Origin of the sequence: Natrialba hulunbeirensis JCM 10989 (genome assembly GCF_000337575.1) — an archaeon.
In the GTDB taxonomy this organism is placed as follows: Archaea; Halobacteriota; Halobacteria; order Halobacteriales; family Natrialbaceae; genus Natrialba; species Natrialba hulunbeirensis.
In genome coordinates this window covers 1-230,686 of record NZ_AOIM01000041.1, presented here as the reverse complement: position 1 = coordinate 230,686, position 230,686 = coordinate 1, and the positions used below count along the sequence as shown (strand labels likewise).

General features: G+C 61.5%; 206 protein-coding genes, 3 tRNA genes, 1 other RNA gene and 1 pseudogene (1 of these 211 cut by a window edge). 112 read left to right on the top strand and 99 right to left on the bottom strand.

The features are described from left to right. The 15 genes from C483_RS17220 to C483_RS17150 all read left to right on the top strand — a co-directional run. Positions 1-547, top strand: the 3' portion of a protein-coding gene (locus C483_RS17220; protein WP_006654642.1) for an AIR carboxylase family protein. It extends 104 nt beyond the left edge of the window; 547 of the gene's 651 nt are visible here — the last part of the coding sequence; the start codon falls outside the window, past its left edge; it ends in the stop codon at positions 545-547. Positions 548-823: 276 nt separating this feature from the next. Beyond that, the gene (locus C483_RS17215) at positions 824-1,237 is read left to right on the top strand and encodes an NADH-quinone oxidoreductase subunit A (protein WP_006654641.1); all 414 of its coding nucleotides are present in this window, start codon (positions 824-826) and stop codon (positions 1,235-1,237) included. After that, a complete protein-coding gene (locus C483_RS17210; RefSeq protein WP_006654640.1) occupies positions 1,234-1,941 on the top strand; it encodes an NADH-quinone oxidoreductase subunit B in 708 nt (235 codons plus the stop codon). The genes C483_RS17215 and C483_RS17210 overlap by 4 nt, the downstream gene beginning before the upstream one ends. Continuing rightward, positions 1,938-3,620: an NADH-quinone oxidoreductase subunit D gene (locus C483_RS17205; RefSeq protein ID WP_006654639.1), complete on the top strand. Its 1,683-nt coding sequence runs from the start codon at positions 1,938-1,940 to the stop codon at positions 3,618-3,620. Before C483_RS17210 ends, C483_RS17205 begins: the two co-directional genes overlap by 4 nt. Beyond that, positions 3,617-4,729 carry a complex I subunit 1/NuoH family protein gene (locus tag C483_RS17200; RefSeq protein ID WP_006654638.1) on the top strand — a complete coding sequence of 371 codons (1,113 nt, stop codon included), beginning with the start codon at positions 3,617-3,619 and terminating at the stop codon, positions 4,727-4,729. Before C483_RS17205 ends, C483_RS17200 begins: the two co-directional genes overlap by 4 nt. Further along, positions 4,726-5,187, top strand: coding sequence for a NuoI/complex I 23 kDa subunit family protein (locus tag C483_RS17195; protein WP_006654637.1), 462 nt, complete (start codon positions 4,726-4,728; stop codon positions 5,185-5,187). The genes C483_RS17200 and C483_RS17195 overlap by 4 nt, the downstream gene beginning before the upstream one ends. Before the next feature lie 45 nt (positions 5,188-5,232). After that, positions 5,233-5,523, top strand: coding sequence for an NADH-quinone oxidoreductase subunit J (locus C483_RS17190; RefSeq protein ID WP_006654636.1), 291 nt, complete (start codon positions 5,233-5,235; stop codon positions 5,521-5,523). Beyond that, positions 5,520-5,999, top strand: coding sequence for a hypothetical protein (locus C483_RS17185; protein ID WP_006654635.1), 480 nt, complete (start codon positions 5,520-5,522; stop codon positions 5,997-5,999). The genes C483_RS17190 and C483_RS17185 overlap by 4 nt, the downstream gene beginning before the upstream one ends. Next, positions 5,996-6,301, top strand: a complete 306-nt coding sequence (gene nuoK, locus C483_RS17180) for an NADH-quinone oxidoreductase subunit NuoK (RefSeq protein ID WP_004215987.1) — start codon at positions 5,996-5,998, stop codon at positions 6,299-6,301. Before C483_RS17185 ends, nuoK begins: the two co-directional genes overlap by 4 nt. Position 6,302: 1 nt before the next feature. After that, entirely contained in the window at positions 6,303-8,339 is a 2,037-nt protein-coding gene (gene nuoL / locus C483_RS17175) for an NADH-quinone oxidoreductase subunit L (RefSeq protein WP_006654634.1), read from the top strand. Next, positions 8,336-9,865, top strand: coding sequence for a complex I subunit 4 family protein (locus tag C483_RS17170; RefSeq protein ID WP_006654633.1), 1,530 nt, complete (start codon positions 8,336-8,338; stop codon positions 9,863-9,865). Before nuoL ends, C483_RS17170 begins: the two co-directional genes overlap by 4 nt. Next, positions 9,865-11,385 carry an NADH-quinone oxidoreductase subunit N gene (locus C483_RS17165; RefSeq protein ID WP_006654632.1) on the top strand — a complete coding sequence of 507 codons (1,521 nt, stop codon included), beginning with the start codon at positions 9,865-9,867 and terminating at the stop codon, positions 11,383-11,385. The genes C483_RS17170 and C483_RS17165 overlap by 1 nt, the downstream gene beginning before the upstream one ends. Before the next feature lie 202 nt (positions 11,386-11,587). Further along, positions 11,588-13,138 (top strand): DHH family phosphoesterase, encoded by a 1,551-nt coding sequence (locus C483_RS17160; protein WP_006654631.1) that lies wholly within the window; start codon positions 11,588-11,590, stop codon positions 13,136-13,138. Positions 13,139-13,174: 36 nt separating this feature from the next. Beyond that, complete coding sequence (locus tag C483_RS17155; RefSeq protein WP_006654630.1) at positions 13,175-13,981, top strand: CBS domain-containing protein; 807 nt, start codon at positions 13,175-13,177, stop codon at positions 13,979-13,981. Positions 13,982-14,082: 101 nt separating this feature from the next. Next, positions 14,083-15,066, top strand: a complete 984-nt coding sequence (locus C483_RS17150) for a cation diffusion facilitator family transporter (RefSeq protein WP_006654629.1) — start codon at positions 14,083-14,085, stop codon at positions 15,064-15,066. Between the two features lie 13 nt (positions 15,067-15,079). Here the strand turns inward: C483_RS17150 and C483_RS17145 are convergent, their stop codons facing one another. Next, the gene (locus C483_RS17145) at positions 15,080-16,144 is read right to left on the bottom strand and encodes a polyprenyl synthetase family protein (RefSeq protein ID WP_006654628.1); all 1,065 of its coding nucleotides are present in this window, start codon (positions 16,142-16,144) and stop codon (positions 15,080-15,082) included. Positions 16,145-16,301: 157 nt separating this feature from the next. On the opposite strand from C483_RS17145, the gene C483_RS17140 reads away from it, so the two are divergent. The 4 genes from C483_RS17140 (at position 16,302) to C483_RS17120 (ending at position 21,474) form a co-directional block, all read left to right on the top strand. Continuing rightward, positions 16,302-17,612: a M28 family peptidase gene (locus C483_RS17140; RefSeq protein WP_006654627.1), complete on the top strand. Its 1,311-nt coding sequence runs from the start codon at positions 16,302-16,304 to the stop codon at positions 17,610-17,612. A gap of 280 nt (positions 17,613-17,892) precedes the next feature. Then, a complete protein-coding gene (locus C483_RS20130) occupies positions 17,893-19,164 on the top strand; it encodes a trypsin-like serine protease (RefSeq protein ID WP_152419903.1) in 1,272 nt (423 codons plus the stop codon). Positions 19,165-19,236: 72 nt separating this feature from the next. After that, on the top strand, positions 19,237-20,514 hold the full coding sequence (locus C483_RS17125) for an outer membrane protein assembly factor BamB family protein (protein WP_241431532.1): 1,278 nt from the start codon (positions 19,237-19,239) through the stop codon (positions 20,512-20,514). A gap of 102 nt (positions 20,515-20,616) precedes the next feature. Continuing rightward, positions 20,617-21,474 carry an NAD(+)/NADH kinase gene (locus C483_RS17120; RefSeq protein ID WP_006654623.1) on the top strand — a complete coding sequence of 286 codons (858 nt, stop codon included), beginning with the start codon at positions 20,617-20,619 and terminating at the stop codon, positions 21,472-21,474. Between the two features lie 352 nt (positions 21,475-21,826). Here C483_RS17120 and C483_RS17115 read toward each other — a convergent pair whose 3' ends face one another. Both C483_RS17115 and nth read right to left on the bottom strand, forming a co-directional pair. Beyond that, positions 21,827-22,102, bottom strand: coding sequence for a hypothetical protein (locus tag C483_RS17115; RefSeq protein ID WP_006654622.1), 276 nt, complete (start codon positions 22,100-22,102; stop codon positions 21,827-21,829). A gap of 119 nt (positions 22,103-22,221) precedes the next feature. Continuing rightward, positions 22,222-22,905 carry an endonuclease III gene (gene nth / locus C483_RS17110; protein ID WP_006654621.1) on the bottom strand — a complete coding sequence of 228 codons (684 nt, stop codon included), beginning with the start codon at positions 22,903-22,905 and terminating at the stop codon, positions 22,222-22,224. 115 nt (positions 22,906-23,020) lie between these two features. Here nth and mvaD point away from each other — a divergent pair, with 115 nt between their 5' ends. After that, on the top strand, positions 23,021-24,004 hold the full coding sequence (mvaD, locus tag C483_RS17105; protein WP_006654620.1) for a phosphomevalonate decarboxylase MvaD: 984 nt from the start codon (positions 23,021-23,023) through the stop codon (positions 24,002-24,004). A gap of 97 nt (positions 24,005-24,101) precedes the next feature. On the opposite strand, the gene C483_RS20985 is transcribed toward mvaD, so the two are convergent. Further along, positions 24,102-24,434, bottom strand: coding sequence for a hypothetical protein (locus C483_RS20985; protein WP_006654619.1), 333 nt, complete (start codon positions 24,432-24,434; stop codon positions 24,102-24,104). Between the two features lie 427 nt (positions 24,435-24,861). Here C483_RS20985 and C483_RS17095 point away from each other — a divergent pair, with 427 nt between their 5' ends. Next, positions 24,862-26,085 (top strand): NAD(P)/FAD-dependent oxidoreductase, encoded by a 1,224-nt coding sequence (locus tag C483_RS17095; RefSeq protein ID WP_006654618.1) that lies wholly within the window; start codon positions 24,862-24,864, stop codon positions 26,083-26,085. A gap of 357 nt (positions 26,086-26,442) precedes the next feature. Here C483_RS17095 and C483_RS17090 read toward each other — a convergent pair whose 3' ends face one another. The 3 genes from C483_RS17090 to C483_RS17080 form a co-directional block, all read right to left on the bottom strand. Next, positions 26,443-26,772 (bottom strand): hypothetical protein, encoded by a 330-nt coding sequence (locus C483_RS17090; protein ID WP_006654617.1) that lies wholly within the window; start codon positions 26,770-26,772, stop codon positions 26,443-26,445. A gap of 182 nt (positions 26,773-26,954) precedes the next feature. Then, the gene (gene fen, locus C483_RS17085) at positions 26,955-27,932 is read right to left on the bottom strand and encodes a flap endonuclease-1 (protein ID WP_006654616.1); all 978 of its coding nucleotides are present in this window, start codon (positions 27,930-27,932) and stop codon (positions 26,955-26,957) included. A 69-nt stretch (positions 27,933-28,001) separates the two neighbouring features. Beyond that, complete coding sequence (locus C483_RS17080) at positions 28,002-28,556, bottom strand: GNAT family N-acetyltransferase (RefSeq protein ID WP_006654615.1); 555 nt, start codon at positions 28,554-28,556, stop codon at positions 28,002-28,004. Between the two features lie 174 nt (positions 28,557-28,730). Here C483_RS17080 and C483_RS17075 point away from each other — a divergent pair, with 174 nt between their 5' ends. Then, positions 28,731-29,282, top strand: a complete 552-nt coding sequence (locus C483_RS17075; RefSeq protein WP_006654614.1) for a hypothetical protein — start codon at positions 28,731-28,733, stop codon at positions 29,280-29,282. On the opposite strand, the gene C483_RS17070 is transcribed toward C483_RS17075, so the two are convergent. Both C483_RS17070 and C483_RS20550 read right to left on the bottom strand, forming a co-directional pair. Next, positions 29,239-29,910, bottom strand: a complete 672-nt coding sequence (locus C483_RS17070) for a hypothetical protein (RefSeq protein WP_241431531.1) — start codon at positions 29,908-29,910, stop codon at positions 29,239-29,241. The genes C483_RS17075 and C483_RS17070 overlap by 44 nt on opposite strands. 880 nt (positions 29,911-30,790) lie before the next feature. Next, complete coding sequence (locus C483_RS20550) at positions 30,791-30,961, bottom strand: hypothetical protein (RefSeq protein ID WP_169331435.1); 171 nt, start codon at positions 30,959-30,961, stop codon at positions 30,791-30,793. A gap of 167 nt (positions 30,962-31,128) precedes the next feature. On the opposite strand from C483_RS20550, the gene C483_RS17060 reads away from it, so the two are divergent. Together C483_RS17060 and C483_RS17055 are read left to right on the top strand one after the other, a co-directional pair. Further along, positions 31,129-34,983: an Eco57I restriction-modification methylase domain-containing protein gene (locus tag C483_RS17060; protein ID WP_006654611.1), complete on the top strand. Its 3,855-nt coding sequence runs from the start codon at positions 31,129-31,131 to the stop codon at positions 34,981-34,983. 56 nt (positions 34,984-35,039) lie between these two features. Beyond that, positions 35,040-35,642 carry a hypothetical protein gene (locus C483_RS17055; RefSeq protein WP_006654610.1) on the top strand — a complete coding sequence of 201 codons (603 nt, stop codon included), beginning with the start codon at positions 35,040-35,042 and terminating at the stop codon, positions 35,640-35,642. Between the two features lie 71 nt (positions 35,643-35,713). On the opposite strand, the gene C483_RS19680 is transcribed toward C483_RS17055, so the two are convergent. Further along, positions 35,714-37,057 (bottom strand): restriction endonuclease, encoded by a 1,344-nt coding sequence (locus tag C483_RS19680; protein WP_006654609.1) that lies wholly within the window; start codon positions 37,055-37,057, stop codon positions 35,714-35,716. Positions 37,058-38,380: 1,323 nt separating this feature from the next. Between C483_RS19680 and C483_RS17045 the strand changes: the two genes are divergently transcribed. Then, positions 38,381-39,091: a hypothetical protein gene (locus tag C483_RS17045; RefSeq protein ID WP_006654608.1), complete on the top strand. Its 711-nt coding sequence runs from the start codon at positions 38,381-38,383 to the stop codon at positions 39,089-39,091. Between the two features lie 231 nt (positions 39,092-39,322). Here C483_RS17045 and C483_RS17040 read toward each other — a convergent pair whose 3' ends face one another. The 7 genes from C483_RS17040 to C483_RS17005 all read right to left on the bottom strand — a co-directional run bounded on the left by C483_RS17040 (position 39,323) and on the right by C483_RS17005 (position 46,067). Then, positions 39,323-40,285 carry a hypothetical protein gene (locus C483_RS17040; protein ID WP_152419902.1) on the bottom strand — a complete coding sequence of 321 codons (963 nt, stop codon included), beginning with the start codon at positions 40,283-40,285 and terminating at the stop codon, positions 39,323-39,325. An 805-nt stretch (positions 40,286-41,090) separates the two neighbouring features. Then, positions 41,091-42,251 carry a DsbA family protein gene (locus C483_RS20125; RefSeq protein WP_152419901.1) on the bottom strand — a complete coding sequence of 387 codons (1,161 nt, stop codon included), beginning with the start codon at positions 42,249-42,251 and terminating at the stop codon, positions 41,091-41,093. Between the two features lies 1 nt (position 42,252). Next, positions 42,253-42,936: a hypothetical protein gene (locus C483_RS17025; protein WP_006654604.1), complete on the bottom strand. Its 684-nt coding sequence runs from the start codon at positions 42,934-42,936 to the stop codon at positions 42,253-42,255. A 451-nt stretch (positions 42,937-43,387) separates the two neighbouring features. Then, positions 43,388-43,642, bottom strand: a complete 255-nt coding sequence (locus C483_RS17020; protein WP_006654603.1) for a hypothetical protein — start codon at positions 43,640-43,642, stop codon at positions 43,388-43,390. Positions 43,643-43,644: 2 nt separating this feature from the next. Then, complete coding sequence (locus C483_RS17015) at positions 43,645-44,754, bottom strand: tyrosine-type recombinase/integrase (RefSeq protein ID WP_006654602.1); 1,110 nt, start codon at positions 44,752-44,754, stop codon at positions 43,645-43,647. A gap of 387 nt (positions 44,755-45,141) precedes the next feature. Continuing rightward, positions 45,142-45,212, bottom strand: a tRNA-Gly gene (locus tag C483_RS17010). Positions 45,213-45,326: 114 nt separating this feature from the next. Beyond that, complete coding sequence (locus tag C483_RS17005) at positions 45,327-46,067, bottom strand: class I SAM-dependent methyltransferase (RefSeq protein ID WP_006654601.1); 741 nt, start codon at positions 46,065-46,067, stop codon at positions 45,327-45,329. A gap of 164 nt (positions 46,068-46,231) precedes the next feature. Between C483_RS17005 and C483_RS17000 the strand changes: the two genes are divergently transcribed. The 4 genes from C483_RS17000 (at position 46,232) to C483_RS16985 (ending at position 51,258) form a co-directional block, all read left to right on the top strand. Further along, the gene (locus C483_RS17000) at positions 46,232-46,702 is read left to right on the top strand and encodes a DUF5793 family protein (RefSeq protein WP_006654600.1); all 471 of its coding nucleotides are present in this window, start codon (positions 46,232-46,234) and stop codon (positions 46,700-46,702) included. A gap of 132 nt (positions 46,703-46,834) precedes the next feature. Beyond that, positions 46,835-48,007 carry an ABC transporter ATP-binding protein gene (locus C483_RS16995; protein ID WP_006654599.1) on the top strand — a complete coding sequence of 391 codons (1,173 nt, stop codon included), beginning with the start codon at positions 46,835-46,837 and terminating at the stop codon, positions 48,005-48,007. A 166-nt stretch (positions 48,008-48,173) separates the two neighbouring features. Continuing rightward, positions 48,174-48,452 (top strand): UPF0058 family protein, encoded by a 279-nt coding sequence (locus tag C483_RS16990; RefSeq protein WP_004216022.1) that lies wholly within the window; start codon positions 48,174-48,176, stop codon positions 48,450-48,452. Positions 48,453-48,489: 37 nt separating this feature from the next. Continuing rightward, entirely contained in the window at positions 48,490-51,258 is a 2,769-nt protein-coding gene (locus tag C483_RS16985) for a DUF7527 domain-containing protein (protein ID WP_006654598.1), read from the top strand. Between the two features lie 380 nt (positions 51,259-51,638). Here C483_RS16985 and C483_RS16980 read toward each other — a convergent pair whose 3' ends face one another. Further along, positions 51,639-51,944: a hypothetical protein gene (locus C483_RS16980; protein WP_006167237.1), complete on the bottom strand. Its 306-nt coding sequence runs from the start codon at positions 51,942-51,944 to the stop codon at positions 51,639-51,641. A 386-nt stretch (positions 51,945-52,330) separates the two neighbouring features. Here C483_RS16980 and C483_RS16975 point away from each other — a divergent pair, with 386 nt between their 5' ends. Then, complete coding sequence (locus C483_RS16975; RefSeq protein WP_006654597.1) at positions 52,331-53,716, top strand: adenylosuccinate synthase; 1,386 nt, start codon at positions 52,331-52,333, stop codon at positions 53,714-53,716. Between the two features lie 55 nt (positions 53,717-53,771). Here the strand turns inward: C483_RS16975 and C483_RS16970 are convergent, their stop codons facing one another. After that, entirely contained in the window at positions 53,772-56,366 is a 2,595-nt protein-coding gene (locus C483_RS16970; protein WP_049912862.1) for a hypothetical protein, read from the bottom strand. Then, positions 56,357-58,174, bottom strand: a complete 1,818-nt coding sequence (locus C483_RS16965) for an ATP-binding protein (protein ID WP_006654596.1) — start codon at positions 58,172-58,174, stop codon at positions 56,357-56,359. The genes C483_RS16970 and C483_RS16965 overlap by 10 nt, the downstream gene beginning before the upstream one ends. A gap of 138 nt (positions 58,175-58,312) precedes the next feature. On the opposite strand from C483_RS16965, the gene C483_RS16960 reads away from it, so the two are divergent. Both C483_RS16960 and C483_RS16955 read left to right on the top strand, forming a co-directional pair. Continuing rightward, the gene (locus tag C483_RS16960) at positions 58,313-58,549 is read left to right on the top strand and encodes a methytransferase partner Trm112 (RefSeq protein ID WP_006654595.1); all 237 of its coding nucleotides are present in this window, start codon (positions 58,313-58,315) and stop codon (positions 58,547-58,549) included. Positions 58,550-58,636: 87 nt separating this feature from the next. Beyond that, on the top strand, positions 58,637-59,338 hold the full coding sequence (locus C483_RS16955) for a DUF7524 family protein (RefSeq protein WP_006654594.1): 702 nt from the start codon (positions 58,637-58,639) through the stop codon (positions 59,336-59,338). A gap of 43 nt (positions 59,339-59,381) precedes the next feature. Here the strand turns inward: C483_RS16955 and C483_RS16950 are convergent, their stop codons facing one another. The 3 genes from C483_RS16950 to C483_RS16940 all read right to left on the bottom strand — a co-directional run bounded on the left by C483_RS16950 (position 59,382) and on the right by C483_RS16940 (position 62,193). Continuing rightward, entirely contained in the window at positions 59,382-60,683 is a 1,302-nt protein-coding gene (locus C483_RS16950) for a DR2241 family protein (RefSeq protein WP_006654593.1), read from the bottom strand. An 8-nt stretch (positions 60,684-60,691) separates the two neighbouring features. Next, positions 60,692-61,597, bottom strand: coding sequence for a CbiX/SirB N-terminal domain-containing protein (locus tag C483_RS16945; protein WP_006654592.1), 906 nt, complete (start codon positions 61,595-61,597; stop codon positions 60,692-60,694). A gap of 248 nt (positions 61,598-61,845) precedes the next feature. After that, entirely contained in the window at positions 61,846-62,193 is a 348-nt protein-coding gene (locus C483_RS16940) for a BsuPI-related putative proteinase inhibitor (protein ID WP_006654591.1), read from the bottom strand. A gap of 157 nt (positions 62,194-62,350) precedes the next feature. On the opposite strand from C483_RS16940, the gene C483_RS16935 reads away from it, so the two are divergent. Beyond that, entirely contained in the window at positions 62,351-63,121 is a 771-nt protein-coding gene (locus C483_RS16935; protein ID WP_049912859.1) for a DUF2797 domain-containing protein, read from the top strand. A 66-nt stretch (positions 63,122-63,187) separates the two neighbouring features. Here C483_RS16935 and C483_RS16930 read toward each other — a convergent pair whose 3' ends face one another. The 3 genes from C483_RS16930 to C483_RS16920 form a co-directional block, all read right to left on the bottom strand. Next, positions 63,188-63,601, bottom strand: a complete 414-nt coding sequence (locus tag C483_RS16930) for a nuclear transport factor 2 family protein (protein ID WP_049912857.1) — start codon at positions 63,599-63,601, stop codon at positions 63,188-63,190. 110 nt (positions 63,602-63,711) lie between these two features. Then, positions 63,712-64,284, bottom strand: a complete 573-nt coding sequence (locus tag C483_RS16925; protein WP_006654588.1) for a cysteine hydrolase family protein — start codon at positions 64,282-64,284, stop codon at positions 63,712-63,714. After that, positions 64,281-65,078 carry a YqcI/YcgG family protein gene (locus tag C483_RS16920; protein WP_083860448.1) on the bottom strand — a complete coding sequence of 266 codons (798 nt, stop codon included), beginning with the start codon at positions 65,076-65,078 and terminating at the stop codon, positions 64,281-64,283. The genes C483_RS16925 and C483_RS16920 overlap by 4 nt, the downstream gene beginning before the upstream one ends. A 157-nt stretch (positions 65,079-65,235) precedes the next feature. Between C483_RS16920 and C483_RS16915 the strand changes: the two genes are divergently transcribed. Next, entirely contained in the window at positions 65,236-65,658 is a 423-nt protein-coding gene (locus C483_RS16915; protein WP_006654586.1) for a hypothetical protein, read from the top strand. A gap of 116 nt (positions 65,659-65,774) precedes the next feature. Here C483_RS16915 and C483_RS16910 read toward each other — a convergent pair whose 3' ends face one another. The 4 genes from C483_RS16910 to C483_RS16895 all read right to left on the bottom strand — a co-directional run bounded on the left by C483_RS16910 (position 65,775) and on the right by C483_RS16895 (position 71,652). Further along, the gene (locus C483_RS16910; RefSeq protein ID WP_006654585.1) at positions 65,775-66,764 is read right to left on the bottom strand and encodes a phosphatase PAP2 family protein; all 990 of its coding nucleotides are present in this window, start codon (positions 66,762-66,764) and stop codon (positions 65,775-65,777) included. Beyond that, positions 66,764-68,728, bottom strand: a complete 1,965-nt coding sequence (locus C483_RS16905) for an ABC transporter substrate-binding protein (protein ID WP_006654584.1) — start codon at positions 68,726-68,728, stop codon at positions 66,764-66,766. Before C483_RS16905 ends, C483_RS16910 begins: the two co-directional genes overlap by 1 nt. Positions 68,729-68,821: 93 nt before the next feature. Continuing rightward, a complete protein-coding gene (locus C483_RS16900; RefSeq protein ID WP_006654583.1) occupies positions 68,822-69,703 on the bottom strand; it encodes a phosphatase PAP2 family protein in 882 nt (293 codons plus the stop codon). Between the two features lie 11 nt (positions 69,704-69,714). After that, complete coding sequence (locus C483_RS16895) at positions 69,715-71,652, bottom strand: ABC transporter substrate-binding protein (RefSeq protein ID WP_006654582.1); 1,938 nt, start codon at positions 71,650-71,652, stop codon at positions 69,715-69,717. Between the two features lie 772 nt (positions 71,653-72,424). Here C483_RS16895 and C483_RS16890 point away from each other — a divergent pair. Next, positions 72,425-72,757: a ribonuclease P protein component 4 gene (locus C483_RS16890; RefSeq protein WP_006654581.1), complete on the top strand. Its 333-nt coding sequence runs from the start codon at positions 72,425-72,427 to the stop codon at positions 72,755-72,757. Between the two features lie 84 nt (positions 72,758-72,841). Next, entirely contained in the window at positions 72,842-73,090 is a 249-nt protein-coding gene (locus C483_RS16885; protein ID WP_006654580.1) for a YhbY family RNA-binding protein, read from the top strand. 200 nt (positions 73,091-73,290) lie between these two features. Here the strand turns inward: C483_RS16885 and C483_RS16880 are convergent, their stop codons facing one another. Further along, positions 73,291-74,595 carry an RNA-guided endonuclease TnpB family protein gene (locus C483_RS16880; RefSeq protein ID WP_006654579.1) on the bottom strand — a complete coding sequence of 435 codons (1,305 nt, stop codon included), beginning with the start codon at positions 74,593-74,595 and terminating at the stop codon, positions 73,291-73,293. A 44-nt stretch (positions 74,596-74,639) separates the two neighbouring features. On the opposite strand from C483_RS16880, the gene tnpA reads away from it, so the two are divergent. Continuing rightward, the gene (gene tnpA, locus C483_RS16875) at positions 74,640-75,047 is read left to right on the top strand and encodes an IS200/IS605-like element ISNhu1 family transposase (protein ID WP_049912853.1); all 408 of its coding nucleotides are present in this window, start codon (positions 74,640-74,642) and stop codon (positions 75,045-75,047) included. Between the two features lie 125 nt (positions 75,048-75,172). Here tnpA and C483_RS16870 read toward each other — a convergent pair whose 3' ends face one another. The 4 genes from C483_RS16870 to C483_RS16860 all read right to left on the bottom strand — a co-directional run bounded on the left by C483_RS16870 (position 75,173) and on the right by C483_RS16860 (position 79,231). After that, a complete protein-coding gene (locus C483_RS16870; RefSeq protein ID WP_006654577.1) occupies positions 75,173-76,096 on the bottom strand; it encodes a DMT family transporter in 924 nt (307 codons plus the stop codon). A gap of 76 nt (positions 76,097-76,172) precedes the next feature. After that, positions 76,173-76,922, bottom strand: coding sequence for a helix-turn-helix domain-containing protein (locus tag C483_RS16865; protein ID WP_006654576.1), 750 nt, complete (start codon positions 76,920-76,922; stop codon positions 76,173-76,175). A gap of 207 nt (positions 76,923-77,129) precedes the next feature. Next, positions 77,130-77,441, bottom strand: an RNA gene (gene ffs / locus C483_RS19675) — signal recognition particle sRNA. Between the two features lie 116 nt (positions 77,442-77,557). Further along, a complete protein-coding gene (locus C483_RS16860) occupies positions 77,558-79,231 on the bottom strand; it encodes a potassium channel family protein (RefSeq protein ID WP_049912851.1) in 1,674 nt (557 codons plus the stop codon). A gap of 269 nt (positions 79,232-79,500) precedes the next feature. On the opposite strand from C483_RS16860, the gene C483_RS16855 reads away from it, so the two are divergent. Then, positions 79,501-79,848 carry a DUF5798 family protein gene (locus C483_RS16855; RefSeq protein ID WP_006654574.1) on the top strand — a complete coding sequence of 116 codons (348 nt, stop codon included), beginning with the start codon at positions 79,501-79,503 and terminating at the stop codon, positions 79,846-79,848. A gap of 120 nt (positions 79,849-79,968) precedes the next feature. On the opposite strand, the gene C483_RS16850 is transcribed toward C483_RS16855, so the two are convergent. Beyond that, a complete protein-coding gene (locus C483_RS16850; protein WP_006654573.1) occupies positions 79,969-81,270 on the bottom strand; it encodes an MFS transporter in 1,302 nt (433 codons plus the stop codon). Positions 81,271-81,803: 533 nt separating this feature from the next. On the opposite strand from C483_RS16850, the gene C483_RS16845 reads away from it, so the two are divergent. Then, entirely contained in the window at positions 81,804-82,784 is a 981-nt protein-coding gene (locus tag C483_RS16845) for a PLP-dependent cysteine synthase family protein (protein WP_006654572.1), read from the top strand. A gap of 308 nt (positions 82,785-83,092) precedes the next feature. On the opposite strand, the gene C483_RS16840 is transcribed toward C483_RS16845, so the two are convergent. The 4 genes from C483_RS16840 to C483_RS16825 form a co-directional block, all read right to left on the bottom strand. Continuing rightward, the gene (locus C483_RS16840) at positions 83,093-83,287 is read right to left on the bottom strand and encodes a hypothetical protein (protein ID WP_006654571.1); all 195 of its coding nucleotides are present in this window, start codon (positions 83,285-83,287) and stop codon (positions 83,093-83,095) included. Positions 83,288-83,406: 119 nt separating this feature from the next. Then, entirely contained in the window at positions 83,407-83,841 is a 435-nt protein-coding gene (locus C483_RS16835; protein ID WP_006654570.1) for a CoA-binding protein, read from the bottom strand. Positions 83,842-83,960: 119 nt separating this feature from the next. Beyond that, complete coding sequence (locus C483_RS16830) at positions 83,961-84,812, bottom strand: geranylgeranylglycerol-phosphate geranylgeranyltransferase (RefSeq protein ID WP_006654569.1); 852 nt, start codon at positions 84,810-84,812, stop codon at positions 83,961-83,963. A gap of 154 nt (positions 84,813-84,966) precedes the next feature. Beyond that, a complete protein-coding gene (locus C483_RS16825) occupies positions 84,967-85,152 on the bottom strand; it encodes a DUF7511 domain-containing protein (protein ID WP_006654568.1) in 186 nt (61 codons plus the stop codon). A gap of 167 nt (positions 85,153-85,319) precedes the next feature. On the opposite strand from C483_RS16825, the gene C483_RS16820 reads away from it, so the two are divergent. Next, positions 85,320-85,394 (top strand) — tRNA-Arg (locus C483_RS16820). A gap of 494 nt (positions 85,395-85,888) precedes the next feature. Here C483_RS16820 and C483_RS16815 read toward each other — a convergent pair. After that, positions 85,889-86,770, bottom strand: coding sequence for a hypothetical protein (locus C483_RS16815; RefSeq protein WP_006654567.1), 882 nt, complete (start codon positions 86,768-86,770; stop codon positions 85,889-85,891). Positions 86,771-87,244: 474 nt separating this feature from the next. Here C483_RS16815 and C483_RS20980 point away from each other — a divergent pair, with 474 nt between their 5' ends. Further along, positions 87,245-87,610: a hypothetical protein gene (locus C483_RS20980; RefSeq protein WP_006654566.1), complete on the top strand. Its 366-nt coding sequence runs from the start codon at positions 87,245-87,247 to the stop codon at positions 87,608-87,610. A 531-nt stretch (positions 87,611-88,141) separates the two neighbouring features. On the opposite strand, the gene C483_RS16805 is transcribed toward C483_RS20980, so the two are convergent. The 3 genes from C483_RS16805 to C483_RS16795 all read right to left on the bottom strand — a co-directional run bounded on the left by C483_RS16805 (position 88,142) and on the right by C483_RS16795 (position 91,249). Further along, a complete protein-coding gene (locus tag C483_RS16805) occupies positions 88,142-89,161 on the bottom strand; it encodes a hypothetical protein (protein WP_006654565.1) in 1,020 nt (339 codons plus the stop codon). Continuing rightward, a complete protein-coding gene (locus tag C483_RS20970) occupies positions 89,161-90,342 on the bottom strand; it encodes an eCIS core domain-containing protein (RefSeq protein WP_006654564.1) in 1,182 nt (393 codons plus the stop codon). The genes C483_RS16805 and C483_RS20970 overlap by 1 nt, the downstream gene beginning before the upstream one ends. A 358-nt stretch (positions 90,343-90,700) precedes the next feature. After that, on the bottom strand, positions 90,701-91,249 hold the full coding sequence (locus C483_RS16795) for a hypothetical protein (RefSeq protein WP_006654563.1): 549 nt from the start codon (positions 91,247-91,249) through the stop codon (positions 90,701-90,703). 136 nt (positions 91,250-91,385) lie between these two features. Here C483_RS16795 and C483_RS16790 point away from each other — a divergent pair, with 136 nt between their 5' ends. Both C483_RS16790 and C483_RS16785 read left to right on the top strand, forming a co-directional pair. After that, positions 91,386-92,288 (top strand): HNH endonuclease, encoded by a 903-nt coding sequence (locus C483_RS16790; protein ID WP_006654562.1) that lies wholly within the window; start codon positions 91,386-91,388, stop codon positions 92,286-92,288. 729 nt (positions 92,289-93,017) lie between these two features. Then, positions 93,018-93,617 (top strand): putative glycolipid-binding domain-containing protein, encoded by a 600-nt coding sequence (locus C483_RS16785; protein ID WP_006654561.1) that lies wholly within the window; start codon positions 93,018-93,020, stop codon positions 93,615-93,617. A 32-nt stretch (positions 93,618-93,649) separates the two neighbouring features. Here the strand turns inward: C483_RS16785 and C483_RS16780 are convergent, their stop codons facing one another. The 3 genes from C483_RS16780 to C483_RS16770 all read right to left on the bottom strand — a co-directional run bounded on the left by C483_RS16780 (position 93,650) and on the right by C483_RS16770 (position 96,101). Next, entirely contained in the window at positions 93,650-95,236 is a 1,587-nt protein-coding gene (locus C483_RS16780; RefSeq protein ID WP_006654560.1) for a uracil-xanthine permease family protein, read from the bottom strand. An 88-nt stretch (positions 95,237-95,324) separates the two neighbouring features. Further along, the gene (locus tag C483_RS16775; protein WP_006654559.1) at positions 95,325-95,564 is read right to left on the bottom strand and encodes a hypothetical protein; all 240 of its coding nucleotides are present in this window, start codon (positions 95,562-95,564) and stop codon (positions 95,325-95,327) included. Positions 95,565-95,744: 180 nt separating this feature from the next. After that, positions 95,745-96,101, bottom strand: coding sequence for a hypothetical protein (locus C483_RS16770; protein ID WP_006654558.1), 357 nt, complete (start codon positions 96,099-96,101; stop codon positions 95,745-95,747). A gap of 281 nt (positions 96,102-96,382) precedes the next feature. On the opposite strand from C483_RS16770, the gene C483_RS16765 reads away from it, so the two are divergent. The 13 genes from C483_RS16765 to C483_RS16705 all read left to right on the top strand — a co-directional run bounded on the left by C483_RS16765 (position 96,383) and on the right by C483_RS16705 (position 112,734). Beyond that, the gene (locus C483_RS16765) at positions 96,383-97,747 is read left to right on the top strand and encodes a cobyrinic acid a,c-diamide synthase (RefSeq protein ID WP_006654557.1); all 1,365 of its coding nucleotides are present in this window, start codon (positions 96,383-96,385) and stop codon (positions 97,745-97,747) included. Positions 97,748-98,002: 255 nt separating this feature from the next. Continuing rightward, positions 98,003-99,106, top strand: a complete 1,104-nt coding sequence (locus C483_RS16760) for a hypothetical protein (RefSeq protein WP_006654556.1) — start codon at positions 98,003-98,005, stop codon at positions 99,104-99,106. Then, positions 99,103-99,675 (top strand): hypothetical protein, encoded by a 573-nt coding sequence (locus tag C483_RS16755; protein WP_006654555.1) that lies wholly within the window; start codon positions 99,103-99,105, stop codon positions 99,673-99,675. Before C483_RS16760 ends, C483_RS16755 begins: the two co-directional genes overlap by 4 nt. 53 nt (positions 99,676-99,728) lie before the next feature. After that, positions 99,729-100,634 (top strand): hypothetical protein, encoded by a 906-nt coding sequence (locus tag C483_RS16750; RefSeq protein ID WP_006654554.1) that lies wholly within the window; start codon positions 99,729-99,731, stop codon positions 100,632-100,634. A 112-nt stretch (positions 100,635-100,746) separates the two neighbouring features. Continuing rightward, positions 100,747-101,727, top strand: coding sequence for a hypothetical protein (locus C483_RS16745; protein ID WP_006654553.1), 981 nt, complete (start codon positions 100,747-100,749; stop codon positions 101,725-101,727). 65 nt (positions 101,728-101,792) lie between these two features. Continuing rightward, positions 101,793-102,245, top strand: coding sequence for a universal stress protein (locus C483_RS16740; RefSeq protein ID WP_006654552.1), 453 nt, complete (start codon positions 101,793-101,795; stop codon positions 102,243-102,245). 117 nt (positions 102,246-102,362) lie between these two features. After that, positions 102,363-104,441, top strand: a complete 2,079-nt coding sequence (gene acs, locus C483_RS16735) for an acetate--CoA ligase (RefSeq protein WP_006654551.1) — start codon at positions 102,363-102,365, stop codon at positions 104,439-104,441. A 149-nt stretch (positions 104,442-104,590) separates the two neighbouring features. After that, complete coding sequence (locus C483_RS16730; RefSeq protein ID WP_006654550.1) at positions 104,591-106,879, top strand: bacterio-opsin activator domain-containing protein; 2,289 nt, start codon at positions 104,591-104,593, stop codon at positions 106,877-106,879. Between the two features lie 256 nt (positions 106,880-107,135). Continuing rightward, positions 107,136-109,112, top strand: a complete 1,977-nt coding sequence (gene acs / locus C483_RS16725) for an acetate--CoA ligase (protein ID WP_006654549.1) — start codon at positions 107,136-107,138, stop codon at positions 109,110-109,112. Between the two features lie 98 nt (positions 109,113-109,210). Continuing rightward, a complete protein-coding gene (locus C483_RS16720) occupies positions 109,211-109,666 on the top strand; it encodes a DUF4212 domain-containing protein (RefSeq protein ID WP_006654548.1) in 456 nt (151 codons plus the stop codon). Beyond that, positions 109,663-111,321, top strand: a complete 1,659-nt coding sequence (locus C483_RS16715; RefSeq protein WP_006654547.1) for a sodium:solute symporter family transporter — start codon at positions 109,663-109,665, stop codon at positions 111,319-111,321. Before C483_RS16720 ends, C483_RS16715 begins: the two co-directional genes overlap by 4 nt. Positions 111,322-111,348: 27 nt before the next feature. Then, a complete protein-coding gene (locus C483_RS16710; protein ID WP_006654546.1) occupies positions 111,349-111,819 on the top strand; it encodes a universal stress protein in 471 nt (156 codons plus the stop codon). Between the two features lie 252 nt (positions 111,820-112,071). After that, a complete protein-coding gene (locus tag C483_RS16705; RefSeq protein ID WP_006654545.1) occupies positions 112,072-112,734 on the top strand; it encodes a hypothetical protein in 663 nt (220 codons plus the stop codon). Positions 112,735-112,867: 133 nt separating this feature from the next. On the opposite strand, the gene C483_RS16700 is transcribed toward C483_RS16705, so the two are convergent. After that, positions 112,868-113,086 (bottom strand): hypothetical protein, encoded by a 219-nt coding sequence (locus C483_RS16700; RefSeq protein WP_193787518.1) that lies wholly within the window; start codon positions 113,084-113,086, stop codon positions 112,868-112,870. 89 nt (positions 113,087-113,175) lie between these two features. Then, positions 113,176-113,652 carry a cupin domain-containing protein gene (locus tag C483_RS16695; RefSeq protein WP_006654543.1) on the bottom strand — a complete coding sequence of 159 codons (477 nt, stop codon included), beginning with the start codon at positions 113,650-113,652 and terminating at the stop codon, positions 113,176-113,178. 282 nt (positions 113,653-113,934) lie between these two features. Here C483_RS16695 and C483_RS16690 point away from each other — a divergent pair, with 282 nt between their 5' ends. Next, positions 113,935-114,510, top strand: a complete 576-nt coding sequence (locus tag C483_RS16690; protein WP_006654542.1) for a tRNA (cytidine(56)-2'-O)-methyltransferase — start codon at positions 113,935-113,937, stop codon at positions 114,508-114,510. Positions 114,511-114,541: 31 nt separating this feature from the next. Here the strand turns inward: C483_RS16690 and C483_RS16685 are convergent, their stop codons facing one another. After that, on the bottom strand, positions 114,542-115,750 hold the full coding sequence (locus C483_RS16685; protein ID WP_006654541.1) for an alpha/beta hydrolase family protein: 1,209 nt from the start codon (positions 115,748-115,750) through the stop codon (positions 114,542-114,544). Between the two features lie 154 nt (positions 115,751-115,904). On the opposite strand from C483_RS16685, the gene C483_RS16680 reads away from it, so the two are divergent. From C483_RS16680 to C483_RS19670, 5 genes are all read left to right on the top strand, one after another. After that, positions 115,905-116,222: an amphi-Trp domain-containing protein gene (locus C483_RS16680; RefSeq protein WP_006654540.1), complete on the top strand. Its 318-nt coding sequence runs from the start codon at positions 115,905-115,907 to the stop codon at positions 116,220-116,222. Positions 116,223-116,411: 189 nt separating this feature from the next. Beyond that, entirely contained in the window at positions 116,412-116,906 is a 495-nt protein-coding gene (locus C483_RS16675) for a transcription factor TFIIE subunit alpha (protein WP_006654539.1), read from the top strand. Between the two features lie 51 nt (positions 116,907-116,957). Further along, a complete protein-coding gene (locus C483_RS16670; protein WP_006654538.1) occupies positions 116,958-117,656 on the top strand; it encodes a DUF2110 family protein in 699 nt (232 codons plus the stop codon). 15 nt (positions 117,657-117,671) lie between these two features. Continuing rightward, positions 117,672-118,442, top strand: coding sequence for a DUF5803 family protein (locus tag C483_RS16665; protein WP_006654537.1), 771 nt, complete (start codon positions 117,672-117,674; stop codon positions 118,440-118,442). A 208-nt stretch (positions 118,443-118,650) separates the two neighbouring features. Further along, the gene (locus C483_RS19670) at positions 118,651-118,968 is read left to right on the top strand and encodes a hypothetical protein (protein WP_006654536.1); all 318 of its coding nucleotides are present in this window, start codon (positions 118,651-118,653) and stop codon (positions 118,966-118,968) included. A gap of 206 nt (positions 118,969-119,174) precedes the next feature. On the opposite strand, the gene C483_RS16660 is transcribed toward C483_RS19670, so the two are convergent. Then, a complete protein-coding gene (locus tag C483_RS16660; protein WP_006654535.1) occupies positions 119,175-119,813 on the bottom strand; it encodes a chemotaxis protein CheW in 639 nt (212 codons plus the stop codon). Positions 119,814-119,954: 141 nt separating this feature from the next. On the opposite strand from C483_RS16660, the gene C483_RS16655 reads away from it, so the two are divergent. From C483_RS16655 to C483_RS16615, 9 genes are all read left to right on the top strand, one after another. Continuing rightward, positions 119,955-120,785: a chemotaxis protein CheW gene (locus C483_RS16655; protein ID WP_006654534.1), complete on the top strand. Its 831-nt coding sequence runs from the start codon at positions 119,955-119,957 to the stop codon at positions 120,783-120,785. A gap of 141 nt (positions 120,786-120,926) precedes the next feature. Further along, positions 120,927-121,289: a chemotaxis protein CheY gene (gene cheY / locus C483_RS16650; protein WP_004214542.1), complete on the top strand. Its 363-nt coding sequence runs from the start codon at positions 120,927-120,929 to the stop codon at positions 121,287-121,289. Continuing rightward, entirely contained in the window at positions 121,286-122,638 is a 1,353-nt protein-coding gene (cheB, locus tag C483_RS16645; protein ID WP_006654533.1) for a chemotaxis-specific protein-glutamate methyltransferase CheB, read from the top strand. The genes cheY and cheB overlap by 4 nt, the downstream gene beginning before the upstream one ends. Next, on the top strand, positions 122,635-127,197 hold the full coding sequence (locus C483_RS16640; RefSeq protein ID WP_006654532.1) for an ATP-binding protein: 4,563 nt from the start codon (positions 122,635-122,637) through the stop codon (positions 127,195-127,197). Before cheB ends, C483_RS16640 begins: the two co-directional genes overlap by 4 nt. A 109-nt stretch (positions 127,198-127,306) precedes the next feature. Beyond that, on the top strand, positions 127,307-127,912 hold the full coding sequence (locus C483_RS16635; RefSeq protein WP_006167721.1) for a chemotaxis protein CheC: 606 nt from the start codon (positions 127,307-127,309) through the stop codon (positions 127,910-127,912). After that, positions 127,909-129,177: a chemotaxis protein CheC gene (locus C483_RS16630; RefSeq protein ID WP_006654531.1), complete on the top strand. Its 1,269-nt coding sequence runs from the start codon at positions 127,909-127,911 to the stop codon at positions 129,175-129,177. The genes C483_RS16635 and C483_RS16630 overlap by 4 nt, the downstream gene beginning before the upstream one ends. Next, positions 129,174-129,695, top strand: coding sequence for a chemotaxis protein CheD (locus C483_RS16625; protein ID WP_006654530.1), 522 nt, complete (start codon positions 129,174-129,176; stop codon positions 129,693-129,695). Before C483_RS16630 ends, C483_RS16625 begins: the two co-directional genes overlap by 4 nt. Then, the gene (locus C483_RS16620) at positions 129,692-130,690 is read left to right on the top strand and encodes a CheR family methyltransferase (protein ID WP_006654529.1); all 999 of its coding nucleotides are present in this window, start codon (positions 129,692-129,694) and stop codon (positions 130,688-130,690) included. The genes C483_RS16625 and C483_RS16620 overlap by 4 nt, the downstream gene beginning before the upstream one ends. Positions 130,691-130,881: 191 nt before the next feature. Beyond that, positions 130,882-132,270, top strand: coding sequence for a hypothetical protein (locus C483_RS16615; RefSeq protein WP_006654528.1), 1,389 nt, complete (start codon positions 130,882-130,884; stop codon positions 132,268-132,270). Between the two features lie 31 nt (positions 132,271-132,301). On the opposite strand, the gene C483_RS16610 is transcribed toward C483_RS16615, so the two are convergent. Genes C483_RS16610 through C483_RS16580 form a run of 7 tightly spaced genes read right to left on the bottom strand, consistent with a single transcriptional unit; the run spans position 132,302 to position 141,873 of the window. Continuing rightward, positions 132,302-133,063 (bottom strand): DUF7289 family protein, encoded by a 762-nt coding sequence (locus tag C483_RS16610; protein ID WP_006654527.1) that lies wholly within the window; start codon positions 133,061-133,063, stop codon positions 132,302-132,304. Continuing rightward, complete coding sequence (locus tag C483_RS16605) at positions 133,060-133,506, bottom strand: DUF7266 family protein (protein ID WP_006654526.1); 447 nt, start codon at positions 133,504-133,506, stop codon at positions 133,060-133,062. Before C483_RS16605 ends, C483_RS16610 begins: the two co-directional genes overlap by 4 nt. A gap of 56 nt (positions 133,507-133,562) precedes the next feature. Next, on the bottom strand, positions 133,563-134,387 hold the full coding sequence (locus tag C483_RS16600) for a hypothetical protein (protein WP_006654525.1): 825 nt from the start codon (positions 134,385-134,387) through the stop codon (positions 133,563-133,565). Then, positions 134,381-135,028, bottom strand: coding sequence for a DUF7288 family protein (locus tag C483_RS16595; protein WP_006654524.1), 648 nt, complete (start codon positions 135,026-135,028; stop codon positions 134,381-134,383). Before C483_RS16595 ends, C483_RS16600 begins: the two co-directional genes overlap by 7 nt. A 2-nt stretch (positions 135,029-135,030) precedes the next feature. Continuing rightward, the gene (locus tag C483_RS16590; protein WP_006654523.1) at positions 135,031-135,573 is read right to left on the bottom strand and encodes a DUF7287 family protein; all 543 of its coding nucleotides are present in this window, start codon (positions 135,571-135,573) and stop codon (positions 135,031-135,033) included. Position 135,574: 1 nt separating this feature from the next. After that, positions 135,575-137,635, bottom strand: a complete 2,061-nt coding sequence (locus C483_RS16585) for a type II secretion system F family protein (protein ID WP_006654522.1) — start codon at positions 137,633-137,635, stop codon at positions 135,575-135,577. Beyond that, the gene (locus C483_RS16580) at positions 137,632-141,873 is read right to left on the bottom strand and encodes an ATPase, T2SS/T4P/T4SS family (RefSeq protein ID WP_006654521.1); all 4,242 of its coding nucleotides are present in this window, start codon (positions 141,871-141,873) and stop codon (positions 137,632-137,634) included. The genes C483_RS16585 and C483_RS16580 overlap by 4 nt, the downstream gene beginning before the upstream one ends. Before the next feature lie 238 nt (positions 141,874-142,111). On the opposite strand from C483_RS16580, the gene C483_RS16575 reads away from it, so the two are divergent. Beyond that, the gene (locus C483_RS16575; protein WP_006654520.1) at positions 142,112-142,891 is read left to right on the top strand and encodes an SDR family NAD(P)-dependent oxidoreductase; all 780 of its coding nucleotides are present in this window, start codon (positions 142,112-142,114) and stop codon (positions 142,889-142,891) included. 287 nt (positions 142,892-143,178) lie between these two features. Here C483_RS16575 and C483_RS16570 read toward each other — a convergent pair. Both C483_RS16570 and tatA read right to left on the bottom strand, forming a co-directional pair. Continuing rightward, positions 143,179-143,251 (bottom strand) — tRNA-Arg (locus C483_RS16570). A gap of 12 nt (positions 143,252-143,263) precedes the next feature. Next, entirely contained in the window at positions 143,264-143,575 is a 312-nt protein-coding gene (gene tatA, locus C483_RS16565; protein WP_006654519.1) for a twin-arginine translocase TatA/TatE family subunit, read from the bottom strand. Positions 143,576-143,888: 313 nt separating this feature from the next. Here tatA and C483_RS16560 point away from each other — a divergent pair, with 313 nt between their 5' ends. The 3 genes from C483_RS16560 (at position 143,889) to C483_RS16550 (ending at position 146,561) form a co-directional block, all read left to right on the top strand. Then, positions 143,889-145,064, top strand: coding sequence for an acyl-CoA dehydrogenase family protein (locus C483_RS16560; protein ID WP_006654518.1), 1,176 nt, complete (start codon positions 143,889-143,891; stop codon positions 145,062-145,064). A 90-nt stretch (positions 145,065-145,154) separates the two neighbouring features. Beyond that, positions 145,155-145,634 (top strand): redoxin domain-containing protein, encoded by a 480-nt coding sequence (locus C483_RS16555; RefSeq protein ID WP_006654517.1) that lies wholly within the window; start codon positions 145,155-145,157, stop codon positions 145,632-145,634. Positions 145,635-145,715: 81 nt separating this feature from the next. Next, positions 145,716-146,561, top strand: a complete 846-nt coding sequence (locus tag C483_RS16550) for an HD domain-containing protein (RefSeq protein ID WP_006654516.1) — start codon at positions 145,716-145,718, stop codon at positions 146,559-146,561. A 13-nt stretch (positions 146,562-146,574) separates the two neighbouring features. On the opposite strand, the gene C483_RS16545 is transcribed toward C483_RS16550, so the two are convergent. Further along, complete coding sequence (locus tag C483_RS16545) at positions 146,575-146,799, bottom strand: helix-turn-helix domain-containing protein (RefSeq protein WP_006654515.1); 225 nt, start codon at positions 146,797-146,799, stop codon at positions 146,575-146,577. Between the two features lie 154 nt (positions 146,800-146,953). On the opposite strand from C483_RS16545, the gene C483_RS16540 reads away from it, so the two are divergent. Continuing rightward, a complete protein-coding gene (locus tag C483_RS16540) occupies positions 146,954-147,148 on the top strand; it encodes a XapX domain-containing protein (RefSeq protein WP_006654514.1) in 195 nt (64 codons plus the stop codon). A gap of 87 nt (positions 147,149-147,235) precedes the next feature. On the opposite strand, the gene C483_RS16535 is transcribed toward C483_RS16540, so the two are convergent. From C483_RS16535 to C483_RS16510, 6 genes are all read right to left on the bottom strand, one after another. After that, positions 147,236-148,540 carry a 5'-deoxyadenosine deaminase gene (locus tag C483_RS16535; RefSeq protein ID WP_006654513.1) on the bottom strand — a complete coding sequence of 435 codons (1,305 nt, stop codon included), beginning with the start codon at positions 148,538-148,540 and terminating at the stop codon, positions 147,236-147,238. Between the two features lie 140 nt (positions 148,541-148,680). After that, a complete protein-coding gene (locus tag C483_RS16530) occupies positions 148,681-150,510 on the bottom strand; it encodes an FAD-binding protein (RefSeq protein ID WP_006654512.1) in 1,830 nt (609 codons plus the stop codon). Between the two features lies 1 nt (position 150,511). Further along, a complete protein-coding gene (locus C483_RS16525; protein WP_006654511.1) occupies positions 150,512-151,390 on the bottom strand; it encodes a succinate dehydrogenase/fumarate reductase iron-sulfur subunit in 879 nt (292 codons plus the stop codon). Between the two features lies 1 nt (position 151,391). Continuing rightward, positions 151,392-151,757, bottom strand: a complete 366-nt coding sequence (locus tag C483_RS16520; RefSeq protein ID WP_006654510.1) for a succinate dehydrogenase subunit D — start codon at positions 151,755-151,757, stop codon at positions 151,392-151,394. Positions 151,758-151,812: 55 nt separating this feature from the next. Beyond that, the gene (sdhC, locus tag C483_RS16515; RefSeq protein WP_006654509.1) at positions 151,813-152,295 is read right to left on the bottom strand and encodes a succinate dehydrogenase, cytochrome b556 subunit; all 483 of its coding nucleotides are present in this window, start codon (positions 152,293-152,295) and stop codon (positions 151,813-151,815) included. Between the two features lie 180 nt (positions 152,296-152,475). Further along, the gene (locus C483_RS16510) at positions 152,476-153,633 is read right to left on the bottom strand and encodes a succinylglutamate desuccinylase/aspartoacylase family protein (RefSeq protein ID WP_006654508.1); all 1,158 of its coding nucleotides are present in this window, start codon (positions 153,631-153,633) and stop codon (positions 152,476-152,478) included. 207 nt (positions 153,634-153,840) lie between these two features. Here C483_RS16510 and C483_RS16505 point away from each other — a divergent pair, with 207 nt between their 5' ends. From C483_RS16505 to katG, 4 genes are all read left to right on the top strand, one after another. Beyond that, positions 153,841-154,590 (top strand): GNAT family N-acetyltransferase, encoded by a 750-nt coding sequence (locus tag C483_RS16505; RefSeq protein WP_006654507.1) that lies wholly within the window; start codon positions 153,841-153,843, stop codon positions 154,588-154,590. A 265-nt stretch (positions 154,591-154,855) separates the two neighbouring features. After that, positions 154,856-156,328, top strand: coding sequence for a flippase (locus tag C483_RS16500; RefSeq protein ID WP_006654506.1), 1,473 nt, complete (start codon positions 154,856-154,858; stop codon positions 156,326-156,328). Between the two features lie 194 nt (positions 156,329-156,522). Continuing rightward, positions 156,523-157,866, top strand: a complete 1,344-nt coding sequence (locus tag C483_RS16495; RefSeq protein ID WP_006654505.1) for a RimK family alpha-L-glutamate ligase — start codon at positions 156,523-156,525, stop codon at positions 157,864-157,866. Positions 157,867-158,090: 224 nt separating this feature from the next. Next, positions 158,091-160,274 (top strand): catalase/peroxidase HPI, encoded by a 2,184-nt coding sequence (gene katG / locus C483_RS16490; RefSeq protein ID WP_006654504.1) that lies wholly within the window; start codon positions 158,091-158,093, stop codon positions 160,272-160,274. A 134-nt stretch (positions 160,275-160,408) separates the two neighbouring features. On the opposite strand, the gene C483_RS16485 is transcribed toward katG, so the two are convergent. Beyond that, positions 160,409-162,037 carry a hypothetical protein gene (locus C483_RS16485; protein WP_006654503.1) on the bottom strand — a complete coding sequence of 543 codons (1,629 nt, stop codon included), beginning with the start codon at positions 162,035-162,037 and terminating at the stop codon, positions 160,409-160,411. Between the two features lie 304 nt (positions 162,038-162,341). Then, the gene (locus tag C483_RS16480) at positions 162,342-162,971 is read right to left on the bottom strand and encodes a DNA-3-methyladenine glycosylase family protein (protein WP_006654502.1); all 630 of its coding nucleotides are present in this window, start codon (positions 162,969-162,971) and stop codon (positions 162,342-162,344) included. 150 nt (positions 162,972-163,121) lie between these two features. Between C483_RS16480 and C483_RS16475 the strand changes: the two genes are divergently transcribed. From C483_RS16475 to C483_RS16465, 3 genes are all read left to right on the top strand, one after another. After that, complete coding sequence (locus C483_RS16475) at positions 163,122-163,658, top strand: metal-dependent hydrolase (protein WP_006654501.1); 537 nt, start codon at positions 163,122-163,124, stop codon at positions 163,656-163,658. A gap of 63 nt (positions 163,659-163,721) precedes the next feature. Then, on the top strand, positions 163,722-163,994 hold the full coding sequence (locus C483_RS16470; RefSeq protein ID WP_006654500.1) for a hypothetical protein: 273 nt from the start codon (positions 163,722-163,724) through the stop codon (positions 163,992-163,994). A gap of 216 nt (positions 163,995-164,210) precedes the next feature. Beyond that, entirely contained in the window at positions 164,211-164,471 is a 261-nt protein-coding gene (locus tag C483_RS16465; RefSeq protein ID WP_241431529.1) for a hypothetical protein, read from the top strand. Positions 164,472-165,211: 740 nt separating this feature from the next. On the opposite strand, the gene C483_RS16460 is transcribed toward C483_RS16465, so the two are convergent. The 3 genes from C483_RS16460 to C483_RS16450 form a co-directional block, all read right to left on the bottom strand. Next, positions 165,212-167,842 (bottom strand): heavy metal translocating P-type ATPase, encoded by a 2,631-nt coding sequence (locus C483_RS16460; protein ID WP_049912897.1) that lies wholly within the window; start codon positions 167,840-167,842, stop codon positions 165,212-165,214. Positions 167,843-168,131: 289 nt separating this feature from the next. Beyond that, positions 168,132-169,316 carry a M48 family metallopeptidase gene (locus C483_RS16455; RefSeq protein WP_006654497.1) on the bottom strand — a complete coding sequence of 395 codons (1,185 nt, stop codon included), beginning with the start codon at positions 169,314-169,316 and terminating at the stop codon, positions 168,132-168,134. A gap of 179 nt (positions 169,317-169,495) precedes the next feature. Next, complete coding sequence (locus C483_RS16450) at positions 169,496-170,284, bottom strand: helix-turn-helix domain-containing protein (protein ID WP_006654496.1); 789 nt, start codon at positions 170,282-170,284, stop codon at positions 169,496-169,498. Positions 170,285-171,219: 935 nt separating this feature from the next. Between C483_RS16450 and hpt the strand changes: the two genes are divergently transcribed. Then, on the top strand, positions 171,220-171,765 hold the full coding sequence (hpt, locus tag C483_RS16440) for a hypoxanthine/guanine phosphoribosyltransferase (protein ID WP_006654494.1): 546 nt from the start codon (positions 171,220-171,222) through the stop codon (positions 171,763-171,765). Positions 171,766-171,959: 194 nt separating this feature from the next. Next, complete coding sequence (locus C483_RS16435; protein WP_006654493.1) at positions 171,960-173,372, top strand: uracil-xanthine permease family protein; 1,413 nt, start codon at positions 171,960-171,962, stop codon at positions 173,370-173,372. Positions 173,373-173,700: 328 nt separating this feature from the next. Here C483_RS16435 and C483_RS16430 read toward each other — a convergent pair whose 3' ends face one another. Then, positions 173,701-174,852: an acyl-CoA dehydrogenase family protein gene (locus tag C483_RS16430; RefSeq protein ID WP_006654492.1), complete on the bottom strand. Its 1,152-nt coding sequence runs from the start codon at positions 174,850-174,852 to the stop codon at positions 173,701-173,703. Positions 174,853-174,967: 115 nt separating this feature from the next. Between C483_RS16430 and C483_RS16425 the strand changes: the two genes are divergently transcribed. Further along, entirely contained in the window at positions 174,968-176,941 is a 1,974-nt protein-coding gene (locus C483_RS16425; RefSeq protein ID WP_006654491.1) for a 3-hydroxyacyl-CoA dehydrogenase/enoyl-CoA hydratase family protein, read from the top strand. 152 nt (positions 176,942-177,093) lie between these two features. Here C483_RS16425 and C483_RS16420 read toward each other — a convergent pair whose 3' ends face one another. From C483_RS16420 to C483_RS16410, 3 genes are all read right to left on the bottom strand, one after another. Next, entirely contained in the window at positions 177,094-179,565 is a 2,472-nt protein-coding gene (locus tag C483_RS16420; RefSeq protein WP_006654490.1) for a PAS domain S-box protein, read from the bottom strand. A 231-nt stretch (positions 179,566-179,796) separates the two neighbouring features. Further along, on the bottom strand, positions 179,797-180,213 hold the full coding sequence (locus C483_RS16415; protein WP_049912895.1) for a cupin domain-containing protein: 417 nt from the start codon (positions 180,211-180,213) through the stop codon (positions 179,797-179,799). 139 nt (positions 180,214-180,352) lie between these two features. Further along, positions 180,353-180,781 carry a CopG family ribbon-helix-helix protein gene (locus tag C483_RS16410; protein ID WP_006654488.1) on the bottom strand — a complete coding sequence of 143 codons (429 nt, stop codon included), beginning with the start codon at positions 180,779-180,781 and terminating at the stop codon, positions 180,353-180,355. A 136-nt stretch (positions 180,782-180,917) separates the two neighbouring features. On the opposite strand from C483_RS16410, the gene C483_RS16405 reads away from it, so the two are divergent. Beyond that, a complete protein-coding gene (locus tag C483_RS16405; RefSeq protein ID WP_006654487.1) occupies positions 180,918-181,724 on the top strand; it encodes a creatininase family protein in 807 nt (268 codons plus the stop codon). A gap of 122 nt (positions 181,725-181,846) precedes the next feature. Next, positions 181,847-182,305 carry a hypothetical protein gene (locus tag C483_RS16400; protein ID WP_006654486.1) on the top strand — a complete coding sequence of 153 codons (459 nt, stop codon included), beginning with the start codon at positions 181,847-181,849 and terminating at the stop codon, positions 182,303-182,305. Here C483_RS16400 and C483_RS16395 read toward each other — a convergent pair. Together C483_RS16395 and C483_RS16390 are read right to left on the bottom strand one after the other, a co-directional pair. Beyond that, positions 182,290-182,991: an O-methyltransferase gene (locus tag C483_RS16395; RefSeq protein ID WP_006654485.1), complete on the bottom strand. Its 702-nt coding sequence runs from the start codon at positions 182,989-182,991 to the stop codon at positions 182,290-182,292. The genes C483_RS16400 and C483_RS16395 overlap by 16 nt on opposite strands. Positions 182,992-183,039: 48 nt before the next feature. Further along, on the bottom strand, positions 183,040-184,416 hold the full coding sequence (locus tag C483_RS16390) for a M20 family metallo-hydrolase (protein WP_006654484.1): 1,377 nt from the start codon (positions 184,414-184,416) through the stop codon (positions 183,040-183,042). Between the two features lie 124 nt (positions 184,417-184,540). Here C483_RS16390 and C483_RS16385 point away from each other — a divergent pair, with 124 nt between their 5' ends. Then, the gene (locus tag C483_RS16385) at positions 184,541-184,999 is read left to right on the top strand and encodes a hypothetical protein (RefSeq protein WP_006654483.1); all 459 of its coding nucleotides are present in this window, start codon (positions 184,541-184,543) and stop codon (positions 184,997-184,999) included. Positions 185,000-185,030: 31 nt separating this feature from the next. On the opposite strand, the gene C483_RS16380 is transcribed toward C483_RS16385, so the two are convergent. Together C483_RS16380 and C483_RS16375 are read right to left on the bottom strand one after the other, a co-directional pair. Then, positions 185,031-185,846 carry an enoyl-CoA hydratase/isomerase family protein gene (locus C483_RS16380; protein ID WP_006654482.1) on the bottom strand — a complete coding sequence of 272 codons (816 nt, stop codon included), beginning with the start codon at positions 185,844-185,846 and terminating at the stop codon, positions 185,031-185,033. After that, a complete protein-coding gene (locus C483_RS16375; protein ID WP_006654481.1) occupies positions 185,843-187,468 on the bottom strand; it encodes a long-chain-fatty-acid--CoA ligase in 1,626 nt (541 codons plus the stop codon). The genes C483_RS16380 and C483_RS16375 overlap by 4 nt, the downstream gene beginning before the upstream one ends. Positions 187,469-187,642: 174 nt before the next feature. Between C483_RS16375 and C483_RS16370 the strand changes: the two genes are divergently transcribed. The 3 genes from C483_RS16370 to C483_RS16360 all read left to right on the top strand — a co-directional run bounded on the left by C483_RS16370 (position 187,643) and on the right by C483_RS16360 (position 189,824). After that, entirely contained in the window at positions 187,643-188,539 is an 897-nt protein-coding gene (locus C483_RS16370; protein ID WP_006654480.1) for a class I SAM-dependent methyltransferase, read from the top strand. A gap of 91 nt (positions 188,540-188,630) precedes the next feature. Beyond that, a complete protein-coding gene (locus C483_RS16365) occupies positions 188,631-189,254 on the top strand; it encodes a universal stress protein (RefSeq protein WP_006654479.1) in 624 nt (207 codons plus the stop codon). Positions 189,255-189,380: 126 nt separating this feature from the next. Then, positions 189,381-189,824, top strand: coding sequence for a MoaD/ThiS family protein (locus tag C483_RS16360; RefSeq protein WP_049912893.1), 444 nt, complete (start codon positions 189,381-189,383; stop codon positions 189,822-189,824). Positions 189,825-189,871: 47 nt separating this feature from the next. On the opposite strand, the gene C483_RS16355 is transcribed toward C483_RS16360, so the two are convergent. From C483_RS16355 to C483_RS16345, 3 genes are all read right to left on the bottom strand, one after another. Then, complete coding sequence (locus C483_RS16355) at positions 189,872-191,707, bottom strand: acetyl-CoA carboxylase biotin carboxylase subunit (RefSeq protein ID WP_006654477.1); 1,836 nt, start codon at positions 191,705-191,707, stop codon at positions 189,872-189,874. 109 nt (positions 191,708-191,816) lie between these two features. After that, entirely contained in the window at positions 191,817-192,194 is a 378-nt protein-coding gene (locus C483_RS16350; protein WP_006654476.1) for a hypothetical protein, read from the bottom strand. A gap of 1 nt (position 192,195) precedes the next feature. Further along, positions 192,196-193,740, bottom strand: coding sequence for an acyl-CoA carboxylase subunit beta (locus C483_RS16345; protein ID WP_006654475.1), 1,545 nt, complete (start codon positions 193,738-193,740; stop codon positions 192,196-192,198). Between the two features lie 157 nt (positions 193,741-193,897). Between C483_RS16345 and C483_RS16340 the strand changes: the two genes are divergently transcribed. Then, on the top strand, positions 193,898-195,283 hold the full coding sequence (locus C483_RS16340) for a sodium-dependent transporter (protein ID WP_006654474.1): 1,386 nt from the start codon (positions 193,898-193,900) through the stop codon (positions 195,281-195,283). Positions 195,284-195,454: 171 nt separating this feature from the next. Then, complete coding sequence (locus C483_RS16335; RefSeq protein WP_006654473.1) at positions 195,455-196,732, top strand: ABC transporter substrate-binding protein; 1,278 nt, start codon at positions 195,455-195,457, stop codon at positions 196,730-196,732. A 212-nt stretch (positions 196,733-196,944) separates the two neighbouring features. Here the strand turns inward: C483_RS16335 and C483_RS16330 are convergent, their stop codons facing one another. From C483_RS16330 to C483_RS16290, 9 genes are all read right to left on the bottom strand, one after another. After that, entirely contained in the window at positions 196,945-197,649 is a 705-nt protein-coding gene (locus C483_RS16330) for an ABC transporter ATP-binding protein (protein ID WP_006654472.1), read from the bottom strand. Continuing rightward, entirely contained in the window at positions 197,649-198,542 is an 894-nt protein-coding gene (locus C483_RS16325) for an ABC transporter ATP-binding protein (protein ID WP_006654471.1), read from the bottom strand. Before C483_RS16325 ends, C483_RS16330 begins: the two co-directional genes overlap by 1 nt. Further along, positions 198,539-200,065, bottom strand: a complete 1,527-nt coding sequence (locus tag C483_RS16320) for a branched-chain amino acid ABC transporter permease (RefSeq protein WP_006654470.1) — start codon at positions 200,063-200,065, stop codon at positions 198,539-198,541. Before C483_RS16320 ends, C483_RS16325 begins: the two co-directional genes overlap by 4 nt. Next, positions 200,062-201,174 carry a branched-chain amino acid ABC transporter permease gene (locus C483_RS16315; protein ID WP_006654469.1) on the bottom strand — a complete coding sequence of 371 codons (1,113 nt, stop codon included), beginning with the start codon at positions 201,172-201,174 and terminating at the stop codon, positions 200,062-200,064. The genes C483_RS16320 and C483_RS16315 overlap by 4 nt, the downstream gene beginning before the upstream one ends. 319 nt (positions 201,175-201,493) lie before the next feature. Continuing rightward, the gene (locus C483_RS16310) at positions 201,494-201,796 is read right to left on the bottom strand and encodes a hypothetical protein (protein WP_006654468.1); all 303 of its coding nucleotides are present in this window, start codon (positions 201,794-201,796) and stop codon (positions 201,494-201,496) included. Positions 201,797-201,873: 77 nt separating this feature from the next. Further along, positions 201,874-202,779 carry a metallophosphoesterase gene (locus tag C483_RS16305; RefSeq protein WP_006654467.1) on the bottom strand — a complete coding sequence of 302 codons (906 nt, stop codon included), beginning with the start codon at positions 202,777-202,779 and terminating at the stop codon, positions 201,874-201,876. 9 nt (positions 202,780-202,788) lie between these two features. After that, positions 202,789-204,642 carry a hypothetical protein gene (locus tag C483_RS16300; protein WP_006654466.1) on the bottom strand — a complete coding sequence of 618 codons (1,854 nt, stop codon included), beginning with the start codon at positions 204,640-204,642 and terminating at the stop codon, positions 202,789-202,791. Then, on the bottom strand, positions 204,639-205,955 hold the full coding sequence (locus C483_RS16295; RefSeq protein ID WP_006654465.1) for a Single-stranded DNA binding protein: 1,317 nt from the start codon (positions 205,953-205,955) through the stop codon (positions 204,639-204,641). Before C483_RS16295 ends, C483_RS16300 begins: the two co-directional genes overlap by 4 nt. A gap of 95 nt (positions 205,956-206,050) precedes the next feature. Continuing rightward, positions 206,051-207,040, bottom strand: coding sequence for an ornithine cyclodeaminase family protein (locus C483_RS16290; RefSeq protein ID WP_006654464.1), 990 nt, complete (start codon positions 207,038-207,040; stop codon positions 206,051-206,053). A 265-nt stretch (positions 207,041-207,305) separates the two neighbouring features. Here C483_RS16290 and C483_RS16285 point away from each other — a divergent pair, with 265 nt between their 5' ends. The 5 genes from C483_RS16285 to C483_RS16265 all read left to right on the top strand — a co-directional run bounded on the left by C483_RS16285 (position 207,306) and on the right by C483_RS16265 (position 211,333). Continuing rightward, a complete protein-coding gene (locus C483_RS16285; protein ID WP_006654463.1) occupies positions 207,306-207,806 on the top strand; it encodes an Lrp/AsnC family transcriptional regulator in 501 nt (166 codons plus the stop codon). An 89-nt stretch (positions 207,807-207,895) separates the two neighbouring features. Next, a complete protein-coding gene (locus C483_RS16280) occupies positions 207,896-208,477 on the top strand; it encodes a hypothetical protein (protein ID WP_241431528.1) in 582 nt (193 codons plus the stop codon). A 140-nt stretch (positions 208,478-208,617) separates the two neighbouring features. Continuing rightward, a complete protein-coding gene (locus tag C483_RS16275) occupies positions 208,618-209,280 on the top strand; it encodes a 2,5-diamino-6-(ribosylamino)-4(3H)-pyrimidinone 5'-phosphate reductase (RefSeq protein WP_006654461.1) in 663 nt (220 codons plus the stop codon). A gap of 185 nt (positions 209,281-209,465) precedes the next feature. Further along, positions 209,466-209,999: a peptide-methionine (S)-S-oxide reductase MsrA gene (msrA, locus tag C483_RS16270; RefSeq protein ID WP_006654460.1), complete on the top strand. Its 534-nt coding sequence runs from the start codon at positions 209,466-209,468 to the stop codon at positions 209,997-209,999. A 107-nt stretch (positions 210,000-210,106) separates the two neighbouring features. After that, positions 210,107-211,333 (top strand): FAD-dependent oxidoreductase, encoded by a 1,227-nt coding sequence (locus tag C483_RS16265; RefSeq protein WP_006654459.1) that lies wholly within the window; start codon positions 210,107-210,109, stop codon positions 211,331-211,333. Between the two features lie 45 nt (positions 211,334-211,378). Here C483_RS16265 and C483_RS16260 read toward each other — a convergent pair whose 3' ends face one another. After that, positions 211,379-211,768 carry an STAS/SEC14 domain-containing protein gene (locus tag C483_RS16260; RefSeq protein WP_006654458.1) on the bottom strand — a complete coding sequence of 130 codons (390 nt, stop codon included), beginning with the start codon at positions 211,766-211,768 and terminating at the stop codon, positions 211,379-211,381. A gap of 168 nt (positions 211,769-211,936) precedes the next feature. On the opposite strand from C483_RS16260, the gene C483_RS16255 reads away from it, so the two are divergent. Together C483_RS16255 and C483_RS16250 are read left to right on the top strand one after the other, a co-directional pair. Beyond that, entirely contained in the window at positions 211,937-212,695 is a 759-nt protein-coding gene (locus C483_RS16255; protein WP_006654457.1) for an SDR family NAD(P)-dependent oxidoreductase, read from the top strand. Positions 212,696-212,852: 157 nt separating this feature from the next. Continuing rightward, positions 212,853-213,572 (top strand): cob(I)yrinic acid a,c-diamide adenosyltransferase, encoded by a 720-nt coding sequence (locus tag C483_RS16250; RefSeq protein WP_006654456.1) that lies wholly within the window; start codon positions 212,853-212,855, stop codon positions 213,570-213,572. A gap of 207 nt (positions 213,573-213,779) precedes the next feature. Here the strand turns inward: C483_RS16250 and C483_RS16245 are convergent, their stop codons facing one another. Further along, the gene (locus C483_RS16245; RefSeq protein WP_006654455.1) at positions 213,780-214,526 is read right to left on the bottom strand and encodes a hypothetical protein; all 747 of its coding nucleotides are present in this window, start codon (positions 214,524-214,526) and stop codon (positions 213,780-213,782) included. A 167-nt stretch (positions 214,527-214,693) separates the two neighbouring features. Between C483_RS16245 and C483_RS16240 the strand changes: the two genes are divergently transcribed. From C483_RS16240 to C483_RS16225, 4 genes are all read left to right on the top strand, one after another. Next, positions 214,694-215,452 carry an ABC transporter ATP-binding protein gene (locus C483_RS16240; protein ID WP_006654454.1) on the top strand — a complete coding sequence of 253 codons (759 nt, stop codon included), beginning with the start codon at positions 214,694-214,696 and terminating at the stop codon, positions 215,450-215,452. Beyond that, complete coding sequence (locus C483_RS16235; protein ID WP_083860447.1) at positions 215,449-217,017, top strand: hypothetical protein; 1,569 nt, start codon at positions 215,449-215,451, stop codon at positions 217,015-217,017. Before C483_RS16240 ends, C483_RS16235 begins: the two co-directional genes overlap by 4 nt. Positions 217,018-217,168: 151 nt before the next feature. Continuing rightward, the gene (locus C483_RS16230) at positions 217,169-217,420 is read left to right on the top strand and encodes a hypothetical protein (protein ID WP_006654452.1); all 252 of its coding nucleotides are present in this window, start codon (positions 217,169-217,171) and stop codon (positions 217,418-217,420) included. A gap of 127 nt (positions 217,421-217,547) precedes the next feature. After that, the gene (locus tag C483_RS16225) at positions 217,548-219,188 is read left to right on the top strand and encodes a cobyric acid synthase (protein WP_006654451.1); all 1,641 of its coding nucleotides are present in this window, start codon (positions 217,548-217,550) and stop codon (positions 219,186-219,188) included. Positions 219,189-219,217: 29 nt separating this feature from the next. On the opposite strand, the gene C483_RS16220 is transcribed toward C483_RS16225, so the two are convergent. After that, positions 219,218-219,613 (bottom strand): ribbon-helix-helix domain-containing protein, encoded by a 396-nt coding sequence (locus tag C483_RS16220; RefSeq protein WP_006654450.1) that lies wholly within the window; start codon positions 219,611-219,613, stop codon positions 219,218-219,220. A gap of 208 nt (positions 219,614-219,821) precedes the next feature. Here C483_RS16220 and C483_RS16215 point away from each other — a divergent pair, with 208 nt between their 5' ends. The 3 genes from C483_RS16215 to C483_RS19665 all read left to right on the top strand — a co-directional run bounded on the left by C483_RS16215 (position 219,822) and on the right by C483_RS19665 (position 223,388). Next, entirely contained in the window at positions 219,822-220,073 is a 252-nt protein-coding gene (locus tag C483_RS16215) for an MTH865 family protein (protein ID WP_006654449.1), read from the top strand. Positions 220,074-220,411: 338 nt separating this feature from the next. Then, positions 220,412-222,739, top strand: a complete 2,328-nt coding sequence (locus C483_RS16210; RefSeq protein WP_006654448.1) for a bacterio-opsin activator domain-containing protein — start codon at positions 220,412-220,414, stop codon at positions 222,737-222,739. 361 nt (positions 222,740-223,100) lie between these two features. After that, entirely contained in the window at positions 223,101-223,388 is a 288-nt protein-coding gene (locus C483_RS19665; RefSeq protein ID WP_241431527.1) for a hypothetical protein, read from the top strand. A 126-nt stretch (positions 223,389-223,514) separates the two neighbouring features. Here C483_RS19665 and C483_RS16205 read toward each other — a convergent pair whose 3' ends face one another. The 4 genes from C483_RS16205 to C483_RS20270 all read right to left on the bottom strand — a co-directional run bounded on the left by C483_RS16205 (position 223,515) and on the right by C483_RS20270 (position 227,406). Beyond that, positions 223,515-223,892 (bottom strand): winged helix-turn-helix domain-containing protein, encoded by a 378-nt coding sequence (locus C483_RS16205; RefSeq protein ID WP_006654446.1) that lies wholly within the window; start codon positions 223,890-223,892, stop codon positions 223,515-223,517. 216 nt (positions 223,893-224,108) lie between these two features. After that, positions 224,109-225,113, bottom strand: coding sequence for a trehalose-phosphatase (otsB, locus tag C483_RS16200; protein WP_006654445.1), 1,005 nt, complete (start codon positions 225,111-225,113; stop codon positions 224,109-224,111). 108 nt (positions 225,114-225,221) lie between these two features. Then, complete coding sequence (locus C483_RS16195) at positions 225,222-227,018, bottom strand: alpha,alpha-trehalose-phosphate synthase (UDP-forming) (protein WP_006654444.1); 1,797 nt, start codon at positions 227,016-227,018, stop codon at positions 225,222-225,224. 211 nt (positions 227,019-227,229) lie between these two features. After that, complete coding sequence (locus tag C483_RS20270) at positions 227,230-227,406, bottom strand: hypothetical protein (RefSeq protein ID WP_160166264.1); 177 nt, start codon at positions 227,404-227,406, stop codon at positions 227,230-227,232. Positions 227,407-227,823: 417 nt separating this feature from the next. Between C483_RS20270 and C483_RS16190 the strand changes: the two genes are divergently transcribed. The 4 genes and pseudogenes from C483_RS16190 to C483_RS20665 form a co-directional block, all read left to right on the top strand. Then, entirely contained in the window at positions 227,824-228,702 is an 879-nt protein-coding gene (locus C483_RS16190) for an SCO family protein (RefSeq protein WP_006654442.1), read from the top strand. Between the two features lie 2 nt (positions 228,703-228,704). After that, positions 228,705-229,271 (top strand): TlpA family protein disulfide reductase, encoded by a 567-nt coding sequence (locus tag C483_RS16185; protein WP_006654441.1) that lies wholly within the window; start codon positions 228,705-228,707, stop codon positions 229,269-229,271. 2 nt (positions 229,272-229,273) lie between these two features. Then, the gene (locus C483_RS16180; protein WP_006654440.1) at positions 229,274-229,948 is read left to right on the top strand and encodes a cytochrome c biogenesis CcdA family protein; all 675 of its coding nucleotides are present in this window, start codon (positions 229,274-229,276) and stop codon (positions 229,946-229,948) included. Positions 229,949-230,240: 292 nt separating this feature from the next. Then, positions 230,241-230,686, top strand: a pseudogene (locus tag C483_RS20665) (hypothetical protein); the annotation flags it as partial.

Below are 230,686 nucleotides of genomic sequence, written 5' to 3'. Positions count from 1 at the left end.
TTCCGATCTCGAGACGATGATGACCGGCGGGAAGCGCCCCGGCGCGTACGACGCGTTCGTCGACGAACTCGAGTTCGCAGAGCAGACCGATTATGAGCGCCCACCGAACGAGCGATTCACCTTCGAGACGTACGTCACCTCGGCCCACCGCACGCCCGATTTGATGACGGCCTACGCGGAGACGGCGGAAGAGCGCGGGCTGGAGGTCATCATCGCGGGTGCGGGCGGGAAGTCTGCAGACCTACCGAACATGACGGCGTCGATCGCGTACCCGCTCCCCGTGATCGGCGTCCCTGTTCAGGAGAAGTCCGTCGACAGCGTGATCGGAATGCCGGCGGGTGCGCCGCTGGTCGCCGTCGATGCCGGCAAATCTTTCAACGCCGCGCTCTCGGCGGCACAGATCCTTGCACGCCAGCACGACGAGGTCCGCGACCGGCTCGTTGCCTACCACGAGGAACTGCGTGACGGCGTCGGTGCCGTTTCGCGCGAGTTACACGACAACGGAACGCCGGCCTTCCGTGAGCGCGACGAGTCGGAGTCAGAGTAGGAATCGGAGTCATGCCGCCGCACAGATGTGCCGGCGGGCCGCTCCCCTCGTGCAGCCGGACAACCCACGACGCGACCATCACTATTTTTCACCATCTACTCGCCCGATCGAACTCCTGCATAGCGGTACGTTCCGCCGGGAACGCGTACGGCAAGTCTACGGCAATTATTCGGCGAGATAGTTTCTGCCTGATCTCTCCATTTGGCCCGTGTTGGGCCGGAAAACGAACAATCAACCCTTATGTGCATGCGGTTTAAACTCCCGAACGTTACGGAGATGAACGATTGGATAGCGATCGGGGCGCTTGCACTCGTGGGAGTACTGATACCGCTCGGTATGATGGCGGTATCGTACCTTCTGCGCCCGAGTGTACCCGAAACGAGCAAACGAGCCACCTACGAGAGTGGCGAGATCCCGACCGGCGACACGCGTGTCCGGTTCAACATCCAGTACTACATGGTTGCGCTTTTGTTCCTCATCTTCGATATCGAAACCGTCCTCCTGTTTCCGTGGGCGGTCGTGTACCTGGATGCCGTCGAATCAGACGCCGTTTCGCTGCTCGAGATTCTCGGCCCAATGGTGCTTTTCGTCACGATCCTCCTCGTCGGACTCGCGTGGGCGTGGCGAAAGGGTGCGGTCCAGTGGGCACAGACACCTCGTCAGGTAGAAACCGAGCATAACCGACCATGAGTAGCGACGAACCACAACAAACGATCTACGACAGCACAGCGCCGTCGACGGACACCCGCGACGCCCGAATCGGCGAGGGTGTCGACGACCGCTTCAACTCCAAGCTTCGCGAGGCGTTCGGCGCGTCGCCGTTCATCCTCACGAAGTTCGACGAGTTCATGAACTGGGTTCGCGGGAACTCGATGTTCATGCTCCAGTTCGGGATCGCCTGCTGCAGCATCGAGATGATGCACACGTACGCGATCAAACACGACCTGGACCGCTTCGGGGCTGGTGTCCCCCGCGCCTCGCCGCGACAAGCCGACGTGATGATCGTCCCCGGAACGATCGTCTCCAAGTTCGGCCCGCGCATGAAGCGCGTCTACGACCAGATGCCCGAACCGAAGTTCGTCGTCGGCATGGGCTCCTGTACGATCTCCGGCGGCCCGTTCCAGGAGGGGTACAACGTCGTCAAGGGTGCCGAAGAGATCATCCCTATCGACATTCACGTCCCCGGTTGCCCACCGCGACCGGAGGCGCTGCTCTACGGGGTCCTCAAACTCCAGGAGCGAATCAAGAACGGCGAGTCCTCGGCCGTCGTCGTCAAACCGTACGAACTCGAGGAGTTCGGCGACCTCCAGAAGGACGAACTCGTACAGAAACTCGCAAGCGAGATCGACGAGGACGACCTCGTCATGCGCTACAACTGGGCTGATTCACCATGAGCACGGGAACCGAACCCGAAACAGAGCCCGAGGCAGAACTCACAGAGCCAGGGGTCGAAACTACCGAGGCTGCACTCGAGTCCCTGCTCGGTGAGCGCGCCATCGCGCGCGACGATCACCTGAACGCGCCGGGCTTCGTTATCAACCCGAACGACGTTCAGGACGTGCTCTCGGATCTGCGCGACGAGGCCGGTTACGACCACCTCTCGTGTGTTACCGCCCAGCAGTACGAGGATCGATACGAGTCGATCTACCACATGAAGAAGTTCGCTGACCCGACCGACGAGGTCAGCATCGTCGTTCCGACGACGGTCGACGACCCGGTGAGCCAGAGCGCCGAGCCGGTGTTCCGGACGGCCGACTGGCACGAACGGGAGGCCTACGATCTGGTCGGCGTCGAGTACGACGACCACCCTGATCTGCGCCGGATTCTCCTGCCGGAGACGTGGCAGGGCCACCCCCTCTCGAAGGACTACGATCAGGAAAAGCCACAGCTCGTCACGCTCACGGAGCACCAGAACCCGATTCAGCCGGACCATCACGACGACGAGTCGGATACGATGTTCCTGAACATCGGGCCACACCACCCGGCGACCCACGGCGTGCTCCACGTCAAGACAGTCCTGGACGGCGAGACGGTCGCCGACGTCGAGCCGGACATCGGCTACCTCCACCGCTGTGAGGAGCAGATGTGCGAGCAGGGCACCTACCGTCACCAGATTATGCCCTACCCGGACCGCTGGGACTACGTCTCGGCGGGCCTGCTGAACGAGTGGGCATACGCGCGTGCAATTGAGGACCTCGCGGATATCGAGGTTCCCGAGTACGCACAGATCATCCGGACGATGGGCGCGGAACTGTGCCGGATCGCCTCGCACATGCTCGCGCTCGGGACGTTCGCACTCGACGTCTACGGCGAGTTCACCGCGACGTTCATGTACACGTTCCGCGACCGGGAGGTCATCCAGGACATTCTGGAAGATCTGACGGGCCAGCGGATGATGTTCAACTACTTCCGTGTCGGCGGTGTCGCCTGGGACCTGCCCGAACCGCGCGAGGAGTTCTTCGAGCAGACACGCGAGTTCCTCAATGAACTCCCGGCGAAGGTCGGCGAGTACAACGACCTCATCACGGGCAACGAAATCTTCCAGACCCGCTGTATCGACACCGGCGTGCTGGAGCCCGAGGTCGCAAAAGACTACGGTTGTACCGGCCCCGTCGCACGCGGCTCCGGCGTCGACTACGACCTGCGCCGCGACGATCCGTACGGCTACTACGAACAGCTCGACTGGGACGTCATCACGCGCGACGGCTGTGACAACTACGCGCGCGTCCTCTGTCGAATGGAGGAGGTCGAAGAATCCGCGAAGATCATCGAGCAGTGTCTCGATCTGCTCGAGGACTGGCCGGAAGACGAGCGCGACGTACAGGCGAACGTCCCGCGCACGCTGAAGCCAGACGCCGGGACGGAGATCTACCGCGCCGTCGAGGGAGCGAAGGGCGAACTCGGCATCTACATCCGCTCGGACGGCTCGGACAAGCCCGGTCGATTCAAGATCCGGAGTCCGTGCTTCTCGAACCTGCAGGCCTTAGAAGAGATGTCCGAAGGGGAGTACATCCCTGACCTGATCGCCTCGCTGGGTAGCTTAGACATCGTTCTCGGAGAGGTGGATCGATGAGCGGGGCGACGACTCCAAGCCTGTTTCCGCTACAAAACGGCGGCGATCCGGTGTTGCTCCCCGAGCACATCACGGAACTCACCGGCTTAGGCCAGTTCGGGCTCGCCGGCGAGTTGCTCGCAACGTTCGTCGCCGCGTTCATCGTCGGGAACTTCATCCTCGCGATGACCGGCGTTGCCGGGCCGTGGGCGAAACGAAAGATCACCGCCTCCTTCACGGACCGAATCGCGGTCAACCACCTCGGTCCCGGCGGGATCGGGATCATCATCGCTGACGCGGTTCGTCTCCTTGCAAAGGAGAACATCATTCCGGAGAACGTCGACCGACCGGCCTACGACCTCGCACCGATCGTGATCGCGGGCTCGGCCATGCTCGGCTTCGCCGTCATCCCGATGGGCAGCGGAATCCACCTCGCTGACCCCGAGGTCGGCCTGGCGTTCGTCTTCGCCGTCGCTGGCATCGCCTCGATCGGCCTGGTGATGGCCGGCTATGCGTCGGGTAACAAGTACTCGCTGCTCGGCGGACTGCGCGCGGTTGCACAGAACGTCGCATACGAGATTCCGCTCGTCGTGACCGGGATGTCGGTCGTCCTGTTTGCGGGGTCGCTACAGATGAGCGAGATCGTCGCCGTCCAGAACGAGACGACGCTGTTCACGATCCCCGGACTCGAGTGGGCGGTGCCGGCGTGGTTCGCGCTGGTGAACCCGTTCGCATTCGTCCTGTTCCTGATCGCGAACTTTGCGGAAGTCGGACGAAATCCGTTCGACATGCCCGAAGCGCCGGCGGAACTCATTGCGGGGTACCAGACTGAGTACTCCTCAGTCTACTTCGTGCTCGTCTATCTGGGCGAGTTCCTGCACATCTTCCTCGGCGGTGCGATCATCGCGACGATCTTCCTCGGTGGACCCGCCGGGCCAGGACCGGACGAGCTCGGTATTCTCTGGTTCACCCTCAAGATCTGGGGTGTATTCTTCCTGACCCAGTGGCTCCGCTCTGCGGTGCCACGTGTGCGGATCGACCAGCTCATCGAGATTGGCTGGAAGGGACTACTCGTCCTCTCCTTTGCGAATCTCGGACTCACTGCGGCAATTGTAGGGGTGATTGCATGATCGGCGTACTCAAATCGATGGCAACGACGATGAAACACGCACTGGACGGCTCGACGTTCACGGTCGAGTACCCAACGACAGCACCGGATGTCTCGCCGCGGTTCCGCGGCGTGCACAAGTTCAGCCAGGAGCGCTGTATCTGGTGTCGCCAGTGTGAGAACGTCTGTCCGAACGACACGATTCAGATCGTGATGGACGACAAGCGAAACGGCGAACAGTACAACCTCCACATCGGACAGTGTATTTACTGTCGGCTCTGTGAGGAAGTCTGTCCCGTCGACGCCATCCTGCTCACCCAGAACTTCGAGTTTACCGGCGATACGAAACACGATCTGGTCTACAACAAGGAGCAGCTGAAATCGGTACCGTGGTACAAGGATATCGACCCGCTCGAGTCGCGCGAACCGGACCGGGGCGCGTGGATCGGCGAGGGAGACGGGGAGGTCGATTACCAGTAACCGTCTGGGTCGCCCGTCCCCGAGCACGGGCAGTTTACCAAAATAATGACATACGAGCTGATCGCGTTCGCGCTGTTTGCGTTCATCACGCTCGCCAGCGGGCTGGGTGTGGTCCTCCTCGAGGACCCGTGGCACTCGGCGCTTATGCTTGGCGTCGCGCTGATGAGCATCGCGGTGCACTTCGTGATGCAGGCGGCCGAGTTCGTCGCCATGATGCAGGTCCTCGTCTACGTCGGCGGGGGGCTCATCCTCATCACGTTCGCCGTGATGTTGACTCAGCATAAGAACGCAGCAGACGACACGGAGACGGAAGCGGATGAGGTGGTACAGACATGACGACCAGACCGCGGCTTCGACTCGGCCGCACGCTGATCCCGGGTGTGCTCGCGATTGCCCTCTTCGGGCTGATGGCGCTGATCGTCCTCAACACGAGCTTTGGCGACGGGCAGGGCTTCCCGGATGGTATTGCGATCACGTCCGAACTGGGCTATGCGATGTTCGATCTCGACCCGCTTCAGTCCGAAGCGGGATCGATCCCGAACACGGAAGCGTTCCTCGCTGCGTTCTTGCTGATCGCACTTGCACTTGACGCCGCACTCGACGGTGCGATCGTCCTCGCAAAGCGCGAGGAGAACGGCGAGCCGATCGTGGCGTTGCCCCAGGATGGTGGATCGGTTTCGGGACCAGCCCAGGACGAGCAGACGGCCGCCACTGACGGCGGTGTGTCCGACACTGGCGCTGAAACGTCAGCTGCCAGCACGGACGATACCGACACCGAATCAGAGACAGAAACGGGAGGTGACGACCGATGACAGTCGGCGTCGAACACTACGTCCTCCTGTCGATGGCGCTGTTCGCCATCGGCCTGTTTGGTATCCTGACGCGTCGAAACGCACTGATGTTCCTGATGTCCGTCGAGCTCATGTTGAACGCAGCCAACATCAACTTGATCGCGTTCGCGTTCTACCACGGCAATCTCTCGGGACAGGTCTTTGCCCTGTTCACGATGGCCCTCGCGGCCGCCGAGGTCGCCGTTGGACTCGGGATCATCCTGCTGCTGTACCGCAACTTCCGTGACGTCGACGTCACGGTTCCAACGACGATGAGGTGGTAAGATGGAGGATGTGTTCAACTACGCGCCGGCGATCGCGTTGTTCCCACTCGTGGCGTTCGTCGTCGCCCTGACGTTCGGCAAGTACATGCCGAAGAAGGGCGCGCTCGCGGGCATCATCGCAACGGGAGGCTCGCTTGCGCTTTCCGTGCTGATGCTCGTGGCCGTCGCGAGCGGTGAAGTGTATCACGAGACGCTGTATCAGTGGGCAATCGGCGATGCTGCGAGCGAGATCGGTGCCGACGGGATCGAGTTCACCTTCGGTATCCTGATCGATCCGCTCGCCGCGTTAATGCTCGTCATCGTCTCGCTCATCGCGTTCCTGGTCCACATCTTTAGCCTCGGTTATATGAACGCCGAGGGCGAGACCGGGCTGCCGCGGTACTACGCCAGCCTCGGGCTCTTTACGTTCAGCATGCTCGCGTTCGTCTACGCGGACAACCTGTTGATGGCGTTCATGTTCTTCGAGCTCGTGGGCCTCTGTTCGTACCTGCTGATCGGCTTCTGGTTCCGCACGCGCTCGGCCCCATCGGCCGCGAAGAAGGCGTTTCTCGTCACTCGCTTCGGTGACTACTTCTTCCTGCTCGGGGTCGTCGCCATCGCCGCGACGTTTGGCACGGTCGCCTTCGCCGGCGACAACTCGTTCGTCGCGGCTGCGGAATCGGCGATCGACAACGGTGACACCCTGTTCGGCTTCGGTGCCGAAACCTGGGTGACGATCACGGCACTCCTGGTGCTGGGCGGTGTCATCGGGAAGTCCGCACAGTTCCCACTCCACACCTGGCTGCCCGACGCGATGGAGGGCCCAACCACCGTCTCCGCGCTGATTCACGCGGCGACGATGGTCGCAGCGGGTGTCTACCTCGTCGCCCGGATGTTCGGCTACTACGCACTGTCGCCCACCGCGCTCGCGATCATCGCGTTCGTCGGTGGCTTCACCGCGCTCTTTGCCGCGACGATGGGCGTCGTCAAAGACGACATCAAGCAGGTGCTGGCGTACTCGACGATCAGCCAGTACGGCTACATGATGCTCGGCCTCGGTGTCGGCGGCTACGTCGCCGGGGTCTTCCACCTGATGAACCACGCCTTCTTCAAGGCGCTGCTGTTCCTCGGTGCCGGTGCCGTCATCGTCCTCATGCACCACGAACAGGACATGTGGAAGATGGGCGGCCTCAAGGACAAGGCACCCATCACCTACTACACGTTCCTCGCCGGCGCACTCGCGCTCGCGGGCATCATCCCGTTCTCGGGCTTCTGGTCCAAGGACGAGATTCTGTACGACGCGCTCATCGTTGGGCTGGAGGAGCCGGTTATCCTCGCAGCCTACGCGATGGCGCTCGTCGCCGTCTTCTTCACCGGCTTCTACACCTTCCGGATGGTCTTCTTGACCTTCCACGGTGAACCTCGCTCGGAGGCCGCCGAGGACCCACACGACATCGGCTGGTCTATCAAGGCCCCGCTGGTCGTGCTCGGTGTCCTCGCACTCGTCGCCGGGATTGCGAACCTCGCACCCGTCGCGAAGCTCGCACATATCGACATCACGTTCTTAGAACACTGGCTCGACGGCGAGTACGGTGCCGTCGAAGGGCTAACCTACAGCGCCTACGGCGAGTTGCTCGCGTTCGAAACCGCCTACATCGGCGGTGAGCAACTCACCGTCCTGATCGCCGCCGGCGTCTCCCTGCTGCTCGCGTTCTCCGGTGCGGGCCTGGCCTGGAAGCTCTACAGCGTTCCAGAGCCGGTCGCACACAAAGAACGCCTGGGCGGCGCACGCCAGACACTCGAGTCGAACTACTATCAGGACGAGTACCAGGTCTGGCTCGCCGAAGGATTCACCCAGCCGCTTGCGCGTGCTGCGGATCGGTTCGACCAGACGGTGATCGACGGCGTTGTCAACAGCGTCTCGACCGCCAGCCTGTTCAGCAGTAGCCGGCTGAAACGGATTCAGACGGGACTCGTGACGAACTACGCAGCACTGCTGGTGGCCGGCTTCATCGGCTTACTGCTGGTTCTCGGCTACGTTGGAGGGTGGTTCCTATGATGATCGAAGCACTGATCGCAGTCGCACTGGTCGGCGCGTTCGTAACGTTCGTCGCACCGAATCGCATCGCCGGGAAGCTGGCGTTCGCTATCAGCCTGATTCCCGCAGGGCTCTCGCTGTGGATGTTCTCGGCGTTCGACGGGAGCGGCAACGCGCTGCTCGACGGCGAACTCGCGTTCGCCTCCGAGTTCGAGTGGATCCAGTTCGGCGAGTACTCGATCTCGTGGCTCGTCGGCCTGGACGGCATCAGCATGCCGCTCGTCGTCCTGACGACGATCCTCTCGTCGCTCGCGATCGTGAGTTCGTGGACGCCGATCGACGAGCGTGAGTCCCAGTTCTACGGACTCGTGCTGTTCATCGAGGCGAACCTGATCGGCGTCTTCGCGGCGCTCGACTTCTTCGTCTGGTTCATCTTCTGGGAGGCTGTCCTCATCCCGATGTATCTACTGATCGGTATCTGGGGCGGTCCGCGCCGGAAGTATGCGGCGATCAAGTTCTTCGTCTACACGAACGTCGCCTCGCTCGTGATGTTCGGTGCGTTCATCGCGCTCGTCTTCGGGCTCGGTGACGTGACGACGTTCGCGCTGCCGGACGTGACGACCGCGATGCTCAACGGTGGCCCCGACGGCTTCCTCGGCATCGGCGGTACGACGCTCGCCTCGCTCGTCTTCGTCGCGATGTTCCTCGGGTTCGCGGTGAAGGTCCCGATCGTTCCGTTCCACACGTGGCTGCCGGACGCCCACGTCGAGGCACCGACCCCCGCGTCGGTGTTGCTGGCTGGCGTCCTGCTGAAGATGGGGACGTACGCACTGCTGCGATTCAACTTCACGATGTTCCCAACCGAGGTCATCGAGCCGTTCGTGATCCCGATCGCGGCCATCGCCGTGATCAGCGTCATCTACGGCGCGATGCTCGCGCTGGCCCAGACCGATCTGAAGCGGATCGTTGCGTACTCCTCCGTCTCGTCGATGGGGTACGTCATCCTCGGTCTGATCGCCTACACGCAGTTCGGCGTCGGTGGCGCGACCTTCCAGATGGTCAGCCACGGCCTGATCTCCGGACTGATGTTCATGGCAGTCGGCGTCATCTACAACGCCACCCATACCCGGATGGTCACGGACATGTCCGGGATGGCAGACCGCATGCCGGTCGCCGTCGGCATCCTCGTCGCCGGCGCCTTTGGCTACATGGGACTGCCGTTGATGAGCGGCTTCTTCGGCGAGTTCACGATCTTCTTCGGCGCGTTCGGTGCCGAGGGACTCGCCTACTCGCAGGTGTTCACTGCACTCGCGATGTTCGGTATCGTCATCGTGGCGGGCTACCTGCTCTTTGCGCTCCAGCGGACGGTCTTCGGGCCGTACCACCTGGAAACTGACTACGACGTCGACCGCGCCCCGCTGCACGACATCGCACCGATGTTCGTGCTGCTTGGCCTGATCATCCTGCTCGGCGTCGCACCGGAGCTGATCTTCGAGATGATTACGGACGCAGTCGATCCGATCCTGGAGACCGGAGGTGAACTGTAATGGCGCTGCTCGAACTCCCTGCCTGGACGACACTCGCGCCGGCGCTGTTGCTCGCATTGACGGCACTGGTGCTGTTCATCATCGACAGCATCTCGCCGGACGCACAGAACAGCGGACTGCTCGCCGGGACGACGGCCGCCGGTTCGCTCGCCTCGCTCGGTGTCGCGGTCTGGTACCTCTTGGCCGGCGTCGGCACCCCGACGGTCGATGGCGGTCGCGGCATCATCGACGTGCTCGGCGACCAGTTCGTCGTCGACCAGCTCGCGCTGTTCTTCATGATTATCGTCGCCGTCGTCACGGCGCTCGTGGCAGTCGCGAGCTACGACTACATGGAGGATCACACCTACCAGGCCGAGTACTACTCGCTCGTCCTGCTCGCGGCGACCGGCATGTCGTTCATGGCCGCCGCCAACAGCCTGGTGACGATCTTCATCGCACTCGAGTTAGCGAGCCTGCCGTCCTACGCGCTGGTGTCGATCCTGAAGGACAACCGCGGCAGCGTCGAGGGAGGGCTGAAGTACTTCCTGATCGGTGCGCTGTCGTCGGCGATCTTCGTCTACGGGATCTCACTGGTGTACGGTGCGACGGGCCACTTGCAGCTCGAAAACATCGCTGCCGTCATCGAGGCTGGCGAGGCAGATCCGTACGGTGGTCTGCTCGGCCTCGGCATCCTCATGCTGATCGGTGGCTTCGCGTTCAAGACGGCAAGCGTGCCGTTCCACTTCTGGGCACCGGAAGCCTACGAGGGTGCGCCGGCACCGATCTCGGCGTTCCTTTCGTCGGCTTCGAAGGCCGCCGGCTTCGTGATTGCGTTCCGCGTCTTCACGGAGGCGTTCCCGGTCGCTGAGACCGCAAGCGCGATCGGCGTCGACTGGACGCTTGCGTTCATCATCCTCGCGATCGTCACGATGACGCTCGGGAACTTCGCCGCCGCGACGCAGAACAACGTCAAGCGGATGCTCGCGTACTCCTCGATCGGCCACGCTGGCTACGCGCTGATCGGTCTCGCCGGCATCTCTGCCGGCGGTGGCGAACTCGTCATGGGTGCGGCGATGATGCACCTGTTCGTCTACGGCTTCATGAACACCGGTGCGTTCCTGTTCGTCGCTCTCGCGGAGTACTGGGGCGTTGGCCGCACCTTCGAGGATTACAACGGGCTCGGCCGACGCGCTCCGGTCGCCTGTTTCGCGCTCGCGATATTCATGTTCAGTCTCGCAGGGATTCCACCGCTCGGTGGCTTCTGGAGCAAGTACTTCCTGTTCACCGGCGCGCTCGAAGCCGGCCTGATCGTCGTCGCCGCCGCACTGGTGATCAACAGCGCACTCTCGCTGTACTACTACTCGCGGCTGGTCAAGGCGGTCTGGATCGAGGAGCCAGTCACCGAACGCGATGGGCTCTCCCAGCCAGTCGGCCTCTACGCGGCAATCGTCGTCGCCGCCGTCATGACGCTCGCACTGCTGCCGCTGTTCGGCCCGGTTGCCGACACGGCCGTCGATGCGGCGACTGCGATGCTCGCCTGAGCTCGCGGCTGGCCGGCACGAACGCAATTCTTCTGTTTTGACCTGTTCTGCTTGTTCTGCTTGTTCTGATCCGTCCGACCCGTTCCGTCCTCGTTCACCACCCCACCGAGTCGGACAGTCGAGCGATTCGCCAGCGACAGCCCACTCATACCGCCGACGTGACCCGGTAGTTTTTACCCCTCTGGGTTGCAAGCCGCGATACATGGTTTTCCGGCTCGTCCTCGGGTGCGGAACCGTCGGCCGCGCCGTCGCCGAGGGACTCACGGAGCGCGACGATGACGGCCGACTCCTCGTCATCACCGCCGACGAGAGCGTCGCCGAAACCCTTCGCGACGAAAGCATCCCCGCCCGCCGCGGCGATCCGACCGACTCCGAAACCCTCGACGGCGTCGACACACCCGACGTCATCTTCGTCGGCAGCGACCGAACCGACGTCAACCGCCAGGCACTCGAGTTGGCTGCCGCTGCGTTCCCCGATGCATCGATCACGGCCTACATGGGCGGCAATCCGACGATGGCGGACAGGAATCGCTTTACCGACCTCGCAGCCCACACCGTCGATGCGGCGAGTGCGTTTGCCGAGCACCTACTCGAGGAAACGGGGACGACGCCGGCCTCGCGAGCGATCGGGCTCTATCAGCAGTTGCTGACGATCGAGGGCCCACTCGCGGTTGTTATGCATGACAACCCGGACCCGGACGCGATTGCGAGTGCGGTGGCACTCACGGCGATTGCCGAGTCGGTCGGTGTTGCGGCCGACGCCTGCTACTTTGGAGATATCTCCCACCAGGAGAACCGGGCGATGGTCAACCTGCTCGATCTCTCGCTGCGGAATCTCTCGCCTGGAGAGCGTCTCGACACCTACGGGTCGGTTGCGCTGGTCGATCACTCGCGACCCGGCGTCAACGATCAACTCGACGAGGATCGCCACGTCGATATCGTCATCGACCACCACCCGCCACGTGGCCCGGTGCCGAGTGACTTCGTCGAGTTGCGCGAGCAAGCCGGCGCGACGAGTACGATCCTGACGGAGTATATGGACCGATTCAACCTCTCGTTCGAGTCGTCGACGGCGACCGCACTCCTCTACGGGATCCGGATCGATACGAACGATTTCACGCGTGAGGTTTCCTCTGCGGACTTCGAGGCCGCTTCGACGCTGTATCCCCACGTCGATGCAGCGGTCTTGCGACAGATCGAACAGCCGACCGTCGAGGGTGAGACACTCGAGACGATTGCCCGTGCGATCAAGAATCGTGTCCAGCACGACTCGGTCGCGGTCGCGAGCGTTGGTCGGATCGGAAACCGGGATGCGCTCCCGCAGGCGGCGGATCAACTCCTCGCGATGGAGGGGATCGATACGACGCTCGTCTTCGGGTTCAGAAACGAGATGGCGTTTCTCTCCGCCCGGTCGCGTTCGAACGATGTCGACCTCGGCGAGACGTTACGGGACGGGTTCGACCAGATCGGGAGTGCGGGCGGACACGCCGATATGGCCGGCGCACAACTCGAGGTCGGAATTCTCGGCCGGCTTGACGACGAGGACGAGGTCGAATCGATCGTCGGTGTCGCCGAGGACGTAATTACAGACCGGTTCTTCGAGGCCATTCAGACACGACCGGGAGTTCCCGTCGGGACGTACAGTCGGACGAGCCAGTGGCTGTTCGCCGAAGAAGACGAGTGGGAGTCGATCGTTGCGGAACGGCAGGCGTACGCGAGGGATGCCGAGAACGGAGCCGACGACCACCAGTAACAGTACTTTTGCGGACGGGCGCGGTACGCTCTGCGTATGGACCTCGCGTCGGAACGGACCAAACCCCAGGTCAAAGAGTACATGACTCGCGACGTGGTGACCGTCTCGCCGGATTCGACCGTCGGCGCGGTTGCCGAGCGCATCGCCGAGAGTGAAGAACACAGCGGTTTCCCAGTCTGTGAACGCCGCCGTGTCGAGGGGTTCATCAGCGCTCGTGATCTGTTGCTGGCCGGCGACGACGACCCCATATTCAAAGTGATGACGACCGATCTACTGGTTGCACACCCCGATATGAAGGTAAACGACGCTGCCCGCGTCATCCTCCGCTCTGGGATTCAGAAACTCCCCGTCGTCGACGACGCGGGCAACCTCGTCGGCATCATCTCGAACGCCGACGTGATCCGCAGCCAGATCGAACGTGCAACGCCCGAGAAGGTCGGCAAACTGGTCCGCACGCTCGAGCAGATCCACAGCGTGAATCTGGAGCAAGAACGACGCACCGTCGCGATCGAACAACTGACACCGACGCAGGGGCGCGTCTACGCGGACGAACTCGAGGGACGCAAGTACGAACTCGAGCGCGGGCTGGCAGAGCCGCTGGTCGTCATCGACAACGACGGCACGCTGTTACTGGCAGACGGCCACCACCGCGTGCTCGCGGCCCACCGCCTGGGAATCGACGCGATGGACGCCTACGTAATCGTCGTCGAAGACGAGATAGCCCTCGGGATGGCAGAGACCGCTGCGAAGGAGGGACTCGAGTCGCTCCAGGATATCGACGTGGTCGATTACGCGCGCCATCCGCTGGTGCAGACGACGAAGCGGTTGCAGTCTGGGGAGTAAGCGTAAGGATTGTCGTCTGGGGAATAGTAGCGGAGTACGGAATACGCCCGGTTGCAACCGCGCCAAACCTATACGGCATCCGGTGTGTGAGTTTCGGGTAGATGGTTTCGACGCGGGTCGTCGTGCTCGTCTCGTTCGGCGCGAGCCTGGCAATCGCGGTCGCGAAGTTCGTCGCGTACCTGACGACCGGGAACGTCAGTATGCTGAGCCAGACCTACTACTCCGTCAGCGACGCTGCAAATCAGGTGTTGCTGTTGCTCGGCTTTCGACTCAGCGAGGCCGGCGAGAGTCGGAAACATCCGTTCGGGCGCGGCAAGGAGCAGTACTTCTTCGCGTTCGTCGTCACCGTTCTGCTGTTCGGCATTGCTGGGTTCGCCTCGGTTCGGGAAGGGTATGCTGCACTCGACGGGCCGGCCGGTGGGACCAACGTCACGATCAACTACGTCGTTCTCGGCGTCGCACTCGTCTTCGAATCCTACGCGTTCTACACCTCCTATCACGGCCTGCAGACCGAGCGGGAAGCCGCGGGATTCACCTCGTTGACTGCAACCTTTCGCCACTCGAAGGACGCACCGTTGCTCACCGCGGCCACCGAGAATATCGTCGCCGTCATCGGCGTCGTCGTGGCGATTCTGGGCGTCTACCTCACGTCACAGACTGGTGATCCGGTCTACGACGCGACGGCGAGCATCGTCATCGGCCTGCTGTTGATGGCGCTCGCACTCGCACTCGCCTGGGAAAATCGCAGTCTCATCGTCGGCGAGGGTGTCACCCGGACGGAACACAGAGCGATCGTCGACGCCATCGAGTCCGCCGACGGCGTCGCCGAACTGCTCGATCTCAGAACGATGCATCTCGGCCCCGACTCGGTGCTCGTCGCCTGTGACGTTCGGTTCGATCCCGACCTGGAGACGGCCACGATCGAGCAGACCGTCGACGTAATCGAGGCCAGAATTCAGGACGGTGTGCCGACTGCGGATCGGATCTACGTCGAGGCGGAAACAGAGTTACAGACAGAAACAGAAGCGGAAGCAAAAACGGAAACGGAAACAGAAACCGAATCCGACCCCAAGGACGGGGAGTAAGGCCCCCAACCGATCACTCCTCTCGATCCACCACGAACTCCGTAAACGTGTTGAGCCGGTCGGTCGTCTCCGCGTCCAACTCGAGTCCAGCAATTTCTGCACGGGCTTCGGCGGCAAGGTCGAGGGCCTGTTCGCGGGCGTACTCGATGCTCCCTGCATCCTCGAGAATCGAGAGCGCCTCGAGGACTTCCTCGTCGGTGTTCGTCTCGGCTTCCAGGATTTCCTGGAGTCGCGTGGCCTGTGCCGGCTCGCTCTCCTCGATTGCGTGGATGACGAGCAGGGTCTTTTTCCCCTCACGAACGTCGTTGCCGAACTCCTTGCCGAATTCGCCGGCGCGACCGAGGGAGTTCTCGACGTCCAGAATATCGTCGCCGATCTGGAACGCAACCGCGGTTAGTTCGGCGTAGGTCGCGACGGCCTCCTCGACGTGGGCGGGCTGGTCGGTGATGATCGCCGCGAGTCGCGCGACGATACGGCCGAGACAGCCGGTCTTGCAGGCACACATCTCGAGGTACTGCGCCGGCGTGATGCGGACCTCGCGCTCGTTGTGCCAGCAGATGTCCATCCCCTGCCCGAGGTGGGTCCGGTTGAGTTCGTCCATCAGCATCTCGTAGGCCGCCAGTCGCTGTTCGGCCGGCAGGTCGCCGGGGTTCTCCCGCAGAATCTTCAGCGGCAGGAAGTAGAGGGCGTTGCCGGCGTTCAGCGCGACGTCGCGCCCGTAGATATGGTGCAGGGCGGGTTCCCCGCGGCGCTTTGCCGCCTGATCCTCGACGTCGTCGACGATGATGGTCCCGTTGTGCAAAATTTCGGGAATACAGGCGTAGGGCATGTACTCGGTCGGGTCCTCACCGAAGCCCTCGATAAAGACCAGAAAGAGCACCGCACGCCATCGTTTCCCACCTCGGTCGAGCAAGTCCCAGAGCGGATCCGACAGCGCCCGCTGGATGCCGTCTGGATCGTACTCGTACGTTGGCTCGCCGAAGAACGACTCGAGGTAGTCGGTGTCGATCTCCCGCGGCACGAGGTCGGCAATCGCCTCGTCTACGGCCGGCCGCCACTCGGCAAGCGTCTCCCGCATACACGCCCCGAGTGCGAGCGGGGTAAAAAAGATTCTCAGTTCGCACTGAACGTCCGGTTTTCGGGTTAGATAGCCGACAGTAGAGCGCCAAGTTCCGGCACAGTCGTCGCCGAACGGTACAGTTACACGCCCCCAGTGTGACCCCTGTCCCATATCCATGACTACCTGGATCAGTGATGTGTTCACCAGCGACGTTGGCTGGACGCATCTCGAACATCTGGTCGACATCGGCAACCGAATGGCCGGCAGCGACGGCGAACGCGAGGCCGCGGAACTGACCCGCGACGCCCTCGCCGAGGCCGGCGCACGAAACGCCCGCCTCGAGTCGTACGACATTCAGGGCTGGGCGCGCGGCGACAGTGCGGTCGTCACTGCCAACGAGGAACTCGAGTGCATCGCGCTCCCGCGAAGCCCGAGCGACGAGGCGACGGCGGAACTCGTCGACCTCGGCTACGGGCTGCCGGAGGACTTCGAAGAAGCAGCCCTCGAGGGTAAAATCGCGATGGTCCGTAGCGACATTCCAGAGTACTACGAGCGCTACATCCACCGCCGGGAGAAGTACTACCACGCGGTCGATCAGGGTGCCGTCGGCTTCGTCTACCGCAATCACGTCGAGGGCTGTCTCCCACCGACGGGCAGTGTCGGCACCGAGGACGACCCGATCGGCGATATTCCGGCGGTCGGCGTCTCGAGTGAGGTTGGCGCGCGACTGGGCCGGCGGTACGACGGCGAGGAAATCTCCGTCTCCGTCGAGGCGGACATCTCCGAGGCGACGAGCCAGAACGTCCACGCCGAACTCGGCCCCGAGACGGACGAACGCGTGCTCGTGACGAGCCACGTCGACGCCCACGACATCGCAGAGGGAGCCCTCGACAACGGCGCCGGCACCGCGATGGTCGTCGAACTCGCGAACGCACTCGCTGCGCGTGAGGACGAACTCGAGACGCGCGTCGAGTTCGTCGCCTACGGTGCGGAGGAGGTCGGCCTGGTCGGCTCCGGCTACCACGCCGAGCAGGCGGATCACGATTCGATCAAGGCGATTGTCAACAACGACGGCGTCGTCCGCGGGCGCACGCTCTCGCTGACGACCCACGGCTTCCCCGAACTCGAGGCCGCCGCAGAGGAGGTCGCAGAGCGCCACGGGCACCCGATCGAGACGGTGCCACAGCTCGGCCCGCACAGCGACCACTGGCCGTTCGTTCAGTGGGGGGTGCCAGGCTACCACGTGATGTCGACCTCGGACGAGGTCGGTCGCGGCTGGGGGCACACCTTCGCCGACACGCTGGAGAAAATAGAGAAGCGCACGCTGCGCGAGCAGGCCATCCTCCTCACGGATCTGACCGTCGACCTCGCACGCGAGGAGCAGACGATCGAGCACCGCGAGCCAGAGGAAATCGCCGCCGATCTCGAGGCCCAGGATCTCGCCGAGGGAATGAAGATTACTGGTGATTGGTTGTACAAGAATTAGTTGGCGTAGTTAGTGTTGTGTCCCTTCCGATAGTTTTCACAATATCCAAACTTAGTGCCGCGACTACGAACGCACTGCTAATATATTAGCGATTAATCACTCTTAATGGAGATATATACGCAAATAAAAATATGTGTACTAATCCATATCGGAATTCATAATTACTAGTTTTATATTGGGGCTACTAATCCTCCAAATTATTCTAGTTTTGGATATATTATACATAATTTATAATATGTTCTAGAAAACTCTTATTTATTGACTCGATATAGTAGGTAATATGCCACGAAGGCATACAACACAGAGACTGTCGAAGATGGGTCGTCGACGATTCGTGAATGCGCTTGCTGGGCTCGGTGTCTCCACTGCGGCGATCAGCGGGTTAAGTCAAGAAGCGATGGCTGATCTCGTGGATGATCCAAAAAAGGAGGTGCCACGTGTCCTGGGATATGTCCATACAGATCACGAGGCAGTGAAGAATGGTGCTTCTCCTGACAGAGAGGCGTTATACTACACTATTTCTCGAGAACAATGGGTTCGCATTGAAAGTGCCCACGACGCGCGACAGCAAGTCGAACAGCAACTCGACGGCCGGTTCGACGATATCAAAGTCTGGGTAACGACCAATTCGAACGACGAGAAACGTATCGATGTTGAGGTGTACGATGATGGATCTCTCAGTCGCAAAGATGTTGAAGCAGTCGAAGGTACTACACCTGGATCCATCACCGGTGTAGCTGGCCGAGGAACAGAAGCAGAAAGCGCTGTTGAAGGTATTCCTGTCGCCGTTGAACGGATCAATATTAAATCCGAGCCACAGAACCCAGTATCGTTGGAGTCCGATCAAGAATTCCCTGATGATTACTACTATGCAAGTGACTGGGACAATATTCCTGCTGGAGCAGCATGTTTCTTCGCCGACGCGGACGGACAAGGTGGAGTAGGAACAACCTGCGTTCCAGTAGATGACGGCGACGTGAAGAAAATGCTCACTGCAGGTCACAACCTCAGTGAAATGAGTGTCGATGGCGAACTTATCAACCCCAGTTTGGGCTTGGTATGGCTCGAAGATGATAGCCCTTACCATTTTTTGGAAGATGAAGTTGTATTTGACGACGACGAACGGAAAAATGTTCTTGACGCAGGCACGATGCACAATACGTCAGGAAACGCTCTCGAATATGAGTTCGCCACGAATCACGGCACGACATCTGGTGACATAATCGGGACCCTCTCGCGAGAACGAATCAAGGACATCGAAGACGACGGAACTTGGGACGATGAGATGACCTATCACCAGGGTGCGAGAACTGGAGAAGAGCGTGGATATGGGATCGAAAAGGTGAACGACAACGCGTTCCAGACCGATATCCCACACGATTCAGTTCAACAGGGAGACTCTGGTGGCCCGTACTACGTTCGCAATACCTCTTCAGTAAGTCCCACCCCTTTCGACCTTATCATGGGAGTACATAGTTGGTCTGATGCAGACGAAAATACTTGGGGTACAATCATGGAAGTAATCGAAGACGAACTTGGCGTAGAAGTATAACGACCACCTCTGTCTCCATTGAACTTATTACATCCGAATGTTTTATTTATATATGGGCCGTCATTTCCCCTGATGTCCCCCGAACGGTCCCCCTCCACGAGCCGTCGTTTTGTTCTGCAGACGGTTGCCACGACTGGATTGCTCGGTATCGCCGGCTGTCAAGTGAGAAGCGAACCCGCTCACTGGACGGAACTCGACCTCCGAGGAGACACCACGTACACCGACGACCCCAACTGGCGAATGCTCGGCCACGACACTGGAAACACGTTCCACAATCCCCACGCGGATGGTCCCTCTGACGATCCGAGCGTCCAGTGGACGCTCAACGATAGCACTGGCGAAGAGACCAGTGGCCACCCTCGCCGCCATCCGCTGATCGTCGATGGCACGGTGTACACTACTATCGAACGAGCGGAAACGAGCGATACCAGTGAGAACGAACACCGAACATTCGTCGCTGTCGATCCCGACACCGGCGAATTTGAGCCGATTTTCGAGGCGGAGCACCGTATCTGGCGTCCGACGATCGTCGACGATACCGTTTACGCCGCCGTCGGGACGTCCGTTCGAGCGTACGACCTCGCCGACGGAACCGAACGCTGGCGGAGTGACAAGCTGAGCAGCGGACTCTCCTCGGTTCGGCGAGTCGGGGACGCGATCGTCGTCCTCTCCGATACGGAACTGTACGACTACTCGGATGGGGATTTCGAGCCCCTCCCGCAGCTGTACGTCCTCGACGCCGAGTCAGGGGACGTACGCTGGGACAGCGCTGGCGCGAGCGGCGGGAATGAGCCACGCCTACCACTCATCACCGATAGTGGCGTCCTGTATCCGAACGCTGCGTCCTTCAGAGATCTTCGCTCGGGCGAACCGGGCGCAGAACTATCGACACCGGTCAACTATCCCGTCCTTCGAGACGGCGAGTACTATGGCTCCGACGACGGCGGTCTCGTCTCATACGACTGGGAAACGATGGAGAACCGTTGGGAGTACCGTCCAGACGACCGTTCAATTGGGGGTGGATGGGCCAGCGTCGTCGGCTCCGTCGTCGTCATCGACGATTTCCGCGGCCCCGGATTCGTCGGGCTGGACCGGGACACGGGTGAGCGTCTCTGGGCCACCGAGATCTGGGACGACAGTTTCGGCGCGATCTTCTGGGCGAGCGACGAGGATACCGTCTACACCGCCCACGACGGCGGGATGACGGCCGCTCTCGATATAACCGACGGCTCCGTCAAGTGGCGTCTCAACACCGACGAAATGGAATGGGGACTCGGGAGTGGCTGCGCGTTGGCCGACGATCTGTGGCTCACCGTCGGGCGCGACGGGACGCTGTTTGCAATCTCGTGATCGTCGGACGTGTCGTCGCGGCCGCGAGCGACTGATCGTGCCGGACGCCCGGCCGCCCCTTCGGACCTTACGCTTTTGCACCCGCCGCGCGAACGAGATGGCATGAGCGACGGGGACGACGGCACCCAACCCGACCACGACGAGCCAGTCGTCGGCGTCGTCGATCCCACCGACGCGGTTTCGATATCATCAGCGGACGATGACACACGCGAGCTGGTTGACGATGGTCTCGATGTTAGTGCACTCGAGTCCACCCTCTCTACACACGACGCCACACTAGTAGTCGACACCGAGGCCACCTCCGTTCTGGACGCCGATCCGGTGGTCGTCGTTGCAGTCGGTGAGACGGCCCTCGCGGAGAGCGCACGCGAGAGCGTTACGAGCGATGGGCAGCCGCCAATTCTGCCGGTCGGCTCGATTCCCGGCCTCAGCACCGTCGCCGCGGAAAGCCTCCCCGACGCGCTCGCAGCTGTCCTGGCAGGAGAAGGTGAAGCCACGCACTGTGAGCGACCGGTACTCGAGTGCACCGCCACACTGGCCGACGGCTCCGAGACGACCGTTCGAGCGCTGTTTGACCTTACGCTCGCCGCCGCCGAACCCGCCGCAATCTCCGAATTTTCGGTTCGAAGTCGGGGGGAATCGGTCGGCTCCGTCCGCGCGGACGGCATCGTCGTCGCGACAGCGCTCGGGACGCACGGCTACGCGAGTGCACTCGAGTCCCCGCGGCTCTCGCCCGTGGTCGATGCTGTGTCCGTGGTTCCGATCAGTCCGTTTTCGACGAGTTCTCGGCAGTGGGTCCTTCCGCCGGACGAGGTCGTGTTGACGGTCGACCGGGACGAGCAGCCAGTGGCGCTGATCGCGGACGACCAGTCGGTGAGTCACGTTGCAATTGGGGCTCCAATTATGATGTCGGTGGTGGGGCTGGTGTCGATTCTGTGCGTGCCTGAGATTCCTCTGTGAACTGGGTTATGGGGCGTCGCACAGACTGTGTACTGCAGAGTGAACAGGGCAGGGACACAGACAGGGACAGTACGAGAGTATGAGGGTATGAGAGGGTATCAGATTGAAAAACTGCGGAACGAACCGAAACGTGTACGATCCGCCGGGAATTGCGCTGGCCCTGTGCTGTGGTCGGTGCATCCGGTCGATCGGTCGGCCCGGGAGCACGGAACGCGAGGTCGCCCGCCCGCTGCACTCGCCCGAATGCAGCCAGGTCGTGTTCCGTGCGTGAGCGATTTACACTACAGTTGCCGTGACTGCCTCTTACCGCTACTTACAGTCGCCGCGACTGGCACGTGACGGCGACAACTGTCTAGCTGTTGTGCGGCTCTTCGTCCCGGTGATTATTGGGATTCGTGTTTCCGAGTGCCTCCGCCTCGCGCTCGTCGGATTTGTGCTCGATATCCTGTCGGCGCTCCTCCTCGTCGCGACGCTCTCGAGCCTCTTTTTCTTCCTCAGTGAGTTCTTCTTCCGCTGCGTCTGCGTCGTCGTTGTTGTCGGTGTCTTCGTGTTCCAGTTCGACGTCCCGCCCGTGCTCGTCTTTTCCGGTCCTGTCGGTCTGGCCGGTTTCGTCTGGGTCATCAACCATAGTGATCGCATCAAGAGCTAACACGTCTCACTGAAAAGGTGTTTGGCTTGCGTGGGTCGTGTCGGATCCGGATCAGTCGTGTCGAGGCCAGTGCAGTCGGTTCACCGCCACCTTGGATCCTACCAGGGCTCGCCTGACGCCAGATCGATCTCGCTGTCACCCTTCTCCGAGGGGCAGATATCCGCAAGCACGCAGTCGCTACAGTCCGGATTGCGGGCCGTACAGGTCGCCCGTCCGTGGTCGATACAGAGGTGGGTAAACTGCTGCCAGTACCCGTCGGGGACGAGCTCCATCAGTTCCTGTTCGATCGGCTCGGGGTACTCCTCTTCAGTTAGTCCGAGGCGACGCGAAAGGCGCTGAACATGCGTGTCCACGACGATTCCCTCGACCACGTCGTGACCGTGCTGAAGCACCACGTTCGCCGTCTTGCGGCCGACGCCGGACAGTTCGGTGAGTTCGTCCATCGTATCGGGCACCTCGCCGTCGTGCTCCTCGAGAATTATCTCACAGGAGTCCTTGATGTAGCCGGCCTTGCTGTTGTAGTAGGTGATCGAGTTCAGATCCTCGGCGAGTTCCTCCTCGGGTGCGTTGGCGTACTCTTCCGGCCCGTCGTACTTCTCGAAGAGGTGCTTCGTTTCCTTGTTCACCCGCTCGTCGGTACACTGCGCCGAGAGGATGACGGCGATCAGTAACTCGAGTCGGTTCGAGTACCGAAGCGAGATCGTCGAGTCGGGGTAGGCCTCCTCGAGTCGGTCGACGATTTCCTCGGCCTGTTTCGTGCGGCTGTCACGCGGCGTTCCCATGGCAGAGTGCTTGCGAGAGCGGCCATTTGAGGTGTTCGGTTGGCGCTGGCGGTGTCGCTCGCCCGTTCGGTTAGATGCCGTGACCTTTAAGCGACCGTCACGCCCCTGTGAGGGTATGAAGGCGACCGCGATGGCCCACCCCATCCAGGGGCTGGTCAAATATCACGGGATGCGCGACGATATCGAGCGACTCCCGTATCACGACAGCATCAGCGTCTGTACGGCCCCGAGTCACACCCGCACTACCGTCGAGTTCTCGATGGACTACGACGAGGACACCTACGTCGTCGACGGCGAGGAACTCGAGGGCCGCGCGGCCGAGCGCGTCGACGCCGTCGTCGAGAAGGCCCGAGACATGTCCGATGCGGCACACACGGTCTACCCGGTCCGACTCGAGAGCGAGAACAGCTTCCCGACGAACGTCGGCCTTGGCTCCTCGTCCTCGGGCTTTGCCGCGGCGGCGATGGCGCTGGCCGAGGCGGCCGAACTCGATGCCGACCGACCAACCGTCTCCACGATCGCACGCGTCGGCTCGGCTTCGGCCGCTCGTGCGGTGACGGGTGCGTTCTCGCAACTCAACACCGGGCTGAACGACGAGGACTGTCGCTCCGAGCGACTGCCGAGTAACCTCCACGAGGATCTGAAAATCATCGTCGGGCTCGTTCCCTACCACAAGGAGACCGAGGACGCGCACAACGAGGCCGAGGACAGCCACATGTTCCAGGCCCGCAACGCCCACATCCACGGCCAGATCGCCGAGATGCGCGACGCGCTCCGTAACGACGAGTTCGATGACGTGTTCGAACTCGCCGAGCACGACTCGCTCTCGCTCGCGGCGACGACGATGACCGGTCCCGAGGGCTGGGTCTACTGGCAGCCAGCCACGCTCGCGATCTTCAACCGCGTACGTGAACTCCGCGAGGAAGAGGACATTCCGGTCTACTTCTCGACGGACACGGGCGCGAGCGTCTACGTTAACACGACCGAGGAGCACGCCGAGTTCGTCGAAGAGGAGATCGCCGACTGCGGTGTCTCGACGACGATCTGGGACGTCGGCGGCCCCGCTCGCTTGCTCGACGAGGACGAGCACCTGTTCTGAGAGCGGTTTTGCGATTTTTCGAGGCCGGTCGTTGTCCTGTGTCGTCCCGAATTAGCGGCGTAGCGGGACAACAGTTGGTCTCAACACCAGACCCAGGTCACGACGCTGCATCGAGTCGGACGAGCGCGATGCACGCGATGCTGTCATCCTCTCGCGTCGGTGCAGGAACGGTCAGCTCTGCCGCGTACAGTCCCGGTTCAAGTTCGGGATCGTCTCGAACGGCAGTGACTGCGTCGACGAGCGACCACGTCTGCGTCTCGCCAGCAGGGACAGTCAGGGTACCGTTTCCGGCTCGGTCCTGCTGAATATCGTGCCAGTCCGCTCCCGTATTGGTGCGAATGTGCCAACTGTACGGATTGAACGTTAGTTCGCTGGCAGAGTTATTACGAAGCGTCAGAGAGATTTCCGTTTCGGGGATCCCATCGGCCACGGTACTGCGTTTCGGACGTGACTCGAGAGACACCGCGGCTGAAGCCGGATCGACAGTATGAGAGCAGACGACACTCTCACGGTCAGTTTCGTACGGTGGACACGGCTGTGTCTTGGTATCTGGGATTTGAGGGTCCGTGCCGTCTCCGGATTCTGGTGAGTCGGAAGGTTGTTCCGAATCGCCAGTGGGGAGGGGGGCGCTGAGACAGCCAACGCTACCGAGGACGGCCCCAGTCCCGACGTGTGCGAGAACGCGGCGGCGATGCATACTGAACGTCACAGTATCAGTTTATAAAGATATGATGGAAGGTGAAAGAATTATTTGAGCGACTCACACGGCGCTCGTGTTGGCGTCTGTGTTCGTATTCGTGTCCGTGAACGCGTTCGTTTGGTCCCCAGTATTTGGGCCCGCAGGACCTACATCGAGTATGCACGTCGTCGTCCTCGGTGGCGGCTACGCGGGCCTGACGCTAACCCGCGAACTCGAGAAGCGAGTGCCCACAGATGCGGACATCGAACTCACCCTGGTCAACGACTCGCCGGACCACCTCGTCCAGCACGAACTCCACCGCGTGCTCCGCCGGCCCGAACTGGCGAACGCGATCACCGTCTCGCTCCCGGCCGTCCTCGACCGGGCAACCGTCCGCGTAGCGCGCGTCGAGGCCATCGACCGTGAACGCCGGACCGTCAGACTCTCCGATGGTACGCTCCCCTACGATATCGCGGCCGTCTGTCTCGGCGCACGGACTGCCACCCACGGAATAGCGGGCGTCCGCAAACACGCGACCCCGTTCAAACGACTCGCCGATGCGTTTGCCGTCCGTGCTCGAGCGCGGGAGGCGCTGCGCGAGCACGATGATACTGAGACACCCTTTGTCGTCTGTGGGGCCGGTCTCTCGGGCATCCAGGTCGCCGGTGAACTTGCCGCACTCGCTCGTGAGGGTCACGGATCGAACGCAGACGCTACGCTATCTATCACTCTTATCGAACAATTCGACACAGTCGCCCCACAGTTCGATTCTTCCTTCCAGCGTGCGGTGACAGACACACTCGAGTCCGCCGGCGTCACAGTCCGGACCGGGACAGCCGTTACTCGAGTGACGCCGTCGGCGGTGGGACTCGAGTCCGGTGAGGAACTCCCGGCGGAGTGTGTCGTCTGGACGGGTGGGATTCGGGGGACGGACGCCCTCGATCGAGAACGGCCGCCGGTGGGACCGGCGTTAGAACTCGACGAGCGGACGTTTGTGCTCGGCGATGCGGCGCGGGTAACTGATGCAGAGGGTGAGGCGGTTCCGGCGAGTGCCCAGAGTGCGATGCAGGCAGCGCGGGCGCTCGCCCCGACGATTGCTCGTCTCGTGAGCGACGAACGTGACGTGAGCGATGAGCACGCCCAGAGTCGTGGAACGGAGTCGGTGTCGGCTTCGGTGTCCGCGAACTTCGCGTTTGACTCACCTGGCTGGGTCGTCAGCGTGGGTGACGAGGCGGTCGCACAGGTTGGGTCGAACGTGCTCACCGGTCGCGGGGCGCGACTGCTCAAGACCGGTGTCAGGCTCCGGTATCTCGCTGCAATCGGCGCGGCTGATCGGGCAGCGGTGCTTGCACGCGAGGAAGTCGGTCGCCGACTGCCGTTCGAATTCGATCGCGACCCGTAGGTGGTCGACGTACGAAAGAGTGTGGACCGAAGCGAAACGAGACGGGGTGGTGCCTTCTCGGTTCGATCGCCGGTCCGATTCGGTGGCGTGGGTCGACGTGCACGTGCGGGCCGAACGTCAGGTGTCAGATGTCACGTCTCACGTGCCGGACGCCAGTTGTGATCGTCCGGTTCGGGCGGAATCCGTCACGTGGGGTCATGTTGGTGGATGGGGTGCGTGGTGGTACGCTGCGGTGGGGATGGTGGAATGGTGTGGTGTTGTGGTTGGTGTGACTGCATCGCCGACACCGCACGTTGGTTCGACCCTGCAAGACCGCAAGACCACAAACCGCAAGACGGCGTCACTTGCAACACAGTGTTACCAGCGCGGTCGTGTGTACCGCATGGCTCTGAGTGCCATGCCGAGCACGAGTAGCGCGATGAACGCTACCGCGAGCCACTGGCCGGTGTGGGTCAGCAACGCGCCGCCGACTGCACCGAGCAGATCGACGCCGGTTGCCTGGCCAAGGGCGAACAGCACGACCGCGAGGCCAACGAGCACGACGATCGTCTGGACCGCGGTCGACAGCAGCCATGCGCCGATGTCGAACCGCGAACCTCGTCGCTGGTCCGGCGGCGGCTGTTGCTCCCGTGCGGGAGCGTCCGTGTCTGCCGCCGAGTCGGACCGGGTGCGTTCGTGTTGGGACATGAGCGGTCACCCCGATCACGACGACCAGCGACGACCGGATTATTATAGGTCAGCTAAGCACCGACTCCACACTAACCGCTCAAAGCGTCGTCACTACCGTCTCGTTTCCCCACAGAAGGTGTTTCGCCACCCAGAAAACCGTTCGATTCACGCAACAATCCGTCGCCGTCACCGAACCCTACTCACGTCCAGCGGTCCAGTCCGGTCTGTGTCACACTCTCCTCGATCCGCTCGAACCCGCGCTCGACCTCGTCAGCATCCACCTCCCACTCCTCGGTCACGTACTCTCGCGCCGCCGCTATATCCGGATCCAGCGTCGTCTCGAACTCGTACTCGTCAGTCACGTTCGGCTCCCGAAAGAGCGCTCGCACGCGGTCGCCGTACTCGAGTGTCTCGCCGCGTGCTTCGAGGACGCTCCAGAGGTCACCGTGCTCGGAGATTGCCGACAGCGCGGTTTTCGGGCCGATGCCCGAGATACCCTCGTTGAAGTCCGTCCCGATGAGGATGGCCGCGTCGATGAGTTGCTCGAGCGTGAGGTCGTGGTGGGCCAGTGTGGCCTCGAGATCCATCAGTTCGGGATCGCCCTTGCTCGTGAGCTGTCGAAGGGTGTATGGCGAACCGAACAGCAGTGCGTCGTAGTCCTCGGAGCCGACGTAGTCTGCGTCGCCACGCCGGACCATATGGGCGGCCTGTGCCTCGCCCTCAGCGGGCGCTTCGACGATCGGCACGTCGAGCAATCGGAGGAGTTCGCGGCTGGTCTCCTGGATCGTCGGCGTCAGTCGCTGCGTACGCGACTCGAGTTGGGCGATGGCCACCTCGTCGCCTTCCTCGCGGGCGGTCTCGAGTTGCTCCTCGTACGTCTGGCGCTGCTCGCGGCGAGATTCGATCTCGTCCTCCTTGAGCTCGGAGGGACCGCCATCGAAGACCATCACCGGCGTCACGTCGTTCTCGAAGAACTTGGGGAGTCCCTGAACGATGCCGAGCAGGTTGGCAACCTCGGTGCCGTCTGCGGTCGTATACTTCGAACTGCTGGTCCACTTGACGGTCGTCGTCAGGTACCGGTAGAGCCAGTTGTGCGCGTCAACGGCGACGACACCCTCGATTTCGGAGAACGGAACCTCTTCGATGACGGCGATGTCGCGTAAAGCAGCGTTTCCCATTAGGCCACTAGTGGTGGGTCTGGGATTTGAATTATCCCCTCTCGATTCGCAGTCGGCAACTGTCGGCCGCTACTGGTCAGGCGGATCGCATCCGACTCGCGACTCGAGAAAGTCTGTCTCCTCTGTGGAGAGGTCACGGTCCCGAAACTCGTCGAGTCCGTCCTGATACATGTCTGGTTCGCGCTCGCTCGTACTGTTGCTCTCATCGGCTGTGGACGGCTGGTACTCGAGTACCAGTTCGGCGATTCCCGTCGTCTTGCCAGTGTAGGTGAACCCGGCGCGGTAGAGCGCCTCGTAGGCGAATGGGTTGTTGACCGCGATTCGGATGCGTTCGTAGCCGCGCTCGGCGGCGTGATCGCGAACGAGCGAGACGAGTTCGGGGCCGATCCCCTCGCCGCGCCGGTCGTGGGCGACAGTGATGTATCGGAGCCAGAGCGTGTGCTCGTCGGTGCGATCCTCGTTGAACGCGATGGCTGCGACGATGGTTTCACCGTCACGGGCGACTGCCTTCCCGGTGTTCGTCATGACGAACTTGCCGGCGTAGCTGAACCGTTCGTGGTCGAGTGGCAGTTTCGGACCGTCGGGTGGCCACCCGAGCAGTTCGTACGTGAGTTCCTGAGACACGAGTTGCGGTCGGTTGGTCGGAGAGAAACTAATAGCCGTCGTCCACCCGGCGACGGCAGGTGGCAAGCGAACTCGAGTGGCCACCGTACTGCGTACGTGTCGTGATTGACCTGGCGGACGTGACACATGCCGGACAAACCATTATGGCGCCCGTTGTGGTACACTGGCCCCACTATGAGCGCAGAGTCCGATACACAGTCGACAGTCGGTGTCGAGACCTCGATTGGCTGGCCGGTCGGCGGTGCCGTCGGCGGTGCAGTCGGCGCACTCGCCTTCGGTGCCCTCATCTGGCTGTTCGATCCCGAGGTCGTCTCCGCGGCGATTCCGGGCATCTACGGACTTGATCCAGTCGGCGTCGTCGGCTGGGGAATCCACCTCGTCCACGGGATCGGTCTCGGATTGATCTTTGGCTTCCTCGTCACTCGCGAGCCGATTCTCGGGACCCTCCAGATGAACCCCGAGACCGAGTCGCTCTCACGAACTGGGATCACCCTGCGCGTCGTCGCCGCCGGTTTCGTCTTCGGACTGGCGATCTGGGCAGTCCTGCCGGTGATCGTTCTGCCGGTCTGGATCGAAGCGATCGGCACCGAGGCGGCAGCCGACTTCCCCACCGCAGCGGTCGAGAGCATGGTTGGCCACCTCCTGTTTGGAACGGTGCTCGGCATCGTCTTCGCCCTAGTCACTAACCTCCACCCGGAGCGTGCCGAGACGCCGCTCGAAGACTGAGAGAGCGCCACCTGACACCTTTCAGAAGCGATTCCGCCACCGCTGCGTCCGCACCACTTCGTTTTTCATCGCCGAACAGTTCGCCGTCGCCAACCGCCTCGAGCACGAGTTCGTCCGCCATCTCCTCGACACACGCGTCCCAGGAGCCGCCCATCGATGACCAGAACTCGAGGACACTGTCTCTGTCCCAGCCCTCGGGCAGGTCGTCGAGGCCGTTCACGTCTTCGTTGATGATCGGTGTGAGCGTCTCCCCGCTGCCGTCATCGTCACTGTCGCGGTCACTATTGTCGTCACCATCGCCAACAGTCGACTCCGTCGCATCGTCGCCCTCCAGACCGCTGGTCTCGAGTACCGAAGCGCGATACACTGCCGAACCGACTGTCTCGGGACCGAGGCCCACGACGTACGCAGGCTGGTCGTTGCTGGCATCGACAGCGGTGACGTTTTCGTCACCCTCTCCCTCACCCGTCGGAAACTCGAACTCGCTCGTCAGCACCGCTGCAACGACACCGCGGCCGTCCGGCGTCGCGAGATGTCGCCCGCTTCGTATCTGGTAGCTGCGTCGGGCATACTCGAGTACTGGGCAGTGGTGTCGGTAGTGTCGATGCGCGGATGTGCAAGGGTGCAAGGCAGTTTGAAGAACTGTGTGTGGGGGTGTGGGTTGAAGAACGCGGGGATCGAGATTTGAACCCGACTGCGAGACGATCCTACTCGTTCGTTTTGCCCACTGCACGGGCTCTGTCACCTCTACTTCAACTTCCGTAGACAACTGCTGCTGCTCACCGTGTGGTCACAGTAGAAAGGCGCGGACCGGGATTTGAACCCGACTGCGAGACGGTCGTCCTCACTCTGTTCGGACGCTGCGACTCGCGTGCTTCAAATCCCTCGTACGATTGCTGTCGCTCACGAATTTGTTCGCGACAGCAATGCGCGGACCGGGATTTGAACCCGGGCCATGAGCTTGNTCCCTCGTACGATTGCTGTCGCTCACGAATTTGTTCGCGACAGCAATGCGCGGACCGGGATTTGAACCCGGGCCATGAGCTTGGAAGGCAGCAGGCCGCTGTGACGCCGATTTCGTGCCTCAGATGCCTTCACGGCGCAATTTGGCGTGTTTTCGTGGTTCCCAGCACAGTAATATTGATCTATGAATATAAAGACCCACGACGTGAGCCTCTGGCTTACGTGAGTTCGGTTGATTTCACTCTTCAACTATACCGAGTGTGCTACTTAGGCCGAGAAAGCAGGTGAATAATTCGGAACTCCACCGCAAGTGAGAGAAGTGGACAACCAGCCGAATAAATGGTAACTAATCAGTGACAGCAACGAGTGATAAGCCGTGTTCTACAGGCTGTCGATCGAGAAGGCTGCCAACTCTTACAACCGCTTCAGCCAATACTCAGTGAGTGATTGGTGGTCTGGGAACGGTTGCTGTATGAGGTAGGCCGCCTTCTCGAAACAGGGAGTGTAGTCACTCATCATCACTACTCACTGGGAAAAGAGAGACACTATTTGGTGTCGTTGCGCCCGAGCAGCTCCGCACACTCCTCATTTAGTCGGGAAGCTGTCTGTCGCCGACTGTGGTGGACTTCCTCGTCTTCCATGGCCTCTTTGCTGGTCTCGTAGATCAGAGCCAGCTGCCGGACGTCGACGACGAGAAGGGCCTTGGATTTCAACATTACAAATAGTATGATTTTCATGCATAATATAATCCTAGATTATGCATACTGGTTGTTCAGGATTGTGATGCTTTCCAAATATTTATCGGGTCTTGCTAAAATGACTTCACCAGTAATCGGATCTCTCGTTCCCTATCATGGCTCCACAATCAGCAGACACGACCTCAATGGAATTCGTTGAGCAGGCGTTCAATACATCAGTCGATGAGGAAGCCAGAGAAGAGCTTCTGCACGTCATTGACGACACGATCTCGAACCTGCGAGAGCAGATGAAAGACGACACGCTCGAGAGTATGCTACGAGCTGAACCCGGCTCTTACCTGCTCCGTGGCAGCATGACTCGGGATGGACTTCAGCCGGAGCCATTCACCCAACAGGCGGTCATCGAACCGCTCTTTGATGCGCTCGGGTACGAGTACGCGACAGAAGCAGGTGGTCTTTCCGGGGGACGGACAATGGTTGCTGATTATACCGTCTCTCTTCGCGATTACGACAATGTAGATTCCACCCGTCTGCTCATTGAGGCCGAACCGATCAACAAAAAGCTCGATTCACGCGAGCATGGTGCAGGCCAAGTCCGTGATTGGCTTAGCCAACGTGAGTTCGAATCCGATTTCGGATTTGCTACGGATGGACTTCGTTGGATGTTCATCCGGTACGATCCTGATTCCTATTCGCACAACACTATCGAAGAGATCGATCTTCAGCCCGTCTTTCTCGCTCTATTTCAGAACCAAGTTGGCGACCGGAAGCCGGTCGAAGAGGCGGTCTTCGAGGCAGATGTTGAACAGGTTGACCGTCTGATTCGGACTTTCGAATTTACTAACTTCGTTTCCATTGCCGGGGAAGCTCGTCAGGTTATCAGACAGAAACAGGAGGAGATCACTGACGAGTTCTACGACGATTACATTCAGTATGTCTTCGGTATCATCGACGATTCAGAAGAGACGCAGCGATCGTTGATACACGATGGAGTTGTCGTCCCATCTGGTGCCACAGGCGATGATACACGGTTGTTTTCGGTTGAGCTAATGAACCGACTAATCTTCATCAAGTTCCTCGAAGACAAGCACATCGTTCGTCCTGATCTCCTTAAGACTGTTCTCGATACCTACGAGGACGGCCTCTATACCGAATCTCTCTACAAGTCCTTTGTTCAACAGCTATTCTACGATGTACTAAATAAACGACCAGACGATCGCCCACCTCAAATTCAAGATATTGAGCTGTTCAACGATATTCCATACCTTAATGGTGGTCTCTTCCGACCCTCAATAGAACATGACGGAAGTGGGGACCGGGAGGCGTTTGAAGAGCGAGATTTCGACGTTCGAGATAGTGTCCTAATCTCGATTATCGAATTGCTTGAGAGCTATAGTTTCTCCGCTGACGGCTCACCCACGGATCTTGATCCGAGTGTTCTCGGGAACGTTTTCGAGAAGACAATCAACTACATTACAGGAGATAACGCGGATCAGAACAAGGAACTCGGAGCGTACTATACCCCGAAGGAGATTACGCGCTTCAGTGCAGAACAGACCGTTCGACCGGCACTATTTGATCGATTGAAGGATGTTCTGATCGAAGAACGCGGGTGGCCGGAAGCGGAACTCGAGAACTACGATACGGTCTATGAACTCATCGAAGCAGTTCCCCCATCACTTGATCTCATTGGGACCATGCTTGATGAGGTGAACGACTTCCGTGTCGTTGACCCTGCGTGTGGAAGTGGGCACTTCCTGACTTCCGTGCTTGAGGAGATCGTCAGTATCCGTCGCGCACTTTGGGCACAAAACGAGTCTTATCCCCACGAATACCGTCTGAAAAAAGTAACCGTTCAGAATAATATCTATGGTGTGGATATTGTAGGACCGGCTGTCGAGATCGGTAAACTCCGCTGCTGGCTATCGATCATTTCCGAACTTGAAGAAAAGGACGTTGAAGAACTCGACCAAGAAGAGTTAGCACTGCCGAACATTGCGTTCAACCTTCGGCAAGGCAACAGTCTAATCGGATATACGGGCTTCCCTGAGACAACGGATGACGGTGATCTCTACACCCTTGAAAGCTTTAACGAGGATACTGTTAGGACACGGTATCAAAACATAATCGACGAGATCGATGCCTATGAAGAAGCTATTACAGGAGAACAAGCCGAAGAACATCGGCGTGAAGCCAATCGTCTCCTACAGAACGCTCGTGATGAGCTGATTGATGATGTTCGTGATGATTTCCTCTCCGCAGGTGTCGATGACATTACTACTGAGCAAGTTGAGAACTTCGATCCCTTCCATTGGGTCCTCGAATTCGCAGAAGTATATGCAGATGGTGGGTTCGACGTTATCGTTGGGAATCCCCCGTGGGAGCGATTAAAGCCGCTCCGCGACGACTTCTTCTCTCGATACGACCCCGCGTTTAGGACCAGACCTCCGAAGGAGAAAGACGAAACTCAGGACGAACTATTAGAAGACGAATATATATCTGAGAAATGGGAAGAGTACTTAGATGAGATGGAAATGCGGTCTGAGTACTATAAAAACAGTAGTCAGTATGACCTACAACGACCAGAGATTGATGGTCGTGTTAAACCCAATCCGAATGATCTGTCTGCCTTGTTCTTTGAGCGTACCTTCAGTCTCGCAAACGGTGAATCCTATGTAGCACAGGTTCTTCCCGGTGCGATATTTAATGGAGCTTCCTGTAAGGATCTGCGGAGCTACCTATTAGATAGCACTCAAGTAAATTCAATGCCTGTCTTCGAAAACCATGGCATCTTTGAACAGATTGACAACCGATACAAGTTCGGGATAATAGTCTTCGAAAATTGGGGTTCCACAGATAGCGTTCTTGGAAAATATCAAGAGGGGAACATTGACGTTCTGAAAGAGTTTGAGGACAAAGCTATCGAGATGCCTAAAGAAGTTTTAGAGAGGTACTCACCGGAAGCAAGGATTTTCCCCTTCATTGAATCTGAAAGGAAGCTCGAGGTTCTACAATCGATAATTCAAAATCCACCCCTCGGAGATGAGAGCGCTTCTGAGTCGTATATGGAGCCATATCAAGGTCTTCGTCGGACCAGCGACTCTGATCGATTCGTGGACCAATCGGAAGCAGAATATCCCGTTTACGGTGGGAAAAATATCTACCAGTTCACCTATACTCCCGACTTTATTGATGACATCGAACCACCAGAATTTTGGAGTGTCGAAGTAGAGACTGATCCCGAGCGTAGCGCGAAACAGCGTATGCGGGAGAAGACCATTAGGGACCTCAAGAGTGCTATCTATGAAGAGTTTGATGGCACTGGTTCTCAGAAAGGATTCGTGAACGACTTGTTAGAAGAGCATCGTGGCAAACCACTGTCCGAGGAAGATGTTCTCTTAGATTGCACTGAATATAGAATTGGGTTGCGGCGTATTACTAACTCCACTAACGAGCGAACGCTTATAGCTACGATCCTTCCAAAAGGAATCGTCTGCCACAACACTGTTCTGACGATTCGAAATTACCGAATTGAGCCATATGAGGAGGGTCTTGAAGAAAATCCCCTACATAATTTCTACCAGAGAGCGTTCACGGATTATGAGATGTTAGCTAAAGTGGGCCTGCTTAATTCGTTGCCGTTCGACTACTTGCTGAGAACTAAAATCGACACTCAGATTGTGACATACAAGTTCAAAGAGTCTCAAATACCCGATTTGAAAGAGGGTGATGAATATTTCGAGTACATCGCATTGAGAGCAGCTCGATTAAACTGCTATGGCGAAGAATTTGCTGAGATGCGTGACCGACTCGATGGTATTGATCCGGTGACTGATGTGGAAAAACGGCGACAGGTTCAAGCTGAAATTGATGCTGCGTCTTTCCACGCATATAGATTAGATCGCGAGGAAACAAAGTTCGTGTTAGAAGATTTCCATCGGGTTAAGAATCCACGAGCCATGGATGAGGAATACTTTGATATGGTACTCGAGAAATATGATGACCTAACCGATCAAGAAATCGAGAACCCAACTACATAAGTAAGAGTAATTCTCTTAACAGCGGGATTTTTCTTGTAGGAATTTCTACTGGCTCTATGGCGAATCGAGTTTGCGATGCTTGCGGTGGGACCTTCCGAACGCTGTCCCGGCTCCGGCTCCATGACTGCCCAGAAGAAGGGATAGTTGATGACGCGTTCCTCCCAGAACCTCAGCCCGACGAACTCCCGAACCGAGTCTTAGAAAAAGACGAGTTCGACGAACTGAAAAGTGATTCACGGATCGAGAGAGTTGAGAAAATGATGGATGTGCCTCTTCCTGGTAAAAACGAGGCTATCTCCTTCGTAGTTCAAATAGATGGCCAGACATACGGCCTTCACTGCGATCACGATACCGCTGATTGGGATATTGTCGCTGAAGGAAACGATTGGGGCGAAGTGAAAAAGGCACACTCAGAGTGGCTATCTGACGATATTGGAAAAGTCACCGGAGACGCCCCCGATCCTGAAAATCTTGATGGAGCAGAGGTTCCCGATGAAATCACGACTGACTGTGATATGTGCGATGGTGAGCATCAACTAACAGCGCAGCCAGATTCCTTCACTTCAGCAATGGGCTTCCTTGAGTACGAGGGGTTCTGCGAGGAAACCGGGCAACCGATTATCATTACTAAAAACCCAGACGAGTTCCTCGAACAGTAGTCCAAAACCCAGGATCGCTCAGACTGCACTGTTCACGTTTCGGTTCGGGAAGAGAGCTGAACGGCAAACATTCAATCCTTCGAAAACTCTGTGGTAGACTCAATTAAAGAGTTAACTGAGGTAAGTACGTTAACCGCATTCTCGAAATCAGTTGTGAGAACGTATCCCTCTTCCTCGTACGTCAGCAGTTGTAACGAGGGATGAGACAGGAATTGAATAGTGTGTTTGATGGCCTCTTCATCTGGTGGATCAGCAACCTCGTCCATTCCAACTAAGATGAAATATAGTTCCTTTGCAGAGAGTGGTTCGTCATATCGATCCATTCCCTTTAGAACTGCAAGCATCGATTCCACTGCGTCAATCCGCTCATCGATATGATCTTGCAGCAAATCTTGGCGATCTTCTTGGAAAGCACCAGGCTCGAGAAGGTAGTCAAAGATCAGCTCTGGCGGGATACCGTACTCAGCCCGCTTCTCCAATAGAGAAACGAGCTGGTCTGTAGTTAGCGTCGTTATCTCGTTGCGTTCCGCGTCCTCGATAGCCTGCGGTGGAAAATGCCGACCGACTACGATACCGTGATCTGCTCCGCGTTGATTCTGATGGCTAACGATCCCTGCGGCGTTGATATTCCGTACTCCGTAGGACTGTCCTCGACTCTTTGCTTCAACGACAACGTGAGCTGGTTCAGTGATTTCGACGTCGGTATCACTTCCACCTTCGATCCATCGGGCTTCGCATCCTAATCGATTGAACGCGTCGGCAACCAATCGTTCGAACTCTTCGCCCCGATTCCCGTCCTTACCTGCGGCTACCAGCTCCCGTTTGAGCTGCTCGAGTGAGTCTTCAGCCTCCTCATCCTCTTCATCGTCGATCTCGTGAACTCGCTCCCCAGTTCCGGTGAGATCTGCGATCGCGTTCTCGAGCGAATCGTAGTCCTCCAATATGCTCCTGATTCGTCGATCGGCTACCCGCATGAAGCCTTGTGGAATGTAGTTGTCTTCGTAGCCGACGAGAGCATTGAACTCTTCGAGGGAGACGTTGATCTCTTCGAATTGATCGACGTAAACCAAGAAGCGCCAGGGATTATCGTCGTCCCACGGATTCTCCTCGTACTTCCACAGGTGTTCTGCCAGCGGTAGGTTCTCCTCTATGGAGACGACTCGTGCCCGAGCGATGAACTCTCCATCTCGGTAGACCAGAACGATATCTCCCTGCTCGATTTTCTGCCACTGGTGATCGACAGTCGTTCCCCAGAGACGAATGGTTTCGTCGTTGTCGTCCTCAGTGAGTGTTTGACGTTGCTCCTCAGAAAGATACTCTTCTACCTCCTCGATTGGCACCCCATCTCGTACGCTATGGACGTAGTCCTGGTACGCATCTTCTCTCCCCGCCGTGAAAATCACGAGTCCCTTCATTCGTCTGTCTCACTATTCGTACATCAGATTATCAATGGTTTGTCTCTCCGCTCTCAGTAAGCAGACTCACTATCGCTGGCACGGCTCAGCTCGAGAAGCGGGCGGCTACCGTGTCTATTTCGTTTTCCTCGTACTGCGTCAGTATGTAGTACTAATCAGTGAACATTAAGAAGAGATAATTCGTGGTCACTCTGTACCTCTTCTTCTACCAAGTATTAGGCTATACTCTGTATATGCCGCCTTCTCGAACCAAGTACTTGGACACTCAATAGGCACACATCTCTTGCACTGAACCGTGTCACACAGTAGTTCACCGGGAAGTGTCCGGTCACTCAGTAGTGAATCCCCCTATAGTCCCCCTTGTTGACGGCTCGACAGATCGATACGGAGTGCCATCTCGGTGATCGACCCGATTATTCCTGTTACCAGCCAATCTAAGGGGCCTGTGGGACTCGGAGTCGCATTTTCATATCTTCTGAATGTATTCCATCATTGAAGGTCAAAAGACGCACCTGGGCGAATCTGGGGATCGTGGAAGGGGTCGTCAGAAGCAAGGTAGTGATCTCGCTTAAACCCTCGAATTTGCTACTTTCAGCGAATCGGGGGATCGGACCATAGAACGATTACTCTTGGTTATAACAGTTTGATTGCTCTGCCTCCTCACCGAACAGGACACAATCGGCTCACCCACTCAAGCATACGTGTACAGGCAGACGTGCGAGAACGCGCCCAGTCAGTCGATCATCCCTGATCCCTTTCCTTACCCTTTGAAGGTTAGAACACCATTCGAACGGGGGACGCGCTGCTGTGTGAGGCAACCTCCACAGAAATTTTTCAAAATCAGCGCTATGTTTAGTGATCCGTGCTACTACCTCGAGATACCGGCAAACGCGCCCGAGGCCGTGCTACCCCAACATTCTCCAGTGGTATCTTTCTGTGTAGGATGTTGTTGCCTGTAATAGTGGCAAATACACAACTTGTAGTATATAAAACCTCGACCCCCTATATATACCAGTGTCTATTACTAAGGGTGAAGGAAGTGATTCCGGGGTTAGCGGGCCACCTCTGAGAGTCACTAATTAGTGGTCACGGCGGACTCCCTCTCCACAGTTTCACCACGTAGCTGGTCTTCGATTCCACTTCGAGTTACAGGGCGTGGCGGACAGGACAAATCTGGGTTCGGCGGCCTTCTCGGACGAAGGAGCTTTTCACCAATTACATGCGGACACGAAGTAGGCACCCGAGGGTGTCACCAGTTTGTGGCACTTCTAACGGTACGGACAGGATTGGCAGATCTCTCAGTTCCCTAACAAATTTTGATACATGGCATCGAACGAAGTGACCGGCAAGACGAAGACGGAACTTCAGGAATTACAGGGATCTCACACTCATCCTGTCCCCTTCGACGAGAAGTACTGCCTGGCAAAGATTCCACGACAGCCCGAAGAGTACGACGGGCCGCCGCGCTATTGCGTTTCACAGAACGTCAAGAAGAACGGACGATGTAAGCACCACGGCGGGGGCGTAGTTCCCCGCCTCGAGAACCTCGAAAAGCTACCTAATCTCAAACACGGTATGTACGCTACAGACGATCATCTTCTCGAGAACATGAACGAGCGTGAGGAGCAACTCTATGATTGGGTTCTCTCTTGGCCCGATGCATATGGCATTGATCTCGAGTCCGATCCGTCAGTTGCTCACGACTTCCAAACCCTGGCTATCGAGATCGTTCGGGAAGCGAGGGGGAAGGATTACCAGCTCCGTCATGGCGAGGTAACGCAGAAGGCTGTGTATCTCCCTGACGGCCAGCAGATCGACTCGGAGACCGTACCCGAGGCGCTGACCGAGGTCATGCAATCTCAGGTCCGGCTCATCCAAAAAATCAAGGACTCGCTCGGTATCACCCGAAAGCAGCAGGTGAAGGACGAGAAGGCCGAGTCCACCAGCGAACTCATGGACGACATTGTGAGCGTCATGGGCAATCTCGTTGGTGAGAAGGACGGCTACGATCCTGACGAGTTCGACGAAAAATAGACTGTTTTGGTCTCACCTCAACGACAAGTATAGGGCAAGCAGTTACCGGAGCAGTTATCGATTTATCTGAACTCTGTCAAAAGTCGCTTGCTAAATATAGAGGTTCAAGCCAGCACTCAGCCACCATTGATTGCATACCGTTACGGATGAGCCAGTCCGGGAATTGGTCTTGGCTGGTGGGGCAGTGATAACTACAAAGAAAGTCTCCAAATGAAAAACCGAGAATCACGTCTACACTATGTACTCGTCAAATTCATCGGCGGGTATTGTGAACCCTTGATCAAGATAATCCATTGCGGCATCTCCAGGAATAAGCCATTCAGTAACTAATTCGCCGTTCTGCAAACCTTTCAAGTTCAACCAGAAATTTTCATCTCTGTTTTTCACTGGTGCTACCTTCGAGATATCGTCAATTGGAGGCTCCCACTCAAATGGTTCAACTTGAATTGGTTCCATCGGACACTTAATTATCTCTGAGTCGTATCTTGTCAAATCGAACTCAGGTACTCCGTGAATATCTGAAAGACGGTCTAACAACGTTTTCAATTGGCGTTCAGTGACGTAGTCATAGGTTCCGTTCACAATCGCATCGATAGACACCAAGACTGATCCAGCAAAGCAGAATAGCTCTTCCTTCAGAAAAGTGTGTGACGTTCCTGCTTCATCGGAAATTACCAGTTTCCCGTTTACGACTTCAAAATCACTTCTATGGATGACAGAGTGTCTATAGTCTTCAAGCTCAATATAGAGATTAGAGAGACACTCTAAAGCATCGGTATCTGTGGCAAAAATCTGTGGCAGGGAAGATGGTCCTTGACTGATTAAGGCGGCTATCCGATCTGTCTTTTTCTCGAAGGTCCATCGGCCCCCTGGCGGGTTTTGACCATTTATTTCTAACAACCACTCGATAAATAGATCGAGGCATTTGTAAGTACTGGCGAAAATCAAGGGAGAGATATTGCGAATAGCTTCCTCAACCCCTGAACCGCCAATAGTTGCAGTTGATGTTCTTAGGTATACGGACCTCCCTCCTTCTAATGTAACTTCTCGACTGGGTGGTTTATTTTTTAATTTGGCGACTGTATATAGGTCTAAATCCACATCGCCGGAAAGCTCTGCCAAGTTTTTCAATGACCATCTTTCATAGTCCGTCACTTTGTGGAGTCTCTGGATCTGATTGGTGGTTAATGACACACAATTTTCAATGGTGTGACTTCCTGATCAATCCATCGTCTGAAAAAACACGGGAGAGACCCAACTCTACACTGTGATTTTGTTATTTTAGCGAAAGTGTTATATCTCCCAGACGCGATGGTATTGGGGAGAAGAGAGGTTACAGCCTCTCTCGCAGTTATTTTGCGCTATCTCTCCTACTCCCGAGAATCCGTCTTTGAAATCAACACTGGCAACTCGGAGTTCTCACTCGAGCAGTTTCTCACGCTGCTCGAGCGATCGAACTGGCGGCTAACGTCAGTATGTGAGCTACATACGCTGTACGCTCGAGGTCAAGGTGCATCTCCACTGGGTGTGCATCTCGCCCCCTGTGTCCGGATGGTGAGGGGCCACATACGATAGGTCAATACTGGGGAACACAACCTGGTGCGACCGATTATCGTGCGTGGCGACTAACATCTCTTAGGAAGGTCCGAAGCAAGAGCGGCTGATGTACAGCCCCCCGCCAACGAACTGGGCGGTCTCGTACGGCCGTTAATACAATCTGAGTAGTTACCAATGGTTACTATCAAGAGTTCGATTCAACAGCATAGCGGCACTGTTCCGATACCCCTTCGTGATTCGCAGGGAATGGTTCGAGAAGGCGGGCGACCACAGAGTTCTCTCTGGTACTGAAACTAAGATACCGTCATTGGAAACTACTTGGTAGGCAGGCTTCTCGAACGTTTGAGTGTGATTCGCGAGACCTGTTTTCAAATACAGGAGGTTACTGGATCTAATAACAATACAGGCGATAGTCGCCTTCTCGAACTGAGTTGTGAAGCAATCAGGCTGAATTCCAAAACGTCCCAACACCAATTTCAGACCGTTCAACGCCGACAGTTGCTTCTAATTCGGATTCGGCCTCTGTCTGAGAATTATATTCGTAGACCTCCATCACTTCTGCAGTAGTCACAGGACCATGCTCCTCAACGAATTCATGAAGAGGTCTCAGCACCTGTGGTGTTACTCCCTCAGTCGCTAACAGGGTTTGAAACTTCACGTACCGCACATAGCCATTTAGCGAAGCGGGTACTTTGGTGTCCATTTTTGTTACCGGAAGTTCACCGACCGAACCCGTCGAGAGTTCAGCATTGGCCATGTCTTCTTCAAACTTATTGAGATCAAGGCTCATCTCAGCAGCCAATTCGAGTAGTTTTGATTCTCCAAGATTGGTCCCCTCTGCAAATGCCTCGATCCAGAGACGACGAAGATAGTCGTCTCCTCTACCCTGTTTCATCGCAGCGATCCATGCACGATTGACCTGCTCTGTTGTTTGTAGACGGCTCGAGTCAAGAGCTGAATCAAGGGGCATCCCATTGCGGGGTTCTGTGGGTTCCTCGTCGATTGATCGAACTGGGGCAGGAACCAGCTCGAGTTCTACTTGATCTCGGAATCGTTCGAGAACGCGTTTCACTACCGGCTGCATATCAAAAGAAGCGTAGCTCAACGGATCTACGACCAGAGTTATAGTAACTGTTTCATCCTGATCCTCGTCCTCTTCCTCCTCCTCCTCTTCGGCCTCTTCGCTCTCGTCATCCTCGCTGTTGTCAGAGTCTCCATCAGCCTCTTCTGAAGTTGAATCTGTGGGCTCTTCACTCTCCCCCGGCGATTCTGGAGTCTCCTCTTCGGCTTCATCTTCAGCTTCACAATCATCCGACTCTGGCTCAGTCTGAGGCTCTGGTGAGACTCCTGCACCAACACCTCCTGCTGCCCCACTACCGCCAGCAGCACCTGCTCCACCCGCACCTGCACCAGCTGCTCCCGCACCCGCTGCGCCTGCTCCTGCACTACCGGCACCTACAGCAGCGACAGCGCCGGAATTGTCGTCCTCGTCTTCGTCTTCTGGTGGTTCAACGTATTCATCGATGCCTGTTTGGTTCTCGTCCGGTTCGTTTTCCGTATCGCTCGGATCTGAATCGTCAACTGGATATGATGTGTTTCCCATTTTAGTAGTCCTCCAAGTTGCTCTGAACAGCGTGACTGTTTGACTGCAAGGCCTTCTCCGGCTTTTCTACCCACTCGTTGTAGCGAAGACGTGAATACCCGTCCTCGGTTTCACACGCTTCTCGCCACTGTTTCAATCCGGCTGCCGCTGTTACTCGAGGTGCAAACTGTGCTAACTCTCGAGCCGAGAGTCTACCTATGAGCATGACGTCTTCCGGATTAACGACTGATATGAAGTTGCGAACGTGTTGGCGGTTAATGTGGAGCGCATTTCCAGCGTTATCGCCGATATATTGGCCACAATAGAACGCGTAGTCAGTGATATCGTAATCGTCTCGAAGCTCCCGATAAGGTTCGAAATGATCCGGTTCCCATCCTTTGTTCGTCGGTAGAAGTCTAATATCGAGATCCTGATCGACGATCTCTGTTTGAAGTTCCTTTACATACCCTACATACGCATCTACGACGGCCCGAATAGTCGACTCATCCATTTGACCGTAGGTAAATCCGACATCAGGAATGTGGATTGCCGGTTGAATGGTCTCGAATACCTCAAGGACGTCATCCATCTGTCGGTTGTTCGTTATCGAGTCGAGTTCTGTTGCTGTCGTTACCGGGATGTGGTATGGATCAAGGACCTCGCCCAGGTCACCATCGCGGTCAATGACCTGCTCGGCGTCGCTCATATTGACGACGATGTACCGTGACCGTCGAAATCCAGAGAGGAACTCTTCGCAGTCTGGATCCAATATTTCGGCTCGGGGACAGATTTCCCTGATCGGTTCGTGTATCAGACGGGCCTTGGCGGCTTCATGTAGAGTTTGCTGTCCTCTACTGGCTTTGGTAGACGTTGAGGGCGAACTCATGTCTCATTCTCGCGTTCCCGTTTTTGTTTCGGTGGGGAACATACGGGTGTATGATATAAACCACCATAAACTTATCGCCGATATGACTTTTAGGACCGCCTAACAATGCCGATATCACTGGATCTCAGTAAAAGTGAGATTCCAAACCGAAAACCATCATAAGTCGGGTTAGTACTAATTGATAAAGGCTTGTCTCATTTCAATAGCTGATTCTAACGAGGTCCATTAAGACCGGAATCGATTTCGCTGAGAAAGGCTTCTACAGATATCTTCAGAAGCGCTTTAGATACGGTCTCCGAAGAAGCCGTTTGATCTCCTGATTGTTATCCGGAACGCATCCGTTGATTCGACGAAGCTCATCTTCACTGAACGCCGCGAATCCACACTCTTCATTCTCGAGTTCGCCGAGCTGCCAGACGGTCGCTTCGAGGATCGCGGTCTCGACCTGGCGGCGTTCTCGCTGCGTTCGTGCTTCCGGGTAGGCGTCGATCAATTCCTGTATCTCCGCAGTGTTGTACGTCGTCATAGTCATCCCATCTTGTTGAGCGCGTCTCGGCGATTCTCGACCGGAGCTTGGTCGTATCGCATCGTCGTCTCGGGACTCTTGTGGCGAATCTGTGCCTGTGCAGCGGCCAGATCCTCCTCTCGAGTCATGTAGGTCCCGACAGAGTGCCGGATCGTGTACCAGCTCATGTGCCGGTTCTCGGTCGGAATATCCGCGATGTCACACAGCTTGTGCAGGACGTACCGGAGCGCACTCGAGCCGTAGGAGTTCCCCTGTCGCGTCAGCCAGAGCGCGTCCGTATCGTCGTAGGTATCGTACTGCTCTCGTTCTGCGAGCCACTTCTCGAGCGCAGTCGCTGTCCGTTCAGTGAGACTCACGGTCCAATTCTCCGTGTTCTTCGAGGACTCGTGTTTCGGGATTCGGAGGACGCAGTTATTGACGTCCACCCAGTTGACGGTCGCGCGTTTGACTTCGACGGGACGTAATCCGGCGTCGAGGCTCGCCCAGACGATACTCGGTATCTTCCAACTGTTGGCTCGCTTCCAATCGTCCGGCTTGACCTGCGACTTGGGCTTCTCGAACCGTTGAGCGAGGTACGACTTCCATCGATCTCGTTCCTCGGGTGTGAGTCCCGCGTACGTGGGAACGGATCCGTACTCGAGCGCGGCTTCGCGGATCTTCTTGCGCTCCTCGATCGTGAGGAAGTCGCGCGGTGCCGAGAGATCCTGCCCGAAGCTGAAGTTAGGTTCCCACTCGTAGTTGCCACCCCGCTGGTGGTTCAGATACTTGAACAGCCGTTTGAAGCACTTCTGAGCGATCGCCTTGTGCGTCGTGCTGTATTCCTCGTCCGAGTAGACGAGGTGCTTCATGTACTCGTCCGCGTCCTCGGTCGCGATGCTCGTGGTGTACGTCCCCTGTTCCTCCCAGTGCCAGCGGTAGAACTGGTCGAGCTTGTAGGAGACGTTTCTGACAGTATCGGTCGCGTAGCCGTCCGCTTTGTCGGGGTTCTTCCCGAAGTGCAGGAGCCACTGAATTAGGTCGCGTTTGAAGTCGCGATAGTCCTCGAGTTGCCGTTCAGTCAACTGATCAATAGTGGGTCCCGTGACCACGGGAACGTCATCGATGTGTGTCACCACGTCGATCCCCTCCGCGCCGCTATCGCACGTTTTTCCTTCTTTAAGCCTGTCACGTTCCAAAACCGCAAGACTGCGTGGGGGTGAATTTTCGAACCCACTTGATGTGCTGTGGATGCCATGTTCTTTTCATTGCATGGTCACCACGAAAAGTGCAAGACGCAACGCAGTTACGTATGCGCGGACCGGGATTTGAACCACCTGAAGACGGTCGCATTCGCTTCGCTCATGCGCTGCGTCTTCCGTAATTCAAATCCCTCGTACGATTGCTGTCGCTCACGAATTTGTTCGCGACAGCAATGCGCGGACCGGGATTTGAACCCGGGCCATGAGCTTGGAANTCCCTCGTACGATTGCTGTCGCTCACGAATTTGTTCGCGACAGCAATGCGCGGACCGGGATTTGAACCCGGGCCATGAGCTTGGAAGGCTCAGGTCCTACCACTAGACCATCCGCGCTCACTCCCTGATTTTGGCTCCATGTTTAAGGCGCTTCCGTTTCGGCGTCACCGCTTGCCAGCGATTGGCGCGCTGTCCCCCGGTTATCCTCAGGTAAATCGCTCTCGGACACACTCACGCATCCGACTCAGCAGCGCCAGCAACGACTGCATAACAGTTGCCGCTCGAGACCTCCCACTCGAGTACCTCGAGCGAACTCGCAGCGAGGTCCTGTTCGAACTCCTCGGGGGTGTAGATGTGATAGAAGCGGTCGACGGTTTCGCCGCCGGGGAGGGTCCACTCGATCGTGGTATCGAAGCCGGTGCCGTCGGCGGTGTCGATTTCGTCTTCGTCGAAGCGGTCGTGGGCGGTCGACCAGGCGCTGACGAGCGCGCGGCCGTCGGGACTGGGGGCGAGTACGCGACCGAGTTCGCCGAGGCTGGCCTGGCGGGCGGCCTGCGTGGGGAGGTGGTGGAGTGTCGCGACGTAGACGGCAGCCGAAATCGTGTTCGCTGCGAGGGGGAGTTCGGCGGCGTCGCCCTGGCAGAGATCGACGTCGAACTCGCGCTCCTGTGCCCGCTTGCGCCCGGTTTCGAGGAGGCCACGGCTGACATCCACGCCGAGCACGTGGTCGAAGTGACCGGTCTCGGCGAGCAGTTCGGCGTGGCGGCAGTTGCCACAGCCGAGGTCGAGGCCAACGGGGGTCATTTCGGCGTCAGTCCGGGCGCGCTCGCCGACGGTGTCTGTGACGAACGACTCGACTTCGGGCCAGGCGTACTCCCGGGTCTTCGCGAAGTGTGTCGCGATCTGATCGTAGGTATCGCGAACTGCTGCGCGGTCGGCCCGGTCCTGCGAGCGGTCGTGGGGAGCGGCCATTGTCCGATGTCGTCGATGAGCGCGCAAAAAGTGTTCGCAACGAATTGCCACCGCAAAAAGTGACCATCTTGTTCCAAACACTGTCTGAAACGTGTGTCTGTCCAGAGCAATGATGCCCCGTGCGTTACGTTCATACGATGGGAGCGCTAACCGATGACTACGGAATGAGGCGCGAGCACTTCACGTTACATGTTAGTAATGTCGACTGGGTCGAAACAGATGAGGAACCGAGCAAACCCTCGGTATCGATCAATTTCACCGGCCCAGCGTCGATGCTTCGCGAGCGCCTTACTGGCTCCGATGACGAGGTTCTCGATGCGGGCGAAACTGACGTTGCGCTCCGACTGCAAGACCCCCTCGACGAGGACGCCGCTGGCGTCGTGAGCGTCACGAACCGGATCACCGGTGATTTCATCCTCGAGTTGAACGAGGAAGCAGACGACGTACTCCGATTTATCCGGGCAGCGAGGGGGTACGGCGAGCAGGCCAACGACGATGATGGTCGCTACGAGGTCGAAATTAGACTCGACGACGACCCGTTCGTTAGCTACGACAAACAGACCTTCCTCGTCTACGACGACGAGGGAAGTCTGTTGCGCCAGCACAGTCTCATTCCAAGCGGCGTCGAACTCTAACGTCCGATTTTCGGCGCTCTCGTACCGGCGCCCGCTCTTCGCTCGTCTCACCCGGTGGGAACGGACCGGCAATTATAAGTGATTTAGGCCCCCCTAAACCGAATGTGTCCCGGCTGCTGCCGGGAGTCGACAATGGGGAACGGACAACTACTTTCCACGACGACCGAGGAGACTGCGCGTACACAGACGCCGGCACCGGAATCAGTCACCGACGACGTCGTGCTCGAACTCGACGGCATCGGGAAGTGCTACGGCGCTGAGACCGTCATTTCAGACCTCTCGTTGTCCGTTCACGACGGCGAAATTCTCACTCTGCTCGGCCCCTCCGGCTGTGGCAAAACGACGACCCTTCGACTGATCGCCGGTCTCGAAGAACCCGACGCCGGCTTCGTCCAACTCCAGGAGACCGCTGTCGCGGGCGACGGACAGTTCGTCCCGCCGGAAGAACGCGGTGTCGGCGTCGTCTTTCAGGAGTTCGCCCTGTTCCCACACATGTCTGCCCGGGAAAATATCGCCTTCGGGCTTCAGGAGTGGGAACCCGATGAACGCGACGCCCGCGTCGCGGAGCTACTCGAGATGGTCGGGCTCGAAGCACACGGTGACAACTACCCGAACGAACTGTCGGGTGGCCAGCAACAGCGGATTGCGCTGGCGCGGTCGCTTGCGCCCGAACCGGAGATGCTCTTGCTCGATGAACCGTTCTCGAACCTCGACGTCGACCTGCGTGTAGAAATGCGCGAGGAGGTGCGCCGAATCATCAAGGAAGCCGGTGTGACGGCGATTTCGGTCACGCACGATCAGGAGGAGGCGCTCTCGATTTCGGATCGTGTCGCGGTGATGAACGACGGCCAGATCGAACAGATCGATACGCCAGAGCGCGTCTTCCAGCAACCCAAATCGCGCTTCGTTGCGGGCTTTCTCGGCCACGCGAGTTTCCTCTCGGGTGAGGTCCACGGCGACCACGTTGACACCGCACTCGGGCGCGTGCTGCGCGACGACGTCAACGGACTCGCCCATCAGTACGATGGAACCGGTCTCGATCTCCTCGTTCGGCCGGACGACGTGACGGCGCTGCCGGCGGCCGACGGCGAGGCGAACGGTCGCGTCGTCTACCGGCGCTATCTCGGCCCAACAGTGCTCTACCGCGTCGAACTCGATACCGGTGAGACGATCGAGTGCATGCACAACCACTCCGATCGGATCGATTTAGACGAGCGGGTTGCGGTGCGAGTCACGGCCGACCACGAACTCGCCTGGTTCCCTGCAGACCAGCGTGATCGTGCGCCGGCGACGGCAGCCGACTGACGGTCTTCTTCCCCGACGATAGTAGCCACGGCAAGCCCCACTCCACACAGACGACGGCTCGGCACCAGTCCGCTATACCGACGTTCAGCCCGCATACCCACTAGCAGCCGCTTTTGCGACTGCACGGCACACAACTCTTAAGCCGAAACCGTTCGTAGCCGTGGGCATGCACAAGGATGAACTCCTCGAACTCCACGAAGAACTCGTCGTCATTATGGAGTACTTCGAAGAGCGCGAGGAGGTCGACGAGGGCCTTTTCGAGCCGTACCACCAGCTCGACGTCGACCCCTCGCACGTCCACAAATCGAAGAGTGAACACAAACACGCGGTCTTCGTCCTCGGAAACGCCCTGGCAAAGGGAATGAGCGAAGACGAGTTCTCGAGTGCCGGCCGAATTGGCAAGCGGATGAAAGAACTCGCAGAGGATGCCGAGTCGAAAATCTAGGCGAAACGTATTTGTTGCACTTCCCGCTTGTTGAACTATGGACCCGCGCACGCAAGAGCGCGTCGAGCAGTGGGATTCCCGTCCGTTCAGCGGTGGATTCGATGACCTGTCTACTCTCGCTGACAGTGACTTTTCGGGAGCCGTCGCTGCCGGTGGCGCGTGGCTGTTTATGCTTAACGGCCGCGTTGTCGGCACCGTCGACGGCGAGATAACAGACTTCGAGGACGCGAGTGGCACCGTCTATCGCGCACCAGATCCCTCGTTGCCGTTGCTCTCTGTGATGGAAGAGCGCGGCGGTAACGTACAGGCACAGTACTACACTAACGAGACGCCGCTCCGAGAGGTCGACCAGACGCTTCAGGACGGTTCGTTTACGGGGTATATCGAACTAAGTGAGAACGTTCTCAGTGGGGACTACTACGCTGTCTACTACGGTGGCCGACGGATGGCCGCAGCCTACATCGGCAACGCCGAGCGCCTGCTGACCGGCGACGAGGCGTTCGAACGAGCCGACGACGAGGTTGGGATCTATAAGGTATTCAATGTCGATATCGACGTGACTGATATTCCGGGGACGAGTGCGACTGCCGGTACGCAGGCAGACACAGCAGATACCGGCCCAGGGGCTGACGCTTCCGATTCGACGGGCGTCGATACCGGAACCGGCAACACAACTGACGCTTCCGACTCCACAACCGACTCCACGACGCGAGCAGAACCAAGCGTCGACCCGACCGAGTCTGCAATCGACCAGCTCGATGTCTCTGGGACCGGTGGAAGAACAGGGACAGAAACTGGAGCAGGCACGAACGCAGGACCCGAAACGAACACGACTGCGGACGAGGAGACAGACCAAACCCTCCCGACGGATTTGACGCCCGGGTCGGAGTCCGACACCGGTACCAGTACCAGCACCGGTACCGACACTGACGCCGAATCCCACTCCGAGCCACAATCTACACCCGAATCCGGCATCACAACTGACGACTCGAGTTCAATCGTCGACGACGAGTCGGACGGGCCGGCAGGGATCACCGCGCCGACGGAGTCCGAGACCGACGAGTCCACGGAGCAGACGGAAACCGTCGTTGGTTCCACGACTGGGGCAGACACGAGCGAGACGCCTGCCGATGGGAGCCAGTCAGGGCTGTCGTCGACGCCTGACCCAGAGACGGTCGAGGCAGCCGCAGAGGAACTCGACCAGAGCGATATCTCCTGGATCGAGGACGATGCCGACGAGGCCGATACCGCTGGCACGCCGGCACCGCCCGCGCCCGACCACGCTGGGGCCGGCCCGGAGTCGGTGACGGCTGCTAATGACTCCGCCGAGCGCGACACCGATAGCGACACAGACGCTGGTGCTGGCGCTGACACTGACACTGACGCGGGCAAAGGCGAAGGCGAAGGCGAGACCGAGGGCGAAGAGGAAGGCGAACTCGACCAGCAACTCGAGGCCGAAGAAGCCTGGCGCGAAACGCGGTCGATTCCCTCGATCGATCCCGACAACTCGGCTGCGGGTGACTCGAGTAGGGCCGCTCCCTCGCGCGCGGCGAACGGTCGGTCCCGCTCGGGGTCGCAGTCTCGGGCGCAGTCGGAGGCAGGGTCTGATTCTGGCGCAAGTGCTGGTACTGCTGGGTCCAGTTCCAGTTCCGGCTCCGGCTCCAGTTCCAGCCCCGACTCTCAATCCACATCGACCACAGACTCACACAACGGGCAGGCGGCCCAGTCGTCGACTGCACCATCACGATCACAGCCAGCCAGCGACCAGCGCAACCGCGAGCAGTCTGCCGACGCGAACCGCAACGCCCCAACCAACGGTGACGACGCACACAAGCGCAACCTCGCTCAGTACACCCAGCGAATCGAAGAACTCGAGCAAAAACACAACGCGCTCGCAGAGAAGGCCAGAGAGCTCAAAAGCGAACGCGACGAGCTCCGTGCCGAAAACCAACAACTGACGAGCACCGTCGACTCGCTTCGCACACAAATCAGTGAACTCGAGTCCGAACTCGAGCAGGCGCGGGCTGGCAGTGCCCAGTCCGGCTCTGGCTCCGGCTCCGGATCTAGCTTCGACGCTGAGACACAGCTCTCGCCAACGGAGGCGCTCTCGGGAACGAACCTGTTCGTACGCTACGACTCGAAGAGCCAGCCGACACTCGAGACGGCACACGATGGCGCAGCGGATCGCAACGAGGTTGCCTCGAACCTGCGGCTCGAACATCATACCGAGTTCGAGGCAGACAGTGTCGCCGTCGACGGCCAGCCGTACGAGACCCACCTTCAGGAGACGATCGAGTACACGTTCGTCGACTGGCTCACCGAGATGGTGCTCTACGAGATTCGCGATACAGGCAATGCGGACGGCCTTGCGGACCTCTACGATGCAATCCCGCGCATCGATCGAGCCGAACTCGGGGCGACGATTTCGCTCGCGGACGACGACACCGAAGACGTTCCCGACGAGGTCACCTTCGACGTCGTTGCGTTCGACAAGATGGGCAACCCGCTCATCCTGGCGACGCTCAACGACTCGCGCGAACCTGCAAGTCAGGAGCTACTCGAGGAACTCGAGGTCGCCGCCTCGGCGGTCAAGGCGAACTATCCGGATCTCGCAGCGGCAGTCGCGGTCACCTCGAGTTACTTCGAACCTGGGGCACTCGAGGTGACAGAGGAGGCGACGAGCAGCGGGTTCCTGAGCCGTGGCTCGAAGCTGAGTTACGTGAACCTCTCGCGCAAGAGTGGCTATCATCTCTGTCTGGTGGAGTCGCGCAGCGAAGGGTTCCACATGAACGTCCCCGAGTTGTAGGAGGTGTTGTGATCGTCGTCGGAGTAGTTGAGCGTCGTCGGAGTAGTTGAGCGCCGTCGGGTTTTCCGCTGTTCGGCTTGCTCGTTGTGCTTTTTCCGCGTTCCGTTTCCTGCGTCTCGATGGGCGACGTGTACCACGTGGGTACCAACCAGCTCAGGTCCCACTGCGCGCAAGCGTCGCTCGGTTCACACTGTGTCGTAAGTAAGAGAGACAGATCAGTGTGGCTCCACTGACCGAGACGGGTAGAGGAGTGGAGGGCAACGGCGTAACATAGCCGCTGTCCGTCTCCGGTGGTCTGGCCCGGTGAAACCCGCTGGTGATCTGTTCGATCGAATCGATCTGAGAGTAGTCTCTGGACTCGTCGCGTCGTTCGGAACCGATTAGCCTTCGACTTCGGCGACGTCTTCGATCTTCATGCCGTCGAGCTTGTCGACGATGTCGTCGATCTTGCCGTCGAGTTCGTCAACGAACTCGACCGTGCGCTCGGTCTTGATCGCACCCTGACTGGAGGGCTCGATGAGGTTTTCCTCTTCGAGAACGCGCAGCGAGTAGCGAACTTTGTGGTGTGGGTAGCCGGTCTCGTTGGACATCTTCACGATACCGATTGGTTCGTTTTCGATGACCATCTTCAGGACCTGCAGATGTCGTTCGAGCATATCGACTTCCTTCTCAAGTCGGTCTATCATGGCATTTGTTAACTTGTCTTTGTACCCTTTAAAAGTTACTCTCCGAGATTGAGACGACCACTCTCAACCCAATGCTCGTTTTTGCCAGTAGTTAACGCTTCCGCTTGCGACGCTATACGATGAACGATTATGACGGTAGACAGCGGTATACGGCCGATTCTGAGCCGAAACGGTTCGACCGTCTATCAGGGGGTGGCCAAAACACGAATTCAACAGCGTGCACTGTGTGTGACTCGTGGACAGCTATCGGCGGCCGAACACGCGTATTCTTGTCCGCGTCCCCACAGGAAGTATGCATCGATGTGCATGGATCTGTCATCGATCCCGGGGATACCCCCAGTGATACCGTAATCTGTTTATCGGATCGGCAAGAATCCGCCGCTGTTATGACCGTCACAATCGTCGGGGCTCAACTCGGCGACGAAGGCAAGGGCGGCGTCGTCGACCTCTACGGCGACACCGCTGACGTCGTGGCCCGCTATCAGGGCGGCGACAACGCCGGACACACCGTCGTCCACGACGGCGAGAAGTACAAGCTCTCACTCGTGCCCTCGGGCGCCGTCCGCGGGAAGGTCGGCGTTCTCGGCAACGGCTGCGTGATCAACCCACGGACGCTGTTCGACGAAATCGAGTCGCTTCGAGAGAAAGGACTCGATCCAGACGTGCGGGTCGCAGAGCGCGCCCACGTCATCCTGCCGTTCCACCGCGTCCTCGACGGCATCGAGGAGGATGTCAAGAGCGAAGACGACCAGGAAGTCGGCACGACCGGTCGCGGTATCGGCCCAACCTACGAGGACAAGGCCGGTCGCCGCGGCGTCCGCGTCGGCGACCTGCTCGACCCCGATGTGCTCCGAGATCGACTCGAGTACGTCGTGCCACAGAAGCGCGCGCTCATCGAGGATGTCTACGGCGCCGACGTTTCGGAGCTCGACGATCCGGACGCGTTCGACGTGGACGCGCTCTTCGAGGAGTACCGCGAGATCGGCGAGCGCCTCGCCGAGCAGAACATGACCGTCAACGCCAGTGCGTTCCTCACGGACGCGATGGCCGAAGGCAAGACCGTCATGTTCGAGGGTGCACAGGGGACTATCATCGACATCGACCACGGAAATTATCCCTACGTCACGTCTTCGAACCCGACCGCGGGCGGTGCGGCAGTCGGCACGGGACTCAGCCCGAACGTCATCGCAGACGGCGAGATCATCGGCATTGTCAAGGGTTATCTCACGCGCGTCGGGAGCGGGCCGTTGCCGACCGAACTCGGCGGTGTCGAAGGCGACACGCCCGACTACGACGAGCAAGGTGACGGCGAGAACGAGGAACTCGCCACGTACATCCGCGAGGAGGGTGGCGAGTACGGGACTGTCACCGGTCGCCCGCGCCGCGTCGGCTGGCTCGACATGCCGATGTTGCGCCACTCCGCGCGCGTCAACGGCTTCACCGGCCTCGCGATCAACCACATCGACGTGCTTGCCGGCTTAGACGAAGTGAAAATCGGCCACAGCTACGAACTCGATGGCGAGGAACTGCTCGCGATGCCCCCGACTACTGAGGAGTGGGGTCGCTGTGAGGCGACGTTCAAGACGTTCGACGGCTGGGACGACGTCGACTGGGCCGCCGTCGCCGAGGAGGGCTACGACGCCATCCCCGAGAACGCACGGACGTATCTCGAGTACATCAGTGACGAACTCGACGCGCCGATCTACGCAGTTGGTGTGGGCCCTGGTCGCGAGGAGACTGTCGTCGTCGAGACGCCGACGGGCGCAGCGTAGGGCGATACTGGCGCGGTCGTGACCGCGACCAGGTCTCTAACTGCAAATCCGCACACTACGAGATCGGATACAACAACTGCTTTTGCTCTTCTGGCCAGTAGAACTCGCCGTTGTAGTAGATCGGCCGAATCGTGTTCGAGATGTACTCGTTGAGTTCGTCCGGTGTGACCTCGTGTGTGATCGTCGCTGGAATCAGTCGCTTTCGGTCGGACCGACTGCCCCGCCAGTGTGCCCCAACCGGATCGACCGGGAACGGGACGGAGATGCCTCGAACCAGGCCGTCGTCGGTCTCCTGTAGCGACTGAATCTCCGATGGCTGCCACTTTGCGACGAAGCGGTGCGTGCCGTCACCGACGACGACACCGCCTGTGCCGTTCGTCTGGACGGTTGCACAGGTGTGGGCCGTTGCGAGACTCTGTCCGTAGAGGAGGAGTTCGCCGACAGTCGTCACCGCCCGGAGGTCGCGCTCGGACGCTGCCGTCCGATAGCCCGCCACGCCAGCGATGCTTCCCGTCTCGATCAGTTTCCACGCGACATCGACGGCGTTCGCTGCGTCGAGTTGGAACAGTCCGACCTCGTTGGTCGGTAGCGCCGACGGCGACAGGACGCCGTCCGTGCACGCGAAGCCGGCGCCATCCTCGTCACAGTCTCCAATGTAGTGTAAGAAGTCAGCTCCGGCTGCGAACACGTCCGCGAGTTCGACCCGTGTCGGATCGTCGACCCGGTCAACCCGTGGAGAGACCGCATCTGACCGACGCCGGTAGGTATCGACGATACGCTCGCGTGCGGATTCGGGGATGTGCTCGGTTGCGAAGACGACAACGACGCTTCGCTCGTCCGACTGTTGCTCGAGATCGGAGAGACGGTTCTCGTAGGCCTTTGGATGGGCGACAAACGGAGAGCAGTTGGCTGTCGACTGGTGGGGGGTGGAAGACACAGACGTGGATGCAGACGCAGACGTGGACGTGGACGAAGAACCAGAGACACCCGCAGACGAAAGCGAAAATCGCGGCCCGTCCATCGTATACTCGCCATCCTCACCAGCACACTCCGGATCCGCAAGTACACCGTGGATTCGCCGTTGCTCCACGAGTTGATCGTCGAGCGACGCTCGCTCGCCCAGGCTGTTCTCCAGACAGAGGTCCAGGTCGACACCGAGATCAGCCGTCGCTGCTGGCCCTACCTGTGACTCTCTAACCCCATCCATATCCTCATTCACACCATCATCCGCAGTTTCAGCTTCTTCCTCAGCCTTCTCTCCATCCCCACTCTCAGACACAGCCCCAGACAGACCAGCCGACGCAGCCGTCGACACGGAGTCACCACTCTCACTCGAGTCCACTGGCAGTTCGATCGCGGCCATATCGTAGAGCAAGTGGGGCAACACGCTGACGTGGTCCGTCGTCGGTGACACCGTCATTCGGTACGGCCACTGTGGAAGCACCGCCTCGATCGGCTGCTCCGGGAACGAGAGGTACGTCTGCACTCGCTCCGCGATCGACATTCCGGGACAGCCCGAGAGGTCGATCCCCGCCGCTGTCAGCGCATCGTACTCGAGTACCGTCGGCTCCGTTGGCTCGAGCCAGGAGACGAGCAGGTCGAGGAAGAACGTCCGTCGCAGAAGCGAGCGAACGTCCGCTGCGAACGCGGATCCAGAGGCGAATTCGTGGTGGAGTCCGATCGACGGTGCGCGCAGTAGCGGTGCACTTTCGTTCGCATCGAGGGGAGCTTGCGCTGTCGTTCGAACTCGTGCACCGAGGTAGTAGGCGAGTGGGGCTGCGACGAAGAGTGTCGAGCGGTCGGGCGGAACGACGAATTCGAGGTCGGTGTCGGGTGTGTCCTCACGAACTGACGACGGGACGTGTGTGTCCGTCACGGCGGGATCGATCTCGAGCAGCGGCGGGTAGCCGCGGTAGTTTCTGTGAACCCGGTCTGCGGTCGTGGTTCCGATCGATGCAGAGAGGTGTGAGAGGGCAGTTGCGATACCGTCGGGCGTCGGTGCGACTGTGATTTCGTCGCGCGGATAGTCGACTGGCGATTTGAACCCGAACGTTACTCGCGTGGGGTGTTCGAAGGAGATGGTCATTGGTCCACGCGACCGGTTTTTGATGACGGCGGATGCGTCGAATCGGAGGCGGATATAGAGACCTACTTCGAACCGGCAGACGTACGCGCCGCTACTGAGTGAGACTTCCTGATCGCCGGCCTCGACGGAGACACGTGCATTGGTGTCGTCGCCTATGTTTGTGTTTGCGTTCGGGGTCCCGGTCTCGTCTGCATCACGTGTGCGTGATTCGGGGTCGGTACTGTCGGTTTCGGCTTCGGCTTCGGCTTCAGCTTCAGTCCCAGCCCCAGCCTCGGTGCCATCCGCTTCAGATTCGCCATCGGTTTCGAACGCAACACCTGATTGTGGCGCATCTCCGTCGAGGCGCTTGATATCGACCATGTTCAGCAGATCGTACCGGATTTCGGAGACGCGGCCGGTGATGGTCGCATCGATCGGTTCGTCGAACGTGTGTTGGTCCTCGAGACGGTCCCAGCCAACCAGTCCGAACGAGGTAGTGTTGCCGGCGATATCCCGGGCCTGCAACGTCGTCCCGTGCACCGAAATCGTCACGGGATCAGTGACTGTTGTGTCGGTCATCGCCATCCCTCCAGTTGGTGGCGGGTAAGTTCCCAGTCGAACTCGTGTTGGTGTTCGTGTCCGTGGCCGTATCTGTGACTGTAGCTGTGCCCGCTGTCGCGTGCGTGCTCGTGCTCGCCATCAGCACCATCGCGCTCTGCTGACAGTGAGCGGTCGAGCCCGCGGCCTGTCTCGCCATCGGCGTCGGCATCGCCCTCGAGACGACAGTTTGTAAACTCGAAGCGCGCACCGGTGTCACTTGCAGTTGTGTCCTCACCGTCTGCCGACTGAACCGCAACCGTCCAGCCGTGTTCGGTCGCGATCTGCTCGACGATCGCCAGTCCGAGCCCGGTGTTCTCGGCCCTATCGGTGTATCCGGATTCGAAAATATCCTCGCGGCGCTCGGGTGGGATACCAGGGCCATCGTCTTCGACGGCGAAGCCGTCAGCTAATTCCGTGACGCTAACTCTCACATCGGGACCAGCGTGTTCGACTGCGTTCCGGAAGAGATTCTCGAACAGTTGCAACAGCCGCGTCCGGTCGGCCTCGATGCACAACTGACTCGTCGTCTCGAGTGATGCCGCGTCAGTTTCGACGTTGTCCCAGGCGGCCGCCGCGACTGTGTCGAGGTCGACCGGGTCAGGGTTGTCGACTGTCTCCCCTCTCGCCATCGTCAGGACGTCCTCGATTAACCGCGCCATACGGTCGTGTGCGTCCTGTATCTCCGAGAGTGCAGGCCGAACATCTTCCGGGGCGTCCTCGAGTGCGATGTCGAGGTAGCCATCGGCGACGTTGAGCGGATTCCGCAGATCGTGGCTGACGATACTTGCGAACTGATCGAGACGTTCGTTCTTGCGCTCGAGTTCGCGCTCCCGGAGTTTGAGGTCGGTCAGATCGGTGTAGATCAGATAGCCGCGTGTCGTCCCGTCGTTGGTGGCAACTGGGATGTTCCGGAGCAAGAACGGGCGTGGACCGTCGACGGTTTCGCGAACGACTTCGACGTCTGCACGCTCGGACAGTTTGGTTTCGACGAGTTGTGGCTGCACGTAGCCTGCCGACGTGGTTCCTGCGGTAGCGGACTGGTGGTGTGAGGGCGCTCTTGCTGGCGTAGTCGAGGGCTTTGACGGTTCCTGTACTGTCTGTGTCTCAGTCTGTGTCTCTGTCTCCGTCACACTCTCCCCCGGCTCGATAAGCTCCGTCAACGGTTCGCCGACCACAGCCTCAGCGTCGAACCCAAACACCCGGATAAACGCCGAGTTGACCGCGTCGACGACGTGCACCCCATCCTCGAGATGATACTGCAGCGCCGCATCGGGAACGTTCTCGAACAGCGCCGCGAACTGATCGCGCTCCGTCTCGAGTGCGCTCTCGTAGCTGACCCGGTTTCGGGCGCTCGTCACCGTCGCGACGAACAACTCGCCGAGGTGGCGGTCAGCCTCCGAGAAGGCGTTTGGCTCGGTCGCGTGGAACTGAACGACGCCGCCGTCCTCGAGTGGAATCGAGAGGACGGACCGAAAGGCATCGCTCGTCGGGTTGGCATCGGTGTGTGTCGTCAGATCGTCGACGACGTGGGTTTCGTTCTCCCGATGGGTTTTGCCGGCGATACCGGCGTCGGCCGCAAGCGGTGGTGCTGGGATCAGGCGGGTCGTGTAGCTCGCCTGTGGCTCGAAGACGCCGTCTTCGACCGTACAGATGATAGCCGTGTCGAACTCGAGGACGCGGTCGGCCGCGCGAACGGCACGGGTGTATACCTCTGTGACTGAATCGAGCGTGTCGAGTTCGGACGCGAGACGGCCGAGTGCTGCGACACTGTCGACGAGAGGGGAAGAAGCCATCCGTCGCGGTCACCTCAAAACGGCGCTCGAATGCATTGGTACTGTGATGCACAGTTTCGTATATATGTTCACTGGTAGTGGCCGAACCGCGCCGACCGTTCCCGAAGCCTTTTGCTGTCTGCGATATGCCTTCCAAGTATGAAGGAGTCGTTGCTTGATATCCTGCGCTGCCCGCTCGACAAGCACGAACTGGAACTCGAAGATGCGACGTACGATGAGAGTGCTGACGGCGACTCGGACGACTCGAACGGCGAGGACGCAGCCGAAGTCGTCGACGGCACGCTCGTCTGTGCCGAGTGTGGCGAGCGCTACCCGGTCGAGGACGGTATTCCGAACCTGCTCCCCCCGGACATGCGAGAGGAGTCCCCCGCATAGAGTCCAACGGAACGTCAGTCGGCACGACTGTGTCAAACGACGGAAACTACTTGTAACTGGCACCAGACCACTATCTGTATCTGTACCGTGACCAGGTCCGAATCCACACCACCATCCACATCGTCGCGCGAGAACGAGTCGGCGGCCAGTAACACGCAGGGAACGACCGACTCACGAGTCGGCGACAGTGGCACACCCACCGGGACAACGGTGCTGCCGGTCCACGTCGACCGCAAGCAGGAGGACGCACTCTCACCTGCGCACAACGCACTCGAGACGAACTCCTCGTTCGTCGTCGAACTCCACGGACAGGGCTCGCCGGCACACGTCCACTGCCGACTCGACGGCGACATCGCACACGTCGCCTCGCTTCGGACTCCCAACTATTACATCGAACCCGACGCCGTAACGCCGGTCCCCATCGACATCACCGCCGACGGACTCGACCAGCCAGTCCGCGGCGAACTCGAGTTACTCACCGGCTACGGATCGGAGTCCGTCTCGATTACGGTAACGGTGACGCCGGAACCGACAGGCGTCGACGTCGACGACTCACTCGCCGCACCAGCACGCTCGGCGGACGACGAACAGCAAACGCTCGTCGAAGAGGTGACGACGCAGCTCGGAGTCGAGATAGACACGGGGACACTCGCCGTTATCGGACTCGGAATCTTCGCGCTTGCGCTGGCGGTCGCGGTTACCTCTGCGGTCGGTGGGCCGGTTGCGACACTCGGTGTTGGAATCGTGTTCGCCGGTGTCGCGGTTGCACTGTTCTTGTTGTACTGGTAGGCGTACGTCCAGAAGAAGACCTGTGTGTCGCGGTTCTATTTCGTCAGCCAGATTCGGATTCGACTTCGGATGCAGACTCAGACCCGGACTCAGACTCGGACTGCTCTCGCATCTCGAGTTTACCCTCGTCCGAGAACCGTTTCGCCCGCAGGTACCGTGCGCGGTACCGATTCGCGCCGTCGTTGACGTCTGCCTCACGAATCTCGTCCGTTCTGTCGTCCGCAACCGCGTCGATTAGCTCCTCGAGTTGGTTGCGCTCGGTCGGCGTGAGTTCCAGTTCGTACGTGCGCTCGGACTCGGATTCGGCGATAGCCCACTTGCGCGCGGCGGCGACGACGAGCGAGCACGGCTCCCGGCAGGGGAACGGCCCGTCACCGCCGTCGGCGTCGAGTTCGTCGCCGTCCTCGTACTCCCACTCGCGTCGGCGGAGACACTGGGAGTCGACACAGCAGGCTTCGGCCATCCAGCCGACGGCGTCGTGAGGGAGTTCGGAGACGACCTCGTAGATGCCGCTCTGGCGGTCTGCGGTCTCGGCCCAGTGGTCGACGTCCAGGTTGCCCTCGCGCTCGCGATGCCAGTTGGCGATCGTCGCCGGGTAGAAGAAGCCGACGGCGTCGACGAGTTCCTCGCCCGAGAGGCCCGTGAAGGCCCACCCGGTCTCGAGTGTCGGCGCGGTCTTCAGCGGTCGGTATCGGCCGTCCTCGTCGTAGGTGGCGATCTCGCGTGCCTCGCGCGGGTCGTCGTACACCGTGAGATCGGCGATATCCGTGCCAGCATCCGCGACGTGCCAGAGATCGTAGACCCGTTCGCCGTCAGGCTGGTCGACGTCCGCGAAGCGGGCGGTGATGCAGAGTTGGCCCCACTCGCGGTCGATGCCATCCTGCAGGGCGGCGTAGCGATCCGGGACAGGGAGCGTTCGGTCCTGTCCTTGCTCGTCTCCGTCTGCCTCTCCGCCGGTATTTCCAGCTTCAACCCCGGTGTGAGTGCCCAGAGAATTCGAAAGCGGCGCGTGCTCACACCACCGCAGGAACGCCCGCCGGGCAGTTCCCTCGCCACCGACCGTCTCCTGCCAGTAGTGCCAGTTCGTCACGTACGCCGCAACGCCCCCGGACTCGAGAGCCGACTCCTCGCCAGCGAGCAGGGACTCGAGTGCGTCCGCATCCAGCCCGGCGTGGGCGATGTCGGCGGCGTCGATCGTGAGCGTAAACGTATCGTCTGCGTCTCGTGTGACTTGGAGACCGTCGAAGGAGACGGTGTGGGTCTGGTCTGTGCCCGTCTCGTTCTCGTTGGCAGCCGCAAGCGTCGTCAACAGCCGCTGTGTGGCGCTCGCCGATCCGTCATCCATCCCCATCGTCAGTCACCTGCCTGGCTGTGTCGCTCAGCATCACCGTCAGCGCCGCTTGCTGTGCTCGTACGTTGACGAACGCGGTCGATTGCGTCGCCGAGTTCTGCCCCTGCGTCGGCTGCACGCTCCAGGAGGACGTCGGCCATCAGGCCTTCGGTGCCGACTGCGCCGGCGTACCAGATACGGTGACCGTCGACTTCAGCGGGGACATCCCAACCAAGGCGGTAATCCTCGGTGAGGCCCATGTCCTCTGGAATGTCTTCCTGCGTGTGGTAGCCGTCGGCGATAAAGAGGGGGACGACGACGATATCGTCGCTCTCGAAAAAGTCCGTCACGTCGTCTACCTCCGGCTCCTCGTCCATGAACACCGCCTTGGTCTCGTCGAAGCGGCCTCGCTCACGGATGCGTTCGGTGTGGTACTCGATCGCCTTCGCCGAATTCTCGTTGCGCTCGGTGCCGTGGCCGACGACTGCGAGGCCGACACCCTCACCCACGTCGGGGTCTTCGGTGACGCTTTCGGCGCGCTGGACGATCACGTCCGTCATCGCGTCGTGGGTGCCGACCGGGCCGCAGTAGTGAATCGTCTTGCCGACGTCCGTCGCCTCGAGGGTAACCTGCGAGGCACTGGTGCCATCCGACTCCCACTTGTCGGGATCCCAGTCGTCGAGGCGGAGTTCTCGCGGGATGACCTGCTCGGTGAAGTAACCCTCGCTGATAAACAGCGGGACGACGAACACCTCGTCGGACTCGAGTGTGCGGATCACCTCGCGAAAGTGCGGTTCCTCCTTCCAGAACGCCTCGCGGACCTCGTCGAACGCGCCCGTCTCGCGGATCGTGTCCGCGTGGGCGTACGTCGGCGTCGAGGCATCCGGATTCAGGTGCGAGCCGTGTGCCGCGATGACCAGCGCTTGCATGTCCACTCGTTAGGAGAGGAGTGGTTTATTCACTTCGTTGTTTCTGTCGAACCGGGAACTCTGAGTCGGGAAGTAGAAAGAAGATGTTTGCCATCGGAAACCAATGTTCGGTATTGGTCGTCCGTCTCGCACGTGCTTCCACTGGCTGGCGACCATCCGTGATATCCCGCTTACGGATGGCACACCAGTGCTCACAGCGCACGAGTTTCGACTACAACGCACAGACAGCCGATTAGCCTGGCAGCCTCTCAAACCGTCAGCTCCGTCCGCGCCTCGCACGTCGTCTCCCGCGCCTGCAACTCCGCAACGACAGTGAACTCGCCCGACTGTGGCTCTTCCCACTCCGCCTCGTAGGTGGTCTCCTCGTCCGGGTCGAGCTCATCGGCGCTCAGCATCTGGGCGAACATCCGCCCGTCCGTGTAGCGCCAGACCTCTCGGCCCTCGTCCTGGACAACGAACTCGGCCTTACAGGCGTCCGAAAACCGCAGCGTTTCCGTCTCCGTTCCCTCGTTTCGCACCGTGAACGCGAGCGCGACGGTATCCGACCCCGTCGCGTCCGACGATACTGTCGCGTCGAGTTGTCCCTCGAGTGCCATACGTCCGCATCTCCCCCACGGCCCATAATTGTTCGTCCGCGTGGTCGATAAGACGAACTCGGATTGGCGGTGAACTCGAGTGCGCGCGCTACTCGAGTCGAGCCCCGACTGTGGCGACAGCGAGGAGTATATTTGCCCCCACCCCCAACGAACGCGCGTGCAAGTGGTCGGCTACGAGCCGAGCGGCCGCGGTTCGGCTCTCCTCCTCGCGAATGGGGACGCTGACAGCGACGACGTGGAGCACCGGCCACTCGAGTCCGGCGACGAACTTACCTACTCGCTGGGCGAGCGCCACTGCGCCGGCACCATCGGCGAGGCCGGCCACATCGCCTGCGACCGCGCGTCGACACCGTACTGTGAGTTCCACACGAGCACCTGGGTCTGTGCGCGCTGTACGGGCACCTGCCTGAAAGACGAAATGGACTGCTACGAAGAACATGCCGTCTATATCGCGGCCTTCGCACCCGACACGTTCAAGGTCGGCGTCACCCGAAGCTGGCGGCTCGAAACGCGCCTCCGCGAGCAGGGAGCCGACCGGGCGGCACACATCCACACCGTTTCAAACGGGAAGATCGCCCGCGAGATCGAGGCCGAAATCGCCGAGTGGCTCGTCGACCGCGTCCGCACCGGTCCGAAGGTCGCCGCCCTCGCGAGCAGCGTCGACGAGGACGCCTGGGAGGACGTGCTCGCGGCGTTCGACGTCATCGAACGCTTCGAGTTCGACTACGATTTCGAACCTGTACTCGAGTCCCGGCCGGTTCGCGAGACGATCGCGTCGGGCACGGTTCGCGGTGTGAAGGGGCGGCTTCTCGTGGTAGAGAAGGGAGGAACGACCTACGCGGTCGACATGCGTGATCTGGTCGGCTACGAACTCGAGGACGGCGAGACCGAGCGGGAGTTGCAGTCGTCGCTTGGCTCGTTCGGGTGAGCAACGGTCGCTACTGTGCCCTGTGTTTGAACGACTCCCCGCCTGGAATACTGCCACACCAGCCGCTCACTTGTGTTCCTCGCCAGCGTACACCTCTTCCCACGTCACGTCTGCCGATTGCTGTACTGGCTCCAGGTAGATTCGTCCCCACTGGATACGGTCATCGACGATACCCTTGATGACGACGCCACGGACGTCCACCGTGTCGCCGTCGGTCTGTGTTCCGTGCATTCGGAGTTCGATCCAGGCCGTGTCGCCGTCGACAGTCACTCGCGGAAACTCGACCGCGATGTTGGGCGTCGTTTCGAACATCTGGATCCAGTTCTCACGAACCTGTTCTCGTCCGGTAAAGGACCGCTCGGGATGGGCGGGCGTCTCGCTCCGATAGTCTTCGTGAAAGCAGTCGAACAGCGCGTCGAGGTCGTGATCGTTCATCGACCGCCGAAACCGATCCACGACACTCATGGTTGTTGTTCCCATATGTCACACTTCGCTAGCAGCGTCGATAAACACGAGGGTAGCGTACAGTGAGCAAGGTGTATTCCGGCGGACAGTCCATTCCTCGAACTGTACCTGTTCTCACTCTGTTCTCACTCGCTGATGACCGACGCGGTCCGTACGACCATCGCGAACTCACCATCTAGCTGCGCCAGCGCCGTTTTGTGCATCGTCTCCGCGTCGAACTCCTCGCCGTCGAACGTCCGGTCGAACGTCGCGGTCGCGTCGGCGACCAGATGGACGTCGAAGCCGCGGTTCTCGGCCATCCGCGTCGTCGTCGAGACGCAGTGGTCCGTCGTCAGTCCAGCGACCACAAGCGACTCGATGCCGCGCTCGCGCAGCCAGGACTCGAGTGCGGTGTCGACGAACGCGCCGTTGACCGACTTGGCGAAGGTCTGCTCGTCGTCGCGCGGTTCGAGAGCGGGTTTGAACGCGAATCCGGGCTGGTCGCGCCGAAGCGGTGACTCCGCCTCCGTCGAAGCGTGGCGGACGTGGACGATAGGGCGCTCCGTCTCGCGCCAGTGTGTGAGCAGGTCGGCGGCGCGTTCCTCCGCGTCGGGGTTGTTTCGCGTGCCCCAGGCGGAGTCGTCGAAGCCGGTCTGGAAGTCGACGAGGACGAGCGCGGCGTCCTGCAGAGCGTCGTTGATCGAGTCGCGAGCAGTCATGACAACCTCGCTGCCGGCTTCGGATGCTCGCGCGTGACGGTGATCGGACACTCGGCGGGCGCTTGTTCCTCGTCCGAAGAGAGCATGTACTGGGGCCACTCCCGGTCGCCGTCGACACCCCAATCGCCGAGATCAGCATGTGGACAGACGCCGTCATAGTCTTCGAGCCGGTCCTGAATCACGTCGCGGGCGCGCTGGCCGGCCTCGTACTCCGCCGTGACGTTCAACGACTCGAACAGCGCCCGCGGCTGGAAGGTAATCTCGAGGCCGATCGGACAGTAGCGACTCTTCCGGGTGTCGTAAAACGGCGCGCGACAGGTCGGGAACATCGGCTCGCCGCCCAGACAGAACTCCCAGTGCTTGTCGTCGGGATCCGTCGGAATGTCCTCGGGCCAGGGCTCCGGATCGTGCAGGTGCAGCGTCTGGAGGATGTGCCAGAGTGCGTCGTGATACTCGCGCTCCGAGAGCGGTTCCGCAGGTGGCTTGAAGAACGTGACGAGCGACGCACGTCCCGCGTGGTCCTGGTAGACGTCGAGGTACTCGAGTACCCGGTCGCGCAGGGTCAACAGGGCGTCGGCGTCGCTCATCGATGGGACGGCGGTATACAGCGGTTCGCCTGCGGCGACCGATTCCGCGCCGAAGAAGCAGGGGAACGGCGAGTTGTTTCGCTCGCCGAGCAGCCCCTCCTGAAAGGAGTCCCAGTGGTCGGCGACCCACTGCGGTGTTTCACCGGCCTGGACGCGCCGGTCGAGCGTTTCTTGATCCATCAGTGATTGACTGCCTCGCTCGTTCATACCTGTCGCCGTTGGTCGGGGTTCAGGAGCGAGCGGCGAAAACGGTGCCGGTTCAGCAGTGCGAGCGTGCCGTCTATGTTCGGCTCTGTTCTGTGGCGTCTTGCGTCTCGGCTGTCTCGTGTGAGACGGAACAGAATACGTCAGCAACCCCGAAAACATGGCAATCCTTTTCCGCGGCGGTCAAGAATCCGAGGGTATGACGGACGAAACCGAACCTGACAACGGTAGCGACGGCGGCGACGAGGGCGAAGAGAAGTCCTTCCGAGAGCGCGTCGAGGAAATCCGCGAGAAGCGCGCCGAAGAAGGTGAAGGCGAGGGCGAGCCCCCAGAAAGTCCGTTCGGTGGCGGCGGCCCCGGCGGCATGGGTGGCGGCGGCAACCCGTTCGCACAGATGATGGGCGGCATGATGGGTGGCGGCCCAGGCGGTCCGGGCGGTATGGGCGGCGGCCCAGGCGGCCCAGGCGGCAGCGACGAGGTCGGCAACGAGGAACTCGTCCGCGAAGTTCGCCAACTGCGCGACGAGATGCGCGACCAGACGCGCGCGCTCAAGCGGATCGCTGACGCACTCGAAGACAACTAACGTCGTAGCGGTGAACCGTTGAGCACCGTCGGTGCTCAGTGTTCACCATCCATTTTCGGACTCCGTCACCCAGACATACCGAGTTACGTCCACGAGCAACAGCGTTGTCCCAGCGGTTAGGCGCGTTCCGGTTCGGGATCCGAACCCGTTTCTGGCTCTGACTCCGACGGCGTTGTGTCGGGCGTTCCAGCGTCCGCTTTCGGTTCGGAACCGGAGGACGAGCCCGGATTCGGATCCGTATCCGGGTTCGTGTCCGTGCCCGTACTCGTACTCGGACTCGGATTCGAGTCCCGAAGCGACGCGACCCACGCCGTAACCGACCAGCGGCCGACGAGGAACCCAGCGAGCGCGACACAAATGTACGCGAGGACGATCCCTGCGGCTACGTCGATCGCCCAGTGGATACCCAGGTACATCGTCGAGATCGCAACCGAGACGCCGAGGCCGGTCGCGAGGAGGAACCACTTCGGATAGATCGCACGGGTGCGAAACGCGAGGAACGTCACGGTCGCCGCGAGCGAGGTGTGCAGCGACGGGAAGACGTTCGTGTTCCGGTTGACCTGTCGCGTGAGGTGCTGGTACTGGGGATACGTATCGTACAGCAACGCATCGACCAGTTCTGGCATCATATTTCGCGGCCCATAGGCGACGATGAAGACGTAGATGCCGAGTCCGAGCACGTAGTTCAGCGTGTACGCCGTCAGAAGTTCGCGAAGCGGGCGCGTATTCGAGAGCGCAAAGTAGGCAATCACGGGAAAGACCAGCAGGAAGACGTAGCCGTAGATGTAGATGAACGAGAAGTACGCCGTGATCGCCGGCGCTTCGAACGACTGTAGCCAGAGGATGAACTCGCCTTCCACGTCGTAGATCGGCCACGTGAGATTCCAGTGAATCATCCAGGAGACGTCAGGGCCGTACTGTCTCGCGACGCTGTTGAACAGCAAGACTGCGGCGAGGAGTGCCGTCACCGGCGCTGCTGCCCGGACGCGAGCGCGCCACTCGAGTCGCGTATCTCGCAGCCGGTAGCGACCAACGAAGACGGCAATCGAGACGAGCACCATGAGCGTGACCACGACGGTCAGCTGGAGGAGGACTTGCGTCAACATCAGTGTCTCACCCGGAGGTTCCCGTCGTCGTCGTAGCGCAGTCCCGCCTCCTCGAACGCCTCCCGCGCCGCCGCCACGTCGAGGTCACCGTCTGTTCCAAGAAACGGCGTCTCGGGATCGTTCCCGTTCCAGGCGAGCGAGTCGGGAACCCACTGCTCGACAACTGGTGTCGCGATCGGCTCTGCGTAGCCGTGAAACACCTCCTCGACCAGGTGTTCCTTGTCGAGCAACTGGGCGACGACCCGCCGGAATCGCGGATTGGAGAACGGTGCCTTCCGCGCGTTGAATCCGACGTGGTAGAACGACCACGAGGGGGACTCGAGTATCGTCGTTTCCGGAACCTCCCCGTCGTCTTCGAACACGTCGTCGACGACGTAGGACTCGAGTGTCGATAGCGTCACGTCAGCGCTGTCGCTCTCGACGAGTTCGATCGCAGACGTACTCCGCGGGTCGATCTGGATGCGCAGGCGCTCGCTCGTCGGTTTGGGGAGATCAACGCCACTTCGTCGCGTGAAGTGCTCGTCGAAGCGTGCAAGCGTGAGGTGTTCGCGGTCGGTCCGGTTCCCGAACTGGTAGGGACCGCTGCCGATCGCCGGCACGTTGTCGGTGACGAGTGCCTCGGTCGTCCCCTCGGCGACCGTGACGCCGCGGAGGCTCGCCTGATCCGTGCGCTCGTCCCAGATGTGTTTCGGGAGGATCGGCACCGCCAGTGCGCGCTCGGCGACCGGCTGGCTCGTCGCGACGGTGAACTCAAGTTCGGTCTCGCTTACCTCGGTTACGTCGTCGATTGCGGCGACCTGACCGCGGTAGTGGGGGGTCGGTGCGGAAAAGCGTCGACTACCGCGGGTCGTGTCCGCGAGGAACTCGTAGGTGAAGGCGACGTCCTCGGCAGTAAGCGAGGTTCCGTCGTGGAACTCGCAGTCTTCCCGGAGGGTGACGTGGAGCGTCTCCTCGTCGGTCCACTCCCAGTCGGCGGCGAGCCAGGGCGTGATGTCCGTCGCGGAGTCAGGGTCGAGATCGGAGTCGGTATCCGTGTCAGTGTCGGCATCCGCCTGTTCGCCTCCAGCAACCGTGCTTTCGTCACCGCGCCATCGTACCACCGCGAGCGAGTCGTACAGCAATCCGACGACAATATTTCGCTCGCGATACTCCGCCGACAGCGGGTTCAGGTTCTGTGACGGCCGCGCATCCGTATTCACCGTCCGAAGTTCCGCCGCCGCGCTCTCGGACTGTGGCTCGAGGCCGAGATAGCCAAATCGCGTCGCCGGATGTCCGTCTCCCCAGCCCTCGTACCGATCCGAGCGTGCGAGTCTGATTTCCGTCGGTCGACAGATCGGGATGAACGGCTGCTCGCGCGCAACCGACTCGAGTGTCGCTGTGATCGCGTCTTCGCGGTCGTTGTTCTCGTTCTCGTTCTCGTTGGTAGTGTCGGTCCCGTCTTCCTCGCCACCCCCGTTTCCAGTCCCGCCCGCGGCGACTCGCTGTGCGTCCAGTCGATCGTCGATAGCCAGATTCGTCAGTCCGAAGGGGTTCTGCCAGCCGGCTTCCTCCGCGAAGCGTGAGTGCAGAAGTTCGTAAAGGAAATCCGGCGTCGTGTCGCCAGGGTGGGGACCGACGTAGAGATCGAAGTCGTGGTTGACGAGGATCGCGCGCCGAAACTCCTCGTGTGAGAGCATATCGATCGCGATGTCGACGCCGACGGACTCGAGTGCGGAGCCGACGGCGCGGGCAAGCTGGATACTTTCCCGGTCGCCGTCGGCGGGCACGGTGGAGATGGTCAGCGAGAGCTGTTCGACCTCGTCGCGGTTGACGATGCTCCGTACTTCGCGGATACAGCCGCTCATCGAGACGGTGAGGCCGGCTGTCGCGGCGAGCATCGACCGGCGACTGAGACCGCTGCGAGCGGCGTCGTCGCTGGCGTGTGCGTGGTGTTCGGGGCTGGCTGACGGGGCGGGGTCGCTCATTAGGTCCGTTGCCACAGTTCGCCCGTGGCGATATAACAGTATTGCGCTGCAGCGTCGCCCCGCGGGATGTGTGGTGTCGATGTCGGCGTCTCCTCAGACGCCGTCCTCTCCCTGTTCGCGGTCCGGTCCGGACACAGACTCGGTGTGGTCACCGGCTCGCACGCGCTCAAAGACAGCAGACAGCGACCAGCGGCCGACGAGACGCTTTGCGAGGACGACACAGACGACGGCGAGGACGAGGCCGGCGACAACGTCGATCGCCCAGTGGATGCCGAGGTACATCGTCGAGATGATGACGCTCGTCGCGAGGCCGACGGCGACGGGGAACCACGCCCGATACTGGTCGCGAGTCATGTAGGCGAAGATGGCGACGGTCGCCGACAGCGAGGTGTGCAGCGACGGGAAGACGTTCCGATTCTGGTTGACCTCCGTCGTGAGGTGAATGTACTCCGGGCTCGCGTAGTAGAGGTGTGTCGCGTCCATTCCCTCGATCATGACGTTTCGTGGCCCGTAGGCGATCACGAGCAGGTAGAAGACGAGCCCGATCACGTAGTTGAGCGAGTACGCCGTCAACAGCTGGCGGAGCACGACGGTGTTCGAGAGCGCGACGTAGGCGACGACCGGAAAGATCAACACGAACGCGTAGACGTAGACGTACGCAACCGAGAAGAACGTCGTCACTTCCGGTGTCGCGATCGAACGAAAGAGCAGGACGAAGTCGCCCTCGAGCGAGTAGAACACCTCGGTCATGTGTATCCCGTACGCCTGAGAGATGTCGTACCCGTCCTGTCGCATGATCCGATTGAGTCCGAGGATCACGACCAAGAGAGCGAACGCGGGAGCGCTCTGGCGGAGCCGTGGTTGCCACTCGGTGCGAAGCGAGGCGAGTCGTTCGCGGCCGACGAAGACGACGAGCGAGACCGCGAGTGCGAGCGCAACGACGAGCGCGACTCGTGTGAGCACTTGTGCAAGCATGTGGAGTCGTGCTACCAGACCAGTGCGCCGTCGTCGTACTCGAAGTTCGATGCGAACAGCTCTCGCGCAGCGTCGACGTTGAGGTCGCCGTCCTCACCCTCGAACGTCGTCACCAATTCGCCGTCGTCCCAGGCGAGCGAGTCGGGGACCCACTCCTCGGCGACCGGCGTCGCGACGGGCCGTGCACTGTCCTCGGCGGCGAACACCTCCTCGGCGACCCACTGCTTGTCGACCAGTTGTGAGACCGCACGACGGAAGTGCGTGTTCCCACACGGCATGCTGCGAGTGTTGAATCCGATATGGTAGAACGACCACGACGGGGACTCGACGAACGAAACGGCATCGTCGTCGATCGTCGACTCGAGTGCGTACGTATCGAGCCGGGTTGTCGTAATATCGGCATCGCCGTTTGCGACCCGTTCGACGGACGAACTCGTTCCCGGATCGACCTCGAAGTGGAGTTCGTCGGCGGTTGGCGCTGGCAGGTCGTGATCGTCGTCCCGGAGCGTGAAGTGGTCTTCAACGCGTGTGAGCGTGACGGAGGTGCCTGCGTCGTGGGAGTCGTACTTGTAGGGGCCGCTGCCGGTCGGTGGCGCGTGGTCGGTCGTCACGATGCTCCAGTCACCCTGTGTCGGCGACCAGTCGTCGTCTGCGGACTCGACACTGCTCTCGAGATGGGAGATCCAGGGCGAATCCGAGCCGGATGGAAGGATCGGGACCGTCAGCGCGCGCTCGGCGACGGCCCGGTCCGTCGAGAACGAGATCGTGAGTTGGTATTCGTCCTCGACGGTGACGGAGTCGACAGCGCTCACGTGGCCCTGATACCGTGGTGCAGGCGAGGCGCTCGCGGCGCGTCCGTACGTCGTGTCCGCGAGGAAGCGGTAGGTGAACGCGACGTCCTCGGCGGTGAGAGGGATGGCGCTCTCGCTACCGTTGTCATCGCTACCGTCTGCGTCAGTGTCGTCGCCGCCGGTGTGGTCGTGGAACGTACAGTCCTCGCGGATGTCGACGGTCATGGTTCGGTTTTCGCCGTCCCACTCCCAGTCGGTCGCGAGCCACGGCTCGATCGAGACGTTTGCCGCGTCGATTACTTCCTCGCCCGCTTGCGTCTCCTCGTCTGTCGCCTCCGTCTCCTCGGGAACGGACCACCTTGGAACGGCGAGCGAGTCGTACAGCAGGTCGACGATAACGCGCTGCTCGTGTGTCGTCGGAGAGAGCGGATTGAAGGTCTGGGTCAGGCGCTGGTCCGTGACGAGTGCGTGAAGCTGTTCGGTGTCGGACGAAGCGTCGGACTCGAGTCCGAGGTAGCCGCTGCCGGTCGTGAGGTAGTTCTCGTCCCAGCCGTCGAACCGGTCCGTTCGAACGGCTCGGTACTCGTTCGCCACGCAGATCGGCTCGAACGGCTTTTCCTGTGCGATCCCTTCGAGCAGTGTTGCGACGGTCCGTTCGCGGTCGGCACCGGTTTCCTCGCGCTGGCGCTCGAGCAACCGATCGATCGTCAGCGTATCAGTGAAGCCAAACGGGTTCTGCCACCCCTGGTCGTATTCGTACGTCGAGTGCAGCGTCTCGTAGAGAAAATCTGGGTCGAAGTCCGCCGGGTGGCGACCGACGTAGAGGTCGAAGTCGTGATCGATCAGGATCGTCTCCAGAAACTCGGATTCGGAGCGAGTGCTGATCGTCGCGTCGATGCCGACCGCATCGAGATTGGACTCGAGATGGCGTGCGATTTCGGCGGTTTCTCTGTCACCGTCGGCAGCAGGGAGCGAAAGGATAGAGAGCGAGACCTGTTCGGCGGTATCGGAGTCGACGACGCTCTGGACGCGGTCGATACAGCCACTCGCAGCGACCGAGAGACCGGTCGCACCGGCGGCGAGGAGCGACCGGCGGCTGTATCCGGTGTTAGCGTCGGCGTCGGCGTCAGCGCCAACGTCGTCAGACGGCAAACTCATGCGTTGCACCCCCATTGGTCGCCGTTGTCGTTGTGGTTGTGGTTGTGGTTGTGGCTGTGGTCGTCTGCGCGCAGGCGCTCACGCGTAGACCACGCATCGGTTCCATCGCTGTCGTTCTCGCTTCGGCAGTCGTGCTTGGTGTCGTCATTCTGGATACTCAGGGAGGGGTCGGAACGGGTCGGTGGGAGAGACGGGAATCGCGTATGCGGTGGGTTCAGTTTCGATTCGATCCGTCGACGTATCGTTATAGTGATGGTAACCGCGTGACGGGAACGCATAGCATCCGCTATTCGTACTGGTGATTTATGCGTGGAAACGGCATCCGTCAGCGGGTTGGTGGAGGGCTGTAGCGCGTTCACGGGTGGTCGGTCGCAGGACGGTCAGTGAAGGGTGTCTCGTGCTGTCGTCACAGGGCGGGACAGTGCGGTCGGTCGTACACTTCAGTCCGTCGACACCCCCCGTATAAAACGCTTCGAAATGCGGTGCTACTGAACGGTGGTGTACTCGAGTAAACCTGACCGAACTGAGCGTCAGGGACACCGATATGACGTGACTAAACCGTTCCTGAGACAGAATTGATGAGCGGAGTGTGTGGATCCACCGGTCGGGAAGGCTGGGACCAGTGGGGTGTTGGAACTCGCGGTGTGGTTGCCCTGCCAGTGTCTTGGTGTCGTCAGTGTCGTAGTGCCGACGGTCTGCTGGAGCCGACAGCGGGCTGGAATCGACGGAGCAGAACACAACACCAATAGGCAAACCGGTACAAGCCGTGGCTATGACCGTCGCCGAGGAACGGATCGGTCGTCTTCACGATCTCGCTCGAGCGGCGGCAGCCGACGGCGAGGACGACCGTGCGCGATACTACGTTCGACTCGCTCGTCGAGTCGCAGAGCGAAACCGATTGCCCCTCCCGCGTGAGTTTCGGCGCTTCACCTGTGACGACTGCGACACCTATCTTCGTCCGGGCAAGAACGCACGAGTCAGGCTGCAGAACGGACACGTTGTGATCACCTGTGACTGTGGTGCACACGCTCGCTACCCCTACACGGAGCGCGAGGACAGTGTTGAGTCGGATACCGGACCGGAATCGTCCACTGACGGGCAGTAGCTGCGGATACTGGTGTCGTGGCAGCAATGACCGCGCAGCCCCGTCTTCGAGAGGATTAACCGCCTGGACCCGATACGTGTCGGTATGGATCAGCAGAAACTCAAACAGCGGGCCCACGACGTCGACGTCACCGTCTGGGTCGGCAAGAGCGGTGTCGACGCCGTCGTCGACGAACTCAACGACCAGCTCGCCGATCGAGACCTCGTGAAAGTGAAGTTCCTCCGCGCGGCCCGCGCCGGCAGTTCGACCGAGGAAAAGGCAGCGGGCCTCGCAGACAGCGTCAACGCACAGGTGATCGATACGCGCGGCCATACGGCAGTGTTCCACCGGTAGACTCCGGAAATCATCGGGCAGCACCGATCATCTCCGGAAATCATTGGTAGGTGCCGACAACCACCGGAAACCACAGACAACCATCGGAGATCACAGACAACCACCGACGACCACCAGTACGGTCGACACGCAGCGAAAAGACACACAGCGACTCTTGTAAACAACCTCGGGCGCGGTGGCCCGAGGCTTTTGTAGTTCCCTCAGCCGTGCGCTAGCACTCCCTGTTCCGCGAGGAAACGGGATGAGGTTGGGCGGCTTACGCGCCCCGACCCGGACAGACGCACCACCCGCACCTGCGGTTGGGTTTTGTGAGTCCGGTAATTCGTCGTATTACCGTCGAGCTTCGTCTTCTCGCGCCACGCGATGTTCACCGACGCATTCCGGTCAGCGTGATCTTGCGCCAGATTACACTTGTCGTTCGTACAGCGGAACCGCCGTCCTTGCCGATACCCACGCTCACCACAGCACGAACACGTCTTCGAGTTGTAGTAGGCATCAACCGTGTCCGTAGGAACCTCCCGCCATGTCGCCTTGTACGAGACGAACGTCTCGAACTTGTGAAACGGCAGTTTGTGCAATCGGCGGTTCATATACGCCCCGTACTTGATTTCGTCGCGGATGCCGCTCATATCCTCGAACACGATAACCGGATTCGAGAACTGCTCTGCGAACTCCACGACAGCACGGGAAAGTCGATGCAACACCCACTCGGTGAACCGCTCCTCCTTGTCACCGAGTCTATGGTGGATGCTCGTTTTGCCGTGTTCTTGACAGCGAGTGGTGATAGTGTGGTAGCGTTGGCGTTCCTGCTTGACTCGTCCGTAATCGAGGACGAGTGTACCTTTCGTCTGCATCGTCTCGCGGTCAAGGGCGGTGAGTGCGACGTTGCGCTCGTTGATGTCCACGCCGATCACAGTATCGGCGGTGTCGGGTTCGGGTACGTCGAACTCGCGTGTAACCGTGACGTGTAGGTAGTACACGCCATCGCGGTACAGGAGTTCGGCCTGTCCTATATCCACCTCATTCGACGTGAGGGCGTCTCGAAGTTCGTCCATTGCGTCCGGCTCACCGCGAAGATGGCCCTTCACCTTCTTGTAGGGTTTCGGGCTGATGCGGAACTGGACGCGGTTCGTGTTGTCGTTCACGGTGAGGCGGTAGCCTTCCGTGTGCGCCATCACAAGCGGGTAGGCACTAGATTTGTCCGTACTCGGCGGCGTCGGCTTCCCTCGGTCGGGGTCGTCTTGATTCTCCCACCAGTCTTTGAGTGATTGGTAGGAGTCCCATGTTTGGAGGGCTTTGCCGACGACCGCGCACTTGTTGTTCCGTAGGAAGTCGTCGCGGTCAACCTCCTTCTGTATCTCGGTGCGATTGTCCCCTTGTTGTTTGAGGCGGATGGTTTGGTTGAAGATCTCGCGTGAGGCGAGGCGGGCGTCGTGAAGCCACGATCGTTCACCAGACGCTATGTGGAGCCGCGTCTGGATCGTCTTCGTGGCTTCTTCACCCATGCATTGACAATCGTTCCAGATTATCATAAATGTAGGGATTAGGGATGGAAGAGTACCGCAGTCACGCACATTCGGTTAGTTCCTGTAAATATCATTTTGTCTGGTGTCCCAAGTACCGACACCCGGTTCTCAACGTGGTTGAAGACGATGTACGAGAGTTGTTTGATGAGACTTCCGACCACTTCGGGCACAAAATTCTGGCGTTGGAGATTGCAGACGACCACGTACACCTGTTCGTCCAGTGCGACCCAAAACACAGTCCAGCCGACCTCGCCCGGCAGTTCAAGTCGTACTCGGGTAAGCACTTGCTGGAGCGGTATCCCGAGATTCAGGAGTCGTATTTCTGGGGTGGCGGATTTTGGAAGGTTGGGTACTATGTGGGAACGACAGGTGCGGTGTCGGAGGAAGTGGTTGAACGGTATATCGAAGAGACGGAACACGTGCCGAAGTGACGCGCTTCACCCCCGCCCACGGTGTTGACGCAAATCAAAGATTTGCGAAAGCCGAAAACCTGCGGTTTTCGGAAGGGCGGGGAACTCGCGCTGCTTTTCGTTTAGAACAGACAGGCCACGCCGATCTAGGCCGCCGACTCCGTCGACACCAGATAGACGCCAACCGCCATCACGGCACCGCCCAACACAAACCGCGAGCCGAGCGACTCACCCAGCACCGCCGCTCCGAAAATCGCCCCGACGACCGGCTGGACGAAGAAGAACGCCGAGATGACGCTCGCGCCGACGTACTCGAGTCCCTTGTACCAGAGATACCACGCAGCGGCGGTGCCGAGGAGGCCGAGGTAGAGCACCGCGACGACGAGTTCCGGCGTCACCGGAATCGAGGACAGCGAGGCGTCAGTACGAGCGAGTTCGACCGGCACGAGGACGGCGAGCATCGGCACGGCGGCGACACAGGAGTACGTCGCCGTCTCGAGTGCGGAGTAGCGCTCGATCAGCGGCTTCCCGAGGACAGTGTACAGCGCCCACGTCGCGCTCGCGAGCAGGAGCATGAGGATGCCGGTCGTCGCGACGCCGGCGAGTTCGGCGAGGTGGTACTGCCCGGAGAGGACGATGACGGTGCCAGCGGTCGCGATGGTGATACCAGCGACGAGCCGCGGGGAGAGGTCCTCACCGAGCAGGGAGACACCGAGCAGGATCGTGAAGATCGGCGTCAGGACGGTGATGAGCGAGCCCTGGCTGGCGGTCGTCAGTGCGGTGCCGACGAACTGCGTCGCAAGCGAGGCGGCGACGACGGCTCCCAGAAGCGCGAAGCTGAGCAGGTCTCGGCGGGAAAAGCGCCGGCGTGGGTAGACCAGATTAACGACGGTAAGCAGTGCAATCGCGCCGACGGCGACCCGCAGAAACGCGAGCGTCAGCGGCGGGACGGCATCGAAGCCCCATTTGCTGACACCGTAGAGACCGCCCCAGAGTGCTGCGGCGGCGAGCGGGGCCAGTGCGAAGAGATACGGCGAGATCGACGGCAGTGAAACGGCTTTCCAGTACACATTCAGAGTAGGAACTGTCCGGGAATGGGTGCTATCGTTAGGATGTTAACCTCAGTCCGGCTGTGCGTTCAGCCGATCACGTCTGTTCGTCGTCGGAACAACCCAGTCGACCGACCTGTGACTCTGCAGTGGACTCGAGTACACCCACCATCGGAGCCAACAACTTCTGCTCGGCGCGTCGGAGCGTCTTCGAGACGGCGGCGTCCGAGACGCCGAGGTCGGTCGCGAGGTCGCCGAGCGTTGCGGTCCGCGGGACCGCATAGTAGCCCCCAGCGACGGCGCGGCGAATCGTCTCGCGCTCGGTTGCGGTGAGTTGCCGCGCGCCCTCGAGGACGGTGGTGCCGACCGCGTCGGCGCGGACATCCGCCAGCACCGTCTCGGGGTCGAGACGCTGGCGGTCGTGGACCTCGAACTCGTCGTCGTGGTCGCTGAGGACGGCCAGCGTATGCTCGGCGGCACGCTCGTCGTCGAAGCCGATCTGCCAGCGCTCGCGGCCGTCGACGTTCTCGAAGGGCGCAGTGAGGTAGCCGCCGTTAGCGACGACAGTGCCCATCGTCACGGTCGTTCCCATCGTTAGGTGGACACGCGCGGTTCCACTCTGCTTTGCGAGCAAATTGAAGGAGTCCGTCTCTGGGTGTGCACGGATCACGTCCAGCCCGCACTCGAGTGCGGGCCGGTCGGCGGCGTCTGCGAGGATGCGTAACTCGAGTTGGGAGCGGTCGTGGTCGTAGTGCCAGTGTGGGGTGACAAACGCGATGTCGTGGGCGTCGCTGGCCGCGCTCAGTGGGCAGTCGTCCTGCCGGATCGAAAGCGCGAGGCTGATCATATGTAGTGGCTGGTGGCCGATGGCCAATCGTGTTGTGGTCGCGGCTGGAACTGCGATGCTATAGTAACAACTGCAACGATTTACACACTGATCGCACAGCAGTCGTGCGATCAGGTGTGCATTGACTTGCAGTGGCTACTATAGGTGTGTCGGCCAACGCGATGATCGTGGCTGGTGCTGAACGAGTAGAACGCAGTATGAAGTATGAATGTGGAGGCCGCGATTGCCCGGCGTTCCGGCCGGGGGAATCCCGGTTGCCTTCTCCACCCCGCGACCCGTCGAGCGACAGGTGTCCGGCGGTCCACTGCTCGCTTCCGCGCCTGATGGGCTGTCGCCGGCTAACCACGATGGGACGTCCCTGCGGACGGCCACCGTAGACCGCTGTCCCCGACGGACGAGGCTTCCACGTTGGCTCCCGAGGCCCCGGTCGGTCTGACCGGACGCCCGCGGTGTTCGGTCCCCGCTAATGACCATAGCGCGGGTAGTGAGCAGGGCCAAACTGCCCGACCTATCCACCCGGATGTAGCGGCCGGCTACTTAAGGACCTTTCGCCTCGCCAACCGCACGACGGCAGTCTACTCAGACCACCCAGTCCACGACGATCACCTCCCAACGAATACACAACCCTCTCCACCTCACTGAGCACCGTCGCTGTCGCCATCAGTCCGCTCTCGACGCTGCCCGTACACTTCCCGAACCACCTCCAGCTGTCGATCCGTTCCCGACAGTATAAGCGAGTCATCCGACTCGAGTACCATCCCGTCCGGATCGCTGTAGAACGTCCCCTCTCGCTCAAGTGCGACGACGGCACAGCCGGTCTCGCGCTGAATGCGTGCCCGTGAGAGTTCTGTCCCACTGCGTGACGGGACCGCGACCTGTTCGATCACCACCCGATCGCCGAGTCGCATCGTCTCGTGTTCGAACACCCGAAGCATGATCATCCGGCCTGCAACGCTTGGCAGTGCGAGAACGTCAGACGCACCTGCCGTTCGTAACGCGTTCACATTGGCCGTCGTCTCCGCACCAGCAATGATCCGCACTGCTGGATTCAGCGCCCGCGCAGTCAACGTTGCGAGGATTGTCTCGGCATCCGACTCGAGTGCAACGAGAAACGCCTGTGCATCCCTGATCCCTGCCTCGATGAGGACTGCCTCCTCGGTCGCGTCACCAACCACGTCGCTTTGCGCTGCGGGATCGGTGTCGATCACCGTCGTTTCGACGCCCGCCCGTTCGAGCGTTCCACGGGTAGTCGCTCCGACCAGCCCCCGGCCAGCAACGACGACCCGACCACCGGTCTCTCGGTACTGCGTTCCCTGGGTACCCGTTCGCTCGGCGACCGCTGCCTGCTCTGATTCCGTGCCGACGACGACCAGTGTCGTATTCTCGTCGACACGGACGTGTTCGGAGAGCACAGTGACGAAATCGCCACGCACCCAGGCACCGAGCACCGTCGCCCCAGTTTGCTCGAGCCGTCGCATCGACGCGACCGTCTCTCCGAACAGCTCCGACTCGGGATCGACGTGGTACTCGAGTACGTCGTATGCTTCCTCGAAGGCGTCGCGATCGTCAACTGTGAGTGTGACGACAGCCCGGACGCGGTCACCGAGTGCCTTGCCGAGTCGGTGTTTCGGCAGCAGGACCTCGTCGACGCCGGCATACCGGAAGTACCGGGCCAACGAGAGTTCGCCGACGAAGGCGAAGACTGGGACTGTGGGTGTGGACGTTTCGATGGTGAGAGTGGCGCGCAGTACGTCGCGCTCTGTAGCGTCGACGACGACGGCACGGGCTTCGTCGAGTCGGGCAGCCTCGAGGCCGTCGGTGGTCGTCGGATCGCGGTGGAGGACGGTTAACGAGGATTCGTGGAGCGACTGGGCTCGTTCCGGATCATGTTCGATAATGAGGTGTGGCGTTCCGTTGGCCATCAGTTCGTCGACGAGTTGTTCGCAACTGGCAGTGTAGCCGACGATGACCACGTGATCCGTGAGCGCGTCGGTCTCTGTTGGCGGCGTCGGCTCCACCATCTGCTGAAGCCAAGGGATGACGAACTGCGGGATTGCGACGGCGATGTAGGCGATACCGGTTACCTGGATGAGCATCACCAAGACGGTCATCTCGAGGGTTTCCCAGGGTGCGTCCTGTCCGTAGCCGGTGGTGGTCATCGACTGGACGACGATTTCCAGCGCCTGGTGCCAGGTTCGCGACTCACCCTCCAAGACGGCCATTCCCCACTGGTACATGAGGGTGTAGACGGCGAGCAGGACGACGAACGATGCCAGATAGACCACCAGGCGTCGGGTCAGTGCAACCAACGTGGTACACCCCCGCCTTCTCCCCTCGGCCAGCGTCGGGACCGTTCCGACGGGTTCGGCTCGGTCATACCGGTCCCACACCGTGCGGGAGCATGATGTTTGGCGGGTTGGCGTTTGTTGTCGGTTGTCGGTTGTCGGTTATCCAGTGTCCGCTGTGGCCCCTGCCACCCATTCTGCCCCTGTCGTCCGTCCTGAGGAGAGGGAGACCGCTCGTTTCGCCATCCGACCGGAGGAAAAAGCCCATTAGCCAGCCGCTGTATGTCTGATACATGGGACTTGGCAGCACCGCAAAGAAGATTCAGGGCCTCTCCGACCGCGCCGAAGCGATGTACAAGCAGGTACAGCAGCTACAACAGCGCATCACCAACCTCGAAGGCGAGGTCGACGACACACACGACACCGTCAAGCGCATGGATCACCAGATCACAGAACAACGCCAGTTGCTGCTCGCAATCGCTGACGAGCACGGTATCGACGGCGAACAGATCCTCGCCGATGCAGCGATCGACGACGCCGACGACCTCGCTGCGGCTGAGGCAGACGACGAGACGGGTGACGACGATTCAGAGGACGGAGATACACCGAGCACTGACGCTGGCGAACAGCCCGCCGAGTAACTTCCGAATCGAGCACGGCCACTGTACCGTCTTCTCGCGATTCTCAGTGGACACTCCCGGGAGAAAGCAGCGCGACAAAAATCCCGCGTCCCTGTAGGGATCCTGATGCAATCCGTTACCTCACGGCGCGGTCTGATCGTTTGTAGTCGGAACGGTGAAATCGTCTAGATCCGCGTCAGCAACCGCTGGCAACTGTCGGAGTCGTGGACGAGCAAGAACGTACAGTCCGGCGAGTCCGAACCCAAGCGCAGCCACTGCCATGGTCGGCGTTGTCCCTATCACCGCAGCGACGACGCCCCCGACGAGTGAGCCCAGTGGGAGCGTCCCTCCCGAGGCCGTTCCCTTGAGCGAGGTGACCCGTCCGAGGAGTTCCGTCGGGAATACCGTCTGGTTCAGCGTCGCTGTGAGCACGCTGTTGACCCCCGGAGGGATCCAGGCGAGGCCGAACAGAACGATCGTGAGCGCGGTCGACGGGACGAACACGGCCACGAGCCAGACGCACGCGCTCGTCAGGTAGGTCACAAACGTAATGCGTCCGTATCCGACGTGCTCGAACCACGGCGCGATAACCGATCCGATGAGTCGACCGGTGCCGAGCGCACCGAGCAACAGCCCGTAGACGGCGGCACCGCTGAGTAGACTCCCGAACGAGGGCAGGATTGCAAGCGTCATTCCGGTTGCGAAGTTGACGATCGCCGTGAGAGCGACCAGTTCGACGAAGACGGTTCCACGGAGTGCGTCGAAACCGACTCGGAGGTCAGAGACGTATGTGGCGAGTAGTGGGTCTGTCGTCTCCGTTTCTCGCTCTTGCTTCGCGGTATCCGCGGAGAGTGCGGTAATCTTCCCGAACAGCAGTGCAGCGACTGCAAACGTGATCGAATCGAAAACAAAGAGCACTGTCACACCGAAGATGGCGATGACGATGCCACCCAGTGCATCGAACAGCATATCCAGACCCAGTGTAACCGTCGCCAGTGCGGAGTTCGCGCTGGAGAGTCGGTCCTCCACAACGATACGGGGGAGCACGGCGGACTGCATCGGTGACATGAGCGTCGCTGCGAGCGTGAGTACCGGAATGACCGCGAATAACACTCCGACACTCAGTCGACCAGTAATCGCCGCCAGTGGTAAGACGAGAACGACAGCTCCCTGCACGAGCTGTGCACTAACGAGGACGGGTTTGAGCGGAAGCCGATCGACGAGCGGCCCCGCGAACAGCTGGAGCAACCAGGGAAGCAACAGCAGGGAGCTCGCAACGCCCGACAGCACGGTCGACCCACTGAGGTCGTAAACGAGCCACAGCACGGCGACCGTGTAGAGACTGTCTCCGAGATTCGTCACGAACTGGCCGGCGAAGAATAGCCGGAAGTCCCAGTTGCGCCACACAGAGGCCGGCTCGGCGTCTGCACTCGAGGTCGCCATCTCACTGCTCACCCCGAAGCGGTGGTGCGGTATGATCGCGAGAAGCGGGCCGTGCTCGGATGAGCGGGCGGCTATCTGGCGATACGAGATCGATCGAACGACTAGCGTGTGCGACTGCTTCGATAGCGATTGACATGTACGTGCATCGGTGATGGGTGTACTGCGGCTACAGGCCGGAGCGAGGCAACGGATGGAGAATGCTGCAGCTACTCGGGCCGCCCGGAGGCAGGGGGCGCGAGCGGATCGTACACCGAACGCACTGCACGTCGGTCGGTCATGAAACGGTACACCGAAGGACGGACACGTCTGTTATAAACGTACTGGGGCTTTGTGATATAATCTATACCACAGTTCGACGTGGACGGGTTAGTTAGAGACAAACCCATCGACGATAGACTCACGGTCACCCCGTCGTGACTCGTGACCTATTCCATTGGACCGGTAGTAAGTCGAGAATTTTCGGACGGGGGACTCTTGGATAGGGACACGAAGAAAGGGAAGACCTAACAACAGTGGCAACATTTGCCAGAACGATGACGACCCACGAGCGACCGTTGGACTCGGTGCTCGAGACGATCGGGCAAACGCCCCTCGTACGGATTCGAGACGGCCCACAGGGCGTCCGAATCTACGCCAAACTCGAGTCGTTCAACCCAGGCGCGAGCGTCAAAGACAGGATCGGCCGCTACATGCTCGAGCGGATGCTCGAACGCGGCGACGTTCCGGCGGGCGGCACGGTCATCGAGCCGACCGCGGGTAACACCGGTATCGGCTTCGCGACGGCCGCCCAGCAGCTCGGGCTCGACGCCATCTTCGTCGTTCCCGAGCGCTTTAGCGTCGAGAAACAGCAGCTCATGGCCGCCCTCGGCGCAGAGGTCATCAACACGCCGACAGAGGACGGCATGGGCGGCGCGATCGACCGCGCCCACGAACTGGCCGACGAACTCGACGACGCCGTCGTCCCCCAGCAGTTCGCGAACCCGCTGAATACGGAGGCCCACTACGCCACCACCGGCCCCGAAATCTACGAGGCACTCGACGGCAACATCGGTGCCGTCGTCGCCGGCTGTGGCACCGCAGGCACACTGATGGGAATCGCCCGCTACGCACTCGAACAGGACCCGGACACCTACGTCGGCGCAGTCGAACCCGACGGCTCCGTCTACGGCGAACTCCTCGGCGAGGACCGCGAGGAAGGCGAGTACAAGATCGAAGGTATCGGCACCCACAACGTCGAGACGAACGAACTGTTCGACCCCGAACTCGTCGACGCGGTGTATCCGGTTGCGGACCGTGATGCGCACGCGGAACTCGAGCGCCTCGCACGCGAGGAAGGCCATCTCGTCGGCTCGAGTGCCGGTGCCGCCGGCGTCGCCGCGAAGCAGGTGGCCCGCGAGATCGCGTCCGGAGAGATCGAGACGCCCCACGACACCGTCGTTACCGTGTTCCCGGACTCGAGTGAGCGCTACCTCTCGAAGGGGATCTACCGCTCATTCGAGGAGTGGAGTTCCTGAGCACCGCATCGCCGGTGTCGCGGTTCAGTGTGGAGTACTCGAGTACTGGTTGTGTGACTGTGACTATGGCTATGGCTGTGGCTGTGGCTGTGACCGTAACTGAACCCGTGACCGTCGCCGTAACCATGTAACCGCAATCTCTCCTGTTCCACAGCTACAGCAGCCATCAAACACGCCAGCGTGTGTGCGTGTACGAGAACGAGTAACGACGAGTAGGGGTGCAAGCACCTGCTCTCACGGGAGAGACAGGCGTCGTGAGCCCAGGTCCTCGACAGTCTACGACGAAGGCCGGTTGCAGCAATCAGCCATTATCCGGCCGTCGAGGACTGCTGGAGCGTCGTCGCATCGACGACCTCGAATTCGTCATCGCGCTCGACCTCCCACACCCGGAGGACGAGATGTGCCTTGCAGTGGTGCTCGACGACATCCATGCCCGTCTGCCGGTTCCGCAAGACGAGCTGACAGACCCCGTCGTTGGAACAGTTCCCGGACCGGTCACACATAGGTACGTCTCTCGTGTAGTCCGCTGGTATGTAAGTCTCTGTCGGTGGTACCCCTCAGTGTTTGATCAATGGCCGTCTCCTCCCGCCACCAGGCCCACTACGCCTGTTTTCGGTCTCGGTCAAACAACGAGCCGGCGGTGATCGACCTTGAGACACCGATCCTGCACGACACGGTATCCTGCGTCCACAGCGCGCTCGGCCGCCTGATCGTCGCGGATCCCCTGCTGAAGCCAGATCACGTCGCCGACCGCGGAATCGAGTACCGACTCGATGACATCGGCGACCTCCTCGCTCGGGCGGAAGACACAGACGATGTCGACGTCGGCAACTGACTGCTCGGCGACCGCTGCGAGCGATTCAAACGCCTCCCGGCCGAAAATCTCGTCCGCGAACGGATTCACCGGAATCACCTCGTAGCCCTGCTCGAGCAGGTACGCCGGCACGTCGTGGGCCGCCTTCCCCGGCGTCCGCGAACAGCCGACGACCGCGATCGTCTCGGACTCGAGTACCTCCCGAAGCGCATCCGGATCGTCGATTCCGACGGTAAATGCCATGGTATCGTGTACCGACTGCAAACAGTTGTATGATTCGCCGTCACCTTCTCGCGCGGTTCGTGCATGACTGTGACCGGTCTGGTCTCTGTTGGATTCCACTCGCTCGCACTTCAGGTGGCTCAGAACACGTTGACCTCGAGCGCCGCCCGTCCCACGATAAACGCCAGCGCCGCGAGGAAGGTGCCGTACTTGAGGTGGGTTTGTCCAATCGTGGGATCCTCGAAACTCTCGTAGACCGCCACGATCATGATCGCGTTCGCCGGGAGTACGAGCAGGAGGTACTCGAGCTCGAAGTAACCGAGCACGTAGGGCAGCGGACTCGCGATCACGCCGATCACGAGCAGGGCAGTTGCGACGTACAGCGACTGGCGCTCGCCGATGGCGATCGGGAGGGGGTTCAGTCCCTCCTCGCGGTCGCCTTCGATGTCCTCGACGTCCTTGATGATCTCGCGGGTGAGCGTCGCGATCGCCGCGAGCGCGAAGAGGACGACTGCGGGGCCGATCTCGCCGACTGCCGCCGCGCCGAAGAGAAATGTGCTCCCGACGAGGTAGGCCACAAGCGCGTTTCCGAGGCCGGGGAGGCCCTTGAAGTACTCCGTGTAGGCCACCAGCGCGAGCAGGTTGATCCCGGCGACAGCGAGCGCTGCCAGGGGAAGGGTGAGTGCGAGCGCGACCGCGGCGGCGAACAGGACGACGCTGAACACCAGTGCGCCGCGCGGACTCACCGCACCGCGAGGGATCGCCCGATCGGGCTGGTTGATCCGATCGATCTCTCGATCGAAGTAGTCGTTAATCGCGTTCCCTGCACCGACTGCGAGCCCGGTTGCCGCGACTGCCGCGCTCGTCTGCAGTGGATACGAGCCAAGACCGCCAGCGACGAACGCGCCGATGAACGTCAACACGCTCGCGGCCAGCACGTTCACCGGTCGTGTCAGCTCGAGCAACCCGCGAATCGTCTCCCCCGCTGTCATTGCCGGGAGTGCTCAGGCAGGCCGGTTAAACCGTACGGTCCGCGTTCGACGGGCATCCGACTCAGCGTGCCCGCGACTACAGGTGTAGCAGTGGCGCTCCATTACAGCAACTGCATACTAACTTCACACCAACTGCACACCAACTGCACTCCCCCTACCGCCACCGCCCGAGTTCACAACACACCGACTCCGACACCGACAGCCACGCCTCCGCTCGCTCGACCTCACTCGCATCCGCCGGGATCAGGGTCACCGTTCCCGGCTCAGTGTGGTGCAACTCGAGTGCATCGGACGGAGGCGAATCCGGTTCGTCGGTAGCTGTGTACTCGCGTGCGGTCATTAGCGATGCCTTTGCCCTCCAGATAAAGACCGGTCACGGTAGTTTTCACAGGCTGGGAATGAGTGAGCGGGGTGCGAGTGAGCGGGTGGGGTTAGGGTATGGTGGTGCCTGTCTGAACCGGTGAAAATCGAGTGACTTATAGGAGGTCGACGGATACGGAAGGGTGCGGGCGCTTAGCTCAGTCTGGACAGAGTACTTGGCTTCGGACCAAGCTGTCACGGGTTCAAATCCTGTAGCGCCCATGTTTTTGTCGCGAACAACTTCGTGAGCGACAGATACTGGATCGCGAGGGATTTGAACGAGAGAACGCCGAGCGAAGCGAGGTGTTCGCGTGGTTCAAATCCTGTAGCGCCATCCGTCTTTTGAACGGTTCGAACACAACAGACAGCGGTGACTTGTTTCTAACGCGTAACGATGGAGCGGTTGGAGTCGTTCGGTTTCCAAATAGAGGTCGACGCCATCGTGTGGTTCGATAGGTGGATATGAGGGTGCCTCCGTAGTATCGTGTGTAACTGTGGCTTGCCGAAAAACTACCCGAAAGATGGCCCTCCAACACATCCGTCCCTTCTGCTATTTTAGACCCTGCTTTCACCGGTAGATTTTTGGCTCCTAGTGAGAGATCTAGTAATATGACCCTAGAAGACAACATCCGAGAATTAGAGGACCGTCTCGGAATGAGTCGGAGCGAAGAAGTGGAAGAGACCGGTCGGACCGTCGCTCGTCTTCAGGACTAATTTCACTCGAGTTCTTTTAGATCGTCCGCGAATTCGTGCTTTGTAAGGCCATCCATATCGACCAACCCGGTCATCTCCGCACGTCGAACGGCTTCCTCGGTGAAATCGATCCACAGGTCTTCGTGCCGTTTTGCATACCGTCTCCACCGCTCACCTCGCCGAAGATCTAACTCGTACTCCTCGAGAGGGATTTCGATATCGTGCTTTCGCACGAGCACATCGCAACCAAACTCCTCGAGATACTTGAACCGGCCACCTTTTCGTCGAACCGTCAGTAGTCTCTTTGACTCGTTGATGTAGTCGTTGACCCACTCCATCCAATCGTACTCGTCGGCCTCATCGAGTTGTGTCGACGTCTCTGGCATCGAAAAATCTGGATTCACTCGTCTGAGATAAAGTTGGCACATTCCGATAGCCGTTCGATGGTTCGCGTTGGGCAGCGCATGCTTGAGGATCAGGTTCGAGGTCAGGCGACCCGCTACCTCGACTGCCGTTCCGTTCCAGTCGATCTGATTGAGTGCTGGCTCGATCTCTTCGGCCGCGATGTCCTTGTACGCCTGCACTCGCTTCCCTTCCTCCTCGTAGTTCTCCGCAAGGACGTTCTTGAAGACATCAACTAATCTGGTCGCGATGACACCGTTCGCTGGCTCCATTGAGTCGATATATTCGACGAGATCGTAGTCGATTTCGTCCGCAGCTCCACTCGCACCGGACGCAGTATAAACGACGTAGACGGTTCGATCTAACTCGAACGACTCGACCTTGACCGAGTTGTGACTATCGTAGCCGACGACACGCTCTCCTACGTCCTCCAGCTCAGGGCTGACGAAGTCCACCGAGAACTGTTTATCCAGTTCGTGGTGGTAGGGGACGCGGTTTACCATATCGTTCCTAGCTATACATGCTCATTTGTAGTAATCACACCGGTTGGTGACTGTTTTGGACACTGCTGCCGAGCCGGTATTGATCGTCGTACCACGCACTGGAGTGGCCGAAAGGAGACCAGTGTGGGATTGTCTTCGAAGTGGATACATGTACCCAAATCGAGCGTCTGTTCCAGGGTTATTCCCACCATTCAGCGGTAGATATAAGTCACTACCAGTTAACAATTAGAACGGAAGCCGCGACGTTGGGGTATGGAAATGCCCCGGGTGTTGGAGCACCCAAGGCGTGGCTTCTACCGCTTGGCCTGAAGCCATGTTTGCGTACATTCTCACGGGATATAAACATCCCGCACGATTGACGCGTCGTCGCGTCCACCCAGTAGCGTCGCTCTCGTCCGGATTTAGCGATGGAGTTGCCGAAGGGATTACCAACACAGTCGTCGGCAACCCCACCGACGTTCCGAGGTGGTCCCAATGGACCTGAGTGACGACGACGGGCCCCGTGATCTCGATGGTCACGATGCCGGCCGAGGCGATGCTCGACGGAGTGGCGCGACCCAAGACGACCAAGACAGCCAAGCCAACCGAGGCAACCAAGGCAATCACAACGACAACCACACCACCAAACACACAGACACCGACGACCAGACGACCACCAACCACGAACTCAGACCGTGCCCGCGATGTAACACTCCCATCCACCGTACAACGATAATCGGCCCCACCGACGCCGTCGCCGGCCCCTGTGGCTGTCGCATCGCCCCACCCATCCCCGACCAGAAAACCCACACCGATCGGACCACGCAGGTCACCTCCCCCGATCGAGCTGACGGCACCTAACTCGAGTTCCCTCCGACTCTACACTCGTCCCTTGCCTGGCCCTCGGTCCCTCATTGGGGGCGAAACGGGGCCGCACGCAGTCGGATCACGGCGGAATATCGAGTGTCGGGCAGTGTGTGCGCGTGATGGGTGGGATTCACCGGAATCCAAGTCGGAACCACCACCAAAACCACAACCACCACCACCGACCACCCCATCACAACCGAGCGCATTGCGTGGCACTCGAGTCGAAATCGCGATCCGTCCTGCGGTCGCAGGGTATTACAGGGAGGCCCCACGGTGGCCACGGAAAAGTCCCACCAGAAGAGACCACGAGACCGAGACACGATATCATTCCCACAGGTGGACGTCTTCGCGTTGATTTCATCAGCCGCGTCAGCCGCCTTCGAGCCTGTGTGAGTCGCGCGTTCGAGAAGTCTGAGTCCATCCGGCTGTCGAGCACACCCTTATCAAGCGGGTGGCAGCAGTCAGAAGAAAGCGAACTGCTGGACATCGTCGCGTAACTGAACAAAAAACTTGGGCGGAGATGGATTACGCTTCTGGTGTGACAGACTCCCCGGTGTGTTCGTAGGCGTCGTCGGGTGTGTGCGCTTCGAACCAACTCGAGATCTCTGCATCGGAGTTCCAGTACATCTCGTAGAGATCGATGGAGTTGAACCAGCCGACGGCTCCTCGAATGCCAACTCCCTGAATTCTGAAGGGCTCTGGTGGCGCAATTCCCATCAACAGATAGCAATCCCGAACCTGGCAAATCAGGTGATTCGCCAATCGAATTTGGAGGTCAGTAACTGACTCAACCTCCAGGCGATCGAGTTGAATTCGTGCGTCGGGCTTACGGTCGATCTCCGGCTGGCGGCCGTACTGGATGGTTGGACCGTCGAACGAGCCGGTCTGGACGTGGATCCCCGAGATGTCGTCGATGAGCAAGCCCTCTCGGAGGCTCGGCAGCGAGTCTGGATTGACATCTGCAGCAGCCGCCAGCAACTCGTGGAACTTGGGGAGGTATTCACCTTCGATCGGTCGGTCACCGCTCACGTTGACGGTGGCTCCGACGAGATCCATCATGTCCGGGTCGCCCAGAATCGTAGCGGCCCCGGCGTCGAGGCCGCCGTCACCGATGCCGAGATATACGTCTTTGAGGTAGACGGGGTCTTTCGGGCCGACTCCGTCTGGCAAGTCGACGGTCGGCTCGGCGTCATCGTAGATGTGGCAGTACTGCTGGTAGAGGTCGCCGAAGTGTTGCTCGGCCATCTCGGGTGTGAGCGGGGCGATGGCGATTACCGACGCGAGGATTCGGTCGGGATTTCGGAGCGGATCAAGCGTGTCGTATCCGCGCTTACGGTACACCCAGTACTTGGCGAACCTACGGGCCTGATTCACGTGCTCGTTTTCTTCCTGCGTGCGCTCGGACGGGTCGTCCGGATAGCCGTCTTGAAGGTGGCCGCTAATGTCACCATCGTAGAGTACACCAACTTTGTGTTTTACACCGTTATTATCGAGGACAGTAACGCCAAATCCGTTATTCGTCTCCTTTTTTATCTCTGCTTCCATCAATAATCTACCTCCTGGGAGGACGCCCCAGTCGCATCTTCGACAGCCTGTCTGGCTTCCTCGACGAGCTCTTTTCTGAGGTCCTCTGGGAGTTCGAAGTCTTCGAGCAGTTCGTCTTTCCAGTTCTTTGGCAGTGCCGCCTCCTCGAGTTGCTCTTGGAAGGTGGGTTCACGTTGGTCCTGTCGTTGTTCTTTGGCGTTATTGACGGTTTCTTTGATGGCTTTGAGTCCGGGAAGTTCGGTAACCAGTTGAGGGATCCGCCCGGCGTCTTCTTTTACACCCTCGTAGGAGGCTTCAACCCAATCGATCTCCTCTCCGTTCTTGAGCAGGTCTTTGTGCTCTTCAAGATCCTCTTCAGCCTTCGGACCGTACACTTGCATAAGTGACGCTAGCTGCGGGGTGAGGTGGGGCGCGGCGGCGAGCAACGGTAAGATGGCATTGATGTCCATCTTCTGGATCTGGATATCGGTCCCTAACCGCTGGACGGTCGCCGGCTCCTCGCCCGACAGCACTTGCATTGCCGCCTCGTCGGCCTCTCGTTCTAACTGCGGATCCGGGTCGATCTGCAGTCCGCCCTCCTGGGGCATCATCGAAATCGCCGCCCCTGTCTGCTGTTTGACGTGAGCTAACTCGTGTGCCAGCAGGAACTGCCCTTCACCTGACTCGGGGTTGTACTCACCCGAATTAAACACGATATCGTTCCCACACGTGAACGCCTTCGCGCCAATCGCATCGGCCGCTTCAGCGGCTTTCGCACCCGTATGAATCCGCACGTTCGAGAAGTCCGCATCCATGCGCTCCTCGAGTGCTCGCTGAATCGGACCGTCTAACGGCTTCCCACCTTGGCCGAGCACGTCGAGGACTGTACCGGGGACCTCGTCTCGCGTGGTATCCGTGCCCTCGAGTGCACGCTGAATATGCGCGTCGGGACCAGTCGGAAGTGGCTCGAAGTCGGGCGTGTTTGACCCGGCCATCGCGTCGAATCCCTCGGGTTGACCGGTCAAGGCGTTGATATCGTTGCCGATACCCTGATCGAACGCTGCGGTTCCGTCCAGTGGGCCGCGTCGACGCTTCGATTGAGTCGAGCTTGAGGAGCGGCGCTTGGCTTCTGACTCTGACTTCGGCGACTTGTCGGAGTCGGTTGACTTTGATGCTCGCTTGCGTCTCCGTTTCCGTCCCATCTACCGACTCACCACGTTGGAGGTCGTGCATGCCCGGCGTTGGGAGCCAATCCAGCGACTCATTTTGTTAGAATTTGTAACAGTGTTCCTTAATAGTTACCATCAGATTTACTGGAAGAGTGGTTCAACCTCGTAAAGACGGTCATCTCGGTCAGAACGACAGTGCTCGCACAGGCTCGGTTCAAGGAGCGTGTTGTAGAAAACGCCTCATACCTTTACCAGGGGATTATACAGGTTCATGAAAGCGTGAAGAATAGCTGTTTTGGGCTATCGTATGACACGCTCAACTCACGTACTAGTCGGTGACAACCAGCTAGTTGCAGCCGTATTCCGCCCCTCCCACTCGAGTTCTCGACAGTCACCCACCGATCGTACGGGTCGCGGGCTCTGCCGTCGCGTGTGTCGAACTGACTGTTCGCGAGAGCGTTTCGGCGAACTCGAGATACTCCTCATCGAGCCGGGCCTGCCAGGCGGTTTCCCCAGTATCGGTCTGGAGCTGGATGTGAACCGTATCCTCGGGGGTGTTGAACGCTTCTGCGAACAGGACGAGACTCAGAACACCGACGCCGAGACCAACGAGTAGGAGGACCGTTGCGGGTCCCTCCGCGTCGATCGCGCCGAAGAGAGCGAGCGAGATGAGTGCGAGGACCAGTGAGACGATGGCTGAGAGGAGCTTGTCCTGATGGAAGTCGGGGGTCGTATTGTGCTCGATCGAGACACCGCCGAGCTGGTCGAGGTACGTTGTGTCGACCACTGTCGTGGAGTTCTCTCGGCCGCGTACTTCGAGACTGAGCAGTTGCCGGTCGGTGAGGACGCCGATTTCGTGGCTGGTGGAGTAGCCATCGATCGTCGTTTCGCCCTCGTCGATAAACGGCTTGAGTCTGTTGAGTGATTCCTGTGAGACCATCAATGGCTGAAACTCTCAGTGGAATGAATTTATTCTTTCGTTAGAATTGACGTTTGAGACCAAGACAAAATCGACGGTGGACAGACTGATGCCAGCAGCTTTAGGGTTCTGCTGACGAAGACAGTCAATTCAGACAATGGGTTGTCCAGGGGAGTTCGAACTCGAGTTGCACCAGACAGTCACACAGGCGGAACTGGAGGACGTATTCAGCACGAATTTCGGCTATCAGATCAAGGGAATCAATCTCCGCCGGGCGGGCGACCAGCGATACATAATTTTGCTGTCGAACGAGGGCGAGATCTACGACGACCGCATCGGGCATGGCGACCGGTTTCGCTACATTGGCGAGGGCGTCCCCGAGAAGGGCGACCAGCCGGAGACGGCCGCCAATCGTGCGCTGAAGGAGGCAACCCGCGACCTCATTCCGATCTACTTCTTCACCAGCGTGGAGGGCGTGGATGCGTACGAGTATGAGGGACTCGTCGACGTCATGGACCACACGTACGTGAACGACGGCGAGCGGATGGTCTACCGGTTTGAGATGCAAAAGCTCGGAATTGCAGGATGGGACGAATATACCGACGCCCAAGCGGCAGTTGTGGCGGCTGAAGACGACGATCCGCCGCTCACAGAAACAACGGAGCGCGAACAAACGACACGACTCGCACGGTCATCGGCGTTCGCCAAGCAGGTCAAACGTGCCTACGAGGACACGTGTGCGGCGTGCGGCGCAGCGCGGCGATCACCGGACGGCAAGCCAGAGGTTGAAGCGGCTCACATCTATCGGAAAGCGGAGGGCGGCGTAGACAGGATTCACAACGGACTTGCACTGTGCCGACTCCACCACTGGGCGTTCGATACAGGCTGGTTCGCAGTGACGGACGACCGTGAGATCATCCTGAACGACCGAACCGACGAGGCAGCCCCCGAGGAAATTCGGACACTCGAGGGAACACGACTCGCTGTGCCCGAAGACCCAGCGAAGCAGCCGTCTTCGGAGGCCTTCCAAAACCATCGAGAACTGCACGGGTTGGAGTGAGTCGAGTCGAAGGGCACGGACATCACATCACGCTGCAGTTACCCCCTCCAAAATGGAACGAGGGTATTTTCTCGATGAGAATACGCTAGTGGCGTTTTACACTCCCGGCGTCGAATGCTAGCCACAAGGAGAGTACAGGATGGAAGAAGCGACGCAAGAAGAGGTCAAGGAAGCAATTCAAGAGTGCGAGCAGGAAGAGTCTGAAGAGATTATTATCGCGGATGAGTAGCCGGCTTGGCGCTGCAGTATGGGCTCCACTCACGCCTCACAGGTAGCGAATCGGCGCAGATACTCCTCGTCGCAGGCCAACTATAGTAACAACTGAAACTGTTTACACGTCGATCGACGACCCGGCTGGCGATCAGGTGTGCACTGACTTTCAGTGGCTACTATAGCCAGTGCCATCGGTGCACTACAATCTCCGTTCGTACTACGTACCCGCTCGGAATCTGATCCGCTGGTTCAGAAGATCGGTACTCGAGTCCCCTCCCCCTCACCGACACGCACATTCGCCCTGCACACTGCCACATGACGCCCCCGATGCAGACTGAAGTTGCCGGCCGAAACGCATCTGGAGTGGGGTGTACTCGAGTCGAATTGGACTCGAGTACAGTCTGAGCACAGTGCCAGGTTCGAACTTGTCGGAGCGGACCGACGGCTGACGAGCAACGCAGTGCAAAGACCGGGCAGGGACAGTAGCGTTATCTACTATTGAATTGATGTCGTGACATGAATCGAGACGTATTTTGGATTCCGGCGGCCGGAATTGGTATCGAATCGCTTCATCTTCGTGAAGATTCGAGTGCTGTCAATGCAGAGAGCGTCGTCGTTGGTGTGGCCGACGGTGAGTCGTTTCGTGTCCGATACGAGGTCGACTGCGACCACCACTATCGCGTTCAGCGGGTGGAGATTGCGACTCTCGGCCGGGAATCCGAATCACTCTCGCTCCAGGCCGATGGGGAAGGTACCTGGACAGACGCTCGAGGAGAGGCGGTAGCGAAACTAGATGGCTGCACCGATGTCGATATCTCGGTGACGCCGTTTACGAACACGGTACCGATTCGACGACTGGAACTCGACCGAAGCGAATCGGCCGAGATCGGGACAGTCTATATTGGCGTACCTGAACTCCGCGTCGAGACTGCCAGGCAACGGTACACGTGTCTCGACCCGCTCGATGAGAACGGCGGGCGGTATCGCTACGAGAGCCTCTCCAGTGGTTTCACGGCTGAGCTACCGGTTGATTCCGATGGGCTCGTCACGACGTATCCGGAGCTATTCGAGCAAGTCTCGCCGACCGACCGCAGCAGGCGCAGTAGCCACGAATAGCGAACGATCTACCGTAAAATAGTGAACCCGTACTACCGCCCGCGCTCGCCGTCCGAACTGACCCAGCGGTCCCAGAACGACTCGAATTCCTCGTCGTCCTCGGTGAGTTGATTCAGTTCGGTAAGTCCGCGTTCCTCGCGGGTGCCCGGAATCGTGTTGTCGAGCAGTAGTGCGGCGAGCCCGCCGATGGCCATCCCGGTCGAACCGATGATGAACACCGTGTCGACGGCGACGGTAGCGGCAGCTTCGATCGCTGCACCGAGTCCGATCGCGGTGATGACGTCAGCAGTAACGAGCGGTGCGATCGTCGCTTCGATGCCAACGGCGTCGCGGAAGGCGAGGGTCGTCTCGAAGTTGGCCATGTACTCCGGAATCGCGAGGCCGATGAACAGTGCGAAGCCGATAACGAACACGTTGCGCGAGGATTCGAGATCGACGTGGCGGAGGTTGCCGATCCCGACGGCGACGATCTGGGCGAACATGGCGATGAACAGGCCGCCGATGATCGGGTCGGGAATCGTCGCGATGAGCTGGCCGAAGTAGCCGATGAAGCCGACGACCAGCATGACGAGCGCCCCGATCTGGACGACGTAACGTGAGGCGACGCCAGTGAGTCCGATCGCACCGACGTTCTCGGAGTAGGAGGTCGATCCGCCAGTGCCCATGATCCCCGAGAAGATGTTCATCAGGCCTTCCATCCCGATACCGTGGTTGATCCGCTTCTCGCTGGGTGCGGCGGCCCCGGTCAGGTTTGCGACGGCGTAGTAGTCGCCGATACTCTCGACGATCGAGGCGAGGACGCCGGCGAACATGCCGATGACGAACGCCGTCGTGAGTTCAGGGATTCCCCACTGGAACGGTGCAATCGGCAGGATAAGCGAGGTGTCAGTGACATCCCCGAGTGGAACGTGACCGGGGTGGTCGATTCCGAGCACGCCGGCCGCCGACAGCGCTGCGGCGACGATCCACGACAGCGCGATTGCCAGAATCACCGGATACAGTCGGAACGCCTTGTGCTTGAGGTCGAGGTACTGCGAGAACAGCAAGATTAGCCCCAGGGTGAGCCCGAGCAGCCACCAGCTCTGGTCCGGCGACGTGATCTGTCCCGCATCGAACAGCGCCAGTCCGATCAGTGCGATCGTCGGGGCGATGACGACTGGCGAGAGGAACCGCTGCAGTTTCCCGACCAGACCGAAGTATCCCATCGCGACCTGGACCACCGCGGCGACGATGATCGCACCCTGTAACTGTAAGAGTGCGGCCTGCCAGTCAGGCTGTCCCGCCACCCCGCCAGCCGTGACGACCGCGATGATCGCGAGTGCCGGCGCGAGCATCGAGAACGGTGCGCCCTGTACGATCGGGTACCGGTTCCCGAACGTCGTCTGGGCCAGGGTCGCGATCCCCGACACCACGAAGAAGGTACCGATGAACTGCGGCCACAGCTCCGTCGGCATTCCCATCGCCTCGGCCAAAATCAGTGGCACGGCGATGTTCGCTCCAACCATCGTCAGATAGTGCTGGATCCCGAGCACCGCCGACTCACCGAGCGGTGGTCTGTCGTCGACCCCGTACTCGATGTCGTCGGCGCGCGTCTCGGCCCCAGCGTCGTCCCCCGTCATCGTAGACTCACCGGATAACGCGCGAGGGGGCTCAAAGGCGTGTTGATCCTCGGTCGCAACGCGGCCGAATCATCACCACAGAGACACGCTATCCGTCCTGTTTGGGGTTCCCGTCTGTCTCGTGTTCTCGAAGCACGGTCGTGATCGTGCGCGCGACCTCCTCGAGTGCGACCGTGTGCGTCTTCCGGAGTTCACCGGTGTCGCGCGCGGCGTCGAGATGGCGAAGGGCCTCGCGGAGGTGGGCTTCGGGGCTGCCGTCGGCCGCTGTGGATTCGTTTGCGGGCGTCTCGTCGGGCGGTGTCTCGGTTGCTGGCTGGTCGTCAGTCATGGATGATCTGGATCCAGTGGTAGCCGATTGGTGCCGTTAAGTTCGTCGGCGATCCGACGGACGCCGTTCAGCGTCCAGCGTCAGCGTTCGGCGTTCAGCGTTCAGTGAGTGGCAAACGACGCGTTCCATAGCGTTGGTTCGGGGGTCGTGACTGCGTGGGTGCTCTCTCTGTGATGGTATTCAGGGCTCCGAGTCAAGAGCGTGGCCTTGGTCTTGATCTCGGTCTTTCTCTTGATCGTAGAGTACCCGTCCCAACCAGTCGTTGTACCGCATGAACAGTGGTAGCAACAGGATACAGAGCAGAATGCCAGCCATCCACCCGTGTAGATCACCGGATAGATCGGCCGCAATTTGTGAGATCGACATAGTTTCTACAACTTCCCCGATGGGGGCACCCAGCAGGAGCAAGAATATCGAGTGAAACAGGGCATTGCCGACCACCAAGGTGACAGCCACCGTCCCGAAAAGAACGAAAAGTCCGAGGGCTGCGAGCGGGATATGAAGCAACCGAGATCTGACAGCGCCGCGTGTAGCCATTAGTCAGTGTTCGTACCAGTGACGATTGAAAGTACCGAAGCGTATCTACGTGGTTCCAACCGCTTGGCTCTACCTGGGTTCGACCGTTCGACTTTGCTTCCAGATCTGCAGTTCCACTCGAGTTGGTCGCTGTGCATTTGCTCTCCGTCCACTCGTCTCACCGACGAATTCAAGTACAGTTGTGCGAAGACAAGTACAATGGCAAGCCGCAGGCCACCGTCGACCGGAACCGGACGACAAACTCGAGCGCGCAGAACTGACAGTAGGCGCGGGGGTATCCGATGAAAGGGCTCGTCCTCGGCGGCGTCAGCTCCGGCGTCGGCAAGACCGTCGCGACGCTCGCGACGATGCAGGCGCTCTCCGACGCGGGGCAAACCGTCCAGCCCGCGAAGGCCGGCCCGGACTTCATCGACCCGAGCCACCACGAGGCCATCGCCGGCCGCCCCTCCAGAACGCTCGATCTGTGGCTCTCCGGTGAGGATGGGATCCGGCGAAACTGTGCTCGCGCGGCGGAGACTGGTGGCGCCGACGCCGGCACCGACCCCGACATCTGCCTCGTCGAGGGCGTCATGGGCCTCTACGACGGCGACGCCTCGAGTACCGCCATGGTCGCCGCCGCACTCGACCTCCCCGTCGTCCTCGTCGTCGACGCCAAGGCGGGCATGGAGAGCGTCGCCGCGACGGCGTACGGTTTCCGCGAGTACGCCGCCGAAATCGGCCGTGACATCGACGTTGCGGGCATCATCGCCCAGCGAGCCCACGGCGGCCGCCACGAGCAGGGAATCAGGGACGCGCTTCCGGACGAACTCGAGTACTTCGGTCGAATCCCGCCGAACGCCGACCTCGAAATCCCCGACCGCCACCTCGGGCTCGAAATGGGATCGGAAGCCGCACTGCCGCGGTCGGCACTCAGGGAGGCCGCAGAAACGATCGACACCGACCGACTCCTCGCGGCCGCCCGTGAACCCGCTGCACCCGAGACGCCGGCCGAACCCGCAGCCCCGGTCGACGCGACCGTCGCCGTCGCCAGCGACGCAGCGTTCTGTTTCCGGTATCCTGCGACGATCGAGCGCCTTCGCGAGCGCGCTGAGCTCGTCACATTTTCGCCCGTCGCCGGCGACCCCGTTCCGGACTGCGACGGCGTCTACCTCCCCGGTGGCTACCCCGAACTGCACGCGGCTGCACTCGAGTCCGCCGGCACGCTCGCACAACTTGGCGACCGGGCGAGCGATGGACTGCCGGTGTTCGGCGAGTGTGGTGGGTTGATGGCGATGAGTCGGTCGTTGACCGCCACTGGAGGAGGCGGCGCCGGCACCGATACCGACACCGAACCCACAACCCACGACATGGCCGGCATCCTCCCCGCCGACATCACTATGCACGACCGCTACCAGGCCCTCGACCACATCGAACTCGAGGCCATCGACGATACCCTCACCGCCCGCGCCGGCGACACGATTCGTGGCCACGAGTTCCACTACTCGAGTGCCGACGTAGACTCGGACGCGCGGTTTGCGTTCGAGACGGTCCGCGGAAAGGGAATCGACGGCGAACACGATGGGCTGTTGGCGTACGACTCCCTGGGGACGTACGCACACGTCCATCCCGAGAGCGGCGCGTTCGATCGGTTCCTCGAGTCGCTGTGATGGCAGTGTCCCGACCGTCGGTGAGACTCTCCGCACTGGTAGTGTCTTGTATGCGGTAGCTTCGATAATTCGTGTTCCGGAGTAGTCGGGGATGGGCGCACACGCAAGGCAAATTACCACAGTACTGTTTGCCGTGCATGTTCTCGGATAATGACAGATGGGTCAAAGAGAGACGGTGATGGGTGGGACGACCCACCCGGACTCGAGAGGCCGTCGCCTCGCGCCCCCGTCGTAGAACGCTGTCGGCAGCGACTGGTGACCGACGGCGGTGAGACCGGCGAGGCAGAGGCAGACGGCGACGATGAGTCTGAAACAGGTGGTGATAGCGCGGAAACTGACGAAGGCGACACTGAAGACGAAGGCGGAGGTGGTGACGAAGACGGAGATGGCGACGAAGACGCGGATGAGGCAGAAAGCGCAGCTGACGATGGTGAGTCAGCGGATACCGCGGACGGCGATGAGGACGAGGAACCCGAGGAGAACGACGGTGGTGACGATGGCGAGAATGGCGGCGATACCGACGGTGACGACAACGACGACGGTGACGACGACACCGTCACGAGCGACCACGTCGAGGACGCAGAGGATGTCTATCAGGACGACGACGCAAGCGGCGTCCTCCACCTCGATCTCGACGGCCTGTTTCTCGACCTGCTCGGGCTCGAGGTCAACCTGAATCCAGTCACCCTCGACGTCTCGGCCCGGCCGGGACAGAACAACCTGCTCGGGAACCTGTTGTCGGCAGTCACCGGCTTACTGGACGGCCCCAGTGCACTGTTGGAGAAAGCCAAATCGCTAGCCGGGAGTGCGAAGTCGATGCTGAAAAAACCCGTATCGATGCTCCGCTCTGCGGTTTCGAAGCCGATCGAGGCGCTGAAATCCGCGCTCGGGAAGCCGGTGAGTTGGCTCAAATCGCTCCCGAGCAAGCTGGTACAGAAGCCGAAGTCGATGATTGGACGGCTTCGTGGAGGCGGACAGGATGAAGCGGAGGACGCGGAAGCTGCGGACGAAAGCGAAGGTGACGACGAAACTGACGAGGAGGAGGACGCAGACGAGGCAGACGAAACCGAGGACGAAGCCGAAAACGGCGACGACGAACCAGCCGACGACACTCCCGGCCCCATCTCCTCGGCCGCCAGCTCAGTCTCGGACTCGCTCTCCTCGGCGGGCGGAACGGCGAAACAGAAGGCTCGCAGCCTCGTCCCAAGCTTCCCGGTCGAGGAACTCGTCGCGATCGTCGTCCGCGAGGTACTCGAGCAACTCATCGAGCAGGTGGAGTCAAGCGGCGGCAACAGCGGATCGGACGAACAGAACGGTTCGGATAGTCAGGCGGAATCACAGCCGGAGGCCCAGTCATGAGCGACGATTCAGGTTCAGATTCAGACTCGAACTCGAGTACCGATACGACCGACGAGAGCGGATCGGTCGTGGATCGAATCGACTACGAAAAGATCGCCGAGAACATCAATTTGCAGGAACTACTGGAGGGGACCCAGTGGGAGGGCGAACTCGACGAGGAGAAGCCACTCGGCGAGTCGCTCGGTGGGTTGATCGGAGCGATTGTGGGCCGAAAGATCGGTGCGAGCCTCGGGCGGACGATTGGTGAGATGGCTCTGGAGGAGGTGCTCAGTCGTGGAGACGAGGAGTCGGAGGAAGATGTGGAGTCAGAGGAGAGTGACGAAACGGAAGCAGAAGCGGAAGCGGAAGACGAAGATAGTGAGGACGAAGCGGAGAGCGACGAAGATGACGGTGAGGGAGATGGAGACGACAGTGGAGATTCAGCCGGTGAAGACGAGGAGAGTGACGACGGTGAGAGCGAAGACGACGAAGAGAGCGAAGACGGCGAAGGTGATGACGAATCCGAGGGAGAGGACGAGGACGGAGACGAAGACGGCGACACCGAGAACGACGACTCCGAGGATGACTAACACCCACTGCCACGACCACCTCCGACGGGCACGACCGCACCGAGGGACCAGCTATGAGTGAAGACTCCAGCCTGAAGCAGCTCGTCGCCGACGAGGTGTCCGAACAGCTCGACGTCGCGGAGGTCATCAACGGCGGCTCACTCGAGGACGGCATCGACGCTGGCGAGATCGGCGCTGCAGTCGGTCGGCAGTTCGGCGAACAGCTCGGCCGGAACGTCGGCGCGTCAGTTGGTGGTGAGATTCACGAGGTGCTCTCGGATGCAGTCACAGAGCGCGGGGAGGAACGTGAGGAGGATACTGACGATAAAGCCGACTCTGAAGCAGAAGCCGAAGCCGAAGACAGCGGTCGACTCCCAACACAGTTGCTCACCGAACTCGCAGCAGCGATTCGACGCGGAGTCGCGACGGCACTCGAGGGTAGCGATGCGCGTGAGTCCGCCGAGTCGGTGGCCCAGAATCTTGCTGATGGGACGAGTCTCGAAGGCGTTGTCGATGAGGCGACGGGTGAGGATGCTGAGGCGGACGAGGCTGTTGCCAGCGACGAGGGTGGGGCTGAAAGCGAAGAAGATGAAGACGCAGGCGAAGGCGACGGTGACGGTGAAGACGAGGACGATGACAAACAGGAAGTCGACGAGTCAGACCTCGAACAGTCCGCGGAGGATCTCGAGAATCTCCGACGGGACACACTCGTGGACTTCCTCGGCGTGATGTCCTACGAGGACCTCCAGTCGGTTGCCAAGGACGTCGGCGTCAAGGCGAACCTCAGTCGCGAGGAGATGACGAACGAAATCGTCGACACGGTTACCGACGATGACGGCGAGACTGATGCAGACGAGGGTACCGATGGGGATGGTGACGAAGCCGATGGGGACGATGGAGGCGAGGCGGATAGTGAAGACGCCGAAGATTCCGAGGACGCCGAGGACACCGAAGACGACGACAGTGACGAGGACGAGTAACCCAAACCAACACCAAACCCAAACAACACAGTCCACAGCGTCACCCCCGAACCCGGAACTGGCCCGGCCAACGTTCACGGGACTGGCGACCGTTCGACGAACGAGAGCGCCCATGAGTGACACCGACGACTCCCAGGATCTCCAGGAACAGGTGACCGACCTGCTGGAGACGGCCGACGCCGAGGCTGGCGCGCTGGCCACGGCCACGGACACCGATAGCAGTACCGACACTGACACCGCTACCGCCACCGACACACCCAGCGGGTCGACGATGGCAACACTCTCGGAAACCGCCAGCGACCTTCTCGAGTCGGCCGAGCCACGCGACCTCCTCGAGGCGGTTGGCCTCGGAACGTTGCCGGACGGCTCCGAACCGGAGACGATTCCGGCGGCGATCGCACAGGGCGACCCGGAACACGTCGAGGATCTCGAGCGCCTCCTGCGGCTGGCGAGAGTCGGCGAGAGTACGGACGAGGAGGGACTCGAGGACGCCGTCGGCGGGTTACACGAGGCGATTCGTGAGCACCGGGACACGGCGGATGATGAGCCGGACAGTGGTGGCGACGCCACGACGGCGGATAGTGACGAGGGCGATACAGGAGCGGGAGCGGGAGAGAGAGTAGGTGAGGATGACAGCGACGGCGACAGTGCCAGCGATAGTGACAGTGACGACGATACCGAGAGTGACAGCGACAGCGACAGCGACAGCAGCACTGGCGACGACGTACTCGAGTTCGTCGAGGATGAACTGGGCGAGGCGTTGGGCGACCGGGTGTCGTCGTTCAGTGAGGATGTAGAGGGGCTTCGAGAGAAGGTGAGTTCGGTAGGTGGGGAGAGCGAAGCGGACGCGGACGATGAGAATGAGGGAGACGATGCAGATGCTGAGGCTGAGGCTGATGCTGCCGATGACGACGACGGCCTGCTGGACGAGGGTCTCGGTGCCGATCTCGAGCCCGACCTCGGTACTGACTCTGATGGCGGACAGACCTCACGTGGCGTCGTTCGCTACTCGACACTGGCTCCGTCCCCCTCGAAGCGGGCCGACATGCGGTCGCCGGCCCGGTTTTCGACGATGCCGAAGAAAGACGAGTAGTCAGTCCAACCGATAACGGAGAATGCGGGTCCACATCTTTCACCACGGACCGCATACGCGCCACCATGTACGACGCTGTGCTCGTGGCGACGGACGGGAGCGACGACGCGACGGCGGCGACGGCGCACGCGATTCGCCTCGCATCGGCTCTAGGTGCGGACCTCTATGGTGTCGCCGTCGTCGAATCTAGAACCGAGTACGATAACGCGATTGTCGACCCCGAGGAGCGTGAGCGAACACTCCGTGCGGCCGCGGAGGACTCGCTCGCTGCTCTCGAAGAACGTGCCCGAGTGGCAGATCTCACGGCAGAGACGACGGTTCGGGCTGGCGTTCCACACGAGGAGATTCTCGCAGTAGCCGACCGCTGGGATGTCGACGCGATCGTCGTCGGGGCGCGCGGGAGTTCGGAATTCAAGCGGGCGTTGCTCGGCAGCACGGTCGACGCGGTGGTTCGGCTCGCAGATCGGCCGGTGCTCGTGGTCGACGGGGACGAGACAGATTACAGAGACGCTGGCTGAGGGGGGAGTGGTCCGGTCGTGACTGCAGTCGTGAGCAGATACCGGCAAATCGCGTCGCCGTCTGCCTTTCCGACGGAGGAACGTTTATTCCGCTGACCGGCTTCGGTCCGAACGAGCATGGACGATCGGAACGGGTGGGGGCGAAACCGTCCCGGGCCCACCGGGCCGACGCTCGACCCGCCGGAAGCGTTCGTCGAACAGGCGAACGTCACAGTCACGGATACGGATGCGGGTATGGGCATGAGCATGGGCACAGACGCGGACGCGGACGCGATCGGGAACCAGCCACTCGGCGAGCAGGTCGAGCGCAACTGGCCCGACTGCTGGGAGCGGGCTGCCGACCTCCTCACCTGGAACGAATCGTACGACACCGTCCTCGCCGAGGAGAACGCGCCGTTCTACGAGTGGTTCACCGGTGGTGAGCTGAACGCCGCCTACAACTGCGTGGATCGACACCTCGAGGCCGGCCGGAAGAATCACGCGGCGATCCGCTGGGAGGGAAAGCAAGGCGAGCGCGAGACCTACACGTATCAGGACCTCGCGGTCGCGGTCAACGAGTTTGCCGCGGCCCTTCGAGACCTGGGCGTCGAGGAGGACGACGTGGTGACGATCTACCTCCCGATGATTCCGGAACTCCCCATCGCGATGCTGGCCTGTGCTCGCATCGGTGCGCCACACAGCGTCGTCTTCGCGGGGCTCTCGGCGGACGCGCTCGCGACGCGGCTGGACGCCGCCGACAGCGAGTATCTCGTTACCTGCGACGGCTACTACCGCCGCGGCGACGCGTTCAATCAGAAGAGCAAAGCGGACAACGCCCGCCTCTCGGTCGAACAGGACGTCGAAACCGTCGTCGTCGATCGACTGGGCGACGAACTGCCGCACGTCCTCGGCGACGGCGAGTCGGACTATCACGAACTCCGCAAGGCGTTTGCAGGCGCGTCAGTCGAACCGGTTTCACGAGACGCAGAGGACATGCTGTTCCTGATGTACACCTCGGGGACGACCGGCGACCCGAAGGGCGTCGTCCACTCGACGGGTGGCTACCTCGCGCAGGTCGCCTGGACCGCCCGAAGCGTCCTCGACATCCAGCCCGAGGACACCTACTGGTGTGCCGCAGACATCGGCTGGATCACGGGCCACTCCTACATCGTCTACGGCCCGCTTGCGCTCGGGACGACGACAGTAATGTACGAGGGAACACCGGACTACCCCGACCGTGATCGACTCTGGGAGATCATCGACCGGAACGCGGTGGACATCTTCTACACCGCGCCGACGGCGATCCGCGCGTTCATGAAGTGGGGCGAGGAGTACCCCCAGCGACACGACCTCTCGTCGCTACGCCTGCTCGGGACCGTCGGCGAACCGATCAGTCCGGGACCGTGGCGCTGGTACCACGAACACATTGGGAACGGCGAGTGCCCGATCGTCGACACCTGGTGGCAAACCGAGACCGGTGCAATCTTGATCTCGACACTCCCAGGAGTCGACGAGATGAAACCCGGCGCTGCGGGGCCGCCGCTGCCCGGTGTCGACGTAACAGTCGTCGACGAGGACGGCGATGCGGTCGACCCTGGTCAGACCGGCTACCTCACTATTTCGCGGCCGTGGCCTGCCATGGCCCGGACGCTGTACGACGGTGACGACCAGTTTCGGGCCGAGTACTGGGATCGGTTCTCCGACCCAGACACCGATTCTAGCCCCAGCCCCGACCCTGACGCCAACACCGGCGTCTGGCGCTACTTCAGCGGCGACACCGCCGCGGTCGACGAGGACGGCTACATCACCATGCTCGGCCGCGTCGACGACGTGATCAACGTCGCCAGCACGCGACTGAGCACGATGGAGATCGAGGGTGCGATCGCCGACGTCGACGGCGTCGCCGAGGCCGCCGTCGTCGGTCGCTCGGGTTCACAGGGGAACACGCAAATCTATGCCTACGTCTCGGCCGCTGGCGATCAGAACCCCGACGACGCGCTCCGCGAATCAATTCTCGAGCGCGTCGAGGCCGCGATCGGTCCGATCGCGACGCCCGAAGCGATCGTCTTCACGCCCGAACTCCCCAAGACTCGCTCCGGGAAGATCATGCGCCGCCTGCTGGAGGACATCGCGAACGGTGAGAAACTGGGCGATACGAGCGCGCTCCGAAATCCCGAAATCGTCGGTGAGATCCAGAGCGAGCGAGAACAACCGTAGCGCTTCGGGAATCCAACTGAAGCGAAATCAGCTAGCGGAACAGAGATGGTACTCCCTCGAAAATAGTGAGAAATAGTAGTGGGAAACAGGAGTGAGAGACAGTAGCAGGAGCGGTACTATTATATTCTCCGTAGCTGAAACTCCGAAACATGACTGCGGAGGCGGCGCTCTCGGCCCGCGAGTACGAAATTCTTCTCGACGCCGCCGAAACCTACCGTGAAGTCCTCGTCGTCCGCTGCTGTGGCGACGTGGGCCTGCGGCCCGCCGAACTCGCTTCTCTCACCGTCGGTGACGTCGAGCAAGTCCGCATCGATCCGCCGCGGTACGTCGTGCGCGTCCCTCCCGTCGGTGACCGCAACCACACGACCAACGCACAGCACCGAACCGCGTATCTTCCAACCGACGTCGAACAGGAAATCCGACGCTACGCCCGGAGCAACGGCCTCAGTGCTGACGACCAGCTCTTCGACGTCACGCCTCGTCGACTGCAGATGCTCGTTACCGAGGTCGCGACCCGCGCTGCGGACCGGTTCGACCGCCCCGCGCTTGCAGACACCTCCTCGAGTGACCTCCGGCAGTACTTCGCCCGTCGGTCGCTAGTCGACCACGACATCAACCCGCGCGCGGTCAAGGCCGCCGGGGGCTGGCAGAGCTTCGAGGCACTCGAGTCCTACCTGCCAGAGCCCTCGGATACGGCACTCGTCGACGCCTTCGAGGCCGTCGAACGGCCGTCGACGCCGCGACCCGCGGGTGCAGGCGGCTCCGGTCGGACCGGGCGACCGATGAGCGACGACAGCGTCGTCCGCCTGCTGCTGGCCGCGAGCGACCGCTACGCGCTCGTTCGGCTCGACGAGGAGGGCTACGTCGAACGCTGGAATCGGAGCGCCGCTGCGCTGTTCGGCTACCGAGCGGGCGAAATCGTCGGCACCCACGTCTCGGCGTTCTACACGGACGAGGCGGTCGACAGCGGCGTTCCCGAGCGGACGCTCTCGATGGCACTCGAGGAGTCGGGCACCGAACAGGAGGGCTGGCGCGTCCACAGTGATGGCTCGCGCTTTCGAGCGACGGAGGTCATCTCGCCTCTGCGGGACGACCGCGGCCGCCACGATGGCTACGCCGTCTTCGTCCGCGATAGCTCGGCACAGCACGAGGTACTCGAGTCCGTCCGCGCAGAGCGCGACGAGTTGCGCCGAGCGGTTTCGGTTGGCGAGCGGTATCGAGCGGTGACGGCGGCGGTGCTCGAGGCGACGGATCACGAGGCGGTCGAGGCGATGGTCTGTGAGGCGCTCGCGGCGGGTGCGGGGTACGCGTTCAGCTGGATCGATCGGACGACCGGAGCCGACCGTGAGGGACGACGAACGACAAGCGGCGACCACGGCGGGAGCGAGGTCGATGCGGCGACGATTGAGCGACTCGTTCCTGCGGAATGGGTGGATGGAGAGCGGGAGAGTCCGGACGATGACTCCGTGTCCGAGTCGGAATCAGCCGTCGCAGTCACGACGGTGATGGACGAACAGCACGGCGACGAACTCACTCTCGCCAGCGTCCCGCTCACTTACGGCGATACGACGTACGGGAGGCTGAGTGTTGCAACCGCCCGCCCGGACGCGTTCTCGGCAGACGAACAGCAGTGGCTCGCCACTGCCGGCCGACAGATCGGCTACGCGATCACCGCCGTTCGCCGGCGCAACCTCCTCCTCTCGGACCGCGTCGTCGAACTCGATGTCCGCTGTCAAGACGCAACCTCGTTCTTCGTCGATGTGTCTCAGCGCCTCGGCTGCCGGTTCGAACTCGAGTCCCTCGTTCCCATCTCGGAGTCGACGCAGTTGTACTACCTCCGACTCGAGGACGCGCCGCCGGCCGAGGTGTTCGATCTCGCGGCGGACGATCCGGGGATCGACGACTGCCGGCTACTCGAGACGGACCCCGACGGCTGGCGCATCGAGGTCGTCGTCGAAGGGTCGTCACCGGCGCGCACGCTGACGGAGTACGGGCTGACGGTTCTCGAGGCCATCACCGAGGACGGAGCGACGACGATCACGGCGGAGGCCGCAGCGGAGACGAACGTGCGGACGGTACTCGAGGGACTCCGGTCGGCGTTCCCGTCCTCGACGCTGCTCGGTAAGCGGGAGACAGAACGGACCGTCCAGACGGCCAGGGAGTTCCGTGACGGATTGGAAGAGCGGTTGACCGAGCGGCAGGTGACGGCGCTGCGGGCGGCGTACTTCGGCGGGTACTACGACTGGCCGCGCGAGAGTACGGCCGAGGAGGTGGCCGACGCGATGGGGATTTCTTCGCCGACGCTGCACAACCACCTGCGGAAGGGCCAACACGAGTTGTTGCGGACGTTTTTTGACGTGCCCTCCGAGGGCCAGACCCGCGAGAACGTCTCCGGTGAGCGCACGAGTGAGACCAGCAGTGGGTCGCCGTCGACGTAGCAGCCCTCATCCTGACACGATACGCTGTGGTGTGTCACGAGTGCCTAAACGTCTAGGTGCGGGTGTCAAATCCGGCGTAGAACGGTTGTGAATCCCATTCTGTCCGAACATCATCGCCATCCCTGACAGTCACGGAACGGGTACTCGAGTACACTCCTCAAATAACAAATACCAATCTCCCGTCTGCGTCCGGCTGCTGGTTTGTACAGCTAGAGGTTGCCTTTACTACCCTTGTACGTCATTGTGAGTGTGTATCATGACACAGGAGGAAGCCGACCTGGAGGCGCGACTCGAAGAGCAGGAGGCGTTTGAGCCGCCCGAATCGTTCGTCGAGCAGGCGAACGTCACCGATCCGGGGATCTACGAGGAGTTCGAGGAGAACTGGCCCGACTGTTGGGAGCGGGCCGCTGACCTTCTCTCGTGGGACGAAGCATACGACACCGTCCTCGACGACGGAGACGCGCCGTTCTACGAGTGGTTTACCGGCGGCGAGTTGAACGCCTCGTACAACTGTCTCGATCGCCACGTCGAGGACGGGCGGGCGGACGAGGAAGCAATCGAGTGGATCGGCGAACTCGGCGAGACCCGCAGCTACACCTACGACGAACTGCTCGCGGAGGTAAACGAGTTCGCGGCGACGCTGCGCGGTCTCGGTGTCGAGGAAGACGACGTCGTCACCCTCTACATGCCGATGATTCCGGAGCTCCCGATCGCGATGCTCGCCTGTGCTCGCATCGGCGCACCACACAGCGTCGTCTTCGCGGGCTTCTCCGCGGACGCACTCGCGACCCGAATGAACTCGGCCGACAGCGAGTATCTGGTCACCTGTGACGGCTACTACCGTCGTGGGGACGCGCTCGAACACATCTCGAAGACCAACGAGGGACTCGAAGGCGTCGAGCACGAGGTTTCCGACGTCGTCGTCGTGGACCGGCTGGGTGACGATCTCGAGCACTCGCTCGCGGACAACCAGCACGACTACGACGAGCTCGTCGCCGAGTACGAGGGCGAGACGGTCGAGCCAGTGTCGCGAGATGCGGAGGACATGCTGTTCCTGATGTACACCTCGGGAACGACGGGGCAGCCGAAGGGCGTGAAGCACACGACCGGCGGCTACCTCGCGTACACGGCCTGGACCAGCCGCGCCGTGCTCGACATCGAGGCCGACGACACCTACTGGTGTTCCGCGGACATCGGCTGGATTACGGGCCACTCCTACATCGTGTATGGACCGCTCGCGCTCGGGACAACCTCCGTAATGTACGAGGGGACGCCGGACTACCCTGAAAAGGATCGCCTCTGGCAGATCGTCGAGGACTACGAGGTCGACATCTTCTACACCGCGCCGACGGCGATCCGCGCGTTCATGAAGTGGGGGAAGGAGTATCCCGAAAAGCACGACCTCTCCTCGCTGCGACTGCTCGGTACCGTCGGCGAACCGATCAATCCGCGCGCCTGGAAGTGGTACTACAAACACATCGGCAACGAGGAGTGTCCGATCGTCGACACCTGGTGGCAGACCGAGACGGGTGGCATGATGATTACGACGCTCCCCGGCATCAACACGATGAAGCCCGGTTCTGCGGGGCCGCCCCTCCCTGGGATCGACGCACGCGTCGTCAATGCCAGCGGCGAGGAGGTCGACGCTGGACAGGCCGGCTACGTCACCGTCGACAAACCGTGGCCGGGCATGCTCCGGACGCTGTACAACAACGACGAGCGCTTCATCAACGAGTACTGGCAGGAGTACTCCGACGAGGAGACGGACGAGTGGGTCTACTTCCCGGAGGACGGTGCGAAGATCGACGACGACGGCTACATCACCATCCTCGGCCGCGTCGACGACGTAATCAATGTCTCCGGCCACCGCCTCGGCACGATGGAGATCGAATCCGCTGTCGTCGGTGTCGACGGCATCGCAGAAGCCGCCGTCGTCGGCGGCGACCACGAGGTCAAAGGCGAAGCCGTCTACGTCTATGCCATCCCCGAGGACGGCTACGACGTTGACGCCGAACTCGAGGAGCGCGCTATCGAGGGCGTCCTCGACTCGATCGGACCGATCGCGAAACCCGAAGACGTTGTCTTTACGCCAGAACTGCCCAAGACGCGGTCCGGGAAGATTATGCGCCGTCTGTTAGAGGACATCGCAAGCGGAAACGAACTCGGCAACACCTCGACGCTGCGCAATCCGGAGGTCGTCGACGATATCGCAGCGCAGGTTGAAGACGACTAGCGACTGCGCTTTTCACACTTTCACGAGCCCACAACACACGCCAGTCGTCCGAACACGAGACAATAATAACCAAAAACGACATCGAATGGACATAAGCCATGACTGATGACAACACACAATCTAGCGAAGACGCCCTGACTGACGGCGGCGTCACGACGGAATCGTACCTCGACAAGGAGATAAACATCTTCAAACCCGCGACACCGTTCATGCGAGATCATCTGCGGGTGATCTGGCTTTCGTTTGCAGCCTGGGTAGTCGTCGTCTTCGGCCCGACGACGGCGATTTTGATCGAATCCCTGTGGCTGGAAACGAGCGTGATGACCGAGACGACGATACTCGGCGGGTTCCCACTGCACTTCTTCCTGGCAGCAATCGTTACGCCGCTTGGTGCACTCGTGCTCTCGGTCGGCTACGCGATGCAACGAGACCGACTGGATACCAGATACGGGATTTCACACGAACACGCAGAGGCAGGTGGGACAGATACTGACACCGATACCGACGCTGACTCCGACTCAGACACCGTCGCCGCAGACGGGGGTGCAGAATGATCGAGCTACTCGAGCCGTTCGTGATGCAGGAGACCGCGCTCGACGTCGGCGAATTCAAACTCGTGCCGGCGCTGACCGTTGCGGCGATGCTGGCGCTGTTCCTCGGCGTCGGCTACTTCTTCCGGGTCGCGGCCGTCGACGACCTGTGGGTTGCCGGCCGATCGATCGGTGCAGTCGAGAACGGAATGGCGATCGGTGCGAACTGGATGAGTGCGGCGTCCTATCTGGGTGTCGCGTCGATTATTGCCCTCTCGGGCTACTTCGGGCTGGCGTACGTCGTCGGCTGGACGACGGGCTACTTCATCCTGCTCATCTTCCTGGCGGCACAGTTCCGTCGATTCGGGAAGTACACGGCACCCGACTTCGTCGGCGACCGGTTCTACTCCGACTGGGCGCGCGGTATCGCGGCGTTCACGACGCTCGCGATTGCGTTCACGTACGCGATCGGACAGGCAAGCGGCATGGGGCTGATGGCCCAGTACATCTTCGGCATCTCCTACGAGATGGGGGTGATCCTCTTGATGGGCGTCACCATCGGCTACGTCGCCCTCTCGGGAATGCTAGGGACGACGAAGAACATGGCGATCCAGTACGTGATCCTCATCATCGCCTTCACCGTCGGCCTCTACGCCGTCGGCTGGAGCCAGGGCTGGTCGACCGTTCTGCCGTACGTCGAGTTCGGCAGCGAGGTCGCGGCGGCAGCCGAGATCGAGGCCCACTTCATCGAGCCGTTCGCTGAAGGCTCCTACTACGCCTGGATTGCGCTGGCGTTCAGTCTGATCGTCGGCACCTGCGGACTGCCACACGTCCTCGTCCGGTTCTACACCGTCGAGAACGAGCGGACGGCCCGCTGGTCGACCGTCTGGGGACTGTTCTTCATCTGCCTGCTGTACTGGGGAACGGCCACCTACGCCGCGTGGGGCGGCCTGCTCTACGACGACGCCGTGACCGGCGGCGGATTCGCGGACATGCTCACCGTCGAAGCCGACGCGCTCGTCGTCCTGACCGCACAGCTCGCCGAACTGCCGACGTGGCTCGTCGGACTGGTTGCTGCCGGTGCCGTCGCCGCAGCACTCGCGACCACCGCGGGGCTGTTCATCACGGCCTCCTCGGCCGCTGCACACGACATCTACACGAATCTCTACAAGGAGAACGCGACCCAGCGCGAGCAGATGCTCGTCGGTCGCGTGACTATCCTGGGAATCGGTATCCTGGTGACGCTCATCGGCCTCAATCCGCCGGCGCTCATCGGCGAACTCGTCGCGATGTCGTTCGCCATCGCGGGCACCGTCTTCTTCCCCGTGTTCTTCCTCGGGCTCTGGTGGGAAAACACCACGAGAGAGGGTGCGATTGCCGGCATGCTCACCGGCATCGTGCTTTCGTTCGGTGCGATTCTCAACGACACGGCGATTCCGATGTACACAGGCGTCGAGGACGCCGTGATTCCCGCCGTCGCGACCTGGCTGCCGGGAACCTCCTCGGCACTGGTCGGCGTGCCCGTCGTCTTCACCGTCATCATCGTCGTCTCGGTCGCGACGGACAACCCGCCACAGCACGTCAAGCGACTCGTCCGGCAGTGTCACAGCCCGGAACCGATGAGTCAGACGGAGTCCGCCGAGGACGCTGCGAACGGTGGCACACCGGCTGACGACTGAGGACTGAACGCATTCACACCAGCAATCATGTACGACACCATACTCGTTCCAACCGACGGAAGCACCGTTGCCGAACACGCCGTTGACCACGCGATCGACCTCGCCGAAACGTACGACGCAGCCGTGCACGCCCTGTACGTCGTCGACACCAGCGCGGTCGATGTCGGACTCGGTACCGAACAGGTCGACCGTATCCGACAGGGGAAGTTCGGCGACATGCCGGAACTCGAACAGCGAGCCAGGGACGCGACAGGGGCCGTCGCATCGAAGGCTGCTGATCGCGGTCTCGCCGTCACTGAGGCCGTTATCGGCGGCCAGCCACACAGACAGATCGCGGACTACGCAGACGACCACGACGTCGACCTGATCGTCATGGGGTCAGCCGGCCGAAGCGGCGTCCGCCGAGCACTCCTCGGCAGCGTCGCCGAACGAACGCTACGGACGACCCGCCGGCCCGTCCTCGTCGTCGACGCCGAGACCGGAACGGGGTCGGACTGACGGCCGGGAGAGACGGGCGCGTTTCTCGGGTAACTCGAGTTCGGACTCGGACTCGAACTGAGTTCGGACTGGGTTGGTTTTGTCCTCGTTTCCCACCCGAATAGTAATAGTAGCAGTCCAGCCCGGTACTCAGCTCGGCGTTCAAAACCGAATCGGGCAGTTCGGCGACGATGTGTTACATCGAACGGAAACGGCCACAGAGCTATTTGACCGTCCCCAGCATTCATTGGCGGATTCCGCGATGGACTGTGTATGGACCGGCGAACGTTGCTCACAGCCGCCTCCGTGGGGACAATCTCGACGCTGAGCGGCTGCCTGGCCGATACGACGGACGATGCGGTATTGGAAACCGGTTCTGCGGATATCGAGTGGCCGAATGTGACCGTTTCGACAACGATTGGTGACGAAGAACTTGCTGCTGCGTTCGCCTTCGAGGGAAAGGTCACTCGCCAGCCCACGGCTGCGAATCCACCGCAGCTTACACTCGAAGTCAGGAACGACGGAGACGATCCGTACGAGGTGGAGATTCCGTACCCGTATCCATGGCGGCACTATGGTGGAATCCATGCGAACGAAGCGGCAGCGATTCACCTCATTCCAGACGACACGGAGAACCTTTCCGCTGACCCCGACCAAGACCAACCCGACGAGTGGGTCCCAGAAGCGCCAACGGACGGGTGCTGGACGGCGAAAACCGAGATCAGGCCGGTCTGGCCAGACGTGGGGTATCCCACGGTCGAACTGCACCCGGGAGAACAGAAGGGGGGAACGTTCACCGTTCTCAGTAGTCCGAGAAACAATATGTGCTTCCCGCGCGGAACGTACGAGTTCTCCGATGAACGGCTCACGATCGGTCACCCTGAAGACGCAGCACTCGACCTAACACTGCGTCTCAGCGTCACCGATTCGGAGTAGGCTGTCGAGAGTGGGCTAGCTCATTGATCCGATGCCCCTGAGCGGTTCCCCTCCATTGAACGAAACCGTCACGTCTCCCGCGGAACACAGGATTCGGAGTCATACACCACACACCACACACTACACTCACTCCTCACTCGGGCTCAGGTCGTGCGTACTCGAGACTCGTCACGAAACCGAAGTACGCGACGATGCCAGCGAGCATGAAGCCGTAGTAGGCCCAGTCAGGCCCCTCGAGGACGCGAAAGAGACCGTCGACCATCGTCACCCAGACGATTGCGAAGACCAGATCGAACAGCAGTCCCCAGCGCTCCTCGCGAGCGGTCCGGAGCCACTCGGCAAGTCCGCTCATCGACTCGTCACCTGCGGACGCAGGCCGCGACATCCTCTCATCGTGAGGAATATTCACAGAGCGCGTGAAAAAGCCTACCGACGAGCCGTTCACTCCGGCCAGTAGTCGGTGTCTGCGTCCAGGTCGTAGTAGCCGTGGAACGCCCGCTCACCACGCCCACCGGGCGGTGAGCCGACGAAGACGCCGAACTTGTTCATTTCGGGATAGATGGTCACGTCCGGTTCGTGCATCGTCGAGACCATCAGATACCGAAGCGGCTCCTCGCTGTCGTTGACGACTCTGTGGCCGCCGCGCTCGTCGGCCGGGAGGGCGACGTAGTCGCCCGCGGTAAGGGAGTCCTCGCCGTCAGCACAGCGGAGGAACCCCTTCCCTGCGAGCACGTACAGCGCCTCCTCGTTCGCCGTATGGTAGTGATACGGCCACGACTGCTTCCCGGCGGGTAGCTCGTAGAGACTACAGCCGATGTCGTCCGCACCGACCGCACTCGAGAGTTGCTTCCGTCGGAAGGTCGCATCTCCGTGGTCGTACTCGCGCCACTCGAGTGCGTCTGTGTTGACTTTCTCCATGCCCGGTATGCAGGGTGTCGAACAATGAACGTTTGTGTGAGATTCAGGGTGGTGAGTGAGCGACACTGATCGCAACAACTGCAATGGGTACACACTGCTCGCACGTTCGCGGTTCTCGCTCAGTTACTCGCTTGCGGGTCATGCTGTTCTCCGCTCCTCGTTCGCGATTCTCACTCACGTTCCTCGTACTCGGTACGGTGCTCGACTCGACCGGGCGACCGAGCGGACCTGGTCCGTCTCGAAAGCGAAACCCCCTAACCCGCTGCAGGACAGAGTGGGACCATGCACGACGACGCTGCGGCCGGTGCCGAGGTAGCTGTCCTCCGCCTCGGACACCGCCCCGGCCGGGACGAACGGATGACGACCCACGTGGGCCTGACGGCACGGGCGCTCGGGGCGGACCGCGTCTGGATTCCGGACAACGCCGGCCAGTCACGCGATACCGTCGCCGACATCACGGATCGCTTTGGCGGCCCGTTCGAGGTCGACCTGACCGACTCGCCGAAAGCCATCATCCGGAACTGGGAGGGGCAGGTCGTCCACCTGACGATGTACGGCGAGCGCGTCCAGGACGTCGAGGGCGAGATTCGCGAGCGCCACCGCGATGGCGAGTCCGTCCTCGTCGTCGTCGGCTCCGAGAAAGTCTCGTTCGACGTTTACGAGGAAGCGGAGTGGAACGTCGGCGTTACCAACCAGCCCCACTCCGAGGTTGCCGGCCTCGCGGTCTTTCTGGACCGGCTCTTCGAGGGCGAAGAACTCGAGTCCGACTGGGAAGACGCCGAGCAGCGGGTGGTACCGATGGAGACAGGGAAGCGAGTGATTTCGGCGGATTCAAACGACGAAGAGTCTGATTCGTGACGCATACGCGCCACCATCGGTGTCCGACGGGTTACGAGGATTTTGTCCTATCGAGTGTCTCGTCCAGCCAGTCGAACAGCCGCTGGTGGAACAGCGACTGTCCCATCCCCTCGCAGTGACCGCCCGCACCGTCGGCGTCCGTGAATTTCGTGTACTTCGTCGGTACCGCGAGACGGGTTGCGAAGTCGTGAGACTGAACCGCGAGCCGATCGGACTCGTTGTCCGCGACGAACGTCGGACAGTCGATCGAGTCGACTGCTGATTCGTACGTGTACGCCTGTAACTCGCGGACGTACTCGCCGAGCGAATCGAGCCCGTGGGCTGCCATTCGCGAGCCGAAGAACTCCAGCGCGTGCGGGTCTGTGAGTTGCTCGTCGAGCGCAGCGTCGGCATCGGGGTCGCCCTCGAGAACGGGCGTCCGAAGCTCCTCGGGGACCAGTTGCAACACGAGCGTGCCGAGGTCGTAGATCGCGGGATCGGCAGCGAGCGCGGCGAGGCGGTGCTCCGCGGTCGCCGCCCGCGGCGCGAGGTAGCCGCCGAAGCTTCGGCCGACCAGCGCGAGTCGGCTCTCGTCGACATCCTCACGACCAACGGCACCGTCGACGACCGGTGTGACGACGGCCTCGTAGTCCGGCCGGAAGAACAGACGCTTCTCGTACAGCGTCCCGCCCTGGCCCGGTCCCTCGAACAGCAGGCAGTTGTAGCCGCGAGTGAGGGCGGCCCGCGCAAGCATCGCGTACGACTCCTCAACTGGTGAATCGTAGCCTGGAAAGCCGATGACTGTCGGGCGAGCAGTCCCCGAGTCGTCCGGTGCCAGGAAGTAGGACTCGAGTACCGTCTCCTCGAACGGGATGTCGAGGACCTCGCAGGTGTGGTCTGCCATCTCCATTGCAGCCCGGAAACAGTCGCGCTGACGCTGCCAGGCTTCGTGCAAGTCCGGATCGTCGAGGTCGTGTCTGCGAAAGAAGTACGCCGAGCGGTAGTACTCGGTCGCCCGCAGGTACGCCTCGCGAGCGCTCACGTCGTGGCCCCGTTCGCGTGACTCGCGGGCGATAGCTTCAACTGCTTCGGCGGTCGCGAACCACTCGTCGTACCAGCTTTCGTAGTTGTCGTCCTCGATTCGGTCCGCCGTCGTGAGACACTCGCCGACATCGGCACAGCCGTAGTAGACCTTGCCCAGTGTGCGCTCGAGCTGTGCGGTGAATTCGTCGCTTTCGAAGCTCGAAACTGCCGTGGTCATGGGAGTCGAACGACGACGAACACGATAAAGCCGTCCTGCAACGGGACCGACGGGCCCCGTGGTGCTTCCCCTACCGACCCAGCCAGAGATGCCGTGAACGCGCCCTGCTGCTTCCCAGCCAACCTATTTGTGTCCATTCGGTGGACAAGTCGATATGGGTGAAACGACGACCTACGATGACGACGTCTCCCGCTCGGAAGCCGCCGATCTACTGGAAGCGATCGCCGCCGAAGTCGACGGCACCGGCACCGCCGACATCCAGGTGGGCAACAAACTCCTGACGCTCTCGCCCGACGACCGACTCGAGTACGGCATCGAAGTCGAGGAGCGCTCACCGATGCTCGGCGGCGAGCGCGAGGAAATTACGCTCACGCTGGGGTGGGAAGTGGCGACAGCGGATGCAAACGTCGATCAGGAGCGGGACCACCGGCCGGACGAGGAACGGGAAGAGGAAGACGACGGCGTGCTGTAGCGCTCGGTGTGCCAGCCGAGACGGACGAGCGCAGGTCGTCATCTATAGTAGCCACTGTAAGTCAGTGCACACCTGATCGCCAGATGGATCGGCGATCGGTGTGTAAACCGGTTCCGTTGTTACGATAGCCCACCGTCCGAGCGCCGTCCCTCAAAAGACTTAATGGCCACATGGCGTTACGCATAGGTAATGGCTTTTGAGGACCTGCTCGAGGATCCAGTCATCCAGAAGTACTTGCACGAGCTGGTCGGTCCCAAGGGAATGCCCGTTGCGGCGGCACCACCGGACGGGGAAGTGACCGACGAGGAGCTCGCGGAGGAGCTGGATCTCGAGTTGAACGACGTTCGGCGCGCGCTGTTTATCCTGTACGAGAACGATCTCGCCAGCTACCGACGGCTGCGCGACGAGGACTCGGGCTGGTTGACGTATCTCTGGACCTTCGAGTACGACAACATTCCCGAGAACTTAGAAGAGGAGATGTATCGCCTTCACGACGCACTCGAACAGCGCCAGGAGTACGAGCGCAATCACGAGTTCTACCTCTGTGAGATCTGCTCGATCCGCTTCGAGTTCGGTGAGGCGATGGACTTCGGCTTCGAGTGTCCCTGTCTCTTATACACATCTCTGATGGCGCGAGGNGTGACGCTCGCGAGCGATCGCTGGATTCCCTGCGCTCGCTTGTGAACAACGAAATCGGTGATCTCGAGGCCGACGTGGATGCGGACGCCTGAATAAATGGTCGTACTCGCAACCAAACTGTACGTCGAGGGTGACGCTCGCGAGCGATCGCTGGATTCCCTGCGCTCGCTTGTGAACAACGAAATCGGTGATCTCGAGGCCGAGTTCGACCTCGGGGTGCGCCACGACGACTTCCCGTCGGTCACCATTGAGGGTGCTGACGCCACCGTCGCGCGAAACGTTCTCCGCGAGGAGTTCGGCGAGATCGTTCCCGATCTCGAAGCCGGCGAGACCTACGTTGGGACGCTCAATTCGTGGGACGAGGACGGTATCGTGCTCGACGCCGGCCAGCCGGTTCGGATTCCAGCGGACGAACTCGGATTAGGACCGGGGTCGCCGACGCAGATCCGCGAGCGCTACGGACTGGTGCAGCATCTGCCGATGCAGTTCGTCTATGGCGGTGGTGCTGACGGTGAGGCTGACAGTGACGGTGAACCGTCCAGGCTCGCAGACGATGAACGCGACCGCCTCTACGAGTGGACGCGCGGCGACGGCCGCCTCAACGTCAACAGCGCAACACGCGCCGAAGTCCGCGCGACGCTCAACCGCGCCGGCCATGCCCAGGACTACGTCACCGTCGAGCGCCTCGGCCTGCTGGAGCAGAGCGTCATCTGCACCGAGAACACCGATCCGCCGGGACTGCTCGCAAGCGTCGGGCAGTACCTGCCAGCCGAACTCCGCTGTGTCGTCCCCTGACCTGTCATCACTATCATGAACAGACGGCTCGTTCTCGGCGCAGTTGCGGTCGTCCTGCTCATCGGTCTGGCAGGCTGTACGATGTTCTTCACCGGCATCTCCGACGACGAACTCGACCGCGAGCAGGAGTATGACGACCTTCGTGACAGCGACGCTGATATCCGCATCGATATCGAGGAAGGAGGCATTCTGAGCAGCGGCGAGTACCGGGCTGTGTACGACCTGAACGGTACCGAGGACTTCTCGTTCTCCCAGTCAACGTTCTACAGCGAGGAGCCCCTCGACATCCACAGCGTCCGCTACTGGTACCCGAACGGCACCGAAGTCACCGGCTCCGAACTCGACGTCGATCAGGACCGCTCGAGTACCGACCTCTCCGTTCCGGACGGAAACGGCACGCTCGCGTTCTCCGGACCGACGGGCGGGAGCACGTTCCAGTTGCCGACGTACGTTACGGGCTCCTACGAGGTGACGCTCCCCGAGGGAGAACGCACGTCGAACTTCCTGTTCGGTGACGCCAGTCCGAGCGGCTACGACCGCGAGGTTGTCGACGATCAGGAACGACTGTACTGGGACCACGCGGACGGCACGATTTCGCTGCGCTACTACAGCGCCGGGGGCGTGACGTTGTTCCTCGGTCTCGTCGGGGTGGTCGTCGTCGTCGGCGGCATCGGCGTCGCCTACTACTACCGGCAGGTGCAACAGTTGCAGGAACAACGCGAGGAACTCGGCCTCGACGTGGAAATCGAAGATGACGACGATGGACCGCCGCCGGGGCTGAAGTAGCGGTCGCAGTACAGCTGTCGTAGATCCGACGTAACTGCGCGCAGTTGGAAAGAGTGCTTCACAACTCATCTGAGAACGAAGACAGTTTGTACTTCTTGCAGGTTCTTTGAGGTATGGGGTACAATCGGCGAACAATACTGCAGTCTCTGCTTCCTGCGGTAGGTCTCCTGCTGGCTGCTCGTTCCGAAACGATGCGCATCTGTTCGAGGTGAGCGTTATCAACCACACAAACGACCCAATCGAAGCAGATGTGACCGTGTCCGATTCTGATGAGGAACTCTACCAGCAAACGCTTGATTTGCCTGCTGAAGATCAGGACGGATTAAATCCATCAGCAAGTACGACGATGAAACTCGGGAGGATATCGGAGGGGATGGAAGTGACGGCGACAATTGAGACTGACACTGGCGTAGCAGAAACGACTGCTGTTGCGTTAGATTGTACACCCGGCGAGGGAGACGCTATTGGCTTCAGAATCCACGAGGAGTATATCGATCCAAGAACTGGATGTGCTTCAGTGGATTAGTTCTGACCTCCTCCATCGCCCCACGGAGTTATCTAGCGGAACACCCTGCTCGTAACTGTACCCGTATCTGTCACCGGCACACACATACTCTCGAGTACTCCTCCGTTTCTGTAGTCGATACTCGAGTACCAGACTGGAGACGCGACGCTCTCGACAATCACAGAGCGAACGCGCCGAGGTCGTTTCAGTGAAAGATAGCCAGCAGCTCAGCGGTGCAGTGCAGTGTCGTCGAGGACGACGATATCAGTGTCGTCACCATCGACGCCACGTTCACCGTCGAGTTCGAGTCGGCCGACGACGAACTGTGTCGTCGTTTGTGTCGCCGCAATGTCCTCGAGCCGAATCGTCCGTGTCACATCGACGTCGTCGACGAGCCAGCCGTAGTGGGCCTCGTCCGTGTCGGTTTCGGCAAAGACGAGCAAGAGCGGATCGTCGAGACTGGCTGGATCGCGGGTCGTCCCCTCGAAAATCGAGTGTAGATCGACGACGCGAATCCGCGTCCCGTCTGCGGTGACGATGCCGGCGTTCCACGGATCGGTACTCGAGTCGAGGCCGCTGGCGTCGGCGATGGGGAGGACGGTGGCGACGGCGTCGGCGCGGACACAGTACTGCGATGTGCCGAGGTCGAAGGTAAGGACGCGCAGGGAACTCGTCGGATCGACGTCGATGTCGATGCCGGATCGTTCTGTGGTGGCGTGCTCGTGGTGGGCGGTCTCGTGGGTAGTGTTGTGTTCGTTATTGGAGGGGGTGGTTTTTCGTCCGTTTCCGTGTCCGTGTCCGTTTTCGTCTTCGTCTGCGTCTCTCGTTGCGTCTGCCTCGTTGTCTTCGTCCACGGCCGACGTCATCCTGTTTTAGCACACTTTGTGGCGATAATAAGTACTTTGCGCCGTCCGGCGTGGGGTCGTGTCTGCTGTCGAGTCATCAGTACCGTGAACAGACACAGGAGTCAACGTTTTATCGCTGGACTGGAATACACGAACAGGACCATGGCCCCGGAGTTGCCCGAGAAAGTACTCGGGATCGACATCAACAGGGAAAACGAGCGGCCGCGACCGTCGCGGTCAGAGCGCGAGGAAGAAGACCGCGTTCGGTTCGTCTTCTTCAGCGTCGGTACACATCGTCTCGCCGTACCGGTCAACGACGTTCGGACGACGACCGAAATACCGACGGATATGACGCAGGTGCCACGCTCGCCGGCTGCGATCGAAGGGGTGACTGATCTCCGTGGTGAGATTACGGCCGTTATCGATCCGACCGTTCACTTCCCGGCGGAGCTGTCGGATGGCGACCGCGAACAACTGCTCGTCTTCGAGCGCAACGCCGACGAACAGGCCGCTGCGATCCGCGTCAACGACGTCTACGGCGTCGATGCGATTCCGGAAAGCGACGTGTTCGACGACGAAACGATTACGGACAGCGTCTTCGACGGGGACGCACTCGAGCACCCGCTCGTGAGCGCACTCGTCAAGCAAGAACGAACGGCTGCCACCGAGTCGGCAGCAGGATCGGGACGTGGCGGTTCGCGACGCGGTGGCCGTGCCAGTGGTGCCAACAGTGGACCGGTAGGCGAACAGACGGCGGAAAGCGGCCTCGAGAGCCCCAGTGGTGCGGTCATCGAAGCCGTCGATGCGGCGTCGACGGAGACGCGACCGGCGAGTGCAGATGCTGAATCAGGACGCGACGTGACAGTAACTGATGACGCTGCTGGCGCTGTGTCACCCCGGACTGTCGTCGAGGCGACGCCAGTCGTCGATGTCGAGGCGATGTTACTCGCCTCCGGACAGGTCGAGAGTCACGTTTCCGTGCTCGAATCCTGAGCCGTCTCGACCCGTTCAGTGAACGCGAGATCCTGCTGTTATCGACACGCCCCTCATAGGACGTATCACTTATCACGACTGATAATCGAGAGACAGCATTTATGGTAGTTGTATCGGTACGAGAATGTGGTGTACTAGTGAATGTCGACAGGGGTGCTCATCGTAGACGACTCACATTTTATGCGGAATCTCCTTCGTCAGATCCTCGAGCAGGATCACCGCATTATCGGCGAGGCGTCTAACGGTGCTGAAGCAGTCAAACTGTACAAGGAACACGATCCCGATATCGTGATGATGGACATCGTGATGCCCAAGTGTAACGGGATCAAGGCTACCGCGGCCATCAAGAAGATCGATCCCGACGCACGTGTCATCATGTGTACAAGTGTCGGGCAGCGAGAGAAGATGAAACTGGCCGTCAAGGCCGGGGCCGACGGCTACGTCACGAAACCGTTCGAAGAGCCAAGCGTCAGGAAGGCGCTCACAGACGTCATTGCGGCATGACGCGAGTACTCGTTGTCGACGACTCCAGATTTATGCGAACAGTCATCGGCAACGCGCTCACCGAGGCCGGCTACGAGGTCAAAACGGCAACCAACGGTGTCGAAGCGGTCGACACCGCAGCCGAGTTCGACCCTGCCGTCGTGACGATGGACGTCGAGATGCCCGAAATGAACGGTATCGAGGCCGTCGAACGCATTATGGCGCAGAACCCAACGCTCATTCTCATGCTCAGCGCCTACACGGACGAGGGAACCGACGCCACGCTCGATGCACTCGAGCGCGGCGCGATCGAGTTCCTCCCGAAACCCGACGGCTCGGGGTCGCGAAACATCGCCCATCTCGCCGACGATGTCGTCGAGGCGGTCGATGAACTCGCAGACGCCGATATTTCCGCGCTCGCTCTCGCGCGAGCATCAGCGAGTGCGTACGCAACCTCGTCTGCACTCGAGTCGGCGACGGGATCCTCGGCGTCAGCGACGACGCCGGTGGGTGCGGGATCCGGATCGGTCTCGACGGCCGGGTCGACGAAAACTGCACGAAGTGGAGCGGCCGGGCCGACCGGTGCGGCCGCATCGACGCAGGGGCCGAGTTCGAATCCAGACACAGATGCAGGTGCAGGTACAAAGAACTGGTCGACATCGGCTCCTGCTGAGGACGACCGGACAGTGCCAGACGAGCTTGCCTCGACGACGGCACCGGTCATCGTTATCGGCGCGTCGACCGGCGGCCCGAAGATCGCAGAACGGCTGTTCGCTCAGTTACCTCGGACGCTTGAAGCGACGGTGCTGATCGTCCAGCACATGCCACCCGAGTTCACGGGTCGCTTCGCGACACGCCTCGACTCACACAGCGAGTACGCGGTTCGCGAGGCGACGGATGGCGACCACGTCGGTCCTGGCGAGGCACTCGTCGCCCCAGGCGGATTCCACATGCAGGTGACCGACGCCGCCGCAGCCGACTCGTCTGCCAGCGATGGCTGCGACGAGGGCGTCGGGACCACACTCGAGGTCACCCTCGACGATGGCCCCCGTCGTCACGGACTTCGGCCGGCAATCGACGAAACGATGGAAACCGCGGCAACACACGTCACCGGCGCGCTCTGTGGGGTCGTCCTCACGGGGATGGGCAGTGACGGTGCTGCCGGAATCGAGGCAATCGCCGACGCTGGGGGCTATACGATCGCCCAGAACGAGGCGACCAGCCCCGTCTTTGGAATCCCCTGTCAGGCAATCGAAACGGGTTGTGTTGAGACCGTCGCTCCGGACGATGTGATCGTCCCGACGATCGTCGACACGTTTGCAGAGACAACCGACCACAACGGCGGCGACACCGCCAGTGATACCCGATGACAGAGTACTGGACCGACTTCGTTCGCGAGAGCGAAGACCGCATCACGGAACTGAACAACGCGCTCCTGACACTCGAGCGCTCGCCCGACGACGCCGAGGCCATGGAGAACATCTTCCGCATCGCCCACACGCTCAAAGGCAACTGCGGCGCGGCGGGACTCGAGTCCGCGAGCGATCTCGCCCACGCGATCGAGGACGTGCTAGACGCCGTCCGCCGCGACAGACTCGAGGTCACGCCGGAGCTGATGGACGCCATCTTCGACGGCGTCGACGAACTCGAGAAGTTGATCGAAGAGGTCGCACTCGAGGGCGAGATCCAGACCGACCCCCAGCCGACGATCGACGCGCTCCGAGCGCAACTCGAGTCCGCAGCCGCTGTCGGTGACGCGGACGCGACGGTCGGTCTCACGGAACCGTCACAGGGTGAGATCGAGGACGTGCTTTCACGATTCGAGCCACCGGCGGACGCCAACCACAACGCCTACTTTGCGCGTATCGAGGTCGATACCGACGCGGCGGGCGACGGACGTGGCCCACACGGCCACGACGACCTCGACAACGGCTTGCTGGTCGTCGAAGCACTCATCGATGCGTTCGATCTGATCGGCACTGTACCAGACCGTCAGACGATCGCAGACGGTGCTTACGGCGCGACGTTCGATGCAATCTTCGGCAGCGCGGTCGGCGAGGAGTCGATTGCGTCGGGGCTCGACCCGGTTGGCGAGGTTGCCGAGTTCGAACTCGTCGATGTCTCCGAGGAGTTCGCCGCTGTCGCGACCGGTGACGGTTCCGAACCGGAACCCGCTCCGGGGGCTGCGTTGAGCGCGGACGAAGCACAGGACCTCGAGGTCGACGACCTGCTCGATGAGTTCACGGAGTTCGACGACCTCGATGAGAAGGTCGAAGAAGTCGACGACAGCGACCTCGACGTCTTCGACGACATGGGCGATGCAGGCTCGTTCGACGACCTGCTCGCCGACGCGGATGCCGACTTCGAGGAAGAAAATCTGGCGGACGCCACAGGTGCGGTCGACGCTGGTGGCGACAGTGCGGCCGAACCCGTCGGCGACGCCGCCACGGACGCAGTCGAGGACTCGCCTGATACGGCGAGAGCGGAGTCGCCGGCACCGGCAGTTGATCCCGGCTCACCGGACGACGAAGTCGACGACGCAGAGGCCGTCTTCGCCGAACTCAAATCCGAGGTCGACACCGTCGGCTTCGACGAACTCCAGGACGAACTCGACGAACTCGAGTTCGACGAGTTCGATCAGGAAGACGAAGTCAGCATGGACGAACTCCTCGGGGATGCAGCGGACCCGGACGAGCCGTTCCTGGCTGGAGCGGGTTCGGAGTCGGTTGACAGTGTGGAATCCGAGCCCGAGCCCGAGTCTGAGTCTGAGTTCGAGTCCGATCCCGAGTCCGAATCGGAACTCGAACCCGGGACCGACCCCCAGACCGACACCGCTACGGCGGTTTCAGACGAGGAACTCGACGACCTGTTGGTCAACGAGTCTGTGCCCGAAGAGACAGCGTCCGTCGTGGATGTGGCAGCTGATGAAGCATCTGGCGGCGAATCTCCGACGGCAGGTGCGGCCGAGACAGACGAGCGCATCGATTCCGAAACCGATGCGGGTGTGGTGGCTGAGACCGGTATCAGTGCGGATGAGCCGACTGACACCGTTACTGAGACCGAAACGGATACCGATGCCGAAGTCGAGGGTACCGAGTCAGTTGACACCGGTGTAGACGAGTCGGATGAGATAATTGCTGCTGGCGATAGCTCGGAAGTGACCGACGACGGCTCCAACGTATCGGAGCCGACCGAATCACCCGACGACAGCGCGTTCGACTTCGGCATCGACGTCGACGACGGCCAGACCGCGGCGGACGACAGCGACGACACAGCGTCCGACTCGACAACCACGACCACAACCACAACTACAACCACAGCCGCAGACGACGACCGTGGATCCGACGACGTCGCATCCTGGTTCGAAGATGCCGACACCGATACTGACACTGACACGGACTCGAGTACGACGCCGTTCGGTCACACGAGTGACACAGCAGCCGACGCTGCTGACGTGTTTGGTACCACGGACGCAACCGACACACCGGCGGACGAGACGTCGGTCTCGGTTACCGAAACCGACGAGTCAGTACCGCCAGCGGACTCCGAGACTGTCGATGACGGACTCGGCGAGGCAGTCGAAGACGAGGCTGCACTCGAGCCCGCGTCGGACATTGACTCTGAGTCTGAGTCTGACTCTGGGTCTGAGTCTGAGTCTGACTCCGAATTTACAGTCGACGCTGCCTCTGACTCCAAGTTCACCGATGATGGTGACTCTGACTCCGCCCCGACGGCCGACTCTGAGTCCCCGTCGCCGGTCGATGACGAGACGGACTCCGACTTCGACTCCGGACTCGAGGTTGACTCCAGCAGTGAGTCCGACTTTGCTGTCGACTCCAGCAACGACTCCGACCTCGATACTGAATTCGAGCCAGCGGAGTCGTCTGGCGAGGAGTCCGTGGACGTAGCGGACGACGGTGACGCAGACGTAAACGCGAACGTGGCTGCCGATGACGCCACGGACACGTCCGCAGATAACGGGACGGACACAACTGACTCTGAGTTCACAACCGTGGCTGACGACAGCGAGTTCGCGACCGCGGACACGCCGTTCAACCCGTCGATTCAGGACGATGTCGCCTTCGGTGACAGCGATAGCGACAGAGCGGATGCAACAGACGCTGACGCGTTCACGAGCGACGTGGACGCTGACGCAGGCAGCTTCTCCGAACCCGACTCGTTCGACGACTGGGAGAGCGATTCGGATGACGGAGACGACACCCTCGAGGACGACGCGTTCGCAGACCTCGATATCGACTTCGGTGACGACGCTGCCGACATCGACACCGATCCACAGCGTGGGTCGCTCGGCGAGGAGTACTCGAGTCCCGGCGGGTTCGACGAAACGGACACAGCCGAGTCCGAGTCCGAAGCCGACGCCACTGTCGACGCTACGGCCGGATTCGGCACCGAAGCCGACAGCGGGCCGGTCGTCGAGGAACCGAATCTCGAGATTCCCGACATCACGGTCCCGGAGACAGCAGCGCGTCCGGATACCGAACGAGAGGGGGACGAAACCCAGTCCGTCCGCGTCGATGTCGAGCAGATCGACGAGTTGCTGACGCTCGTTGAGGGGCTGGTGACGAGTCGCGTCCGCCTTCGTCACGAGGTCGAATCCGGTGAGTTCGCCGAGGCGGTGGCAGACGCCGGTGCAATCACAGCCGAACTCGACGATCTCGAATCGCTGACGACGGATCTCCAGGAGACGGTGATGGACGTCCGTCTCGTTCCACTGCGGACGGTCGCAAACCGACTGCCGCGGGTCGTCCGGGACATCGCACGCGAGCAGGAGAAGACCGTCGCCTTCGAGATGACCGGCGAAGACGTCGAACTCGACCGGAGTATTCTCGACCAGCTGCGCGATCCGCTGATCCACCTCGTGCGAAACGCGGTCGACCACGGTATCGAATCGCCGTCGGAACGGGCAGAGTCCGACAAACCCGAAGAGGGAACGGTCGAGGTGACGGCCGAACGGGAACGCGACCGAGTGACGATCTCGGTTTCGGACGACGGCAGTGGTCTCGATCCCGAACGGCTTCGATCCGAGGCGGCCGACGCAGACGTGCTCTCGGAAGCCGACGCCGCCGACCTCACCGACGAGGACGTTACCGAACTCATCTTCCATCCTGGGCTGTCGACCGCGAGCGAAGTTACCGACGTCAGCGGCCGCGGTGTCGGGATGGACGTCGTCAAGCGAACAATCGAAGACCTAGACGGGACGGTCGAAATCGACAGCGAGCCCGGTGAGGGAACGACCGTGACGATGACGGTTCCCGTCTCGATCGCGATCGACGACGTACTCTTCGTCGAAAGCGGTGGCGAAGAGTACGGTATTCCCACGAAAGCCGTCTCGGACATCGTACCGGTCGAACTGGTCGAAACCGAAGACGGCGACCCGGTGCTTCGCGACGACGAAGCACGTGCCGCCGACACCGACTCCGCAGTGGGTACCGATGTGGCTTCGGACGCGACTGCGGATGCCGCGGTCGGCTCAAACCGTGCTGACGTATCCGACACGGCTGACGAGACAGCCGACCATGCAGAGTCGAGTATCGGTACTGACACCGGCACAAACACCGAAACCGGCACCGGCACCGATACCGACACCAACACCAACACCAACACCGGCACCGGTACGCCGGTCCTCGATCTCGACAACGTACTCGCATCGGCGTCCGACGACGGAACGACGAACTCGAGTACGTTCGACGGCGACGAACAGGAACTTCGGACGCCCGCGCACGGAATGGTCGTCCGAATTCGAGAGGACGTGCGGCCGATCGCACTCCGCTGTGATGCCGTACACGGCCAGCAGGAAGTTGTCGTCAAACCCTTCGAGGGGTTCATGGCGAATCTGCCCGGGCTGAGCGGTGCGACGGTTCGTGGCCGTGGCAAGATCGTGAATATCCTGGATGTGACGACACTATGAACGCGAATACAACGGTATCGAGACACGGACAATTGGCTGCGGACGCGGATGCAGACGCGAACGTGGCAGTCGCAGACACAGAGACAGACGCAGATCGACGGAGGAATTCATGACGCTGATGGTCGACATTCGGAAACTGAGTTTCATCAATGAAATGGCAAAGGTCGGGACGAACGGCGTCGCCGACAACATGACCAAACTGACCGGGGAGGACGCCCAGATGGAGGTGATGAAGACGAACTTCATCGACGTGGACGACCTCGACTCCCAGCTCGAGCCCGGCAAGCGAGTTGGGGTTCGGGTTCGTCTACTCAACCCACCACACGGGCACATTCTCATCCTCTTCCCCGAGGAGAGTGCGAAGAAAATCACCGCGATCATGCTCAACGACGTCGTCGACGACATGTCCGACGTCTCCGGGAAGATGGCCCGAAGCGCCGTCGAGGAGATGGGGAACATGATGGCAAGTGGCTTCATCGACGGCTGGGCGGACGTGATGGGACGCATGATCGACACGGCGGCCCCACAACTCGTCTACGCGCCCGGTGAGGAAATCGTCACACGAACCGCGGGACTCGGGAACGACGATCTCGCCCTGTTCTTCGACTCGGACCTCACGGTTCCGAGCTACCAGATCGAGGCCGAGATCTACGCCTTCCCGGATCTCGAAGAGTTCGTCGAACTGGTCAACGGAATCGACGTCCAACCAGCATGAAACTCGACGTCAACGCACTCGGGACGTTCTACCGGATGGCCCGAGAGGGTGCCGGCCTCGCAGCGGGGCGGCTCACACACATGACTGATGTCGAAACCCGTGCCGGCGTCACGAAGCTCAACTTCATGCGCGGCCGGGAGATTCGTCGGGATTTCGAGGACTCGACCGCGAAAGTCGGTGTCCGGGTCGAACTCACCGGCGCAATCGATGGCTACTCCGTTATCGTCTTCGAGCGCGAGAACGCGCTTCGAATCGTCGAAACGCTTCTAGAGGAGTCGGCGACCGACGCCGAGGCCACCACCGACGACGGCGAACTCGAGGAGTTCGACGAAATGACAAAGAGTGCTGCCACTGAGGTCGGCAACATCATGAACAACGGGTTCATCGACGGCTGGGCGGACGTCCTCGAGACGGTGATCGACGTGTCGACGCCCGAATTCATCGAAGGTCACTCGGCAGAGACCTTCTTCGACGACGTCGAGGAAGCACCGGCCGGCGACGACCTCGCACTCCTCTTCCAGAGCCAGATCGAAACCATCGAAACGCAGGTCGGGTTCAGCCACTACCTCTTCCCCGAACGTGAGTCGATGGCCTCGCTCTTAGAGCAACTCCGAGCCAGCGACGGGATCGAGTACGACAAACTCGACGGCTTCGACCGCATGGCCGAACGCGGCGCAGAGGAGGTCGCAAAAACGGCAACGACGCTCACCGGCATCGATACGAGCGTCGAAATCCGTCGGCTCAACTTCGTCTCACTCGAGACGATTCCCGAGCAGGTGCCCGACGAACGACTCGTCGGCGTCGCCTTCGAGTTCGATGGCCTCCCAAGCGGATACTTGCTGTTCCTCTTCGACGAGGAGTCGGCGAACGAAATCGTCGACGCGATGGTCCCGATGGAGGTCGACGAAGACGGGTTCGGCCAGATGGGCCAGAGTGCGATCACAGAACTGGGGAACATCATGGCCAGTGGCTTCCTCGACGGCTGGGCCAACGTGCTGGATACAACAATCGACCACTCGACACCGGAGTTCATCCACGACATCGGCGCTGCAGCGGTCGATCCCGTCGTGATCCAGCTCGGCGAAGAACAGGAGTTCGCGTTCGTCTTCGACACGGTTATCGTCGCCGACGGACAGGAGTTCGACTGTGAGATCTACGCGATTCCGGACGAGTCGGACCTCGAACGCGCGTTGAACGATCTCGACGTCGACCGCATCGAACAGGCACCGACGACCGCCGAATTTCAGGAAGTTACTGACACATGAAGACTTACGGAACAGAACCGGGCGCGCCGACGCCGGTCCAGGTCGGTATCTCCGAACTGACCGTCAGCGACGGCGACGATACACTCAAATCCTACGGACTCGGCTCCTGTGTCGCAATTGCCCTCTACGATCCTGAGACGGAGATCGGTGGCCTCGCCCACACGATGCTCCCCGACGGCGACGAAGCCGAGAACAGCGACCGAAAACCGGGCAAGTACGCGGATACAGCCATCCGTGCACTCCTCCGTCGCATGGTCGAGCGCGGTGCGAGCTACACGTCTGTCGAGGCCAAACTCGCCGGCGGCAGCGACATGTTCGAGTTCGACAGCTTCGGTGACGGTGTCGGCCAGCGAAACATCGCCGCAGCCAAGGCCGAACTCGAGAAGCTTGGCGTTCCGCTGGTCGCCGCTGATCTGGGTGGTGACCGTGGCCGGACGGTCGAGTTCACCCCCGGAACGGGAGTGCTCATGGTGAAGAGTTCGAACGAGGATGGCACGCAGGAAGTGACGGAGCTGTGAGCGGACAGTCAGAGTCAACGCCCGATAGCGATTTGCGTACTGAATCAGACTCCGGCTCAGATACAGATACAGATACTGATTTAGACTCCGGCTCAGACACAGCCTCAGGCACAGACACAGCCTCAGACACAGCCTCAGGCACAGAACCTCCCGCAGAGACAGACGCAGACGCCTTCGACAACCTCCTCGCGTTCGTCGAAGCCGAACTCAACTTCGCGACGAGCCACTACAACGACAGCTATCTCGACCGGCGAATCTCCTCGCGAATGCGCCGGACACAGACTGACACCTACACCGAGTACGTCGACCTGCTTCACAGCGATCCCGACGAGCAGGCGTCCCTCCTCGAGTCCTTCAGCATCAACGTCACCGGCTTTTTCAGAAATCCTGAGGTCTGGGACGGTATCCGCCAGATTCTACGCCACTGTAGCGCTCGTCGGCAGGACACCGACGAACCGGTTCGGATCTGGAGTGCTGCCTGTGCAGACGGTCGCGAACCGTACTCGCTGTCGTTGCTCGCCCACCTCGACCCCGAAATCGATGCGGACACCGTCGAAATCCTCGGCACCGACATCAGCGAGCCAGCACTCGAGACCGCCCGTGACGGCGTCTACGAAGCGCCCCGCACCGTCGATCTGGACGATCAGCTCTCGTTCCTCGAGCCGTACGACGAACACTACGAACAGTACGTCGAACGCCAGGGCCGAACCTACAAACTCGATGACGACGTTCGACAGTCAGTGACGTTCGAACGCCACGACCTCATCAACGACGAGCCGAAATCGACCGCAGACTTCGACCTCGTCGTCTGCCGAAACCTGTTTATCTACATCGATAACGAGTTCAAGCGCCCAATACTGCAGACGATCGCCCGTTCGCTCACCGACGACGGCTTCCTCGTCATCGGCAAGGCGGAGACGATTCCTCCGTCACTCAAATCGGCCTTCGAGGTCCGCGACGCACGCCGCCGGATCTACCGGTGTGACAAGGACTAGTGTACAGAAACGCTTCTGCCAGCGAGAGCGGACTCGAGTACGAGAACAGAACAGCCCAGCGAGCGCCAGCCCAACACCCAGTAACCGACAGCCCCACGCCCGGCGGGCGATGAGCCAGCACCCACCGTCCGTCTTCGTCCCCTGAAAGTCAGCCGAGCGTTACATGACCCTTCGCCGAGTACCGCTGTTACATGACCGGTGCTGCGCTTCGCACGTTCGTCGCTCGATCACGCTCCGTGGTCGAGTCCGCCCCACCGGCCGTGCGCCCGGCGACGCGCACCTGGCTCGTCGATCCCTTCCTCGAGACGCTCGGCTGGGACGTCCACGCCAACTCGTGTACAGCCGAGACGACAGTCGACGAGACGGCACTCGAGTACGTCTTCGCCGTCGATACCGTTCCCGCTCTCCTCGTGGCCGTCGAACCCGCAACCGAGACACTCCAGAAGGATCGGGCGCGCTCCCTGCTCGAAGCCATGGCCTGGAGCGGGATCGACCGGGCGCTCTACACGAACGGCCGACAGTTCCTCTTTCTCGCCGGAACGGCAACGGGTGCGGGCGCTATCGACCGACTTGCCTGCTCGCTCGACGAACTCACCGACCACGAAGAGTCGATCGACCACTTCACGCGTGCCGCAGTCGGCCAGCGCCTCGATCCGACCAGTCGGCAGGCCGTCGCGAGACAGCTTGCACTCGAGCGCCCGCAACTGGTCGACGAACTCGTCGCGACGCTCACCGACGCGACCGGGGAGGCAGCGAGCGCGGCGGCACTCGAGACAGCGACGGCACGATTCGTCGATCAACTGCTCGTCTCGTTCGGATCCGACGACGGGATGCAACTACCGGGTGACGCTCCCAATGTTCACGAGGACGTGTCGCTCCAGTTTACGGAGTCGACGGCTGACGAGACCGCTGTCGCTGGCGATGGGACGACCGCAGAAGACGAGAGAGAGGGAGACGGGAGCGACACAGAACCAGCACCAGCGTCGGGGGCTAAACCGAACACGGAGACCGAATCAGCGGTGGGTCCGGACGATGGGGTCGACCAACGTAATTCTGGCAGGGATGAGGGGACAGATGGAACGGCCGAGACGCCAAAGTCCGAGGGAGCGACAGACACGGACGACAGCGCTGACGCTACGGCGGACACCGACGACGACGCAGCAACCGACTCCTACGTCGTCCGCTTTTTCAACGACCGCGGCTCGATCGGCGCGATCGGCCACTCCCAGTCGCACGAAGCACTCGTGCAGACTACGGAGTATCTCTTCGAACGCGGCCTCAGCGGGATTTCGGTCCCCTGGAGTCCAGCGGACGTGGAATCAGAGCAGGGTGTAGATACCGACCAGTCACGCAGTGGCACGGCTGGCGACAGCACCAACTCGAGTCCCCCGTCAACAACGGTTCTGAACGACACTCCTCATACCGCCGATGGGACGCCTATGGCCGAGCCACGCGAACTCTCGAACGGGCTCTACCTCGAAACGGCCGGTACGCTCGACGTGCATGGTACTCGAGTCGAGGCGCTCACGAAGCGAGCAGGATTACGGGCGATGTTGACGGGCGCGTGGAACGACGAATGAGGGGAGACGGAGTCGCGGTGACTGTGAGAGATCAGTAGTCGATGGAGACTTCGACGACTGTGACGAGGACTTCGTCTGCACTACACTCACCCTTGTCCCAGTTACCCCGCTCGAGGATGTGATCCTCCCAGGCAGTCTCGGCGGTAGGTGAATCGACCTGAATTTCGACATCGTCGCCAGAAGCAGGATATAGCTTTGATGTTCGGTTTTCGACAGCCATCGTGAAGCCAAGACCGTCGCTGCTCTGGATCGACCGCTCGTCGGCGTCAACCGTCACCAGCGAGATAATTGCGCGGTCGTCGCTGCATTTCAGGTGTGGTTGCCTGACGACGGCGCTCCCATATTCGCTTTCCCGAACAACGGCTCCGCCATCGTACGCGATGGTGTCCGAACCGGTGGTGTAGGCGAACTCACCGAGGTTGATGTAATCCGTGTTCTCTTCACCGATATCGAGGTCCTCCTTGACGACAGTGTCACCTACAGTGATATTGAGCCCTGTCCCGCTACTGCCGGTCGACACCGTCCCTTCTCGCAGGGACAGTTCAGCGTAGCGCTCTTCGATCGCGCTGTATTGTAACACGTCGTTGTAGTTCTCCGCGAGCGCATCCATCGCCCGCTCAGCATTTTGCAGCTGTTCGTTTTCCTGGTAGTTTTCCATCGCCTGAAAGCCAGTCATCGACAGCAGTGCGACCGATGAGAGGATGATCCCGAAGACGAGGACGAACGCAATGACCTCGGAGACACCACGATTATCACGACTGAAGCGCCCCGGTGGTTGTTCAGATCGCTTCATCGATTCCCTCCAGTGAGTGTGATTCCATCGTCGTCAACCTCGATTTCGATCGTTCCGCCAGCTACCTCAGTATCACCGAGCTCCCGATCTGTCGTGAACGGCACGTGAACCACGGTATCAGCGTTACTCGCCGTCAGTTCGACGCAGTCGGTCTCACCATCGAGTAACGGCGCTTCGCAGTTCTCACGCAACGCGACGGTGTAGCCGGAGTTCGCCACGGTCCGTGGATGGGCTGCCGTAATCGTTACGTCCGGGTCGTCCTCGTCGGCGAGCTGGTCTGCACTCTCAACCTCGCCAGCGATTCGTTCACCGATCGTCTCGAGTGATCGCTCCGCAGAGCGATCGGTCTCCGTCTCAAGTAGCCCGCCAGCGCTGGTGAGTAACATCGCGATCAGGATTGTTGTGATCCCGATTGTGAGGACGTGGGTGACTGCGATGGACATTCCTCGATCTGAACCAGGGTTCGTGCCAAGCGAGTGTTCGGTGCCGCGGGTTCGGGTCATGGCTCACCACCATAGACCGGAATATCGTGCGTCTGGTCGACCGAGACATCGTTCGAGTCGTATGTCACTGTAGCTTTGATAGCCCAGGACCCATCGGGTACTTCGTCCTCACTGAATCTCGAGTCAAGCGTTCCCTGACCGTTGGTTACAATCTCATAGCCTCCTTCAACGTCCTCATCAACATCGATTTGGACGCTGTCATAAGCCGTCTCCGGGTCGAACACCTGTAGTTCGGCGTTCGACGTTCCGTTTACTGTGCCAGCCACGAGATCGATCCGTGCGGGTTCTTGTTCGACCGTATCTGAATCAATCGTGACAGATTCCCCGAGGTACTCTATTGTAATTTCGCCGTTGAGTTCCTTTACCTCAAGAAGAAGGTGTCCGATCTGTGTTTCCTCGCCATTTTCCGAGATATTGTCTCCGTTGAATACGCTTAGATCAGTCTCATTAGTGGCCACTGTCGCATCGCTACTCGAGTCGTCTTCGACTTCAATACCGGTTATCATTGCTCCGCTATTCGTGACTACATCCTTATGCAATCCACTGTACTGTTCGGTTCCGTAGGTCTCACCATCCATATTTTGACGGTGGATGATCCCTGCAACACCCTTCTCGAGTTCGTGCTGCGTCACCGCTGCATCGGCAGCGCTCTGACTGGTTGCACTCGAGGAGATCGTCTCGGTGTAGAGCACGCCGTTGAAGACGACGACGATGCCGAGGATGATGAACGCGAGTGCGATCGCACCGATGAGGATGACTTGGCCGCGGTCGCGTTGTGGTTCGTCAGTTTCCCGAGGCGGGCGAGTAGAATCGCCTACCATACGACCAGTCGCACCTCCACGACGTTGTAGACAGGATCCTCGTCGCTCGTTGCGCGTGGGATCATTGGTTCGTCATCGTACGACTCGAGTGGCTCCTCCTCATCTGGTTTGACGTACTGATCCTCATATAGCATCACCATGTAGCTCGCAGTGATCGCATCCGACGGTGGACTACCCTGGTAGACCGCCGTTTTGTGATCGAACTCGCTTCCGTCAGTGTAGTGGAACTCGAGATTGTAGTTCCAGCCCTGTGCTGCAAAGCGCTCGTTCAGGACTTGCCCGAGGACGGACGCGTTCTCGAGATCGTTCTGACTGAAGGTATCATAGTCGTGGTCATCACCGGGGGCTGTCGAACCGTTCAGGTCGCCGAACGACTCGTCATCTCCCCAGTGGCGAACGAGTGCCGACAGATTGTCGTGCTGATCGCTGACTACCAGCGCGTCCTGTGCTTCCTGCTGGACCTGCGACTGGACCGACCGATCAGCAAGCCCACCCGATGTCGGCGTGATGACGACTGACTGGAGGGCAAAGAGCACTGCCATCAGGACAATCATCGCACCGATGAAACCCTCGAGTGTGTAGGCCTGACCGCGGTCGGTGTGTCGCTCCGTCTCCGTTCTCCGTGTACGTTCTCGATCCATTGTCACCACGTCCTCACAACGAGTCTACAGGCAGACTCACAGCCATCGACAGGCGTTCCATCCTTATCGACGACGGTGACGATTCGTGCCGCACTCGCCGCCGATTGGTTGTCGTACGTGTCTCCAGCGGCGGGTGAGTCGGTATCGATGTATCGACTTTCCGCATCTTGTGGGTTGAGCACCTCTATACTGATGTTCACATTGTCGTAGACAATCTCTTCATTCTCGTTTGCACGGAGTCCGATTTGCTTACTCAGTTTCGTTTCGTTTGCGTCCGTATACCGTTCTCCGAACTCGTCGCTCGTGATTTCGTTCGGCCGGTCGCCGTCGGCAAGGTCTGCGACGACCTGATCCGCAATCCGATCCGCCTGTGCTGTCTCTGCACCACCAGCCGGCGAGTCAAACGGCGTAATCAGCGACGGGAGAAACGAGAAGACGAACGCGATCGCCAGGATAAAAATCCCAATACCGACAGCGAAATCCTGGGTCGTCTGTCCGCGCTCCCAGTCCGGCGTTCCGACCGAAATCGTGCGTTCGTCGCGCATATTAGGCCACCAGCGTCCAGCCGAGAAGCGCGATTGTCGCGAGTATGATCGCGTACTTGAGTCCGCTCAGTACGTCTGCATCCCGAATATAGCCACAGATGAACCCGGAGATGATCCCCTGCAGGGTCACTGCGTGGAAGAACAACGCTGAGAGCATGTCGATATTGATGTTGTCACTCAGGTCTGCCTGGGCGAGTTCGCTGTCGGCACCGGCATCGCCACCGCCTGCTTCCAGTCCCGCCATCGTATCGATGAACTGGGTCTTGAGAATCGCGATCACGGCGAGCACCGTCAGGAACGTCATGATGATGATGACGACCTGCATCCGGGTTCGAGACTTGCGCTCGCGTTCGATATCGTCGTGATTCTCACTCGCGCTCGCAGCCGTTCGGAGCACGTCTGTAATCTGGTTGGACGCCTCCTGGGCTTCCGTAATGAGGCGGGTCGTCCGCGCGAGTCGCGGAATGTGGTACTTGTTGTTGAACTCGATGAGTGCTGCCTTCAGACTCGTTCCGTAGTTGACCTTCGTGTGCATCAACTCGAACTCGCGAGCCAGTTTACCGTTCGTCGTATCGGCGACAGATTTGAACGACTCGAGTAGGGTCAGTCCTGTGTCGTTCGCACTCGAGAGCTTTCGGAGGTCCTCCGAGAGGGTATTGACCACGGTGTTGCGGTGGCGAACGTTCCACTCCCGGAAAATCGAGAGCGGGATCGCGATGATGTAGAACGGGATGTAGACGTAGAGCACCGTTCCCCAGACGACGTTATCGAGCAGTGCGCTCCAGGAGAGTGGTGCTGCGCCGGTCATCATCGCGGTCGTCACGACGACGAGCGCCGTTGGGACCGTCACTGCGAGGGTGAACAGCGGATTGTCCCGGAAGAAGATGTGCGGGCGCTTGAGTACCTCGAGCGTTTCGTGGGTCCCCTCGCGGTTCTTGATGCGGTCGAAGACGCTGTGCTCGCCGGTGAACTGCTCGACGAGGCCGAGGTTGAGCAGGCCGCGTTCGGACTCGCTCTGGACGTGCTTGTCGCCGGTCGTGTTCGAGAGGAAGCCGTCCCCCGGTTCGTCGTGTTTGACCGTCGAAACGAGGACGAGGAAGCCGATGCCTGTGAGCGGAATCAGCCCGTAGACGGTCATGTACAGCATCTCGTTGGTAACCTCCGCCTGCGGAATCATCTGCATGACGACCATGATGATGATCAACAGGAGCGGAAACAACGAGAGCGTCATGTACATCTCGCCGAAGAGTTCGAGCGTCTCGAGGGTGATTTCCTGTTCCTGCTTGGCGGTTCGCATGTGCTTTTCTTTCTTGTCCTCGAGGAAGCTCTCCATGTCACCGCCGCTGTTGACGATCGAGAGCATATCCGTGAGGAACTGCGAGAGTTCGTCGCTCGGCGTCTCGACGGCCTGATTTCGGATTGCGGTTCGGTAGTCGACGTCGAAGTACTCGGTTTCCTTGACAATGCTCTGGAACTCCTTTGCGACCTCCCCGTAGGTGTCGTCGGCCTGGGCCATCGCCTCGATGATCTCGAGTTGGTTCAGACCACCGACCGACAGCGCGTACATGAACGAGACGGAGTCGGTGAGCAACATGTTGATCTCGCGCTTCCGTGCGGAGGCACGCGAGTAGGGTATCGCGACCAGCGAGCCAAAGCCGAGCGCGAACCCGATGGTCCCGAAGATGAGTCCGGTGACGAAGACCAACGCTGGGATTCGAAGTGCTTCGATGACTGCGAGCAGTGTCTCGTTACCGACGGGGAAACCGATGATGACGTCGACAGCGATCAGCCCGGTTGCAAACAACAGATAGCCAAGCGTCAGCCCGATCAGCCAGAGTGCGAGGCCGCTGATGAAGCCGATGCCGAGCGACCGTGAGAGGTACATCTCGACCGTATCCGTCATCCGAGCCTGGGCGAGTTTCGTCTCGACATCCTTGACGAACTGGCTGTCCTCACTGAACAGCAGGTCATAGAGCGGGTAGAACGTCTCTCCGAGGAGATCTGAGCCGCCACCGACGCTGCCGGTGGTAGAGGGGCCGTTGGTATCGGTTTTAAGGCTCATTCGTCGGTCTCCGTCGTAGTCGTGTCGGTGTCGGTGTCAGTATCAGTGTCGGTGCTTGTGGTGCGATCGTCGGTGCTCTCAGTGGCGTCGTCGCTGTCGGCGGCGCGCTCGGAGGTCGCACCGTCGTCGGTGTCCGCGTCTTCCGGTTCGTCGCTCACATCGTCAGCGTCGCCGTCGTCCGCAAAGATACTGGATTTCGGCCCGCTCTCTGCATCATCGAACAGTGAACCGCCGTCTGGGTCATCCTGTGCAGCGTGTGCGTCTGCATCCGGGTCGTCCCCAGCAAAGACCGGGTCAGACTGGTCGCCGAAGATCGAGGTCGACTCCTCGCCGGTCGTGTTCGCATCGGTTGCACCAGCATCTCCATCATCGACAGCAATATCCGCCTCATCGAACGACATCATGTTCTCCTCGGCCTGATTGTCTTTGTCTTCGTCTTCGTCTTCAGTTTCAGTTTCGTCTTCGCCGACCTCTGTGACCCCGTCGTCGCCGACATCCTCACCGTCACCCGTTGTCTCGCCTGCTGGACCGGCTCCGGGACCTGAGCCGGGACCAGCGCCGGCCCCAGGCCCACGCTCGTCGACGGGGGTTCCAGAACCAAGTTCGATGGATGGAACAGCGCTGTCAGGAACGGATGGTCCGTCGTCCGACGACTGCGACGTATCAGCAGGGTTGGTGTCCCCGTCGGCAGCACCCTCGTCCTCGGGGCTGGCGTCTGTCCGCTCAGTTGTACCGGCTTCGTCCGTGGTTTCCGGTGCTGTGGCTGGTGTCGACTCCGCTGTCTCTGTCGCCGTCTCTGTCTCGTCGTCGGTTGTCTTTTCGCCCGTCTCCTCGGGTTCTACCGGCGATTCTAACGATTCCGACGATTCCGGCGTGTCTCCCTCACCATCGTCCGCGATCGGCTCTGGATCCGGATCGAAAACATCCTCGAGTTCGTCACCCGAGAACATCGCGTCGCCGTCGGCCGTCGACACACGCTCTGTGTCACCGTCGACCGCCGACGACGCCGCGGCAGTGGACTCGAGTTCATCGAGTGTCTCGCCCATGTCGTCGAAGAGGCCGCCGAAGTCACTGTCATCGGGATCGTCCGATGGGAACACCGTGACATCGTCGTTCGACTCCCCTTTCGTCTCGGCCCCGGCCGTAGCCCCCGAGGTCGACGACTGATGCCCTGCTGCTGTCGACTGCTGGGAAGCGTCGGCCGCTGAATCGTCGAAGATGCTGTCGTCGCCGGCCGACTCGTCGACGTTCCATGCTGGTGGCTCGCCCGAACCGAACTCGTCGGCAGTGTCAGGTACGTCGGTTGTACCACCAGCCGTACCCTCCGCTGATGCCTCGGCGCTCAGTGGTTCAGTGTCGGTGTTCGCTGTCGAGTCGGCGGCTGGACCGGAAGCGGAGCCAGCGGCAGGGGCTGACCCCGTACTCGGTCCGGTTTCGGCGGCAGTCGCTTCAATGCCGAACCCGCTGTCGTCGGAGTCGTCGAACCAGTCCGGTTCGTCGTCGTCCGCACCAGCGGTCGCGGTTCCTGCCGTCGTCGCGAACTCTGCTGTCCCGTCGCCGAACGTCCACTCGTCTGCGAGGCCGTCGTCGATGTCTCCCGCGAAGTCGAACTCGTCGTCTCCGTTCTCGACCTCGATCGGCTCCTCGCTCTCGGTCTCACCGAGTGCGCTCGCGAGCCCGCTTGGGACCTTTCCGCGGTACTCCTCGAACAGCGACTCCTCGGCCCGTTCGAGTAAGTCCATCGAGAGGTTGTACGTCTCGCTCGTCGCGTCCGGGCGGGGAACGAGCTCCTCTTTCTCCTGGTCGACGTCGATCAGGACGCTCTCCATCTCGCGGAGGTCTTCCAGGCTGTCCTCGAGTTGTCCGTTCGCGATGAGCGTCAAGATCGTGTCCGGGTCGTTGATGAACGCCTGCACCGTCGCCGCGACCTCGGCGTAGGTGTTGAGCCCGTTCTTGATCAGGTAGGCGAGGATGACCTCGCGTTTGAACAGTTCGTTCTCGAGTTTCTCGGTGCTCCACCCGCGGTCGAACTGGATCTCCTCTAGAGTGTTCGAGTCACCCATCTTGAGGAACTCGTCCGTTTCTGCCTGCCACTGGTAGACGTCCTGGACGTTGATCTCGTCGTGTTCGGCCTCGTAGTGGTTGATCTCGGTGAGCGACTTGTTCCGGCGGACCTTCCGGCCCTGCACCCGGGTCTGGGTCTGGATCGAGACCAGGTCCAGCGCGGTGAACATCGTTTTCGAGACGTTGATCGGATCCGTCGTAAACCGCTTTAGCACCTCGTCGACGGAGTCCGCGTGGAACGTCGTGTAGGTCGTGTGACCCGTCGACATGACCTGGAACAGCGTTCGACCCTCCTCACCACGGATCTCACCCATCACGATATAGTCAGGGCGCTGTCGGAGCGCGGCTTCCAGCAGGTCGAATTCGTCGACGTCACCCTGCTCGTCGTCGGCGAACGAGGGTCGGGTGACGCTCGCGATCCAGTTTCGCTGTGGCAACTCGACCTCGCGGGTGTCCTCGATGGAGACGATCTTCGCGCTCGAGGGGATAAAGAGCGAGACCGCGTTCAGCGAGGTCGTCTTCCCGGACGCCGTACCGCCAGCGAAGATCAGGCTCTTGTGGTTCTCGATGGCGAGCCAGAGGAACGCCATCTCGTCTAAGCTGAAAGTATTCCAGTTGATGAGGTCGATCGGCGTGAACGGCACGTCCTTGAACTGACGGATGGTGTAGTTGGTCCCGTGGTCCGAGACCTCCTGGCCGAGCGTAAGCTGGGCACGCGAGCCGTCTGGCAGCGTCGCGTCCACCTGCGGCAGCCGTTTGCTGATCCCCTTCCCGGATCGCTGTGCGAGTTTGACGACGAAGTCGTCGAGTTCGTCCTCGCCGTGGTAGATGTTCGAGATGATCTGTTCGTACTCGGAGTGATAGACGAAGACGGGCGAGTTGTAGCCGTCGACGGAGATGTCCTCGACGTTGATGTCGTGTTTGATTCCGTCGATCCGCTCGTAGCCGATGAAGTTGCGCTTGAGGAAGTAGAGTAGCTTCTCGACCTGATACTCGTTCAGCGTGTCGGGATCCTCCGCGAGGATGATCGGCTCTGGACGTACCTCGATCCCCTCGAGTTGGGCTGGGCCGTCGTCCTCGTCGGCTTCTTCCTCGTCGTCAAGCAGCGTCTGAATCGTCTCGATAATCCCTGCCTTGTTGCTCCCCGAGGTCTTCTCGAAGAGGTCATACCGTTTTAACAGCTGGCGCGTCTCGTCCTCGATAACGATCCGTCGCCCGTCCTCGTCCGCTTTCTCCTTGACGCCGTCGTCGGAGTACTTGATCGCCTTCCTGAGTTTGCCCGAGAGAAAGTCCTGTAACTCGAGTTCGATCTCGTTCAGGTGCGGTTCGACCATGTAGTACTTCTTCTCGTTTTCCTTCTCGGAGTGGAAGATAACGACGTAGGCGTAGGGTTTGTTCACCCAGTAGCGCTCGATTTCGCGGAAGTGCGTCTTCTTCTCCATCGGCACCGTTTTCTCGAGATCGTAGCGGTTGCTGACGGTCGTGTTCCCGTCTGCGGTGGAGAAGAACTCGTCCTCGTCGATGTCGTCCTGAATGTTGACCGTCCGCTCCTCGACGACGTCGTCGAGTTCCATCGCGATGTCGTCAGCGATCGAGAGGCGATCCTCGAGCGTGTCCGGATCGAAACCGAGAGCGTCTTCTTTGTCGTGACGAACGATCTCGCCGTCGGTATCGCGCGGTCGACTGCCGTCCTCGTCGTAGTAGTACTCCCACTTGTAGTGCTCCCAGGTCCAGACGTCCTTGACGATCGGCGTCGTCTCCGGATCGACGTACTCGAGGAACGGCTCCTCGAGTGCATCGTAGTTCGACCCGGCCAGCGGAATGACCCGGTCGTGGAGGTCATCCGGCGTGTAGCCGAGATACGGCTCGGGGTCGAACGAGACGTCCGCGAAGTCCGTATCTGTCGGCACCGCCGGCTCGGGTGTCTCGTCGGTATCGAGTCCGAGCTGGTCCGTGGTCTCGTCGTCGTGCTCGAGCCCCGAGTACACCGTGTCGACCTCGTCCCTGTACCCATACTCCTCCATAAAATCCGCCCACGTATACTCGCCGACACGAACGCCGGATCCCGAACCGGCGTCCGACTCGTGGGAGCCTGCATCCCCCGACCCAGATGCCGACGCCTCACCCGTCGACGCGCCGTCAGCATCCGGTTGGTCGGCTTCGTCAATAGCCATTATACCGTCCCTCTCAGTCACCCTTCAAAAAATTCATCCGCTCATTACCATATCTGATAACTCGGGTAGTTAGCAAATCGACACGTACTGCCGTCTGGTGGTCTGCTGTCACGTACCGTGTCCACTGATAGCGGTTCGTATTCGAAGACAGACAGATCATTGGAAAGATAGGTTCAGCATTCGCTCCTCAGCGAGCGTACGTTAATGTGGCTGCCACACAGTGTGCCTACGTACCACGATGAGCACGACTCTGACGACTGCGTTCACACTCGAGGACACGGTTGCACTGGTCACCGGCGGCGGCCGCGGCATTGGCCGCGCCATCGCCTGTGAACTCGCGGCCGCAGGCGCTGCCGTCGTTCCTGTGGCTCGTTCAACTGACGAACTCGAGTCGGTCGTCACCGAGATCGAGGCCGACGGCGGTGAGGCGCTCGCGGTTCCGGCGGACGTTACGGACCCGAGTGCCGTCGCAGATGCGATCGACCGCACCGTCGAAGAGTTTGGGGGCCTCGACACCGTCGTCAACAACGCCGGCTTCAACCCGGACGACGCGCTCGGCCGGCCCGAGGACGTCGCGACCGAGAGTTTCGACCGAACACTCGCGGTCAATCTCAGCGGTGCCTACGAGGTGACGACCGCAGCAGCGCAACATCTCCACGACAACGGCGGCGGCTCGGTTGTCAACGTCGCCAGCGTCGGTGGGCTGGTCGGCCTCCCGCGCCAACACCCCTACGTCGCCTCCAAGCACGGCCTCGTCGGCCTCACCAAGAGCGTCGCGCTCGACTGGGCACCCGACGTCCGTGTGAATGCCGTTGCACCGGGGTACGTCTCGACCGAACTGACCGCGGCACTCGAGTCCAACGAGCAACTCCGCCAGTCGATTCTCGATCGGACACCACTCGAGCGCTTTGCCGACCCGGCCGAGATCGCTGGGCCAGTGGTGTTTCTGGCGAGCGATGCAGCAAATTACGTGACCGGGTCGTGTCTGGCGGTCGACGGTGGGTGGACGGCTCGGTAATTTCCTAGCGGTGGGGAGACAGATTGAAGCAACAGAACGGCTACCGACTGGAACAGACAGCAAGTAACAACGAATCGAACTTGGGGTGTACTCGAGTCCCGGTTTGCCTGGCGGCACTGCTGTCGTTGCTGTTGAAGTGCTGCGTACGCTGCGTACGGGGCGTAATACGTGGGTGAGAGAAGACGCGGCGGGATTCGAACAACGCGAAGACGCGCTCGCTGCGCTACGCGCGTCTTCTCTCGTTCAAATCCCGTGCCCGTCCGCTCCTCACATGCGTTCGTCGCGGACGGGCGTGGCGGGATTTGAACCCACGATCAGAAGGTTAGGAACCTCCTGCCCTCTCCGCTAGGCCACACGCCCCGGGAAAAACCGTTAGTTCGTGCTCGTTTCCGTTTCGGTCTCAGTCTCGGTCTCGTCGTCTTCGGACGTCACCGGTTCGGTGTCGACGAACTCGTCGTCTTCCTCGTCGAGGTCGCCCTCGAAGTCCCCGTCGCGCATCTCCTCGAGTTCTGTTTCGACCTTTTCACGCCCCTTCTGGAACTCGCCCATGGCCTCACCGGTCGACCGTGCCAGCTTCGGGATTTTGTTCGCCCCGAACAGCAGAATGGCGATGAAAAGGATGATCAATAGTTCCGGACCCCCGGGTGCACCAGGGATGAACAGCGGTGCGGTTTCGACTACCATCTCTATGCGTGGCTTACCCGCTGGCAATTATAACCTTTTTGGACCGCTCAGTTATCCAAGTACTGGAGACAGTTCACGAAGCGGATGCATTCGCTGACGAGTTGGGGGGGTGATCAGTCCCGGATAGCAGTCCGTTTCGTGGCGTATGCTCCCCGTACAATCCCCAGCACAACAACGTGTAAGGAAGCCGCTGTCGGCTACTGTCTGCGGGAAGACACCAAGTGAGGTCACGGTCCGAACCCACCGCCAAAGCACTGTTCTGGGGAGGCCATGGGTAGTATACACTTACCATATCTCGCGAGAGATTCGAGCTATGGACTTCGATCTCACGGACGAACAGCAACTCATCCGATCGGAGATTCGCGACCTCTGTGACGAGTTCGGCGACGACTACTGGCGCGAGCGCGACCTGAACCACGAGTACCCCGAGTCGTTCTTCGAGACGTTTGCGGAACACGGCTGGTGCGGGCTGACGATTCCCGAAGCGTACGGCGGTCAGGGGTACGGCGTCCAGGAAGCCGCGCTGGTCCAGCAGGAAATCGCGCGCTCGGGCGCTGCGATGGCCGGCACCTCGATCACCGCCCACCACACGTTTAGCTCCGAACCGCTCGTCGCGTTCGGCGACGAGGCGCACAAAGAACGCTATCTCCCGAAGATCGGCGGCGGCGACGTGCAGGTCTGTACCGGCGTCACCGAACCGAACGCGGGAACCGACACCTCGCGAATCGAGACGACCGCCGAACGCGACGATGAGGTGGGCGTCTACAGCGTCTCCGGGCAGAAAATCTGGACCTCGAAGGCCCAGAAGGCCGACGTGATCATGCTTCTCGCCCGAACGAAGCCGCGAGAAGAAGCCGACCGCTTCGGGGGACTCACGCTCTTTTTCACCGACTTTCACCGTGATCTGCCTGGCGTCGGCGTCACCGAAATCCCGAAAGCCGGCCGCGGTGCCTCCGACTCGAACGAAGTCTGGTTCGACGAGTACGAGATCCCCATCGAGGACCGCATCGCCGAAGAGGGCAAGGGATTCCGCTACCTGCTGCGCTTTGCGAATACGGAGCGAATCGCCCTCGCCGCGAACGCCGTCGGCATCGGCCAGGCCGCACTCGAGAAGGCCGCGGCCTACGCGGATGATCGCGTCGTCTTCGGAAACGAAATCGGGAGCTATCAGGGCATCCAGCACCCGCTCGCGGATTCGTGGTCGAAACTGGAACAGGACGAGTTGATGGTGCGAAAGGCGGCCTGGCTGTACGACAACGACCGGGACTGCGGCGCGGAGGCGAACGCGGTGAAACTCCGGGCGAGCGAGGACGCACTCGAGGCCTGCGAGCGCGCGGTTCGCGTCCACGGTGGGATGGGCTACGCGAGCGAGTACGACGTGGAGCGCTACTGGCGCGAGACGATGATCAACGTCATCGCGCCGATTTCGAACGAGATGGTGAAGAACTACATCGCAGAGCACGTGCTCGGGTTGCCAAAGTCCTACTAACTCCGTCTGTGTCGGGACCGACGATATTACCCGACGACGACTGGTCCGCGAACGAAACTGTCTTTCCCGCCTGGACGTAAGATGCAGGTGATGCCAGCAACTGGCGATTCCGCACCCGACTTCACGGCACCGCTCGCAAACGGCGACGTCGACGAGTTCAGCCTCTCGGACGCCCTCTCCGAGGATGCACCGGTCGTCCTCGCGTTCTTCCCGGCCGCGTTCACCGGCGTCTGCACGGACGAGATGTGCACGTTCCAGGACCGCCTCGCCGCGTTCGAGGACGTCGACGCGACGGTCTACGGCGTCAGCCGCGACTCGCCGTTCACGCTCAACGAGTTCCGTGACCAGAACGACCTCGACTTCGGCCTGATCAGCGACTTCAACAAGGAGATCATCGAGGCCTACGATGTCGAGATGGACTTCGAGGACCTCGGTGTCTACGGCGTCGCCAAGCGCTCTGTCTTCGTCGTCGATTCCGACGGCGAGATTACGTACTCGTGGGTCAGCGACGACCCCGGCGTCGAGCCAGAGTACGCAGAGGTTGAGGACGCTGTCGAAGCCGCAGCGTAAGGACGGTCCGAAACGACGACCCGTTTTACCACGTCGACTCCCGGCGCAGCGCTTTTTTAGTCCGCACCCGACGTGAACGGTATGACTGATACTGCGAGCCAGGACAGCGACGAGAGCCGCGAGAACGGCACCGACAACGGCAGTCGCATCTACGACCCCGACGCCGACCACAACTTTCCAGACGAAAAACTGAACGCCGTACTCGAGTACATCGACGCGGACGAGGAGATCCAGACCTATCTCGAGGCCCAGAACGTCAACGCCGTCGATCGGATGCGCTACAACGACCACGGCGAGAAACACATCGAGATCGTCCGCAACCGGGCGCTCTGTCTGTACGATCTGTTGAAGGCGGGTAACGTCGATTTCAACGGCGCGCGCCAGCAGGGACTCGCTGAGGAGGACGAGTCGGTGATCATCGCGCTCGCGGCGACGCTGCACGACGTGGGCCACGTGGTCCACCGCGACGAGCACGTCTACTACTCGATTCCACTCGCTGCGGACATTCTCGACCGCGTGCTCCCGGAGTTCTACGATCTTGCCGATCAGGTCCGCGTGAAGGGCGAGGTGCTCCACGCGATTCTCTGTCACCACACGGCCGAGACGCCGTTGACGACCGAAGCCGGTGTCATCCGCGTCTCGGATGCACTGGACATGGAAAGCGGGCGCTCGCGCATCCCCTACGAGCATGGCGGCCGCGGGATCAACACGCTCTCGAGTCAGGCGATCAAACGCGTCTCGCTTTACGAGGGAGAGAGCAGTCCGGTGATGGTCGAAATCGCGATGACCAACGCTGCGGGCGTCTATCAGGTGGACAACCTGCTAAAGGCGAAGCTTCGTGATTCGGGACTCGAAGACCACGTCCGGATCGTCGCGGTCAACACGAACGAGAATCACGAGCAGTTGGTCGAACGGATCGAGCTGTAGGCGCTGTCGCTGCTCAGGAGAGCCGATACCGCCCGTCGACTCGCTCGACGTAGCCCTGTTTTCGAAGCGTTCGAACGATCGAAAGCACCGTTCCCTTGTTGATTCCGAGCGCGCCGCAGAGATCGTCTGCCGTCGAGTCCGGCCAGACGTGCAGATAGAGGTAGACGACCTTTGCCTGCGCCGAGTCGAACTCGTCGGGAACCGTGACATCCGTCTGCGACTGTCCGTTGAGTTGCATACGAGGGTTCCTGTCTTCGACGATATTAAAACTGAGTATCGTCAGGTGTCGAAAATAGACGGACGGAACGCGATCCTTACGGCGCCGGCCGCACTCGAGTGGCGGTGTCGATCCGAGTCAGCGTTCTTTTGGCGGTGCCCGCACTCACACCGGTATGGACCTGCAGCTCATCGTCCTGGGACTGCTGACCGGCGCACTCACCGGCGCGTTCTTCGCGCTCGTCGACGTACCGATTCCGGCACCGCCTGAACTCCCCGGTCTTATGGGAATCGTGGGGCTCTTTCTGGGCTACAAACTCGTACAGGCGGCCGGACTCAGCCTCGATATTCTGGATTCGATCGGGTTCTGACGACAGTCACGTCGACTGTCGAACGCCCCTTTCGTCAAAATGAGCGGCCGCGTTCGATCGTACCGGATGACCGTTGCTGTCTTGATGTCAGGGTGCCACGTCGAGTTCAGCCGCAAATTCGCGCGCTCGTGACCGGATCTCGTCGGCATCGGCGACGAGCACTTCGCCCTCGCGCATGAGCACCTCGCCGTCAACCATCGTGAACTGCACGTCGTCGCCGTGGGCTGCGAACGTGAGATGCGAGAGTACGTCGTGCAACGGCGTCGCGCGGGTGATATCGGTTTCGAGGCCGATGATATCCGCCTTCCATCCCTCGCGGAGTTTGCCAACGCGCTCGAAGCCAGCCGCCTGCGCGCCGTTGACCGTCGCCATCTCGAACACCGTGTCGGCCGGCAGCGCCTCCGAATCGAGCTGGTCGACCTTCTGGAGCAGGCTCGCCTGACGCATCTCCGTAAACGGATCGAGCGTGTTGTTACACGGCGGCCCGTCGTTCCCCAGCGCGACGTTGATCCCGCGGTCCAGGTAGTCGAGCACCGGCGCGACCCCGCTCGCGAGCTTCATGTTCGAGGAGGGGCAGTAGGTCACGTTGGTCCCGGTCTCGGCGAGCACCTCGCGCTCGTCCTCGTCCGTCCAGACGCAGTGGGCCAGCACCACGTCCTCGCCCGTGAGGCCGACCTCGTCGAGCCAGTGGATATTCCGTTGGCCAGTTTCTTCCTCGACGGCCGCGATCTCGCCGCGGTTCTCGCTCGCGTGCGTGTGAATCGTCACTCCCTCGTAGGCGTCTGCGAGCTCCCGCGAGCCCCGCAGACACGCCTCGGTGCAGCTCACGGCAAAGCGCGGCGTAACCGCGTAGCGAATCCGGCCGTTTGCCGCGCCGTGGTACTCCTGGATGAGCCGCTCGCTCTCGGCCAGGGCCTCGTCCGTGTCCTCGAGTAGCCCCGGCGGCGACTCCTTGTCCATCAGTACCTTCCCGAGGCGACCGCGGATACCGAGTTCCTGAGCCGCTTCGAACGCCTCGTCGGCGTGTGCCACCGAGAGGTGGTCGATACAGGTCGTCGTCCCGCTCTCGATCAGTTCGAGATAGCCCAACTCCGCCGCAGTTCGCATACCCGCAGGAGAGAGGGAGGCCTCCATGGGGAGGACGTAGTCGGAGAGCCACTCGAGTAGCTCCGTGTCGTCGGCGATGCCGCGTCCGAGGCTCTGGACGGAGTGGACGTGGCCGCCGACGGTGCCGGGGGCGAGCACGTCACAGGAGTGGTGCTCGTGGTCTGGGTACTCCTCGAGACAGGTCGAACGATCACCGACGGCGACGATTTCGTCGTCCGCAACGACGACGGCACCGTCGGCGATGACGGTGTCGGCGTCGGCGACGACGGTTCCCGACAGCAACATACCGGCACAGGGTAGCGGGGGTGGTACCTTAGCTCTGGTGATCGAGGGGACGTGAGAGTCCAGTCTGAGAAACCGAACCAGAATACGAACCACGAGACTGGAAGCAAAACAGACCCGAAAATCGGGTCAAAGCCAGTAAGTCAGTAGCTGCGAACCTTCGGCTCGTAGGTCTTCTCCTCGCCCTCGAGAATCACCGGGCGGTAGAAAATCGACGGCTCGCCGTCGTCCCACGAGACGAGCGTGTGCTTGAGCCAGTTCTCGTCGTCACGAACCTGATTCTCCTGACGCCAGTGAGCGCCGCGGAACTCGTTGCGCACGAGTGCGCCGAGTGCGATGGTCTCGGCGACGTCGATCAGGTTGCGCGTCTCGATCGTCTGTTGGAGGTCCGTGTTGAACGTCTTCGATGGGTCGTCGACGTAGACGTCCTGATACTCCTCGCGGCACTCGCGGATGAGCTTCAGCGCCTTCTTGATGCCTTCCTCGTTGCGGAAGACGTTGACGTAGTCGGTCATCGCGTTCTGGAGCTTCGAGCGGATCTCGGCGTGCTGGACGCCGCTGTCCTTGTCCATCAGCCGTTCAACGCGAGCGCGTTCGCGTTCGACGGCCTGCTCGAGTGCGCCCGTCTCTGCGGCGACGCCACCGTCGGCGACGGCGTCCGTGGAGTCGAGGCCGGACGCACCGGGTGCGACCGGAAGCTCGGTGTCGTCGTCCTCGACATCGTCACCGTAGCCGGTTCGAATCTCGGGCTCGCCGAGGTCGTCACCAGCGGCGTGAGCGCCGGCGCGCTTGCCGAAGACGATGAGTTCGGGCAGTGCGTTCCCGCCGAGGCGGTTGCCACCGTGGACGGAGACGCAGGCACACTCGCCGGCCGCGTAGAGGCCGTCGATACAGGTCTGGCCGTTCTCGTCGACCTCGATGCCGCCCATCGCGTAGTGCTGACCGGGCTTGACCGGCATCGGTTCGACGAGGCCGTCAACGCCCTCGAAGTCCTCTGCGAGGTGGAGAATGTTCTCCAGGCGGTCGAGAATGCGGTCTTCGCCGAGGTGGCGCATGTCGAGGTGGACGTACTCGTCTTCGACACCGCGGCCTTCGGCAACTTCGTCGAGTTCGGCGCGGGCGACGACGTCGCGGGAGGCGAGTTCGCCGGAGTTGTTCGCGTAGCCGTACTCGAACATGAACCGTTCGCCGTCGTTGTTGTAGAGGATGCCACCTTCGCCACGGACACCCTCGGAGATCAGGACCCCCGTGGAGGGGAGCGAGGTCGGGTGGAACTGGATGAACTCCATGTCCTCGAGCGGTGCACCCGCACGATACGCCATCGCGTGACCGTCGCCAGTACAGGAGACGGCGTTGGTGGTGTGGTCGAACGCCTGTCCGGGGCCGCCGGTCGCGAGGATGACGCCCTGGTTGGCCTTGAAGCCTTCCACGTTGCCCGACTGAACGTCGTAGGCGACGATGCCCTCACACTGGCGGTCGTTTGGATCTTCCTCGTCGGTCGTCGCGAGGTTCATCACGTACCACTCGTCGTAGACCTGAATGCCACGCTTGACGACCTGCTCGTACATCGTGTGCAGCAGGTGGTGGCCGGTCTCTGCGCCGGCGTAGGTGGTTCGCGGGTAGGAAAGTCCACCGAACGGACGCTGGGAGACGCGACCGTCCTCCTCGCGGGAGAACGGCATCCCCCAGTGTTCGAGGCGCATCGTGTCTTCGGGGGCATCCTGGGCGAGGGTCTCGACTGCCGGCGCGTCGGCCAGGTAGTCAGAGCCCTTCATCGTGTCGTAGGCGTGCAGTTCCCAGTCGTCGCCCTCCTGCAGGGCGGCGTTAATTCCGCCCTCCGCTGCACCCGTGTGGCTGCGGACGGGGTGGAGTTTCGAGACGATCGCCGTATCGGCGCCCGCCTCGTGCGCTGCGATCGCGGCGCGGAGGCCGGCGCCGCCGGCGCCGACCACGAGAACGTCGTGTTCGTACATATTACCAGAACTTCAGGTTCTTCTTGACCGCTTCCCGCTTGAGCTCCTGAATGTGCTCGGTAAGCGGAATGTCCTTCGGACACACCTCGGTGCAGGAGAACTGGGTCTGGCAGCGCCAGACGCCGTGTTCTTGCTCTAAGATGCGGAGTCGGTGCTCTTTGATCTCCTCGCTCTCGCGGTCGTCCATCGCGAACTTGTAGGCCTTGTTGATCGCGGCCGGCCCGAGATACTGGTTGTCGCCGGCTGCGATGTTACACGAGGACATACAGGCACCACACCAGATACACCGCGAGGACATCTTGATCTTCTCACGGTTTTCTGGCGTCTGACGCTGTTCTTCCAGGTCGCTCGCGGCTGGCGTGTCTTCGTCCTGGAAGTACGGCTCGACGGCGTGCATCTGGTCGTAGAAGTGGTCCATGTCGACGACCAGGTCCTTGACGACCTCCTGGTGTGGCAGCGGCTCGATGCGAACCGGCTGCTCGAGGTCCGAAAGCTGCGTCTTGCAGCCGAGCATCTGCGAGCCGTTGACGAAGAAGGCGTCCGAACCACAGACTGCCTGCCGGCAGGAGTGGCGGAACGTAAGCGAGGAGTCGAACTCGTCGCGGGCGTACATGACCGCGTCGAGGACCGTCATCCCCTTCTCGAAGGGAACGTGGAAGTCGTCGAAGCGCGGTTCCTGTTTGTCCGCGATCTCCGGGTCGTAGCGGAAGACCTTGATGTGGACCGTCTCGCCGGCCGCTTCGGCCTCCTCCTCTGCGTGTTCGTCGACCATTCCCTCCTCTTTTTCTCTGAGTCGCCGCTGCTGTGGCGACTCGGTCCCCTTCATCTCGGGGTCCTGGGGCGATTCCTGACTCTCTGGCTCCTGTTGTTGTGTACTCATATTAGATCATCCCCCGCATGACTAGGGCGACCCAGACACCTTGGACGATGAGTAGTCCGGCTGCGATCACTAGAACTGCGAGCACTACCTTCTTTGGGGTTCCACTGAGGCCCTGATTGACGAGCGCGTTGTAGACCCCGTTAACGCCGTGGAACGCGCCGGCGATGAGGAACAACACCATCGTCAGGAAGTAGCCGATATCCTGCATGCGGGCTTCTGTCCCCGCGAACGTGATTTCGGATGCGTGGTTGACGAAGTGCAAGAGGAAGAAGTGGAAAGCAAGCACGACGATCAGGAACGCTGCCGTCACACGCTGGAGGAACCAGGCGGTCCCGCCGGGCGTGAACGAAGAGTAACGTTCTGCCATTAGAGTCCCACCCCTGCCATGAAGGTCGGGACGCTCGCGACGGTGATAACGCCCGTCAGGACGAGCGAGGCGTAGAAACTCTTATCCTGTGCAGTGAGGCCAACCCCGAGGTCGACNCCCCTGCCATGAAGGTCGGGACGCTCGCGACGGTGATAACGCCCGTCAGGACGAGCGAGGCGTAGAAACTCTTATCCTGTGCAGTGAGGCCAACCCCGAGGTCGACCATCAGCAGCCGAATGCCGTTCAGAATGTGGAAGACGGCGACTGCCAGTAGTCCGACTTCGAGCACCCGAACGACGAAGAGACTCTCGAGTCCCTGCAGCGTCCCGGTGTATGCATTGACTTCTTCTCCGGCGAGCATCATCGTTTGACCGTCCGCCGCTGCGATGGCGCTACTCAGCACGGCAATGTGGGTGAACAGATACCCGATCAACATCCACCCGGTGAACTTGTGGAAGATCCACGCCCACATGCCGGCCGAGAACTCCTTCCAGCGACTGAAGTCCTCGATGAGGCCGCGATTGTAAGACTGACTCATACGCTCATCTTGACCGTTAGACCGTGGGGGTATAGAAGTTACTTTTATCGCTCTCGTTGCCCCATTCGGTCGGCGTCGTGATTCGTCAGTGACCAATCACACACCTTCTACTCGAGTGGGACTCGAGTATCCCCCGTCTGTGACCGACTGCATCCACATCGTCCCCTACTCGCAGTCACCTTATCGCAGTTCAGACCGTGAGCGCTCCGTCCCGCGTTCGCGCTCTAGGGCCACGCGCGTCTCGTGTTTCAGCCCGACCAGATGGCAGAGCGGATTGCCCGGATAGACGACGGGGTTCTCAAGTATCCCGACGATGAGCCCGGTGAAGGGAGCCTCGACGTTGAGGATGTCGTCTTCTTCTTTGAACGGGTTCGTGATCGTACAGATTATCTCTCCTTCTTCGACGAGAGCACCGCGACCACGTTTCATGTCGACGATACCGCCCGCGTCGGCGCGGAGCCAGGTTTTCTCGTCGTCGCTGTCGATGACGACGCGCCAGCCGGGCCAGTGGACTGACGAGTTACGGTGACAGCCGAACTCGGCGAGGACGCTCGCGACGCCGGTGAGCGCGCGGTCGATCAGTCGTCGCTGGAATCGATGGGCTTCGCCCATCTCGACGGTGATCGTCGGAACGCCCGCTTCAGTCGCCTCGCGACGAAGGGTGCCGGAGGGGCCCTCGCCGCCGATGATGACGTTCGAACTGAAGGCGTTCGCGAGTCGGAGAACCGTTTCGTCGTCCATGTTCGCCCGGACGTGAAGCATGTTGGTTCGCCCGCGCGTCGACGTGTGAAAGTCGACGCCTAAGTCACAGGGTTCGATGAAGTTCGTGAAGATCCGGTGGGCCATCCGGCGCGCGCTCGTCGAACCCTGTCGGCCGGGGAACGATCGGTTCAGGTCGCGGTCGTAGATCGGCAGGTATCGCTCCTGTGCGAGAAAGCCGGGGACGTTCATCACTGGCAGGCAAACGAGCGTGCCGTGGAGATCGGCGTGATCCCAGTCGTGTGCGACCTCCCGAACCACCTCGATGCCGTTGAGTTCGTCGCCGTGGGCCGCCGCCGAGAGAAAGACCGTTGGCCCTGGCTGTTCGCCGTTGATGATCGTCACCGGAATCCTGACCGGATCGCCCAGATACGTCTCGCTGATGCCGTAGCGGATGTTTGCGGACTCACCGGGTGCGACGCTGCCGCCGTCGTAGGTGAACGGCTCAGCGGCCGCATCACCGCCGGCGGCCGTCGTCTCTGTACTGGCGTCGCTCGTCTCGCTTGCAGCCGATGAACCGGTCGACGGTGTCGCCGTCTCGTCCTGTGACGACTCGTCGACCGGGGTCTCTCCGCCCATAGGTCCTCCTCGATAGGCAGCACCGTGAATCTTCGTCTCGGGTTCGGTCGCTCTCCCCAGTCAGTTATCGACCAGCAGCCACGATACCCGGTGAACTGCGGTTCAACCAACAGATCACGTCACCACGACACCACGACAATCCACGAGGCAGCGGCAAGCGTCGTCTCGTGGGCATACGTTTTATACGAGGTCATGTTACACCAGCGCATGGAACTCCGTGAAGCGACCACCGACGACGTCGAGACGATCCGCGATATCGCAGCGAACTCACTCAACTCGACGTATACTGACTTTCTCGATGCTGACGTGATCGACGACGCGATCGAGCAGTGGTACGGCGAGGAGTTCGACGAGGAACTTCGGGTCGACCACTCGCTCGTCCTCGTCGTCGAGGAGGGCGACGAGGTCGTCGCCTTCTCTCAGAGCGATCTCGTCGGCCAGCAACACGGCACCGGTCGCATTCTCTGGCTGCACGTCGCTCCGGACGCACGCGGCAGCGGTATCGGCGTCCGGCTACTGGTCAGAACGCGCGAGCGCCTCCTCGACGAGGGTGCAGACCAGATTCAGTGTTTCGTGCTCGCGGACAACGAGCGCGGCAACGAGTTCTACGCAGAACAGGGATTCGAGCAGGCAGGCCAGCGTGAGGTCGAAATCGGCGAGGAGACGTACACGGAGAACGTCTACGTCGAGCAAGAGATCGGCGACGAGGAGTGGGCGACGCTCGATGAACTCGAGACTGACGGCGAGACGATCTACGTGAACTACGGCGAGGCGACCCGCGGCTCGAAGTCGCCGTTCTACGTGGCCTACGAGAGCCAGGAGCGAGACTCGCAGTACGGCTGGTTCTGTGGCAACTGTGACTCACTCGAGAACGCGATGGATTCGATGGGCCGAATCGAGTGTAACGTCTGTGGGAATCAGCGGAAGGCAACGCGGTGGGATGCGTCGTATCTGTAGTGCGTCGTGAGTCGGTGTAGCCAGCCCACTCTTTGTACGCTAGACGGTCGTTTCGCTGGGGGGAGACGTGCGGTACGCCGACCATACAACTGTTGTCTGTGCATTACAATTGGGGACGCTCACTTTCGAGCGAGTAGCACGACGGAGGCGGCTCGCTCCGGTGTTCGGCTGACGAAGCTGCCAGTCGGAGATACCCGACAGCACGACTCACAGCATACCCCGTTAGCCCCTTCGCTATCCCCCTCGCCTCCCCTCCACCTAACACATGAGTACGACACAGGACCACATCCTCCGCGGGTTCAAGGCAACGCTCGTCTCTCGAGCCATCTACATGGTCTCGAGTGCGCTGTTGATGTTCGTTCTCGCTCGCTTCCTCCTCGATCCCGACGGCTACGGGACGCTCTACTGGGTGATCGGCATTCTCGCCGTCGTTCAGTTGCTCGCAGACGTCGGTCTCGGAAAGTCGACCGCGCGATACATCTCCGAATACAACGAGACGGACCCCGGCCAGATCCCGTACCTCCTGCGGACGACCATCGCCTACAAGCTGATCGTCATCAGCGTCGTCGGCTCTACGCTCTTTCTCTTCCACGAGGAACTCGCGGCACTGCTTGGCGATACCACGGCAGCCCCCTTCCTCGCCGTCGGCGTCATCTACATCGTCGTCAACTCCTTCAACGGCTTCTCGCAGATCGCCTTCCAGGGCTTCAACAAACTCGGCTACAGCGCCGCGATCCAGGCGATTTCCGGCGTCGCCCGCCTCGTCTTTGTCATCGCACTCGTCCTCGCCGGCTTTGGCGCACTCGGCGCGCTCTTTGGCTACATCGTCGGCTACACCATCGCCGCCGCAGTCGGCATCACTATCCTCTACGAACGCTTTTACCGCCAGTACGAACCCGCCGAGGAATACGAGGCCGGACTTTCGCGGCGGCTACTCGAGTACAGCGTGCCGCTGACGGCGACCCGGAGCGCGAACGTGGTCGACAAGCAGATCGACACGGTGCTGGTGGGGGTCTTCCTGACGCCGGCGGCGGTCGCGTTCTACACGCTGGGCAAGCAGATCACGGATTTCGTGCTCGCGCCGGCGGAGGCGCTCGGCTTTACGATCTCGCCGAACTTCGGCGAGCAGAAGGCGGCGGACCAACTCGAGCAGGCGCGCGAAATTTACGAGACATCGCTCGTGCAGACGATGTTGCTGTACATTCCTGCCGCAGTCGGGCTGATACTCGTCGCAGAGCCGTTCATTACGATGATCTTCGGGGGCGATTACGCTGGTGCCGTCCCGGTTCTCCAGATCCTTGCGGGCTTCATCGTCCTGCAGGCGATTACGAACCTGACCAGCGACAGTCTGGATTACCTCGGCCGCGCACGATCCCGAGCGATCGCGAAGGGCGGAACCTCGATCGCGAACTTCGGGCTGAACATCCTCCTCATCCCGCTGATCGGCGTCATCGGGGCAGCGATTGCAACAGTCATCACGCACACGGTGTACGTCGCGGTGAACCTCTACATCGTTCACTCCGAACTCTCGCTTCGACTCGAGTCGCTCGGTCGTTCGATCGCGATGATCTGTGGGATTACGGGCGTGATGGCGGTCGCGGTCTTGCTGGTCACGCCGATGGTCTCGAACCTGTTCATGCTCTTTGCCGCGGTCGGACTCGGCGGGTTTACGTGGGCAGTCCTTGCCGTTGTCAGCGGGCTCATCGATCCGAACGACGTGCGAGCAGTGATTTCGTGAATCGGCCAGAGGATAGCGTTCGTCCCGGTCGCCTCGCGGTGTCGTCTGCGGGCTGGTCCCTAATCTGTCGATCAATTGATGAACACCGGCAGGCAGCGACCGCCGTTCCCGACCGGGAATCGCTGACGACAGCACAGTGACCTGTCGGCCGCAGGCGAACCAATACTTTTCCCTCCGGTCGGTGTGAAGGACCTATGGCCGTTGCCGATCCCGTCAGCGTCGGGGTACTGAGTCTGCACACAAGCAAAGAGACAAAAGCGATACTCAACGCGGTCGAGGAACTCGGCCACGAGACGGAGTGGTTGCGACACGAAAACACGTCGATCAGCGTCGCCGATGGCCAGGTGGTACTCGAGCCGGACGTCGATGTGATCGCCAATCGGATGTTGCTCTCGAACACCGAACAGCCCGCCGAGGAGCTCGGACTCGCGAACACCTTCGCTCGCGTCGTCCCGATGCTCAACGAGCCGGCGACGGTGCTGACGGCGATGCACAAGCTCTCGACGGCGACGACGCTCGCGATGGCCGACGTGCGGACGCCGGATGTGGTTCTCGCACTCAGTAGCGACGAGCTGAACGCGGTTCGCGACCAGTATGGCGAGGAGGCGGTCTACAAGACGGCGATTGGCACCCACGGCGGCGGAACGTGGAAGGTTGGCCCGGAGGACCCGATCAACGCCAAGGTTGGCAATCGCTACGCCTTCTTGCAGGAACTCATCGACCGCGACGACGAGCGCCACCGCGACGTGCGAATTTACGTCGTCGACGACGAGATCATCGGCGCGATGTACCGCTATGCGCCGGACAACGACTGGCGGACAAATGTCGCTCTCGGTGGCAGCGTCGAGGATGCAACCGACGATCTGCCACCAGATGCCCGAGAACTGGCGACACGGGCAGCCGACGCCATCGGGTTGGACTACGCCGGCGTCGACCTCGTCGAGAGCGATGAGGGCTGGTTCGTCCTCGAGGTGAATCCGACAGCCGGCTTCAAGGGGCTCTACGAGGCCACCGAGATCAGCCCGGCACCGTACATTGCCAAGCTCGCAATCGAGCGGGCGGGTGGAAGCGTCGACGAGGGCCGCGTTCAGGAGCTTTCGACACAGCTCGACGATTCGACACCGACGGCTCAGCCGGTCGCCCGAACCGTTACGGAGGCAGAGCCAACGATCATTGGCTACACTGAGGAGGTCGTTCTCTCCGGGACGAGCGGATCGACGTCTGTGCTGGCAAAATCGGACACCGGGGCAACCAGAACGAGCATCGACACCGGGCTCGCAGCGGAGATCGGAGCCGGCCCGATCAAATCGATCACACGGGTCAAATCCGGCAGCAGGAAGACGGCACGCAGCCGTCCGGTCGTCGACGTCGTGGTTGGCGTTGGCGGCAATCAACACACCGTGACCGCGAGTATCGAGGACCGGGATCACATGGATTACCCCGTTCTGCTCGGCCGGGACATTCTCTCGAACTACCGGGTCGACGTTGGTCGGCGCGCAGATCGCGACGCAGAAGACCTCCCGGAGGAAGAAGAGTAGGGAGCGCGCCACTGCCTATCCAGTTCGGGACACGGAATCTGGAACCGTCAAAACACGATCCTCACCGACGAGATCGATATTCTCATCGTCGTACGACACTGGCGGGAAGCACTGACGAGACGTTTTCCAAAAGTTCCCAAGTCGACAAAATTGTTTGGGATGGAGAAAAGACTTCATCACCGAAGTAGGAAATCTTAATAGGCAAAAGTAGCAACTGTCCGTTGATGACCAAGTCAAACCAAGACTGGTGGCCAAACCGGTTGAATCTCGATATCCTCGACCAGAACGTCCCCACGTCCAGCCCGATGGACGAGGACTTCGACTACGCCGAGGCGTTCGAGAGCCTCGACTACGAGGAGGTAAAGGCGGACATCGAGGACGTCATGACCGACTCCCAGGACTGGTGGCCCGCCGACTACGGCCACTACGGACCGCTCTTTATCCGCATGGCCTGGCACAGCGCCGGCACGTACCGTACCAGCGACGGGCGCGGTGGCGCTTCCGGCGGCCGACAGCGCTTCGCGCCGCTCAACAGCTGGCCCGACAACGCGAACCTCGACAAGGCCCGCCGACTGCTCTGGCCGGTCAAACAGAAGTACGGCCGCAAGCTCTCGTGGGCCGACCTGATCGTCCTGGCCGGAAACGTCGCACTCGAGTCCATGGGATTCGAGACGTACGGCTTCGCCGGCGGGCGTGAAGACGAGTACCAGCCCGACGAGGCCGTCGACTGGGGTCCAGAGGACGAGTGGGAAGCATCCGAGCGATTCAACGAGGAGGGTGAACTCGAGGGAGCCCTCGCCGCGACCGTCATGGGACTGATCTACGTGAACCCGGAGGGACCAGACGGTGAGCCGGACCCAGAGGCGTCCGCAGAGCGGATTCGCGAGTCGTTCGGCCTGATGGCCATGGAGGACGATGAGATCGCCGCGCTCATCGCTGGCGGTCACACGTTCGGGAAGGTTCACGGTGCCGACGATCCAGACGAGCACGTCGGACCGGAGCCAGAAGCAGCCCCGATCGATCAGCAGGGCCTCGGCTGGGAGAGCAGTCACGGCTCGGGCAAGGGAAGCGACACGATCACAAGCGGCATCGAGGGGCCGTGGAACACCACGCCGACCCAGTGGGACACGAGCTACATCGACAACCTTCTCGAGTACGAGTGGGAGCTCGAGGAGGGTCCCGGCGGTGCCTGGCAGTGGACCACCAAGAACGGCGAACTCGACGAGGCCGCACCGGGTGCGGAAGACCCAGCCGAGAAAGAGGACGTGATGATGCTCACGACGGACGTCGCGCTCAAGCGCGACCCAGGCTTCCGTGAGATCATCGAGCGCTTCCAGGAGAACCCACGGGAGTTCCAGGAAGCGTTCGCGAAGGCCTGGTACAAGCTGCTCCACCGCGACATGGGCCCAACGGAGCGACTCGTCGGTCCGGAAGTGCCAGACGAGGAGATGCTCTGGCAGGACCCGATTCCAGACGCCGACTACGACCTGATCGGCGACGAGGAGATCGCGGATCTCAAAGCCGAGCTTCTCGACTCCGAGCTGTCGGTCTCACAGCTCGTCAAGACCGCCTGGGCCGCCGCCTCGACTTACCGCGACAGCGACAAGCGCGGCGGTGCCAACGGCGCTCGCCTCCGCCTCGAACCACAGAAGAGCTGGGAGGTCAACGAGCCCGAGGCACTCGAGTCGGCACTCGAAGTCTACGAGACGATCCAGGAGGAGTTCAACGGCTCTCGCTCCGACGACGTGCGCGTCTCGCTCGCGGATCTGATCGTGCTAGGCGGCAACGCGGCCGTCGAACAGGCCGCTGCAGACGCCGGCTACGATGTCGAGGTGCCGTTCGAACCTGGCCGAACCGACGCATCCCAGGACCAGACCGACGTCGACTCCTTCGAGGCGCTCAAGCCCACGGCTGACGGCTTCCGGAACTACTACAGCGACGAGGCCGACGAGTCCCAGGAAGAACTGCTGGTCGACAAGGCAGACCTGCTGGACCTGACGGCACCCGAGATGACGGTGCTCGTCGGTGGCCTGCGCACACTGGACGTGACCTACCAGGACTCCGGACTCGGTGTCCTCACCGACCAGCCGGAGACGCTGACGAACGACTTCTTCGTGAACCTGCTCGACATGGACTACGAGTGGGAGGCGTCCGACGACTCGCAGGACGTCGTTGGCTGGGAAGCGTCCGCCGACACGGAGGCCGACCAGGTCTTCGAACTGCGCAACCGCGAGACGGGCGACGTCGAGTGGACCGCGACCCGTGCGGACCTGATCTTCGGCTCGAACTCCCGTCTGCGCTCCATCGCGGACGTCTACGCGTCCGCCGACGCCGAAGAGAAGTTCGTGCAGGACTTCGTCGACACGTGGAGCCACGTGATGCAACTCGACCGCTTCGATCTCGAGTAATCACAGGCTCACAGGCTCACAAGCTGCGCGCCAGCCACTCACCGCAGACAGCTACTCACTGCTGTCTCAGGCGGTCGTCGACGAGGACGAACCGGAACCGACGAGGGTGCGAGGTGACGAGGCCGTCCGCCTCGCTACTCGCTTCTGACGACGACTTCGTCGTCGGTAACTGATTTTATTTGCGAGGGTTCGACCGGATACTCGTCGCTGCTGTGTGAGCCCCAGTCGAGACGAGCCCTGAGTCGATCGGTGAGTCCCGGCTCCGGATCGACGTAGGCCGTCCCCTCCTCGACGGCCGAGATAATCCCGATCTGATTGCCCGTCTCATCGACGACGTTCTTCCCCTGATCGTCCGTCGTCACGGTCGCTGCGGCCTCCTCGCCAACGGTCGGCCGCTCGTCGTCATCAACTGCGGCCTCACCGCCGGCAACACCCGACACGGGTTCGCTGTCTCCTTCGGTTGCGGCCATCTCGTCGTCTGCAACCATCTCGTCATCCGCTGCCATTCCCTCATCGCCCGGCTCTTCCCCCGCCATTCCTCCACTGTCCGGTTCACCGCCCGCCATCGCCTCATCACTCATCTCACCCGTCTCACGCATCTCACTCGTCTCATGCATTTCCCCCTGCTGTGCTTCGACACCCGCACCCTCCATCCCGCTCGTCTCCGTAGTCGTCTCCCGACCCGCACGCATCGTCTCGTACTCCTCGCTGTCGATGATCTCACCCTCCAGCAACTCGCTGCTGACCAATTCCGACTCGATGATCTCGCTGTCCTCGAGTGTAAACCGCATCAGCGTCCGCTCGTCTACCTGCTCTTCGACTGTTCGGCGTTCGATCAGATCACTCCGAACCGTATCCCCCTCGCCGCGTTGGCTCTCGATCACCTCCTGTTCGATCACCTCCTCAGCTTCGACGTCCGTCCGAACGATGTCGCTCTCGAGTATCGACTGCTGAACGGACTCGAGTGCCACGTCCGTCTCGATTTCATCCCGTGAGATCGCCTCGCTGTGGTCGATGTCGACGTCGACGACGCGGCTCTCGACGGTGTAGCGTTCGATCTCTTCGATCGTCTCGAGTCGTGTTTCGTCGGTCGTGACCTCGATGTAATCGGCGTCGATGAATTCGATGTCGACCACGTCCCGGTCGACGAGTTCGGAGTCGACGATGTCGCGCTCGACAATTTCAGTGTTGATGACTTCGCTTTCGATCGTGTCGCGTTCGGTGATTTCGCGCTCAATGACCTGCGTTTCGACGAGTTCGGTGGTGACGCGTTGGCCCTGGCGAAGCTGGTCTTCGAGGTCGCTGCCGCCGAGTTCGGCGCGGTCGAAGGCCTCGGTGCGGTTGATGAGTTCGAAGGTTCCGAGACCGCCACGGCCGGCGTCGCCTCGGCGGTGGTCCGTCTCTCCCTCTGGAGCGGCGTCACCCACCACGTCGGCGTCCGCCTCCCGCTCTATCTCCCCTTCCATTCCCGCTTCGGCCCGCTCGTACTCCTCGTAGACGAACACCAGATCCTCGTTTCTGAAGGTCTCCGTAAACTCGTCCCAGGATTGCTCCTCGTGCTCGTCACCGAGTTCCTCCTGTCGAACGAAGGAGTGACCGTGGCCCTCGCCGCCATGTGTCGAGACCGGAACAGCATCGCGTGACTCCGCCCACTCGCGAATGTGATCCGGGTCCGTCGTCATCCGGCGGTGTGCATCGCGGCCGCCCGCTCGCTGCTCGTCCATCGTCTCAGTCGGATCGTTGTTGGGTTCCTCCTCGGACATACGCCCATCTGCACCCGAACCGTACTTTAGTCGGCGGGGCCGTCTCTGCGAATCAGTCGTTGATTTCTGCCCCTAACGGAACGCGCAGGGGACTCGAGTCCACTGGCTGAAACGTAATCACGGATTGGGTTGCTGCCTGCGTCACACCACCGGGTGACGACTGCGTGACAGTCCGATTTCGACGGAGTCAACGCATCACGATTCATCACCGCCGAACGTGGTCAATGGCTCTCCGGAAGGCACGGACAGTCACGGATTACCGACCGGCCAGTGATTCAGTCCGCAGGTTCTCCGCAGCGCTCACTCAGTCGCCGCGTGCGTCCACGTCGGCGAGGTCGATACTCGAGTCCGCCTCGTACTCGGCCCAGATGTAGCGGGTTGCGACGCTACGGTAGGGCCGCCAGTCCTCGGCGATGTCGCGCATTTCGGCTCGCGTCAGTTCCTCGCCGTTGCCATAGAGCTGTTCGATGCCGCGCCGAACGGCGAGGTCACCGAGTGGCAGAATATCAGGTCGCTCCAGGACGAACAGGAGGTACATTCGGGCGGTCCACTCGCCGATGCCCTTGATTTCAGTCAGCCGGTCGACGACCTCGTCGTTGTCGACATCGGCCAGCCCTGCTCGTGTGAAGTCCTGCTCCTGAAAGGCGCGAGCAGCGTTGCGGATATAGTCAACTTTGCTCCGGGAGAGGCCGGCATCACGGAGCGCCTGGTCGTCCGCCGCGAGGACGGTCTCGGGGCTGACCTCATCCTCGAGCACGTCGAAGACGCGTTCGCGGACGGCCGCCGCGCTCGCGGTCGAGAGTTGTTGGTTGATAATCGAGATACAGAGACGCTCGTACTCGGTCCAGTCGGGTTCGACGTAGGGGTCGTGTGCGTCGACTAGTTGGTCCATGACCGGGTCCGCTCGCAGCACGGGTTCTGCCTCGTCTAACATACGAAAGTACCGTAATACGGGTCTGAGAAGGGAAAGGCGTCTCGGTTCGGGCCAGGTGACTCTGGTTTGATCCGGCCCAGCTCTGATCGGAACACCACCACGTCATGGCCACACCGACATTTTTCGCCACCGGCGACGTATCTGCCGTCTGTGCAACCCGTCGTTCACCTCGCAGTGGGGTACAGCTGCTACGCGCTGTACACCCGCTGGCGTACCGGGCGTATCCCAACCGAGACGGCGGCGCTCGTCGCCATTGCGGGCGCGGCGCTCCCCGACCTGCTCGATAAACCGATCTGGCTCGCCGGCCTCGTCGATGTCGGACGAACGATCGGGCACTCACTACTGTTTGCGATTCCGGTCGTCGTCGCCGTCTGGCTTCTCTCTCGAGTACGGGGCCAGCAAGCGCTCGGGGTTGCCTTCGCCATCGGCTACGGCTCGCACGTCGCGACGGATATCCCGTGGCACGTGCTCTCGGGCGACTTCCACGAACTCGGGTTTCTGCTCTGGCCGCTCACGCCGATGCCCGAGTACACGGGGACGAAGCCGCTCGGGACCGTGCCGGGACTCGAGATAACGGTCACGACGCTGTGGCTCGAGGCGGTGATCCTCGTCGCCGGAATCGCGCTCTGGCGGGCCGACGGCTATCCGGGAACGGAACCGATCGTTCGGGCCGTCCGCCGCGAGTGAGCAGCACAAGAGAAAGACCCTTTCTGCCCGGCCGTGTTCACCGAGGCGAGGGACCGAACGCGCATGGACAAAGACGACTACTTGGAGTACTACCTGAGCCGCGAGTTCTTTCGAGACCGACTGCTCGTACTCTGTCTCGTCATCGGGGGATTTGCCGTCGTTCAGTGGATCGGCATTGAACTCGCGGTGCTGGATTCCTCTGTCGAGCATCCCCGAGCCGTTGTCGTTCAGGTCCTTGCCGTACTCATTATTGGGATGTGGCTCGTTCTCGCCGTGCTCGGCATGATTGGACTCGTTCGATGGGTCAGAAGCCGTTCGTTCTATAATAACAACTGAAACTGTTCACACATCAATCGCACTTTCGCGGTTCTCACTCAGTTCACTGTTCGCAGGTTACAGTGTTCTCCGCTCACGGTCCGCGGTTTGGAGCGAATAAAGTGAGCGAGAACCGCGCTGCCTTCGTGCGATTGGATGTGCACTGACTGTCAGTGGCTACTATAGTTCGGTCTTTCTGTGTGCTTTGATGCAGCTCAGAGCGGATGGATTAAGCTCATGGATGAACCAGTAGAAGTAATGATCTATCTACAGGCCATCTCATTGTCTGCATTGGTAACAGTATTGCTTATCCTTGCCGCGGATAGGTATACGAAATTTGATTTTCTCCCTCCGGAATGGGCAACAACACCCGTCTTTGTTATCGGGATTACCGGCACAGGATTTTCTTTTTATATCCTCCCTGTGGAACAGATCATATTCGTGGCCTCTGCAGTCATCTGCTTTTATATCGGTCTGTTATGGCCGTATGAGTGGTGAGCACGTGGGGAAATCTACAGAGATACAGCGAGAGTGCCTCGGGGTCGTACGGAAATCGAAGATTTCCGTGACTGAGCGGAGCGAAGCTCCGCGATGTCCGCGAGACCTTCGGTCTCGCTTGATGACGAGACGCTTGCGTCTCGAACCACTTTATCACGAGTGCCAATTGGATAAGATTTATTACTAGTTCCAGAATATCGAGTGATACAGTTGCGACGTGGGTTAAAGACCGTAATCCGAAGCAACTGCGCGCAGTTGCGAGGAATGCGACACCTCTCAAAACCCGCGCCCTTGGCGTGGTGAGACGGGTGTTGTCGGGTCGTGGTGGGGCGACCGACCCTCACGGACACAACGGGTGTTCGGGTGTTAATTCCAGCTGACCCTTTTCGGGGAGGCCGAGGGGAATTAAATTCGCCTGCGTCCATCCGTTCGTTTTGGACGGCATGGACAAAACGGTGAAGCCTCGGGGCTTGTCCCCGAGGTACTTCACTGTAACACTGCCTCGTGGGAACTACGTGACCAGGCCAGCGACGACCGCACCAGTTGTTCCAGTCTTCTAACCCAGTTCCATCCCAACTCAGAACGGTCTCCGATGAGATCCTGCTTCACTCCGTCACGAAAGAGAACGATGGTTTGCAACAGTGCGCGGGAGTGATGTACTCGAGTAACCCGGACCAACGGTATACCCGAACCAACGTCACTCGGCTACCGTGTTTCCTTCGATCGCAGAGCCAGTAGGATCAGCGGGAGCCAGTGGGACTTACGGAACCTGCGGAATCAGCGGATCTAGCCGGCGATTTTAACTCCGCGTCAGCCGGCGTCTCCGGCTCCACGTTCGCCAGTCGCATCGCGTTCCCCGTCACGCCGAGACTCATCCCCATGTCGCCGATGACGACCGCGTGGATCACCGTGACGATACCGAACGGCGCTCCGGCGGCGAGCACCGCCTTCACGGCCAGACTCGACCAGATATTCTGCCGGATGACGCCGTTTGCCTTCCCCGAGAGTTCGTAGAGGTAGGGCAGGCGCGTGAGGTCGTCACCCATCAGCGCCACGTCCGCCGTCTCGAGTGCGGTGTCTGTTCCAGCCGCGCCCATGGCGATGCCGACGGTCGCGGTGGCCATCGCGGGCGCGTCGTTGATGCCGTCGCCGACCATGGCGACGTGGCCGGTACTGTCGCCGACCACACTGTCCTCGCTTCCGCCGGCCTCTCGCTCGAGTCGCTCGATCCACTCGAGTTTCTCCTCGGGGAGCAACTCCGCGTGGAACTCGTCGATGCCGACGTCGTCTGCGATTGCGCGGGCAGTGCCCTCGTTGTCGCCGGTGAGCATCACGACGCGCACGCCCTGGTCTTGCAGCTGTGAGACGGCCCAGGCGGCCTCCGGGCGGACCTGATCTGCGACGGCGATAACGCCGAGCGGGCCGTCTTCGGTGCCGACGATAACGATCGTCTTGCCCTCCGCCTCCAGCTTGGGGACGACGTCTTCGAGCACGTCGAGACAGTTTTCGCGCTCGCACTGGTGCTGTCGCTGTCCCTGCGGACTCGTCGCACCGGCGACGTTGACGCCGCCGTCAGTCGTCGCGTGGACATGTTCCAGATCCGCCAGTCCGTCGAAGAGGCCCGGCTTCCCGACGTAGTGTGTCTCGCCGTCGAGATCCGCGCGAACGCCCTTGCCGGTCAGCGCCTCGAACGCCGAAATGTCGGGCTCATCGACGCCGATGCCCTGCTCCTCGGCGTAGCCGACGATCGACTGGCCGATCGGGTGTTCACTGCGCCGTTCGACTGCGCCGGCACGGCGGAGCACGTCTTCCTCGGTCGCGCCCTCGAGTGGGATCACGTCCGTCACGGAGAGGTCCCCCTGGGTCAGCGTCCCGGTCTTGTCGACCGCGAGCACGTCACTCTCGCCGGTTGCCTCGAGATGTCGGCCGCCCTTGATCAGGACGCCATTTCGGGCGGCGCTCGTGATTCCCGAGACGACGCTGACCGGCGTCGAGATGACGAACGCGCAGGGACACGCGATGACCAGCAGCGTGAGCCCGCGCAGGAACCAAGTGTTCCAGGACGCGCCGGCGACGAGCGGTGGGGCAATCGCGACGGTAAGCGCGAGCACGACGACGATCGGCGTGTAGACGTTCGCGAACCGATCGACGAACTGCTCGCGTTTGGTCTGTTCGCGTTCTGCATCCTCAACGATTCGGACGATGCGCGCGATGGTCGACTCGCTGGCCTCACTCTCGACACCGACCTCGAGGTAGCCGGATTCGAGGATCGTGCCGGCGAAGACCTCGTCACCCGCCGTCTTGTCGACCGGGACGCTCTCGCCGGTGATAGGCGACTGGTCGACCGCGCTCTCGCCCTCGCGGACGACGCCGTCGGCCGGGATCTTCTCGCCCGGACGGACGACGACCACGTCGCCGACCTCGAGTTCGTCCGCAGGTACCGTCTCCTCGGTGCCATCCTCACGGCGGACAGTCGCCGTCTCCGGCGAGAGGTCCATCAATTCTCGCAGCGAGTCACGCGCACGGTCCATCGAGAAGCGCTCCAACAGCTCTGCAACCGAGAAGAGCACCGCGAGCATCGCCCCCTCGAAGGGATGGTGGGCCGCAACGCTGGCGAGGATACCGGCGCTCATCAGGAAGTCGATGTCTAGACTCCGGTTTCGCGCCGAGTAGTAGCCGTTCCGGATGATCGGCGTCCCCGCAACCACGACCGCCGCGATGAACAGCAAGTGCGAGAGTTCGTAGGTCCGACCCGCGACGGTTCCGAGCGCCGGATCGAGCGCTGGGAGGAGGAACTCGAGTACCATCCCGACCGTGACGAGGACACCACCAACTACGGTGCCGACGGCGCGGCGGCTCTTCCAGACGGCCTGTTTGTCGCCCATCCGCTTGCTGCCGTCGTCGATGGGTGTGGCGTCGTAGCCGGCTGACTCGATGGCGGCGACGACGGTTGCGGTGTCGGTGTCGCCGTCGGTCGAGACGCTGACACGGCCCGACGTCGGCTGCGTCTCGATTTCACTCACGCCGTCGGTGGACTCGAGTGCGTTCTCGACCTTGGATGCACACGAGGCACAGTCCATTTCGGGAACCGAGAACGAGCGCTCGCCTGCCGATGCGGTTCCGGCGGCTCCAGCGGTTCCAGCGGTTCCGGTAGCTCCGTCAGCACTGACATTGCTGCCACCGCCACCACGCTCGCCAACGATTTCGTATCCCGCCGCACGAACGCGGTCTCGAATCTCCGACTCACTCGTCGCTACCTCGTCGTAGGACACCAGCAGACGGCCGCTTGTCACCTGTGCTTCGATCTCGTCGATCCCATCGAGTCGGTCGACGCTGTTGGTCACCTTGCCAGCACAGGAGGGACAGTCCATCTCGGGGACGCGTAACTCGAGTGTGCGTGTGGTACTCGAGTTCGAGTCCAAGTCCGAGCAGCAGTCGTCCTCACACTGATTTGCATCCGTCGTAGTCGTCGAGCCCGCCGAATCCGCCGAATCGGGCGGCACACCGGGGGTGGAATCTCTCATTACCAGTGTCTACTGGCCGGGATAGTATACAGGTTATTTGGCGTGCGCCAACTCGGGAGTCGGGAGACGCCAACTACACATTTGTCACAGCGGAGTATGCTGCGAGACACAGCCGCTGACGGGCAGCAAACGATTGCTATCGCTGATACCGACGGTTATCCGCCTGCAAGCGCTCGATGCGCGACTCGGTCGACGGGTGCGTCGGTGGTCGCCACGTGAGCACTCGCCGAATGCCTGCTCGAATCGGGGACACGATCGTTCGCCGAATCCACGCCTTGATTCGTCCGACTTGTCGATCAATGTATCCCGACGATTCGCCCTCGCTCGAGTCGTCTGCGTCAACTGTCTCCACCTGGAACTGGGCGACGAACCAGCGATCGAACCAGTGTTCGTCCTCGTCAGCATCATCATCGTCGGCTGAACGCTCGAGCGGGAGCGGCTGGGGAACGATTCCGAGCGTCGCGCTCGCGTGGAGTCGTGCATCCTGCGTTGGAATGGTGCACTCGTCGTCGAGCACCGCGAGCGCGCTCGCGACCGCGGCCGGATCCCCGGTGAGTTGACTCGCGCCACGGTCAGCGGCGTACTCGCGCGTCTTCGAAAACAACCCGAGCGCGATCGCGTTCATCGCGAGCACCACGCGCGCAACCGCACTTACGACGAGGAATACCACCGCGAGCACGAGAATTGGAATCGCAAAAAGGATCGCACCGATTCCCGTGAAAATAGCGATTACTACCAATCCCTCAAGTACACCACGGAGTTTTCGTTCGCGTTCGAGCAATCGGTCGCCAATTGCGACTGCTGCGGCGACGGCCGTGACGACCGGGAGGTCACGGTTTGCAATGTGGGCAATCTCGTGTGCGAGCGCGGCGTCGAGTTCGTCGTCGTCGAGTTGGTCGAGCAGCCCTGTGGTGACCACGATCGTCGGCGAGCGCTGGGTGCCGACGGTCAGACAGGCGGGTTCGTCCCGGTCGGAGACAGCGACCGACGGGAGCGGGACATCCGCCTGTGCGGCCAGTCGTCGAACGCGTCCGCCGACGGTTCGGGGACCATCGCCCTCTATTTCGGTCATGTCGAGACCCGAGACGACGGTTCGCGTGCCGTAGCGGGCCTGCATTGCGACGAGCGCCACGGCACTCACGAGGACGAGTGCGACCGCCACAGGAAGTCCACCATCGAACGACACCGACCAGCCACCCGCCCCGAGGATGGCGACGGCGCTCCAAGCCAGCGCCGCGAGAAGGACGCCATTGACAGCGATCACCAGCGCAAGTGCACCAGCGATTCGAATCTGCAGTTGTCGGTTCGGTGTCAGCGGCACGTTTGAGAATTGGTTGGCAACAGTAACAGTGTTGTGGACTGGTCAGTAGCGCGAGAGATTGCCTTCTCTCACACGTTCTTTCTCTCAGCTGTACTCGAGTAGCATAGCGACACCGGACCCGCGCTCAGGCTGTTCCCAGGACAGCGCTGTCGAGCGGCTGGACACGCCAGAGAGAGGGATTAGAGGCCAGCGGCTAGCTGCTCGATCGAGTCTGCCTCGCTGACGAACGTGGTCGCGAGCGTCGCCTCAGCCCGACGAAGCCGATAGGAGAGCGTCGAGCGCGGCACGTCGAGTTCCTCGGCGAGTTCCGAGAGGTCGATCCGGCGGGGCGTCTCGTAGTACCCGCGGTCGACCGCCGCCTGCAGGGCCTCGCGCTGTTCCATCGGAAGGGAGTCAGCGAGAGAGCCGTTGGCGACACCGCCGGTTTCGGCACCGGCAGCCGCGCCGTTCCCGCCGTGTTCCGGATCGAGTTCCGTCAGTCGGAGCATCTCCATGCCGGTACACTCGCCGACCTCCTCGCCGAGTGCGTCGAAGAACGCGTGAATCGGTGCGTCGCTTGCGAGGACGATCCGCCAGCGGTAGCGTCGGCCCTCGCGGTAGGTCTCGAACAGCATCCCGTCGCCGAGGTACTCGCGAGCGACGTGGGGGACCGACGTGCAGACGTCGGTTCGGTCCCAGTAGGTGTAGACGACGAGCGTATCACTCGAGCGGTCGAGAACCTGGACTTCGCAGTCTGCACCGCAGTCGTCCTTCACGAGGCAGTCGGCGAAGTAGTCCGCCGTCTCGTAGGCGGCCTCGAGTTCGGCGAGGGCGGTCTCGGAGCCAGTCGCGAGGTCGACGCGCCAGAGGCTGTCGGCGCTGACGTGACACGACAGGGAGCGGATCGACGCGTCGGGGTGGTCCGCGAGGACGTCGGCGACCGGGTTGGTCCCCGGTTCGTACTCCAGGGCGAAGACGAACTCTCTCATCGGCTGTGTGTAGGGGCTCGCGCGACAAATGGTTTCCCGCTCGGTCGCGTACGGTTCGCATGGGGCAGACAGCAGGCTCGCGTACGGCGACGGCGCTCGGTGATTTCTGGGCGTTCTACCGCCAGTACACGAAGACGGCTGCACACGCAGCTGCCACAGCGGGACTCGCGATTTTCGGGCTTCTCGTCTTTCTCGACCCGTGGTTTGCCGCGCTCGCGGTCGCCAGCTACGTCATCCCGCCGGTCGCGTTGTATCTGCTGGTACCGGATCAGATTCGAGAACGTGCAGCCGCCGCTAATGGCGACCACAGCAAAGAGCGGGTACCCAGTGACAGAGGCCGTAGAGAGGAGAGTGTCGGAGCTGAGACAGACACTGAAACGGAACCAGCGGACACGGAGACCGCGCTGATGCACCCGCCCGGAAAGCATGGCTCGGCTTCGGACTCAGACACGGATTCCGATTCGGATAACAGCGATGGAGACACCGATACAGACACTGACTCGGGTAACGACGGCGATACCGACGCGGATAGCGATAGCGACACAGATTCAGACAGCGACTCGAACACCGACAGCGGTGACACTGATTCGGACACGGACTCAGACCGCACGAATGGCGACACCGACTCGGACTCCGACAACGGCGACACCGACTCGGACTCCGACAACGGCGACANCAGCGGTGACACTGATTCGGACACGGACTCAGACCGCACGAATGGCGACACCGACTCGGACTCCGACAACGGCGACACCGACTCGGACTCCGACAACGGCGACACCGATTCAGACTCCGACAACGGCGACACCGATTCAGACTCCGACGGGTAACCAGGGATGGCGCCGGTATCCCCGACGCCCCAGCCACCCGAGTGACCCGTCCTCAACCGACGCCGAGAACGAACCCCTTTTGCCACGATTTCCCCAACCCACTCCATGGACCGACTCCTCGAGTCGCTCGACGACGCGCCGATCATCGACAAGGACGGCTACGAGTACCTCGTCCACCCGATCAGCAACGGCGTCCCGATGCTCGACCCCGCACTGTTGCGCGAGGTCGTCGTCGAAGTCATGCAAACCGCCGATCTGAACGTCGACAAGATCGTCGCCCCCGAAGCGATGGGCATCCACCTCGCAACCGCCGTCTCGCTCCAGACGGACATCCCGCTCGTCGTCATCCGCAAGCGCGAGTACGGCCTCGAGGGAGAAGTCTCGCTCCACCAGGAAACCGGCTACTCCGAATCGGAGATGTACATCAACGACGTCGAACCCAGCGACCGCGTCGTCATCATCGACGACATGCTCTCGACCGGCGGCACCCTGGCCTCGATCTGTACCGCCCTGGACGACATCGGTGCCGACATCTCCGACATCGTCGTCGTCATGCGGAAAGTTGGCCCCTCCGCCCTCGACGACACCGAGTTCGACGCGACGAGCCTCATCGACATTACGGTCGAGGACGGCGAGGTCGTCGTTCACTGATTGCGATTTTGGAACCGAATTGGACTCGAGTACGCAGCACACTCACCCGCAATACCACAAACTGATGAGCGCATGCTGTGTTCCACGGAACCCGAGTTGTATACACGATAGTGTATATTCAGGTGCGTACAAGACACTGTTCTGAGCGCATATACGAGATTTTTTACGCCTCGATCGTCAGACCCCAGTCATAGATGACGAACGAACCAGGGGACGGCATCGAACTCGAGTACGGACTCGACGAGAAGCCGCCGATGGCGAAGTCGATCCTGCTCGGGTTGCAACACGTCGCGGTGATGATCGTGCCGGCGACGGCGGTGGCGTACATCGTCGCTGGCAACGTCGGACTCGATGGGGCCGACACGGCATACATCGTCCAGATGGTGTTGCTCTTTTCCGGGCTGGCGACGATAATCCAGGCGTACACGATCGGTCCCATCGGTGCGAAACTGCCGATCGTCATGGGATCGAGTTTTACGTTCGTCGGTGCGGCGACGACGATCGGCATCGAGTTCGGCATGGCAACTGTCTTCGGCGCGATTCTCGTCACCGGGTTCGTCGTCGAGGGCCTCATCGGCTGGCAGTTCAAGCGCATCAAACCCTTCTTCCCGCCGCTCGTGACCGGACTCGTCGTGGTGATTATCGGACTCTACCTGATTCCGACGGGCATGGACTACGCCGCCGGAGGGTCCGCAGCACAGGAGGCAGGCGAGTTCGGCGCTGTGCATCACATCGGTCTAGCGGCGCTCGTGCTGGCTATCGCAGTCGGACTCAACATGCTCACGCGTGGGGTTACTCGACTGTTGAGTATTCTCGCTTCGATCGCCATTGGCTACGCCGCCGCGCTCGCACTGGATCTGGTCTACGGCTTCGGACTCGTCGACTTCTCGTCGGTGGGGAGTGCGGATGCAATCGCGTTCCCGTCGCCGACCCACTTCGGATTCGAGTTCGAACCGATCGCGATCCTCGTCTTCGCGTTCCTCTTTCTGGTCTCCGCGATGGAGACCGTGGGCGACATGTCCGGCGTCACCGCCGCAGAGGGACGAAACCCCGACGACCGCGAGTTCCGCGGTGCGCTGTTCAACGACGGCTCGCTGAGCTCGCTCGGCTCGATCTTCGGTACGTTCCCGGTGACCTCGTTCTCCCAGAACGTCGGTATCGTTACCTTCACGGGCGTGATGAGCCGCCACGTCGTCGGTATCAGCGGCGTCATTCTCGCGATACTCGGCCTCAGCCCGGTAACGGGTGCCCTGGTCACGACCATTCCGAGCGCCGTCTTCGGCGGCGCAGTCCTCCTGATGGTCGGCATGGTCGCCGCCAGCGGCTTCCGGCTGATCGTCCTGCACACTGAACTCAACCGCCGCAATATGGTCATCGTCGCCGTCTCGCTCGGCCTCGGACTCGGGATCGCGACGACCCCCGAAGCCATCAGCGGGCTGCCGAACGCGGCCCAGACGTTCTTCGGCGAGCCGGTGATCCTGACCGCGCTCTCGGCGCTGATTCTCAACACCATCGTCCCCGGTGAGCAGAGTCCGCTGTTCGACGCCGAGGACGCCGCTCCCGTGGACGACAAACCAAATCCTGCTCCTGATCCCAGCGACGACTAGCGTCGTCTCACGAGGACAACTCCTTCTACATCCTCTCCACGGGATCGTCTCGAAGCGGAAACTCGCCACACGGTCGAAGAGTGAGGTGCGAGAAAGAGTAGCGCCGCGAGCAAGGAACAGCCCTCCTTTTGAAGGAGCCATCTCTCGGCGAACGAGCGGTTCGAAGAACCCGAGTGACGCCGTTCTCCGAGCGCTGCGCGCCGCGCAGCGCTCGGGCCGACGAGCGACTCCGGAAGCGAGGAGTGCTTTTGATCAACCTTTTACCGAGGGACAGCGGGCTCACGACAGGTTCTATCGTGAGCCCGAAAGACCGCAGAGTAAAAGGTTGTTAGAAGCCCTTGCCGAGCATCTCGCGCGCGATAACGTTCTTCTGAATCTCCGAGGTCCCCTCGTAGATCTGCGTAATCTTCGCGTCGCGGTAGAGTCGCTCGACCGGGAAGTCGTTGACGTAGCCAGCGCCGCCGTGGATCTGGACAGCCTCGTCAGCAACGTCGACGGCGATACGGGAGGCGTACTCCTTCGCCATCGACGCCAGCTTCGTGATGTCGTTGCCTTGGTCGACGTTCCAAGCCGCCTTGTACGTCAGGTTGCGGGCTGCCTCGGTGTCCGTCGCCATCTCAGCAAGCTTGTGCTGGATCGCCTGGAACTCCGAAATCGACTGCCCGAACTGCTCGCGGTCCTGGGCGTACTCGAGTGCCGCGCGCGTGGCACCCTTCGCGATGCCGACGCCCTGTGCGGCGACGGCGGTCCGGGTCTCGTCGAAGAACTGCATCTGCTGCATGAACGCGGCGTCCTTGGTACCGACGAGGTTCTCTTCGGGGACGCGGACATCGTCGAAGACGAGTTCGGCGGTGTCGGAGGCGCGGATACCCAGTTTGCCGGTGATCTTCTCGGCGGAGAAGCCGTCGCGGTCGGATTCGACGACGATCTGGCTGAAGCCGTTGTAGCGACCCTGTGCGTCGGGGTTGGTCTTACAGAGGACGACGAAGAAGTCGCCGACGGTCCCGTTGGTGATCCACATCTTGTTGCCGTTGATCACCCACTCGTCGCCGTCCTTCTCGGCGCGCGTCGAGACGGAGGAGACGTCAGAGCCGGTGTCGGGTTCGGAGATTGCTGCGCCGGAGATTTTCTCGCCCATCGCGACGGGTTCGAGGAAGCGCTCCTTCTGGTCTTCTGTCCCGAAGTTCATGATCGCCTCACAGCCGAAGGAGGTCGAGACGATCGACAGCGCGATACCCGGGTCGTAGGAGAACAGTTCCTCGGTAATGATCGCGGTGTCGAGGATGGAGTAGCCGGCACCGCCGTAGTCGATCGGGATGTACGAGCCAGTCAGGCCCATCTCGGCGGCCTTGTCGATGACGTCGTGTGGGTACTTCTCCTCGGTGTCGTACTCCTCGGCGACGGGAACGATTTCGTTCTCGGCGAACCGCTGTACCTCTTCGCGGATCTGTTGTTGCTCTTCGGAGAGACCGAATTCCATGCACAATCATTACTATCCGAGCGATAAAGAGCTTTGTAACCGGCTGTAAACTCAAAGAGAGTTTCCTTCCGCGAAGAGGGAAACGTTCAAACGGGTTCCCATTGCACACTGACCCATGGAACTGGAAGATATCAACACCGTCGCAGTTCTCGGTGCAGGGAACATGGGACACGGCATCGCGGAGGTCGCCGCGATGGCCGGCTACGACGTCGCACTGCGCGACATCAAGGAAGAATTCGTCCAGAACGGCTACGAGCAGATCGAGTGGTCGCTCAACAAGCTCGCCGAAAAGGACCAGCTCAGCCAGGACGAAGCCGACGCCGCGCTCGAGCGCGTCACGCCGATCGTCGACGTCGAGGAAGCCGTTGGCAACGCCGATGTCGTCATCGAGGCCGTCCCGGAGAAGATGGAGATCAAGAAGGACGTCTACGGTGAGGTCGAAGAGTACGCGCCCGACCACACCATCTTCGCGACGAACACCTCGAGCCTCTCGATCACGGACCTCGCCGACGTGACCGAGCGCCCCGAGCAGTTCTGTGGCATGCACTTCTTCAACCCGCCGGTCCGCATGCAGCTCGTCGAGGTCATCTCCGGTGCGGAGAGTTCCGACGACACGCTCGACGTCATCGAGGAGCTTGCCGACGACTTCGGCAAGACGCCAGTGCGCGTCCACAAGGACTCGCCCGGCTTCATCGTCAACCGCATCCTCGTCCCCCTGATGAACGAAGCCTCCTGGCTCGTCAGCGAGGACGAAGCCACCATCTCGGAGGTCGACTCGACCACGAAGTACGACATGGGTCTCCCGATGGGCAGCTTCGAACTCGGCGACCAGGTCGGCAACGACGTGAGCTTCCACGTCCTCGAGTACATGCACGACGTGCTCGGTGAGGCCTACGAGCCAGCGCCGCTTCTCGAGGAGAAGGTGGAGAACGAAGAACTCGGCAAGAAGACGGGCAAGGGCTTCTACGACTACGAGGACGGTCCCGGTGCCGAGATTCCGACCGACGAGCAGTCGGAGTTCGTCAAGGAGCGCCTGCTCGCGACGATGGCCAACGAGGCCGCGAAGCTGATCGGCAACGACGTTGCGCCGCCGGCCTCGATCGACGAGGCAGTGCAGCTCGGTGCTGGCTTCCCGGACGGGCCGGTCAAGCTGGTCGACGAGTACGGCCTCGACACTCTCCTCGAGACGCTCGAGGAGGCCTACGACGAGACCGGTCACGAGCGATACGCGCCGGCTGACTTCCTCGCAGAGCGCGCCGACGAGGGCGGCTTCTACGAGAGCGAGGAGGACGAGGACGGCGTCGACTTCGACGCCATCCGCGTCGAGTACCCCGGCGAGATGGTCGGCCACATCGTGCTCGACCGACCACACCGCATGAACACGATCAGCGACGACCTGCTCGCCGAACTCTCCGAGGCCATCGACCTGCTCGAAGAGGACGACGAGGTCCGCGCGATTCTCATCACCGGCGAGGGCGAGAAGGCCTTCTCGGCCGGTGCCGACGTCCAGAGCATGGCCGCCGGCGGTGCGGACTCCCTCGGGGCGATCGAACTCTCGAAGAACGGCCAGTCCACCTTCGGCGAACTCGAGTCCTGTGACCTGCCGGTCGTCGCCGGTATCGACGGCTTCTGTCTCGGTGGCGGGATGGAACTCGCAACCTGTGCCGACCTGCGCGTTGCAAGCGAACGCTCGGAGTTCGGCCAGCCCGAACTCAACCTCGGCCTGATCCCCGGCTGGGGCGGCACCCAGCGCCTCTCCCAGATCGTCGGCGAGGGCCGCGCGAAGGAGATTATCTTCACCGCAGAGCGCTACGAGGCCGACGTGATGGCAGACTACGGCTTCGTCAACGACGTCGTCGAGAACGACGACCTCGAGGACGCTGCGTTCGACCTCGCTGCAAAACTCGCCGGCGGCCCACCGATCGCCCAGAAGTTCACCAAGCGCGCGATGCTCGCAGGTCGCGACGACACTGAGGCGGGACTCGAGTACGAGGCTTCCGCGTTCGGTCACCTGATGGCGACGGACGACCTGATGGAGGGTATTACGGCGTTCATGGGTGACGGCGAGCCGAACTTCGAGGGGAAGTAAGAGCGAACTGGAGTTGAACTGGAACTGAAGCTGGAACTGGAACTGGGACTGAACACCGTACCAGATTCCGGTCGTGGCCAGCAGACAGGGCCAGCGACCGACGCGGTATTTTTTGACGACTGTAACGCCCGAGCCGTTGCTGTCTGACAGTATTACTGCTCGGCGTCCCCAGTCACGAACTCAAATCGTGCGCCACCAGCCTCGCTCTCACGCGCACGCACGTGCCAGTCGTGACCCGTCGCTACCTCTCGAACGATCCAGAGGCCAATCCCCAGACTGTCCGTCTCGGACGAAATCGAGGGATCGAACAGGTCGTCGTTTGCCGCCAGATCGTCCGGCAATCCGGACCCGTTGTCCGCGACGAAAAAGCCACACGGCCCGCCCACCTGCTCGTCGTCTCCGCTGTCGCCGTCCGTGATCGGAGTCCGTCGCTGGTCGTCGGACTCGTACTCGAGTACCCCCACACGAACGGCCAGTTCGTCGACCTGCTCGTCGGGACAGCCGTGTTCGATCGCGTTCCGAAACAGGTTCTCGAAGACGCGCAGGAGTCGGGAGCGGTCGGCCATGAACGTTGTCGTCCCGGTCAGCGTGAGTGTCGCCTCGCCCGTCGAGACGTGCTCCCAGGCCTCGCTGGCGACGGTTTCGAGGTCGACGCGCCCAGTGTCGCTCGCCCACGTTCCGTCGCGAGCGATGGCGAGCACGTCGTGGATGATCGCCTCCATGCGATCGAGACTCCGCTGGGCCGTTGGGAGGTGCTCGAGTGAGCCGGTTTCGTCGATGAGGTCGAGATAGCCCTGGGCGATGCCGAGCGGGTTGCGCAGATCGTGGCTGACGATGCGGGCGAAGGCGTCGAGGCGCTCGTTCTGTTTGCGCAGGCGGCGCTCGTTTCGTTTGCGCTCGGTGATGTCGCGGAGAACGCCGACGGTGCCACCGAAGGTGGTGTTGGTGGTGGTAGCGCCGTTAGGTTCGCTGTGTCCGTTGCTGTCGGTGGGTGTGTCGACATCGACACCGCTGCTATCGGCGCCGCCTGCATCGGTAGTACGATCGAGGACAGCAATCTGTGCCTCGCAGGTGACGTACGAGCCGGCTTTCGTCTCCAGTGGCACTTCGATCGTCGCCGAGCGGCCATCGGACTCGATGAGCGATCGGACCGTCTCGGTCGCGTGCTCGATCGTCTGGTTGTCAAAGAGCAAGGAGATGTGCTCGCCGAGGAGCCACTCGCGGCTGTAGCCCGTCATCTCGACGAACGCGTCGTTCACGGTCATCACGTGGCCCGAGCCATCGAGAACGAAGATGCCGTCACCCGCGGTCTTGACGAGGCGTTCATACCGGTGTAGCGTTCGCTCCTGTTGCTCGAGTTGGCCGCGAATCGCGATCGTCTCGAGGACGTGTGAAGCGACGTCGGCGACGGCACGGACTGTCCGGCGGGTGTCGGCTGTGAACGGTGTCGGTGCGTAGACGACGAGGACGCCGTACCGATCTGTGTCCGTCGCGAGCGGCGCGACGGCGATCGATCGGGCACCGTGCTCGCGCGCCCGGTCGTGAAACGGTGCGGGGGTGAACGCACCGCCCATGATAGTCAGGTCTGGCTGGGAGGCAAGATCCTGCGTCTGGAGGCGCTGGGAGTACAGCGCTCGCTCGAGCAGCGGATTCACACCGCTTCCGACGCGGAACGTGCGGTGGATGGGCCACTCGGTCGCCTCCGGATCTGTCGCCCAGGGGACGACCGAGTGTTCGCCACGGTCGTACTCGCCAACCCAGGCGAAAACAAACGCGTCGCGCTCGGTGAACACGGTTCGGAGCACTTGCTCGACGGTCTGTGGTGCGGTCGTGTCGGCCAGCTCACGCCGAACGGTCGCGACGAGTTCGGGGTGGGACACGTCGACTGCGTCGCCATCGTCGTCCGTTCCGGTGACGGATCTACCGCCCGTCCGCTCGAGTTCGGGGAACCCAGCCCCGCCGTTCGGTGTTCCCGCATCGACGCTCGACAGGACGGTCGCGGCGATGTCGCCAGATTCTGCCAGCGTGTTCGTCTCCCGTTCGCGGGGTGTAGACGAACGTTCCCGTGTTCCACCCGCAGTTTTCGGCGTGTCCGGAATCGAGAGTTCGGCGAGTACCGGCAGCGACGATGCGGAGTCAGTGTCCCCAGAGACGAGAGCGTTGGAGTCGGTGGGCAACTCGTTGGAACGTTCGCCGCTGGCTGCAGTCTCCTCACCAGTGCTTTCTTTCCTACTGCCATTTCCAGCCCCACCTTCCCCCCAGTAGGCGAACACCGAGGGTGGTGCGGACGCGACGCTCTCGAGTTCGGTTACAAACGCCGACACGGAGTCGATGGTGTCGACGTCGATGATGATCGCATCGATGCGTTCGCGGTGCGCGTGGTGTGCATGGTGTTCGTGCTGCTCGTGGCCGGCCCGCTCGCCACCCCGACCAGCACCCGGCTGTGCGTCGTTCCCGCGCTCGCTCCGGGGGAACTCCTGCTCTCGCCTGGACTCGAGTTGGTCGAGAACCAGTTCGGGTTTCGGGACGACGCTGACGCTTGCAGGGGCGTCGGTGAACGCGAGTGTGAGCGCTGCTCGCGTCGATGGATCGCGGCTGACACAAAGAATGTGTGCGCGACTCATCGTGGGACACTCACAGCTGACGGTGGGGTGCAGACGGCTGCAATGGACTGGTTAGGCCCAGCAGGGAGAGCGGACCCAACAGGGAGAGCAACTCTCTGTCTCAACTCACGCATCATATGACGGGCGAACACGGCTTCCAGTATCTGGACAGTTCTGCCATCGGTTTTCTGCCATCGGTTGGTGACCGTCGGCGGTGTGAGTGCACAGTGTGGCACTTACGCTAGCGTTTCTCTACCCGGCGAATCCGGAGAGGAGCCACTCGCCGTTCCCGCTCCCATCACCGCCACCGCCACCGTCACCGTTGCCGTCGCCGTCGTCGTCTCGCAGACTCGGCGCGCTCACGAGGACGAACGCGCTCTCGGTGTCACCGTTGCGGATCTGCCGCGTGGATTCGGGCGGGATCCACAGCGCGTCGCCGGCCTCCATTGTGACCGGATCGTCGTCGACCACGACCGTCGCCTCGCCCTCGATAAGGACGTAGACCTCTTCGTGGTCGTTGTCCGTGTGATCGTGGGGTTTGCTCTTCCAGTCCGGATCGCAGCGGGCGACCGTCACCCCAACCTGCTCCGTCTCGAGTGGGTCGCTCAGGACGTGCATCGCACTCGAGACCTGATCGACCTCCTCGTAGTTCACCTTCCGGTAGGACATGGCTGACTCTTGGCGCGGATCACAGTAAAGGTACGCGTTCAGTTCGATTTGTGCGCTCATACGGATCGTTGTAGCGTTTTATCGGTGATCTCCGCCCGCGGGGTCGCAGATTACCGGTACAGAACTACAACGGGCCGTATCAGTGATCCTGGCTGAGTGGGTCGAAACTGTCGACCGGCGTCACGGAGTAGTCGACCGTCAGCGCGTCCTTGGTCGCGCGGATCTTCCCGACGAACGTCGAGATTTCCTCGAGTTCACCCTCGAGAACGAACAGTTCCATGCAGTAGTGATCGCCGACGTGGCTGTGGAAGTTCGAGGCGACGAGGCCCTCGTGTTCGTGGCGCAGGTGCATCATGCGCTCCTCGACGGCGGTCGTCTCGTAGTCGAAGAGGACCGTAACGATCGCCATGAGTTCGCGGTCCTCGAGACGCGTGTCTTCGAACTCGCCGAGGAGGTTACGAGAGGCTTCTCGGACGACTTCACTGCGGCCAGTGTAGCCGTGTTCATCTGCAAACTGATCGAGTCGCTCGAGAAGTTCGTCCGGCATCGAGACGCTGACGACTGCCATATAATAACTCAGCGGTAGAAATCTATTAAGGTTTATCATCACGGCTGGCGTCGTCGCTCAGCCTGGAGGAGTTCTTGCTAAAACTGTATCGCGACAGGCACAGTTTTGCGGATTCAGTGCGATACTCCACTACCGAATGTATCTTCCAGCCCAGACCTGGCCCGACCTCGCGGACTACGTCGAGTCGGAGTCAGAATCGCTCGCGGTCGTTCCGCTTGGCTCGACCGAGCAACACGGCCCACACCTGCCCGAAGGAACGGACCACATGATCGCCGAGGCGCTGGCGCGCGCTGCAACGGAGCGGACCGGCCATCTTTGCACCCCGCCGATTTCGATCGGTGTCAGCTCCCACCACCGGCAGTTTCACGGCACGATGTGGGTCGACGCACCGGTCTTTCGCGACTACGTCGAGAACCTCTCGCGGAACCTTACCTACCACGGTATCGACCGCATCGTCTACGTCAACGCCCACGGCGGCAACGTCGCTCACCTCCGAGAGGTCGGCCGCCGGCTTCACGAGGACGAGACCGCCTACGCCATCGAGTGGATGTGGGACGAATCCATCCCCGGCCTGATCGAGGAGGTCTTCGAAACGCCCGGCCCCCACGGCGGCCCCAAGGAGACCGCGATGATCATGCACATCGCGAACGAACTCGTCCGCGAGGACCAACTCGAGAACGCCCGCGACGGCGGCGTCGCCTTCGACGGCGACACTGCGCGCGTCCACGGCGCGACGACGTTCTACGATGCCATCGAGAACAGTCCAAACGGCGTCTTCGGCGACCAGACCGACGCCACGCCCGAAGTAGGTGAACAACTGTTCGATGCCGCGGCCGAGCAACTGGTGGCACTACTCGAGTGGCTCGACGACCAGTCCTTCGAGGCGCTCATGCCCGAGTCACACGTCGATCCGCAGCCGGGGAGCGGTCGGGGAGGCCTGTAACGGCGACGGGCGGCAGCGGAGGAACCCTCCCTTAGACGGATATGATACCCGCGCTGTCCGTCACGAACACGTACCCGAGCCAACAGCTATATATTCGGCCGGATATACGTGCCAGCAACGCGGTGCACGACGTGATTCCGACAACACTCCGTTCGGATCGATACCTGCTCGCCGTCTCGTTTGCCTGCTTTGGCGTCGCGGGCGCTGCCGGGGCGACCGCCGACGAACTTGGTCTTACATTCGGAGCGACGGTGCTCGCCGTCGTCGGCGTCTATACCGGCGCACGCTATGCGAATCTGGTTTCCCGCCGGTCGCTTGCCATCCACGCGTTTGCGCTCTGGAGTGCCTTCCTCGCCATCTCCGCCACGCATCTCGTCGGTCTGGGAACCGTCGGTGCGGTAACACCCGGGCCGGACGGCGCGGTCGCGCTCGGGCTCACGGCGCTCACCTGGGCAACCCTGCTCACCGCCTGTGCGGCGACGACGTTCCTCGGCTTCCGCGAATACGGTGCGACGGTCAGTGCCGATACGCCAGAAGAACAGGTGCTCGAGGGCGACACCTCGGATTACTCGACACGATAACTCACTGCGATTCCTTCTCCGAGCGGGGTGACCACCGTCTCGAACGCCGGATCTGCCGAGACGCGCTCGAGATAGTCGGCGATGCCGCGCGTGTGTTCGTTACTCTCGGCCTCGATGACCCGTCGTGCTGCATCGTCGTCAGCCTGTGCGGCTTCGACCATATCGAGGAGTTTCTCGAATTCGATGACGCTCGCCGAGATGGCGTTGTCGGCGACGATAACGCCGCCGACCGGTACCTTCGATCGAATCGCTTCGAAGGCATCCTTGTACTGGTGTTTCTGGATGTCGATCAACACCACGTCGAAGGGGCCGTCGTACCGTTCCGCGGTCTCGACCGCATCGCCGAGTTCGTACTGCGCAAGAGCATCGTAGCCGCCTGCGGCCATGTACTCGCGGGCTTGCTCGAGTTCGTCCTCGTCGACCTCGGTGAGGACGATCTCGCCGCCATCGTCCGGGAGCGCGTCGGCGAACCAGTAGGCGGAATACCCGTAGCCCGAACCGAACTCGAAGATGCGCTCGGCGTCGCTCAGTCGGGCGACAAAGCGGAGGAACGCACCGACCTCCGGCCCGACGTGTGGAAACCCGTGTTCCTCGGCGAAGCGGTCCATTTCCACCAGCGTCTCGTCGGGTTCGGGACCGACCGCGCGAACGAAGCGACTGATCTCAGCTGCGAGAACGTCGACCATAGCTGACCCCTCCCGCCGAGCCCATATCAAGGTCAGGGCGCAGTGTACTCAGTCCGACGCTGCGCCGGCGAGCTGTCCGACCGCCTTGGCGAGCACCCGCGTCGCCGTCGCGCAGTCGTCCCAGTCCGTCCACTCGAGTGGCGTGTGCGAGAGCCCGTCGCGGGACGGCGCAAAGAGCATCCCGGCATCGGTCACTCGTGAGACGCACATCGCGTCGTGGGCCGCGCCCGAGTGCAGCGTGCGCGCGTCGACTGCCGTGGCATCGGCACCGGACTCGAGTGCGTCCCGACAGCGCTCGCTCATCGGTGCGGGTGAAACATCGAGTTCGAGTTCGAAGGTGGTTTCGACCGGTCGCTCGGACTCGATCCGCGCCAGGATTTGCTCCGCACGCTCGAGCAGTCCGGCCATCGTCTCGCCGTCGACGTCGCGGATGTCGACGCCGAGTTCGACGCGGCCGGGGACGACGTTCGTCGCGTTCGGGGTGACGTTGCACTTGCCGACGGTTGCGACTGCTGTACCTCCGACGGGTTTGTCTATACCGTCAGCGTCAGCATCAGCGTCGCCATTGCCAGCGCTCTCACTCGCTCCCGCAACCGCCGCCTCCATCCCGGTCTCCTCGAGTGCCAGCGCGAACTCGCTCGCGGCTGTGAACGCGTCCGCCCGCTCAGCCATTCCCGTCGTCCCCGCGTGGTTCGTCTCGCCGGTGAACGTCGCGGTGACGTGGGCGATGCCGGTGATCGTCGAGACGACGCCGACGGGAACGCCCGCGTCCTCGAGTCGGGTGTCCTGCTCGACGTGCAACTCGAGAAATGAATCCCAGTCAGCGGGCTCGAGTACACCCTCGCCGCGGTAGCCGATATCTGCGAGTGAATCCCCCAACTGCACGCCGTCGGCGTCCGTTGCGGCCAGCGCCTCCTCGACTGCAAGCTGACCGGTCGCAACCGACGAGCCAAGCAGTCCACCGCCGAAACGGGTGCCCTCCTCCTCGGTGAAGCAGACGACGGTGATCGGGCGCTCCGGCTCGGCCTTGGCGTCCTGCAGCGCGCGGACGGACTCGAGTGCAGCGTAGACACCGAGCGGGCCGTCGAAGATGCCGCCCTCGGGAACGGAATCGAGGTGGCTCCCGGCCGCGACGGGGGCGGCGTCGGGCTCCGCGCTCTCCGGCGTCCATGTGCCGGTGATGTTGCCGACGGCGTCGATCTCGACTGCAAGCCCGGCGTCCTCGAACCGTTCGACGAGGTGGTCTCTGGCCCGCCGGTTCGCCTCGGTTCCGGTGAGGACGGTTCGGCCGTGTTTCTGCCTCTGTTGCTGTGCCTGTCCCTCGCCGTCATCATCGTTCGGGGGCTTCGAATCGTCGTACTCGAGTGCACCGAAGGCCGCGTTTGCCTCGATGTCGGCCCGCAGCCGTTCCTGACTTACGTCCATAGAACGTCGTTTCGAGCCCAGGCTGATACAAGTTCAGCCGCCGGCGCAGTTTGCGCCTACTCGGGGTACTCGACTGACTGGAGCGCCATCTTTTTGCTCGTCTCTGCGGTCAGTCTTCCCCGAGATGTCAATCGACTCCGATCCAGACGCCGATGCGACTGCAGACGAATCGCTCGCTGCGGCCGTCGAAAACCTGGTGCACGAGCCGACGCAGGTCCACGACGCTGGCGTCGATCTAACGGTGAGCGCGATCTACGAGGTCGCCGGCCCTGGCCAACTCGATTTCGGCGGTGACGAGCTCGAAGATGCCGATCTCGATCCGGTGCCGACGGAGCTGCGAGCGTCGGACGACGAGTTCGGCTGGTGGGACCTCGACGGCGGTCAGTACGTCATCCAGCACAACGAGTTTCTGGGCGATCTCGAGGAACCGCTCCAGCTGCAGCCGCGAAACGAGTTGCTGGCTCGCGGCGGCTCGCATCCGACGGTGCAGGTTCGCTCGCACCTGCCGCTGGTGCCGCTGTCGGTCGCCGACGGTGGGATACAGATAAAGGAGAACGCGCGCGTTTCGACGCTGGTTCGGTGACGAGCGGGCAGCCCACGAGGGCCGCGTCCGGTTAACGACCCTCGTACTCGGGCTCTCGGTCCTCGAAGAAGGCGCTTACGCCCTCTGCGTGGTCGTCGGTCTGGAAGACGATTCCCTGTGCCGTCGCCTCGTCGGTCAGCGCCTGCTCGAGTGACTTATCCAGTCCCTCGCCGACGAGCCGTTTCATGTGACGCATCGCGACCGGCGGCCCGGAGACGATCTTCTCGACGAACTCGTCGGCGCGCTCGTCGAACTCATCGCTCGGATAGACGTGATTGACCAGGCCGAAGTCGGCGGCGCGATCCGCGCCGATGATGTCTCCGGTCAGGACGAGTTCCTGTGCGACGTTCTCGCCGACGATTCGCGGGAGCAGGTACGACGTGCCGGCGTCGATGCTCAGCCCGACCTGCCGGAAGACGAAGCCAAAGGCGGCGTCTGCGGTCGCGAGTTGCATGTCACACGCGATGGCCAGGTTTGCCCCGGCACCCACGGCGGGGCCGTCGACCAGCGCAATCGTCGGCAGCGGGAACGAGACGAGTCGCGCCATGAGCTGATTCGTCCGGCGCTCGAGTGCCCGCACGCGCTCGTCGAGGGGCATGTCTCCCTCCAGCCCCTCGATCATGGCCTCGATATCGCCGCCGGCGGAGAACGAACCACCCGAGCCCTCGATGACGACACAGCGGGCGTCCGCGTACGCCTCGTCGTCTTCGATCACGTCGAGCGCCTCGGTGATTCCAGCGTTAATCTCGCGTGAGAGCGCGTTGCGACGGTCTGGCTGGTCGAGCGTGATTGTCGCGACGTGTCCGTCGTCGCCGGACTCGAGATGGACGGCGTCGCCGAGAGTCATTCTTCGGCCTCCGTCTCTGCGTCGGCATCGTCGTCGGCGTCTCCATCAGCCGCTTCAGCGTCCTCCTCGCGCTCGCGGAGCTTGAACTTCTGAACCTTGCCGGTCGTCGTTCGGGGCAGTTCCTCCACGAACTCGACCTCGCGTGGGTGTTTGTACTCCGCGAGGTTGGTCAAGCAGTACTCCTTGAGATCTTCGGGGGTCGCCTCGGCGTCGGGCGTTGGCACAATGTACGCCTTTACCGTCTCACCGCGCCGGTCGTCCGGAATTCCCGCGACGGCGGCGTCGGCCACGTCCTCGTGCTCGAAGAGCAACTCCTCGACCTCGCGCGGGTAGACGTTGTAGCCGCCGGTCACGATCATGTGCTTCTCGCGGTCGACGACGTAGAAAAAGCCATCCTCATCCTGATAGCCGATGTCGCCGGTGTGGAACCAGGTTCGCCCGTCGGCTTCCGTGAACGCCTCCTCGTTGGCTTCGGGCAGGCCGTAGTAGCCCTTCATCACGTTCGGTCCGGCGACGACGATCTCGCCCGTAATCTCCGTCAGATCGACTTCTTCCTCGTCGACCGGGCCTTCCTCGACCGGCGAGACCTCCGCGAAGTCGCGATCGACGACCTTGGAGTCGACGCCGGGGACAGTCTTCCCGATGCTGCCGACGCGCCGACCCTCGATCGGGCTGTTGAAGTGCGTGATCGGTGCCGTCTCCGTGAGCCCGTACCCCTCGTACACGTTCGGCTCGTAGAGTTCTTCGAAGCGGCGCAGCACTTCGGTCGGGATGCCGGAGCCGCCGACGCCACAGAGCCGGACTGAAGAGAAATCGAACTCCTCGGCGTTTGGCTGGTTGATCACGTCGTTGTACATCGCCGGCACGCCGTGGAAAATCGTGATTCCCGCGTCCGCAACGAGTGAGACCGCGTCCTGGGCGTCCCACTCGGGCATCGGGTAGTAGCTCGCGCCGTTGAACAGCGCCGCGTTCATCGTGACGGTCATTCCGTAGATGTGGAACAGTGGGAGCACACCGAGTTGCTTGTCGTCCGGACGGATGCCATCGGGAACGAGCTTCGCTGCTGCCTTCGCGTTCGAGGCGAGGTTGCCGTGGGTGAGCTGGACGCCCTTCGGCTGGCCCGTCGTCCCCGACGTGTAGGGCTGGACCGCCACGTCGTCGTCCCCGCGGTCGACGATGTCCGGCGCACCGCGCTCGAGGAACACCGTGAACTCCGTTGCACCCTCCGCCTCGCCACCAACGCTGACGACGTGCTCGACGCTCGTCTCGTCCTGTACTTCCGTGACAAATGGGACGAGATCGGCCAGCGTGACCACCACCTTCGCCTCGCTGTCGCTCAACAGGTGGCTGATCTCGCGGGCCTTGTACTGCGGATTCATCGGCACGACGACCCCGCCGGCGCGCAGCGTCCCGTGGAACCCGATCAGGAACGGCGGCACGTTCGGCAGGTAGAGCGCGACTCGATCACCCTCGCCCACGCCGTGGGACTCGAGTGCGGTCGCGAACGCCCCGGTCTGTGCCCAGAACTCCTCGTAGCTGGTGTCGTCCCCCTGAAACCCGATGGCGGTGTTCGATCCGTGCTCCTCGACGGCCGCCGCGACGTTCGTGACGAGATTTGTCATATACCGAGCGATACGTTGTCGCGTGGCATAAAAAATATTTACATTGTTTAAACTGTATGCGTAACTCCCTTCCGACGTAATCGACAGCAGTGCTGGAGCCAGCGGTGGCCTGAATGCGATTGGCCAACAGTCCACAACCATGCTTATTTCAGTCGTCGAAAATGTCGAGCTGTAATGTCGGATTCGACGGACGCGCTCGAGGAAACGCAGGCGTTCTACGACGAGTACGGAACCGACGAGTGGGACCGACTTGCGACGGGAATCGATGGGGAACTCGAGTTCGGTGAGACCCTCGACACGCTCGCGTCGGCCCTGCCGTCGTCGGGACGGGTGCTCGATGCCGGCGGTGGTGCGGGAAGGTACAGCCAGTGGCTCGCAGCGCGGGGCCACGACGTGACGCTGCTCGACCTCAGTCGCGGCCAGCTATCGGTCGCGGTTGATCGGCTCAATGATGCTGACACCGACGGTGACAGCGACGGCGGTGTCGATGCTGATAGTGCTAGCGCTGACACTGTATCCACCGTTTCACCCGTTCAGGGATCGATCACCGACCTCGGATTGCCAGCGAACGCGTTCGACGCGGTGTGCTGTCTCGGTGGACCGCTTTCTCACCTGCTGGACGAGGCTGACCGAGTGCAGGCCGTTCGCGAACTGCGCCGCGTGGCGAAGCCAAACGCGCCGGTCGTCGTCTCCGTCATGGGACTCCTCGGTGCCGTCCAACTCTACCTCCTGACGGGTCACAACGTCGCGGCGCTGCCGGAACTGCTCGAGCACGGCGACTACGATTCGGCGCTCCTCGACCGCCACGGCTACGAGAACGAGTTCACCGCGACGCACTTCTTTCGTCGGGACGAACTCGAGTCCCTGCTCGCGACAGCGGGGATCGACATCGAGACCGTCCGCGGACTCGAGGGACTCGCCTCGCCATTTCACGCGGACCACATCCAGCAGGTTGGCGGTGAGCTAACCGACGACGAGCGCCAGGCACTCGAGAGGGTCGTGACACGAACCAACGACGATCCGATCGTCGCCGATCTCTCGATTCACATGCTCGCTGTCGGTCGAGCCTGAACGTGACAATGCCGACGTCACAACCGGGGCTGACGCCGACGGCGGAACGATCGTTTTTACGTCAGTACGCCTAACGACACCTATCCAGCCAATGTATCAGGACGTCCTCATTCCAACGGACGGGAGCGACGGAACTCGCCGCTCGATCGCACACGGACTCACCATCGCCGAACAGTTCGACGCACGAGTCCACGCACTATCGGTCGTCCCTGAGGGACCACTCGGCACACTCGAGAGCGAGGAAGCGACACCGACCGCGCACCACGCGGTCGACCACGTCGCAGCCAAAGCCGCACACGCCGGCATCGAGGCGACGACCAGCGTCGAAAACGGTGTCCCACACGAGGTGATACTCGAGTACGCCGACGAGCACGGTATCGACATGATCGTGATGGGAACCCAGGGCCGAACGGGACTCGATCGGGTGCTGGTCGGCAGCGTTACGGAGCGAGTCGTCCGCATGGCGGAGATGCCGATCGTTACGGTTCGCGCGACCGACGACCTCCAGCTCGAGACTGCCGAAGAGGCCGAAGCGCTCGCACGCGAACACGCCACAGAAGCGGGCTACGATGTTAACGAACTCGCCGCCGAACCCCGCCGAACCAGTGCGACCTGGTACTACCAGTTCGAAACGACGGAGACGGACGACCCCGTTCGACTCAGCGTCGACGCCGTTTCGGGTGACGTTCGACCGGTTCCGGAGCCAGCGCCGTAGCTGCGTGGGTGAGACGTCCAACCTACCAGCGGATACCGCTAGGACTCCACCACCAAGACGAGTGTTCACCCGCAGCCGAACATGTTCGGATACAGTTGCTTCAGCCGCGACGGCGTCTACTCGAGTATGACTGCCGACGCACCCACCGGCGACAGCGCTGGTTCCAGTCCGCTGCAGGTCGACGGCGACGCACAGTCAGACACAACCACCGTCACCGTCCGCTGCACCGGCCACGTCAGAACCGCCCTCGGCACGCACGAACTCGAGTACACCTTCCCGGGAACGCGGCTCCGCGAGTTCCTCGAATCGTTCTTTGACGAATTCGCAGCACACGACTTAGAGGAGATGCTGATCGCCGAAACGGAAGCCGACGCCACCGCACGCGGTTGGGCACCGGTCCCCGATGAACTGCCGGGAACCTGGCGAAAGAACCCCGAAGGCGAGCAGACGCGGCCCTACGCGCGCGTCTGCATCAACGGTCGGTTCAACGAACACGACGCGGGATTCGATACGGAACTCGAAAACGGCGACCGGGTCGCGCTCGTCTATCCGTTTATGTTCTGTTGCTGACCGGTACGGTGACGGTGTCCGCCGTCCGGCGTTAGTGTCCTCGGGCGCTACTCCAGAACGACCAGCACGTCGCCCATGTCAACGCTCTGTTCTTCCTTGACGGCAATCTCGGTGACGGTGCCGCCGCGGGAGGCAACGATATCGTTCTCCATCTTCATCGCCTCGAGCACGACTAGCACGTCGCCCGCCGCGACTTCGTCGCCTTCCTCGACGGCGACGTCCAGAATCGTTCCCTGCATTTCGGCGTCGACTGTCTCGCCGTCGCCGGCGATATCGTCCTCACCGCCGCTGTCGCCGCCGGCTGGCTGTGGCGGGCCGGACGCGCCGCTTGCTTCGACGTCACCGACTGGAACCGCCGGCGCGCCGTGTTCTTCGAGTTCGACCTCGAAGCGCTTGCCGTTGACCTCGACGGTGAACTCGCGCTCGACGGTCTCCTCGTCGTCGCTGGCACCGCTACCGATGTCGCCGCCCCACTGCTCCTGGGCCTCCTCGATCCGGCTCTCGTCGAGTTCGTTGTCGAGGTACTTCGTCGTGTGCGTACTCGCAACGAACTCCTCGTCGGTGAGCATCAGCCGGTGGAACGGGATGATCGTCGGAATCCCTTCGATTTCGTACTCGCCCAGGGCGCGCAGTGAGCGGTCGATACACTCCTCACGGTCCTCACCCCAGACGATCAGCTTCGCGATCATCGAGTCGTAGTCCGTGACGAGTTCGTCGCCCTGCCGGAGCGCGTCGTCCATGCGGACGCCGACCCCACCCGGCGGATCGTACGTCTCGAGTGTGCCGCCGGTCGCGGGGGCGAAGTCCTCTGCTGCGTTCTCGGCGTTGATTCGGAACTCCATCGCGTGGCCGTCGATATCCACCTCCTCCTGTGTGAAGTCGACCTCCTCGCCCGCTGCGATCTGAATCTGGCGCTTGACGATGTCGATGCCAGTGATCTCCTCGGTAACCGTGTGCTCGACCTGGATCCGCGTGTTGACCTCGAGGAAGTAGAAGTTCGCGTCCGGCCCGAGGGGTTCGTCGGGGCCGCGTCCGGGCTCTTCCTCGACGAGGAACTCGACGGTGCCGGCGTTGGTGTAGTCCGCAGCGGCGACCCCGCGGCGGGCGGCCTCGCCGATCTCCTCGCGCAGTTCGTCGGAGAGAGCTGCGGATGGGCCTTCCTCGATGACCTTCTGATGACGACGCTGGAGCGAACAGTCGCGTTCACCGAGGTGGCGGACGTTGCCGTGTTCGTCCGCGAGGATCTGGACCTCGATGTGGCGGGGTTGCTCAAGGTAGCGCTCCAGATAGACCGAATCGTTGTCGAAGTACGCTTCGCCCTCGCGCTTTGCGCTCTCGAGTTGGTCTTCGATCTCGCTTTCGTCCCAGACGACTTTCATGCCGCGGCCGCCGCCGCCACCTTCGGCCTTGATGGCGATCGGGTAGCCGTGTTCCTCGCCGAAGGCTGCGACCTCGTCGGGGTCGGTGACGGGGTCCGTGGTTCCGGGGACGATCGGCACCGCCGCCTCGTCCATGATCTGGCGGGCCTTCGTCTTCTCGCCGAGTGATTCCATGGCGTCGCTGGATGGGCCGATCCAGGTGATCCCATCGGCCGCCTCGACCTTGCTCGCGAACTCCGCGTTCTCCGCGAGGAAGCCGTAGCCGGGGTGGATCGCGTCGGCGTCTGCTTTCTGTGCGGCCTCGATAACGGCCTCGTGATCGAGATACGAATCCGCCGCGCGAGCGGGGCCGACATTGTACGCCTCGTCGGCGTACCGGACGTGTCCCGAGTCCTTGTCTGCCTCAGAGTAGATCGCGACAGTCCCAACGTTCAACTCCTCGCACGCCCGCATCACGCGGACCGCAATCTCGCCGCGGTTCGCCACGAGAACCTTCCTGAACATTCCTGTGGGAACGGTTGCGGGGGCACTACCTTACTTTTTCGCAACGAGGCGAGAATCAGTTCGCCGTCGCCGAAATGCGCGTGAAGATGTGTGTCGCAAGTAGCTGGATTCAGAACCGATCCGTCCGACCCGCTGCCGCCCACGCGTTCGTCGGTGCCGACTTCGGAACACGAACGTCGTCTCCCTGCTGGGCCCGCACACGGCCCGCGAACGACCAGCGCTTGTCCTCCCACGTCTCCTCCGTCTGGGCTGCCGCCGCAGCGGCCGCTCGCGCCTGATCGTGGAGGTGTGCCCCGATCGCAGCGACGATGGCCGCCGCCTCCTCGTCGTCCGCATTGGCCGGTAACTCGAGTGCAACACCAGACGGGAGTGGGCCGTCACTCGCCGACGGCGACGGGGAGTCGGTTTCGGACGAGCCGTCCTCCGCCGGAGCCTGTGCGACGGCGTCGCTGGTTTCGGTTTCGGCGTCGGAGTGCTGTGCGGTCATGCTAGAGCGGGATATTGCCGTGTTTCTTGTCTGGGTTCTGTTCGCGCTTGGTTTCTAACATCTCGAGGTCGGCGATCAGTCGCGGACGGGTTTCGGTCGGGACGATCACGTCGTCGAGGAAGCCCTTGTCCGTCGCGGTGTAGGGGTTCGCGAACTCCTCGCGGTACTCGTCGATGAGTTCCTCGCGGAGTTCGTCGGGGTTGTCGGCTTCGGCGAGTTCCTCGCGGTAGAGGATGTTGACTGCACCCTTTGGTCCCATGACGGCGATTTCGGCGGTCGGCCAGGCGTAGTTGACGTCCGCGCCGAGGTTCTTCGAGGCCATGACACAGTAGGCGCCGCCGTACGCTTTCCGGGTGATGACTGTCAGGAGCGGGACGGTGGCTTCCGCGTACGCGTAGAGGAGCTTCGCGCCGTGGCGGATGATCCCGCGGTGTTCCTGTTCGGTCCCGGGCATGTAGCCGGGCACGTCGACGAACGTGACGATTGGGATGTTAAAGGAGTCACAGAAGCGGACGAACCGTGAGCCCTTCATCGAGGCGTCGACGGTGAGCGTGCCGGCGTTGACTCGCGGCTGGTTCGCTACGAGACCGACGGAGCGGCCGTCGAGACGGCCGAAGCCGACGACGATGTTCTGGGCGAAGTTTTCGGCGACCTCGAAGAACGAGCCCTCGTCGACGACCGAGTCGATCACGTTCGTCATATCGTAGGGCTTCTGCGGGTTGTCCGGCACAATCGAGGTCAGCGCGTCATCGCGTCGGTCCGGGTCGTCCCACGGATCCACTCGAGGCGGGTCCTCGACGTTGTTCTGCGGGAGGTAAGACAAAAGTCGCTTGATGTCGTCCAGCGCCTGTTCTTCGGACTCGCAGGCGAACTGAGCGACGCCGGTCTTGTCGGCGTGAGTCATCGCGCCACCGAGTTCCTCGTGGGTGACGTCCTCACCGGTGACGGTCTTTGTGACGCCGGGCCCGGTGATGTACATGTGGCTCGTGTCCTTCACCATGAAGATGAAGTCGGTGATGGCTGGGGAGTACACCGCACCGCCAGCGCATGGCCCCATCGTCGCGGAGATTTGGGGGATGACACCGCTCGCTTCCTGATTCCGGCGGAAGATTTCGGTGTAGCCGGCGAGGCTCTTGACACCCTCCTGAATGCGAGCCCCGGCGGAGTCGTTGAGGCCGATAACGGGCGCACCGACTTCCATCGCCATGTCCATGACCTTACAGACCTTCTCGGCGAAAACCTCGCCGAGTGAGCCGCCGAAAACGGTGAAGTCGTGTGCGAAGACGAAGACGGTGCGGCCGTTTACCTCACCGTAACCAGTCACGACGCCGTCGCCCCGGATTTTCTTTTCGTCCATGCCGAACTGGCGAGTCTGGTGGGTCCGAAGCTGATCGAACTCGGTGAACGAGCCCTCGTCGAGGAAGTAGTCGATCCGCTCGCGGGCAGTCATCTTCCCCTTGTCGTGTTGCTTCTCGATCCGTTCCTGGCCACCGCCGAGGCGTGCCTCCTCGCGCAACTCCTCGAGTTCGTCGATCCGCTCGTCCATCGTCATGCAGGAAACACCCCGCTCAGATTCATACGCCGTTGTGCGAGGACCAATAGGAAAAGGATTCCGTAACTCCATCACGATTAATAGACACTAGAGTGACAAATAAGAACAGCCACGGAAAGTTATATATAAGTCCTATTTAAACAGCGTAGTCATGGCACAACGTGAGACATGGGCAACGAGAACAGGGTTTATTCTCGCTGCCGTCGGTAGCGCAGTTGGCCTTGGTAATATCTGGAGATTCCCCTTCGTCACGGGCGAAGGCGGCGGTGCAGCGTTCTTACTGGTGTACCTGCTGTTCGTTGCACTGATCGGATTCCCCGCAATCTTGGCCGAGTTCGTCGTCGGTCGGCACACCGATCGGAATCCGGTCGGCGCACTCAGAGCATACGGTGGCGACGCCTGGAAGTACGTCGGTGGCATCTTCATCGCAACCGGTTTCATCATCCTCTCGTACTACAGCGTCATCGGTGGCTGGTTCATCCGGTACGCAATCGAAGGTCTCCGCGGTGACTACGCTAGCCACATCGCGGCCTACGAGGGCGATCCGGAGATCATGTTCGGCGCACTGTCGACCGGACTCGACGCCTTCATCCTGCACACCGTCTTCATGGCGATTACGGTCGGCATCGTCGCCCTCGGTATCCGCCGGGGTATCGAACTCGCCGTGAAGGTGATGGTCCCCGCGATCGTCCTCCTGCTGGCCGGACTCGCCGTCTGGGCGTTCACCCTGTCTGGAGCGAGCGGTGGCTACGAGTACTACCTCTCGCCCGACTTCAGCGTCATCGCCGCAAACTGGACCGAGCTCCTGCCGGCCGCCGCCGGACAGGCGTTCTTCACCCTCTCGCTCGGGATGGGTGTAATGATCACCTACGCATCCTACCTGGGCGAGGATCGAAACCTCGCAAAGGACGGCACTGCAATCATTGGCTTCGACACCGGGATCGCGTTCCTCACCGGTCTCGTCGTCTTCCCCATCATGTGGGCAGGTGAGATGACCGAACCAGGCTCTGGTGGCCCCGGCGAAATCTTCGTCGCGATGACCCAGGCGTTCGCCGATATCGATGGCGGCCAGTTCCTTGGCCTCATCTTCTTCGCGACGGTCGCAATCGCAGCCATCTCGAGTGCAATCTCGCTACTCGAGGTCGTCACCTCCTACGCGATCGACGAGGTCGGTATCGAACGCTGGAAGGCTGCAGTCGGAATGGGGGGCCTCATCTACCTCCTTGGTGTGCCGGTCACCTTCGACCTGATCTTCCTCGACCTCCTCGACTACTTCGCCGACGCAATCCTGCTCGTCTTCGGTGCGCTCGTGCTGACGATCCTCGTCGGCTGGATCGCCCCGCAGGTTGCGGTCGACGAACTCGAGAAGGGCATCGGCAACCTCGGCATGCTCGGCCAGATCTGGATCTGGGCGCTTCGGATCCCGATTGTCATCGTGCTGGTCGTCTCGCTGTACCTGGGTATCGTCGAGTACGTCGACTTCCTCACTGGAATGGAAGAGGGACAGCTCGGTTGGTGGATCGAAGAAAACCTGTAGCAGCGCAATAACAGTTCGCTGACGACTTTTTTGTTGACCGGTTGGATGACACTGCTCCAGGTGGCGGAGAGCACCGGCCGAGTCACGACCGCGTGAAACCACCCGCCGGCAGCGGAGACTCATCGTGTCGACCACCTAAACTCTTTTATATGATGGCTGTGATCATGTACCATGGTTCGGGAACTCAACCGAAGACGGGTGCTCAGTGGTATTGGTGCAGCAGGTATTGCAGGATTTGCCGGCTGTATCGGCGATGAAGAGGAAGTTACAGAGGGCGGGCCGGATGTGCTAAACATCATCGGCTACCCCGAGAGTGGTATTCAGATCTTCCGTGACTACTACTCGAACTTCGACGATGGGACCGACATTATCGTTCCGGACGGCCTCCAGGACGGCGATCTGCCGGGAGAGGTCGGCAACGACATGGACAACGTTCTCGGGACCGCACCTGCCTCAGAGGGGCCAAACGAGGCCGCCTTCGAGGAGATGTACGAAGACGAGTACGACTCCTCACCAGGTGTTTTCAACTCCCACACGTTCGACGCAGTCGCGGTCTGTATCCTCGCGAACATCGCCGCTGGCGACAACGACGGTGAGGCGATCCGCGACCAGATGCGCCGCGTCGCAAACCCCGGCGGCGACGAGTACGGACCCGGTGACCTACAGGAGGCCGCCGAGGCCGCTGCCGATGGCGAGGAAATTTCCTACCAGGGTGCCTCGAGTGGCGTCAACTTCGACGACGTCGGAGATCCCGCGGACGCAGGGTATGACGTCTGGGAGTTCGAGGACGGTGGCACCGAGACGATCGATACGATCGCCTTCGAGGGCGACGACCCGGACGGCGAGATGGCAGACGACTCACCAGGTGGGACGGACCGCGAAGTGATGGTCGCGATGTTGCTGCCGGAGACGGGTGACCTCGGTGAACTCGGTAGTCCGATGATTCAGGCCGGCGAACTCGCAGCCGACCAGTTCGAGGGAACAGGCTTTGAGATCGACCTCGCAATCGAGGACACTGAAACCGACGAGGACGCGACGATTTCGAACGGTGGCGCACTCATCGACGCTGGCTACCCAGCCATCATCGGCGCCGCCTCCTCCGGGAACTCCGTCCCGCTTGTCGGCGAAACCAGCAGCGCGAACGTCGTCCAGTGCTCACCTGCGAGTACGGCACTCTCGTTGTCGAACGTCGAAGACGACGGCTACTTCTTCCGGACCGCACCGAGTGACCTCCTGCAGGGACAGGTCATGGCCGAAGTGGCCGCCGACCGACTCGATGGTGAAACCGCTGCGACGCTGTACGTCAACAACGACTACGGCCAGCAGCTCTCGGAACAGTTCATCGACTCGTTCGTCGACGACCAGGGCGGCGAGGAACTCAACACGGTCTCGTTCGAAGCCGAGCAGGGATCGTACACCGGTGAACTCGAGTCCGCGCTCGCAGAGTGAAACGGCAGCAACCGGTCGATCGGGTAGTGCCGAGACGACACTTTTTCGCGGCGAATTTTCACAACAAGAGAGGAGAGACGAGACTCGCCAGTCATCAGTACTTTTCGTGCACAGGGACACAGGTACACAACCACACAACTGCATAACTGCACAACAACACAACTACACAGTCGCACAACCGCAAAAATCGAGTTCGTGACGTACTCGGCGGCTCAGCCACCGAGGAACTGCTGGCGAACCTCCTCGTCGTGTAACAGCGCATCACCGTCATCGACGTATCGGTTCTGTCCCTGAACGAGTACGTAGCCCCGGTCACAGCGTCGAAGTGCTTCCTTCGCGTTCTGTTCGACGACGAGCACCGCCGTTCCAGCGTCGTTGATCGCGTCGACGTGGTCGAACATCTCGTCGACCAGATCGGGGGCCAGCCCAGCACTTGGCTCGTCGAGCAACAGCAGATCCGGATCGAGCATGAGTGCGCGGCCCATCGCAACCATCTGTTGTTGCCCGCCGCTCATCGATCCCGCCTTCTGATCGCGGCGCTCGCGCAAAATCGGGAACTGATCGAAGACGTCCTGCAGCGCTTCCTCGGGAACCTCGTCGAGGATGTACGCGCCCATCTCGAGGTTCTCTTGCACCGTCAGCGACGGAAAGACGTTCTCCGTCTGGGGGACGTAGCCAATCCCCTTGTGGATGATCTCGTCCGGTGAGCGACCCGTGATATCCTCGCCGCCGAACTCCACGGCACCGCCCATGTACGTCGTCAACCCGAAGACCGACTTCATCGCCGTCGACTTGCCAGCCCCGTTGGGGCCGACGATGACGACGTACTCATCGTCCTCGACCGCGAGATCCACATCGCTCAGGATCTGCAAATCACCGTAGCCCGCATCGAGTCCCGCTACGTTGAGCATCGCCATCAGACCTCACCTCCGAGGTAGGCCTCGATCACCTGCTCGTTCGATGTCACCTGTCCGGGCACGCCCTCCGCCAGCACCGACCCCTGGTGCATAACGATCACGTGCTCGCAGTGTTCCATGATCAGATCCATATCGTGTTCGACGATCAAGAACGTGTACCCCTCCGCTCGCAATTCGTGGATGTGCTCGAGTAGCTTCCGTTCGAGCGTCGGGTTGACCCCCGCAAACGGCTCGTCGAGTAACAACATCTCCGGCTCGGTCATCAGCGCCCGCGCCATCTCGAGGAGCTTTCGCTGGCCACCCGAGAGATTGCCTGCCTTTTCCTCTGCGATGTGCTCAATTTCGAAGAACTCGAGTGTGTCCCAGACGCGCTCTAAGAGGTCGCGCTCCTGGGCCTCGACCTCGCGTCTGGCGAGTGGCATGACGGAGCGCCAGAGGGCTTCGCCCTGTTGGTGTTTCGCCGGGAGCATGAGGTTCTCGAGGACAGTCATGTTCGCCATTTCGCGAGCGATCTGGAAGGTGCGGACGAGGCCGTAGTCAGCGCACTCGTAGGGGGCGATACCGGTGATGTCCTGTCCCTGGAACGCGACGGTGCCTTCGTCCGGCTGGTGGATGCCGGTGATACAGTGGAACGTGGTCGACTTGCCGGCGCCGTTGGGGCCGATGAGCCCGGTGATCGAGCCGGATTCGACCTCGAAGGACGCGCCGTCGACCGCCGTGATGCCGCCAAAGCGCTTGACGAGACCGTCGACGGCGAGTTCGATTTCGCCGGTGCGGTCGACTGCGGATGGAGAGACGGCGTTTGCGTCGGTTGGTGTGTCGGGAGACGTGTTTGCCGTGTCAGTTGTTGGCTCCGCCTCGGTCGACTGGACATCGGTCGAGCGATCACTCATTGGGTCTCACCGTCGGTCGTTGAGTCATCTGTTTGATAGGTGTTGTCGCTGCTCTCGCTGCCCTGACTGCTCTCGCTGTCCTCACTACGATCATTGGTGTCAGCCTGCGTTCCAACTGTCTCGGCATCGATACCGCCGTCAGTCTGCTGATCGGAGTCGTCGTTCTGGTCGCGGGTTTGGCTGTGGGCGAATCCGCCACCGGAGACGCTGTCGCTGCCACCGCCGCCACCGCTCCCGCCACCAGCCGCGCTCGGGCGTGCCCCAAGCGGGATAGCGGCCGCTGTTTCCTCACGATGGCCAAGTAACCCGTCCGGCCGACGTTGCATCAGGAGAATCAACGCAACCCCCATGATGACGAACTGTAGCGTCAGGAACTCGGCGAATGTGTACCGGACCAGTGGAACCGGATTCGCAGAGAGCAGCGGGCCGACAGCACCTGCAAACGTGTTCGGTGCGTCTCCGATTGCCACGAGCTGGTCGATCACCCGGCGGAGGTACTGTGGTCCCTCGAAGAGGACGGCCACGAACAGGCCCGAACCGAGGATGCTGCCGGTGTTCGATCCGGCACCACCGATGATCAGTGCGATCCAGATGTAGAAGGTGACGTGCGGGCGGAACGCCTCGGGGGTCACGCCAGTGCGGCGGAACCGCCAGAGAATGCCAGCGAGTCCCATCAGCGCACAGCCGAGCACGAACACCTTGATCTTGAACATATTCGTGTCCTTCCCGAGCGACTGGGCTGCCTCCTCGTCCTCACGGATCGCCTTCAGCACGCGGCCAAACGGCGACCGGCTCGTCCGCTGGATGAGCCAGTAGATGCCGGCGAGCACGATCACGAGCACGATTGAGTACGCGAGCGCCCGCGCCTGCGTCGGCCCGAAGCCGAACAGGCTGTTCGTCAGGTCGACGAACGAGGAGAAGATTTCGAGCTGGAAGATGACGTTCATCGGGTCGTCGTAGTTCCGGATGAGTCCGCGACCCCCTCCGGTACCGAGTTCGGCGCCGAGAATCGTAAACTGCTGGAGAGCATCCGACGTGATTCCCAGCCGGACGATCTCGGCGAACGCGATCGTCGTGATCGCGAAGTAGTCGGCGCGCAACCGCAATGCGGGCAGTGCGACGACGAGCCCGGCTAGCCCGGCTGCGACGACGCCGCCGATGATCGCGATCGGCATCGGCAACCCGAGACCGGCGTACTGGGCTGCTCCACCCGGATCGGCTGGCTTTGCCAGCATCATGGTGACGTACAGCCCGATCGCCATGAAGCCGGCAACGCCGATGTTGAACAGGCCGGTGTACCCCCAGTGGAGGTTCAACGCGAGCGTGACCATCCCGTAGACCGCGATCAGGTACGTCATCCGTCGGAGCGTGTTGACGATCCCGTCGAGCGAGTAGCCGAGAATCAGCCCGATCAGGGCGTAGACGATGTAGATCGCGCCGATGACGGCGATGATCTTGACCGCGTCGTGTTCCCACAGCGATTCCAGTTGTGTGCGTCTGTCTGCGTTTGCTGTCGAACTCATGCTGTCGTCTTCCCTCCAAAGAGCCCGGCTGGCCTGATCAGCAGGACCAGGATCATCATCAGGAACGCTGTGATAGTCGTAAAGTCACCGCCGGGGAGCCAGATCATCGACATGTGCATGCTGATACCGATGACGAGGCCGCCGACGATCGCACCGTAGATCGAGCCGATCCCGCCGAGGATCACCGCGGCGAAGATCAACAACAGGAGCAGCCAGCCGAACTGCCAGTCGATCGTCCCCGTCCACAGCACCATCAGATAGCCTGCACTGCCGGCGAGTCCGCCGCCGATCATCCAGGTCCAGCGGATCACGCGCTCGGTCGGAATGCCCGTCACGAGCGCCAGATCCTTGTTATCGGACATCGCTCGCATCGCCTTCCCGAGTTTCGTCCGCTGGAGCATCAGGTGCACACCGAGCATCAACACCACGGCCGCCGCGATCAGCGTCCCATCGTGGGCGTCGAGCGACACGTAGCCGTCGACGAGTAACAAGTCGGCCGAGGGCACACTCGCCGTCGTCCCACGGGACTGACTCGAGTAGACGAACGTGATGAGGTATCGGAGCGCGAACGCGACACCGATACTGGTGATCAACAGCGGGATGCCACCGGCCCCGCGCATTGGTTTGTACGCGAGGCGGTCGATCAACACTGCAAACAGCGCGGTACCGACCCCGGCGAGCAAGAGCCCGGCGAAGATCGCGACCGGTGTCGAGGTGATCGAGATTCCCAGTTGTGGGCCGCCAAGGCCTCGCTGTGGGCCGACAAGCGCCAGGTGACCGAGGCCCGCCGCACCCCAGCCTGCGATGAGGTAGGTGCCGCCCCAGCCGATGAACGCGCCCGCGGTGATGGTGTCACCGTGGGCGAAGTTGGCAAAGTTGAGGATGCTGTAGGTCATCGAGAGCCCGATGCCTGCAAGTCCCATAATCAGTCCGTAGAGAACTCCTTCCGTCACGTATCTGCCGATACGTGAGATGCTGTACGAGCCGTCAAGGACGCCGAGGATGAGATCTCCCACCAGGAGTACGACACCGATGCCAACGGCGATCAGCAACAGCTGCTCCGTTGACAGGCTCCTTCCCCGTGTAACGACGTCATCTACAGTCGACATTCATACCCTCCGTTATGGCAGTGTTTCCCATGATACCATGATATATGTTATGGTGCACCATCCGACGCGTGCTAGCAGTCGATGCTGTTAGGGTATTTAAATTTTGTATGTTCGGCTCGGGACAGAGATGGATAGGAATGCTCGCTGCGGGACGAACACACGATCGTTGGACAAGGTTGACTTCCGGTACGATGCCGCCAACCGGGAGTAGAGTCACGGAGAGACAGCGACTACGGACGAGATCACATCAGTTTGTAAGGCCTCACCCAATCGATGGTTCCAGTCCCAGTCCCAGTTCCAGTTCCAGTCCTGGTCCCGCCTACGCGACTTCCTCCGTTTCGTCAGCGAGTCGTACCGTTGCAACCTCGTCTCGATCCCCAAGGACTCGAAAAACGAGTGTCGCGCCATCGTGGACGTACTGCAGGTCAATCGTCGTTACGTCCGCCGTGAATGATGTCTCTGCGTCGGAAACATCCACTGACGACGGTTCGAAATCGTACTCGTCGGGGGCGACACGCGTGGACGCAACGATCGCTTCGTCCTCGTCGTAGACCGTCGCATCGAGTCCACGCTCCTCGCCGTCCGTCACGGAGACTGCAAGCCTGTATGTCTGAAGTGGCATAGTCGGCCTTCGCCAAATCGTCTGATGGGACTGGGGCCTGCGCACGCATGCGCTGAACGTGTTTCGAGTCCGCACCATCAGACCGACTCGTACGGCCCGAGCCGCGTCCCATCGAGCAGATACGCCTCACCGTCGACAACACCATCAGGCAGGAACGGCGACAGAAACGACTGGCCCGCAATGTTCACCCAGGTCCCCCCGACTAGCTCGTTGAACGCCGGCACTACGATCAGTTGCGGCGCTTCAGCATCGTCGTCTCTCACCCACGCTGGCAGCGTGTCACGATCGAGTCCCGGATGCTCTCGAAACACCGTCGGATCTGCCCGTCCACGCAACCAGACCCGTTCGACGCGACTCCCGCCGACCTCGTCCTCGACGCGTACACACGGATGTTCGTGGCCAAGACAGAGCACGTCGGACTCGAGTACCGCCGGTGACGGCCAAGTGTGGCCGTGACAGACGCCGACCGAGCCGTCGCCGAGTGAGATTCCGTCGCCGGGGGTGATAGTGAGTGAGGTCGGCGACGGTTCCGCCGCTGACGACGCCTCCGCATCTGCACCCAGCCACGTCTCGATCGCTCCATCGTGATTCCCCTTGACCACCGTCACGTCCAGTGACTGGAGTGGCTCGGATTCGAAGAGGTACTCGAGTTCACCCCGCTCTGCACCGCCGGGGTCGCCGATGGAGTGCATGAGGTCGCCGAGGACGACCAGGTGGTCGGGGGTAGTGCGTTCGATGAGGGAGAAGAGGCGCTCGCGGCGCTCGGTGGCGTTGCTGGGGACATCGACGCCGCGTTCGTAGCGGAGGGCGGCCTCGTAGCCGGCGTGGTAGTCGGCGATGAGGAGGGCGCGTTCGGGTGTCTGCAGAGATTCCGACGTGTCCCCGGATCCGAGGTCGAGCGTCGCAATTGCGGCCGGTTCGCCGGGTACGGGTTCGACGTGTGGGCCGGTGGTGGAACCGGAGTCGGAGCGGGGAACGGGCATCGGAGTCGATTAAATCGCTTTCAGTGTCTCGTCGTCCGGTTCGTAACACTGACCGCCCATGAGCGCGTCCTGAATGGCGTCTTCGACGTCGGCCTCGGACGCCCCCGTATCGGCAGCGACGGTGTCGACGAGTTCTGCGCGGTCGGCGCCGGTACCGTCGTCGAGTTCCTGCATGGTGTCGACGACGTACTCCTGCAGGTCGATGTCTTCGGCGGGTTCGTCCGCCTGCTCGTCGGCTGCGTCGTCGCTGGCAGGCTCGGCCTGGTCGCCATCGGACTCGACATCTGTTGTTTCGTCAGGCTCGTCTGCTTCGTCTGTCTCGTCATCCGCATCGAGGTCTGCTGCGTCTTCGGTAGTATCCTCGTCCTCGTCTGCGCCATCGTCAACCGTCGACGCTGGCGGCTCACCGAGTTCGTCGTCTACAGCGGCCGACTCCTCGCCAGCCGGCGCCTCGTCCGATGCTGGTTCCGCCTCGTCGCTTTCGTCGTCCGCATCCGACTCTGACGGCATGTCGATATCCGCCTCGCCGGGCTCGTCAACTTCGGCACCCGTCGTGAATTCGGTGCCGAACTCGTCTTCGATCTGCTCGCGTTCCTCCTCGTCCATCTCGTACATGCCGGGGTCGCCGCCGTCGAAGTCTCCGAGTGCGTCGTCCGAATCAGCCGCAGCTTCGGCTTCTGTCTCTGTCTCGGTCTCTATCTCCGGCTCAGAATCCAGCTCAGGCTCCGACTCCACCGCCGATTCCGGCTCCGGCACAGACTCGGACTCTGGCTCTGGCTCCGGCTCCGGCTCTGATTCTAACTCGCTCGTCGACTCAGCTTCCACCTCTGGCTCGGCCTCAGTTCCAGACTCGGATTCGGATCCGGAGTCAGAGTTGGAGTCAAAGTCAGAACGAGACGTACTCGAGTCCCCTTCGGACTCGTCGAACTCGACGGCAGTCGTCTCCGGCTCGCTCGTCGTCGCGGTGCCTGCTGCGGCTGCGGTTTCGTCGCTCGCGTCGGCCGTTGCTGCGATCGGTTCTGGCTCGGGGTCCTGTTCGCCAGCCTCATCGGGTGCTCCCGTCTCGGCTGCAGCCGTGGGTGTGTGAGCCTCGAGGTCGAGGTTCTGACCGTCGACAGCCGCGAGCGAGGCGAGGTGGTCGAACGTCGTGTCGTCGTCGCCTATCCCATCGGGCTGAATCGAAACGCCGCTGACCTCGTCGCGCTCGTCTGCGACGACCTCGACCGCCTCGGTCGCACAGTCGCGAAGCGCCGCGAGGTAGCTTGGCGTCGTGCCGTAGTGGTCCTGTGCGAGCGGAACGCCGGCTGCGAGCCCGGATTCGACGCCGGCCTCGCGGAGTGCATCCGTCAGCGCGTCGCCGTGGGCGTCGACCGTGGCTGCCTCGGCGTAGGTGCTGATCCGGTCGAGTGTCTGCTCGGCCGTGCTGACGACCCAGCGGTCGCGAGTCGCGGCGTCGACTTCGGCGATGCTCTCCGGTCGGATCGAGGTGTAGACACGGTCGCCGTCCTCGGGTTCGAACGTTCGAGCCTTCCCCGAGACCGCGACGAACGCGGGCGGGGAAAGTTGTTCCAGGAACGCCAGCGCTTCGGGCTGGTACTGGCCGGCGTAGACGACGAATGCGCCGGTCGGGTCGACGATTCGGGCACGAAGCATCTCATCGTTGACCGAGGTGATCTCGGTGAGCGTCCCGACGGCGAACATGCGGTTGAGCCGTGCGCCGGTGGGTGACACGACGTAGTTCGGTGCGCGCTCTTCGTCGCTTTCAGCGTAGGAGAACTCCGCATCGTCGTACTCCGCCGCAAAGAGTCGGTAGGCAATCTCTCGGCCTGGAATCTCCTCGTCATCGGACCCGTTCGCGCTCATGCGTTCACCTCCTCGTCCGCGACGATACCATCGTCTGTCCCGCTATCGACGTCCGCGAGGAACGCACTTGCACGCGCCTGCGGATCGTCGTCGCTCTCGCCGAACTGCTCTGCGTCCAGATTCGCACCGTACTCGTCGACCGAGAGATGACCGCGGACGGTGTACTCGTAGCCGACGATGTTGTCGCGAATCGTGTCGGCGACGACAGACTGGTCCATCGCCTCGCGGGCCTGCTCGAGTGCATCGTCCAGCGTGCCGCCGTAGACATCCTCGGTGATTTCGTCGTCGAGGACGACCGTCACGGAGCCCGTGCCGTCGTCGAGGATCGCCTTCACGCGAAGGTCGTCGATGCCGTCGACATCGCCGTGGGTCCGGCACTGGCCCTTCTGGATGACGCGGTAGCACTCCGGACAGCGCTGGATCAGTCCGGAGCCGTCGCGCACTTCGATCACGTTCCCTGCGACCTCGACGTCGTAGATGCCGCCCGTGCGGACGGCCTCGCCGACGTCCATCGAGGTGGTATCAGCGCCGACATCGATCTCGCGGTCGATCGCGCTCACGGTCGAGAACTCCGAGACGTTGACCTCGGGAACCCCACGGAACTCCTGGACGTAGGCGTTCTCGATGCGAATCGGCCCTCCTTCCTCGATTTCGGGGGCAGGATCCCAGTTCGTGAACGGAAGCCGGCCACTCTCGTCGCCGAAAACACCGCTCAGGATCTCCGTTTCGCCGTCGCGGCCGTCGATCGTTCGACGTTCGCACTCGACCACGGCGACCTCGACAGAGACGGCACGGTCGCCAGTCTGCAGGTCGGCAAGGGTTGCGTTACCGCCGATCGTCGCGTCGATCTCGATCGGGTCGTCGACGAACGAGAGCGAGGTGCTCTCGCCGAGGTTGAGTTCGGGTTCGCCGTCCCACTCGCGGACGCCGGCGTTGCCGGCAGTGATCGTGTCGCCCGCCGAGAGGCCGAAGTCCTCCCAGGCGGTGTAATCGATCGTCCCGGTTTCGTCCGCGAGTTCGCCCTCCACGATGACGTGGTCGGAGCCCTGATAGCGAATCGAGCGCTTGCCCGCGGTCAGAACGACACCGGTGACGGTGACGTTGCCGTCGTCGGGCGTGATCTCGCCGACGTTCTTACTCGAGGGCGCGCCGCCCCCACCACTCGAGCCGTCGCCGTACTTGCGGCGAAGGCTCTGGGTGGCTTCGTCGATCGGAACGCTGTACTCCACGAGGTTCTGCAGGTCGGATTTGACCTCCTCTTTGTCAACACCGAGGTCGGAGGCGAGATCCTCGGCATGATCGTCGAGTTCCATCACTTGTCTTTCGTGTGGGGGCTTCAAAAGCGTTCCCGCAGCGGGGTGAAAGTGGTGTGCTGGCTGACGAGAGCAGCCGGTGTAACTATCGGACGTTACTGGTCGACGATCTGGGTAACCGTCCCGACGTCGTCTGCGACCGCGGCCTCGTAGACGACGGAGCCGACTGCGGTGTCCTGAATCGCGAGACCGGTGGAGTCGAAGATCGTGACTGCTTCAGCGTCCGGGCGACCCTGCTCGCTGTCGACGAGATCGCCGAGGAGGCCGTAGACGTCGTCGCGCTCGAAGTCGCCTGCAGCGGTTGGGACGTTGATTTCGCCGGAGTGTGAGCACTGTTCCCAGTCGTCGATGACAACGTCGGCCGAGAGAAGCAGATCGGTCGCCAGCTCCTGCTTGCCCTCGGCGTCCGCGCCCATCGCGTTGATGTGCGTTCCTGGCTCGACCCACTCCTCGCGGAGGATCGGCTCGCGGGATGGGGTCGTCGTCGAGATAACGTCACAGCCGGCGACCTCCTCGGGGGAGCCGCCGCGAACGGTGAGGTCTCGGTCGGACTCCGCCTCGATGAACCGCTCGATGGCCTCGTCGTCGAGGTCAGCGACGACGACTTCCGAGAGGTCTCGTACGGCCGCAATCGCCGCAAGCTGGGTGTGAGACTGCTGGCCGGCACCGAGCAGGCCGAGCGTCTCCGCGTCCTCGCGGGCGAGGTGGTCCGTCGCGACGCCGGCTGCGGCACCGGTGCGGATGCGGGTGAGGTTCGTACCGTCGATGACGGCGAGCGGGTAGCCGGAAGCCGGGTCGCTGTAGACGACGAGTCCCATGACGGTCGGAAGGCCGAAGCGCTCGGGGTTGTCCGGGTGGACGTTGACCCACTTTACGCCGGCACCCTCGCCGACGGCGGCCGGCATGGAACGGAAGTCGCCGTTCTCCTCGGGGATGTCGATGTAGGACTTCGCCGGCATCTGTGCGTCGCCCGTCGCGTGGGCCTGAAACGCCGCTTCGACGGCGTCGATCGCTTCCTCGTGGTCGACGAGTTCAGTGACTGCGTCGCTGTCGATAATTCGGGTTCCCGTGGGTGCGTCTGCCATGGAGTATCGGAGACACGGACATCACTTAGTCTTTCTTCCTACGATATCTGAGATAGTTGTACAAAAATTCAACTCTATGTCCTCCTACCGATCTGGAATTGAAGGATACTGCAAGAACAACAGATCGCGTAAATCCTCCGAGCGTCCGCGAGCTCCGCCAGATGTATGGAAAGCAGACCGCTTGCAAAAATGGCTGCCAGCAGCCAGTTAGAGAATACTCTAACACAACCGGAGCGTTTGTGGGGCTAGACGGCGAGGACCGCGTATGGACGTCGACAGGAAGGATCTCCGCATTCTGAAGGCCATCGCGGACGAGGAGACGCGCAGCCCAGAGCGTATCGCCGAATTGACGGACGTTCCGCTCTCGACCGTACACTACCGGATTGACTCCCTCCGGGAGCGGGGCATCATCCGAAACGACCACTACGACATCGACATGGCCGCACTCGGCTTTCCGATCACCTTCATCGTCGAAGTTATCGCCGAACACGGCGAGGGCTACCGCGAGGACGTGGGCGACCGCCTCCTCGAGATCGACGGCGTGACGCAGGTCTACTTCGCGGCCGGGGATACGGATTTCATCGCCATCTCGCAGCTCTCGGATCGCTCGATGGTCGAGTCGTTGGTGAGCGAGTTCGAGTCGATGGATGGCGTTGTGCGCACGAAATCGACGTTTACGATCAGCACCCTTCGGGACGGCCACGAACCGCTGCAACAGTACTCGATGGAGACGCTGGTAGACGAGCTACTCGATCAGGAGCGGTAGGCTGTTTCCACTCACTGAATCGCTCCAAGCTGAAACACTGTTTTGAGTGGTGACAACGTTCATGTATACTACTGTGTAAAAAAACGCCCATGAAGCGTCGCCATATTCTCACGACAATCGGAACGTCTCTGCCGTTCGTGACAACCGGCTGTCTACAGGGTAGCTCTTCCAACAATGAAGGCGCAGCCACGGCTGGAAGCGATGTCGGCTATGATACCCACCAGCTGGGGGCAGTGCTCGCTACGCATTCCCCCGCTCTTCGCTTCGATACCGATTCATCGGTTGGGGCAGTAGAAGTGTACGAGTCATCGAAGGAGGCATATCGTAGCGTACCGCTGGATCTGGGTCCGATCGCTGATCACCGTTCGACGAACGAAGCGTTCATCGACGCGACTGACTTCGAGTCCGAACTTCTGATCTACGTCGTAACGGAATGGCCACTGACCAACCAGTCTGAAATCGAGGTGGAGAATCTAACGCTGTCTGGGGATACACTCGTTGGGACGGTGAGAGCAATCGGGGACAACGCAGAAGAGGGCGACCAGGCACCGATGTTCCCGGCAGGACTCGTTCGAGTCTCTGTCGACGACGCTCACCTGACTGCGGTCGAGATAACCGTCGTCGATGGACGGGACAACGAGGGTGTGTTCGAAGAAGCGTACAACGGCTGATACGGTTTACTGTAAGTCAGTTCCGGTGCAACTGCGACCCGTGCGGCGGTTGCGCCGGTACATCGTTACAGCAATCCGTATGAGTCTCCCTGTCGGCCGAAACACACCATCTTCTTGGGGATCCCCGCCACAGCGGACGTATGCACGTCGTCGTCAACGCCGCCATGAGCGCGGACGGGAAACTCTCCTCGCGCCGGCGCGAACAGATCGCCATCAGCGGTGCCGCAGACTTCGAGCGCGTCGACCGACTCCGCGCCGACAGCGACGCCGTCGTCGTCGGCGTCGGCACCGTTCTCGCGGACGACCCTCACCTCACCATCAAGGACGAAAATCTTCGTGACGAGCGCCGAACCAACGGCGAGCCAGCGAACCCCGCTCGTGTCGTCGTGGACTCGAGTGCACGCACGCCGTCCGCCGCCGAAGTCCTCGACGACGCCGCGATGACGTACGTCTGCGTGAGTGACGCAGCGCCCGTCGAGCAGCGTGCGGCGCTCGCCGAGCACGCCGACCTCATCACTGCGGGCGACGAACGAGTCGACCTCCTGCGGGCGTTCGCCGCACTGCAGGAGCAGGGCCTCGAACAGGTTATGGTCGAGGGCGGCGGCGAACTCATCTTCTCGCTGTTCGAGGCGGGCCTGGTCGACGACCTTTCGGTGTTCGTCGGCCCCAAAGTGATCGGCGGGCGGGACGCGCCGACGCTGGCCGACGGCGATGGCTTCGTCGAGAACTTTCCCGAACTCGAGTTGGCCGAGGTCGAGCGCCTCGATGGTGGCGTGTTGTTGACGTGGCGCGTCGCGGAGTAGGGAACTGCTCGCATCGCGACCTCGGTTCCGTCTATTGTCGTCCCACCTCGCTTCTACCGCCGTCCAGTTTCCGTCTCTCGTCCATTGCCGTCCCGCTCCTGCCTCCGATCTACTGCCGTCCCACTCCCGTCTATCATCATCCTGGTCCCGTCACACCTTTCCTCACGCATCACGTACCCCAGCGCATGGAACGAGCTACGTTCGGCGGCGGTTGCTTCTGGTGTGTCGAAGCCGCGTTCAAGGCCCTCGACGGCATCGAGGCCGTCACCTCCGGCTACGCTGGCGGCCACACCGAGAATCCCACCTACGAGGCAGTCTGCTCCGGCGAGACTGGTCACGCGGAAGTCGTCCAACTCGAGTACGACCCAAACCAGATCGCCTACGAGGACCTGCTCGAGGTCTTCTTCACGATTCACAACCCGACGACGAAGGATCGGGAGGGTCCGGATATCGGCTCGCAGTACCGCTCTGCGATCTACGCCCACGACGAAGCACAACTCGAGACGGCCGACGCGTTTGCAGCGGCACTCGAGGACGAAGGGTTGTACGAGGGGATCGTCACTGAAATCGAGCCACTCGAGACGTTCTACGAGGCCGCAGAGTACCACCAGGATTACTTCGAGAAGAATCCGAACGACGCCTACTGTTCGATGCACGCGGCACCGAAGGTCGAGAAGGTGCGCGAGCAGTTCGGGGCGGATGCGACGGCGACGCAGTAGGACGAACACGGACCGAGGGAGTGTGTCGCCGTGACAGCTTCTGAAGATTTGTTTCCTGTTATGGCACGGCACCCCCTGAAGCCTGCTGAGACGCTCTGTTATACTCAATGACAATCACAACCGACGTCCTCGTCATCGGCGGCGGCGCAACCGGCACCGGAATCGCTCGCGACCTCGCCCTCCGCGGCGTCGACGTCACACTCGCCGAACGCGGCGGCCTCTCGGCCGGTACCTCCGGACGCTCACATGGCCTCCTCCACAGCGGCGCCCGCTACGCCGAAGCTGACGCCGAGGGTGCACTCGAGTGCCTCGAGGAGAACCGAATCCTGCGGGAGATTGCAGGTGAGTGCATCCGGGAAACCCGCGGCCTCTTCGTGCAGGTAGCCGGGGACGACCCGGCGTACTTCGACGAGAAACGTGCGGCCTGCGAGGAACTTGGCATTCCGGTCGACGTCGTCGACGGCGACGACGCGCGGGAGACGGTGCCCGGACTCGCCGCGGATATCGAACGCGCGATGTGGGTACCGGACGCGGTCGTCCTCCCCTCGCGGCTGGTCGCGGCCACCGCCGCCGACGCTCGCGAGCACGGCGCTCGTATCCTGACACACGCGCCGGTCGAGTCGATGGTACTCGAGGGCGACCACATCGACTCGGTTTCACTCGGCGGCGCAGCAGAGACTGCCGTCGAACCCGAATTCGTCGTCAACGCGACGGGACCACACGCTGGCACAGCCGCGGAGATGGCCGGCGTGACCGTGGAAATGCGCCCGACACGAGGCGTGATGGTCTCTGTCGACCACGACAGTCTCGAACCGGTGCTCAATCGCTGTCGAGAGCCGGCGGACGGCGATATCATCGTCCCGCACGACGACGAGGTCGTACTTGGGACGACGAGCGTGCCGGTCGACGACCCCAACGAGTTCGAACGCGACGAGCGAGAGATCGAGCGGACGATCCGCGAGTGCGCGGCGATGCTCCCCGCCGTGGCCGACGCTACGAAGATTCGGACGTGGTGGGGCGTCCGCCCGCTGTACGAACCCGACGAAGCGGCTCGCGGCGGCCGCGGCATCTCGCGCGGGTTCGTCCAGCTCGATCACGCCGAGGACGGCGTCGCCAACTTCGTCAGTATCGTCGGCGGCAAACTCACCACGTACCGGCGGATGGCTGAATCCGTTTCCGATCTGGTTGCAGACCGGCTTGGGGTGGGGGACTCGAGTACGACGGCCGAGCGAGAACTGATCGGTGCGTCCTCGGCGAGCAAACTCGATGCGTTTGTCGACGAGTTCGACGGCCGGGGGCCGACGGATGCCGATCTGGTCGGTCAGGATGGGTAAGGAGTGAGTAAGTGGCCGGACGCGCTTGTCGCCGAGACACCTGGATTACTGGTTGCGAAGCCACTCGCGTGCGTCGTCTCGGTTGTCGAAGATGCGTGAGGTCGTGTTTTCGCCGACTTCGGTGACCATTTCCTCGACGGACATGTTGCTGACGACGCTTGCGGGCTGGACGATCGCCATATTCTGAAGCGAAGACTCGAACGCGCGCGGATGCCAGTCGTCGTGTGTCCAGTCGCGGTCGTCCTGAGTGACCGTTCCCAGATCGCGGAGGTCGGCGAGCCAGTTCTCGGCACCGCGCTCGATCGCGAGCTCGAGGCCGGCGTCGAGGCCGTCACGGTAATCGTCACCCTTCGCGAATGTGTGCCAGTTCATGAGGACGGCCTCGAGGTCGCCGTCCCACTCGATCGTGAGGTGGTCGCGTTCGTAGTGTGCCATTACAGGAATATTGAGAAATGTTGTAAATAAGTATTCTTGCCAAGTATAACAGAAATGGTAATTGGGTGTAACTCTGTATCTTGGCCCATGGGTGTCTGTGGCGTGTCTTGTCGTCGGTTACCATAGCACCCAAAACACCTATTTGTCGATACTGTGAATTAACAGTCTATGACTCTCGTTGACGACCGCGTTGCAGTCATCACAGGCGCTGGCTCCGGAATCGGACGAACGACGGCGACGACGTTCGCCGACCACGGCGCGTCCATCGTCGTCGCAGACGTGGACGCTGAGGGCGGACGGGCGACCGTCGAGGCGATCACGGACGACGGCGGCGAGGCGACGTTCGTCGAGGCGGACGTTTCTGGCCCCGACGACGCCCAGGCGATGATCGACACCGCCGTCGACGAGTACGGCGGTCTCGACGTACTGTTCAACAACGCCGCGATCGAGGGCCCGGTCGCGCGACTCGACGAGTACGAGAACGACGCCTTCGAGCAGGTCATCGACGTCAATCTGAAAGGCGTCTGGTACGGGATGAAGTACGGCATCAAGGCGATGCTCGAGGACGGCGGCGGCTCGATCATCAGCGCCTCCTCGATCGGCGGCGAGGTCGCCGTGCCCCAGTACAGCGGCTACGGCGCGGCGAAGGCCGCAGTCGGCCAGCTGACCCGGTACGCGGCCATCGAGTACGCAGAAGAGGGGATCCGCGCGAACGCTGTCGCACCCGGCATCGTCCGCACTGAGATGATCGAGCGAACGATCGAGGAACACCCCGACATGGAAGCACAGTTCGAGGAAACCGAACCGATGCCCGGCCTCGCAGACCCCAAGGAAATCGCGAACGCCGTGCTCTTCCTCGGCTCGGATCTCTCCTCGCGCGTCACCGGCGTGACGCTCCCCGTGGAAGGTGGCTACCTCGCCCAGTAACGGACGGGCTACGCACTTCCACTCCCTCCCAGTCCTTCTCACCCCCTCTCACCCTCTCATTTTCAGGGGACGAATTCGAACCACTGGAATCCCCTCTGCAGAAATCCCGACTGCTGTAACCTCAAACCTCGAACGACGCCCGCCGAGGAGTAACTACATGTACACCCGCGCCGACGACTGGCGTATGAGTGAGGAGCAGTCGCCAAGCGAATCGGTACTCGAGAACACCCCCGGCCAGGGACGGACGCCCGAAGCCGAGCGGATCGAGCCCGACGCCCCCGAGGAGTTCGGACTCGTGCAGGTCTGGTGGGGCGACGGCAAGGGGAAGACGACGGCGACGCTCGGGATGGGGATGCGCGCTGCGGGCCACGGCTACCGCGTGCACGTCCTCCAGTTCATGAAGGGCGGCGCATCGAGCGTCGACGCCGTCCGCGGCGAGTACAACGCCATCGACGCCCTGCCGGGGATCAGCTACGAGAATCTGGGTCACTACGGCTGGCACGGGATGGCCGACGGCAGCGACGAAGCCCAGCACGAGGCCGAAGCACAGGCCGGCCTCGAGCGCGCCCGCAAGGTCATCGACGCGGCGGCCGAGGCCGACCTCAGCGCACCGCTCGCACTCGAGGGCGACCCGGCCGACGGCGTCCACATGCTGATTCTGGACGAAGTGCTCTACGCTGCCGAACGCGGCCTGATCAGTGAAGCCGACGTACACGAGTTACTGGATGCGAAACCGGACGGACTCGAGTTGGTTCTCTCCGGCGGCCACGAGGAGCCGGCGTATCTGGCCGAGCGAGTGGATCTGATTACGAACGTTCGCAAGCAGAAGCATCCGATCGAGGATGGTCAGCGGGCTCGTCGCGGGACGGAGTTCTAACTGAATCAGCGCTGTCGATTTGTGCGACTGTGGCAGAATCTCGTTTGTGAGACGGAGAGGCCAGAGTTTGTAGCAACAGGGGCAGGGTCACATAGCGAGGGTCCGAAAACGGTATACTCCGCTGTGTCGCTGGGGAAACTGTACGAGAACACCTCGAAGTGGCTTTTCCCGTTCCTGCTGGCGAGACGACGTAGTACGCTGTACTCCTCAGCCATCGGTTGGATTCGAGTCGACAGAGCGGCGGACAAGCTGTCCGAGGAATAGGAGGAAGCCAACCGATCCGATGATCCCGACGAGGATGAGGACTGCCCGACTCACGCCGGCCATGACGAAATACGGCGTCCCGAGAGCCAACAGCAAGAGACCGATTCCGAACCCGGAGACACGGACGGTTGTTCGTGTCGAGGGGTGCGTTCTCACAGCGAACGCGCCGAGACCGAGCGCTGGAAGAAACAGCGTCAGCGTTGGAACGAAGCCCTCGAACCAGTCATCGAAGTGCCACGGTGTTCCGGAGTCCTGTGACGCGTCGTACGTCAGCAAGAGGAACGCCTCGTCGCCGTCTTCGACCAGAACCGTCCCATTTTCGGTGTCGTGATACTCGAACGCCGACGGAGGCGCTTCGTAGCCGTCGGCGCAGTAGATCACGACATCCGTACAGACGTTCGGTTCCCAGTAGGGAACCTCCCCCTGTGTTGCCCCGCTGTTGGTCCCCTCCTCGAGTGTCCGTTCGATGAACTCCTGGGCCAGTGGGGAGAACTCGTCGACGGGAATCGGTTCGTCCCGGTCGGCGTCGTCGACGTGCGTTTCGAACGTTGCCGTCGATTCGGGTGCGATGTAGTGTGGGTACTCGCTCGGGTCCTCGTACGGTGGGGCATAGGCGCTGTCAGACAGCCCGACGCCGACGAGCGCGAGACTGATACCGAGAAGGAGGAGGATGGACCAACGGACAGTCATACATGACGAATAGTATGCATTACCAAGTATTTTCGGGATGTCCTACAGCGTACAAAACTCGGATGTCTCCGTCTAGGAGGGATGGCACAAAACCAAAACGGGATGACAGAAACTGGTGCCAGCACAGTTATTACCAGTCACTGTGAACGATCGGTCAGCTGATACTGATGGGAGTCCTTCGAGTCGACGAGTTGCGCAAGTCGTACGGCGACGTTCGGGCTGTCGACGGCATGTCGTTCGACGTCGAGCGCGGAGAACTGTTCGGCTTTCTCGGCCCCAACGGTGCCGGGAAGACGACCACGATCCGCTCGCTGACCGGTCAGATCGTCCCCGATGAGGGCACGATCGACGTGCTCGGAACCGATCCGACGACAGCACCGATCGAAACGCGAACGCGCGTCGGCATCCTCCCCGAACAGGCGACGCCGCCGAGCTTTCTCACGCCACGGGAGTATCTCGAGTTCGTCGGCGACGTGCGCGACCTCGACGCGGTGGTCGTCGCGGACGGCATCGACCGCTGGGCCGAACGGCTCGGCTTCGAGAGCAAACTCGAGACGCTACACACCGACCTCTCGCGGGGCCAGCAACAGAAGGTGATGATCGCCCAGGCGTTCCTCCACGAGCCGGAACTGGTGCTCATCGACGAGCCGCTGGCGAATCTGGACCCGCTCGTCCAGGAGCAGGTCAAGCAGTTCCTCACGAGCTACGCCGCAGCGGACAACGCCGTCTTCGTTTCGACGCACAACATCGACGTCGCGGCGGATATCTGCACCCGCGTCGGCATCGTCGCCGACGGCAAAATCGTCGCCGAACGCTCGGTTGCGGACGAGACGAGCGACGACCTTCTCGAGACGTTCCTCGACCACGTCGACGATGCAAACGCGCGTGACCTCCCGTCACTTGAGCGGGACGCGATCCAGACATGAGCGGGGCCGGTACTGAGGTGTCACGGTCCACGCAGTCCTCGAAGTCCTCGAGTGTGCCGGGCCAGCGAGGCGGACCCGGCCGCCAACGGGGCGGTTCGAGTCTCGCTGGCGACGGGACGAACCGGCTGCTGTTCGCCGCACTGCTGCGCGAGGAGTGGCGGCTACACACCCAGCTGTTCGGCGGCGAGCGCTTTCTTACCTTCCCGCTGTTGATCGCCGTGCTCGCCGCCGGTGCGACGGTTGCACTCGTGGAGACGGGAACCGCTGCCTCGACGGTCGTGCTTGGCCTGCACGTCCTCGCGCTCGGTTTCGGACTCTACAGCGGGACCGCCGGTTTCGCGGGCTCGAGCATGCTCGAGAACGTCTTCGGCGGCCTCTCGCTCGTTCTCGGCACGGCCGCGACACTCCCGCTCTCGCGGCGGCGGCTGCTCGGCATCTTCCTCGTGAAGGACGCGTTGTTCTACGCCATCGTCTTCGTCCTGCCGATGGCGACCGCGGCGATTCCCCTCGGCGGCGTATCGGCGACGACGCCGGTCGACGTCGCGACGCTGTGGCTCTCGCTCTCGCTCGTCTTCGCCGCCGGGATGACCGTGACGGTCGCACTGATCGCGTTGCGAACGCGTGGCGTTCCGACGTGGTCGCTGCTGGCCCTCGTCGCCGTTGCCGCCCTCGCAAGCGGCGTCCTCGGCTCCGCGTCGGCGACGCTCGCGGCGGCTCAGACGCTAGTCGTTCCACAGTCCGCGTCGCTCCCGGCAGGAGTCGGAATTGCGGGCGCAACCGCGCTCGTCGCCGCCGCGTCGCTCGCAGTGTACGATCCGACGTACGGCAAGCCGACCCGGACAGCGGCCGACCAGTTTGCGCGCCTTCGCAGACTCGGCGACACCGTCCCCGACGCGACCGGCGTGAACGACCCGCTGGTCGTCAAGACGTTGCTCGACCTCTCGCGCTCCGCCGGCGGCGTCTGGAAACCGTTCGTCTCCGCTGGCATCCTGCTCGCGCTCGTCGCCGCGCTCGTCGGCGTTGTCCACGAAATCACGGGGATCGAGCCCGCGCCCGGCATCTTCTTCGGCGGCGTGCTCGGCCTCTCGGCGTTTACCACCTACAACTGGCTGACGCAGTTCGACGCACTCGAGTCCTACCTCGCGTATCCGGTGACGATCGCCGACGTGTTCCGGGCCAAGCGGACGGCCTTCGTCCTCGTCGGCGCGCCGGCGGTGGCCGTGCCCTACCTCGCCGCAGTACTCTGGTTTGAGGCGACGCTCACCGATGCGCTCGTCGGCGCAGTGTTGCTCGCCGGCTTCGGGCTCTACTACTACGGACTGACGGTCTATATCGCCGGCTTCGACCCGAACGAGTTCCTCTTCGATTCGGTCCGGTTTGGGCAGTTCACTGTTGGTGTCGCGGTCGCACTCGTTCCGGCGCTGGTTGCGGGCTTCGTCGTCGTGCCGCCGACGCCGGAAGTTGCACTCGCGCTTGCCGGTATCGGGATCGGGTTCGGTGCGATTGGCGCAGTGCTCTCGAGTCGTGCAGGGCCGAAGTGGGACGAGAAGTATCGCCACGAATAGGCGATACCAGATGAGGCGAGTAGCTCTCATGTGTGCCGTTCAGCGCTTCGTCGGCGGCGAGTCCCATCAACACGAGAACCGGTCGGGCAGGTGGAACTACCTTTCATCTGCAAGGAGTGCGGAAAACCGGTCGGACGGAGTGGGGTGAGATATGAAAGTCGTCTACAAACCGGGCAACGCGTACGAGGAGATTAACTGCTACGACTTTCGCGAGTACGACCAGGGAATCGTCCTGCACAACGAGGAGGGGTACAACATCGGCTACGTCCCTCACGAGATTCTGAGTCACATCGAACCACATCCCGAGGAGAAGGTCGTGTTCGGGAGCGAGGAGACTCTCGAAGTTCGCGGGAGCAGCGGGGAAGACGGTGCTGGTGAGGAAAGCGACAGCGACGACGAGTAACGCTACCAGCGGGAGTCAACGGACCAGTTTGGAGGTAGGTCAGCCGACGCCGGCAGCAAGTAGCTGGCACTGACAGCCCAGTCGGAACCGACAGGCCGATAGCCCACGCCGGAACACGTGGGTGTGAATGACGCGGACGCTTCTCGTCGCCGGAACTGCCAGCCACGTCGGCAAATCGACCGTCGTCGCGGGCCTCTGTCGCCTGCTCGCGGATCGCGGCGTCTCCGTCGCGCCGTTCAAGGCGCAGAATATGAGCAACAACGCCCGGGTCGTCGTTCGCGCGCAGGACGTGGACAGCCACAGTCAGCAGTCGCCTCCGACTGGCGACGATGCAGCAACGAAGCCGACCGACCGGTGGGGCGAGATCGGCGTCTCCCAGTTCACCCAGGCCCGCGCGGCCCGGCTCACGCCGACGACGGATCTCAACCCCGTCCTGCTGAAACCGCGTGGCGACGGCGAGAGTCAACTCGTCATCCAGGGCGAGGCCCGCGAGCACGTCCCCGCAGGCAGCTACTACGAAGACTACTGGGACGACGCCCGCGCCGCCGCCGAGCAGTCCTACCGCCGGCTGGCCGCCGACCACGACGTGATCGTCGCCGAAGGTGCGGGCAGTATCGCCGAAATCAACCTCCACGATCGGGACCTCGCGAACGTCGAAACGGCCCGCTTTGCCGACGCTGAGATCATCCTGCTCGTCGACATCGAACGCGGGGGCGCGTTCGCCAGCCTCTACGGCACGATCGAACTCCTGCCCGACGACATCCGCGAGCGCGTCAGCGGCGCACTCATCACGAAGTTCCGTGGTGACCCGACGCTACTCGAGCCCGGTATCACTGAGATCGAATCCCGAACCGGCGTTCCGATTCTGGGTGTGCTGCCGTACGATGATCCAGGATTACCCGAGGAGGACAGCGTTGGCCTCCCGGGTGTGGATTCACGGGGGGTGCGCGGCGACGACGACGGTGTCCCCGACGAGCAGCGCCTCCGAATTGCGGTACCACGACTTCCGCGGATTTCGAACGCGACCGATCTCGAGGCGCTCGCCGCGGAACCAGGTGTTTCGGTGGTCTACCTGCCGGTCGACGCTGCGGACGCGAACACCGACGTCAACGCCGATCACGACGTCGATGCCGACGCCATCGTCATCCCCGGCACCAAAAACACCGTCGACGACTGTCGTGCGCTCCACGCCGCCGGCCTCTCCGACGCGCTGCGTTCGTTCAACGGCCCCATCGTCGGCATCTGTGGCGGCTACCAGCTGCTCGGCGAGCGGCTGACGAACGCCGCACTGGAGGGGACCAGCCAGCGCGACACCATCCCAGGACTCGGCCTCCTCCCCGTCGAAACCCGCTTCGACGAGACGAAACAACTCGAACAGACGACAGTCCCCGTCGACGGCGCGGCGAGTCCCCTGCTCGACGGCGCGGACGGCACCGCGTCGGGCTACGAGATTCACGCCGGGCGGACGCGCGTACTCGAGCACGAGTCCGTCGCCAGACCGCTCGGCGAGTCGAGCGCGGCGCGCGGACTGGTGCTCGGGACGTACCTCCACGGGCTGTTCGACAACGAGGGGGTGCGGACGGCGTTTCTCGGGGCCGTTGCGAGTCAGGCGGGACTCGAGTGGCCGCCGGTGAGCAAGACAGGGTCACAGACAGACCGTGCTGATGAACGGGATGGACAGACGCCGTTCGACCGAGCGGCGTCGTTGCTACGGGAGAACGTCGATGCGGAAGGAGTCGAACGGCTGGCCGCTGGTGCGACGAGCTAGCGGACCGGAGCCGAGAATTGAGGGAGCGGTTACGCGCTATTCGCCCCGTCTCGGTACGTTCCGAGCAGTTCCTCGAGGATAATGCACTCCTGATCGGTTGGATCGTAGTGTGTATCGATGAAGCGCTCTGCGGCCTCGTAGTTGCCACGCAGTCCCTGTTTTCGGACGGTAATCACAGCGTCCAAGAAGAACGTGCCGCCGTCCGTGCCGAGGGCCTTCGCGTGGTCAGCATCGCTGATGTCGAGTTCGGATTTGATCTCGTCGAAGTTGAACGTCTTGACGTCGTGGTCGGGGTCGACCAGCGTGAGGACGTACTCCGCGGAGAACCGATAGAACTCGGATTTGCTCTCGAACATACCGTCGTCGACGAGTTCGTCGATCTCTTCGACGACCTCGTCCGGGTACCTGACGGTATCTTTCGCCATGTCCGCAACGTGCACGCTGAGGCATAATTACTGTTTCGGGAACGTGTTTCTCGACCGGACGGTGATGACCCCTGGTTCAGAGTGAAAGAGAATGTCTATCGCTCTAACGAGAGTCCAAGAGTCGACAGCGAACGGCAATCTCAGTCTCGAGGGGCTGAACGCAACTACCTACAAATTTATTATTTATCGGACGCAACAGGGAGACGCAATGGCAAACGAAGACGAAATCCGTGAGCAGATGATCGACGCGTTCGAAGGTGCTGACTACCCCATCTCGAGTCCAATGGACCTCGTCCCCGCGCTCCCGAACGGCCCGGGAACGAAGTTCGAGTCGGGCGACTTCTCGATGACCGCGATGGAGTTGAACACGAAGACGTCTGGCGGGGACTTCCCGTACGACGACGCGGAGACGTTCGTCGACGACATCATCGACGACCTCAAAGACCAGGGCGAACTGTAAGACGCGGTACGTGTGGCCCAAGCGCCACCAACTCACACTGGGGAGTCTGAAACAGCTACCACAACGGAGACGGTACGGAGTCGAGGGTGGACAGAGACGGACCCCGGACCGAGTATCCGTCTCCCGTTCCGTCTGACTACCCGTCCGGAAGCCTGTCACGGGTGGTAGAGTCTCTCGCGGCAGACGCTCCGTTCTCTCGGACTGGCGGAGACGCGCCGAGCGTAGCGCTGACCCCCACGTTTTATTGCATATCGCAGCGTTAGGTAGAAAGAACGACGTGGCGGCGGTGGTATCGGGTACGGAGTGACAGTCGCGTCGAGAGTGAAAATCGGAGTGAGATGGACGGATCGAAGCAGCGATACGCACTCATCTGTATCACGGAGTCGGCGGACAAACAGCACCGGCTGTCTGTCGCGCTTTCGGAAGCGCCCGTCGATTCCGACACTGACACTGACACTGCGTCTGGCACTACATCTGATACTGTATCTGACACTGCATCAGACTCAGCCACCAGCACCGAGGCCAACTCAACCACAGACACCAGTTCCAACCCCGACGCCACCACTCCGATCGAAATCGAGCACGATCACCTGACACTCGTCGAACGGACGCTCACGGATCTCGAGCGCACCGACGGCGGCGCGGCAAACGATCTGCCAGACGTCGTTGACGCCGTCGTCATCGATGTCGACGAACCGACTGCACTCGAGACGGCCATCGGCTGGGTCAACGGCCATCAGCATTCCGCACTCGAGACCGCACCGTGTGTTGTTGCGCCACAGGAGGGGAGCGAGGAACTCGCGGCGACGGCGCTTCGCCAAGATGTCGAGCAGTACGTCCCGGCCGATGACGATGTGCTCGACCGGGTACTCGAGACGGTTGCCAAACCAGCCCTCTCGACACCCAACGACGAGTACCACAGAATCATCGCCAACGAACTCCCCGACGAGGCGTTCGTGATCGACGAGGACGGGGTCTACCTGGAAGCGAAGCTTCGGCCAGTCTCTGCGGAGCTGTACACCTCGGCGGCGACAGACCTCATTGGCACCTCGCTGGACGACGTCTTCCCCGAGGAGACTGCGGCATCGCTTTCTGAGTGTCTGAACCACGCCATCGAGACCGAAGCCGTTCAGACAGTCGAGTACGCTGCTGAGACGACTGACGGGGAACGCCTCTTTGAGGCACGCGTCGTGCCGATCGACGAGCGAATCAACGGGAAACGGGCGGTGATCTGGCTCGCCCGGGACATCACGGAGCGAGCACAGCGCGAAGCCAAACTCCGGGCGCGCCAGTCCCAACTCGAGACGCTCAACCGGATCAATGCGGTCGTCCGCCAGGTGATCGAGACGCTGGTCGACGCACCAACGCGCGACGCGATCGAACGGGAAGTCTGTGCCGAACTCGTCGACTCGGAGCTGTACTGTGGCTGCTGGATCGCCGAGCGGACGGGAGCCGGTGAGTTCAACTACCGCACAGGAGCGGGCGAGGCGACGACCTACCTTGACGAGATCCGCAAGCTGGAGGACGATGAAGGTACGCTGCCGCCGGCGATGGTGTATGAGGGAGCAAGCGCCGATTCTGACAGCGACAGCCACATCGCCATCGATAGTGACAGCGACAGTGACAGCGACAGCGACAGCACAGACCGCCCACGACGGCCAACCGAACACACAGGCATCACCGGTGAAATCACCTCCGCCAACCATATTCTCAAAACCGAACCACTCCCTGAGCCGCTACAGGACGCCGCCCACGCCGACAACGTCCGCGCTGCGATAACGGTCCCGATCGTCCACGAACAGACGACCTACGGCGTCCTGACCGTCCTCGCCAGCCGTGCCGAAGCGTTCTCTGACACCGAACAGGAAGAGTTCAGACTGCTCGGCGAAACGATGGGGTTCTCGATCATGGCCGTCAAGAACCGCCAGCTCCTGTTCGCCGACACCGTCGTCGAACTCGAGTTCCAGATCGATGGCGGCGAAACCTTCTCGTTCGATCTGTCGTCGACCTACGACTGCACCTGTGTACTCGAGTGGTCGGGGACGACCTCGGACGGGCAGCCGATCCAGTACGTCCGCATCGATGGGCTCGACGGCGAGACGGTGATGGACGAAGCCGAGGCCCACGAGTCGGTGGAGTCGTGTCGGCTCATCCACGACGGACACGACCACTGTACGATCGAGATGCGCCTGACCAAATCGGGTGTGCGGACACTCGCGAATCACGGTGCGACGATCAGGGACGTCCGCGTCGAGGACGGCGTCGGGACCTGTGTCGTCGAGGTGCCACAGCACGGTGATGTCCGGGACGTTGCAGAGGCGCTCTCGGTCGTCTACGAAAATACGGAACTAACCGCTCGCCGCGAGGTCGACCGGCCGGTGCATACCGCCGTCGAGCGCCGAAACCGGATTCTGGGAGAACTCACGGATCGGCAGTTGACGACCCTCCGTCTGGCGTACTTCGGCGGCTTCTTCGAGTGGCCACGCTCGAGTACGGGCGAAGATATCGCCGAAGCGCTGGGGGTGACACCACCAACGATGCACCAGCATCTCCGGAAGGCGCTCAAGACGGTTCTCTCGGAGTTCTTTGCGGGAGGGAACGCTGCGACGGGTGTCGATGAGAACGGTGATGTCAGCGATGTCGGTGGGGCAAACACACAGCGCTGACCGACCGGCTGACAGTCTCGGCAGTACTCGAGTCCAGTCTGCGTGCGTTCTGAGGCGATTTCGTTGTGACCAGTGTCAACGCAACACTTGCTGTGTGAGTCAGGAAAGACAGACACTCATAATCTCATAAAGGTCGTCCATGTAAACCCAAGCGGGGATGGAGATGCCACGACTGTATTCGATCGATGGTGACGCTGACGTGGCTGGCTCGTTCGGGTCGGGTGGGAGGGTATCGGCTGATGGACTGCTGGCACCCTGCTGGAGACGGACAGCGACGAGCACGAGACGGCTGTCGAGAGGTGGCCAAGCGAGGCCAACCGGGAGATGGCGACCGTAAACGGGGATCGGAGCGTGGACACCCGTGGTAGGAACATCACCGCTCGAAACAGTGCTCGCTGGCTCGAACGGGCGCTACTACACGGCGAAGCAAGTCCAGGCGAAACTCGAATGTGGTCCCTGGCGACTGTGTTTGCGCGAGCGCCGGTCGGAACGGTGGCTCGTGGAACTGCCGGGTGAGACGCTGCTGTTACTGACTGCCGTCGAGCCCGATTCGCTGCCCCGATGGGCCGAAATCAGAGTTGAGGGAGAGACGACGCGTGTCGTGGATACGCGCCGGCGTGGCTCTCCTGGCCGCGCTGGTCGTAACTGAGAGTCAGTTAGAAATTGGTTAGAAGTCGGTTAGAAACCGAACCCCGTCGCAACCGCTGTCGGCATCACGACGGTGAAACAGTGACCGGGGAGTGATCCCCCGATCCCCACAGCCCCCTTCGACCAGTTATTCGTCGTCGGCCTCGAGGTCGCCCTCGATGTCGTCGTCCTCACCACGAACGAACGCAGCCTGTGTGTCCGATTCCGCCTCGACATCGATGTCGCCGGCGCTTGGTCCTTCGATCAGTTCCTCGAAGTCGTCGACTTCGTCGTACTGATCCTGGTAGACCAGCGCTGCCTTGCCCATCGACGTGATCTCGTAGAGACCGGAGCGCTCTGCTGGTCCAATCTTCTCGACGAGTCCGTAATCCTCGAGGACTGGCAGTCTCGTGTTGATGTTCTTTCGGCTCTTGCCGGTGTGTGCAGCCAGGTTCGTCGCGACATTTCGACCCTTGTCCTCGAGTGCTTCGAGGATCAGGAAGTCAGTTGGTTGGCGTAGCTTCACTCTCAGTCACTCTCGTACTATACCTTGATTTCCACTGGTAACTAAGACTTTCGGCTCTCTCTCATATGAATCCAACGGTAATTTGAATCGGAAAGTGTATATGAGGTGGCGAGCGTTCGTAACAAAGGGGAAGCGAACGCCGCGTGTGAATTACAATCACCCACTCACACCGGGGTTCGTCGTGCGGTACTCCACCATGCCGTTTCCCCAGCACACCTAGTCATTCGCCACCGACGCCGACCACTGCTTCGGAACCCCATCGAAGCCCCGGTCGTCGTCGGATTGCAACTCCGGATCAGTTCTCAGAGAAGCGTCTCCGTAGCCACCGGTGTCGCTGCCGGTCCCAACGAGTGACACCCCGGACGCACTGAGCCACTCGAGTACCCGCGCGACGTCGTCGGGTGAGTCGACGCGGTAGCTGGCGGCGGATGGGGCGGTGCTACCGACGCAGATCCCGATTCCGGCAGGTTCGACGGCACGGAAGGCAGATTCGTCGGTGACGTCGTCGCCGATGTAGATAGGGACGGTGTCGTCCGGGAGTTCGGCGCGAATGAGGTCGACTGCGTCGCCTTTACCCCAGTTGACATCCGGACCGATTTCGAGGATCCGCTTGCCGGGTGAGAGTTCGAGGTCGCCATCACCGAATCGGTCGACGACGGTACGAGTCAGCCGGCGAACGACGGGGCGCGCGCCAGCGGGAACGGTTCTGACGTGGACGGTGCCGGTGAGTCGCTTGTTTTCGACGCGTGCGTTCGGGATCGGGTCGAGGACCGTCTCGAGGGTTTCACAGACGGTTTCGACGCGAGTCGCGCGCTCGGAGGCGGCGGGATGGATGCCGATCGAATCGTCCCAGGCGAGTTCGAGGCCGTGGTTGCCCGCATAGATCCGCGGGTCATCGACGCGCGTGCGAACGTCTGCGAGGCTGCGGCCGCTGACGATTGCGGTGGTGACGGGGGCTGCTGCGGCCAGTGATGCCACCGCGGCGTCGTTGGCGGCCGTCAGCGCTGCAGCATCGGGCTCGTCGACGATCGGCGCGAGCGTGCCGTCGAAATCGAGGCAGACGAGCAGATGGCTGGCGTCCGCGAGCGTCGCGCGAAGGTGGGGCAGCTGCTCGCCGGTGAGTGGGGATGGGACCGATGGCTCGGTAGTTCCATCCGATGACTGTGGCTCCTCGTCGTGATACTCGGTGGTCGGTTCGGTCGTGGAGTACTGCTTAGACATGGCTCTCTACCTCGAAACTGGTGATCGGTAGCGCTCGATATGGTCGTCACTCGAGTTGTCGGGAGCGCCGAGCGACGGGCTGGCGGGCAGGGTGTGAAACACGGATCGTTACATCGGGGAGGGCCGTTCGCGTGACTCGACACCTGCGTCGGGGCCGTCGTGGACACGGCGCAACAGGTCGAACTGGGTCGCCATCCAGTTGTGGATATCGCCGTCGAAGACGCTCGACCGGAGGGCGTTCATCCGTGCGGTTCGCTCCTGTGGCGCCATCGAAAGCGCGTCATCGATCGCGGTTGCGAAGCCGCTCACGTCGGTCGGATCGATACTCACCGCGTGGGAACACAGGCGCTCGTGTGCGCCCGCGCGATCGCTCAACAGCAGCGTGCCGTCAGTGTCGACACACGCGGCGACGTACTCCTGGGCGACCAGATTCATGCCGTCGATCAGCGGGCTGACGATCATCACGTCGGCGTGGCGATACAGCGCACAGAGGTCGTCGTGTTCGACGTACTCCTCCGTGTAGACGATCGGTTGCCAGTCGTCGGTGCCGAACCGACGGTTGATCCGGTCGACTTCGCTACGGACGAGGTCGCCGTGGCGTGCGTAGGCCGGAATCTCCGTTCGCGACGGCGTTGCCTTCTGGATGAACGTAAAGTCACCGTGCCAGCTCGGGTTCTCGGCGAAGAACCGCTCGAGTGCGGTCAGTCGCTCGGGGATCCCCTTCGTGTAGTCGAGTCGGTCGACGCCGAGTCCGATCGCCGAATTGCGCGGGATGTCGTACCGGTCGAACAGCGAGAGCAACTGCGCCGCGTCGGTCTCACGGGCCTGCCGGTCGTACGATTCGGCGTCGACGCCCATCGCCGTTGCGACAACGCGAGTCGTTTGGCCGTTGTACTGGACCGTTCCCTGCTCGTGGTCGACCGTGGCGTCCGGCAAAAACCGGCGGACACAGTCGAGAAACGCGTTCGCGTAGCGCTCGACGTGGAAGCCGAGCAGGTCGTTACCGAGGAGTCCCTCGAGTACCTCCTCGCCGGCGGGACAGTAGTCAAAGGTTGCGGGCGACGGCCAGGGAATGTGCCAGAACTGCGCGATGCTGGCCGAGTCGGGAATCGCCTGGCGGATCATGCGAGGTGCAAGCGCGAAGTGGTAGTCTTGCAGCCAGACGACCGACTCCTCGGTTGCGTGGTCGGCGACCGCTGCGGCGAAGCGCTCGTTGACGGTTCGGTACCACTCGAGATCGTCGGACCGTTCCTCGACGAGTTCGGCGAAGCCGTGACAGAGCGGCCAGAGGACGCGGTTGCTGAACCCGCGATAGTAGGCATCGACGGCCTCCTCGGAGAGGTCGATGCGTCGGAGTGTGTAGGCCTCGTCGTCCGGCGGAACGCGGACGCAGTCGCGTTTGTCCGTGACCTCGAAGTCGGCGTCGCCGTCGCCCCAGGCGATCCAGGTACCGTTGGCCTCTCGCAGGACTGGGTCGATCCCCGCAGTCAGCCCGCCGGTGGGTTCGTCGACGGAGATCGACGGAGGCGGGGATCCCGCTGTTTCGGACGTGTCTGTCGTGTCTGTATCGTGTTCATCTTCGGTTTCGATGGTCGTTCCATCGTCGACACCCGTCTCGTCGTCGTACGTGTGTCGGTACGGCTGTCGGTTCGAGACAACGATGAGAGAGTCAGGACAGTCGGTGTTGGCAGACTGCATCGTGTGATCGGTGGCTGTCGCACTCTCGGACTCCGAATCGTCGTCCGAGTCGCGCTCGGAGTTGGATTCGGACTCGGACTCGGACTCAGAGACAGATTCGAACTCGAACGCAGCGTCAGTCGCTTGTTCTCGGTCGTGATCTCGCCCAGATCCGTCAGCTCGAAGATTATACGTGTGCGTCGACGACTGCTCGTCGGGAACTCGCATTCGCTGAAACAGAACAGCGTCGCCACTGGTTGATTCGTGGCCTGCAGCCGCAGGTAGCCTAATACTCTCCCGATACTGTGTCCCCTGAAAAGACCGTCTACACGGACTGAGCATCCACTACAGCGATAAACGCCACTAGCTACCATACAACATTCACTCCACACCACACCACGAGAGCACCCACCCCACTCGAGTACAGTCGCCAGCTGACTCAGTAAAAGTACAACTCGAGTTCGTGTCCGCAGTTTCGACAGGTTGTTTCCGTGCCGCGCAGTCGGGTTGGTTCGCGGTCGGCGACGAGGCCGGGACCTGGCGGAACGGCGGCAGTGATGGTTGCATCGCACTCCGGGCAGCCAATCGGCATGGTCGAAGATTCTGATCGAGACATGCCACACCGATACTGCTGGATGGGGGTTAGTTATCACCGCCGTACCGTGACGGTTTTCGACCGTTTGTCACTGTTCTGCCGGATATGGTGTGGTTTACGCGCTCGGAACGCTGGCACAGCCGTGTCAAGTACACCAATCGCCAGTCCTGGACATACTAGTTCAGTTTCACGCGGAAATCGCGGACTGACAGTGGGCGCTGTTGGTGGAATGGATATTGTTGGTGGAGTGTATACGAGTGAGGAGTGCGTGCGGACACTGGTGTTCGCGATGTGGCTCCACGCCTTGTGACGCCGTAGCTGTCCGCTGACCACAACCGCAGCCACCCAGTCGTTCGAGCGTATATGTTCGGGAAATCCCCTCTGATTTTCGGGAAGAGAACCAACGAACCTTTGCTCACGCCGTCCACAGAGACAGGTATGGACCGACGTACGTATCTCGGCTCGCTTGGGGTGGCGGGCGCTGCTGGCCTCTCGGGTCTTGCCGGCTGTCTCGACGAGTTGAACGTCACCGGCGGCGAGGACCAAGAGGTGGTGCATGGCGAGTACGCGGATCAGACCGTTCTTGATGCCCAGACGCTACCGGGAGATCCGAGCCAATACTCACACCCAGTCTACGGCGACCGGTTCCCAGCAATCTCGGTGCCGGACCCGCTGACCGGCGAGACCATCTCGACTGAGGATTTCGTCGGGGAGCGTGCGTTCATGATCACGTTCTTCTTTACATCCTGTCCGGACGGTGCCTGCCCTGCGCTGCTCTTGCGCTTGCGGCGCGTCCAGGAAGACGCCGCCGAAGCGGGCTACAGCGACGACATTAGTCTCCTTGGGCTGACGTTCGATCCCGAACGCGACACCGGGGACGTACTTGAGGAGTACGGCTACCAGCAGGGAGCGGATCTCGACGCGGGGAACTGGCATTTCCTTCGGCCGGAGACGTACGAGGAGGCAGAAGAACTGGTCAACGACGAAATCGGGATGCGTATTCAGCGGGTCGAAGACGAAGACGAGGTCGCGGAGGCACACGAGGGGCACGGTGAGAACGGCGAGCACGAGACTGACGACGGCGATCACGATGCGGACGACGAGCATGATGATGGTGCGGGGCACGACGAGGATGGCGACCACGACGATCACGACGATCACGACCACGGCGAGTACACCTTCAACCACATCAACCTGGTCGTGCTGGTCAACAAGGATGGCATCGTCGAACGCGCGTATCCGCAAGTGCTTAATGAGGAGCGCGGAACGAGCATCGAACAGATCGTCGACGACGCCCGGACCGTCGCACAACACTGATCATGCAGCGCCGAGACGTCCTCGCCGGGATTGGCAGTGCAGGCGTCCTCGCAGGAGCCGGTGCAGTCGCTGTTTACGGCGTTCCCTCGCCAGAGACGCTCCTTGAGGAAGACGGCGAGCGCCACGATCCGCTCGCGGTCGAAACCGTCGAAGCACGGGGGAGCGAGGCTGGTGAGGTGCTGATACCCGCACAGGACCAGCCGACGTTTATCGATCTCTTCGGCACCTGGTGTCCGCCCTGTGTCGAACAAATGCCCGAACTCGCGATAGCCAACGAGCGGATCGGCGATCAGGTGCTGTTCATCTCGGTCACGAGCGAAGGCGTCGGTGAGAACCGGTCGATCACCGAGGACGAACTCGTCGACTGGTGGGCCGAACACGACGGCAACTGGCTGTTGGGTCTCGATCACAACGCGGAAGTGACCGAGCGCTATCTCGACGGCGGCTTTCCGACCGCAGCCGTTATCGATGCCTCAGGACGCATCCAGTGGTCTGACAATGGCGTCCACTCGGCCGACGAAATCGTTGCGACGATTGAAGGGGAAACTGACGCGGAAGAGACCAGCTAACAATGGCTCCCATCGAACTCCTCTCTGCGGCTACATTCGCCCTGACCGCAGGCGTCGCAACCTTCTTCTCCCCGTGTGCGTACCCGCTGTTGCCCGGCTACGTCGGCTTCTATGTGAGTCAGACTGAACAACAGGAGGCCTCTCTCGGCGGGGCCCTGAGTCGAGGGCTGATCGCCGGTTTCGGCGTCCTCGCCACGTTCGTCGTACTGCTCGGCGCGGCGTTCTGGATCGGTCACTCGATGCTGTCGAACGTGGTGCTTTTCGAACCGATCGTCGGTGCCGTGCTCGTCGTCTTCGGCGTGCTCGTCCTGCTCGATCGTGCCCCGTCGCTGTCGATCGCACTGCCGAAGCGCCGCTCCGGCGTCGGTGGCTTTCTGATCTTCGGTGTCGGCTATGCGCTGGCAGCAGCAGGCTGTGTCGCACCGCTTTTCGGCGCGGTGATCGCGAACGCACTCACGTTCGAACCGATGTCTGCGGCGGTGGTGCTTGGCACCTACGTCGGCAGCGTTGTCGTCCTGATGATCGCGCTGACGGTCGCAACGGGGATGGGGCTCGTCGCAGGTGCCGGGTCGCTGGCGGCCTACAGCGGGCTGCTCAAGCGCGTGGCCGGCGGGGTCATGATCCTGGCCGGACTGGGACAGTTGTATCTCGCAATCTTCGTTCTGGACGTACTCTGAGCGGCTCACCACGATGCGTTCGTCCGTCGTTGTCGGCAATTTCGAGGCGGAGCCCCCGGCCTCAAGGAGTGAGGGCTTCCGACTGGTCGGAAGCACGAAGCGAGTAGGCCGGGGAGGAAGCCGACACTCCACGACATAACCCACGAGACCATAGCCGACTGACTCCCGAACTATTACGTATCGTCGAAGCAACATCTGAAACATGGAGGTCAGACGCACCGCGCCGGTCAAACTCGTTGTTCCCGACGAGTACCACGACGACCTCCACGAAACCGCCGNCAACATCTGAAACATGGAGGTCAGACGCACCGCGCCGGTCAAACTCGTTGTTCCCGACGAGTACCACGACGACCTCCACGAAACCGCCGAGCAATTCCTGTACTGCGCGAACGAAGCCAGTGACTACTGCTGGGACAACACTGACTACGAAGACTGCGTAACGTCCAACAGCAAAGCCAGAGATGCGCTGTACGACCGTCTCCGCGAGGAAACAGACCTCACGGCAAACCTCGTCCAAGAAGCCATNCAACAGCAAAGCCAGAGATGCGCTGTACGACCGTCTCCGCGAGGAAACAGACCTCACGGCAAACCTCGTCCAAGAAGCCATCCGGCGTGCCGTCCACGCCGTCGATAGCGGCGTTGATCGCTGGAAGAAGGGCAAACGGACGAACAAACCAGAATTCACCTCGTGGAGTATGGTCTACGACAAGCGCAGTGCCACCTTCTACCGGAACAAAA

Coding starts and splice junctions, on each gene's coding strand:
- C483_RS17215 (WP_006654641.1), top strand. CDS start 824: ATGAACGATTGGATAGCGATCGGGGCGCTTGCACTCGTGGGAGTACTG.
- C483_RS17210 (WP_006654640.1), top strand. CDS start 1,234: ATGAGTAGCGACGAACCACAACAAACGATCTACGACAGCACAGCGCCG.
- C483_RS17205 (WP_006654639.1), top strand. CDS start 1,938: ATGAGCACGGGAACCGAACCCGAAACAGAGCCCGAGGCAGAACTCACA.
- C483_RS17200 (WP_006654638.1), top strand. CDS start 3,617: ATGAGCGGGGCGACGACTCCAAGCCTGTTTCCGCTACAAAACGGCGGC.
- C483_RS17195 (WP_006654637.1), top strand. CDS start 4,726: ATGATCGGCGTACTCAAATCGATGGCAACGACGATGAAACACGCACTG.
- C483_RS17190 (WP_006654636.1), top strand. CDS start 5,233: ATGACATACGAGCTGATCGCGTTCGCGCTGTTTGCGTTCATCACGCTC.
- C483_RS17185 (WP_006654635.1), top strand. CDS start 5,520: ATGACGACCAGACCGCGGCTTCGACTCGGCCGCACGCTGATCCCGGGT.
- nuoK (WP_004215987.1), top strand. CDS start 5,996: ATGACAGTCGGCGTCGAACACTACGTCCTCCTGTCGATGGCGCTGTTC.
- nuoL (WP_006654634.1), top strand. CDS start 6,303: ATGGAGGATGTGTTCAACTACGCGCCGGCGATCGCGTTGTTCCCACTC.
- C483_RS17170 (WP_006654633.1), top strand. CDS start 8,336: ATGATGATCGAAGCACTGATCGCAGTCGCACTGGTCGGCGCGTTCGTA.
- C483_RS17165 (WP_006654632.1), top strand. CDS start 9,865: ATGGCGCTGCTCGAACTCCCTGCCTGGACGACACTCGCGCCGGCGCTG.
- C483_RS17160 (WP_006654631.1), top strand. CDS start 11,588: ATGGTTTTCCGGCTCGTCCTCGGGTGCGGAACCGTCGGCCGCGCCGTC.
- C483_RS17155 (WP_006654630.1), top strand. CDS start 13,175: ATGGACCTCGCGTCGGAACGGACCAAACCCCAGGTCAAAGAGTACATG.
- C483_RS17150 (WP_006654629.1), top strand. CDS start 14,083: ATGGTTTCGACGCGGGTCGTCGTGCTCGTCTCGTTCGGCGCGAGCCTG.
- C483_RS17145 (WP_006654628.1), bottom strand. CDS start 16,144: ATGCGGGAGACGCTTGCCGAGTGGCGGCCGGCCGTAGACGAGGCGATT.
- C483_RS17140 (WP_006654627.1), top strand. CDS start 16,302: ATGACTACCTGGATCAGTGATGTGTTCACCAGCGACGTTGGCTGGACG.
- C483_RS20130 (WP_152419903.1), top strand. CDS start 17,893: ATGCCACGAAGGCATACAACACAGAGACTGTCGAAGATGGGTCGTCGA.
- C483_RS17125 (WP_241431532.1), top strand. CDS start 19,237: ATGTCCCCCGAACGGTCCCCCTCCACGAGCCGTCGTTTTGTTCTGCAG.
- C483_RS17120 (WP_006654623.1), top strand. CDS start 20,617: ATGAGCGACGGGGACGACGGCACCCAACCCGACCACGACGAGCCAGTC.
- C483_RS17115 (WP_006654622.1), bottom strand. CDS start 22,102: ATGGTTGATGACCCAGACGAAACCGGCCAGACCGACAGGACCGGAAAA.
- nth (WP_006654621.1), bottom strand. CDS start 22,905: ATGGGAACGCCGCGTGACAGCCGCACGAAACAGGCCGAGGAAATCGTC.
- mvaD (WP_006654620.1), top strand. CDS start 23,021: ATGAAGGCGACCGCGATGGCCCACCCCATCCAGGGGCTGGTCAAATAT.
- C483_RS17095 (WP_006654618.1), top strand. CDS start 24,862: ATGCACGTCGTCGTCCTCGGTGGCGGCTACGCGGGCCTGACGCTAACC.
- C483_RS17090 (WP_006654617.1), bottom strand. CDS start 26,772: ATGTCCCAACACGAACGCACCCGGTCCGACTCGGCGGCAGACACGGAC.
- fen (WP_006654616.1), bottom strand. CDS start 27,932: ATGGGAAACGCTGCTTTACGCGACATCGCCGTCATCGAAGAGGTTCCG.
- C483_RS17075 (WP_006654614.1), top strand. CDS start 28,731: ATGAGCGCAGAGTCCGATACACAGTCGACAGTCGGTGTCGAGACCTCG.
- C483_RS20550 (WP_169331435.1), bottom strand. CDS start 30,961: ATGTTGAAATCCAAGGCCCTTCTCGTCGTCGACGTCCGGCAGCTGGCT.
- C483_RS17060 (WP_006654611.1), top strand. CDS start 31,129: ATGGAATTCGTTGAGCAGGCGTTCAATACATCAGTCGATGAGGAAGCC.
- C483_RS17055 (WP_006654610.1), top strand. CDS start 35,040: ATGGCGAATCGAGTTTGCGATGCTTGCGGTGGGACCTTCCGAACGCTG.
- C483_RS19680 (WP_006654609.1), bottom strand. CDS start 37,057: ATGAAGGGACTCGTGATTTTCACGGCGGGGAGAGAAGATGCGTACCAG.
- C483_RS17045 (WP_006654608.1), top strand. CDS start 38,381: ATGGCATCGAACGAAGTGACCGGCAAGACGAAGACGGAACTTCAGGAA.
- C483_RS20125 (WP_152419901.1), bottom strand. CDS start 42,251: ATGGGAAACACATCATATCCAGTTGACGATTCAGATCCGAGCGATACG.
- C483_RS17025 (WP_006654604.1), bottom strand. CDS start 42,936: ATGAGCGACGCCGAGCAGGTCATTGACCGCGATGGTGACCTGGGCGAG.
- C483_RS17020 (WP_006654603.1), bottom strand. CDS start 43,642: ATGACGACGTACAACACTGCGGAGATACAGGAATTGATCGACGCCTAC.
- C483_RS17005 (WP_006654601.1), bottom strand. CDS start 46,067: ATGGCCGCTCCCCACGACCGCTCGCAGGACCGGGCCGACCGCGCAGCA.
- C483_RS17000 (WP_006654600.1), top strand. CDS start 46,232: ATGAGGCGCGAGCACTTCACGTTACATGTTAGTAATGTCGACTGGGTC.
- C483_RS16995 (WP_006654599.1), top strand. CDS start 46,835: ATGGGGAACGGACAACTACTTTCCACGACGACCGAGGAGACTGCGCGT.
- C483_RS16990 (WP_004216022.1), top strand. CDS start 48,174: ATGCACAAGGATGAACTCCTCGAACTCCACGAAGAACTCGTCGTCATT.
- C483_RS16985 (WP_006654598.1), top strand. CDS start 48,490: ATGGACCCGCGCACGCAAGAGCGCGTCGAGCAGTGGGATTCCCGTCCG.
- C483_RS16980 (WP_006167237.1), bottom strand. CDS start 51,944: ATGATAGACCGACTTGAGAAGGAAGTCGATATGCTCGAACGACATCTG.
- C483_RS16975 (WP_006654597.1), top strand. CDS start 52,331: ATGACCGTCACAATCGTCGGGGCTCAACTCGGCGACGAAGGCAAGGGC.
- C483_RS16970 (WP_049912862.1), bottom strand. CDS start 56,366: ATGGCGATGACCGACACAACAGTCACTGATCCCGTGACGATTTCGGTG.
- C483_RS16965 (WP_006654596.1), bottom strand. CDS start 58,174: ATGGCTTCTTCCCCTCTCGTCGACAGTGTCGCAGCACTCGGCCGTCTC.
- C483_RS16960 (WP_006654595.1), top strand. CDS start 58,313: ATGAAGGAGTCGTTGCTTGATATCCTGCGCTGCCCGCTCGACAAGCAC.
- C483_RS16950 (WP_006654593.1), bottom strand. CDS start 60,683: ATGGATGACGGATCGGCGAGCGCCACACAGCGGCTGTTGACGACGCTT.
- C483_RS16945 (WP_006654592.1), bottom strand. CDS start 61,597: ATGCAAGCGCTGGTCATCGCGGCACACGGCTCGCACCTGAATCCGGAT.
- C483_RS16940 (WP_006654591.1), bottom strand. CDS start 62,193: ATGGCACTCGAGGGACAACTCGACGCGACAGTATCGTCGGACGCGACG.
- C483_RS16930 (WP_049912857.1), bottom strand. CDS start 63,601: ATGGGAACAACAACCATGAGTGTCGTGGATCGGTTTCGGCGGTCGATG.
- C483_RS16925 (WP_006654588.1), bottom strand. CDS start 64,284: ATGACTGCTCGCGACTCGATCAACGACGCTCTGCAGGACGCCGCGCTC.
- C483_RS16920 (WP_083860448.1), bottom strand. CDS start 65,078: ATGAACGAGCGAGGCAGTCAATCACTGATGGATCAAGAAACGCTCGAC.
- C483_RS16915 (WP_006654586.1), top strand. CDS start 65,236: ATGGCAATCCTTTTCCGCGGCGGTCAAGAATCCGAGGGTATGACGGAC.
- C483_RS16910 (WP_006654585.1), bottom strand. CDS start 66,764: ATGTTGACGCAAGTCCTCCTCCAGCTGACCGTCGTGGTCACGCTCATG.
- C483_RS16905 (WP_006654584.1), bottom strand. CDS start 68,728: ATGAGCGACCCCGCCCCGTCAGCCAGCCCCGAACACCACGCACACGCC.
- C483_RS16900 (WP_006654583.1), bottom strand. CDS start 69,703: ATGCTTGCACAAGTGCTCACACGAGTCGCGCTCGTCGTTGCGCTCGCA.
- C483_RS16895 (WP_006654582.1), bottom strand. CDS start 71,652: ATGAGTTTGCCGTCTGACGACGTTGGCGCTGACGCCGACGCCGACGCT.
- C483_RS16890 (WP_006654581.1), top strand. CDS start 72,425: ATGACCGTCGCCGAGGAACGGATCGGTCGTCTTCACGATCTCGCTCGA.
- C483_RS16885 (WP_006654580.1), top strand. CDS start 72,842: ATGGATCAGCAGAAACTCAAACAGCGGGCCCACGACGTCGACGTCACC.
- C483_RS16880 (WP_006654579.1), bottom strand. CDS start 74,595: ATGGGTGAAGAAGCCACGAAGACGATCCAGACGCGGCTCCACATAGCG.
- tnpA (WP_049912853.1), top strand. CDS start 74,640: ATGGAAGAGTACCGCAGTCACGCACATTCGGTTAGTTCCTGTAAATAT.
- C483_RS16865 (WP_006654576.1), bottom strand. CDS start 76,922: ATGATCAGCCTCGCGCTTTCGATCCGGCAGGACGACTGCCCACTGAGC.
- C483_RS16855 (WP_006654574.1), top strand. CDS start 79,501: ATGGGACTTGGCAGCACCGCAAAGAAGATTCAGGGCCTCTCCGACCGC.
- C483_RS16850 (WP_006654573.1), bottom strand. CDS start 81,270: ATGGCGACCTCGAGTGCAGACGCCGAGCCGGCCTCTGTGTGGCGCAAC.
- C483_RS16845 (WP_006654572.1), top strand. CDS start 81,804: ATGACGACCCACGAGCGACCGTTGGACTCGGTGCTCGAGACGATCGGG.
- C483_RS16840 (WP_006654571.1), bottom strand. CDS start 83,287: ATGTGTGACCGGTCCGGGAACTGTTCCAACGACGGGGTCTGTCAGCTC.
- C483_RS16835 (WP_006654570.1), bottom strand. CDS start 83,841: ATGGCATTTACCGTCGGAATCGACGATCCGGATGCGCTTCGGGAGGTA.
- C483_RS16830 (WP_006654569.1), bottom strand. CDS start 84,812: ATGACAGCGGGGGAGACGATTCGCGGGTTGCTCGAGCTGACACGACCG.
- C483_RS16825 (WP_006654568.1), bottom strand. CDS start 85,152: ATGACCGCACGCGAGTACACAGCTACCGACGAACCGGATTCGCCTCCG.
- C483_RS16815 (WP_006654567.1), bottom strand. CDS start 86,770: ATGGTAAACCGCGTCCCCTACCACCACGAACTGGATAAACAGTTCTCG.
- C483_RS20980 (WP_006654566.1), top strand. CDS start 87,245: ATGGACCTGAGTGACGACGACGGGCCCCGTGATCTCGATGGTCACGAT.
- C483_RS16805 (WP_006654565.1), bottom strand. CDS start 89,161: ATGGAAGCAGAGATAAAAAAGGAGACGAATAACGGATTTGGCGTTACT.
- C483_RS20970 (WP_006654564.1), bottom strand. CDS start 90,342: ATGGGACGGAAACGGAGACGCAAGCGAGCATCAAAGTCAACCGACTCC.
- C483_RS16795 (WP_006654563.1), bottom strand. CDS start 91,249: ATGGTCTCACAGGAATCACTCAACAGACTCAAGCCGTTTATCGACGAG.
- C483_RS16790 (WP_006654562.1), top strand. CDS start 91,386: ATGGGTTGTCCAGGGGAGTTCGAACTCGAGTTGCACCAGACAGTCACA.
- C483_RS16785 (WP_006654561.1), top strand. CDS start 93,018: ATGAATCGAGACGTATTTTGGATTCCGGCGGCCGGAATTGGTATCGAA.
- C483_RS16780 (WP_006654560.1), bottom strand. CDS start 95,236: ATGACGGGGGACGACGCTGGGGCCGAGACGCGCGCCGACGACATCGAG.
- C483_RS16775 (WP_006654559.1), bottom strand. CDS start 95,564: ATGACTGACGACCAGCCAGCAACCGAGACACCGCCCGACGAGACGCCC.
- C483_RS16770 (WP_006654558.1), bottom strand. CDS start 96,101: ATGGCTACACGCGGCGCTGTCAGATCTCGGTTGCTTCATATCCCGCTC.
- C483_RS16765 (WP_006654557.1), top strand. CDS start 96,383: ATGAAAGGGCTCGTCCTCGGCGGCGTCAGCTCCGGCGTCGGCAAGACC.
- C483_RS16755 (WP_006654555.1), top strand. CDS start 99,103: ATGAGCGACGATTCAGGTTCAGATTCAGACTCGAACTCGAGTACCGAT.
- C483_RS16750 (WP_006654554.1), top strand. CDS start 99,729: ATGAGTGAAGACTCCAGCCTGAAGCAGCTCGTCGCCGACGAGGTGTCC.
- C483_RS16745 (WP_006654553.1), top strand. CDS start 100,747: ATGAGTGACACCGACGACTCCCAGGATCTCCAGGAACAGGTGACCGAC.
- C483_RS16740 (WP_006654552.1), top strand. CDS start 101,793: ATGTACGACGCTGTGCTCGTGGCGACGGACGGGAGCGACGACGCGACG.
- acs (WP_006654551.1), top strand. CDS start 102,363: ATGGACGATCGGAACGGGTGGGGGCGAAACCGTCCCGGGCCCACCGGG.
- C483_RS16730 (WP_006654550.1), top strand. CDS start 104,591: ATGACTGCGGAGGCGGCGCTCTCGGCCCGCGAGTACGAAATTCTTCTC.
- acs (WP_006654549.1), top strand. CDS start 107,136: ATGACACAGGAGGAAGCCGACCTGGAGGCGCGACTCGAAGAGCAGGAG.
- C483_RS16720 (WP_006654548.1), top strand. CDS start 109,211: ATGACTGATGACAACACACAATCTAGCGAAGACGCCCTGACTGACGGC.
- C483_RS16715 (WP_006654547.1), top strand. CDS start 109,663: ATGATCGAGCTACTCGAGCCGTTCGTGATGCAGGAGACCGCGCTCGAC.
- C483_RS16710 (WP_006654546.1), top strand. CDS start 111,349: ATGTACGACACCATACTCGTTCCAACCGACGGAAGCACCGTTGCCGAA.
- C483_RS16705 (WP_006654545.1), top strand. CDS start 112,072: ATGGACCGGCGAACGTTGCTCACAGCCGCCTCCGTGGGGACAATCTCG.
- C483_RS16700 (WP_193787518.1), bottom strand. CDS start 113,086: ATGAGCGGACTTGCCGAGTGGCTCCGGACCGCTCGCGAGGAGCGCTGG.
- C483_RS16695 (WP_006654543.1), bottom strand. CDS start 113,652: ATGGAGAAAGTCAACACAGACGCACTCGAGTGGCGCGAGTACGACCAC.
- C483_RS16690 (WP_006654542.1), top strand. CDS start 113,935: ATGCACGACGACGCTGCGGCCGGTGCCGAGGTAGCTGTCCTCCGCCTC.
- C483_RS16685 (WP_006654541.1), bottom strand. CDS start 115,750: ATGACCACGGCAGTTTCGAGCTTCGAAAGCGACGAATTCACCGCACAG.
- C483_RS16680 (WP_006654540.1), top strand. CDS start 115,905: ATGGGTGAAACGACGACCTACGATGACGACGTCTCCCGCTCGGAAGCC.
- C483_RS16670 (WP_006654538.1), top strand. CDS start 116,958: ATGGTCGTACTCGCAACCAAACTGTACGTCGAGGGTGACGCTCGCGAG.
- C483_RS16665 (WP_006654537.1), top strand. CDS start 117,672: ATGAACAGACGGCTCGTTCTCGGCGCAGTTGCGGTCGTCCTGCTCATC.
- C483_RS16660 (WP_006654535.1), bottom strand. CDS start 119,813: ATGACGTCGGCCGTGGACGAAGACAACGAGGCAGACGCAACGAGAGAC.
- C483_RS16655 (WP_006654534.1), top strand. CDS start 119,955: ATGGCCCCGGAGTTGCCCGAGAAAGTACTCGGGATCGACATCAACAGG.
- cheY (WP_004214542.1), top strand. CDS start 120,927: ATGTCGACAGGGGTGCTCATCGTAGACGACTCACATTTTATGCGGAAT.
- cheB (WP_006654533.1), top strand. CDS start 121,286: ATGACGCGAGTACTCGTTGTCGACGACTCCAGATTTATGCGAACAGTC.
- C483_RS16640 (WP_006654532.1), top strand. CDS start 122,635: ATGACAGAGTACTGGACCGACTTCGTTCGCGAGAGCGAAGACCGCATC.
- C483_RS16635 (WP_006167721.1), top strand. CDS start 127,307: ATGACGCTGATGGTCGACATTCGGAAACTGAGTTTCATCAATGAAATG.
- C483_RS16630 (WP_006654531.1), top strand. CDS start 127,909: ATGAAACTCGACGTCAACGCACTCGGGACGTTCTACCGGATGGCCCGA.
- C483_RS16625 (WP_006654530.1), top strand. CDS start 129,174: ATGAAGACTTACGGAACAGAACCGGGCGCGCCGACGCCGGTCCAGGTC.
- C483_RS16615 (WP_006654528.1), top strand. CDS start 130,882: ATGACCGGTGCTGCGCTTCGCACGTTCGTCGCTCGATCACGCTCCGTG.
- C483_RS16610 (WP_006654527.1), bottom strand. CDS start 133,063: ATGAAGCGATCTGAACAACCACCGGGGCGCTTCAGTCGTGATAATCGT.
- C483_RS16605 (WP_006654526.1), bottom strand. CDS start 133,506: ATGTCCATCGCAGTCACCCACGTCCTCACAATCGGGATCACAACAATC.
- C483_RS16600 (WP_006654525.1), bottom strand. CDS start 134,387: ATGGTAGGCGATTCTACTCGCCCGCCTCGGGAAACTGACGAACCACAA.
- C483_RS16595 (WP_006654524.1), bottom strand. CDS start 135,028: ATGGATCGAGAACGTACACGGAGAACGGAGACGGAGCGACACACCGAC.
- C483_RS16590 (WP_006654523.1), bottom strand. CDS start 135,573: ATGCGCGACGAACGCACGATTTCGGTCGGAACGCCGGACTGGGAGCGC.
- C483_RS16585 (WP_006654522.1), bottom strand. CDS start 137,635: ATGAGCCTTAAAACCGATACCAACGGCCCCTCTACCACCGGCAGCGTC.
- C483_RS16580 (WP_006654521.1), bottom strand. CDS start 141,873: ATGGCTATTGACGAAGCCGACCAACCGGATGCTGACGGCGCGTCGACG.
- C483_RS16575 (WP_006654520.1), top strand. CDS start 142,112: ATGAGCACGACTCTGACGACTGCGTTCACACTCGAGGACACGGTTGCA.
- tatA (WP_006654519.1), bottom strand. CDS start 143,575: ATGGTAGTCGAAACCGCACCGCTGTTCATCCCTGGTGCACCCGGGGGT.
- C483_RS16560 (WP_006654518.1), top strand. CDS start 143,889: ATGGACTTCGATCTCACGGACGAACAGCAACTCATCCGATCGGAGATT.
- C483_RS16555 (WP_006654517.1), top strand. CDS start 145,155: ATGCCAGCAACTGGCGATTCCGCACCCGACTTCACGGCACCGCTCGCA.
- C483_RS16550 (WP_006654516.1), top strand. CDS start 145,716: ATGACTGATACTGCGAGCCAGGACAGCGACGAGAGCCGCGAGAACGGC.
- C483_RS16545 (WP_006654515.1), bottom strand. CDS start 146,799: ATGCAACTCAACGGACAGTCGCAGACGGATGTCACGGTTCCCGACGAG.
- C483_RS16540 (WP_006654514.1), top strand. CDS start 146,954: ATGGACCTGCAGCTCATCGTCCTGGGACTGCTGACCGGCGCACTCACC.
- C483_RS16535 (WP_006654513.1), bottom strand. CDS start 148,540: ATGTTGCTGTCGGGAACCGTCGTCGCCGACGCCGACACCGTCATCGCC.
- C483_RS16530 (WP_006654512.1), bottom strand. CDS start 150,510: ATGTACGAACACGACGTTCTCGTGGTCGGCGCCGGCGGCGCCGGCCTC.
- C483_RS16525 (WP_006654511.1), bottom strand. CDS start 151,390: ATGAGTACACAACAACAGGAGCCAGAGAGTCAGGAATCGCCCCAGGAC.
- C483_RS16520 (WP_006654510.1), bottom strand. CDS start 151,757: ATGGCAGAACGTTACTCTTCGTTCACGCCCGGCGGGACCGCCTGGTTC.
- C483_RS16510 (WP_006654508.1), bottom strand. CDS start 153,633: ATGGGCGGAGAGACCCCGGTCGACGAGTCGTCACAGGACGAGACGGCG.
- C483_RS16505 (WP_006654507.1), top strand. CDS start 153,841: ATGGAACTCCGTGAAGCGACCACCGACGACGTCGAGACGATCCGCGAT.
- C483_RS16500 (WP_006654506.1), top strand. CDS start 154,856: ATGAGTACGACACAGGACCACATCCTCCGCGGGTTCAAGGCAACGCTC.
- C483_RS16495 (WP_006654505.1), top strand. CDS start 156,523: ATGGCCGTTGCCGATCCCGTCAGCGTCGGGGTACTGAGTCTGCACACA.
- katG (WP_006654504.1), top strand. CDS start 158,091: ATGACCAAGTCAAACCAAGACTGGTGGCCAAACCGGTTGAATCTCGAT.
- C483_RS16485 (WP_006654503.1), bottom strand. CDS start 162,037: ATGTCCGAGGAGGAACCCAACAACGATCCGACTGAGACGATGGACGAG.
- C483_RS16480 (WP_006654502.1), bottom strand. CDS start 162,971: ATGTTAGACGAGGCAGAACCCGTGCTGCGAGCGGACCCGGTCATGGAC.
- C483_RS16470 (WP_006654500.1), top strand. CDS start 163,722: ATGGACAAAGACGACTACTTGGAGTACTACCTGAGCCGCGAGTTCTTT.
- C483_RS16465 (WP_241431529.1), top strand. CDS start 164,211: ATGGATGAACCAGTAGAAGTAATGATCTATCTACAGGCCATCTCATTG.
- C483_RS16460 (WP_049912897.1), bottom strand. CDS start 167,842: ATGGACTGTCCCTCCTGTGCTGGCAAGGTGACCAACAGCGTCGACCGA.
- C483_RS16450 (WP_006654496.1), bottom strand. CDS start 170,284: ATGAGAGAGTTCGTCTTCGCCCTGGAGTACGAACCGGGGACCAACCCG.
- hpt (WP_006654494.1), top strand. CDS start 171,220: ATGGACCGACTCCTCGAGTCGCTCGACGACGCGCCGATCATCGACAAG.
- C483_RS16435 (WP_006654493.1), top strand. CDS start 171,960: ATGACGAACGAACCAGGGGACGGCATCGAACTCGAGTACGGACTCGAC.
- C483_RS16430 (WP_006654492.1), bottom strand. CDS start 174,852: ATGGAATTCGGTCTCTCCGAAGAGCAACAACAGATCCGCGAAGAGGTA.
- C483_RS16425 (WP_006654491.1), top strand. CDS start 174,968: ATGGAACTGGAAGATATCAACACCGTCGCAGTTCTCGGTGCAGGGAAC.
- C483_RS16420 (WP_006654490.1), bottom strand. CDS start 179,565: ATGAGTCGCGCACACATTCTTTGTGTCAGCCGCGATCCATCGACGCGA.
- C483_RS16415 (WP_049912895.1), bottom strand. CDS start 180,213: ATGTCCTACCGGAAGGTGAACTACGAGGAGGTCGATCAGGTCTCGAGT.
- C483_RS16410 (WP_006654488.1), bottom strand. CDS start 180,781: ATGGCAGTCGTCAGCGTCTCGATGCCGGACGAACTTCTCGAGCGACTC.
- C483_RS16405 (WP_006654487.1), top strand. CDS start 180,918: ATGTATCTTCCAGCCCAGACCTGGCCCGACCTCGCGGACTACGTCGAG.
- C483_RS16395 (WP_006654485.1), bottom strand. CDS start 182,991: ATGGTCGACGTTCTCGCAGCTGAGATCAGTCGCTTCGTTCGCGCGGTC.
- C483_RS16390 (WP_006654484.1), bottom strand. CDS start 184,416: ATGGACGTAAGTCAGGAACGGCTGCGGGCCGACATCGAGGCAAACGCG.
- C483_RS16385 (WP_006654483.1), top strand. CDS start 184,541: ATGTCAATCGACTCCGATCCAGACGCCGATGCGACTGCAGACGAATCG.
- C483_RS16380 (WP_006654482.1), bottom strand. CDS start 185,846: ATGACTCTCGGCGACGCCGTCCATCTCGAGTCCGGCGACGACGGACAC.
- C483_RS16375 (WP_006654481.1), bottom strand. CDS start 187,468: ATGACAAATCTCGTCACGAACGTCGCGGCGGCCGTCGAGGAGCACGGA.
- C483_RS16370 (WP_006654480.1), top strand. CDS start 187,643: ATGTCGGATTCGACGGACGCGCTCGAGGAAACGCAGGCGTTCTACGAC.
- C483_RS16365 (WP_006654479.1), top strand. CDS start 188,631: ATGTATCAGGACGTCCTCATTCCAACGGACGGGAGCGACGGAACTCGC.
- C483_RS16360 (WP_049912893.1), top strand. CDS start 189,381: ATGACTGCCGACGCACCCACCGGCGACAGCGCTGGTTCCAGTCCGCTG.
- C483_RS16355 (WP_006654477.1), bottom strand. CDS start 191,707: ATGTTCAGGAAGGTTCTCGTGGCGAACCGCGGCGAGATTGCGGTCCGC.
- C483_RS16350 (WP_006654476.1), bottom strand. CDS start 192,194: ATGACCGCACAGCACTCCGACGCCGAAACCGAAACCAGCGACGCCGTC.
- C483_RS16345 (WP_006654475.1), bottom strand. CDS start 193,740: ATGGACGAGCGGATCGACGAACTCGAGGAGTTGCGCGAGGAGGCACGC.
- C483_RS16340 (WP_006654474.1), top strand. CDS start 193,898: ATGGCACAACGTGAGACATGGGCAACGAGAACAGGGTTTATTCTCGCT.
- C483_RS16335 (WP_006654473.1), top strand. CDS start 195,455: ATGGTTCGGGAACTCAACCGAAGACGGGTGCTCAGTGGTATTGGTGCA.
- C483_RS16330 (WP_006654472.1), bottom strand. CDS start 197,649: ATGGCGATGCTCAACGTAGCGGGACTCGATGCGGGCTACGGTGATTTG.
- C483_RS16325 (WP_006654471.1), bottom strand. CDS start 198,542: ATGAGTGATCGCTCGACCGATGTCCAGTCGACCGAGGCGGAGCCAACA.
- C483_RS16320 (WP_006654470.1), bottom strand. CDS start 200,065: ATGAGTTCGACAGCAAACGCAGACAGACGCACACAACTGGAATCGCTG.
- C483_RS16315 (WP_006654469.1), bottom strand. CDS start 201,174: ATGTCGACTGTAGATGACGTCGTTACACGGGGAAGGAGCCTGTCAACG.
- C483_RS16310 (WP_006654468.1), bottom strand. CDS start 201,796: ATGCCACTTCAGACATACAGGCTTGCAGTCTCCGTGACGGACGGCGAG.
- C483_RS16305 (WP_006654467.1), bottom strand. CDS start 202,779: ATGCCCGTTCCCCGCTCCGACTCCGGTTCCACCACCGGCCCACACGTC.
- C483_RS16300 (WP_006654466.1), bottom strand. CDS start 204,642: ATGAGCGCGAACGGGTCCGATGACGAGGAGATTCCAGGCCGAGAGATT.
- C483_RS16295 (WP_006654465.1), bottom strand. CDS start 205,955: ATGGAACTCGACGATCATGCCGAGGATCTCGCCTCCGACCTCGGTGTT.
- C483_RS16290 (WP_006654464.1), bottom strand. CDS start 207,040: ATGGCAGACGCACCCACGGGAACCCGAATTATCGACAGCGACGCAGTC.
- C483_RS16285 (WP_006654463.1), top strand. CDS start 207,306: ATGGACGTCGACAGGAAGGATCTCCGCATTCTGAAGGCCATCGCGGAC.
- C483_RS16280 (WP_241431528.1), top strand. CDS start 207,896: ATGAAGCGTCGCCATATTCTCACGACAATCGGAACGTCTCTGCCGTTC.
- C483_RS16275 (WP_006654461.1), top strand. CDS start 208,618: ATGCACGTCGTCGTCAACGCCGCCATGAGCGCGGACGGGAAACTCTCC.
- msrA (WP_006654460.1), top strand. CDS start 209,466: ATGGAACGAGCTACGTTCGGCGGCGGTTGCTTCTGGTGTGTCGAAGCC.
- C483_RS16265 (WP_006654459.1), top strand. CDS start 210,107: ATGACAATCACAACCGACGTCCTCGTCATCGGCGGCGGCGCAACCGGC.
- C483_RS16260 (WP_006654458.1), bottom strand. CDS start 211,768: ATGGCACACTACGAACGCGACCACCTCACGATCGAGTGGGACGGCGAC.
- C483_RS16255 (WP_006654457.1), top strand. CDS start 211,937: ATGACTCTCGTTGACGACCGCGTTGCAGTCATCACAGGCGCTGGCTCC.
- C483_RS16250 (WP_006654456.1), top strand. CDS start 212,853: ATGTACACCCGCGCCGACGACTGGCGTATGAGTGAGGAGCAGTCGCCA.
- C483_RS16245 (WP_006654455.1), bottom strand. CDS start 214,526: ATGACTGTCCGTTGGTCCATCCTCCTCCTTCTCGGTATCAGTCTCGCG.
- C483_RS16240 (WP_006654454.1), top strand. CDS start 214,694: ATGGGAGTCCTTCGAGTCGACGAGTTGCGCAAGTCGTACGGCGACGTT.
- C483_RS16235 (WP_083860447.1), top strand. CDS start 215,449: ATGAGCGGGGCCGGTACTGAGGTGTCACGGTCCACGCAGTCCTCGAAG.
- C483_RS16230 (WP_006654452.1), top strand. CDS start 217,169: ATGAAAGTCGTCTACAAACCGGGCAACGCGTACGAGGAGATTAACTGC.
- C483_RS16225 (WP_006654451.1), top strand. CDS start 217,548: ATGACGCGGACGCTTCTCGTCGCCGGAACTGCCAGCCACGTCGGCAAA.
- C483_RS16220 (WP_006654450.1), bottom strand. CDS start 219,613: ATGGCGAAAGATACCGTCAGGTACCCGGACGAGGTCGTCGAAGAGATC.
- C483_RS16215 (WP_006654449.1), top strand. CDS start 219,822: ATGGCAAACGAAGACGAAATCCGTGAGCAGATGATCGACGCGTTCGAA.
- C483_RS16210 (WP_006654448.1), top strand. CDS start 220,412: ATGGACGGATCGAAGCAGCGATACGCACTCATCTGTATCACGGAGTCG.
- otsB (WP_006654445.1), bottom strand. CDS start 225,113: ATGTCTAAGCAGTACTCCACGACCGAACCGACCACCGAGTATCACGAC.
- C483_RS16195 (WP_006654444.1), bottom strand. CDS start 227,018: ATGCGAGTTCCCGACGAGCAGTCGTCGACGCACACGTATAATCTTCGA.
- C483_RS20270 (WP_160166264.1), bottom strand. CDS start 227,406: ATGTCTCGATCAGAATCTTCGACCATGCCGATTGGCTGCCCGGAGTGC.
- C483_RS16190 (WP_006654442.1), top strand. CDS start 227,824: ATGGACCGACGTACGTATCTCGGCTCGCTTGGGGTGGCGGGCGCTGCT.
- C483_RS16185 (WP_006654441.1), top strand. CDS start 228,705: ATGCAGCGCCGAGACGTCCTCGCCGGGATTGGCAGTGCAGGCGTCCTC.
- C483_RS16180 (WP_006654440.1), top strand. CDS start 229,274: ATGGCTCCCATCGAACTCCTCTCTGCGGCTACATTCGCCCTGACCGCA.